At 64.0% G+C, this 230,686-nt stretch carries 196 protein-coding genes, 1 pseudogene and 1 riboswitch (2 of these 198 only partly in view); of the genes and pseudogenes, 136 read left to right on the top strand and 61 right to left on the bottom strand.

Going from position 1 to position 230,686, the window contains the following annotated elements:
- From AC1DZ8_RS21770 to AC1DZ8_RS21745, 6 genes are all read left to right on the top strand, one after another.
- Positions 1 to 161, top strand: partial view of a sugar ABC transporter ATP-binding protein gene (locus AC1DZ8_RS21770; protein ID WP_477310175.1) — the end only. Its footprint begins 1,384 nt before the window's first position; the window shows 161 of its 1,545 coding nt (coding positions 1,385-1,545); its start codon lies off the left edge, out of view; its stop codon occupies positions 159 to 161.
- The gene (locus AC1DZ8_RS21765) at positions 158 to 1,186 is read left to right on the top strand and encodes an ABC transporter permease (protein WP_477310173.1); all 1,029 of its coding nucleotides are present in this window, start codon (positions 158 to 160) and stop codon (positions 1,184 to 1,186) included. The genes AC1DZ8_RS21770 and AC1DZ8_RS21765 overlap by 4 nt, the downstream gene beginning before the upstream one ends.
- 311 nt (positions 1,187 to 1,497) lie before the next feature.
- A complete protein-coding gene (locus tag AC1DZ8_RS21760; protein WP_112565674.1) occupies positions 1,498 to 2,430 on the top strand; it encodes a substrate-binding domain-containing protein in 933 nt (310 codons plus the stop codon).
- A gap of 117 nt (positions 2,431 to 2,547) precedes the next feature.
- Complete coding sequence (locus AC1DZ8_RS21755; RefSeq protein ID WP_477302404.1) at positions 2,548 to 3,534, top strand: ABC transporter permease; 987 nt, start codon at positions 2,548 to 2,550, stop codon at positions 3,532 to 3,534.
- Between the two features lie 4 nt (positions 3,535 to 3,538).
- Positions 3,539 to 4,333 (top strand): ATP-binding cassette domain-containing protein, encoded by a 795-nt coding sequence (locus AC1DZ8_RS21750; protein WP_477302402.1) that lies wholly within the window; start codon positions 3,539 to 3,541, stop codon positions 4,331 to 4,333.
- Positions 4,334 to 4,397: 64 nt separating this feature from the next.
- A complete protein-coding gene (locus AC1DZ8_RS21745; protein ID WP_477401619.1) occupies positions 4,398 to 5,420 on the top strand; it encodes a LacI family DNA-binding transcriptional regulator in 1,023 nt (340 codons plus the stop codon).
- A 331-nt stretch (positions 5,421 to 5,751) separates the two neighbouring features.
- Here AC1DZ8_RS21745 and AC1DZ8_RS21740 read toward each other — a convergent pair whose 3' ends face one another.
- Positions 5,752 to 6,333, bottom strand: a complete 582-nt coding sequence (locus tag AC1DZ8_RS21740) for a TetR/AcrR family transcriptional regulator (protein ID WP_477302398.1) — start codon at positions 6,331 to 6,333, stop codon at positions 5,752 to 5,754.
- A gap of 242 nt (positions 6,334 to 6,575) precedes the next feature.
- Between AC1DZ8_RS21740 and AC1DZ8_RS21735 the strand changes: the two genes are divergently transcribed.
- The 3 genes from AC1DZ8_RS21735 to AC1DZ8_RS21725 are packed head-to-tail and all read left to right on the top strand — an operon-like array spanning position 6,576 to position 11,175.
- Positions 6,576 to 6,818 carry a hypothetical protein gene (locus AC1DZ8_RS21735; RefSeq protein WP_477302396.1) on the top strand — a complete coding sequence of 81 codons (243 nt, stop codon included), beginning with the start codon at positions 6,576 to 6,578 and terminating at the stop codon, positions 6,816 to 6,818.
- Complete coding sequence (locus AC1DZ8_RS21730) at positions 6,812 to 10,006, top strand: efflux RND transporter permease subunit (protein WP_477302394.1); 3,195 nt, start codon at positions 6,812 to 6,814, stop codon at positions 10,004 to 10,006. Before AC1DZ8_RS21735 ends, AC1DZ8_RS21730 begins: the two co-directional genes overlap by 7 nt.
- Positions 10,007 to 10,020: 14 nt before the next feature.
- A complete protein-coding gene (locus AC1DZ8_RS21725) occupies positions 10,021 to 11,175 on the top strand; it encodes an efflux RND transporter periplasmic adaptor subunit (protein WP_477302392.1) in 1,155 nt (384 codons plus the stop codon).
- Between the two features lie 61 nt (positions 11,176 to 11,236).
- Here the strand turns inward: AC1DZ8_RS21725 and AC1DZ8_RS21720 are convergent, their stop codons facing one another.
- Positions 11,237 to 12,145, bottom strand: a complete 909-nt coding sequence (locus AC1DZ8_RS21720) for a LysR substrate-binding domain-containing protein (protein ID WP_477302390.1) — start codon at positions 12,143 to 12,145, stop codon at positions 11,237 to 11,239.
- Between the two features lie 100 nt (positions 12,146 to 12,245).
- Here AC1DZ8_RS21720 and AC1DZ8_RS21715 point away from each other — a divergent pair, with 100 nt between their 5' ends.
- The 8 genes from AC1DZ8_RS21715 (at position 12,246) to AC1DZ8_RS21680 (ending at position 22,036) form a co-directional block, all read left to right on the top strand.
- Positions 12,246 to 13,034 carry a HalD/BesD family halogenase gene (locus tag AC1DZ8_RS21715; protein ID WP_477302388.1) on the top strand — a complete coding sequence of 263 codons (789 nt, stop codon included), beginning with the start codon at positions 12,246 to 12,248 and terminating at the stop codon, positions 13,032 to 13,034.
- Positions 13,035 to 13,141: 107 nt separating this feature from the next.
- Complete coding sequence (locus AC1DZ8_RS21710) at positions 13,142 to 13,831, top strand: GntR family transcriptional regulator (RefSeq protein ID WP_477302386.1); 690 nt, start codon at positions 13,142 to 13,144, stop codon at positions 13,829 to 13,831.
- A gap of 35 nt (positions 13,832 to 13,866) precedes the next feature.
- Positions 13,867 to 14,970, top strand: a complete 1,104-nt coding sequence (locus AC1DZ8_RS21705) for a mandelate racemase/muconate lactonizing enzyme family protein (RefSeq protein ID WP_477302384.1) — start codon at positions 13,867 to 13,869, stop codon at positions 14,968 to 14,970.
- 1 nt (position 14,971) lies between these two features.
- The gene (locus AC1DZ8_RS21700; protein WP_477302382.1) at positions 14,972 to 16,156 is read left to right on the top strand and encodes a mandelate racemase/muconate lactonizing enzyme family protein; all 1,185 of its coding nucleotides are present in this window, start codon (positions 14,972 to 14,974) and stop codon (positions 16,154 to 16,156) included.
- A gap of 307 nt (positions 16,157 to 16,463) precedes the next feature.
- On the top strand, positions 16,464 to 18,128 hold the full coding sequence (locus tag AC1DZ8_RS21695; RefSeq protein WP_477302380.1) for an ABC transporter substrate-binding protein: 1,665 nt from the start codon (positions 16,464 to 16,466) through the stop codon (positions 18,126 to 18,128).
- A gap of 71 nt (positions 18,129 to 18,199) precedes the next feature.
- Positions 18,200 to 19,153 (top strand): ABC transporter permease, encoded by a 954-nt coding sequence (locus tag AC1DZ8_RS21690; RefSeq protein ID WP_455860121.1) that lies wholly within the window; start codon positions 18,200 to 18,202, stop codon positions 19,151 to 19,153.
- Positions 19,150 to 20,025 carry an ABC transporter permease gene (locus AC1DZ8_RS21685; protein WP_477302378.1) on the top strand — a complete coding sequence of 292 codons (876 nt, stop codon included), beginning with the start codon at positions 19,150 to 19,152 and terminating at the stop codon, positions 20,023 to 20,025. Before AC1DZ8_RS21690 ends, AC1DZ8_RS21685 begins: the two co-directional genes overlap by 4 nt.
- A complete protein-coding gene (locus tag AC1DZ8_RS21680) occupies positions 20,018 to 22,036 on the top strand; it encodes a dipeptide ABC transporter ATP-binding protein (RefSeq protein WP_477401615.1) in 2,019 nt (672 codons plus the stop codon). Before AC1DZ8_RS21685 ends, AC1DZ8_RS21680 begins: the two co-directional genes overlap by 8 nt.
- A gap of 6 nt (positions 22,037 to 22,042) precedes the next feature.
- On the opposite strand, the gene AC1DZ8_RS21675 is transcribed toward AC1DZ8_RS21680, so the two are convergent.
- Positions 22,043 to 22,951: a LysR family transcriptional regulator gene (locus tag AC1DZ8_RS21675; protein ID WP_477302374.1), complete on the bottom strand. Its 909-nt coding sequence runs from the start codon at positions 22,949 to 22,951 to the stop codon at positions 22,043 to 22,045.
- Positions 22,952 to 23,065: 114 nt separating this feature from the next.
- Between AC1DZ8_RS21675 and AC1DZ8_RS21670 the strand changes: the two genes are divergently transcribed.
- The 5 genes from AC1DZ8_RS21670 to AC1DZ8_RS21650 all read left to right on the top strand — a co-directional run bounded on the left by AC1DZ8_RS21670 (position 23,066) and on the right by AC1DZ8_RS21650 (position 29,574).
- On the top strand, positions 23,066 to 24,721 hold the full coding sequence (locus tag AC1DZ8_RS21670) for an ABC transporter substrate-binding protein (protein WP_477302372.1): 1,656 nt from the start codon (positions 23,066 to 23,068) through the stop codon (positions 24,719 to 24,721).
- Between the two features lie 84 nt (positions 24,722 to 24,805).
- Positions 24,806 to 25,690, top strand: a complete 885-nt coding sequence (locus AC1DZ8_RS21665) for a DUF427 domain-containing protein (protein WP_477302370.1) — start codon at positions 24,806 to 24,808, stop codon at positions 25,688 to 25,690.
- 381 nt (positions 25,691 to 26,071) lie between these two features.
- Positions 26,072 to 27,394 carry an NAD(P)H-dependent oxidoreductase gene (locus AC1DZ8_RS21660; RefSeq protein WP_477302368.1) on the top strand — a complete coding sequence of 441 codons (1,323 nt, stop codon included), beginning with the start codon at positions 26,072 to 26,074 and terminating at the stop codon, positions 27,392 to 27,394.
- Positions 27,395 to 27,410: 16 nt separating this feature from the next.
- Complete coding sequence (locus AC1DZ8_RS21655) at positions 27,411 to 28,898, top strand: xylulokinase (RefSeq protein WP_477302366.1); 1,488 nt, start codon at positions 27,411 to 27,413, stop codon at positions 28,896 to 28,898.
- Positions 28,899 to 29,088: 190 nt separating this feature from the next.
- Positions 29,089 to 29,574 (top strand): hypothetical protein, encoded by a 486-nt coding sequence (locus AC1DZ8_RS21650; protein ID WP_477302364.1) that lies wholly within the window; start codon positions 29,089 to 29,091, stop codon positions 29,572 to 29,574.
- Positions 29,575 to 29,638: 64 nt separating this feature from the next.
- On the opposite strand, the gene AC1DZ8_RS21645 is transcribed toward AC1DZ8_RS21650, so the two are convergent.
- A complete protein-coding gene (locus AC1DZ8_RS21645; RefSeq protein ID WP_477302362.1) occupies positions 29,639 to 30,601 on the bottom strand; it encodes a sugar-binding transcriptional regulator in 963 nt (320 codons plus the stop codon).
- A 271-nt stretch (positions 30,602 to 30,872) separates the two neighbouring features.
- Here AC1DZ8_RS21645 and AC1DZ8_RS21640 point away from each other — a divergent pair, with 271 nt between their 5' ends.
- From AC1DZ8_RS21640 to AC1DZ8_RS21600, 9 genes are all read left to right on the top strand, one after another.
- Complete coding sequence (locus tag AC1DZ8_RS21640; RefSeq protein ID WP_477401633.1) at positions 30,873 to 31,856, top strand: ABC transporter permease; 984 nt, start codon at positions 30,873 to 30,875, stop codon at positions 31,854 to 31,856.
- 112 nt (positions 31,857 to 31,968) lie between these two features.
- Positions 31,969 to 32,907 (top strand): substrate-binding domain-containing protein, encoded by a 939-nt coding sequence (locus tag AC1DZ8_RS21635; protein WP_477302358.1) that lies wholly within the window; start codon positions 31,969 to 31,971, stop codon positions 32,905 to 32,907.
- A gap of 29 nt (positions 32,908 to 32,936) precedes the next feature.
- Positions 32,937 to 34,445: a sugar ABC transporter ATP-binding protein gene (locus AC1DZ8_RS21630; RefSeq protein ID WP_477302356.1), complete on the top strand. Its 1,509-nt coding sequence runs from the start codon at positions 32,937 to 32,939 to the stop codon at positions 34,443 to 34,445.
- 124 nt (positions 34,446 to 34,569) lie between these two features.
- Positions 34,570 to 35,334 carry an SDR family oxidoreductase gene (locus AC1DZ8_RS21625; RefSeq protein ID WP_477401612.1) on the top strand — a complete coding sequence of 255 codons (765 nt, stop codon included), beginning with the start codon at positions 34,570 to 34,572 and terminating at the stop codon, positions 35,332 to 35,334.
- Positions 35,335 to 35,345: 11 nt separating this feature from the next.
- Positions 35,346 to 36,131 (top strand): glucose 1-dehydrogenase, encoded by a 786-nt coding sequence (locus AC1DZ8_RS21620; RefSeq protein WP_477302352.1) that lies wholly within the window; start codon positions 35,346 to 35,348, stop codon positions 36,129 to 36,131.
- A 475-nt stretch (positions 36,132 to 36,606) separates the two neighbouring features.
- On the top strand, positions 36,607 to 37,581 hold the full coding sequence (locus tag AC1DZ8_RS21615; RefSeq protein WP_477302350.1) for an ABC transporter substrate-binding protein: 975 nt from the start codon (positions 36,607 to 36,609) through the stop codon (positions 37,579 to 37,581).
- A 72-nt stretch (positions 37,582 to 37,653) separates the two neighbouring features.
- Entirely contained in the window at positions 37,654 to 38,727 is a 1,074-nt protein-coding gene (locus AC1DZ8_RS21610) for a quaternary amine ABC transporter ATP-binding protein (protein ID WP_477302348.1), read from the top strand.
- On the top strand, positions 38,724 to 40,703 hold the full coding sequence (locus AC1DZ8_RS21605) for an ABC transporter permease (RefSeq protein ID WP_477302346.1): 1,980 nt from the start codon (positions 38,724 to 38,726) through the stop codon (positions 40,701 to 40,703). Before AC1DZ8_RS21610 ends, AC1DZ8_RS21605 begins: the two co-directional genes overlap by 4 nt.
- A 7-nt stretch (positions 40,704 to 40,710) precedes the next feature.
- Positions 40,711 to 41,511 (top strand): hypothetical protein, encoded by an 801-nt coding sequence (locus tag AC1DZ8_RS21600; protein WP_477302344.1) that lies wholly within the window; start codon positions 40,711 to 40,713, stop codon positions 41,509 to 41,511.
- A 6-nt stretch (positions 41,512 to 41,517) separates the two neighbouring features.
- Here AC1DZ8_RS21600 and AC1DZ8_RS21595 read toward each other — a convergent pair whose 3' ends face one another.
- Positions 41,518 to 42,876 carry an NAD(P)-binding domain-containing protein gene (locus AC1DZ8_RS21595; RefSeq protein ID WP_477302342.1) on the bottom strand — a complete coding sequence of 453 codons (1,359 nt, stop codon included), beginning with the start codon at positions 42,874 to 42,876 and terminating at the stop codon, positions 41,518 to 41,520.
- 312 nt (positions 42,877 to 43,188) lie between these two features.
- On the opposite strand from AC1DZ8_RS21595, the gene AC1DZ8_RS21590 reads away from it, so the two are divergent.
- Entirely contained in the window at positions 43,189 to 43,908 is a 720-nt protein-coding gene (locus AC1DZ8_RS21590) for a helix-turn-helix domain-containing protein (protein WP_477302340.1), read from the top strand.
- A gap of 335 nt (positions 43,909 to 44,243) precedes the next feature.
- Here AC1DZ8_RS21590 and AC1DZ8_RS21585 read toward each other — a convergent pair whose 3' ends face one another.
- The 4 genes from AC1DZ8_RS21585 to AC1DZ8_RS21570 are packed head-to-tail and all read right to left on the bottom strand — an operon-like array spanning position 44,244 to position 48,028.
- A complete protein-coding gene (locus tag AC1DZ8_RS21585; RefSeq protein WP_140733742.1) occupies positions 44,244 to 45,284 on the bottom strand; it encodes a heme-dependent oxidative N-demethylase family protein in 1,041 nt (346 codons plus the stop codon).
- Positions 45,285 to 45,293: 9 nt separating this feature from the next.
- Positions 45,294 to 46,259 (bottom strand): PDR/VanB family oxidoreductase, encoded by a 966-nt coding sequence (locus AC1DZ8_RS21580; RefSeq protein ID WP_477302337.1) that lies wholly within the window; start codon positions 46,257 to 46,259, stop codon positions 45,294 to 45,296.
- Complete coding sequence (locus AC1DZ8_RS21575) at positions 46,256 to 46,852, bottom strand: dimethylamine monooxygenase subunit DmmA family protein (RefSeq protein WP_477302335.1); 597 nt, start codon at positions 46,850 to 46,852, stop codon at positions 46,256 to 46,258. The genes AC1DZ8_RS21580 and AC1DZ8_RS21575 overlap by 4 nt, the downstream gene beginning before the upstream one ends.
- A 42-nt stretch (positions 46,853 to 46,894) precedes the next feature.
- On the bottom strand, positions 46,895 to 48,028 hold the full coding sequence (locus tag AC1DZ8_RS21570; RefSeq protein WP_477302333.1) for an aminomethyl transferase family protein: 1,134 nt from the start codon (positions 48,026 to 48,028) through the stop codon (positions 46,895 to 46,897).
- Between the two features lie 286 nt (positions 48,029 to 48,314).
- Between AC1DZ8_RS21570 and AC1DZ8_RS21565 the strand changes: the two genes are divergently transcribed.
- The 16 genes from AC1DZ8_RS21565 (at position 48,315) to AC1DZ8_RS21490 (ending at position 65,816) form a co-directional block, all read left to right on the top strand.
- On the top strand, positions 48,315 to 48,602 hold the full coding sequence (locus tag AC1DZ8_RS21565; protein ID WP_477286722.1) for a hypothetical protein: 288 nt from the start codon (positions 48,315 to 48,317) through the stop codon (positions 48,600 to 48,602).
- Positions 48,603 to 48,630: 28 nt separating this feature from the next.
- Positions 48,631 to 49,008, top strand: coding sequence for a hypothetical protein (locus AC1DZ8_RS21560; protein WP_023668545.1), 378 nt, complete (start codon positions 48,631 to 48,633; stop codon positions 49,006 to 49,008).
- 27 nt (positions 49,009 to 49,035) lie between these two features.
- On the top strand, positions 49,036 to 49,197 hold the full coding sequence (locus AC1DZ8_RS21555) for a hypothetical protein (protein ID WP_112565760.1): 162 nt from the start codon (positions 49,036 to 49,038) through the stop codon (positions 49,195 to 49,197).
- 9 nt (positions 49,198 to 49,206) lie between these two features.
- The gene (locus tag AC1DZ8_RS21550; RefSeq protein WP_477401607.1) at positions 49,207 to 50,610 is read left to right on the top strand and encodes an APC family permease; all 1,404 of its coding nucleotides are present in this window, start codon (positions 49,207 to 49,209) and stop codon (positions 50,608 to 50,610) included.
- Positions 50,611 to 50,652: 42 nt separating this feature from the next.
- Entirely contained in the window at positions 50,653 to 51,339 is a 687-nt protein-coding gene (locus tag AC1DZ8_RS21545; protein WP_477302419.1) for a hypothetical protein, read from the top strand.
- Entirely contained in the window at positions 51,336 to 51,659 is a 324-nt protein-coding gene (locus AC1DZ8_RS21540; protein WP_477302328.1) for a hypothetical protein, read from the top strand. Before AC1DZ8_RS21545 ends, AC1DZ8_RS21540 begins: the two co-directional genes overlap by 4 nt.
- Before the next feature lie 85 nt (positions 51,660 to 51,744).
- Positions 51,745 to 52,641, top strand: coding sequence for a class II glutamine amidotransferase (locus tag AC1DZ8_RS21535; protein ID WP_477302326.1), 897 nt, complete (start codon positions 51,745 to 51,747; stop codon positions 52,639 to 52,641).
- A 4-nt stretch (positions 52,642 to 52,645) separates the two neighbouring features.
- Entirely contained in the window at positions 52,646 to 53,374 is a 729-nt protein-coding gene (locus AC1DZ8_RS21530) for a GltB/FmdC/FwdC-like GXGXG domain-containing protein (RefSeq protein ID WP_477286710.1), read from the top strand.
- Positions 53,375 to 53,380: 6 nt separating this feature from the next.
- Positions 53,381 to 54,709, top strand: a complete 1,329-nt coding sequence (locus AC1DZ8_RS21525) for an FMN-binding glutamate synthase family protein (protein WP_477302324.1) — start codon at positions 53,381 to 53,383, stop codon at positions 54,707 to 54,709.
- Positions 54,710 to 54,745: 36 nt separating this feature from the next.
- The gene (gene glnT, locus AC1DZ8_RS21520) at positions 54,746 to 56,053 is read left to right on the top strand and encodes a type III glutamate--ammonia ligase (protein WP_477302322.1); all 1,308 of its coding nucleotides are present in this window, start codon (positions 54,746 to 54,748) and stop codon (positions 56,051 to 56,053) included.
- Between the two features lie 37 nt (positions 56,054 to 56,090).
- Positions 56,091 to 57,344, top strand: a complete 1,254-nt coding sequence (locus AC1DZ8_RS21515; RefSeq protein WP_477302320.1) for a sarcosine oxidase subunit beta family protein — start codon at positions 56,091 to 56,093, stop codon at positions 57,342 to 57,344.
- Between the two features lie 16 nt (positions 57,345 to 57,360).
- On the top strand, positions 57,361 to 57,636 hold the full coding sequence (locus AC1DZ8_RS21510; protein ID WP_477302318.1) for a sarcosine oxidase subunit delta: 276 nt from the start codon (positions 57,361 to 57,363) through the stop codon (positions 57,634 to 57,636).
- On the top strand, positions 57,636 to 60,617 hold the full coding sequence (locus AC1DZ8_RS21505) for a sarcosine oxidase subunit alpha (protein WP_477302316.1): 2,982 nt from the start codon (positions 57,636 to 57,638) through the stop codon (positions 60,615 to 60,617). Before AC1DZ8_RS21510 ends, AC1DZ8_RS21505 begins: the two co-directional genes overlap by 1 nt.
- Positions 60,610 to 61,233 (top strand): sarcosine oxidase subunit gamma, encoded by a 624-nt coding sequence (locus AC1DZ8_RS21500; RefSeq protein WP_477302314.1) that lies wholly within the window; start codon positions 60,610 to 60,612, stop codon positions 61,231 to 61,233. Before AC1DZ8_RS21505 ends, AC1DZ8_RS21500 begins: the two co-directional genes overlap by 8 nt.
- A 250-nt stretch (positions 61,234 to 61,483) precedes the next feature.
- A complete protein-coding gene (locus AC1DZ8_RS21495) occupies positions 61,484 to 63,853 on the top strand; it encodes a DUF1989 domain-containing protein (RefSeq protein WP_477302312.1) in 2,370 nt (789 codons plus the stop codon).
- Positions 63,854 to 64,106: 253 nt separating this feature from the next.
- Complete coding sequence (locus tag AC1DZ8_RS21490) at positions 64,107 to 65,816, top strand: APC family permease (protein WP_477302310.1); 1,710 nt, start codon at positions 64,107 to 64,109, stop codon at positions 65,814 to 65,816.
- Between the two features lie 74 nt (positions 65,817 to 65,890).
- Here AC1DZ8_RS21490 and AC1DZ8_RS21485 read toward each other — a convergent pair whose 3' ends face one another.
- The 6 genes from AC1DZ8_RS21485 to AC1DZ8_RS21460 form a co-directional block, all read right to left on the bottom strand.
- Positions 65,891 to 67,246 carry an LLM class flavin-dependent oxidoreductase gene (locus AC1DZ8_RS21485; protein WP_477401604.1) on the bottom strand — a complete coding sequence of 452 codons (1,356 nt, stop codon included), beginning with the start codon at positions 67,244 to 67,246 and terminating at the stop codon, positions 65,891 to 65,893.
- Positions 67,247 to 67,378: 132 nt separating this feature from the next.
- Positions 67,379 to 68,872: an aldehyde dehydrogenase family protein gene (locus tag AC1DZ8_RS21480; protein ID WP_477302306.1), complete on the bottom strand. Its 1,494-nt coding sequence runs from the start codon at positions 68,870 to 68,872 to the stop codon at positions 67,379 to 67,381.
- A gap of 117 nt (positions 68,873 to 68,989) precedes the next feature.
- Complete coding sequence (locus tag AC1DZ8_RS21475; RefSeq protein WP_477302304.1) at positions 68,990 to 72,130, bottom strand: efflux RND transporter permease subunit; 3,141 nt, start codon at positions 72,128 to 72,130, stop codon at positions 68,990 to 68,992.
- 249 nt (positions 72,131 to 72,379) lie between these two features.
- On the bottom strand, positions 72,380 to 73,519 hold the full coding sequence (locus AC1DZ8_RS21470; RefSeq protein WP_477302302.1) for an efflux RND transporter periplasmic adaptor subunit: 1,140 nt from the start codon (positions 73,517 to 73,519) through the stop codon (positions 72,380 to 72,382).
- A gap of 55 nt (positions 73,520 to 73,574) precedes the next feature.
- Positions 73,575 to 74,180 (bottom strand): TetR/AcrR family transcriptional regulator, encoded by a 606-nt coding sequence (locus AC1DZ8_RS21465; protein ID WP_477302300.1) that lies wholly within the window; start codon positions 74,178 to 74,180, stop codon positions 73,575 to 73,577.
- A 447-nt stretch (positions 74,181 to 74,627) separates the two neighbouring features.
- Positions 74,628 to 76,268, bottom strand: coding sequence for an acyl-CoA synthetase (locus tag AC1DZ8_RS21460; protein WP_477302298.1), 1,641 nt, complete (start codon positions 76,266 to 76,268; stop codon positions 74,628 to 74,630).
- A gap of 192 nt (positions 76,269 to 76,460) precedes the next feature.
- Between AC1DZ8_RS21460 and AC1DZ8_RS21455 the strand changes: the two genes are divergently transcribed.
- From AC1DZ8_RS21455 to AC1DZ8_RS21435, 5 genes are all read left to right on the top strand, one after another.
- Positions 76,461 to 77,432, top strand: coding sequence for a sugar-binding transcriptional regulator (locus tag AC1DZ8_RS21455; protein WP_477302296.1), 972 nt, complete (start codon positions 76,461 to 76,463; stop codon positions 77,430 to 77,432).
- A gap of 94 nt (positions 77,433 to 77,526) precedes the next feature.
- The gene (locus tag AC1DZ8_RS21450) at positions 77,527 to 79,581 is read left to right on the top strand and encodes a bifunctional aldolase/short-chain dehydrogenase (protein WP_477302294.1); all 2,055 of its coding nucleotides are present in this window, start codon (positions 77,527 to 77,529) and stop codon (positions 79,579 to 79,581) included.
- Positions 79,582 to 79,804: 223 nt separating this feature from the next.
- Complete coding sequence (locus tag AC1DZ8_RS21445; protein WP_477302292.1) at positions 79,805 to 80,872, top strand: D-alanine--D-alanine ligase family protein; 1,068 nt, start codon at positions 79,805 to 79,807, stop codon at positions 80,870 to 80,872.
- A 75-nt stretch (positions 80,873 to 80,947) separates the two neighbouring features.
- A complete protein-coding gene (locus AC1DZ8_RS21440) occupies positions 80,948 to 81,208 on the top strand; it encodes a type II toxin-antitoxin system ParD family antitoxin (protein WP_477302290.1) in 261 nt (86 codons plus the stop codon).
- Positions 81,209 to 81,237: 29 nt separating this feature from the next.
- A complete protein-coding gene (locus AC1DZ8_RS21435) occupies positions 81,238 to 81,486 on the top strand; it encodes a type II toxin-antitoxin system RelE/ParE family toxin (protein ID WP_477302288.1) in 249 nt (82 codons plus the stop codon).
- 66 nt (positions 81,487 to 81,552) lie between these two features.
- Here AC1DZ8_RS21435 and AC1DZ8_RS21430 read toward each other — a convergent pair whose 3' ends face one another.
- The 3 genes from AC1DZ8_RS21430 to AC1DZ8_RS21420 all read right to left on the bottom strand — a co-directional run bounded on the left by AC1DZ8_RS21430 (position 81,553) and on the right by AC1DZ8_RS21420 (position 85,226).
- The gene (locus AC1DZ8_RS21430; RefSeq protein WP_477401601.1) at positions 81,553 to 82,605 is read right to left on the bottom strand and encodes a substrate-binding domain-containing protein; all 1,053 of its coding nucleotides are present in this window, start codon (positions 82,603 to 82,605) and stop codon (positions 81,553 to 81,555) included.
- 46 nt (positions 82,606 to 82,651) lie between these two features.
- The gene (locus AC1DZ8_RS21425; RefSeq protein ID WP_477302284.1) at positions 82,652 to 83,647 is read right to left on the bottom strand and encodes an ABC transporter permease; all 996 of its coding nucleotides are present in this window, start codon (positions 83,645 to 83,647) and stop codon (positions 82,652 to 82,654) included.
- Positions 83,648 to 83,714: 67 nt separating this feature from the next.
- Complete coding sequence (locus AC1DZ8_RS21420; protein ID WP_477302282.1) at positions 83,715 to 85,226, bottom strand: sugar ABC transporter ATP-binding protein; 1,512 nt, start codon at positions 85,224 to 85,226, stop codon at positions 83,715 to 83,717.
- A gap of 137 nt (positions 85,227 to 85,363) precedes the next feature.
- Between AC1DZ8_RS21420 and mtnK the strand changes: the two genes are divergently transcribed.
- The 4 genes from mtnK to fba all read left to right on the top strand — a co-directional run bounded on the left by mtnK (position 85,364) and on the right by fba (position 89,882).
- Entirely contained in the window at positions 85,364 to 86,638 is a 1,275-nt protein-coding gene (gene mtnK / locus AC1DZ8_RS21415) for an S-methyl-5-thioribose kinase (protein ID WP_477302280.1), read from the top strand.
- Positions 86,635 to 87,729 carry an S-methyl-5-thioribose-1-phosphate isomerase gene (gene mtnA, locus AC1DZ8_RS21410; protein WP_477302278.1) on the top strand — a complete coding sequence of 365 codons (1,095 nt, stop codon included), beginning with the start codon at positions 86,635 to 86,637 and terminating at the stop codon, positions 87,727 to 87,729. Before mtnK ends, mtnA begins: the two co-directional genes overlap by 4 nt.
- A gap of 234 nt (positions 87,730 to 87,963) precedes the next feature.
- Positions 87,964 to 88,108, top strand: a riboswitch (FMN riboswitch).
- A gap of 76 nt (positions 88,109 to 88,184) precedes the next feature.
- On the top strand, positions 88,185 to 88,658 hold the full coding sequence (locus AC1DZ8_RS21405; RefSeq protein ID WP_477302276.1) for a 6,7-dimethyl-8-ribityllumazine synthase: 474 nt from the start codon (positions 88,185 to 88,187) through the stop codon (positions 88,656 to 88,658).
- 159 nt (positions 88,659 to 88,817) lie between these two features.
- Positions 88,818 to 89,882, top strand: coding sequence for a class II fructose-bisphosphate aldolase (gene fba / locus AC1DZ8_RS21400; protein ID WP_477302274.1), 1,065 nt, complete (start codon positions 88,818 to 88,820; stop codon positions 89,880 to 89,882).
- Positions 89,883 to 89,936: 54 nt separating this feature from the next.
- Here fba and AC1DZ8_RS21395 read toward each other — a convergent pair whose 3' ends face one another.
- The 11 genes from AC1DZ8_RS21395 to AC1DZ8_RS21345 all read right to left on the bottom strand — a co-directional run bounded on the left by AC1DZ8_RS21395 (position 89,937) and on the right by AC1DZ8_RS21345 (position 101,511).
- Positions 89,937 to 91,211, bottom strand: a complete 1,275-nt coding sequence (locus AC1DZ8_RS21395) for an amylo-alpha-1,6-glucosidase (protein ID WP_477302272.1) — start codon at positions 91,209 to 91,211, stop codon at positions 89,937 to 89,939.
- Between the two features lie 23 nt (positions 91,212 to 91,234).
- The gene (locus AC1DZ8_RS21390; protein WP_477302270.1) at positions 91,235 to 92,275 is read right to left on the bottom strand and encodes an ABC transporter ATP-binding protein; all 1,041 of its coding nucleotides are present in this window, start codon (positions 92,273 to 92,275) and stop codon (positions 91,235 to 91,237) included.
- Between the two features lie 21 nt (positions 92,276 to 92,296).
- Positions 92,297 to 93,142 carry a carbohydrate ABC transporter permease gene (locus AC1DZ8_RS21385; protein WP_477302268.1) on the bottom strand — a complete coding sequence of 282 codons (846 nt, stop codon included), beginning with the start codon at positions 93,140 to 93,142 and terminating at the stop codon, positions 92,297 to 92,299.
- Entirely contained in the window at positions 93,139 to 93,984 is an 846-nt protein-coding gene (locus AC1DZ8_RS21380) for a carbohydrate ABC transporter permease (RefSeq protein WP_477302266.1), read from the bottom strand. Before AC1DZ8_RS21380 ends, AC1DZ8_RS21385 begins: the two co-directional genes overlap by 4 nt.
- A 154-nt stretch (positions 93,985 to 94,138) precedes the next feature.
- On the bottom strand, positions 94,139 to 95,410 hold the full coding sequence (locus tag AC1DZ8_RS21375) for an ABC transporter substrate-binding protein (protein WP_477302264.1): 1,272 nt from the start codon (positions 95,408 to 95,410) through the stop codon (positions 94,139 to 94,141).
- A gap of 42 nt (positions 95,411 to 95,452) precedes the next feature.
- A complete protein-coding gene (locus tag AC1DZ8_RS21370) occupies positions 95,453 to 96,490 on the bottom strand; it encodes a substrate-binding domain-containing protein (protein WP_477401596.1) in 1,038 nt (345 codons plus the stop codon).
- 333 nt (positions 96,491 to 96,823) lie between these two features.
- Complete coding sequence (locus AC1DZ8_RS21365; protein ID WP_477302260.1) at positions 96,824 to 97,843, bottom strand: isopenicillin N synthase family dioxygenase; 1,020 nt, start codon at positions 97,841 to 97,843, stop codon at positions 96,824 to 96,826.
- A gap of 145 nt (positions 97,844 to 97,988) precedes the next feature.
- On the bottom strand, positions 97,989 to 98,645 hold the full coding sequence (locus AC1DZ8_RS21360; protein WP_477302258.1) for a methionine ABC transporter permease: 657 nt from the start codon (positions 98,643 to 98,645) through the stop codon (positions 97,989 to 97,991).
- A complete protein-coding gene (locus AC1DZ8_RS21355) occupies positions 98,626 to 99,717 on the bottom strand; it encodes a methionine ABC transporter ATP-binding protein (RefSeq protein ID WP_477302256.1) in 1,092 nt (363 codons plus the stop codon). Before AC1DZ8_RS21355 ends, AC1DZ8_RS21360 begins: the two co-directional genes overlap by 20 nt.
- Before the next feature lie 83 nt (positions 99,718 to 99,800).
- Positions 99,801 to 100,655 (bottom strand): MetQ/NlpA family lipoprotein, encoded by an 855-nt coding sequence (locus AC1DZ8_RS21350; RefSeq protein WP_477302254.1) that lies wholly within the window; start codon positions 100,653 to 100,655, stop codon positions 99,801 to 99,803.
- A gap of 172 nt (positions 100,656 to 100,827) precedes the next feature.
- Positions 100,828 to 101,511 (bottom strand): SDR family NAD(P)-dependent oxidoreductase, encoded by a 684-nt coding sequence (locus AC1DZ8_RS21345; protein WP_477302252.1) that lies wholly within the window; start codon positions 101,509 to 101,511, stop codon positions 100,828 to 100,830.
- Positions 101,512 to 101,746: 235 nt separating this feature from the next.
- Between AC1DZ8_RS21345 and AC1DZ8_RS21340 the strand changes: the two genes are divergently transcribed.
- Entirely contained in the window at positions 101,747 to 102,862 is a 1,116-nt protein-coding gene (locus AC1DZ8_RS21340) for an anhydro-N-acetylmuramic acid kinase (protein ID WP_477302250.1), read from the top strand.
- On the opposite strand, the gene AC1DZ8_RS21335 is transcribed toward AC1DZ8_RS21340, so the two are convergent.
- A complete protein-coding gene (locus AC1DZ8_RS21335; RefSeq protein WP_477302248.1) occupies positions 102,859 to 103,284 on the bottom strand; it encodes a GNAT family N-acetyltransferase in 426 nt (141 codons plus the stop codon). The two genes, AC1DZ8_RS21340 and AC1DZ8_RS21335, sit on opposite strands and share 4 nt — an antisense overlap.
- A 106-nt stretch (positions 103,285 to 103,390) precedes the next feature.
- On the opposite strand from AC1DZ8_RS21335, the gene AC1DZ8_RS21330 reads away from it, so the two are divergent.
- Together AC1DZ8_RS21330 and AC1DZ8_RS21325 are read left to right on the top strand one after the other, a co-directional pair.
- Entirely contained in the window at positions 103,391 to 103,810 is a 420-nt protein-coding gene (locus AC1DZ8_RS21330) for a GFA family protein (protein ID WP_477302246.1), read from the top strand.
- Between the two features lie 63 nt (positions 103,811 to 103,873).
- A complete protein-coding gene (locus AC1DZ8_RS21325) occupies positions 103,874 to 104,788 on the top strand; it encodes a sigma-70 family RNA polymerase sigma factor (RefSeq protein WP_477302244.1) in 915 nt (304 codons plus the stop codon).
- A 9-nt stretch (positions 104,789 to 104,797) separates the two neighbouring features.
- Here the strand turns inward: AC1DZ8_RS21325 and AC1DZ8_RS21320 are convergent, their stop codons facing one another.
- The gene (locus AC1DZ8_RS21320) at positions 104,798 to 105,970 is read right to left on the bottom strand and encodes an MFS transporter (protein WP_477302242.1); all 1,173 of its coding nucleotides are present in this window, start codon (positions 105,968 to 105,970) and stop codon (positions 104,798 to 104,800) included.
- A gap of 48 nt (positions 105,971 to 106,018) precedes the next feature.
- On the opposite strand from AC1DZ8_RS21320, the gene AC1DZ8_RS21315 reads away from it, so the two are divergent.
- The 6 genes from AC1DZ8_RS21315 (at position 106,019) to AC1DZ8_RS21290 (ending at position 114,081) form a co-directional block, all read left to right on the top strand.
- Complete coding sequence (locus AC1DZ8_RS21315) at positions 106,019 to 106,558, top strand: Lrp/AsnC family transcriptional regulator (protein WP_477302240.1); 540 nt, start codon at positions 106,019 to 106,021, stop codon at positions 106,556 to 106,558.
- A gap of 95 nt (positions 106,559 to 106,653) precedes the next feature.
- On the top strand, positions 106,654 to 108,063 hold the full coding sequence (locus AC1DZ8_RS21310) for an SWIM zinc finger family protein (protein WP_477302238.1): 1,410 nt from the start codon (positions 106,654 to 106,656) through the stop codon (positions 108,061 to 108,063).
- The gene (locus tag AC1DZ8_RS21305) at positions 108,060 to 109,493 is read left to right on the top strand and encodes a DUF5691 domain-containing protein (protein WP_477302236.1); all 1,434 of its coding nucleotides are present in this window, start codon (positions 108,060 to 108,062) and stop codon (positions 109,491 to 109,493) included. The genes AC1DZ8_RS21310 and AC1DZ8_RS21305 overlap by 4 nt, the downstream gene beginning before the upstream one ends.
- 19 nt (positions 109,494 to 109,512) lie before the next feature.
- Positions 109,513 to 110,592 carry an ATP-binding protein gene (locus AC1DZ8_RS21300; RefSeq protein ID WP_477302234.1) on the top strand — a complete coding sequence of 360 codons (1,080 nt, stop codon included), beginning with the start codon at positions 109,513 to 109,515 and terminating at the stop codon, positions 110,590 to 110,592.
- A 4-nt stretch (positions 110,593 to 110,596) separates the two neighbouring features.
- The gene (locus tag AC1DZ8_RS21295) at positions 110,597 to 112,849 is read left to right on the top strand and encodes a DUF5682 family protein (protein WP_477302232.1); all 2,253 of its coding nucleotides are present in this window, start codon (positions 110,597 to 110,599) and stop codon (positions 112,847 to 112,849) included.
- 2 nt (positions 112,850 to 112,851) lie between these two features.
- The gene (locus tag AC1DZ8_RS21290) at positions 112,852 to 114,081 is read left to right on the top strand and encodes a VWA domain-containing protein (protein ID WP_477302231.1); all 1,230 of its coding nucleotides are present in this window, start codon (positions 112,852 to 112,854) and stop codon (positions 114,079 to 114,081) included.
- Positions 114,082 to 114,106: 25 nt separating this feature from the next.
- On the opposite strand, the gene tssH is transcribed toward AC1DZ8_RS21290, so the two are convergent.
- Positions 114,107 to 116,920 carry a type VI secretion system ATPase TssH gene (gene tssH / locus AC1DZ8_RS21285; protein ID WP_477401631.1) on the bottom strand — a complete coding sequence of 938 codons (2,814 nt, stop codon included), beginning with the start codon at positions 116,918 to 116,920 and terminating at the stop codon, positions 114,107 to 114,109.
- Between the two features lie 325 nt (positions 116,921 to 117,245).
- On the opposite strand from tssH, the gene tssA reads away from it, so the two are divergent.
- The 18 genes from tssA to AC1DZ8_RS21195 all read left to right on the top strand — a co-directional run bounded on the left by tssA (position 117,246) and on the right by AC1DZ8_RS21195 (position 137,979).
- Complete coding sequence (tssA, locus tag AC1DZ8_RS21280; RefSeq protein WP_477302230.1) at positions 117,246 to 118,424, top strand: type VI secretion system protein TssA; 1,179 nt, start codon at positions 117,246 to 117,248, stop codon at positions 118,422 to 118,424.
- A 6-nt stretch (positions 118,425 to 118,430) separates the two neighbouring features.
- Positions 118,431 to 118,967 (top strand): type VI secretion system contractile sheath small subunit, encoded by a 537-nt coding sequence (tssB, locus tag AC1DZ8_RS21275; protein ID WP_352589029.1) that lies wholly within the window; start codon positions 118,431 to 118,433, stop codon positions 118,965 to 118,967.
- Positions 118,968 to 118,970: 3 nt separating this feature from the next.
- Positions 118,971 to 120,479: a type VI secretion system contractile sheath large subunit gene (gene tssC, locus AC1DZ8_RS21270; RefSeq protein ID WP_477302228.1), complete on the top strand. Its 1,509-nt coding sequence runs from the start codon at positions 118,971 to 118,973 to the stop codon at positions 120,477 to 120,479.
- A 54-nt stretch (positions 120,480 to 120,533) separates the two neighbouring features.
- Entirely contained in the window at positions 120,534 to 120,983 is a 450-nt protein-coding gene (locus AC1DZ8_RS21265; RefSeq protein WP_352589300.1) for an Hcp family type VI secretion system effector, read from the top strand.
- The gene (gene tssE, locus AC1DZ8_RS21260) at positions 120,970 to 121,725 is read left to right on the top strand and encodes a type VI secretion system baseplate subunit TssE (RefSeq protein ID WP_477401629.1); all 756 of its coding nucleotides are present in this window, start codon (positions 120,970 to 120,972) and stop codon (positions 121,723 to 121,725) included. Before AC1DZ8_RS21265 ends, tssE begins: the two co-directional genes overlap by 14 nt.
- A 1-nt stretch (position 121,726) precedes the next feature.
- Entirely contained in the window at positions 121,727 to 123,601 is a 1,875-nt protein-coding gene (gene tssF, locus AC1DZ8_RS21255; RefSeq protein ID WP_477401588.1) for a type VI secretion system baseplate subunit TssF, read from the top strand.
- Positions 123,565 to 124,608: a type VI secretion system baseplate subunit TssG gene (gene tssG, locus AC1DZ8_RS21250; protein WP_477302224.1), complete on the top strand. Its 1,044-nt coding sequence runs from the start codon at positions 123,565 to 123,567 to the stop codon at positions 124,606 to 124,608. Before tssF ends, tssG begins: the two co-directional genes overlap by 37 nt.
- Positions 124,605 to 126,089, top strand: coding sequence for a type VI secretion system-associated FHA domain protein TagH (tagH, locus tag AC1DZ8_RS21245; protein WP_477302222.1), 1,485 nt, complete (start codon positions 124,605 to 124,607; stop codon positions 126,087 to 126,089). The genes tssG and tagH (AC1DZ8_RS21245) overlap by 4 nt, the downstream gene beginning before the upstream one ends.
- A gap of 3 nt (positions 126,090 to 126,092) precedes the next feature.
- Positions 126,093 to 126,545 carry a type VI secretion system lipoprotein TssJ gene (gene tssJ, locus AC1DZ8_RS21240; protein WP_477401586.1) on the top strand — a complete coding sequence of 151 codons (453 nt, stop codon included), beginning with the start codon at positions 126,093 to 126,095 and terminating at the stop codon, positions 126,543 to 126,545.
- Positions 126,546 to 126,604: 59 nt separating this feature from the next.
- Positions 126,605 to 127,939 (top strand): type VI secretion system baseplate subunit TssK, encoded by a 1,335-nt coding sequence (tssK, locus tag AC1DZ8_RS21235; protein ID WP_112565931.1) that lies wholly within the window; start codon positions 126,605 to 126,607, stop codon positions 127,937 to 127,939.
- 4 nt (positions 127,940 to 127,943) lie between these two features.
- Positions 127,944 to 129,275, top strand: a complete 1,332-nt coding sequence (tssL, locus tag AC1DZ8_RS21230; RefSeq protein WP_477302218.1) for a type VI secretion system protein TssL, long form — start codon at positions 127,944 to 127,946, stop codon at positions 129,273 to 129,275.
- Position 129,276: 1 nt separating this feature from the next.
- Positions 129,277 to 132,816, top strand: coding sequence for a type VI secretion system membrane subunit TssM (gene tssM, locus AC1DZ8_RS21225; RefSeq protein WP_477302216.1), 3,540 nt, complete (start codon positions 129,277 to 129,279; stop codon positions 132,814 to 132,816).
- Positions 132,798 to 133,340, top strand: a complete 543-nt coding sequence (gene tagF, locus AC1DZ8_RS21220) for a type VI secretion system-associated protein TagF (protein WP_477302214.1) — start codon at positions 132,798 to 132,800, stop codon at positions 133,338 to 133,340. Before tssM (AC1DZ8_RS21225) ends, tagF begins: the two co-directional genes overlap by 19 nt.
- 118 nt (positions 133,341 to 133,458) lie before the next feature.
- Positions 133,459 to 134,517: a DUF2169 family type VI secretion system accessory protein gene (locus AC1DZ8_RS21215; RefSeq protein ID WP_477302212.1), complete on the top strand. Its 1,059-nt coding sequence runs from the start codon at positions 133,459 to 133,461 to the stop codon at positions 134,515 to 134,517.
- Positions 134,514 to 135,572 carry a beta-ketoacyl synthase N-terminal-like domain-containing protein gene (locus AC1DZ8_RS21210; protein ID WP_477401582.1) on the top strand — a complete coding sequence of 353 codons (1,059 nt, stop codon included), beginning with the start codon at positions 134,514 to 134,516 and terminating at the stop codon, positions 135,570 to 135,572. The genes AC1DZ8_RS21215 and AC1DZ8_RS21210 overlap by 4 nt, the downstream gene beginning before the upstream one ends.
- Positions 135,572 to 136,543 (top strand): DUF4150 domain-containing protein, encoded by a 972-nt coding sequence (locus tag AC1DZ8_RS21205; RefSeq protein WP_477302412.1) that lies wholly within the window; start codon positions 135,572 to 135,574, stop codon positions 136,541 to 136,543. The genes AC1DZ8_RS21210 and AC1DZ8_RS21205 overlap by 1 nt, the downstream gene beginning before the upstream one ends.
- A gap of 21 nt (positions 136,544 to 136,564) precedes the next feature.
- Entirely contained in the window at positions 136,565 to 137,080 is a 516-nt protein-coding gene (locus AC1DZ8_RS21200) for an SMI1/KNR4 family protein (protein ID WP_477302208.1), read from the top strand.
- The gene (locus tag AC1DZ8_RS21195; RefSeq protein ID WP_477401580.1) at positions 137,077 to 137,979 is read left to right on the top strand and encodes a type VI immunity family protein; all 903 of its coding nucleotides are present in this window, start codon (positions 137,077 to 137,079) and stop codon (positions 137,977 to 137,979) included. Before AC1DZ8_RS21200 ends, AC1DZ8_RS21195 begins: the two co-directional genes overlap by 4 nt.
- A gap of 36 nt (positions 137,980 to 138,015) precedes the next feature.
- Here the strand turns inward: AC1DZ8_RS21195 and AC1DZ8_RS21190 are convergent, their stop codons facing one another.
- The 3 genes from AC1DZ8_RS21190 to AC1DZ8_RS21180 are packed head-to-tail and all read right to left on the bottom strand — an operon-like array spanning position 138,016 to position 141,878.
- Positions 138,016 to 139,080 carry a HEAT repeat domain-containing protein gene (locus tag AC1DZ8_RS21190; protein WP_477302204.1) on the bottom strand — a complete coding sequence of 355 codons (1,065 nt, stop codon included), beginning with the start codon at positions 139,078 to 139,080 and terminating at the stop codon, positions 138,016 to 138,018.
- A 26-nt stretch (positions 139,081 to 139,106) separates the two neighbouring features.
- A complete protein-coding gene (locus AC1DZ8_RS21185; protein ID WP_477302202.1) occupies positions 139,107 to 139,535 on the bottom strand; it encodes a DUF6484 domain-containing protein in 429 nt (142 codons plus the stop codon).
- Positions 139,536 to 139,544: 9 nt separating this feature from the next.
- Positions 139,545 to 141,878, bottom strand: a complete 2,334-nt coding sequence (locus AC1DZ8_RS21180; protein ID WP_477302200.1) for a type VI secretion system Vgr family protein — start codon at positions 141,876 to 141,878, stop codon at positions 139,545 to 139,547.
- 272 nt (positions 141,879 to 142,150) lie between these two features.
- Here AC1DZ8_RS21180 and tagH (AC1DZ8_RS21175) point away from each other — a divergent pair, with 272 nt between their 5' ends.
- The 8 genes from tagH (AC1DZ8_RS21175) (at position 142,151) to AC1DZ8_RS21140 (ending at position 156,488) form a co-directional block, all read left to right on the top strand.
- Positions 142,151 to 143,176 (top strand): type VI secretion system-associated FHA domain protein TagH, encoded by a 1,026-nt coding sequence (gene tagH, locus AC1DZ8_RS21175; protein WP_477302198.1) that lies wholly within the window; start codon positions 142,151 to 142,153, stop codon positions 143,174 to 143,176.
- A gap of 238 nt (positions 143,177 to 143,414) precedes the next feature.
- Positions 143,415 to 144,947: a type VI secretion system protein TssL, long form gene (gene tssL, locus AC1DZ8_RS21170; RefSeq protein ID WP_477302196.1), complete on the top strand. Its 1,533-nt coding sequence runs from the start codon at positions 143,415 to 143,417 to the stop codon at positions 144,945 to 144,947.
- Positions 144,944 to 148,462: a type VI secretion system membrane subunit TssM gene (gene tssM / locus AC1DZ8_RS21165; RefSeq protein WP_477401577.1), complete on the top strand. Its 3,519-nt coding sequence runs from the start codon at positions 144,944 to 144,946 to the stop codon at positions 148,460 to 148,462. Before tssL (AC1DZ8_RS21170) ends, tssM (AC1DZ8_RS21165) begins: the two co-directional genes overlap by 4 nt.
- A gap of 151 nt (positions 148,463 to 148,613) precedes the next feature.
- On the top strand, positions 148,614 to 149,372 hold the full coding sequence (locus AC1DZ8_RS21160; RefSeq protein WP_477302192.1) for a PP2C family protein-serine/threonine phosphatase: 759 nt from the start codon (positions 148,614 to 148,616) through the stop codon (positions 149,370 to 149,372).
- Positions 149,369 to 151,732 carry a serine/threonine-protein kinase gene (locus AC1DZ8_RS21155; RefSeq protein ID WP_477302190.1) on the top strand — a complete coding sequence of 788 codons (2,364 nt, stop codon included), beginning with the start codon at positions 149,369 to 149,371 and terminating at the stop codon, positions 151,730 to 151,732. Before AC1DZ8_RS21160 ends, AC1DZ8_RS21155 begins: the two co-directional genes overlap by 4 nt.
- A gap of 11 nt (positions 151,733 to 151,743) precedes the next feature.
- On the top strand, positions 151,744 to 152,202 hold the full coding sequence (locus AC1DZ8_RS21150) for a DUF1036 domain-containing protein (protein ID WP_477302188.1): 459 nt from the start codon (positions 151,744 to 151,746) through the stop codon (positions 152,200 to 152,202).
- Entirely contained in the window at positions 152,199 to 154,598 is a 2,400-nt protein-coding gene (locus AC1DZ8_RS21145; protein WP_477302186.1) for a peptidoglycan DD-metalloendopeptidase family protein, read from the top strand. Before AC1DZ8_RS21150 ends, AC1DZ8_RS21145 begins: the two co-directional genes overlap by 4 nt.
- Before the next feature lie 234 nt (positions 154,599 to 154,832).
- Entirely contained in the window at positions 154,833 to 156,488 is a 1,656-nt protein-coding gene (locus AC1DZ8_RS21140; protein ID WP_477302184.1) for a caspase family protein, read from the top strand.
- Positions 156,489 to 156,578: 90 nt separating this feature from the next.
- Here AC1DZ8_RS21140 and AC1DZ8_RS21135 read toward each other — a convergent pair whose 3' ends face one another.
- Positions 156,579 to 157,115, bottom strand: coding sequence for an OmpA family protein (locus AC1DZ8_RS21135; RefSeq protein ID WP_477302182.1), 537 nt, complete (start codon positions 157,113 to 157,115; stop codon positions 156,579 to 156,581).
- A 335-nt stretch (positions 157,116 to 157,450) separates the two neighbouring features.
- On the opposite strand from AC1DZ8_RS21135, the gene AC1DZ8_RS21130 reads away from it, so the two are divergent.
- Positions 157,451 to 158,014 carry a DUF6931 family protein gene (locus tag AC1DZ8_RS21130; RefSeq protein ID WP_477302180.1) on the top strand — a complete coding sequence of 188 codons (564 nt, stop codon included), beginning with the start codon at positions 157,451 to 157,453 and terminating at the stop codon, positions 158,012 to 158,014.
- 21 nt (positions 158,015 to 158,035) lie between these two features.
- On the opposite strand, the gene AC1DZ8_RS21125 is transcribed toward AC1DZ8_RS21130, so the two are convergent.
- The 3 genes from AC1DZ8_RS21125 to AC1DZ8_RS21115 all read right to left on the bottom strand — a co-directional run bounded on the left by AC1DZ8_RS21125 (position 158,036) and on the right by AC1DZ8_RS21115 (position 161,199).
- On the bottom strand, positions 158,036 to 159,268 hold the full coding sequence (locus tag AC1DZ8_RS21125; RefSeq protein ID WP_477302410.1) for a caspase family protein: 1,233 nt from the start codon (positions 159,266 to 159,268) through the stop codon (positions 158,036 to 158,038).
- 40 nt (positions 159,269 to 159,308) lie between these two features.
- A complete protein-coding gene (locus tag AC1DZ8_RS21120; RefSeq protein ID WP_477302178.1) occupies positions 159,309 to 160,418 on the bottom strand; it encodes an OmpA family protein in 1,110 nt (369 codons plus the stop codon).
- A 139-nt stretch (positions 160,419 to 160,557) separates the two neighbouring features.
- Positions 160,558 to 161,199, bottom strand: a complete 642-nt coding sequence (locus AC1DZ8_RS21115) for a ThuA domain-containing protein (protein ID WP_477302176.1) — start codon at positions 161,197 to 161,199, stop codon at positions 160,558 to 160,560.
- 247 nt (positions 161,200 to 161,446) lie between these two features.
- On the opposite strand from AC1DZ8_RS21115, the gene AC1DZ8_RS21110 reads away from it, so the two are divergent.
- Positions 161,447 to 162,103, top strand: coding sequence for a YjbE family putative metal transport protein (locus tag AC1DZ8_RS21110; protein ID WP_477302174.1), 657 nt, complete (start codon positions 161,447 to 161,449; stop codon positions 162,101 to 162,103).
- 13 nt (positions 162,104 to 162,116) lie between these two features.
- On the opposite strand, the gene AC1DZ8_RS21105 is transcribed toward AC1DZ8_RS21110, so the two are convergent.
- Positions 162,117 to 163,502, bottom strand: coding sequence for an FAD-binding oxidoreductase (locus AC1DZ8_RS21105; RefSeq protein ID WP_477302172.1), 1,386 nt, complete (start codon positions 163,500 to 163,502; stop codon positions 162,117 to 162,119).
- A 220-nt stretch (positions 163,503 to 163,722) separates the two neighbouring features.
- On the opposite strand from AC1DZ8_RS21105, the gene AC1DZ8_RS21100 reads away from it, so the two are divergent.
- Positions 163,723 to 164,745, top strand: coding sequence for a LacI family DNA-binding transcriptional regulator (locus AC1DZ8_RS21100; protein ID WP_477401572.1), 1,023 nt, complete (start codon positions 163,723 to 163,725; stop codon positions 164,743 to 164,745).
- A gap of 3 nt (positions 164,746 to 164,748) precedes the next feature.
- On the opposite strand, the gene AC1DZ8_RS21095 is transcribed toward AC1DZ8_RS21100, so the two are convergent.
- Both AC1DZ8_RS21095 and AC1DZ8_RS21090 read right to left on the bottom strand, forming a co-directional pair.
- Entirely contained in the window at positions 164,749 to 165,897 is a 1,149-nt protein-coding gene (locus AC1DZ8_RS21095; protein WP_477302168.1) for a Gfo/Idh/MocA family protein, read from the bottom strand.
- Between the two features lie 266 nt (positions 165,898 to 166,163).
- Positions 166,164 to 166,925 (bottom strand): DeoR/GlpR family DNA-binding transcription regulator, encoded by a 762-nt coding sequence (locus AC1DZ8_RS21090; protein WP_477302166.1) that lies wholly within the window; start codon positions 166,923 to 166,925, stop codon positions 166,164 to 166,166.
- Between the two features lie 162 nt (positions 166,926 to 167,087).
- Between AC1DZ8_RS21090 and AC1DZ8_RS21085 the strand changes: the two genes are divergently transcribed.
- From AC1DZ8_RS21085 to AC1DZ8_RS21040, 10 genes and pseudogenes are all read left to right on the top strand, one after another.
- Positions 167,088 to 167,888, top strand: a complete 801-nt coding sequence (locus AC1DZ8_RS21085) for an aldolase (RefSeq protein ID WP_477302164.1) — start codon at positions 167,088 to 167,090, stop codon at positions 167,886 to 167,888.
- Between the two features lie 3 nt (positions 167,889 to 167,891).
- Positions 167,892 to 168,842, top strand: coding sequence for a PfkB family carbohydrate kinase (locus AC1DZ8_RS21080; protein WP_477302162.1), 951 nt, complete (start codon positions 167,892 to 167,894; stop codon positions 168,840 to 168,842).
- A 90-nt stretch (positions 168,843 to 168,932) separates the two neighbouring features.
- Positions 168,933 to 170,078: an ABC transporter ATP-binding protein gene (locus AC1DZ8_RS21075; RefSeq protein ID WP_477302160.1), complete on the top strand. Its 1,146-nt coding sequence runs from the start codon at positions 168,933 to 168,935 to the stop codon at positions 170,076 to 170,078.
- A 123-nt stretch (positions 170,079 to 170,201) separates the two neighbouring features.
- Positions 170,202 to 171,446 (top strand): ABC transporter substrate-binding protein, encoded by a 1,245-nt coding sequence (locus AC1DZ8_RS21070; protein WP_477302158.1) that lies wholly within the window; start codon positions 170,202 to 170,204, stop codon positions 171,444 to 171,446.
- Between the two features lie 139 nt (positions 171,447 to 171,585).
- Complete coding sequence (locus tag AC1DZ8_RS21065; RefSeq protein ID WP_477302156.1) at positions 171,586 to 172,482, top strand: carbohydrate ABC transporter permease; 897 nt, start codon at positions 171,586 to 171,588, stop codon at positions 172,480 to 172,482.
- A 5-nt stretch (positions 172,483 to 172,487) separates the two neighbouring features.
- Positions 172,488 to 173,330, top strand: a complete 843-nt coding sequence (locus tag AC1DZ8_RS21060) for a carbohydrate ABC transporter permease (RefSeq protein ID WP_077373143.1) — start codon at positions 172,488 to 172,490, stop codon at positions 173,328 to 173,330.
- 19 nt (positions 173,331 to 173,349) lie between these two features.
- Positions 173,350 to 174,171 carry a sugar phosphate isomerase/epimerase family protein gene (locus tag AC1DZ8_RS21055; protein ID WP_477302153.1) on the top strand — a complete coding sequence of 274 codons (822 nt, stop codon included), beginning with the start codon at positions 173,350 to 173,352 and terminating at the stop codon, positions 174,169 to 174,171.
- 45 nt (positions 174,172 to 174,216) lie between these two features.
- Positions 174,217 to 174,939 carry a ribulose-phosphate 3-epimerase gene (locus AC1DZ8_RS21050; RefSeq protein ID WP_477302151.1) on the top strand — a complete coding sequence of 241 codons (723 nt, stop codon included), beginning with the start codon at positions 174,217 to 174,219 and terminating at the stop codon, positions 174,937 to 174,939.
- Complete coding sequence (locus tag AC1DZ8_RS21045; protein ID WP_477302149.1) at positions 174,939 to 175,967, top strand: ROK family protein; 1,029 nt, start codon at positions 174,939 to 174,941, stop codon at positions 175,965 to 175,967. Before AC1DZ8_RS21050 ends, AC1DZ8_RS21045 begins: the two co-directional genes overlap by 1 nt.
- Positions 175,960 to 176,322: pseudogene (locus AC1DZ8_RS21040) on the top strand (ABC transporter ATP-binding protein); the annotation flags it as partial. The gene AC1DZ8_RS21045 and the pseudogene AC1DZ8_RS21040, both read left to right, overlap by 8 nt.
- A 131-nt stretch (positions 176,323 to 176,453) precedes the next feature.
- Here AC1DZ8_RS21040 and AC1DZ8_RS21035 read toward each other — a convergent pair.
- On the bottom strand, positions 176,454 to 177,590 hold the full coding sequence (locus AC1DZ8_RS21035; protein ID WP_477302148.1) for a DJ-1/PfpI family protein: 1,137 nt from the start codon (positions 177,588 to 177,590) through the stop codon (positions 176,454 to 176,456).
- Positions 177,591 to 177,678: 88 nt separating this feature from the next.
- On the opposite strand from AC1DZ8_RS21035, the gene AC1DZ8_RS21030 reads away from it, so the two are divergent.
- Positions 177,679 to 178,629 (top strand): GlxA family transcriptional regulator, encoded by a 951-nt coding sequence (locus tag AC1DZ8_RS21030; protein ID WP_477401567.1) that lies wholly within the window; start codon positions 177,679 to 177,681, stop codon positions 178,627 to 178,629.
- Between the two features lie 57 nt (positions 178,630 to 178,686).
- Here AC1DZ8_RS21030 and AC1DZ8_RS21025 read toward each other — a convergent pair whose 3' ends face one another.
- The gene (locus AC1DZ8_RS21025) at positions 178,687 to 178,962 is read right to left on the bottom strand and encodes a hypothetical protein (RefSeq protein ID WP_477302144.1); all 276 of its coding nucleotides are present in this window, start codon (positions 178,960 to 178,962) and stop codon (positions 178,687 to 178,689) included.
- Positions 178,963 to 179,056: 94 nt separating this feature from the next.
- Positions 179,057 to 179,968: a LysR family transcriptional regulator gene (locus AC1DZ8_RS21020; RefSeq protein WP_477302142.1), complete on the bottom strand. Its 912-nt coding sequence runs from the start codon at positions 179,966 to 179,968 to the stop codon at positions 179,057 to 179,059.
- A gap of 104 nt (positions 179,969 to 180,072) precedes the next feature.
- Here AC1DZ8_RS21020 and AC1DZ8_RS21015 point away from each other — a divergent pair, with 104 nt between their 5' ends.
- Together AC1DZ8_RS21015 and AC1DZ8_RS21010 are read left to right on the top strand one after the other, a co-directional pair.
- On the top strand, positions 180,073 to 180,681 hold the full coding sequence (locus AC1DZ8_RS21015; RefSeq protein WP_477302140.1) for an NAD(P)-dependent oxidoreductase: 609 nt from the start codon (positions 180,073 to 180,075) through the stop codon (positions 180,679 to 180,681).
- Between the two features lie 126 nt (positions 180,682 to 180,807).
- Entirely contained in the window at positions 180,808 to 181,545 is a 738-nt protein-coding gene (locus tag AC1DZ8_RS21010; protein ID WP_477302138.1) for an SDR family oxidoreductase, read from the top strand.
- On the opposite strand, the gene AC1DZ8_RS21005 is transcribed toward AC1DZ8_RS21010, so the two are convergent.
- Positions 181,496 to 182,425: a LysR family transcriptional regulator gene (locus AC1DZ8_RS21005; protein WP_477302136.1), complete on the bottom strand. Its 930-nt coding sequence runs from the start codon at positions 182,423 to 182,425 to the stop codon at positions 181,496 to 181,498. The two genes, AC1DZ8_RS21010 and AC1DZ8_RS21005, sit on opposite strands and share 50 nt — an antisense overlap.
- 226 nt (positions 182,426 to 182,651) lie before the next feature.
- Between AC1DZ8_RS21005 and AC1DZ8_RS21000 the strand changes: the two genes are divergently transcribed.
- Positions 182,652 to 183,719, top strand: coding sequence for a pyridoxal phosphate-dependent aminotransferase (locus AC1DZ8_RS21000; protein WP_477302134.1), 1,068 nt, complete (start codon positions 182,652 to 182,654; stop codon positions 183,717 to 183,719).
- A gap of 27 nt (positions 183,720 to 183,746) precedes the next feature.
- Positions 183,747 to 184,652, top strand: a complete 906-nt coding sequence (locus AC1DZ8_RS20995) for an allantoinase PuuE (protein ID WP_477302132.1) — start codon at positions 183,747 to 183,749, stop codon at positions 184,650 to 184,652.
- Between the two features lie 11 nt (positions 184,653 to 184,663).
- Here AC1DZ8_RS20995 and AC1DZ8_RS20990 read toward each other — a convergent pair whose 3' ends face one another.
- From AC1DZ8_RS20990 to AC1DZ8_RS20975, 4 genes are all read right to left on the bottom strand, one after another.
- Entirely contained in the window at positions 184,664 to 185,566 is a 903-nt protein-coding gene (locus tag AC1DZ8_RS20990) for an SMP-30/gluconolactonase/LRE family protein (RefSeq protein WP_477302131.1), read from the bottom strand.
- A gap of 61 nt (positions 185,567 to 185,627) precedes the next feature.
- The gene (locus AC1DZ8_RS20985) at positions 185,628 to 188,048 is read right to left on the bottom strand and encodes a GcvT family protein (RefSeq protein ID WP_477302129.1); all 2,421 of its coding nucleotides are present in this window, start codon (positions 188,046 to 188,048) and stop codon (positions 185,628 to 185,630) included.
- Between the two features lie 119 nt (positions 188,049 to 188,167).
- Positions 188,168 to 189,826, bottom strand: a complete 1,659-nt coding sequence (locus AC1DZ8_RS20980) for an ABC transporter substrate-binding protein (RefSeq protein ID WP_477302127.1) — start codon at positions 189,824 to 189,826, stop codon at positions 188,168 to 188,170.
- Between the two features lie 196 nt (positions 189,827 to 190,022).
- Positions 190,023 to 190,910, bottom strand: a complete 888-nt coding sequence (locus AC1DZ8_RS20975; protein ID WP_477302125.1) for a LysR substrate-binding domain-containing protein — start codon at positions 190,908 to 190,910, stop codon at positions 190,023 to 190,025.
- A gap of 167 nt (positions 190,911 to 191,077) precedes the next feature.
- Between AC1DZ8_RS20975 and AC1DZ8_RS20970 the strand changes: the two genes are divergently transcribed.
- The 9 genes from AC1DZ8_RS20970 to AC1DZ8_RS20930 are packed head-to-tail and all read left to right on the top strand — an operon-like array spanning position 191,078 to position 202,396.
- On the top strand, positions 191,078 to 192,496 hold the full coding sequence (locus AC1DZ8_RS20970; protein ID WP_477302123.1) for an MmgE/PrpD family protein: 1,419 nt from the start codon (positions 191,078 to 191,080) through the stop codon (positions 192,494 to 192,496).
- Between the two features lie 6 nt (positions 192,497 to 192,502).
- Positions 192,503 to 193,744: an FAD-dependent oxidoreductase gene (locus AC1DZ8_RS20965; protein ID WP_477302121.1), complete on the top strand. Its 1,242-nt coding sequence runs from the start codon at positions 192,503 to 192,505 to the stop codon at positions 193,742 to 193,744.
- Between the two features lie 2 nt (positions 193,745 to 193,746).
- On the top strand, positions 193,747 to 194,013 hold the full coding sequence (locus AC1DZ8_RS20960) for a sarcosine oxidase subunit delta (protein ID WP_477302119.1): 267 nt from the start codon (positions 193,747 to 193,749) through the stop codon (positions 194,011 to 194,013).
- Positions 194,010 to 196,862 carry a 2Fe-2S iron-sulfur cluster-binding protein gene (locus AC1DZ8_RS20955; protein WP_477302117.1) on the top strand — a complete coding sequence of 951 codons (2,853 nt, stop codon included), beginning with the start codon at positions 194,010 to 194,012 and terminating at the stop codon, positions 196,860 to 196,862. The genes AC1DZ8_RS20960 and AC1DZ8_RS20955 overlap by 4 nt, the downstream gene beginning before the upstream one ends.
- Complete coding sequence (locus tag AC1DZ8_RS20950; RefSeq protein WP_477302115.1) at positions 196,863 to 197,444, top strand: hypothetical protein; 582 nt, start codon at positions 196,863 to 196,865, stop codon at positions 197,442 to 197,444.
- Positions 197,445 to 197,453: 9 nt separating this feature from the next.
- Positions 197,454 to 198,362, top strand: coding sequence for a dihydrodipicolinate synthase family protein (locus tag AC1DZ8_RS20945; protein ID WP_477302113.1), 909 nt, complete (start codon positions 197,454 to 197,456; stop codon positions 198,360 to 198,362).
- Between the two features lie 10 nt (positions 198,363 to 198,372).
- Entirely contained in the window at positions 198,373 to 199,341 is a 969-nt protein-coding gene (locus AC1DZ8_RS20940) for a D-2-hydroxyacid dehydrogenase (RefSeq protein ID WP_477302111.1), read from the top strand.
- A 19-nt stretch (positions 199,342 to 199,360) separates the two neighbouring features.
- The gene (locus tag AC1DZ8_RS20935; protein ID WP_477302109.1) at positions 199,361 to 200,902 is read left to right on the top strand and encodes a trimethylamine methyltransferase family protein; all 1,542 of its coding nucleotides are present in this window, start codon (positions 199,361 to 199,363) and stop codon (positions 200,900 to 200,902) included.
- 3 nt (positions 200,903 to 200,905) lie between these two features.
- Complete coding sequence (locus tag AC1DZ8_RS20930) at positions 200,906 to 202,396, top strand: N-acyl-D-amino-acid deacylase family protein (RefSeq protein ID WP_477302107.1); 1,491 nt, start codon at positions 200,906 to 200,908, stop codon at positions 202,394 to 202,396.
- Here the strand turns inward: AC1DZ8_RS20930 and AC1DZ8_RS20925 are convergent.
- Genes AC1DZ8_RS20925 through AC1DZ8_RS20895 form a run of 7 tightly spaced genes read right to left on the bottom strand, consistent with a single transcriptional unit; the run spans position 202,381 to position 209,496 of the window.
- A complete protein-coding gene (locus AC1DZ8_RS20925) occupies positions 202,381 to 203,040 on the bottom strand; it encodes a cysteine hydrolase family protein (protein ID WP_477302105.1) in 660 nt (219 codons plus the stop codon). The two genes, AC1DZ8_RS20930 and AC1DZ8_RS20925, sit on opposite strands and share 16 nt — an antisense overlap.
- Positions 203,037 to 204,314, bottom strand: a complete 1,278-nt coding sequence (locus AC1DZ8_RS20920; protein ID WP_477302103.1) for a Zn-dependent hydrolase — start codon at positions 204,312 to 204,314, stop codon at positions 203,037 to 203,039. The genes AC1DZ8_RS20925 and AC1DZ8_RS20920 overlap by 4 nt, the downstream gene beginning before the upstream one ends.
- Positions 204,311 to 205,465, bottom strand: coding sequence for an NAD(P)/FAD-dependent oxidoreductase (locus AC1DZ8_RS20915; protein WP_477302101.1), 1,155 nt, complete (start codon positions 205,463 to 205,465; stop codon positions 204,311 to 204,313). The genes AC1DZ8_RS20920 and AC1DZ8_RS20915 overlap by 4 nt, the downstream gene beginning before the upstream one ends.
- Positions 205,462 to 206,787, bottom strand: coding sequence for a Coenzyme F420 hydrogenase/dehydrogenase, beta subunit C-terminal domain (locus AC1DZ8_RS20910; RefSeq protein WP_477302099.1), 1,326 nt, complete (start codon positions 206,785 to 206,787; stop codon positions 205,462 to 205,464). The genes AC1DZ8_RS20915 and AC1DZ8_RS20910 overlap by 4 nt, the downstream gene beginning before the upstream one ends.
- On the bottom strand, positions 206,780 to 207,706 hold the full coding sequence (locus AC1DZ8_RS20905) for a nitrilase-related carbon-nitrogen hydrolase (protein WP_477302097.1): 927 nt from the start codon (positions 207,704 to 207,706) through the stop codon (positions 206,780 to 206,782). The genes AC1DZ8_RS20910 and AC1DZ8_RS20905 overlap by 8 nt, the downstream gene beginning before the upstream one ends.
- Positions 207,691 to 209,121, bottom strand: coding sequence for a dihydropyrimidinase (hydA, locus tag AC1DZ8_RS20900; protein ID WP_477302095.1), 1,431 nt, complete (start codon positions 209,119 to 209,121; stop codon positions 207,691 to 207,693). The genes AC1DZ8_RS20905 and hydA overlap by 16 nt, the downstream gene beginning before the upstream one ends.
- A gap of 24 nt (positions 209,122 to 209,145) precedes the next feature.
- Positions 209,146 to 209,496, bottom strand: a complete 351-nt coding sequence (locus AC1DZ8_RS20895; RefSeq protein WP_112566108.1) for a RidA family protein — start codon at positions 209,494 to 209,496, stop codon at positions 209,146 to 209,148.
- Positions 209,497 to 209,739: 243 nt separating this feature from the next.
- On the opposite strand from AC1DZ8_RS20895, the gene AC1DZ8_RS20890 reads away from it, so the two are divergent.
- From AC1DZ8_RS20890 to AC1DZ8_RS20855, 8 genes are all read left to right on the top strand, one after another.
- Complete coding sequence (locus AC1DZ8_RS20890; protein ID WP_477302092.1) at positions 209,740 to 210,987, top strand: MFS transporter; 1,248 nt, start codon at positions 209,740 to 209,742, stop codon at positions 210,985 to 210,987.
- Positions 210,988 to 210,998: 11 nt separating this feature from the next.
- Positions 210,999 to 211,748: an SDR family NAD(P)-dependent oxidoreductase gene (locus AC1DZ8_RS20885; RefSeq protein ID WP_477302090.1), complete on the top strand. Its 750-nt coding sequence runs from the start codon at positions 210,999 to 211,001 to the stop codon at positions 211,746 to 211,748.
- Positions 211,749 to 211,778: 30 nt separating this feature from the next.
- Positions 211,779 to 212,795, top strand: a complete 1,017-nt coding sequence (locus AC1DZ8_RS20880) for an NAD-dependent epimerase/dehydratase family protein (protein WP_477302088.1) — start codon at positions 211,779 to 211,781, stop codon at positions 212,793 to 212,795.
- 12 nt (positions 212,796 to 212,807) lie between these two features.
- A complete protein-coding gene (locus AC1DZ8_RS20875; RefSeq protein ID WP_477302086.1) occupies positions 212,808 to 213,731 on the top strand; it encodes an allantoinase PuuE in 924 nt (307 codons plus the stop codon).
- Between the two features lie 2 nt (positions 213,732 to 213,733).
- The gene (locus tag AC1DZ8_RS20870; RefSeq protein WP_477302084.1) at positions 213,734 to 215,068 is read left to right on the top strand and encodes a dihydroorotase; all 1,335 of its coding nucleotides are present in this window, start codon (positions 213,734 to 213,736) and stop codon (positions 215,066 to 215,068) included.
- Positions 215,069 to 215,177: 109 nt separating this feature from the next.
- Entirely contained in the window at positions 215,178 to 215,951 is a 774-nt protein-coding gene (locus AC1DZ8_RS20865) for an SDR family NAD(P)-dependent oxidoreductase (RefSeq protein WP_477302082.1), read from the top strand.
- Between the two features lie 212 nt (positions 215,952 to 216,163).
- Positions 216,164 to 218,020 (top strand): ABC transporter ATP-binding protein, encoded by a 1,857-nt coding sequence (locus AC1DZ8_RS20860; protein ID WP_477302408.1) that lies wholly within the window; start codon positions 216,164 to 216,166, stop codon positions 218,018 to 218,020.
- Positions 218,020 to 219,906: an ABC transporter ATP-binding protein gene (locus AC1DZ8_RS20855; protein WP_477302080.1), complete on the top strand. Its 1,887-nt coding sequence runs from the start codon at positions 218,020 to 218,022 to the stop codon at positions 219,904 to 219,906. The genes AC1DZ8_RS20860 and AC1DZ8_RS20855 overlap by 1 nt, the downstream gene beginning before the upstream one ends.
- A 108-nt stretch (positions 219,907 to 220,014) precedes the next feature.
- Here AC1DZ8_RS20855 and AC1DZ8_RS20850 read toward each other — a convergent pair whose 3' ends face one another.
- Positions 220,015 to 220,413, bottom strand: coding sequence for a hypothetical protein (locus AC1DZ8_RS20850; protein WP_477302078.1), 399 nt, complete (start codon positions 220,411 to 220,413; stop codon positions 220,015 to 220,017).
- A 149-nt stretch (positions 220,414 to 220,562) separates the two neighbouring features.
- Positions 220,563 to 221,201 carry an HD domain-containing protein gene (locus tag AC1DZ8_RS20845; RefSeq protein ID WP_477302076.1) on the bottom strand — a complete coding sequence of 213 codons (639 nt, stop codon included), beginning with the start codon at positions 221,199 to 221,201 and terminating at the stop codon, positions 220,563 to 220,565.
- Positions 221,202 to 221,334: 133 nt separating this feature from the next.
- Here AC1DZ8_RS20845 and AC1DZ8_RS20840 point away from each other — a divergent pair, with 133 nt between their 5' ends.
- The 5 genes from AC1DZ8_RS20840 to AC1DZ8_RS20820 all read left to right on the top strand — a co-directional run bounded on the left by AC1DZ8_RS20840 (position 221,335) and on the right by AC1DZ8_RS20820 (position 226,100).
- Entirely contained in the window at positions 221,335 to 222,309 is a 975-nt protein-coding gene (locus AC1DZ8_RS20840; protein WP_477302074.1) for a GlxA family transcriptional regulator, read from the top strand.
- A 74-nt stretch (positions 222,310 to 222,383) separates the two neighbouring features.
- A complete protein-coding gene (locus AC1DZ8_RS20835; RefSeq protein WP_477302072.1) occupies positions 222,384 to 222,875 on the top strand; it encodes an Lrp/AsnC family transcriptional regulator in 492 nt (163 codons plus the stop codon).
- Positions 222,876 to 223,029: 154 nt separating this feature from the next.
- Positions 223,030 to 224,409: an aminotransferase gene (locus tag AC1DZ8_RS20830; protein WP_477302070.1), complete on the top strand. Its 1,380-nt coding sequence runs from the start codon at positions 223,030 to 223,032 to the stop codon at positions 224,407 to 224,409.
- Between the two features lie 219 nt (positions 224,410 to 224,628).
- Positions 224,629 to 224,793 (top strand): DUF3309 family protein, encoded by a 165-nt coding sequence (locus AC1DZ8_RS20825; protein ID WP_023667887.1) that lies wholly within the window; start codon positions 224,629 to 224,631, stop codon positions 224,791 to 224,793.
- Between the two features lie 92 nt (positions 224,794 to 224,885).
- Complete coding sequence (locus AC1DZ8_RS20820; RefSeq protein WP_477302068.1) at positions 224,886 to 226,100, top strand: NAD(P)/FAD-dependent oxidoreductase; 1,215 nt, start codon at positions 224,886 to 224,888, stop codon at positions 226,098 to 226,100.
- A gap of 97 nt (positions 226,101 to 226,197) precedes the next feature.
- Here AC1DZ8_RS20820 and AC1DZ8_RS20815 read toward each other — a convergent pair whose 3' ends face one another.
- Both AC1DZ8_RS20815 and AC1DZ8_RS20810 read right to left on the bottom strand, forming a co-directional pair.
- Entirely contained in the window at positions 226,198 to 226,620 is a 423-nt protein-coding gene (locus AC1DZ8_RS20815; RefSeq protein ID WP_477302066.1) for a hypothetical protein, read from the bottom strand.
- 80 nt (positions 226,621 to 226,700) lie between these two features.
- Positions 226,701 to 227,897 carry a TCR/Tet family MFS transporter gene (locus tag AC1DZ8_RS20810; protein WP_477302064.1) on the bottom strand — a complete coding sequence of 399 codons (1,197 nt, stop codon included), beginning with the start codon at positions 227,895 to 227,897 and terminating at the stop codon, positions 226,701 to 226,703.
- 166 nt (positions 227,898 to 228,063) lie between these two features.
- On the opposite strand from AC1DZ8_RS20810, the gene AC1DZ8_RS20805 reads away from it, so the two are divergent.
- The 4 genes from AC1DZ8_RS20805 to AC1DZ8_RS20790 all read left to right on the top strand — a co-directional run.
- Positions 228,064 to 228,702 (top strand): TetR/AcrR family transcriptional regulator, encoded by a 639-nt coding sequence (locus AC1DZ8_RS20805; RefSeq protein WP_477302062.1) that lies wholly within the window; start codon positions 228,064 to 228,066, stop codon positions 228,700 to 228,702.
- Between the two features lie 440 nt (positions 228,703 to 229,142).
- The gene (locus AC1DZ8_RS20800; protein ID WP_477302060.1) at positions 229,143 to 229,490 is read left to right on the top strand and encodes a YbaY family lipoprotein; all 348 of its coding nucleotides are present in this window, start codon (positions 229,143 to 229,145) and stop codon (positions 229,488 to 229,490) included.
- 13 nt (positions 229,491 to 229,503) lie between these two features.
- Positions 229,504 to 230,295, top strand: coding sequence for a M12 family metallopeptidase (locus tag AC1DZ8_RS20795; protein WP_477302058.1), 792 nt, complete (start codon positions 229,504 to 229,506; stop codon positions 230,293 to 230,295).
- On the top strand, positions 230,296 to 230,686 hold the 5' portion of the coding sequence (locus tag AC1DZ8_RS20790) for a caspase family protein (RefSeq protein WP_477302056.1). It continues 872 nt past the right edge of the window; only the first 391 of its 1,263 coding nucleotides appear in the window; its start codon is at positions 230,296 to 230,298; its stop codon lies off the right edge, out of view. It abuts the gene before it with no gap.

Below are 230,686 nucleotides of genomic sequence, written 5' to 3'. Positions count from 1 at the left end.
CCAACCTCAGCAACCGCGTCCTGGTCTTCCATCGCGGCCGGGTTGCCGGCGAACTGTTCGGCGCCGAGATGAAGAGACGGACGGTGCTGCAACTGATCGCCACCGGCGAGATGCCGGAGGTAGAGCGGCCAAAAAAGAAGCTTGTGGGAAGCATCGCATGACACGATTAGATCCCACGCCGCAGCTTGCCGGCTCGGTTGCCCGCCCGAAGCGCAGCCTTCGCCTGCCGGTGGAACTCGGCCCGCTCGTCGGCCTCGTTGTCCTGGTGGCGATCATCGGTTTTGCCCGGCCGGGTTTCTTCGATCAGGCCAATGTGGTGTCGCTGCTGGAAGCCGCCGCCTATCCCGGCATGCTGGCGATCGGCATGGTGTTCGTGCTCGCCTTGCGCGAGATCGATCTTTCCGTCGGCTGGATGTTTCATCTGGCGGCCCTTCTCACCGCATTCCTTCTGGCCGTCGGCATCAATCCGTGGCTTGCCGCCCTGGCCGGCGTGCTGCTCGGCGCCGGGCTCGGCCTCGTTAACGGCCTGCTGGTGGTGGCGCTGCGCCTGCCGGTCATCGTCGTCACGCTCGGCACCTTTGCGATGTTCCGGGGCCTGGCGGCGGTGGCCGTCAAGATGCAATCGACTGCTCCGGCCAATCCGAGCGGCGAACTCTTTGAGATCGTTCACAGCAAAATGTTCGGCGTTGTGCCGACGGCCGTCTTTGTCTTCGCTGCAATGGCAGTGGTGATGCAGCTCGTGCTCCAGCGCAGCCGCTTCGGCTACCGGGTCCAGGCTGTCGGCAGCAACCCGCAGGCAGCCCTTTATGCCGGTATCCCGACAGGCACGGTAAGGCTGCAGGCGCTAGTGCTGACGGGCGCCGTCGCGGGGCTGGCAGGGTCGCTGTGGCTTGGCTCTCCCGTCACCGACGTCGACCAAGGCGGCGGTTTCGTGCTGATGGCGATTGCCGCGGCGCTGATTGGCGGCACCTCGCTTTCGGGCGGCCGCGGCACGGTCATCGGCGCAGTGATCGGCATGCTGATCGTCCAGGTGATCCTAACCGGCGTGACCCTGTTCGGCATCGACGCCACATGGAGCCCCTTCGTGATCGGTGCCGTGATGGTGCTGGCCCTGGCGCTCGACCGGCTGGTCAAGCTGGTGCGCAACCGCCGCGCCGAGCGCATTCCGGAAAATATGCACGCCTGAGTTCCGGCACCGGCCGGAAATATCTATTTCTCTTGGTTTGACGCAATTTCCAAGGGAAAGCGCTACGCGCTTTTCCCGGGAAAACCGCTTCACACTTTTCCTGGAATTGCTCGAACTGATGCGATCTGATGGGATCGCTGATGGCGTGTTGCATCGCGCCACCATCCACTGGTGGATGGAGGCTTGCCAACGGCCGGAAAGAAGATGCTCTATTCCGCATCCAAGCCGGCGCTGGCAGGAGGATATGATCGGGGCATGGCCCGGATCATCGCCGGGCGTGGAGGTCGTTTTTCAACATGGGAGGAAAGCAAATGCTGACGAGGCTACGATTACTCGTGCTTGGCTTGATTGTGGCGCTGGCCATTCCGGCCGCGGCGCAAGCCAAGACGTTCTACTGGATTTCGCATGGCGGCCCGGCCGACCCGGTCTGGACCTACTTCCTGGCCGGCGCCAAGCAATGGGCGAAGGACACCGGCAACACCGTCAACACCTCGTTCCACAATGGTGATGTTGCCTCGCAGCAGGAGGCCGTGCGCGCCGCGATCTCGGCCAAGGCCGACGGCATCGTCACCACCAGCCCCGATCCGGGCAGCCTGATCGAGATCGCCAAGGAAGCCAACACCGCCAAGATCCCGATCATCAATTTCAACACGCCCGATCCCAAGGCGAGCTTCAACGCCTATGTCGGCGGCGACAACGTCACCTTCGGCAAGCACTGGGCGCAGTATCTGGTCGACAAGGGCCTGGTGAAGAAGGGCGACTTCGTCTGGATGCCGGTCGAAATCCCCGGCGCCACCTATGGCGTCCAGGAAGAGGAAGGCATCAAGAGCGTCTTCGAACCGCTCGGGATCACCTATGAGATCACCGAAGCGACGCTCGACCAGGCCGAAGCCATCAACCGCATGGTCGACTACCTCACCGCCAACAAGGCCAAGGTCAAGGCGATCATCGGCCTCGGTGACCTGGTCACCGGCTCGATCAAGCGCGTGTTCGACCAGGCCGGCATCAAGCCGGGCGAAATCCCTGTTGTCGGCTGGGGCAACTCGCTCGACACCACCCAGGAAGTGCTGACCGGATACGTCAATGCCGGCCAGTGGCAGGACCCGCAGGCGACCAGCTATGTCGCGCTGTCGCTGGCTAACATGGCAGCGTCGGGCATTCCTCCGGGCTTCAACGTCATCACCGGCGCGCTCTATGAAAAGGACACCGCGCAGGTCTACGACGACATCCTGTCCGGCAAATAATCCAGACCTGGAAACAGTCGCGACCGCATCGGCGGTCGCGACTGACCTTCCGTTCCGCCGAGCCTTCGCAGACAATGCGCTGGGTCTCAGCCTTTCCCTTCCTGTCGCGGGTTGTCAGTGGAAAACCGTTCGCTCATCCAACGCCTGATCGCGAGGCCGGAATTCGGGCCGTTCGTGCTGCTCATCATCGAAATCGCGGTGTTCTGGAGCATCAACCACGATTTCCTGTCGCCGCAGAACATCTCCAACACGCTGGCCTTTACCGTCGAGCTTGGCCTGATCGCGCTGGCCATGACGCTGCTGATGACATCGGGCGAATTCGACCTGTCGGTCGGCTCGCTGTTCGGCTTCTCGCCGGTGCTGATGTGGACGCTGTTCAACAGCGGCCTGACCTCGCTCGAAGTCGGCTTCCTCGCCGCCCTGCTGGTCGCCGCCTTCATCGGCCTGGTCAACGGCTGGTTCGTCACGCAGTTGAAAATCCCATCCTTCCTGGTCACGCTGGGCATGCTGCTGGTGGTGCGCGGCACGGCTTTGTTTGTCACCGACGGCTTTCCGCAGCGCACCTGGAGCGCGGAAGGCAGCTGGCTGGCCGACGCGCTGGTCGGCGACTTCTATGTCGGGCCGTTCCGCATCTACATGTCGCTATTCTGGTTCATCGCCGCGGCGATCGCGCTCGGCTATGTCCTGACGCAAAGCCGCACCGGCAACTGGATCCAGGCGGCGGGTGGCAACCCGAGTGCCGCCCGTGCGCGCGGCGTCAACGTCAACGGCGTCAAGATCGGCCTGTTCATCCTGTCGTCGCTTATGGCCTCGCTGGCCGGCGTCATCTCTTCGCTGCGCACATCGGCCGCCAACCCCAACAGTGGCACAGGATATGAACTCGAAGTCATCGCCATGGTGGTGATCGGCGGCACAGCGCTGACCGGCGGACGCGGCACCATCATCGGCACCGTGCTCGGCATCCTGATCCTGCGCGTGATGCGCAACGGCATCGTGCTGATCGGCGTGCCCGGCCTCGCCTACAACATCTTCATCGGCGCGATCATTCTTGGCATGATGGCGCTCCACTCGTGGCTGGAACGCCGGCATCAGGCAGGGACCTAGAACCATGGCTGAACCGCTCATCCGCATGACCAACATCAAAAAGTCCTACGGGCGCGTGCAGGCGCTCGAGGACGCAAACTTCCATGTCAACGAAAGGGAGATCGTCGGCCTGCTCGGCGACAATGGCGCGGGGAAGTCGACGCTGATCAAGGTGCTGTCGGGTGCGGTGCCGCTGACCAGCGGTGACATCTTCATCCGTGGCAAGAAGGTCAATCTGCGCTCGACCAGCGACGCCATCGCGCACGGCATCGAGACGATCTACCAGGACTCCGCACTGGTGACGCAGCTGTCGATCGCCCGCAACCTGTTCCTCGGCCGTGAGCCGATCAAGCCGCCGCGCTTCTTGAACCGCATGGACCAGGAAGCGATGAACGTGGTCGCCCGCGACCTGTTGAAACAGGTCGGCATCTCGAAAAACATCCCGCCGACGACTCCGATCGGCTCGCTCTCCGGCGGCGAGCGGCAGGCCGTCGCCATCGCACGCGCCATGCATTTCGACAGCGACCTGATCATCCTCGACGAACCGACCAACAATCTCGGTGTCGCCGAGACGCAAGGCGTGCTGAGCTTCGTGCGCAGCGCCCGCGATTCCGGGCATTCCTGCATCTTCATCGCCCACAACATCCATCACGTCTTCCAGGTGGTCGACCGCATCGTCGTCATGCGCCGGGGCAAGGTGGTGGCCGATGACATCGACCCGAAGAAGACAAATGTCGCCGAGGTCGAACGCATCATCACCGGCATGTCGGACAAGGAAACCCGCGACGCCATCGTCGAAGGCAAGCCATCGCACGGCTGAACGGCCGTCGGCCTTGCGGAGAACCGGTTCCCACTTTTCGGGATCATGCTCTATGACTACAGCCATGAAAGCCACCGTTGCTGACATAGCCAGAAGCTGCGGCCTGTCGACGGCGACCGTCGACAGGGTGCTGAACAACCGGGCCGGCGCGAGTGCCGCCAACCGGCAGCGGGTGATGGAGGCGGCCAAGCAGCTCGGCTATTTGCCGGTGGTCGACCAGGTGACGCTGCCGTCGCGGCCGGCGCATCTCGAATTCTTCCTGCCGATCGGCGCCAACGGCTTCATGGTCGATCTGGCCGGGCATATCGAGGACTATGCGGCGCGGCTGCCGCTGGTCGCCTCGTGTCGCATTCACAATCTTGCCGGCATTTCGCCGGCAGCGCTGCAGGCAGCGGTCGAGAACCTGTCGCTGAAGGCCAACGGCGTCGGTGTCATCGCCGTCGACCATCCGCGCACGCGCAACATATTGCGCGACGTGGTCGAGGCCGGCATCCGCCTCGTCACGCTGGTGTCAGACGTTCCGGCAGCCCCGCGCTCGGCCTATGTCGGCATCGACAACCGCGTTGCCGGCCGCACGGCGGCGCTGTTGATGGGGCGCTTCCTCAACGGCCATAGGGGCCATCTGGCGATGGTCGTCGGCTCACGCTCCTATCGCGGCCATGAGGAACGCGAAATGGGCTTCCGCTCGGTGCTGTCGGAAGAGTTCCCCAACCTCACAGTCTCAAGCGCCGTCGAGATCAACGACGAGCCGGAGGGCAGCTATGCCGCCACGATGCAGGCGCTGCACGACGAACCGGACCTGCTCGGCATTTATTGCGTCGGCGCCGGACGCTCAGGCGTGGCCAGAGCGCTGCTCGAAGCCAGGCCGAAGAAGAAGCCGGTGTTCATCTGCCACGACCTGACGAAGGAAACGCGCGGCTATCTCGTCGACGACCTCGCCGATGTCGTCATCGACCAGAATGCCCGGCTGATCGCCGAGCAATCGGTGATCCGCCTGCTCGGCTCGATCGCATCTTCGGCGCCCTATCTGACAAAGAAGTTCATCGAGCCGCGGCTGATCTTCAAGGAAAACGTGCCGGTGCAGTGAATTTGCACCGTGGCGGCTTTTCCTATTTGTACGACAAGTCAGGGTAGCTGCCGCAAATCTGCACAGCAGCTATGCATCTTTTATGGTTGCCGAATCATTAAGCAACTCGTACGTATTGGTGGTCGGCCATCTACTCCTCCCAGATGCGATGCCGGCGCTGAACGCGGTGCACCTCCTCCCGCATCTCGTTCGAAATCGAGCCCGCTGCCACCTCCTCCCGGCAGCGGGCTTTTTTCATTCTTAAATCAATCTAGAGCTGACGAACGGGGCTTATCAAACAGATATGGCCCCCGCCGGATGACGGGAGCTTCCATGCCCGGATCGCTGGACTTCAGCGCGCCCTGAAAGAGCTGATCAAGCCTTCCGCCATGCTCACGAACTGTGTGCTGGGACCTTGGCAGCCCATGGTCTGCACGCTGACGCGCGCACCTTCGAACAGCAACGACAGCGTATCGGCGAGAAGCTCGGCCTGACCGATGCCGGCATCGCGGCAGAGTGCTACGAGGCGGTCACGCTGGGCGCTCTTGAGCTCCTTGATGACACTCCGCGCCGGATGGTTCGGCTCGGTCAGTTCGACGGCGGCGTTGGCCATGTCGCAGCCGCGACCGTCTGCGGCGAGCATGTCGGCGACCTTGCGGACCCAGGCATGCAATTGCGCCAGCTTGTCGCCGGGGTGCTCCGCCTCGAACTCATCCCATATTGCGGCGCCCTTGGCCGCCGAAGCGCGCAGGCACTGGATGATGAGTTCGTCCTTGGACTCGAAATGACGGTAGAGCGTCATCTTGTTGGTGCCGGCGGCTTCCGTGATGGCGTCGACGCCGACGCCCTTGATGCCATGTTTGTGAAACATGTCCTGCGCCGTCTCCAGGATACGATCCCGGGGACGCACGCGATCCGTAATGCCGTCTGCCATCGCAGTCTCCTTGTCTCCCTAAATTTTCGGCCCACCTCTTGACTAGGGTGTTACCGGTCTGTAACTATCCGAATGTTACTTACTGGTAACACCTATGTAGCCTTCCGTCAATAACAAGGCCGTGAACTGGTCCTGCCAGATCACAAAGGGTGAAAGTTGAAGTTCATGCGGCCCCGGCCGGTGAAGAGATGAATACCGGTTCGCGATCATCCGATGCGGGCCGCCTGAATGGAGACGCTCCAATGTCGCAGCGCAAGGATTTGACCATCGATGAAGCTATCCGGGATCCGATGATCCGGCTGGTGATGAAGGCGGATCGCGTCAACCCGCGCGCCTTCGAAGCGATGCTGAGGACCGTGGCCGATGAGCAGGGCCTCACCGGTGCGGCGCCGTCTTCGTATTTTTTGCAGGACCCGGGTTCGGCGCGCAGCAGGCGGCTGTCCCGGTCTGCCCATTCTTTTAAAGAGGCATGCGTGTCGTGGTAAACTTTTTCATCCATCGTCCGATCTTCGCCTCGGCGATCGCCATCATCATGGTGCTCGCCGGGACGATTTGTTATTTCCTTTTGCCGGTCTCGCAGTTTCCCGACATCACCCCGCCCCAGGTGGTGGTCAGCGCCCACTATCCGGGCGCCAGCGCCCAAGTGGTCGCCGATACGGTGACGACGCCGCTGGAGCAGCAGATCAACGGCGTCGAGGGCATGACCTACATGTCGTCGTCGAGCTCGAATGACGGCTCCTCGACCATCACCATCACTTTCGATGTCGGTTATCCCCTGAGCACCGCAGCCGTCGACGTCCAGAACCGCGTCTCACAGGCCGCCTCGTCGCTGCCGGCGATCGTCAATCAGGGCGGCGTGACGATCAAGAAGCAGAACCCGAATTTCGTTCTCATCGTCAACCTGACTTCGCCCGACAGTTCGGTCGACCCGGTAGCGCTGTCGAACCTTGCCTATCTGCAGATCGTCGATCCGTTGAAGCGTCTGCAAGGCGTCGGCGACGTGCAGATCTTCGGCGAGCGGCGCTATTCGATGCGCGTCTGGCTCGATCCGGACAAGCTCGCCAATCTCGGCATCACCGCCGTCGACGTCCAGAACGCCATCTCGGAACAGAACGTCCAGGTGGCGGCCGGCAAGATCGGCCAGTCGCCGGCGCCCGCCGGCACCGCCTTCGAAATGCAGGTCAACGCCGTCGGCCGCTTGAGCGACCCGAAGGAGTTCGGCGACATCGTCGTGCGCGCCAACACCGACACCGGCTCGCTGGTGCGGTTGCGCGACGTCGCCCGTATCGAGCTCGGCGCGCTGCAATATTCGTCGTCGGCCTTCTTCGGCAAGGACCCGACCGTGGTGCTCGCCGTCTACCAGATGCCCGGTTCCAACGCGCTCGATCTGCAGCAGCGCGTCAAGGACAAGATGCAGGAGCTTTCGGCCCGTTTCCCCAAGGGCGTCTCCTATGCCATGCACTACGACACGACGCGCTTCGTGTCGGCCTCGATGCATGACGTGCTGATCACGCTCGGCGAAGCACTGGTGCTGGTCGTGGCCGTTGTCTTCATCTTCCTGCAGAGCTGGCGCACGACGATCATCCCGACCATCGCCATTCCGGTGTCGCTGGTGGCGACGATGGTGGTCATGGAGATGATGGGCTTCTCGCTCAACATGCTCTCGCTGCTCGGCATGGTGCTGGCCATCGGCCTCGTCGTCGACGACGCCATCGTGGTGGTCGAAAATGTCGAACGACAATTGGAGGCGGGCCTCAAACCGCTGGCGGCGACCAAGGCCGCCATGGCCGAGGTCACCGGCCCGATCATCGCCACCACGGCGGTGCTGATGGCCGTGTTTGTGCCCGTCGCCTTCATTCCCGGCGTCTCCGGCAAGCTCTACAACCAGTTCGCGCTGACGGTGGCGATTTCGGTCGGCATCTCGGCTTTCAACTCGCTGACGCTAAGCCCGGCGCTGAGTGCCGCGTTCCTCCGCCATCGCGGCGAGACGCAGTTCGCGCCGTTCCGCTGGTTCAACACCGGCTTCGACAAGCTGTCGCATGCCTATGCCCATGGCGTGCGCATCCTCATCCGGCTGCGCTGGATCATGCTCGGCCTGTTCGCGGCCGGACTGGTGGCGACCTACTTCGTCTGGCAGAAGCTGCCTTCGACCTTCCTTCCGGTCGAGGACCAGGGCTACTTCTTCGTGGTCATCCAGCTGCCTGACGGTGCCTCGCTGGAGCGCACCGATGCGGTGGCGCAAAAGGCGCGCGACATATTGCAGGCGACGCCCGGCGTCGACATTGTCGGCTCGATCAGCGGCCTGAACTTCCTGACCAGTGCGGCGCAGTCGAACTCGGCAGTCGAGTTCGCCATCCTGAAGCCGTGGGAAGAGCGTGCTCCCGACCAGAGCGCGTCGAAACTCGTCGCCGACGTGCGCGGCAAGCTGATGCAGATTCCGGAAGCCTTCGCGCTGTCCTTCGATCCGCCTTCGATCCCGGGTATTGGCACCACGGGCGGCTTCGAGTTCGTCGTGGAAGACCTTACCGGGCGCGGCAGCGTTGCCCTCAACGATGCGACGCAAGCCGTGATCGCTGAGGCGCGCAAGCAGCCGGAAATCAATCCGCAACAGCTGTTCTCGCCGTTCTCGACCTCGACGCCGCAGTTCAACTACGACCTCGACCGCAGCAAGGCCAAATTGCTCGGCCTCAACCTGCCCGATGTCTTCAACACGCTGCAGATCTATCTCGGCTCGCTCTACGTCAACGACTTCAACCTGTTCGGCCGCACCTTCCGGGTGACCATCCAGGCCGACAAGGATGCACGTGCGGGCGCGGCCGACATTTCGCGGCTCTATGTGCGCAACGCGTCCGGCGGCATGGTGCCGCTGTCTACGCTGGGCAAGCTGGTGCCGTTCGTCGGCCCTGAAACCGTGCCGCACTACAACAACAACGCCTCGGCCACGATCAATGGCGGCGCTGCCCCCGGCTTCTCCTCGGGCCAGGCGGTCGCCGCGATGGAACGGGCCGCTGCCACCGCTCTGCCCAGGGATTTCGGTTTCGAATGGACCGGCATCACCTTCCAGGAGCTCAAGGCGGGATCGATCGCGTCGGTCGTCTTCGGCCTCGCCATCGTCTTCGTCTTCCTGATCCTGGCGATGCAGTATGAGAGTTGGGCGATGCCGTTCATGGTGCTGCTGGCGGTGCCACTGGCTCTGTTCGGCGCCTTCGCGGCCTTGTTCCTGCGCGGCATGCAGATCGACGTCTACTCGCAGATCGGCTTCGTCATGCTGATCGGCCTCGCGGCCAAGAATGCGATCCTGATCGTCGAGTTCGCAAGGCGACGGCGCGAGGAAGGCTTGAGCATTGTCGACGCGGCGATGGAAGCCGCACGGCTCAGGCTGCGGCCGATCCTGATGACGGCCTTCGCCTTCATCCTCGGTGTGCTGCCGCTGATGTTTGCGACCGGTGCCGGTGCCGCAAGCCGGCAGTCGATCGGCACCACCGTCTTCGGCGGCATGGTCGCCGCGACCATCCTGTCGCTGGTGTTCGTGCCGGTCTTCTACGCGGTGATCGAACAACTGCGCGAAGGCCGCGAGCGCAGCGAACCCGCCGCCCATGACCATAGTGACCAGGACAACAATGAACCGACTGCCGACCCAGCGCTCGTGCGACTGGCCGAAGCAGCCGAATAGAATTGGAGACCAAAATGCGTAAATGGAAAATAGCTTTGGGAACGGCCGTCGCCCTGGGGGCGATCTCGGTGGCCAGCGTTCACTTCCTCGACATGGGCAATCTCAGCCTCAATGCCGGCACGGCGGCAGCGACGCCGGCGCCAGCGGCATTCGTGATGCCGGTGCCGGTGGCGAGCGTGGTCAAGAAGACGATCCCGATCTATCTCGACTACGCCGCCCGCATCGAGGCGATCCGCAGCGTCACCTTGCAGGCTCGCGTGCCGGGTTATCTCGAGGAGCAGACGGCTGAAGACGGCGCCGATGTGCGCCAGGGCGACCTGCTCTACAAGATCTCGCCTGACGACTTCCAGGCGGCTCTCGACCAGGCCAAGGCCGAGGTGCAGCGCGACCAGGCGAGCCTCGACTATGCGCGTTCCAATCTCGGCCGCGGTTCCGAACTCGCCAAGAGCGGCTATCTGGCCAAGGACGGCTTCGACCAGCGCACCAGCACCTTGCGCCAGGCCGAAGCGTCGCTTGCCGTTAACCAGGCGGCGGTGCGCACGGCCGAGCTCAATCTTGGCTATGCCGAAATCCACGCCCCGTTCGCCGGCCGCGTCGGCCGCAACCAGGCTTCGGTCGGCACGCTGGTCAGCGTTGCAGGCACGGTGCTGAACACGCTGGTGCAGCTCGACCCGATTTACGTCACCTTCAACCCGAGCGAGACGGACCTCGCCGAAATCGAGCAGGCCCGCGCCGCCGGCCCGATCGAGGTCGAGGTGCTGCTGCCCGGCGAGACCGAGGCCAGCCAGAAGGGCGAACTGACCTTCATCGACAACACGGTCGACCACTCGACCGGCACGATCACGGCGCGCGCCACCATCGGCAATGCGAAGTTCTCGCTGCTGCCGGGCCAGTATGTCCGCGTGCGGCTGCACATCAAGCAGCTGCCCGACGCACTGATGGTGCCGCAGGTGGCGCTGGGTTCGAGCCAGCTCGGCAAATATGTCTATGTCGTCGGCAAGGGCAACACGGTCGACCAGCGCATCGTCACGCTTGGCGCCAACAGCGGCGATCTGGTGGCCGTACTGAGCGGCGTTGCCGAAGGCGACCAGGTGATAACGGGCAATCTGCAGAAGATCGGACCAGGAATGCCGATCTCGCCATTGCCTCAGGAAAAGCCGGCCAGCTGATAACCCCCATCAGCCCCGGTTTCTGTGGCGCCCTCGGTTTCCACGCCGAGGGCGCCGTTTTTTATGGAGCGCTGCGCATCCTTTCTGGCGCAGCGAGCAGTGCGACAAGCCCGGCAATGTCGGCGCGTTCGGCTTTCGCCAGCAGCATGAAAGCGCAGTAGGGCTGGCCGAGCCGAACGGAGACCTGGGACAGCGCGATCAGGCGGCCCGCTTCGAGATCGGCACCCGCCATCGTCCTTTGGCCAAGCGCCACCCCCAATCCCAACCGTGCCGCCGATATTGCCAGGCTGGACAGGCCGACGCGGCGGCCGTGCGAAGGGTCCGGCGCACGACTGCTACCGGCCGCCGCGAACCAGTCCGCCCAGCTTGGATGCGAGGCGTAGTTCGGCCCCCAATTGGTGTGGATGAACTGGCTCTCATGCATATCCGCCAACACGTTGCCGTGGCGCTTCAAAAAATTGGGCGACGCGACCGGCAGCACCTCGTCATGCACCAGCCTCACCATGCGCAGCGCCGGATAGTGATAATCGCCATAGGAGATGCGCAGGTCGATGCTCTGGCGCACGACATCGACCGGATCGTCCTCGACGCGGATATCGATCGCCATCTGCGGGAAGCCGTCGAGCAGTTCCGCCAGCCGGGGCGCCAGCCACAATTCCGCCAGCGAGAACGGCACGCTGACGACAAGACGCGGCCGCACGCCACCCTCCAGCATGCGCCGGCCGACCGCCGCTATATCGCCGAGCGCGCGGGCCGTCTGCGGGTAGATGGCATGGCCGGCATCGGTCAGCGTGATGCGGTTGCCGTTGCGCACGAAAAGCTGCTTGCCGAACCAGCCTTCGAGATTGCGGATCTGCTGGCTGACCGCGGCCGAGGAGACGCCAAGCTCAGTGGCGGCGAGCGTGAAGGAGCCGGCGCGCGCGGCGACCTCGAAAGCCCGCACGGCGTTTAAGGGCGGGAGTTTCTCCATATCGCTTCCTCAATATTTTCTTGGGCAACCCTAATTATTTTCCGCGTTGAGAGAAAGATTTTTTTGTCGTCTTCTGCGTTCGAAACCGGAGCATTTGACCATGAAAGACATTCTCGATCTCGACCGCTATCCGCTCGACCGCGAAGGCAGCCCCGAATGGCAGCGTCTGGTGGACGCCTCCGTCGCCGCGCTCGAAGCCGACGGCATGTTCAATCTCGAAGGGTTTTTGCGCCCTGGCGTCGCCGAAAAGGCGGTCGGCGAGATACAGCCGGTGATGGCGGCGCGCTCGCATGTGCACAAGCGCATGCACAATATCTACTTCAAGCCGGACCTTCCCGAACTCGCTCCTGATCACCCAGCGCTGCGCAAGGTCGAGACCATCAGCCACACGGTCTGCGCCGACCAGATCCCGGGCAGCACCGTGCTTGCCATCTACGAATACGAGCCGCTGCTGCGCTTCCTGGCGGCAGCGATGGGCAAGACCAGGCTGCATGTCATGCAGGATCCGCTGGCGCGCACCAATGTCATGGCTTACCGCGCCGGCGAGGCGCTGAACTGGCATTTCGACCGTTCGGAGTTCACCACTACACTGTTGCTGCAGGCGCCGGAGCGCGGCGGCGATTTCGAGTACCGCACCGATCTGCGGTCCGACGACAATCCCAACTATGACGGCGTCGCAAAACTGCTCGAAGGGCGCGATCCCGAAGCCAAGATCCTGCGCCTGAAGCCCGGCACGCTGAACGTCTTCCGCGGCAAGAACACCGCGCATCGCGTCACCACCGTTCAGGGCGAGCGCGAGCGGATGATCGCGGTGTTTTCCTACTATGAGAAGCCGGGCGTGATGTTCAGCCCGGAGGAGCGCGTCGGCTTCTACGGACGAGCGGCATGAGGCCGAAAGGCCGACACGCCACCCGGCCACAAGAATCCAGAAATGACCTCTTGTAGGATTGTCGACAATCTGCTTGTCTTGTTTCCGGCTCTCACTGGAGTGGCGACATGGCCAAGCTGGATTTCAGTCCGATCGCGGATACGACACGGCGGGCCGAGATCGTCGCGCTGCTCAGGCGCGCGATCCTGACCGGCCAGCTGGAACCCGGACAAAAACTCAACGAGCTGAGGATTTCCGAGCAGATGCGGGTCAGCCGCGCGCCGTTGCGCGAGGCGATGCGCGAGCTGGTGCAGGAAGGCATACTGACCAGCATTCCCTATGCCGGCACTTTCGTCATCGATGTCACCGCCAAGGACATCGATGACGCCTATTCGCTGAACAAGGTGCTCGACGAATTCGCCATCGAGCGGACCTGGAAGTTGCGCGATCAGCGCTTCTTCGACGAGCTCGACCGCCGCCACGACACGGTCAAGCAGGCGACGCGCGCGCTCGACACCACCCGCCAGATCGAAACCGCCCTGCAATTGCACGGGCTGATTTATGAATGGGCCGACAATTCGGTGCTCTTGGAAACCTGGCAGCGGCTGACCAGCCGGTTGCAAATGTATTTTGCCCTGCACCAGCGGGCGCGCAACGAGCCGGTGCCGGCGGAAGACGTCCACGAGACCTATGTGCGGCTCCTAAAGGGCGCCGACATGCGTGCCGCCCAGCGCCATGCGCGTGAGCATATCGACCTCGATTTCGAAGAGCTGCTTGCCTATGCGCGCAGCCTCGAACAGCGGACGTCGAAGGGCTGATCCTCCTCAAACCAAGCGACAACGGACGTACACAAGTGCAGATCAAAACCATCAAGGCCTATCGTGTCGTGCAGCCCTTCGTGGACGGGCCTTACCGCATGTCGAAGGGGCGGGAGGCCGACTGCTTCGACGCGGTGATCGTGGCCATCACCTCCGACAGCGGCGTGACCGGCTGGGGCGAGATGGCGCCGCTCGGCAATTTCTACTCGGCCGCTTTTCCGGCGGGAACGCGCGCGGGCGTGCCGGAGATCGCACCGCATTTGATTGGCCAGGATCCGCGCGGCCATGCCGGGATCGGCCGGCTGATGGATACGGTGTTCAAGGGCCACCCCTATATCAAGTCGGCGCTCGACATGGCCTGCTGGGATCTTGCCGCCCGCGCCGCCGACGTGCCGCTGGTGACCATGCTCGGCGGCCGCGAAAGCGACATGGCGGAGACCTACCGCGTCGTCACCCATGGCACGCTCGACCAGATGGCGGCACTGGCCAAGAGGATCATCGCCGAGGGCTGCCGCCGCCTGCAGGTCAAGGTCGGCGGCAATGTGCATGACGACATCGAGCGCGTGACGACAGTCGCTTCGGCCGTGCCGAAAGGCACCGTCATCTTCTGCGACGCCAATGCCGGCTGGACGCCCTATCAGGCGCGGCAGTTCGCCGACGCCACGCGCGGCATCGACTACACGTTCGAGCAGCCCTGCACGACGATCGAGGAAAACATGTCGGTGCGCCGCATGCTCGACAAGCCGATGGTGCTCGACGAGAGCGTCATCTCGCTCGAGGCGATGCTGGAAATTCACCGCCTGGGCGCAGCCGACGGGCTGACGCTGAAAATCTCGCGGCTGGGCGGCGTGACCAGGACAAGGCAGATCCGCGACGTCGCCGTCGATCTCGGCTTCATGATCACCGTCGAGGATACGGGCGGCGCCGAGATCGATACGGCGGCGATGGCGCATCTGTCGCTGTCGACGCCGGCGGAACGCCGGCTGCACGCGATTGCCTTCCATGAATGGGTGACGGTGCGGACGGCAAAAAACGCCCCGCCGGTCACCGGCAGCCATATGGGCATTCCCGACGGGCCTGGCCTTGGCATCGATGTCGATCCGAGCCTGCTCGGCGAACCCTTCTTCGAGATCGGCTGAGATGAAGATCCGCCGCATCAAGGCAACGCCAATCAACTACCGGCTCGAAGCCCCTTACGTCTGGGTGTTCGGCGAACTCGACGGTTTCTCGCCGACCATCGTCGAGGTCGAAACCGAGGACGGGCTGGTCGGCATCGGCGAGGCGCCGACGCCGGCCGCCGCGGCCATCATCAACGATGTGCTAGCGCCACGGCTTGTCGGCCGCGACGCCTTCGACATTGCCGGCGCCGAGGAGGTCTGCCTGCCCTTCTGGAGCGGCGTGCAGTCGATCAACGACCGCACCCGCATCATGGCTTTCGGCGCCATCGAGGTGGCGCTGTGGGACCTGCGCGGCAAGGCGTGGAAGCAGCCGCTGTACCAGCTGCTCGGCGGCGCCGTGCGCAAGAACATTCCCTTCACCGACTATTTTTCACTGCGTGGCGATGGCGCCAAGGTGAAAGGTGAGAAGACGCCCGAAGAAGTCGCCGACTATTGCGTCGAACTCAACGAGCGCTTCGGCACCACATTCTTCGAAGGCAAGTTCTCGACGCATGATCCGAAACTCTCGCTGAAGATGGTCGAGCTGATCCGCAAAAAGCTCGGCGACGAGGTCATGATCCGCATCGATTCCAACCAGGCCTATTCGCTGGCCACGGCCCGGCAACTGGCGCGGCCGCTGGAAGAGCTTGGCGTCCGCAACTGGGAGGATCCGGTGGCGAGCATCGAAGAGATGCGCGAGTTGCGCCGTCACACCTCGATCCCGTTCTCGACCCACAATATCGACATTGCCCGCGCCATGGAGCTGAAGGTGCCGGACGCTTTCGTCGGCCATCCGACGGCGCATGGCGGCATTAACCGCATGCAGCGCTTCGTCGGTGCCTGCGAGCACGCCGGCATCGACTACTGGTGCTACAGCGGCGACACCGGCGTCGGCAGCGCAGTCTACCTGCATCTGTGCGCGGCACTTGGCTGGATCCGGGAACCCAACCAGTCGCTGTTTCGCATGCAGCCGATGGACATCATCGAGGAAGGACCGTTTTCGCCCAGGAACAATGTCGTGGCCGTGCCGGAAGGCCATGGCCTCGGCGTCACGCTGTCGCAGGAAAGGCTTGCCGCCTGCCATCGCGACTTTATCGAGAACGGGCCGTGCAACAAATACCACGATCCGGAAAAGCCCGGCACCTACCGCCGGCTGCCGTTGAACTAGGCGGTTTTCGGTCCGCAATTGCATCAAAACAACGAGGAGTGATCACACAAGCCGACAAGAGAAGGATACAAGAAGAGAAGCCTGCGGCTGTGACAATGATCGCAAGCGCGCGGGACGAACGGGTAAAAAGCAGATGCCTCGCAAAATCCGGTCCCTCCTCGTGGACCAGATGGACCGCGGAAAATCGCATGCTACAGTCCCGGTCGAAAGACTTCGTTGACGGCCGGGATAAGGAGAACTCCACGGAATTTCGTCAGCCATACACACACCAGCCAACGACAAGAACACAGGGGAAAGGGTAGAACCCATGATCAAGAATTACCGCCTTCTCGACCTCATCCGGCGCCAGCGCACGCCGCTCGAAAATCACCTGATCGACGGGCTCGTCGACGGCCGCGTCAGCCGCCGTGAGTTCATTCGCCACGGCAGCCTGCTCGGCCTGTCGCTGCCGCTTCTCGGCGGCATCACCACCGCGGCCGGCTTCGGCGGCATGCCTTCGCTCGCCCGCGCTCAAGGGGCGCCAGGCGCAACCATCCGCGTGGCCAGCAGCGTGCCTGCCGCGGCGATCGATCCGGTGACCATTGCCGACGCCGGCGGCCTGCTGGTGATGCAGCAGGTGGCCGAATTTCTCTGCATCGACGGCCCCGACCTGGTGCTGCAGCCCGCACTTGCCGAAAGCTGGAAGCCGAACGCGGACGGCACGGTGTGGACGTTCACGCTGCGCAAGGGCGTAAAATTCCACTCGGGCGGCGAGATGAAGGCCGACGACGTGGTGGCCAGCATCGACCGGCTCGCCGATCCGGCGAACTCCTCCAATGCGCTGTCGGTGTTCAATGGCATCCTGAAGAAGGGCGCCTCGAAGAAGGTCGACGACTATACGGTCGAATTCCATCTTGACGCGCCGAATGGCAACTTCCCCTACATGCTGTCGTCGGACAACTACAACGCCGTCATCGTGCCGGCGAGCTACAAGGGCGACTACGAGAAGAGCTTTGACGGCACCGGGCCGTTCAAGATCGAAAAGTACACGCCGAAGGTCGGTGCCTCCTTCGTCCGCAACGAGAACTATTGGGGACCGAAGGCGCTGCCGGAACGCACCGAGTTCACCTTCTTTGCCGACATGCAGCCGATGATCCTGGCCTTGCAAGGCGGACAGGTCGACATCATCAACCAGATGCCGGTGCTGTCGGGCGTGGCGCTGCTCAACGATCCGAGCGTCGACATCATCAGCCTGAAGTCGTCCGCGCATCAGCAATTGCATATGCACTGCGATGAAGGCCCGACGAAGGACGCTCGCGTGCGCCGCGCCATCGCGCTCTGCCTCGACCGCGAAAAGCTGGCCGCCGGTCTGATGAAGGGACGCTCGGCGCTCGGCAATGACAGCCCGTTCGCCGCCGTCTATCCCTCGACCGACACCAGCGTGCCGCAGCGCAAGCAGGACATCGCGCAGGCCAAGCAGCTGATGGAAGCTGCCGGCGTCGGCTCAGGCTTCAAGATGACGCTCACCACCGAGCGCTATCTGGAGATTCCGGAATACGCCCAGCTCGTCCAGAACTGGGTCAAGGAAATCGGCATCGAGCTGGAGCTCAACATTCTCGACCAGGGCGCCTATTATGGAGATGCGGTATTCGGCAAATCGAACTGGCTGGATTCGGCGATGGGCATCACCGATTACGGCCACCGCGGCGTGCCGAATGTCTATCTGGCGGCGCCGCTGAAGAGCGAAGGCACCTGGAACGCGGCGCACTTCAAGAACAAGGACTACGACGCGCTGGCTACCAGCTACATCGCGGCCCTCGACCTCGAAGCGCAGAAGGCCGACGCCGGCAAGATCCAGAAGCTGCTGCTTGAGGAAACGCCTGTCATCTTCGGCTATTTCTACGACTACCTGACGGCGACGGCGAAGGGCGTGACCGGCGTGCAGCCGACGGCGATGTCGCAGCTGTTCCTCGACAAGGCGTCGAAAGCCTGAACGGAAAGAGAAAGCCAATCCTCTAACAGCCAGCTCCCTGATGGGGGCTGGCTCAGCAAGGAGTCCTAGCCATTCTCTCTTTCCTCGCCCGGCGTGTGTCGTTGTCGCTCGTCACGCTGTTCCTGCTCTCGATCATGGTGTTTCTGGGCGGCCAGGTGCTGCCCGGAAATGTCGGGCGCGCCATACTGGGGCCGTTTGCCGATCAGCGCGCCGTCGACGCGCTGAACCACACGCTCGGCGTCGACCGTCCGCTGCTTACCCAATATGGCAGCTGGATCTGGAATTTCATCCAGGGCGACATGGGCACGTCCTATATCTTCCGCTCGCCGGTGGCGCCGTTCGTGCTGGATGCGCTCGTCAATTCGATGAAGCTCGCCGCCGTCGCCTTCGTGCTGGTGGTGCCGATCGGCATTCTCGGCGGCGTGATTGCCGCGCTCAACCTCAACCGGCCGCTCGACCGCATCATCAGCCTCGGCGGCCTGTCGGTGACGGTGCTGCCGGAGTTCGTCACCGGCATCATCCTGATCCTGATCTTCGGCGTGTGGCTGCGCTGGCTGCCGATCTCGGCTGCATGGCCGAAGGACGCCGGCTTCTTCACCCAGCTCTACTATTTGATCCTGCCGTCGCTGCCGCTGTTCCTGGTGCTGTTCGGTTACATCGCCCGCATGGCGCGCTCCGGCATGATCGAGGCGCTCGATTCCGACTATACGCGAACCGCGGTGCTCAAGGGCCTGCCGTGGCGAACGGTGATCTGGCGCCATGTGCTTCGCAATGCGCTGCTGCCGACCATCACGGTGATTGCGACGCAGACCGGCTATCTCATCGGCGGTCTCGTCGTCATCGAAACGCTGTTTCGCTACCAGGGCATCGGTTCGCTGATCTTTACCGCCGCGCGCGGCAAGGATTTCCCGATCCTCGAAGCCGGCATCCTGACCATCGGCATCGTCTATGCGGTGGCGACCCTTGCCGCCGACTTTCTCTATTCCGTGCTCAATCCACGCATTCGCTTGGGGACAGATCAATGAGCGCCACCGACACAATCCCGGCGCCTGACACTGCCGCCCGGCGCGGCCCCTGGGCCGAAGTGTTCTTCTCGCAGCTGCGGTCGCCGACCTTTCTGGTCGGCCTCGGCATCGTGCTGTTCTGGGTCGCCTGCGCGCTGTTCGGCGAGCATTTCGCGCCCTATGACCCGCTTGCCGACGACATCATCAACGCGCTGGCGCCGCCTTCGGGCGAGCACTGGTTCGGCACCGACCAGATCGGCCGCGACGTCTTCTCGCGCGTCATCGTCGGTTCGCGTGACATTCTGACGGTGGCGCCGCTGGCGACGTTGCTGGCGACCGTGGCGGGCACCGCGCTCGGTCTCTTCACCGGCTATTTCCGGGGCATTGTCGACGACGTCGTCAGTCGCATCCTCGAAGCCTTCATGGCGATCCCGGTGGTCATCGTCGCCTTACTCGCCATCGTCGCGCTCGGCACATCGAAGGCAACGGTCATCGTCGTCATCGGCCTGAGCTTCGCACCGATCATTGCGCGGACCGTGCGCTCGGCCGTGCTTGCCGAGCGCGAGCTCGACTATGTCGCCGCGGCCCAGCTCAGGCATGAAAGTGCTGTGCACACGATGTTCGTCGAGATCCTGCCCAATGTTATTCCGCCTATCCTGGTCGAGACCACGGTGCGCCTCGGCTATGCGATCTTCGCCGTCGCCACGCTGTCCTTCATGGGCTTCGGCATCCAGCCGCCCTCGCCCGACTGGGGCCTGTCGATCTCCTCGAACTACGGCATGATCGGCGGCGGTTTTTGGTGGACGGTGCTGTTCGACGCGCTCGCCATCGCCTCGCTGGTGATCGGCGTCAACCTGGCGGCCGACGGCGTTCAAGGGGCGCTCAATGACTGAGACCAACGCGCTCGAACTGCACGACCTCTCCGTCGCCTACCGCGTCAACGGCCGCAACCGCGCGGTGCTGCGCAATCTCAGCCTCACCATCGGCCAGGGCGAGGCCTATGGGCTGGTCGGCGAATCCGGCTGCGGCAAATCCACCGTGGCGCTGACCGTGGTGCGTTATCTCCCGCGCAACGGTTCGATCACCGGCGGCGCGATTTCGCTCGACGGCCAGGATGTGATGAAGCTCGACGCCGAGGCGCTCAGACGCGCCCGCGCCGACAGCGTGTCGATGGTCTATCAGGACCCCGGCAAAGCGCTGAACCCGTCGCTGCGCATCGGCCGCCAGTTGACCGAAATCTTCGAGCTTGGCGGCGTTGCCGGACAGGCGGCCGAAGAGCGCGCCATCGCCATGCTGAACCGCGTGCGCATTTCCGATCCGAAGAGCGTCATGCAACGCTATCCGCACCAGCTTTCGGGCGGCATGCAGCAGCGCGTGGCGATTGCCATGGCGCTCGCCAACGACCCGACCATGCTGATCCTCGACGAGCCGACGACCGGTCTCGATGCGACGGTGGAGGCCGAGGTGCTCGACCTGATCGCGCAGCTGCGGCAGGAGCTTTCGGCCTCGATCCTGTTCATCAGCCACAACCTCGCCGTCGTCTCCAACATGTGCGACCGGGTCGGCGTGCTCTATGCCGGCATGCTGGTCGAGGAAGGGCCGACGGAGAGAGTGTTCAGCGATCCACGCCATCCCTACACGGTGGCGTTGCTGCGCTGCCTGCCGCGCGGCGGCCAGCGCAAGGACCATGGCCGCCTCGACACCATTCCGGGCTTCCTGCCCGGCATCGGCGCCACCATTAGGGGGTGCGCCTTCGCCGACCGCTGCGCGCTGGCGACGGATCGCTGCCGCACCGAATTGCCGCCGCTCTACGATCTCGGCGGAAGACTGTCGCGCTGCCACTATCACGAACAGGCGCAGGCGCTGCCGCGCGCGACGCCGAGCGATGTCGCGGTGCCTGCCCGCAAGGAAGCCCCGGCGGTGCTGCGCGTCGACGGATTGAACAAGACCTATGCCAGCCATGGCCATGCGCTGCGGGCGGTGAAGGATGTCTCGGTCAGCCTGCGGCCCGGAGAGACGCTCGGCCTGGTCGGCGAATCCGGCAGCGGCAAGACGACGTTTGCACGGCTGCTGCTCGGCCTTGTGCCGCCAGATGAAGGCGGCACGATCGAACTCGAAGGCAAGGCGTTGGCGCCACGGCTGCAGAACCGTAGCGACGACCAGATCAAGGCGATGCAGATCGTCTTCCAGAACCCGGATTCGGCGCTCAATCGTTCGCATTCGATCCGCCATCTGATCAGCCGGGCGCTAAAGCGGCTGGCAGGTCTGAAGGGCGCCGCACTGCAGGCCCGGCTCGAAGAGTTGGTGCGCTCGGTGCGGCTCACCGACCGCCATCTCGCCGTCAAGCCGCGCCAGCTCTCGGGCGGGCTGAAGCAGCGCGTCGCCATTGCGCGCGCTTTCGCCGGCGAACCGCGCATCGTCGTCTGCGACGAGCCGACCTCGGCGCTCGACGTTTCGGTGCAGGCGGCGATCCTCAATCTGCTCGCCGACCTGCAGTCGAAGGAGGACGTCAGCTACATCTTCATCTCGCACGACCTTGGCGTGGTGCGTTACCTCTCCGACAAGATCGCCGTGCTCTATCTCGGGCGCATCATGGAACTCGGGCCGTCCGAGAACGTCTTTGCCGGGCCGCATCACCCCTATACGGAAGCGCTGCTGTCGGCGGTGCCAAAACTCGACCAGACCGAGACAGCGCGCATTCGCCTCGACGGCGAAATCCCCAGCGCCACCAATCCGCCTTCGGGCTGCGTCTTCCACACGCGCTGCCCGCGCAAGATCGGCGCGATCTGCGAGGAAAAGGAGCCGCCGCTGAGCGAAGCCCAGCCGGGCCATTCGATCCGTTGCCACATTCCCTATGCGGAACTGGCAAGGCTGCAGGCGCCGAAGCAGCCAGTGCCTGCCTGAGGTTGGTCAGCCCCGATAGGTATCGGCCATGCTGAAGACGCGGTCGCCTTCGGCAAAGCCCTGGCCCGGCGTCCAGTCGCTGGCCAGCGCGCGCAATCCATCGAGCGCAACATTGAGCGTATCCGACGAGGCCGGATTAGCGGGATAGGCGAGATAGATCGGCCGCTGGAACACCGGCGCGTCCTCGATGCGGCGCATCTCGCCGCGCTCGATGTGGCCGCTGACGGCGCTGAGCGGCAGATAGGCGGCGGCCTGCTGCGACAGCACATGCTGCAGGCCGATGAACACCAACCCGGCGGATATGGCCGGCTTGACCATGCCGGCAAAGGCGCGGTCGTGCTCGATGCGGAACTCCAGCCCCCAGTCCATGAAAATGTAATTCTCGGTCCATGGCCTGGTCTGTGCGGCATGCTGGACGAGCACGACCTGATCGACGGCCAGCGTCTCATAGACGACGCCGGGATGCGGCCGCGGCAGATAGAGGATGCAGATGTCGAGCAGGCCTTCCGCTAGTTGGTCGATCGCCTGGTCGGGGAAACTGCCTTCGAGCCGGAGCGCCACGTTGGGTCGCCTTTCACGCATCCAGGCAATCCAGGACGAGGTGATGCGGTCCCAGAGATAAGCGGGCGCGGTGAGCCGCAGCAGCGTCTCATAGCCATCGGGAACCGCGATGTCCTGTCGCGACTGCTCCCAGGTGCGGGTGATCGTGGAGGCGTGCGGCAGGAACTGGCGGCCGGCTGGCGTCAGCGTGACGCCGTCGCGGTCGCGGACGAAAAGCCGGCGCCCCAATTGCTCCTCCAGCCCTCTGATCCGCGCGCTGACCGTGGATTGGGCGAGGTTCAGCCGGCTGGCGGCGACGGTGAAGCTGCCATGCGTGGCAACCTCGAGAAAACTGCGCAGATTCTCAGTGTCCATGATTTGGCTCCGCCATCGAAAATTTCGATGGCCGCCATCAAAAAATATCGCTTTCCGGTCGGGGTCAACAGTGAACTATTTGGCGCAGCCCCCGCGAAAACAGGAATGCCGCCTATGCCGAAGCATTTCCAGACCATCGATGCCGCCCGCAAGACTTTAAGCGCCATCGAAAATTCCGCTGTCGACGAATTGCTGGCCGGCCGCATCGGCCGGCGCGATTTCCTCAGGCATGGCAGCCTACTCGGCCTGTCGCTGCCATTCCTGGGCAGCCTGGTTGCCGCTGCCGGTTACGGCACACAGCCGGCCCGCGCCGAAGGCAAGCCTGGCGGCACGGTGCGCGCCGGCATCGCCACGCCGGGCGGCGCCATCGACCCTGTCACCTATTATGACAGCGGCAGCTACCAGCTGGTGTTCCAGACCGCCGAATTTCTCTGCGTCACCCAACCGGACCTGACCCTGAAGCCGGTGCTGGCCGAGAGCTGGGCGCCGAACGAGGACGGCAGCGTCTGGACCTTCAAGCTGCGCAAGGGCGTGAAATTCCACAGTGGCGAGGAGTTCAAGGCGGACGACGTCGTCGCCACCTTCGACCGGCTTGCCGATCCCGCCGGCGCCTCCAACGCCCTTTCGGTGTTCAAGGGCTTGCTGTCGAAAGGCGGCACGCAGAAGGTGGACGACCACACCGTCGCCTTCCATCTCGATGCGCCGAACGGAAGCTTTCCCTATTCGGTGTCGATCGACAATTACAACGCCGTCATCCTGCCGGCGAGCTACAAGGGCGACTACGAAAAGACCTTCGAAGGCACCGGCCCGTTCCGGCTGGAGAGCTACACGCCGAAGGTCGGCGCCACCTTCATCCGCAACCCCGACTATTGGGGCGAGAAGGCGCTGCCCGACCGGCTCGAATTCAAATTCTACGGCGACGTGCAGCCGCGCATCCTGGCACTGCAGGCGGGCGAGGTCGACCTGCTCGACGCCGTGCCGCTGGATGTCAGCCAGGTGGTGCTGAACAGCCCCGATATCACCGTTCTGCGCGTCGCCTCGACCGCGCATCGCCAGTTGCACATGCGCTGCGACATGGCGCCGTTCACCGACAAGCGCGTACGCCAGGCGCTGGCGCTCTGCATCGACCGCTCGAAACTGGTCGACGGGCTTTGCCGCGGCATGGCGGCGACCGGCAATGACAGCCCGTTCGCGCCGGCCTTCCCGGCCACCGACAAATCGATCCCGCAGCGTGCGCAGGACATCGCCAAGGCCAAGCAGTTGATGGAAGCGGCGGGGCTGGCCGGCGGCTTCGACATCACGCTGACGACGCTGCGCTATTCCGATATTCCCGGCTACGCGCAATTGTTTCAGAATTTTGCCAAGGAGATCGGCGCGCGCATCGCGCTCAACATCGAGGACCAGGACAAATATTACGGCAAGGCTGTGTTCGGCCAGTCGGACTGGCTGGACAGCCCGCTCGGCATCACCGATTACGCGCATCGCAGCGTGCCGAACGTTTTCCTGAAGAGCCCGTTGGTCAGCGACGGCCCTTGGAACGCGGCGCATTTCAAGAACACCGCCTATGACGGCATGGTCACCTCCTATCTGAAGGCGCTCGACATCGGCGCGCAGCGCACGGCGGCCTCCGACATCCAGAAACTGCTGCTCGACGAGACGCCTGTCATCTTCAGCTATTTCCCCGACCTGTTGGTGCCGGTGCGCAAGAATGTCAGCGGCCTGCCGCCGATTGCCGCTGGGCTGCTGCTCGATCGCGTATCCCTGGGGTAGAGGATCCCGGACCGAAGGCTGCGTGACAAAGCGAGCGGCTCTGCCGCGTCAACCTTCGCCCTCAACAAGAAACCGGCTTCAGCCATGCACCAGCGTTCGACCACGAAAGACAAGAAACGGGAGACCACCATTCGCAAGCCCCACCTGCGCGGTCGCGGACCGCATTTCCCGGTGCTCGACCAGATCGTCCAGTATGAGTTCGAGCCCGGCTACGTCGCCTTCACCATGCCGTCGCTGAAACGGCTGCGGGTGCAGGTGGGTTCGATGACCGTCGCCGACACGACGAGAGCGCTGGTGTTTTACGAATCCGATCATCTGCCGGTCTATTATTTCCCGATCGAGGATGTGCGCGAGGAGTTCCTGYTGCCCTCGAAGACGACGACGGAGGACCCCTACAAGGGCACCGCCACCTTCTACTCGCTCAACACCGGCATCACGTTGGTCGAGGATGGCGCCTGGCGCTATCTCGATCCGGCCAAGGGCTGCCCGCCGATCGCAGGCTACATGTCGTTCGTGTGGAGCAAGATGGGCCACTGGTTCGAGGAGGACGAGGAGATTTTCGTCCACGCCCGCGATCCGTTCCGCCGGGTCGACTGCCTGCCGTCGTCGCGGCGGGTGCAGGTCATTCTCGACGGCGAGCAGGTGGCGGATTCGCGCCGCGGCGTATTTCTGTTCGAGACCGGGCACCCGGTGCGCCACTATTTGCCGATCTCGGATACACGGCTCGATATGTTCGCGCCCAGCCGCTACATCTCGCGCTGTCCCTACAAGGGCATCTCCAACTATTATCACGTGACCACGGCCACCAAGCGGCACGAGAACATGGTGTGGTATTATCCCGAACCGGTGCACGAGGCCGAGCGCATCAAGGGGCTGGTGTGCTTCCACCACGAGCTGGTTGACAAGATTCTGGTCGATGGGGTGGAAATATCAAAGGAAGCGACTGCGGCCTCGAACGGGTATTTTTGAGGCGCTGGTCAAAGGACGCGAGGGCGAAAAATGAAAGTCACCCTCGCCGCGATCGTTCACACCCCCCTCTGTCCTGCCGGACATCTCCCCCGCAAGGGGGGAGATTAGCCGTGACGTCAGCATCCGCCAATTTCTGACGCTGCAGACTGCAGCGGATCGTCGAACTGCCGATCTCCCCCCTTGCGGGGGAGATGTCCGGCAGGACAGAGGGGGGTGCTGTCCCTCCAGCATCAAGAGGTCTCTCACTGTCGCACACCTTCGTTCGCGATATTGAATCTCACCGCTTCGTCAAATTGCCGATTGAAATATTGTTCATTTAGAAATAGGAATGTTCAAAATGATGATTTGACGCTGCGGCGCGTCGTGACTGGAGGAAGCGATATGGCCCATCCGCAATTTGCAGCGGAACTTCTGCAGCGCGCTGAAGCCCAGGGCCCTATCACCATCGGCCTGGCCGGCGCCGGGCAGATGGGCACCGACATTATCGTCCAGGTGGCGTTGATGCCGGGCATGCGGATCGGTGCCATTTCCGAAGTGCGGCCGCAAGCGGCGATCGATGCGGCGCTGCTGGCCGGCCATGACCGCTCCGACATCGTCCAGGCGGCCAATGCCTCGGCCATCGACCGCGCCATCGAGGCCGGCAAGATCGCGGTCACCGAGGATCTGCATGCGCTGGCCGCCGCCGGCCGCATCGACGTCATCATCGACGCCACCGGCAATCCCAACATCGGCACGCTGTTTGCGCTCGAAGTGATGAAGAACGGCAAGCACATCGTCATGCTCAACGTCGAGGCCGACATCACCATCGGCCGCTTCCTGAAGGAAGAGGCGCGCAAGGCCGGCGTCGTCTATACCGGTGCGGCCGGCGATGAGCCCGCCTGCACGCTGGAGATCATCGGCTTTGCCCGCAGCCTCGGCTTCAACATCATCGCCGCCGGCAAGGGCAAGAACAACCCGCTGAAGTTCGACGCCATGCCCGCCGACTACGCCAAGGAAGCGGCCGAGCGCAACATGAATGCGCGCATGCTGGTCGAGTTCGTCGACGGCTCCAAGACCGCGATCGAGATGGTGGCGATCGCCAACGCCACCGGGCTGGTGCCTGATGTGCCTGGCATGCATGGCCCAACCGCAACGCTGGAAGAACTGGCCAGCGTGCTTTGCCCGCGCGAGGATGGCGGCGTGCTGCACCGCAAGGGCGTGGTCGACTATTCCATCGGCAAGGGCGTGGCGCCCGGCGTGTTCTGCGTCATCGAAACCAGGCACCCGCGCGTCATGGAGCGCATGATCGACCTCAAGGTCGGCAAGGGCCCCTATTTCACGATCTTCCGCCCCTACCACTTGACCAGCCTGGAAGTGCCGCTGTCGGCGGCGCGCGCCGTTGTCTACAAGCGCGCCGACATGGAACCGCTCGACCATCCGGTGGCCGAAGCGGTGGCGGTGGCCAAGAGCGACCTCGGCGCCGGGCAATCGCTCGGCATGATCGGCGAGACGGACTATCGCGGCTTTGCCATGACCTGGGAGGACGCACGCGCCAAGGGTGCGCTGCCGCTCGGGCTTGCCGAACGCGCCAAGGTGGTCAAGCCGATCAAGACCGGCGACTTCCTTACCTATGAAAATTGTGTACCCGACGATTCGATGGTGATAACGCAGATTCGCCGTCGTCTCGACCAATCGGACGGACGGTTCGTGACCAACGCCGCCTGAACCTTCGGGGCCTCTGATGGACGACGTCGTTATCGGGATCGACGCCTCGACGACGGCCGTGAAGGCAATTGCTTTCGCGCGCGACGGCACGGAGTTGTTCCAGGCGCGCGAGACCTATCCGCTTTCAAACCCGAAGCCTGGCCATTTCGAGCAGGACGCCGAACATTGGTGGGCAGCCCTTATAGGCGCACTGAAGCAGGTTGCCGACAAGGTCGGCGCCGTGCGCGTGGTGGCCATTTCCATTGCCCATCAGCGCGAGAGCTTCACGTTGATCGATGGCGAGGGCAAGCCGCTCATCCCCGCGATCCTCTGGCTTGACGAACGCGCCCGACCGCAAGTCGCCAGGCTGTCGTCTGAACTCGGCCGCGAAGCGATCCGCGACTGGAGCGGCAAGCCGCCGGACCCGACGCCGGCGCTCTACGCCATCGCCTGGCTGGCCGAGCACCAGCCGGAAGTGCTGGCCAAAGCGGCGGCGCTCGTCGATGTTCATGGCTTCTTCGTCCACCGGCTGACCGGACGCCTTGTCACCAGCACGGCAAGTGCTGATCCCCTCGGATTGCTCGATGTCGCAAAAGGCGAATGGCACCCTGACCTCATTGCGGCCGCCGGGCTGCAGCCACGGCAGCTGCCGGCACTGATCGGCCCAGGTGAAATCTGCGGCTGGCTTACCGAAAGCATTGCGCAGCTGACTGGGCTGAAGGCCGGCACGCCAATCGTGGCCGGCGCAGGCGATGGTCAGGCGATGGGGCTCGGCATGGGCGTATACGGTGCCGGCAGAAGCTACCTATCGCTCGGCTCCGGCGTCGTCAGCGGCTGCTATTCCGGCACGGTCACCACCTCGGACGCCTTTCGCACGCTGGTCTCGCCGACCGGTTCCGGCTTCATGCTGGAGACCGTGCTGCGCTCGGGCATGCAACTGGTCGACTGGATCGTGCGCACCACCGGCGCGTCTTCCGCAGCAGAGTTGGAGAAGCTTGCCGTCGACGTCGCGGCCGGTAGCGACGGGCTGCTGGTCATGCCCTACTGGGCCGGAGTGATGAGCCCCTACTGGGACGGCGCGGCGCGTGGCGCCGTCGTCGGCCTGTCGCTCAACCACGAACCCAGGCATCTGTTCCGCGCGACGCTGGAAGGCATCGCTTTCGAACAGGCCATCGCCAGCGACGCCATGGAAGCCGAGAGCGGCGGCAAGCCCGCGGAAATGATTGCCGCCGGCGGCGGCACCAATTCGGCGCTGCTGATGCGGATCATGGCCAGCGTGCTGGAGCGGCCGCTTTTCGTGTCGCCGGTCAACGAGGCGGCGGCGCTTGGCGCGGCCATTCTGGCCGCTTCGGCGATCGGCTGGTTCGCCTCCCCGGAAGAAGCAGCCAAGGCGATGGCGGCGACGCCGGCCCGACGTGTCGACCCTGATCAGGCGCTGGTGCCGGCCTACCGGGCGCGCAAGGCGATCTACCGCGATCTTTATCACGCGACGCGCGACATTCACGCGCGGCTGGGCGAGGCGTGAGGCCGAGCGCAGTTACCTGCGCTTTCGATGCCAAGGCTGTTTATTTTGTGTCTTGTCCGGCGGATGCTAGACTCATCGCACTATGAAGGCTGCCTTTCACCTTGCCGCCCTGCCCTGGATTGCAGCGCTTGCGGCAGTTCCAATGCCGGCTTGCGCGCAAGATGAACCGCCTTTCGAAATCACTCTCGACATGGACAATGACGGCCAGATCGATCGGGCGGTGATCACGACGAATCCCGACGATGGGTCGGCGGATCTGTCCCTCTATCTGGCTGCCGGCGAGGGAAAGCTCGATCCTGCGCGCAAGCCTGACTTCGTCAAAAAGGCGCTTACGGAAGAGCGTATTCTAGGGCTCGAAAGCAGGGGCAAGGGATCGCTTGTCATCACCTCCTGCTTCGGCTGCGGCGCCAGCAAATCAACGGAAGACACGCTGACCGTCGTTTATCGCCGCGGCAAGTTCCTGGTCGGCGGCTACAGCCGCAGCTGGGACTGGGGCGAGCAGAAAGCCGACGGGACCGTCGAGACCACGCTCGGCGGCTGCGACATCAACTATCTCACCGGCAAGGCCACCCTCTCCAAGGACCTGGAGGCCGGCCGGCCGATCAAGGGCAAGTTCAAACCGGTGCCCTTGAAGGACTGGTCCTACGAGAAGCGCCCCAAGGCTTGCGAATTCTGAAAAGACTTTTTTCTCAGGTTCCTGACGGAAAATCGCTGCCACTATTCCGGGCCTCGCTCGAGGATCAGCGATTGAGCAGGCCCTTGGCGGCGTCCTCGTCGGTGATCAGCACAGCGATCTTGGTGTTGGCCAGCGCGGCGCGCATGACGGCCACCTTTTCCTGGCCCCCCGAGACCAGGATGATGTTCGGGATGTCCGACAGTTCCTGCAGCGGATAGGCGCAGACGCGGCGGTTGACCTCATGGTCGACCGGGCGGCCCTCGGCGTCGATGAAGTGACAGAGGATGTCGCCGACAGCACCCGCCGCCTGCAATTCCTCGAGCTCGCTCGGCTTGATGAAACCGTAATTGGCGATCGGGCTGTCGGTGGAGAACGAGCCGACGCTGAGCACGGCGATGTTGGCCCGCCGCGCCCGGAAGACGACATCCTGGACGCTGCGCTGGCTCATGAAGGCGTCGCGCTGCTCGGGCCTGTCGGCATAGACCGGCACCGGCAGAAGAAAACATTCGGCGCCGATCTTCTCGGCGAACTCCCAGGCGCTTTCCGTCGGGTTGAGCGGCTGCGCATGGGTGAGGCCGCCGAGCATCGAAACGACCGTGGTTCTGGCAATCGGCCGCCTCGGCAATTCGTTGATGGCGAATTTCAGCGTCCGGCCCCAGCCCAGCGCAATGACATCGCCGGCATTGACGTTGTCGGCGAGATAGGCGGCTGCGGCGTGGCCGATCATCAGCGGTGCGTTGCTGCGGTCGGCCGCCGACGGCACCACGACGGCCTGGCTGAGCCCAAATCGCTGCTTGAGGCTTTCCTCAAGCTGCACGCATTCGACGACACTGTCGCGAATGCGGAACTGGACAATGCCCTCCTCGCGGGCGGCGGAGAGAATGCGGTGCACCTTGATGCGGCCGACGCCAAGGATCTCGGAGATGCGCTCCTGCGTCAGTCCCTCGACATAGTAATGCCAGGCGGCGCGGGCCTTCAGCTCGGCATCGGGGAAGCGCGAGGCCTTCTCGTTTTCGACGGTCGCCATGCTCGTGCCCTCCCGCAGCAGATTTCGGAAATCTTTTCCGCAAGCGCCGCCCCCTGGCCTTCCCTAGGACAAACCGCCCGGTGGCGCAAACCTTCGCCGAATGGCGCAACGGCTCTTGACAATTTTCTAATGAGCAGTTTAGCTGAACAAAATTGCATATCAAAGATAAATTGTTCACAGGGAGGTGCCTGGTGAACAAGAGCGGACGGCAGGCTATCGCCGTTTCGCCGACGGAGGAGACGACGTGGCCGTGAGCAATGATGCAAGCGAGTTGAAAGCCGCGACCGGCGCGCAGGGCGCGACGGGCACGAAGCTTTCGGCGCTGTTCGCCGGAACCATGGGACCGTTGATCGGGCTGGCGCTTTTGTGCCTGGCGCTGACGCTGACCACCGACACATTCCTCACCGTGCGCAACATCCTCAACGTGCTCGACCAGATCACCGTGCTCGGCATCATGGCGATCGGCATGACGCTGGTCATCCTGATCGGCGGCATCGATCTCTCGGTCGGCTCCGTGCTGGCGCTGGCCGCCATGGTGATGGGCTTCGTCGCCCACCCCGATTATCTCAATCTCGGCCTTGCTGCCGGCGTCGTCGCCGCACTGGTCGTCGCCGGCCTGTGCGGACTGGTGTCCGGCCTGCTGGTGACCGTCACCCGGCTGCCGCCCTTCATCGCCACGCTGGCGATGATGTCGGTGGCGCGCGGTCTTGCCAACATGATCACCGACGGCTCGCAGATCGTCGGCTTCCCCGACTGGTTCACCAACCTGTCGATCATCCGCCATTTCGGCTTCCTGTCGGTCACCGTCGGGCTGATGATGGTGCTGGCGATCATCTTCGCCATCTTCCTCAACTACCGCGCCACGGGCCGCAGCCTTTACGCCATCGGCGGCAGCGCCGAGGTGGCGCGGCTCTCCGGCATTCCGGTGAAGTCGCTGACCAACTGGGTCTACGCGATCTGCGGCGTGCTCGCCGGGCTTGCCGGCATCGTGCTCGCGGCGCGGCTGGATTCGGTGCAGCCGAGCTCCGGCCTCGGCTATGAGCTCGACACGATCGCCGCCGTGGTGATCGGCGGCGCCAGCCTGTCGGGCGGTGTCGGCTCGATCGGCGGCACCGCGGTCGGCGTGCTCATCATCGGCGTGCTGCGCAACGGGCTCAATTTGCTCGGTGTCTCGCCCTTCATCCAGCAGGTGGTGATCGGCGTGGTGATCGCGCTGGCGGTCGCCACCGACACCTGGCGTCGGCGAGCTCAATGAGGAATTCGCCCGGAGCGTCCGGGCGATAGACGGATCGGTCGATCCGAAACTGGGATGTTCCAAGGGGCGCGATGCGCTGGCGGGACAGTTTGACTATCAACGGAGGAAACACATGCTGACCAAACGTTCACTGCTGCTTGCCGCGGCCGCAATCATTCCGCTACTCGGCCTGACCGACATGGCCTCGGCCAAGGAGGCCAAGAAACTCGGCCTGGCCGTGGCCAACCTGCAGGCCGACTTCTTCAACCAGATCAAGCAGTCGGTCGAAGCCTACGGCAAGGAGAAGGGCATCGAGATCGTCACTGTCGACGCCAAGGGCGATTCGGCAACGCAGGTCAGCCAGGTGCAGGATTTGATCACGCAGAACATCGACGCGCTGATCTACATTCCAGCCGGCGCCACCGCCGCCACCGTGCCGACCAAGACCGCCAAGGCAGCCGGCATCCCGGTGATCAATGTCGACCGCAACGCCGACGGCGCGCCCGGCGACACCTTCATCGCCACCAACAGCGTCGCCTCGGCGCAGGCCGTGTGCGACTACATCGCCAAGCAGGCCGGCGGCAAAGGCGAGCTGATCATCATCCACGGCCAGAAGGGCACGACGCCCGAGGTCGACCGCTCGAAGGGCTGCGGCGAAGCGCTCAAGGCCTATCCCGATATCAAGGTGGTCGGCGAATTGTGGAGCGAAGGCTGGCATCAGGACGAAGGCTTCAAGCTGACGCAGGACCTTTTGCAGTCGCATCCCGATGTCTCGATCGTCATCGGCCAGGCCGATGCGCTGGCGCTGGGTGCAGCACAGGCGGTCAAGGTCGCCAATCCAGGCCACAAGGTCTGGGTCGCCGGCTTCGACGGCGACGTGGCGGCACTGAAGGCGCTGAAGGACGGCGTATTCGACGTCACCGCGACGCAGCAGACGCAAGGCATGGGCAGGCTCGCCGTCGATGCGGCGATCAAGCTGGTGGCCGGCGAGAAAGTCCCCGCCGAAGATCTGCAGGACGCGACGCTGACCACCAAGGACAATGTCGAGCAGTTCATCGCCAAGCACCCGTAACCTGCGGCACCGCTTAAGAGAGCGTCACGATGTCCACTGCCCCTCGCCACAGCGAAAGCCTGCATAACGGGCTCTTCGTCAACGGCCTGTGCAAGAGCTATGGACCGGTCCAGGTCCTGGCCGATGCGAGCTTCGAGGTGCGGCCGGGCGAGGTCGTGGCGCTGCTCGGCGAAAACGGCGCCGGCAAGTCGACGGTGTCCAACATCATCGCCGGCTCGACCAGACCCGACGCCGGCACCATCATCTGGCGGGGGAAACACTACTCCCCCGCCTCGCCTGCCGCGGCAATCGATGCCGGCGTCGGCATGATCCATCAGGAATTGAAGCTGCTGCCGGACCTGTCGGTGGCGGAAAACGTCTATGTCGGGCGCCTGCCGATGCGCGGCGGCCGCATCGATCGTGCGGCGATGAATGCCAAGGCCTCGGCGCAATTGAAGCGGCTCGGCCTCGACGTCTCGCCGGAGCGTAAGGTGCGCACGCTGCGCATCGCCGCCCAGCAGCAGGTCGAGATCGCCAAGGCACTGACGCTGAATGCTGAGCTTCTGATCTTCGACGAGCCGACGGCAGCACTTGGCGGCGAAGAGACGGAGCTGTTGTTCCAGCAGATCCGCAAGCTCAAGGCCGATGGCATGTCCTTCATCTATATCAGCCATCGGCTGGACGAGATCGCGCAGATCGCCGACCGCGTGGTGGTGATGCGCGACGGACGGATAGTCGCCCGCCACGAACGCGCCGACATTCCCGTGCGCACCGTGGTGGAGCAGATGGTCGGCCGCTCGGTCGAGCGGATGTTTCCGCATTTGTCGGCGCCGCGCGAAGAAACGCTGCTCGAGGTCGAGAATCTGTCCTCACCGGAAAAGAGTTTCAACAACGTCTCCTTCTCGGTCAAAGCAGGCGAGATCCTCGGTATTGCCGGGCTGATCGGCGCCGGCCGCACCGAGCTGGTGCGGGCGATCGCCGGTGCAGATCCGATCTCGTCGGGCTCGGTGCGGGTAGCCGGCAAACCGGTGCATCTCAGCGGACCGGCGGCGGCGATCAAAGCCGGCGTCGTGCTGGTGCCGGAAGACCGCAAGGCGCAAGGCGTGGTGCTGGACCAGACCATCGGCGAGAACTTGGCATTCGGCAATTTCGATCATGTGGCGCCGAACGGCTGGGTGTTTCCCACGGCCGTACAGAAATTCGCCGAGGCCGGCATCTCGCGGCTCGGGGTGAAGGGCAAGCCGAACCAGGCGGTGAGCAAACTTTCCGGCGGCAACCAGCAGAAGGTGATCATCGCCAAATGGGTGTCGCGGCCACCGAAGGTGTTCATCCTCGATGAGCCGACGCGCGGCATCGATGTGGGCGCACGCGCGGCGATCTACGACGTGATCGCCGACCTCGCCCGTTCCGGCATGGCGGTGGTGGTGGTGAGTTCGGACCTCGAGGAAGTGCTGGGGCTGTCGCATCGCGTGCTGGTGCTGAGCCGCGGCCGGCAGCGCGGCATTCTCGACCGCAGTGAAGCCAGCAATGTCGCGGTGATGGAACTCGCCACGAGCTAGAACAACGTATCGGAACAAAGCGCAGCAGGTGATATCCTCCCAAGGACCGACCGCGCGGGGCGCCAGCAAGGACTGGCGCCCCTTCATTTCAGACGGCCGGTGGTTGGAGCAGAGGGACCGACGAATGAAACTATTCGATCTTCACGGAGACGTGGCACTGGTGACCGGAGCCGGCAGCGGCATCGGCCAGGCGATCGCCATTGGTCTGGCCGAAGCTGGCGCCGATGTCGTCTGTTTCGGCCACACCTCCAAGGGCGGGCTGGACGAGACGGCACACAGGATTTCAGCACTTGGCCGCAAGGCGCTGGTGCTGACCGGCACGGTAACGTCGGAGGAAGACCTCGCGTTGGCGGTCGCGCGCACGGACAAGGAACTCGGCGCGCTGACCATCGCCGTCAACAATGCCGGCATAGCCGGCGCCGAACCGGCCGAGACGCTGCCGCTGGAAACATGGCAGAAGATCTACGACGTCAATGTCAGCGGCGTTTTCCTGTCCTGCCAGGCCGAGGCGCGCGCCATGCTGGCCCGGCGCAAGGGCTCGATCATCAACATCGCCTCGATGTCCGGCTCGATCGTCAATCGCGGCCTGACGCAGGCGCATTACAATTCCTCGAAGGCCGCCGTCATCCACATGTCGAAGAGCCTCGCCATGGAATGGGCGGATCGCGGCCTGCGCGTCAATGTCGTCAGCCCCGGCTACACGCTGACGCCGATGAACAAGCGACCTGAGGTCGCCGAACAGATCAAGATCTTCGAGCGCGATACGCCGATGGGGCGCATGGCGGCGCCGGAAGAAATGGTCGGCCCCACCGTGTTCCTAGCCAGCCGCGCCGCGAGTTTCGTCACCGGCATCGACCTGATCGTCGATGGCGGCTTTGTCTGCTGGTAGGAGAACAAGAAGTGCAGAAGCGTTTTGAAGGCAAGACGGCGGTCATCACCGGCGCCAGCGGCGGCATCGGCGCGGCGATGGCGAAGCGCTTTGCCCAGGAAGGTGCGGCGGTCGTGGTCAGCGCCATCGATGCGCGCGTCGACGAGGTCGCCGCCAGCCTGAAAGCGGCGGGCGCCAAGGTGGCGTCGCTGCGCATGGACGTGACCAAGAAGGACGAGGTCGCCGCGCTCTACGACCTCGCCGAGAAGGAATTCGGCCGCGTCGATATTTCGGTGCAGAATGCCGGCGTCATCACCATTGCCCGGATCGAGGCGATGACCGAAGCCGAATGGGACAAGGTGATGGCGGTCAACACCAAGGGCGTGTTCCTGTGCTGCCAGGAGGCGATCGCGCGCATCCGCAAGCATGGTGAAGGCGGCCGGCTGATCAACACGGCGTCCGGCCAGGCGCGGCAGGGCTTTATCTACACGCCGCATTATGCGGCGTCGAAGTTCGGCGTCGTCGGCATCACCCAGAGCCTGGCCAAGGAAGTGGCCAAGGAGAAGATCACCGTCAACGCGATCTGCCCCGGCATCATCGACACCGACATGTGGGCCTATAACGACGCGGCATGGGGCAAGCTGATGGGCGACTACAAGCCCGGCGAGCTGATGGCCGAATGGGTGAAGAACATCCCGATGGGCCGCGCCGGCAGCGGCGAGGACGTCTCCGGCCTGGTCAGCTTCCTCGCCAGCGACGACGCCACCTACATCACCGGCCAGACCATCAATGTCGATGGCGGGCTGATCATGTCGTGAGGTCAGCTCTGGCGGTTGGCAATCGACCAGTCTGAAATTCCGCAGTGCGCGGGGCATCAGCCGTTGCGCCGCATGAACGTTGGTATATATAATTTCATCCTATGAAACGGCCTTGGTGGGGATGGGGCTCGCCGGCCGAGATCATGGGACCTTGATGGCTCGCACGTCTCAGAGCGCCGCCGGAGCGGCGATCGATCCGTTGACGATTGCTCGCGCAGCAATCCATGCGATGCCATGACGCGGGCCCGTCCAGCATCATACCGCCACCAGATTGAGCACCATTTCGCGCCGCCTCTTTATGTTTTGCGCAATTCCGGACGGAAAACCGTTCACACTTTTCCTGGAATTGCTCTGGCCACAGCGATGGCTTGGTGCGAACGAGCTTGCGTAACGACCCGCCTTTCCAACACAATCAAGAAAAGACGCAAGAAGGGAACGACTAAGAATTTCCACATGGTTTGACAGGAGAACAAGCATGTCATTTCGCAGTGTGATTTCGAACCTATCAATGGGAGCCTTCGCACTTGCCGCGGCAAGCGCGCTTACATCACCGGCCTACGCAGCAGCACCTGAATCCAACGATCCGATCAAGATCGCGCTGTTCGACTGGACCAGCGTCAACCTGAACGCCAAGATCCTTGGCGGCATCCTCGAAAAGCTCGGCTACACCGTCGAATACCCGACCGCCGACTACCTCTCCAGCCTGACCACCGGCCTGACCAATGGCGACCTCGATGTCGGCCTGGAATTCTGGGACACGACCGCCGGCGAAGCCATGAAGGCTTCCGACGCCACCGGCCAGACCGAGCGGCTGGGCAAGCTCGGACCGAAGGCCAAGGAAGAATGGTGGTTTCCTGAGTACATGAAGGAAAAGTGCCCAGGCCTGCCCAATTGGGAAGCGCTGAAGGACCCGAAATGCGCCGAGGCGTTCTCAACGGCGGAGACAGCGCCGAAGGGCCGCTATCTCGGCGGGCCGGTGACCTGGGAAGGCTTTGACGACGAGCGCGTCGAGGCGCTGAAGCTGCCCTTCACCGTCATCCATGCCGGCACCGACGCGGCAATGTTCGCCGAACTCGACTCGGCCTATCAGCGCAAGGCGCCGATCATGCTGTGGATCTATTCGCCGCACTGGGCGCCGGCCAAGTACAAGGGCGAGTGGGTGCAATTCCCCGAATACACGCCCGAGTGCTACACCGATCCGAAATGGGGCATCAATCCCGACGCCAAATATGACTGCGGCAAGCCGCATGGCGAGATCTGGAAATACTCGTGGTCCGGCATGAAGGACAAATGGCCGGTCGCCTACAAGGTGGCCAAGGCTTACACGATCGACACCGATGAGCTCAACAAGATGAGCGGCGAGATCGACCTCGGCGGCAAGACGCCCGAAGACGTCGCCGCCGCCTGGATCGCCGCCCACGAGGCCGACTGGAAAGCCTGGGCGCAGTAATCACTCCGACTGGAAGCCAGACCCGGCCGTAACGGCCGGGTCTGTTTCCCCATTTTCCATAGGGAACATTGGATGACGGAAGCGACTGAACCGCAGGCAGTTGGCGCGCCGAAGGATGCGCGGCCGATAAAGCTCGCCTGCCGCAATGTCTGGAAGCTGTTCGGATCGAACGCGGCGAACTTTATTCGCGAGCGCGACGGCAAGGCCAGCACAGACGATATCGCGGCCGCCGGGCTGGTCGGCGCGGTGCGCGCCGTCGATCTCGAGATACGCCAGGGCGAGATTTTTATCATCATGGGCCTGTCCGGCTCCGGCAAGTCGACGCTGGTGCGCTGCATGTCCAGGCTGGTCGAGCCGACGCATGGCAAGGTCGAATTCGAGGGCAACGACCTGCTCAAGATTTCCGATGCGGCGCTGATCGAGCTCAGGCGCCATCGCATGGGCATGGTGTTCCAGAATTTCGCGCTGCTGCCACACCTCAACGTGCTCGACAATATTGCTTTCCCTCTCAGCATCCAGGGCCAGGATCGGCCGACGCGCGAAGCCCGGGCGCGCGAAGTGATCGACCTGGTCGGCCTGCGCGGCCGCGAGCATTTCTATCCGCGCGAGCTTTCAGGCGGCCAGCAGCAGCGTGTCGGCATTGCCCGCAGCCTGGCGACCAAGCCGGAGATCTGGTTCCTCGATGAACCGTTCTCGGCGCTCGATCCGCTGATCCGCCGCGAGATGCAGGATGAGCTGATGCGGCTGCAGACCATGCTGCACAAGACCATCGTCTTCATCACCCATGATTTCGACGAGGCGATCAGGCTCGCCGACCGCATCGCCATCATGAAGGACGGCGAGGTCATCCAGATCGGCACGCCCGAGCAATTGGTGGTCAATCCGGCGACCGACTATGTCGCCGAGTTCACCCGCGACGTCGACCGCGCCAAGGTGATCTCGGCCCGCAGCCTGATGCGCGCCTGCGATGGTACCGAGCATGGCGGCACGGTTTCGCCCGATGCCAAGATCGCCAGCTTCTCGGCCAGCATCGTCGCCTCGGGCAAGCCGTTCGCGGTGGTCAACGGCACCGGCAGGCCGATCGGCGAGGTGACGCCGCAAGCGGTGATCGGGCTGCTGGCCGGCCTGGACAGGGCCGGCGCATGACGGTGACGGCAAGCGCCAGCGAAGTGAGGCCGCCGGTTCAGCGCTGGCTGGCGGTCTGGGTGCTCGCACTTGCCGCAGTGCTGGCGGTGTTCCTGCTGCAGGAGAGGCTGCCCTGGGCGGTCAACTATCCGGCCGAGGCGGTCGTTCCGGTCGCCGACTGGGTCAGCGCGCTGATGCGCTGGATCAAGTCGAACCTTTCGTGGTTGACCCGCTCGATCACCGCCGTGCTCGGCGTTCCCCTCGATTTCGCGCTCAACCTCCTGGCCAAGAATTTCAAGATCGGCCATGGCGCTGATGCCTATATCCTGCCGCGCCTGTCCTGGGTCGGCGTCTGCGCCGCGGCCTTCATCGCGGGGCACGCCGCCGGCGGTCGCAAGCTCGGCCTGCTGGTCGGCGGCTGTTTCCTCTACATCGCGCTGTTCGGCCAGTGGACCAGCGCCATGCTGACGCTGGCGCTGATTTCCATCGCCGTGCCGTTCTGCATCGTCACCGGCCTGTTCGCCGGCATCTGGGCCTGGCGCAAGCCCTGGGCCGAACGGCTCATCATCTCCCCTGCCCTCGATTTGATGCAGACGATCCCGACCTTCGCCTATCTGATCCCGATGCTGCTTCTGTTCGGCAACAGCCCGGTCTCGGCGATGATCGCCACCGCCATCTTCGCCACACCGCCAATGGTGCGGGCGACCATGCTGGGCCTTTCGCGGGTGCCGTCCGAGATCGACGATTTCTCAGAGATGGCCGGCTGCACGGCGCGGCAGAAACTGTGGCGGGTGCTGCTGCCCTCGGCGCGGCCGACACTGATGGTCGGCGTCAACCAGGTGATCATGCTCGCGCTCAACATGGTCATCATCGCCTCGATGATCGGCGCCGGTGGACTCGGCTATGACGTGCTGCTGGCGCTGCGCGCGCTGAAGGTCGGCGAAGCCATGGAAGCCGGCCTCGCCATCGTCGCGCTCGCCATCGCGCTCGACCGGCTGAGCCAGGCCATCGCTCACAAGCAGGCGAAGGGCCACGTCCACCAGCAAGCGAACCAGAGTTTTTGGCGGCGCTATCCCAATCTGTCGCTGGCCATCGCCATCCTTGCCATCACCACCCTGCTCGGCCTGTTCGTGCCGGCCTTCGCGGCGGTACCGAAGGCGATCACCTTCACCACGGCACCTTTGTGGAAGGCAGCGGTGAGCTGGGTGACGATCAACTTCTTCGACGTGATCGAAGCGTTTCGCGTGGCGCTGATCCTCAATGTGCTCAACCCGCTGCGCGCCTTTTGCGAAGGCTTTCCGTGGCTGGGTGCTGTGGCGCTGCTCGGCCTTGCCGGCTATCAGCTCGGTGGCCTGCGTCTAGCCGCCCTCGTCGCAGCGCTGACCGCCTTCTGCGCCATCACCGGCCTGTGGGAAAAGACCATGGCGACGGTCTATCTCTGCGGCATCTCGGCCTTCATCGCTTGTCTGATCGGCATTCCGATCGGGCTCGCGGCGGCGCGCAGCGACCGCTTCGAAAAGATCGTCACGCCCATCATCGACACGCTGCAGGTGCTGCCGTCCTTCTGCTTCATCATCCCGGTGGTGATGCTGTTCCGCGTCGGCGACGTCACCGCCATGATCGCAACGATCGCTTTCGCCGTGGTGCCGGCGATCCGCTACACCAATCACGGCATCAGGCAAGTGCCGCCAGCGCTGATTGAGGCGGCCAAGGTTTCGGGCTGCACGCCACGCCAGACCTTCTTTCGCGTGCAGCTGCCTTTGGCGCTTCCCGAAATCATGCTCGGCGTCAACCAGACCATCCTGATGGCGCTGGCGATGATCATCATCTGCGCCATGGTCGGCACGCGCGATCTCGGCCAGGAAGTGTTCATCGCGCTGTCCAAGGCCGATTCCGGCCGAGGCATTGTGGCTGGCCTGGCAATAGCCTTCATCGGCATCGTCGCCGACCGGCTGTTCAACGCCTGGACGGCGAAGGCACGGGCGAGGCTGGGATAGCCGCCGAATGTCTGAGCCGGGCGCTCCACCTTTCACCGTTCTCGTCTTCGACATGGCCAGGACCGGCGAACCGGATGGCGAGCATCTGATTTCCGGTTTTGAGACGCTGGACGCGGCGACGGCCTATGCGATCGCGCGGGTTCGCGCCTCGGTGGAAGAACTGCGCAAGCCCGGCATCGCTGCCCCGGAGCTGCGCCAGCTCTGGCACATCTATGGCGAAGACTGTTCGGTGCTGAACGCCAATGTGCGCGGCAGCGATCTTCTCGACGATTTCATCGCGACGCCGGCGATACCAGCCGAGTGCAACTGGCAGGCGCTGGCGCCAAGGCTACGCCGCTTCCGCGCCTCGCTGCTCATCTCCAACGACAACAACGAATCCGTCTGGGCCGGCGGCTTCTTTCGCTCGACCTACAGATTGACGCGGGACGGCCTGCTGGAGCGTTTTGGCGACGACGCTGTCGCCGCCTTCAAAGCCAAGGGCATCGAGCCGGCGAAGCCGACGAAGCTCATGGTCGCCAACCACTTCGAGCTTCCCGACCCGCCCTACCCGCCGCCGGGCGCTGCGTTGCGATCCTGGAAGGTCGAGGTCGAATTCGTCTGCCACGATGTCAAGTTCGGCGGCGACGCTGCCGGCGTCTTCGCCTGGCCGGAAGAGCCGGCCGACTGGGCGCTCAGAACCATGCAGTTCCTGCTGATGGCCGACACGATGGCCATGCGCGGCGATGGCCCCGACTGGGCCAACGATTGCGAAGTGCTAAGCGTCAAGGTGACCGAGACGAACGCCGCTGCCGATTATCCTCTGGATTGAGGCGGTTTACTCCGCCGCCACACCTTTCACCTCGAGGTAGCTCTCCATCGAATCATCCAGCGCCTGTAGCCATGGCGTGTGGTGCAGCGGCGCCATGGTGCCGGTCATCAGCGAGCGATAGGCGTGGTCGCGGAAGCTCATAATGTCTTCCGCCTTGTGGTGCTCCCACTCCATGAACGTCTGGTTGACCGCCTCGACGTCGAAGCCGGGATAGTCGGTCTGATCCATCAACTCCTTGGTGTAGTCGCCCTGGAACCAGATCATCTGCTCGGCGTCTTCGAGCGTCTCCTCGCGGGCGCGCCATTTCGCGCCATGCTCGGCCATCGCCTGAGGTGACGGCAGCTTGATGCGACCCATGATGACGTCGCGCGCGAACCAGGCCTGCGCGTCGAACATGTTGAAGGTGTAGAACTGGTCCTGCATGCCGATATAGGACAGTTTCGGGTTGTTCTCCCAGACGACGCCTTCATAGAGATCGAGCGGCCACATGCGGTTGGCGGTCTTGAGTTTGAGGTCGTCGGTAAGGAAGGGGAAGGAGTGTAGATAGCCGGTGCACAGGATGATGGCGTCGACGTCCTTGGTGGTGCCGTCCTTGAAGTGCGCGGTCTTGCCGACGACCTTTTGCAAGAGCGGCACCTCTTTCCAGTTCTCCGGCCATTTGAAGCCCATCGGCTTGGAGCGGTAGCTGGAGGTGATCGATTTGGCGCCATATTTGTAGCATTGCGAGCCGATGTCCTCGGCCGAGTAGGAGCGGCCGATGATCAGAATGTCCTTGCCCTTGAACTCCATTGCGTCGCGGAAATCATGGCTGTGCAGGATGCGGCCGTTGAAGGTCGAAAAGCCCTCGAAATAGGGAACGTTGGGGACGGAGAAATGCCCGGAGGCGACGACGACATTGTCGAACTCTTCGGAATAGGTGACGTCGTTGCTGCGGTCATGCGCGGTGACGGTGAATTTCTTCGTCACGTCCGAGAAGGTCACCATGCGCACCGGGCTATTGAAGCGCACCCATTTGCGCAGGCCTGATTTCTCGACACGGCCCTTGATGTAATCCCACAAAACGGCGCGCGGCGGGTAGGAGCCGATCGGACGGCCGAAATGCTCTTCGAATGTGTAGTCGGCGAATTCCAGGCATTCCTTCGGCCCGTTCGACCAGAGATACCGGTACATCGAGCCGTGGACAGGATCGCCATGCTCGTCGAGGCCGGTGCGCCAGGTGTAGTTCCACAGGCCGCCCCAGTCGGACTGCTTTTCGAAGCAGACGATTTCGGGAATAGCGGCGCCCTTGTCTTCGGCGGATTTGAAGGCCCTGAGCTGGGCAAGGCCGGACGGTCCGGCTCCAATGACGGCAACGCGAGTGTTCATGGCAGGCCTCCCGGTCTCATCTCAACTTTGACGCAATTCCAGTGGGAAAACCGTTTCACGCTTTCCCAGGATTGCTCTTACGAAACAAATTTCACTCACAGTGACAGTAATTGCCCCTTCGATGCTGTCAACAGGCCTTGTGGCGAAACCGCGTTTCCTCCCGGCGGATTTTCACCAAAAACCGATGACAGCGCAAATCCGGACCCGACACCATTCGACCTAAGGGGCTTGCTGTGGCGGTTGCGTTTCTGTATCGGCAGCGAATATGTTCACCTTGAGTGAAATAAATCTGCGATTCTTGGGAGCGGCGACATGGCGAAGACGGCATCCGATCTCAAGTCCGGCACCACTCCGGCCAAGGCAAAGCCGCTGGCAAAGGTCTCGGTGGACGGAAAGACCATCCGTACGCCGCTGACGCAGAACCCGCACGCCATTCGCGACACGCGCGAAAAGGTGCTGGAAGTGGCGATCGGCCGCGAGGTGCGCGCATTCCGCAAGAAGCTCGGCATCACCGTCGCGGATCTCGCCGTTGCCACCGACATTTCGCTGGGCATGCTGTCGAAGATCGAGAATGGGATCACCTCGCCGTCGCTGACCACGCTGCAGGCGTTGTCGCGGGCACTCGGCGTTCCCGTCACCGCCTTCTTCCGCCGCTTCGAGGAAGAGCGCAGCGCGGTCTTCGTCAAGGCCGGCGAAGGCCTCGATGTCGAGCGCCGCGGCACGCGCGCGGGCCACCAGTACAATCTGTTGGGCCATATCGGTTCCAACACCAGCGGCGTCGTGGTCGAGCCTTATCTGATCACGCTGACCGAGGATTCGGATGTGTTCCCGACCTTCCAGCATGAGGGCATGGAGTTCCTCTATATGCTGGAGGGCGAAGTCGTTTACCGGCACGGCAGCAACCTCTACCCGATGAAGCCCGGCGACAGCCTGTTCTTCGATGCGGATGCGCCGCATGGGCCGGAGCAGCTGACGAAGCTGCCGATGCGGTATCTGTCGATTATTTGTTATCCGCAGAACAGCGCGGGGTGATTGGCTGATCTCCCCCCTTGTGGGGGAGATGTCCGGCAGGACAGAGGGGGGCGCCGTGGAGCGCCGGCCATCGAGTTCGTCATCCTAGGGCGAAGCAAGGAGCGAAGCGACGCGCGCAGACCCTAGGATCCATGCCGTGACGCTAAAGTATTGCAACGGTTCAGAATTCTGCTCCGCCGCGCCTTCGACGAAGGCCACGGCATGGATCCTCGGGTCAAGCCCGAGGATGACGAAGCGCGGTACGAGCCAGTCCAAGTACCGATAAGTCGGCGCTCTACGGCGCCCCCCTCTGCCCTGCCGGGCATCTCCCCCACAAGGGGGGAGATTAGCTGTTTCTAATCCGGTCCAAACCCCGGTGACGTCGCGCTGCCATCATCCAGCTTCGACAGCCATTCCACCAGCGTCGGCCGGTACCGCGTCAGGCCCTTGTAGGTCGCGAGCTCCTCCGGCAGGTCACGGATGACGCGGTGCAGGCGTCTTGCCCATTTTGGCTGCGTCACCAGCTCGTCCATCTTGATGAGATAGCAGCGGATCGGGAAGACGATGCCGTTCGAGCGCGGCAGGCGCCAGAAGCTCTGCAATTCGACGCGCAGATGCACCTTGTCGCCGACGTTCTCCGGCGTCACTGTCGCGCGGTCAGGACCCCATTTGTGATAATTTTCGGGGCTGGTGTCGAGGCGCGGGTTGATGGTCATCGTCCAGTTGAGACGCCGTGCCGGCTTGCCCTGCTGGATGTTGGTGAGGAATTTCAGCGCCCTGACGAAAATCCCCTTCTCATGCGCCAGCGGCACCGGCGCGTGCCATTCGAAGAAGTTCATGCCGATGTCGAAATCGAGCGACCAGTCGGCCTGGGTGGTGACCATGCCGGCATCCATCCACAGATTGCCGTCGCGCTGGTCGAGGATGCAGAAATCGCCCTGGCTCTGGCGCGTGATGTATTCCATCGGCCCGTAAGGCAGCGTCGAGGTGTCGCCGAAGGTGAAGGTGTCGTCGATGCCGAGCGGCCGGTTGATCCAGCGCCAGCGGTCGCCGTTACGCTCAAGCGTGAAATGCTCGGGATAGCCCAGCGCCTGCTGCTCCATCAGAAGCTCGAGCAGATCCCAGCCGGCCAGCGTCATGTGCGGCAGCGACTGGCAGCGCAGCGGATCCTCGGCCAGCACCAAAGCGCGATCCTGCATCTCGGCGACATAGTGCTCGTCGACGTCGATCAGGTTTTCAAGCACCGAACCCTTGGGCCCAACCACATGCGGCTCGATGTTGACCGCGTACATGTAGCTGTCTTCGTGGAACGGAAACGGAAACCGCCTGATATGCTCCGGGCTGTTTTTGAAGGTGAAATCGTCGCGGAACGTTTCCTTGCGAAAGGTGATGCCCAAGCTCGCCTCCTATCTTTCCAGGACCAGTGACTTGCCCTCGAAGCGCGACACGCATGGCATGATCTTGCAGCCGGAACGGTGGTCTTCCTCGCTCAGCCAGTGGTCGTTGTGGATGAACTTGCCGTCATACGAGAGGACGTTGGTTTCGCACTGGCCGCAAACGCCGCCGCGGCAGAGATAGGGCGGGTCGACGCCGGCGGCTTCGATCGCTTCGAGCAGGCTCTGCTGCTCGCCGACGCGGATGGTCTTGCCGCTGACGGCAAGCGTGACGTCGAAGGGCAGGCCGGGCTGGGGCGCCGCGAAATGCTCGTAGTGCACGGTCTCCGGCGGCCAGCCCAGTTCTGCCGCGCGGGCGCGCACCCAGTTGATCATGCCGGCCGGGCCGCAGACATAGAGATGCGTGCCGAGCGGCTGCGAGGACAGCAGCCGGTCGAGTTCGATGCGCTGATCCAAATCGTCGTGATAGAGCCGGATGCGGCGGCCATAGCGCTCCTGCAGGACATCGGCATAGGTGCCGAGCGAAGCGGTGCGGCAGGTGTAGTGCAGTTCGAAATTGCCGCCGGACCCGGCGAGCTGCGCGGTCTGCGCCATGAACGGCGTGATGCCGATGCCGCCGGCCAGCATCAGATGTTTCCTGGCCCTGAGATCGAGCGAGAACAGGTTGACGGGATAGCTGACCACCATCTCCAGGCCGGGCTTGACCGACCGGTGCATGAACAGCGAGCCGCCGCGGCCGACATCGTCGCGGCGCACCGAGATGGTGTATTCGCGCGTGTCGAGCGGCGAGCCCATCAGCGAATACGGATTCAGCCTTGTGAGGTCGCCGTCGCGCATCTCGACCACGACATGGGCGCCACCGGAAAAGGTCGGCAGCAATTCTCCGTCGCGGCGGCGGAAATGGAAGCGGGTGACGAGGTCGTTGACCGGGACGACATCGCTGACCACGACATCGAGCTTGGTGGTGCCGGTGCTCATGGGAAGGCCTCCTCGACAGGAGGAATTTCACTGCGATCCTCGGCGTTGATGCACACACCCTGGAAGGCGGCGAGACGCCTTGAGTAATGGTCGCGCACCAAAAGCAGCAGGCCGCAATGCGAACAGGTCGCCGGCTGCGTCGTCACATTTTCGGTGATGCCTTTGCAGTGCACGCATTGCATGCGCCGCGCCAGCGAACCGCGATGCTCGGTCTGCATCGAGGTATGATCGATGCCGGCTTCGAGCGCCACCTGCATGGCCTGGCCGATCAGCCCTTCGGTGCCGGCGAGATAGAGGCGCAGGCCCATATGGGCGTTGGTCAGCGTCTGCTTCAGTCGTGGCAGCAGGCTGGCGAAGGACGGCGCGACATGGAATTGCGCCGGCTCCAGTGCTTCGAGAGCGGCGACATGTTTGCCGTCGAGACCGGGAATGAAGACGATTTCCGCCCCGTCGAAGAAGCCGGGCGGGGCCGTCCTTGCCATATCAACGATCGCCAGCGCGCCTTCCGCATCCGCCAGAAAAAGATGATGCTTGCCGGCCTGCGGAGACAGGGTTCCGTAAATGGGCCGGCTGATGATCGTCTTGGCTGCCATTCTCTACTTCGCGCCTCGAAACCCCTCGCTGTTGATGATGCCTCAACCCTTGGCAGTGCGCTTGGTTTTCTTCGGATCATCGAAGGGGAGCGGCTGCGCGGTCGCGTTGATCGATCCGCTCTTGTTGCGGATCTCGAGCTTGGTGTCCTTGACCGCGCAGTCGACATCGAGCCGAGCGATGCCCATCGATTTCTTGACCAGCGGCGAATACATGGCGCAGGTCACCACGCCGACCTTTTTGCCGTCGCGATAGACCGGCGCGCCCTCGTCGGCCGGCTCCTTGCCGTCGAGCAGAACGCCATAGATCTTGAAGCGTTCCTTGCCCTTCAGCCGATAGTGCTCTTCGGCGCCGCGGAAACCGGTTTTTCCGGGACTGACGGTGAAATCGAGGCCGAGTTCCCACAGCGTGTCGCCAGGGCCTTCATTCTCGAACGGGTATTTTTGCGAATTGTCGTAAGGGTAGAACAGCAGATAGCTTTCGACGCGCAGCATATCGAGCGTGGTGAAGCGGCAGGGAATGATGCCGGCGCTCTTGCCCTCGTCGAGAATCCTGTCCCAGATCGTGCCCGCATCCTGGCCACGGCAGAAGATCTCGTAGCCGCGCTCGCCGGTGTAGCCGGTGCGCGAGATCATCACCGGGAAACCGAACAGCTGCGTCTGCATGTGATGGAAGTAGTTGAGGTCGCGAATGCCCGGCACGTGCTTGGCGAGATAGTCGACCGCCGTCGGCCCCTGCAGCGACAGATCGTGCAGATTGTCGTCGAAGCGCAGCGACACGTCGCGGCCCATCGCAGCGCGCTGCAATTCCTCATGACCGGTGCCGGAGCCATGCACCACCATCCAGGCGTTCGGCCCGGTGCGGTAGAGGATGCAGTCGTCGGTGAATTTCCCGGCCTCGTTCAGCATGCAGGCATAGGCCGACTTGCCGGGATAGATCTTTTCGACGTCGCGCGTCGTGGCGAGATCGATGAGGTGCGAGGCATGCGGCCCGGTGATGTGGACCTTCTTCAGGCCCGACACATCCATCAGCCCGGCCTTGGTGCGGATGGCGGTGTATTCCTCATCGGCATCCTTGTCGTAGGTCCAGGCGGTGCCCATTCCGCTCCAGTCTTCGAGCTTCGAGCCGAGCGCGCGATGGCGATCCGCCAGGGTCGAAAATCTCCAGGATGCCGTCATCCGCTAATCCTCCGTTCGAAAATTCAATTGTGTTCCCTGCCCCTCGCGCTGCGGCGGGTGCTTTGAGCGAATATTGATCGCAAACGTTCGGGCGCTGCAATACCCGTAAGCAAATAATTTCATTGTCAGGCAAAATTTGCCACGCCAAATGACCGGTTAACCAAACGTAAATTCGTCTTGACAATTTCGCAAATCGGCCTGAATTTGTGAAAAAAATTTCACTCTCTTGAAAGAGGGCAACAATCGGCCAGTTCGGAAGCCGGCGTTGGAATAAAGGGGAAAACCGATGTCAGACCTGCAGCAGCGCATCGAAGCGCTGTACCGCTCCGACGTGCGCGGATCCGCGCTCCTGATCATCTGCCTTTGGGCGACGATCCTCTTCGTGCTCATCATGACATGGCCCTACATCCCGGACACCGGGATCAAGATCGTCGTCGCCATCGCGGCGGCCGCCGTGCTGATCTTCAACACCGCCGCCATCCTGGCGATGGTCAATCACTACAAGGAAGACAAGGACTTCATCTACGGTCTCGACATCAAGAACGCCGACGCGGCCCGCAACCGCAAGTCCTGAACATAGAACGTCCTGAGGGGTAGAAGACATGTCGCGCTACACGCCGCCGGAACAAGGCAAGGCCGGGCAGATTTTCGATATCGTGGTTGTCGTGGTCGCCATTTTCGTGGCGCTGTGGCTGCCGCTGAAACTCGGCCTGGCGGGTGCGGCAAAATCCATCGACGCGCTCGATGCCAAGACCTGGGAAGCGCTCGGGCAGAACCCGACCATGGCCTCGATCTGGGAAAAGCTCGGCTACACGCCCGAAACCGCGCACGACATCATCCAGAACCGCTTCCACTACATCATCGACTGGCCGACGCTGATCATCATGGCGGCAGTGCTGATCGGCTATTTCGTCTTCCTGTTCCGCGCCTCCGACCGCGAATACCGCGACGTCATCAACGAAAAGTTCGACGATAAATAACGCCAGAGATCTTGGGGAAGCACGCTCATGTGGATGGCTCTGTCTTATGCATGCTGGGGTATCTCGGTCGTGCTTGCGCTGTGGATGCTCTACGACTGGTTCAAGATCGACACGACCTACTCCGAGGAGGTGCTGACCTCCTCGCGAGAAGGCGAGCTTGAAGCCGTTTCCGAAAAGCACCGGGTCTAGGGGAAAACAATGGCGGTCGCGGCTGAAACGACAAGCACGGCAATCAACGGTGACAGGGTCTCGCTGCTCAGGGTGCTCGGCCCGGCCCATGTCTGGGCGCTCGGCGTCGGCATCGTGCTGGTCGGCGAATTCACCGGCTGGAATTTCTCGGCCGACAAGGGCGGCGCGCTGGCAGCGCTGATCGTCTGCTGGGTGGTCGGGCTGCTCTACACCTCGGTCGCCATGATCGATTCCGAGGTGACATCGACGGTGGCCGCCGCCGGCGGGCAATACGCGCAGGCCAAGCACATTGTCGGGCCGCTCATGGCCTTCAATGTGGCGCTGTTCCTGGTCTTTGCCTACACGATGCTTGAGGTATCGGACGCCATCCTGCTCGGCGACACCATTGTCGCCAAGGCCGGCGTCGAGGGGCTCACCCACAATTCCTTCATCGCCGCCACCATTGTCGTGCTGGCGTGGCTCAACTATCGCGGCGTCTTGATGACGCTCAACGTCAACTTCGTCATCACTGCGATCGCCTATGTCTCGATCGTCATCCTGTTCTTCTCGGTCAGCCCGTGGACGCAAGGCGCCGTGCTGAAGCTCAATGAGTTGGTCACGCCCGGCAATGCACTGCCCTATGGCTGGATCGGCGTCATCGCCGCCTTCCAGTTCGGCATCTGGTATTATCTCGGTATCGAAGGCACGACGCAGGCCGCCGAGGAAGTGCGTTCGCCGGCCCGTTCGCTGCCTTACGGCACCATGGCCGGCATGATCACGCTTTTGATCGCCGCCGCCATGACCTGGTATGTCTGCTCCTCGCTGATGCCCTGGGAATATCTCGGCATCACCTATTATCCGCTGTGGGACGCCGGCAAGCTGACCGGCAGCGCGCTGCTCGAAAACCTGTTGTTCATCGCCACGCTGCTCGCCGCACTCGCCTCCGCCAATGGCTGCATCAACGACGCGGCACGCGCCTGGTTCTCGCTTGGACGCGACCGCTACCTGCCAACCTGGTTCTCGGCCGTGCACCCGAAATACCGCACGCCCTATCGCTCGATTCTGTTCCTGCTGCCGATCGCGCTGGCCTTCGCCTTCATCGCCGACCTCAACCAGGCGATCACCTTCTCGATCCTGTCGGGCGTGCTGCAATACACCTTCATGAGCATCAACATCATGATGTTCCGCAAGAAATGGCCGCTCGGCACCATCCGTCGCGGCTACACCCACCCCTTCCATCCGCTGCCGGCGATCGTGCTGTTTTGTCTGTGCGTGGTGACATTCTTCGCGATCTTCCTCGGCTTCGGTTCGCAGCTGATCGCGATGACCATCTTCTATTTCCTGATTTCGCTGTGGTTCCACTTCTACCGCTACCGCTATGTGCGCCGCGGCGACCAGTTCACCATGCCGTGGCCGAAGCCACAGGGCTATTGACAGGAGAGGGCCTGCCGGTTTGGGCAGGCAGTGCGTGACGAGGTGTCTGAGGTGACGACAGCATTGCTGGCCGGGGCGATCGCCTTGGCTCTCGTCTTGCACCTCGCCTGGCTTGCGCGCGCCAGCCGCAACAGGGCCAAGGCTGCTCTTGCCGCCGAGGCGACAAGCATCCGAACTGTCATCGCAGATGCCGCCGACATTTCAGATGGCACGGTTGGTGTCGTCACCTGGGTGGGTTCGTGGAATGAACGGCGCGTGCAAGTGCGCACCATCGTCGACACGCTGGCGACGCGAAAGCTGCCGGCGCGCTGGCTGAGCATCACGATCACCGAACCGGTTGCGGTGCCGGCGACGTTTGACATGATGATGCGGCCGGGATCGCCGACCACCTTCTCCAATTTCGATCACCTCCAGCATACGCTGCCGAAAGCTCCGGGTTTTCCGGCCGAAGCGGTGCTGCGAACAGACTTAAGGGGCGCGCGCTTTCCGCAGAACCTGATCGCCAGCCATCTCGACATCTTTGCCGAAGGCCGTGCCAAGGAACTTTTGATCACGCCGAACGGCGTGCGCATCGTCTGGCTGCTGGCCGAGGCCGAACGCGCCCGCTACGGCGTGTTCCGGCAGGCGGCCTTCGGCACAAGGCTCGAACCTGCGCTGGTCGAGCGGCTGCTCGCCTCGGCCTCGGGGCTGCGCGACGCCATCAACAGACAGGAAAGGCAGGTGGCATGAGCGCACCCTCCCCCACGCCTCCAAATCCGTATCTCGTGCTCGGCGCCGCGATCGTCCTGCCGGCCAGCGGCCATGTCATCCTGGGCGTGCCGGTGCGCGGCCTGCAGTTCCTGTTCTTCATGGTGATCCTTGCCTGGGTGACGGCCAAGATCGCGCCGGCCGACGCCAGTTTCGTCGGCCGCCATGCCGGCGGCTTCCTGATCTATGCGCTGTCGATCCTCGATGCCTACAAACTCGCCCGCATCCGCACCGCCAAATGGGTTCACAGCACCCGCGTGGGCGCCGATACTGCGCAAAGCGGCATTGAGCCGCATACGTAACTAGAGGAAAATTTTTTTCATATGATTGAATTCGGGCAGCGCATTCGGTACATCATCTCTTAGTGGTAAACGCCGGGAGGCTGACATGTGTGGAATCGTCGGACTTTTTTTGAAGGACAAGTCGCTTGAGCCGCAACTCGGCTCGATGCTGTCGCAGATGCTGATCTCGCTCAGCGATCGCGGCCCCGACAGCGCCGGCATCGCCATCTATGGCGCACGTTCGAAGAACGAAGCCAAGATCACCATCCAGTCGGCGAAGCCCGATCGCGATTTCCGCGGCCTCGACGCCGAACTCGCCAAGGCCATCGGCGCGCCGGTGAGCATTGCGGTGAAGTCGACGCATGCCGTGCTCAGGACCGCGCCCGACAAGGTCGACGCCGCCCGCGAGACGCTGCAGTCGATCCGGCCCGACGTGCGCATCATGGGCGCCGGCGAAGCCGTCGAGATCTACAAGGAAGTCGGCCTGCCGGAAGCTGTGGTCGACCGCTTCGACGTGCGCTCGATGACCGGCACGCATGGCATCGGCCACACCCGCATGGCGACGGAATCGGCCGTCACCACAATGGGCGCACACCCCTTCTCGACCGGCGCCGACCAGTGCCTGGTGCACAATGGCTCGCTCTCCAACCACAACAATGTGCGGCGCGAACTCAAGCGCGAAGGCATGACCTTCGAGACCGAGAACGACACCGAGGTGGCGGCCGCCTATCTCTCGTCGCAGATGGCGCATGGCAAGAATCTCGGCGAGGCGCTGGAAGGCACGCTGTCCGACCTCGACGGCTTCTTCACCTTCGTGGTCGGCACCAAGAACGGTTTCGGCGTGGTGCGCGACCCGATCGCCTGCAAGCCGGCCGTCATGGCCGAGACCGACCAATATGTCGCCTTCGGCTCGGAATATCGCGCGCTGACCAAGCTGCCCGGCATAGACAATGCGAGGGTCTGGGAACCGGAACCCGCAACCGTCTATTTCTGGGAGCATTGAGCCCATGCCGGCAACCAAACTTTCGAAGGCGGCGCAAGACCACGCGTCCCGGGTTTTCGATCTCGATGTGTCGTCGCTGCGCGAGCTCAATCAGGCGCTGCACAATCTGACGCCCGGTTCCAACGAAACGGCGTGGGAAGTGCTGCATCCCAAAGGCAGCCATTCGGTCGCCGTCGGCGTCGACCAGCCTGTCAGCATCGATGTGCGCGGCAGCGTCGGCTATTATTGCGCCGGCATGAATGACGGCGCGGCGATCACCGTGCATGGTTCGGCCGGCCCCGGCGTTGGCGAAAACATGATGTCGGGTTCAATCGTCATCAAGGGCGACGCCAGCCAGTATGCCGGCGCCACCGGCAAGGGCGGACTTCTGGTCATCGAGGGCAACGCATCCTCCCGCTGCGGTATCTCGATGAAAGGCATCGACATCGTCGTGCACGGCAATATCGGCCACATGTCGGCCTTCATGGCGCAGTCGGGCAATCTCGTGGTACTGGGCGATGCCGGCGATGCGCTGGGCGATTCCATCTACGAGGCGCGGCTGTTCGTTCGCGGCAAGGTCGAAAGCCTTGGCGCCGACTGCATCGCCAAGGAGATGCGGCCCGAACACATCGAGTTGCTGCAAGGCCTGCTCGACCGCGCCGGCGTGACCGGCGTCAAGCCGTCGGAGTTCAAGCGCTACGGCTCGGCGCGCACGCTCTACAATTTCAATATCGACAACGCCGACGCGTATTGAGGCATCATGACCTACAAGAACCCGCCGACGACGCCGCGCAAATCCGCGACCTTCGACGACTACACGCTCTCCGAAATCCGCCGCGCCGCGGCAACCGGCATCTATGACATCAGGGGCGCCGGCGCCAAGCGCAAGCTGCCGCATTTCGACGATCTTCTGTTCCTCGGCGCCTCGATCTCGCGCTATCCGCTGGAAGGCTATCGCGAACGCTGCGACACCTCAGTGGTGCTCGGTTCGCGCCATGCCAAGAAGCCGATCGAACTGAAGATCCCGATCACCGTTGCCGGCATGAGTTTTGGCTCGCTGTCCGGCCCGGCCAAGGAAGCACTCGGCCGTGGCGCTACGCTATCAGGCACTTCGACCACCACCGGCGATGGCGGCATGACCGAGGAAGAGCGCGGGCATTCGAAGACGCTGGTCTATCAGTACCTGCCATCGCGCTACGGCATGAACCCCCGAGACCTGCGCCGCGCCGACGCCATCGAAGTGGTTGTCGGCCAGGGCGCCAAGCCCGGCGGCGGCGGCATGCTGCTCGGCCAGAAGATCTCCGATCGCGTTGCCGAAATGCGCACGCTGCCGAAAGGCATTGACCAGCGCTCGGCCTCGCGCCATCCCGACTGGACCGGCCCCGACGATCTCGAAATCAAGATCCTCGAACTGCGCGAGATCACCGACTGGGAAAAGCCGATCTATGTCAAGGTCGGCGGCGCCCGCCCCTACTATGACACAGCCCTTGCGGTGAAGGCCGGCGCCGATGTCGTCGTCGTCGACGGCATGCAGGGCGGCACGGCCGCGACGCAGGAAGTGTTCATCGAAAATGTCGGCCAACCGACGCTTGCCTGCATCAGGCCGGCAGTGCAGGCGCTGCAGGACCTCGGCATGCATCGCAAGGTGCAGCTGATCGTGTCGGGCGGCATCCGCAACGGTGCCGACGTCGCCAAGGCGTTGGCGCTGGGCGTCGACGCGGTCTCCATCGGCACGGCCGCCCTTGTCGCGCTCGGCGACAACGACCCGCGCTGGGAGTCGGAATACAATGCGCTCGGCACCACCGCCGGCGCCTATGACGACTGGCATGAGGGCCGCGACCCTGCCGGGATCACCACGCAGGACCCCGAGCTGATGAAACGTGTCGATCCGATCGCCGCTGGGAGGCGGCTGGCGAATTATCTGAAGGTGATGACGCTCGAGGCTCAAACGATTGCCCGCGCCTGCGGCAAGAACAGCCTGCACAATCTCGAGCCCGAGGATCTCGTAGCCCTCACCATCGAAGCCGCCGCCATGGCCGGCGTGCCGCTGGCCGGCACCAACTGGATACCGGGGAAGAACGGTTTCTGAAAAACACTACCCAGATCACATAAGCGAGGAACTATAATGGGGAACGATCTCGCCGCATTCGCCAAAGAGAACGGCGTCAAATATTTCATGATTTCCTACACCGACCTGTTCGGTGGCCAGCGCGCCAAGCTGGTGCCGGCACAGGCGATATCGGGCATGCAGAAGGACGGCGCCGGCTTTGCCGGTTTCGCCACCTGGCTCGACCTGACGCCAGCGCATCCCGACATGCTGGCGGTGCCGGATCCGGACTCAGTCATTCAGCTGCCGTGGAAACCAGAGGTCGCCTGGGTCGCCGCCAACTGCATCATGGATGACAAGGAGGTCGAGCAGGCGCCGCGCAACACGCTGCGGCGGCTGGTCGCGGAAGCCGCCAGCGATGGCATGCATGTCAAGACCGGCGTCGAGCCCGAGTTCTTCCTGATCTCGCCTGATGGCAGCGTTATCTCCGACAAATACGATACGGCGTCGAAACCCTGCTACGACCAGCAGGCGGTGATGCGCCGCTATGATGTCATCGCCGAGATCTGCGACCACATGCTGGCGCTGGGCTGGGGCCCGTACCAGAACGACCATGAGGACGCCAACGGCCAGTTCGAGATGAACTGGGAGTTCGACGATGTGCTGGCCACCGCCGACAAGCACTCCTTCTTCAAGTTCATGGTCAAGTCCGTCGCCGAGAAGCATGGGCTGCGCGCCACCTTCATGCCAAAGCCCTTCCAGGGCCTGACCGGCAATGGCTGCCATGCCCATATCTCGGTGTGGGACAAGGCCGGCAAGACCAACGTCTTTGCCGACAATGCGATGGAACTCGGCCTGTCGGCCAAGGGCAAGAACTTCCTCGGCGGCATTATGAAACATGCCTCGGCTCTCGCCGCGATCACCAATCCGACGGTCAATTCGTACAAGCGCATCAACGCGCCGCGCACCATTTCGGGCGCCACCTGGGCGCCGAACACGGTGACCTGGACCGGCAACAACCGCACCCACATGGTGCGCGTGCCCGGACCCGGACGCTTCGAGCTGCGCCTGCCGGATGGCGCCGCCAACCCGTATCTGCTGCAGGCGGTGATCATCGCCGCCGGCCTCGACGGCATCCGCTCCAAGGCTGATCCCGGCAAGCGCTACGACATCGACATGTACCAGCATGGCCATACGGTGAAGGGCGCGCCGAAACTGCCGCTCAATTTGCTCGATGCGCTGCGCGAATACGACAAGGACAAATCGTTGAAGGCGGCGCTGGGTGAGGAATTCTCGTCGGCTTACCTAAAGCTGAAGCACCAGGAATGGAATTCCTATGCTTCGCACTTCACGCAATGGGAGCGCGACCACACGCTGGACATCTAACCCGGCACAGCGGTGCGAGCGACCTCGGAATGAACGTATGAAATATTCGATCTTCTCGCTCGCCCGCGCCGCCCTTTCCGGCCACAAGAACTGGCAGCGCACCTGGCGCGATGCCAGCCCGAAAGACCATTACGACGTGGTGATCATCGGCGGCGGCGGCCATGGGCTCGCCACCGCCTGGTTCCTCGCCAGCGAGTTCGGCATCAAAAACGTCGCCGTGCTGGAAAAGGGCTGGATCGGCTCCGGCAATGCCGGCCGCAACACCACCATCATCCGCTCCAATTACGGCCTGCCCGGTAACACCGGCTTCTACGAATTGTCGATGAAGCTGTGGGAGCGGATGGAGCAGGACCTCAACTACAATTCGATGGTCAGCCAGCGCGGCGTGCTCAACCTTTACCATTCCGACGCGCAGCGCGACGCCTATGCGCGGCGCGGCAACACCATGCGCATCAACGGCATCGATGCCGAGCTGCTCGACCAGGCGGCGCTGAAGAAGATGCTGCCGTTCCTGAATTTCGACCATGCTCGCTTTCCCGTGCAAGGCGGGCTGCTGCAGCGGCGCGGCGGCACGGCGCGGCATGACGCGGTGGTCTGGGGCTATGCGCATGCGGCGAGCGAACTCGGCGTCGACATCATCCAGAACTGCGAAGTCACCGGCTTTGTCAGAGACGGCAATGGCAAGGTCACCGGCGTCGAGACCTCGCGCGGAAAAATCGGCGCCGGCAAGGTCGGCATGGCAGTTGCCGGTTCCTCGTCGCGCGTCGCGGCGATGGCGGGCCTGCGCCTGCCGATCGAAAGCCACGTGCTGCAGGCCTTCGTCTCGGAAGCGATCAAGCCGCTCATTCCCGGCGTCATGACCTTCGGCGCCGGGCATTTCTATGTCAGCCAGTCGGACAAGGGCGGGCTGGTCTTCGGCGGCGACATCGATGGCTACAATTCCTATGCCCAGCGCGGCAATCTGCCGGTGATGGAGGATGTCTGTGAAGGCGGCATGGCGCTGATCCCGATGATCGGCCGGGTGCGGCTTCTGCGCCAGTGGGGCGGCATCATGGACATGTCGATGGACGGTTCGCCGATCATCGACAAGACGCCCATCGACGGGCTCTACCTCAACGCCGGCTGGTGCTATGGCGGCTTCAAGGCGACGCCCGGTTCCGGCTTCGTCTTTGCCCATCTTCTGGCGCGCGAAGAGTCGCACAAGGAAGCGGCGCTGTTTCGCCTCGACCGCTTCCAGCGCGGCGCCATGATCGACGAAAAGGGCCAGGGCGCCCAACCGAACCTGCACTGAGGACGGCCACAAACCGATGCGTATTACCTGTCCTTTCTGCGGCGAACGCGAACTCGGCGAGTTCAGCTATCTCGGCGACGCCAAGCCCGCGCGGCCGGCGGCGGATGCCGGCGAGGATGCCGTCTACGACTATGTCTATCTGCGCGACAATGTCGCCGGCGTGATGGCTGAGAACTGGTACCATGGCGGCGGCTGCCGGGCTTGGCTGAAGGTTACGCGAAATACGCTAACACATGAGATTTCGGCGGTGGAGCCGGCGGCAGGCGTTGGTGCCGCCAAGGTTGGTGCGTGATGGCCGGCACGCAGACAAACCGGCTGGACAATGGCGGTCTGATCGACCGCACCACGCCGCTCAACTTCCGCTTCGACGGCAAGACCTTCCAAGGTTTCCAGGGCGACACGCTGGCCTCGGCGCTGGTTGCCAATGGCGTCAAGCTGGTCGGCCGCTCGTTCAAATACCACCGTCCGCGCGGCATCCTCACCGCCGGTTCGGAAGAACCCAACGCGCTGGTCGAGCTGCGTACCGGCGCACGGCGCGAGGCCAACACCAAGGCGACGACCGCCGAGCTCTATGAAGGGCTCGAAGCCGCCAGCCAGAACCGCTGGCCGTCGCTGCGGCACGATGTGATGTCGGTCAATCAGCTGTTCGCGCCGATCTTCGTTGCCGGCTTCTACTACAAGACCTTCATGTGGCCGGCGAAGTTCTGGGAGATGATCTACGAGCCGGCGATCCGCCGCGCCGCCGGTCTCGGCCGCGCGGCCCAGCTTCCCGATCCCGATCACTACGATAAGGCCTGGGCGCATTGCGATGTGGTGATCGCCGGCTCGGGGCCGGCGGGGTTGGCGGCAGCGCTTGCCGCCGGCCGCAGCGGCGCCCGCGTCATCCTGTGCGAAGAGGATTTTGTCCCCGGCGGCCGCCTCTTGTCGGATGGCGGCACGATCGACGGACTGCCGGCGGCGGAGTGGCTGACGCGCGCGCTGGCCGAACTGACTGCGATGCCTGACGTGCGCATCATGACGCGCACGACGCTGTTCGGCGTCTATGATGGCGGCACCTATGGCGCGATCGAGCGCGTCAACGACCATCTGCCGACGCCGCCCGAGCACGAGGTGCGCCAGCGCCTGTGGCGGATCGTGGCCAAATGCTGCGTCGTCGCCGCCGGTGCGATCGAACGGCCGATCGTCTTTGCCGGCAACGACACGCCCGGTGTCATGATGGCGTCGGCGATGCGGACCTATGTCACACGCTATGCCGCCACGCCGGCAAAACGCATCGCATTGTTCGCCAACAATGAGGATGGCTGGCGCACGGTCGAGACCGCGCTCGGCGCCGGACTGCAGGTAGCGGCGGTGATCGATGCGCGGCCGGATGTATCGCCGGCCCATCGCTCGCTCGCCTCCAAGAATGGCTTCACCGTGCTGCATGGCTCGGTCAGCGGCGTCGACGGCGGCAAGGACGGTGTGCGCAAGATTTCGGTGTCGCTCACCGGTGGCGCGCGCGCGGAGGTCGAGGCCGACGGGCTCGCCGTTTCCGGCGGCTGGAACCCGGCGGTTGGGCTCACCTCCTACCATCGCGGCCGGCCGAAATGGCGCGAGGACATCGCCGCGTTCGTGCCGGATGGCGCGCCTCCCGGCATGGTGGCTGCGGGTGCGGCGAACGGGGCCTTCGGTCTCGGCGCCTGCCTGCGCGAAGGGTTTGAGGCCGGCGCGACGGCAGCACGTGATACTGGGCACACCGGCAACGTGGGATCGGTGCCTACTGCCGATAGCGAGGCGTTCTCGCTGACGCCGCTCTGGCATGTTGCCGGCAAGGGCAAGGCCTTCGTCGACCAGCAGCATGACGTCACCGCCTCCGACATCGAATTGGCGCAGCGCGAAGGTTTTGAATCGGTCGAGCATCTGAAGCGCTACACGACGCTCGGCATGGCGACCGACCAGGGCAAGACCTCGAATGTCGCCGGCCTCGCCATCATGGCAGCGGTATCAGGCAAATCCATTCCCGAGACCGGCACGACGATCTACCGGCCGCCTTACGTGCCCGTCGCCATCGGCGCCTTTGCCGGCCATCATCGCGACGAGACGTTCCATGCAACGCGGCTGACGCCGTCGCATCACTGGGCCGCCGAACAGGGCGCGATCTTTGTCGACACGGGCCTGTGGAAGCGCGCGCAATGGTATCCGCGTGCCGGTGAGAAGGACTGGCTGGAATCGGTCACCCGCGAGGTCAAGGCGGTGCGCTCCGGCGTCGGCTTCTGCGATGTCTCGACGCTGGGCAAGATCGACGTGCACGGCCCCGACGCCGGAGCCTTCCTCGACCGTGTCTACATCAACACCTTTTCCAGCCTCGCCGTCGGCAAGGCGCGCTACGGGCTGATGCTGCGCGAGGACGGTCTGGTCTACGATGACGGCACGACCTCGCGGCTGGCCGAGGATCATTACTTCCTCACCACCACCACGGCCAAGGCCGGGCTGGTGATGCAGCATCTCAAATTCTGCCGGCAGGTGTTGTTTCCAGAACTCGACGTGCAGCTGACCTCCGTCTCGGATCAGTGGGCGCAGTTCTCCATCGCCGGACCCAAGACGCGCGATCTCTTGAAGGAGATCGTCGATCCGTCAGAAGACCTGTCCAACGAAGGTTTTCCCTTCATGGGCGCGCGCGAAGTCGCCTTGCGCGGTGGCATCAAGGCAAGGCTGTTCCGCATCTCCTTCTCCGGCGAGATGGCGTTCGAGATTTCGGTGCCGGCCCGCTATGGCGAGGCGATGGCGCGCAATCTGATGATTGCCGGCAAGCAATTCGGCGTGACGCCTTACGGCACCGAGGCGCTCGGCGTCATGCGCGTCGAAAAGGGCCATGTCGCCGGTCCGGAACTGAGCGGCACAACGACCGCCGCCGATCTCGGCCTCGGCAAGATGATGTCGACCAAGAAGGATTTCATCGGCCGCGTCATGGCCGGCCGCGAGGCACTGGTGGCGCCGGACCGTCAGGTCGTCGTCGGTATCAAGCCGGTCGACAAAGCGCGGCGCCTGCGCTCCGGCGCGCACATCATTCCGAAGGGCCAGACGCCTGGACCCGACAACGATCAAGGCTATGTCACCTCGGTCTGCTTCTCGCCGACGCTTGACCAGTGGATCGGGCTCGGCCTTATCGAACGCGGCCGCGAGCGCATCGGCGAAATCGTCCACGCGCACGACCCGCTGCGCGGCGAGGACTATGATGTCGAGCTCTGCAATCCCGTCTTCTACGACCCGGATGGAGGGCGCCAGCGTGGCTGAGTTTTCCTGGGATGCCCGCAGCCCGCTCGACCGGGCGCTCGCAGCTGGCGCTTACGGTGCGCAAGGCGAAGCCGGCGTGTCGCTGACGGAGATCCGCAATTTCGACCTGATGCAAGTCATGGCGCGACGTGGCACGGCCGCCGACATGGCCAAGGCCGCGAAGGCACGTTTCGGCGTTGCGCCTCCGCAAACACCGAAAGCGGTCGGCACGACGGATGCGACGCTGATCTGGTCGGGACCGGATCAGTTTTTTGTTCTGTCCAAGGGCGGCAACCATGGGGCCGAGTCGCTCGGCCAGGCGTTCGCAAAATCAGCGTCGCTCTCCGACCAATCGCATGCCCGGGTGCTGATCAGCATCAGCGGCGCCAAGGCGCGGACGATGCTGGCGAAGCTGTCGTCGATCGATCTGCATCCGGATGCGTTCGTGGTTGGCGCGGCCGCGGCCACGTCGATGGATCATACCAGCGTCACGCTCTGGCGCGGGAAGGATCGTGACGGGCTGGCGGTGTTCAATGTTCTGGTGTTTGCGACCTTTGCTGAAAGCCTGTGGCACACGGTGCTGGATTCGGCTGCGGAGTATGGCGTGGCGATCGGGCATTCAGAGGATTTGGCGTAGCGCGCTCTGACCTTCTCCCCCTGTGGGAGAAGGTGGATCGGCGCGCAGCGCCGAGACGGATGAGGGGTGTTCCAGCGGAGTGAGACGTCGGCATTCCCTGGAACACCCCTCATCCGTCGCCTGCGGCGACACCTTCTCCCACAAGGGGAGAAGGGGGAGCCAGTGCTTGCCAAACGCGATCTCCCTGCTATTCTTGCTGCTAAAATAATTTCACACACAGGCAAACTTGTTTCTCGAAACCCAAGTTGAGATGAGCCAGTCGCCCTACCCCACAATCACATCCGGCCCGCCGCGCCCCAGCCTTATTCTGAGGCCCGGCCAGATCGCGCTGCCGCCGGGGTTGGAGCGCTATACCATCCCAGGCAATGGCGCGGTGCTGATCGAGGTCGAGGCCGGCGATACGATCAGCGTGCGCAATGTCGAAGGCGGGCAGGCTTGCGAGCTGCTGGCCTGGGACAAGTCAGGCGCCACTGACCCTTCCATCTTCGGCGAAAAATCCAACAGCAATGCCGCGGGGATCAAGGCGCTATTGGCCGAGGGCGACGACAGTCTCGCTTCCGTGCGTCGGGGGCTCGAGCGCCGGCAGGTGCAGCTCGACCAGCCCAAGGCGGTGCGCGTGTTCGGCGGTGCCACGCCGGCCGGCACCGAGCAGGCGTTCGCTGTAGCACGTGATGGCGCGATGCTGATTGCAGCGCCCGGTGGACCGATGCTGGTCGACGGCCATGACACCGCTACACCGCTTACCGTCATCGTGCGGCGCAACACGGTGCGCCTGAAATCGAAGTCGCAGCTGGCCGATCCGCTCGCCGATCCGGTGCTCGACCTGCGTGTCCATTCGGCAACCGCGGAATCCTATTTCGTCAAGGCCGGCGACTATCTGCAGATCATCGATGTCGACGGCCGTCAGTGCACCGACTTCCAGTGCTTTTCGGCGCGCAAGCTGGACAAGGGCCACGACCACCCGCTCGACGTGACGACGACGCGCACGCTGATGGGATCGAGCTACCCGATGCCCGGCCTGCATTCGAAATATTACGACCAGGACATGGAGCCGCTGGTCGAGGTGGTGCAGGACACATGCGGCCGGCACGACGCTTTCGCGCTGGCGTGTGCGGCCAAATATTACGACGACATAGGCTATCCCGGCCACACCAACTGCTCGGAGAATTTTAATCGCGCGCTGGCCGACAAGGGCGTGACGCCGCGCGCGGGCTGGATGGCGATCAACTTCTTCTTCAACACGGCGATCGACGCGCATGGCGTCATGGTGTCGGACGAGCCGTGGTCGCGGGCTGGCGACTATGTGCTGCTCAGGGCGCTGACCGACATCGTCTGTGTCTCCTCCGCTTGCCCCGACGACACCACGCCCGCCAATGGCTGGGATCTTACCGACATCCATGTGCGCACCTATTCCGGCCAGCACAAATTCTCGCGAGCGATCGCCAGACGCATGACGCCCGATTCGGAACCCAAGATGACCCGCGAGACCGCCTTCCACTCATCCTTCGCCAAGCACACCCGCAACTTCGTGGAGTACAGGGGCTATTGGCTGGCCAATTCCTTCGCCAAGGAAGGGCCAATCGCCGAATACTGGGCCTGCCGGCAGGATGCGGTGATCATGGACCTGTCGCCGCTGCGCAAATTCGAGGTCACCGGTCCGGATTCCGAAGCGCTGCTGCAATACACGCTGACCCGCGACGTCAAGAAGCTCGGCGTCGGCCAGGTCGTCTATTCCGCCATGTGCTACGAGCATGGCGGCATGATCGACGACGGCACGCTGCTGCGCCTCGGCAAGGACAATTTCCGCTGGGTCGGCGGCGACGATCTGTCCGGCGAATGGCTGCGCGACACCGCCGAAAAACTCGGCCTCAACGTGCTGGTGCGTTCGTCGACCGACCAGATGCACAATGTCGCCGTGCAAGGGCCCAAAAGCCGCGACATCCTCCGCGAGGTGATCTGGACCTCGCCCGTGCAGCCGTCGATCGACGAGCTCGAATGGTTCCGCTACGCGGTCGCTCGCATCGGCGGCGGCAACGGCATTCCGGTCGTCGTGTCGCGCACCGGCTACACCGGCGAACTCGGCTACGAGATCTGGTGCCATCCGCGCGACGCCGAAAAAGTCTTCGACGCCATCTGGGAGGCCGGCCAGCCGCATGGGCTGAAGCCGATGGGCCTGCAGGCGCTCGACATGGTGCGCATCGAGGCCGGGCTGATCTTCGCCGGCTACGAGTTCTCCGACCAGACCGATCCGTTCGAGGCCGGCATCGGATTCACCGTGCCGCTGAAAACCAAGACCGACGATTTCATCGGCCGCGAGGCGCTGATCAGGCGCAAGGAGCACCCGCAGCACAAGCTTGTCGGCCTCGACATCGACAGCAATGTCGCCGTCGGCCATGGCGATTGCGTGCATGTCGGTCGCGCCCAGATCGGCGTCGTCACTTCAGGCATGCGCTCGCCGGTGCTGAACAAGAACATCGCGCTGGCGAGGCTCGACGTCACCCATGCGGCCATCGGCACGGAGGTCGAGATCGGCAAGCTCGACGGCCATGCCAAGCGGCTGCCGGCGCGGGTGGTGGCCTTCGCCCACTACGATCCGCAAAAGACCAAGCCGCGCTCCTGATGGTTGGCCTCAAAGCCTGATCGAAGTGGTTCGCCGGCTGTTGCCGACGGCCTTTCGATCCACGTTTCGCAAGCGTGATGTGCACGACATCACAAATCGCTTGACGTGAAAGCGCGCCGGATCAATCTTCACTGTTAAGAAAAAAATACGACTGAGTGGAAACACTGAAGTCGTGCGATCAGGTGCCGGGGAGCAAGCTTCGCGCAGTCGAGGCATCGCCGGCGGGAACAGCGAAAAAGGGGAATTCACAGACATGAGCACGATAAGCACGGCCCTGGAGCAGCCTGCGGAAGGCAAGCTGCACCGGAACATCGATTGGCGGGGCGCCTTCTGGGTGGCAAGCGGCGTTCCGGCCCTTGTCCTGTTTTCGATCGGCGGCATTGCCGGCACGACGGGAACGCTGGCCTTCGGAATCTGGATCGCCTCCATGATCATGGGCTTCCTGCAATCCTTCACCTATGCCGAGATCGCCGGCCTGTTCCCGAACAAGTCGGGCGGCGCCTCGATCTACGGCGCCACCGCCTGGCTGCGCTACTCCAAGTTCATCGCGCCGCTGTCGGTGTGGTGCAACTGGTTCGCCTGGTCGCCGGTGCTGTCGCTCGGCTGCTCGATCGCCGCCGCCTATATCCTCAATGCGCTGGCGCCGGTGCCGATCTTCACCGAGACCTCCCCAGAAGTGGTCGCCTACATCGCCGCGCATGTCGGCACGGCGCCCGCCGACGCCATCGCCGCTGTGGCCGCGGCGGCCACGCCGGCGATCCGCACCTGGACGCTGTTCAGCCACACGCTGGGCCCTGTATCCTTCACCCTCAACGCAACCTTCTTCATCGGCGCGGTGCTGATGCTGATCATCTTCGCGATCCAGCATCGCGGCATTCTCGGCACCGCCAATGTGCAGAAATATATCGGCCTGCTGGTCATCATCCCGATGCTGATCGTCGGCGTCGTGCCGATCGTCACCGGCCAGATCAACTGGGCGAATTTTTCGCCGCTGGTGCCGCTGGCCGCCGCCTATGCGCCCGAGCCCGGCTCGTGGAACATTGCCGGCTGGACGCTGGTGCTGGGCGGCATGTTCATCGCCGCATGGTCGACCTACGGTTTCGAAACGGCCGTCTGCTACACGTCAGAGTTCAAGAACCCGGGCACTGACACGTTCAAGGCGATCTTCTATTCCGGCCTGCTCTGTATGCTTTTGTTCATCCTGGTGCCCTTCACCTTCCAGGGTGTGCTCGGCCTCAACGGCATGCTGGGAACACCGATCGTCGATGGTTCCGGTGTCGCGGATGCGCTGGCCGGCATGGTCGGAGGTGGCGCGCTCATCCACAGCCTGCTGGTCATGCTGATGATCCTGGCGCTGGTGCTGTGCATCATGACCGCGATGGCCGGTTCGTCGCGCACGCTCTACCAGGGCTCGGTCGATGGCTGGCTGCCGCGCTATCTCAGCCACGTCAACGAGCATGGCGCGCCGACGCGGGCGATGTGGACAGACCTCGTCTTCAACCTGATCGTGCTGGCCATCGCCTCGGCCGACGCGACGAGCTTCTTCTTCATCCTCGCCGTGTCGAACTGCGGCTACATCATCTTCAACTTCCTCAACCTCAATGCCGGCTGGATCCATCGCATCGACAACGGCCACATCAACCGGCCGTGGAAGGCACCGAGCTGGCTGCTCGGCGTCGGCGCCATCTTCGCCTATGTCAACGCCATCTTCATGGGCGCCGGCGCCAAGGTGTGGAACCCGATGGCGCTGTGGGCCGGCCTGATCACGGCGGCGCTGATCATCCCGGTGTTCTGCTTCCGCCACTACATCCAGGACAAGGGCAAGTTCCCCGACCACATGCTGGCCGACCTCGGCATGGCGGGAGCCGACCTCTCGGTCAAAAAGGCCGGCATGCTGCCCTACCTGACGCTGGTCGCCGGCGTGGTGGTGATGCTGCTGGCCAACTGGTATTTCGTCATCTGACAGCGGAAACCGATAGAAACGGGCGCGCTTCGGCGCGCCCGTTTCTTTTTTGCACAAGAGCCTCGGCGGGTGTCTCAGCCCACCTTCCGGATGGCCGCTTCCTCGCCTTCGAAGAACCGGTTCGGCGGCCGCTTCAGGCCGAGATTCTCACGCAAGGTCGTGCCCTCATATTCGCGACGGAAGAGGCCTCGCCGCTGCAGCTCCGGCACCACCTTCTCGGCGAAGTCGTCGAGCCCGGCGGGAAGGTAGGGGAACATGACGTTGAAGCCGTCGGATCCCTCGGCAAGCAGCCATTCCTCCATCGCGTCAGCGATGGTTTTCGGCGTGCCGACAAAGGCAAGGCCGGCATAGCCGCCGAGCCGCTGGGCAAGCTGGCGCACGGTGAGGTTCTCGGTCCGCGCGAGTTCGATGACGCGCTCGCGGCTGCTCTTCGAGGCATTGGTCTCCGGTATGTCCGGCAAAGCCGCGTCGGGGTCGAAGGCCGACGCGTCATGGCCAAGCGCGATCGACAGTGAGGCAATGCCGCTCTCGTAGTAGACCAGGCTGTCGAGCTTCGCCCGCTTGGCCCGCGCCTCCTCGACGCTGTCGCCGACGATGACGAAGGCGCCGGGCAGGATCTTGATATCGTCACGATCGCGGCCGAGTTTTTGCGCCCTGCCTTTGACATCGGCAAAGAAGCGCTGGCCTGCCGCGAGATCGCTGTGGGCAGCGAAGATAACCTCGGCGGTCTCGGCGGCCAGTTGCCGCCCCGCCTCCGATGCGCCGGCCTGGACGATGACCGGCCAGCCCTGAACCGGGCGGGCAATGTTGAGCGGGCCGCGCACCGAGAGGTTTTCTCCCTTGTGGTTGAGCACATGCAGTTTTGCCGGATCGAAATAGAGCCCGCTTTCGGCGTCGCGGATGAAGGCGTCGTCGGCAAAGCTGTCCCACAGACCGGTGACGACATCGTAGAATTCGCGCGCATTGTGATAGCGCTCGTCATGCTCGACATGCTCGTCGAGACCGAAGTTCAGCGCAGCATCGGGATTGGATGTCGTGACGATGTTCCAGCCAGCGCGGCCGCCGCTGATATGGTCGAGCGAGGCGAAGCGGCGGGCGATGTGGTAGGGCGCATCGAAGGTGGTCGATGCGGTTGCGACCAGGCCGATATGGTCGGTGACGGCGGCCAGCGCCGACAGCAGCGTGAATGGCTCGAACGAGGTCACCGTGTGGCTGCGCCGCAGCGCCTCGATCGGCATGTTGAGCACGGCCAGATGGTCGGCCATGAAGAAGGCGTCGAACTTGGCCGCTTCCAGTGTCTGCGCGAAGCGCTTCAGATGCGCGAAGTTGAAATTAGCGTCGGGATAGGAACCGGGATAGCGCCAGGCGCCGGTGTGAAGGCTGACCGGGCGCATGAAGGCGCCGAGCCGCAATTGCTTGTTGTCTGCCATGGGATGATCACCTGAGGTGGACGAGCTTTACTGCTCCTATATGCGAGCCAAGATCGGACGGCTTTGCCGTCCTGGAAAGGAATTCCGTTTTGCAAAACCCTTGTTGCGGAGCATTTTCTAACCGACGGCCGTTCAATCTATTTTGATGAAGACGCCCTTGGTGTTGAGATATTCGCCGAGATGTTCGGCGCCGCCCTCGCGGCCGTAGCCGCTCATCTTGTAGCCGCCGAAGGGCACCGCCGGATCGATGGCGTGGTAGGTGTTGACCCACACCGAGCCGGCGCGGATTCTTCGCGACAGCTGGTGCGCGGTGGCGACGTTCTGGGTGAACACCCCGGCGGCGAGGCCGTAGGGTGTGTTGTTGGCGCGCTCGACCGCCTCGTCCAGCGAGTCGAAGGGCAGCGCCGAGATGACCGGTCCGAAGATCTCTTCGCGGGCGATCTTCATGTCGTCGGAGACGCCGGCAAAGACGGTCGGCGCAACGAAATTGCCGGCGGCGAGAGCGCCCTCCGTGAGGCGGGTACCCCCGGTCACCAGCCGCGCACCTTCCGCCGATCCGGCTTCAAGGTAACCCGTCACCCGTTCGAGCTGTCGTAGCGAGACCAGCGGACCGATCTCGGTTGCCGGATCGATGCCGTCGCCGATCCTCAGGCCCTCGGCGTAAGCGGCGAGCCGCGCGACGAACTCGTCATGGATGGAGCGCTCGACGAACAGACGTGAGCCGGCAATGCAGATCTGGCCGGAATTGGCGAACACCGACATCGCGGCCACCGGCACGGCCTTGTCGAGATCGGCATCGGCGCAGACGATGACCGGCGACTTGCCCCCGAGCTCCAGCGAGACGCGTTTCAGATTGCCGGCCGAGGCACGCACGATCGACTGGCCGGTCGCGGTCGAGCCGGTGAAGACGATCTTGTCGACGCCCATATGTTCGGCGAGTGCTGCACCCGCCTCGGCGCCGGTGCCGGTGACGATGTTGACGACGCCCGAGGGCACGCCGGCCTCGCTCATGATGTCGGCGATCAACAGCGGCGTCAGCGGCGCCTCTTCCGACGGTTTTAAAACGATGGTGCAGCCAGTGGCAATCGCCGGGCCGATCTTCCAGATCGAGGCCGCGGTCGGCGCGTTCCACGGGATGATGGCGCCGACGACGCCGACCGGCTCCTTGCGGGTGAAGGAGACGATTTCGCCGGGCAGCGAATTGTCGATGGTCTCGCCATGCAGCGCCGTCGCCATGCCGGCGTAGTAGCGCAGCATGCCGATGACGCGGTTGCGGTTGGCGCGGGTGCGCACGATCGGCATGCCCATATCTGTGGTGTCGGAGCGGCTGATCTCTTCCCAGTGCTTTTCGAAGAGATCGGCGATCTTCAGCAGCAGCACCTGCCGCTCATAGGGTTTGAACCGGCTCCACGGCCCATCGAAGGCCTTTCGCGCCGCCGCCACCGCAGTGTCTACGTCCTGACGGTCGCCACGCGGCACCGTGGCGATGACCGCGCCGGTCGCCGGATTGCGGGTCTCCATGGTGCGGCCCGAGGCAGCATCGACCCAGGCGCCGTCGATGAACATCTGCCGATGGCGTCCGTCGATCGGCAGGCGCAGGGCGATCGACGTCTGGGCCAGGGTCATGATCATCCTCCACGCAACAAATGGGGCATCATGGCCATCAGGACGCCACAACGCCGCACGTCAAACGTACGGCGTTGTAGCATTTTTCCAAGAGCGCATCCTATGCGCCAGCGGTGGCTACTCGGCGGCCAGGGCCAGTTGCGGCCGCTCATTGTCCTGCACCGCCTCGCCTGCCGGCTCCTTGGCTTTCTTCGGCTCGCGGCCGAAGAACAGCGCGTAGCCTGCTGGCAGCACCAGGATGGTGAGTACGGTAGCAACCAGGATGCCGCCCATCATGGCGTAGGCGAGCGGGCCCCAGAACACGGCACGCGAGATCGGGATCAGCGCCAGCACCGCCGTCATTGCGGTCAGCACGATCGGCCGGAAACGGCGCACGGCCGAGCCGATAATCGCCTCCGATCGGTCCATGCCTCGGGCTATGTCCTGATCGATCTGGTCGACCAGGATGATCGAGTTGCGCATGATGATGCCGAGCAGCGCGATGACGCCCAAGATGGCGACGAAGCCGAACGGCGCGCCGCTGATCAAAAGCGCTGCCGCCGCACCGATGATGCCGAGCGGACCGGTGGCCAGCACCAGCATCGCCTTGCCGAAATGCTGCAGCTGGATCATCAACAGCACGACGATGACGGCCAGCATAATCGGCGCCTTGGCGGCGATCGACGCCTGGCTCTCGGCGGAATCCTCCGCGCCGCCCTGAATCTCGATCTTGTAGCCGGGCGCCAGACCGGCGCGCATGCCTTGCATGTCGTTGTACATCTTGGTGACGACATCGTTCGACTGCACGCCGTCCGGAAGCGTGGCGCGCACCGAGATGGTCGGCAGACGGTCGCGCCGCCATTCGACGCCCTGCTCGAGCACCGGCACCACCTTGGCCACCTGCGACAGCGGCACGAAGCCGCCAAAGTCGGTCGGGATATAGACCGAGTCGACAGAGGACAGCAGGTTGCGGCTGGCGTCCGGTTCACGGGCGACGATGGACACCGTCTCCTCGCCGTCGCGGAAGTCATCCAGTGGCGCGCCGGACATCGACGCCTGCAGCATCTGGCGGATGCGCTGCGAGGTGACGCCGAGCGCTCGCGCCCGGTCCTGGTCGATGACCAGCTTCATCGCCGGCACCGGCTCCAGCCAGTCGTCATGGACCGCAGCGAGCAGCGGATTTTCGGCGAATTTCGCCTTCACCTGGTCGGCGATGCGGCGCACCTCCTGGCGGTCCGGACCCATGATGCGCATCTGCACCGGCCAGCCGGTCGGCGGACCGAGGAACAGGCGGTCGACCTTGGAACGGATCGACGGGAAATCCTGCGCCAGGATGGAGCGCAGCTTGACGATCAGCCGCTCGCGCGCCGGCTCGTCATTGGCCATGACAAGAAGCTGCGCATAGTTCGGGTTGCGCAATTGCTGGTCGAGCGGCAGGAAGAAGCGCGGTGCGCCCTCGCCGATATAGGTGGCGATGAAGCGCTTGTCCTTGTCATCCATCATCCGGGCTTCCAGCGCCTTGGCCTGCGTCTCGACCTCCTTGATCGAGGTTCCCTCAGGCAGCCAGAGATCGACCAGGATTTCCGGACGCGACGACTGCGGGAAGAAGTTCTGCGGGATGAACTGGAACGCCCACAGGCTGGTGGCGAAGGTGACCAGCGTCATCACCAGAACGATGATGCGATGGCGCACCGCCCAGCCAACCGTGGCGCGAAGTCGGCGGTAGAAGCCGGTATCGAAGGCGTCGTGATGATTGCCGGCATGCTTGCGCTGCTTGAGGATCATGTAGCCCAGCCACGGCGTGAAATAGACCGCGACGAACCAGGATACGACCAGCGCGATGCCGACGACGTAGAACAGCGTGCGCACATATTCGCCGGCCGTGGAGGCGGCAAAGCCGACCGGGATGAAGCCGGCGGTGGTGATCAGCGTGCCGGTCAGCATCGGGAAAGCGGTCGAGGAATAGGCGAAGCTCGCCGCCTCGATCTTGACCAGCCCCTCCTCCAGCTTGCGCTCCATCATCTCGACGACGATCATGGCGTCGTCGACGAGCAGGCCGAGCGCGATGATCAGGGCGCCAAGCGAAATGCGCTGCAGGTCGATGCCGAGCTCGTACATGATGGCGAAGGTGGCGGCGAGCACCAGCGGAATGGCGATGGCGATGACCAGGCCCGAGCGCCAGCCGATCGACAGCAGCGAGACGGCAAGCACGATCAGCAGCGCCTCGCCGAGCGCCTCCATGAACTCCTTCACCGCATCGCGCACGACTTCCGGCTGGTCGGAGATCTGGTCGACCGAAACACCGTAAGGCAGCGCCTCTTCGAAGCGCTTGTAGGTTGCTTCGACATCCTTGCCGACATCGGTGACGTTGAAGCCCTTGGCCATGACAACGCCGACCTGGACGCTTTCGTGGCCGTTGAAGCGGTACTTGCGCTGATAGGGATCCTCGAGGCCGGAGGACACGGTGGCGATGTCGCCAAGACGCGTCACCTGGCCGCCGGCGCGCAGGCGCAATTCCCTGATGTCGGCTGCCTTGGTGACGTCGCCTTCGACCGAGATGCGCACCGAGCGCAGGCCGGTGTCGACCGAACCTGCCGGGTCGACATTGTTCTGGCCCTTGATGGCGTTCTGCAGGTCAGTCAGCGTCAGGCCGCGTTCGGCCAGCGCCTTGGACGAGATGTCGATATAGATCTTCTCCGGCTGGTCGCCGATGATGACGGCCTTCTCGACGCCCGGCGTCGTCAACAGCATGTCGCGCGCCTGGATGGCGAACTTCTTCAGCTCTGGATAGCTGTAGCCGTCGCCGCTGATCGAGTGCAGGGTGATGAAAGTGTCGCCGAACTCGTCGTTGAAATACGGGCCGAGCAGCCCTTGCGGCAGGTCGCCCGAGATGTCGCCGACCTTCTTGCGCACCTGGTAGAAGGCGTCCTTCACCTCCTCGGCGTTGGTGTCGCCCTTGATCTGGACGGTGATGATGGCGCTGCCGGCGCGCGTGTAGGAACGGACAAAATCGAGATGCGGCGTTTCCTGCAGCTTGCGCTCGATCTTGTTGACGACCTGGTCTTCCATCTCCTGGATCGAGGAGCCCGGCCAGATCGCCTGGACGACCATGACGCGGAAGGTGAAATCGGGGTCTTCCTTCTGGCCCATGCGCATCAGGCCGAGACCGCCGGCGATGATGATCAGGCCGAACAGGAAGCGCGCGATCGACGGATGGCCGATGGCCCAGCGCGAAAGATTGAAAGGCCGCTTTTCACTGCTGTCGTTGGTGGCGGTCATCGGCGTCAGTCCAATTCGTTGATCGTCTGCGCACACCCTCGGCATGCGGCTTCAGGGTTTCCGATGCTGGCTTCCGGGCGGCGAGGCTTTCCGAGCGGGAGAGACTCTCATCGCGGTGGGACGCGTGGATCGATGCGGGGGAACTCGACCTTGGCGTCTCGACCATCGGGCGCTCGCCGCCCGGAAACCTTGAATGCTTGCGCGGCCTTTCGCCGAAGCGATGATCAGGCCGACTTCATGCGTCTGCCTTCAGCGCACAGCCTTTGCGGCGTCGCCTTCCGCCGAGGCGGCCTGCACCGCGTCGCCGCTCAGCTTGACCTTGAGATTCTCGGTCATGAACTGGGTGCCGGCGGCAACGACGACATCACCCGGCTTCAGCCCATCGGTGACACTGACGCCGTCAGTGGTAAACTCCGCAACCTTGACCGGGCGCTCGTGCACCGTCTCGCCGGCGCGGTCGACGGTCCAGACAATCTTGCGACCATCCTTTTCCGCCAGTGCGCTGAGCGGGATCGACACCATCTCCTGCTTCTTGGCCACCGAGGCCTCGATGTTGGCGGTCATGCCGAGCAGCACCCGCGGATCGTCGGGCAGCGAGACACGGACGGCAAAGGTGCGCGACTGCTGGTCGGCGCTGCCGGCGACTTCGCGGACCTTGCCGGAGAGCTTCAGCGCATCGTCCGACCAGAAGCTCGCCGTGACGTCCTTGCCCGGCTTGAAGGCGGCGATGTCCATTTCGGGAACCGCGATCAGCACTTCCTTTTCGCCATCGACGGCAACGGTCATCACCGGCGTGCCGGCGCCGACCACCTGACCGACATCGGCGGAGACGGCAGTCACGATGCCATTCTCGCTGGCCTTGAGATCGGTATAGACGACCTGGTTCTGCGCCTGTGAAAGGGTCGAACGGGCGGCATCGCGCGTCGCCACGGCCTGGTTGTAGCTCAGCGTCGCCTGCTCGAGCTGCGACTTGGAGGTGAAATTCTTGGCAAAAAGCTGCTCGGCGCGCTTGCGGGACAGATCGACGGTCTCGACCTGGCGCTCGGCGGCATCGAGGTTGGCCTTGGCGCTCTTGACCGAAAGCTCGTAATCGGTGGGATCGATGCGGGCGAGCACATCGCCCGATGTCACGTGCTGGCCGATATCGACGAGGCGCTGGGTGACCTTGCCCGAGATGCGAAAGCCGAGGTTCATTTCGGTGCGGGCGCGCACCGAGCCGGAATAGGCGAGTTCGCGGCTGTTTTGCGCCTGGCCGATCTCGACCACTTTGACCGGACGGATGATGTCCTGGACTTCGGCCTTTTCCTGGCTGCAGGCGGCGAGCCCGAGCGTGGCGACGATCAGGCCGGCGACCGGCAGCTTGCGGAGGATGGAACTGGACAAAGACACTTTCGTACTCCCGACTGGAGATGAACGGTCGACACCGGCGCCCGGCGGGCGGCGGTTATTTCAGGGCTTTGATCGCGTAATCGATGAGGTCGTCGGGCATCGCCCGATTGGTCTTGGCAAGGCACTGCGCCACCATTTGCGGGTGGCACAGAATGACGGTGGCGGCGCCAAAGCAGCGCGATGCGATGACCGGATCCTGGTCGGCAAACTCGCCGGCCTCGATGCCCTCGCGGATCACCTCGGCAAACAGGTCGTGAATGCTGTCGATATGCTTGTCGATGACACCCCAGTCGCGCTCGAGCGCGACGATGACCATCTCGTGGACCTTCTGGTCGTCGAGCATGACCTCCAGCGTCATCTTGTACTGCGCATGGATATAGCGACGCAGCCGCTCCTCGGCGCTGATCGGCAGGTGGCAGATCGCGTAGGCCATATTGTAGCTGGCAAGCAGCATGCGGCCGCACACGGCCTGGTGGATTTCGACCTTGGAGGCGAAGAAACGGTAGATGTTGGCCGGCGACATGCCGAGTTCGCGGGCGATATCGGCAACATTGGTCTTGCCGTAACCATAGTGGCGGAAGAGGCGCTCGGCGCAGTCGAGAATGCGCGTAACATTCTCCTGGCGGGCGGCGTCGACCATGATGCTGGCGGCTTCGGACATGGCTCTCTGTCAATTAACGAGTGACGAATTTCAATTTTCGTCAGTCGTAAATTGAAAAGAGGGAGCTGTCAATGCGGATTCGACGTACGCGTATAATTGGTGACAGATGGTGACAGGGAGTGACGGGCGAGGCCGACGATCGCGGTTAGCGGCCGCCTTCGAATTCGTCATCCTAGGGCGAAGCAAGGAGCGAAGCGACGCGGCGCAGACCCTAGGATCCATGCCGGGGCGCCCGTCAAAGAGTGAGGCGGATCAAGACTTTACGGCGATCATCGACCTGTCATCCGGTGCGATTATTCTCGACCGTCGGCGCGTGGCCGCGAGGTCACGGAATGGATCCTAGGGTTTCCGCGACGTCGCTTCGCGACTGCTCCACCCTAGGACGACGAAGTCGCGGAGGCCCGCGACAAATTGTCGAGGTCGCAGCAAGAGTGCCAATGCCGCCGCCTAAGCCCCCTTCGCCATTTCCCTCAGCCGGAACTTCTGAATCTTCCCGGTCGACGTCTTCGGGATCTCGGCAAAAATAACCGCCTTCGGCACCTTGAAGCGCGCAAGCAGCGCGCGGCAGTGGTCGATGATCTCGGCCTCGCTCGCCGCCTTGCCGGGCTTGAGCTCGACATAGGCGACCGGCACCTCGCCCCATTTGTCGTCGGCTTTGGCGACGACGCCGCAGGACGCTACAGATGGGTGCTTGTAGAGCGCGTCCTCGACCTCGATCGAGGAAATATTCTCGCCGCCGGAAATGATGATGTCCTTGGAGCGGTCCTTGAGCTGGATGTAGCCGTCGGGGTGCATGACGCCGAGGTCGCCGGAATGGAACCAGCCGCCGGCAAAAGCCTCGTCGGTGGCCTTCCTGTTCTTCAGATAGCCTTTCATGACGATGTTGCCACGGAACATGACCTCGCCGATGGTCTCGCCGTCGGCCGGCGTCTCCTGCATCGTTTCGGGGTCCATCACCGTCAGCCCTTCGAGTGCGGCATAGCGCACGCCTTGCCTGGCCTTCTTCTGCGCCTTCGATCCCTTGTCGAGGGCGTCCCACGCGCCATGCCATTCGTTGACCACCGCCGGGCCATAGGTCTCGGTCAGGCCATAGAGATGGGTGACGGCAAAGCCGGCATCGGCCATGCCCGACAGTACGGCTTCCGGCGGCGGCGCGGCCGCGGTGTTGAAGGTGACCGTCTGCGGGAAGGTCCGCTTGTCCTCGTCCCTGGCGTTGATCAGCACCGACATGACGACCGGCGCACCGCACAGATGGGTGACGCCATGGTCGGCAATGGCATCGTAGATCGGCTTCGGCCGCACCCAGCGCAGGCAGACATGGGTGCCGGCCTGGACGGCCAGCGTCCACGGAAAGCACCAGCCGTTGCAGTGGAACATCGGCAGCGTCCAGAGATAGACGGCGTGCTTGGCCATGCCGGCATGGATGGTGTTGGTGTAGGCCATCAGGGCCGCACCGCGATGATGGTAGACGACGCCTTTGGGATTGCCTGTCGTGCCAGAGGTGTAGTTGAGCGAGATGGCGTCCCATTCATCGTCCGGCATCGACCAGGCATAGTCGGCGTCGCCGCCGGCGACGAACTCCTCATAGTCGACCGCGCCGATGCGCTCACCCTTGGGATAGGGCGCATCGGCGGCGTAGTCCGGGTCGTCATAGTCGATGACCAGCGGCTTCACCTTGGCCTGCCCCAGTGCCTGTTTGACGACGCCGGAAAACTCACGGTCGACGATCAGCACTTTGGTCTCGGCGTGGTCGAGCTGGAAGGCAATGACGGCGGCGTCGAGGCGGGTGTTGAGCGAATGCAGCACCGCCTTGGTCATCGGCACGCCGAAGTGCGCCTCCAGCATGGGCGGCGTGTTGGAGAGCATGACGGTCACCGTATCGCCCTTGCCAATGCCGTGCTTCGACAGCGCCGAGGCGAGCTTGAGCGAGCGCTGCCAGAAGGTGCGATAGGTGATGCGCTGGCTGCCGTGGATGATGGCGACATGGTCGGGATAGGTGCTTGCCGCCCGCTCCAGATAGGTGAGCGGCGTCAGCGGCTGATGATTGGCGGCGTTCTTGCCGAGATCCTGCTCATAGGGATTGCCCATCCCGTCCTCCCCGAAATGTTCTTATGTTGAGAACTTCTAACCACAGGTTCCGGCCACGTCACCATCAGCGATTCCCGACCGGGCACGTTTGGCGCAATGATCATCCAGATTCCGCGGGCAAGAGGGTACTGTGTACCCACGCCAATTTGACTTTTGTCGAGAGCCGTGAATAATGTCAGCCGAGGAGACGGCATGGCGATCCGACCGGCAGAACAGCTTATCCATAAGGCCGCGTGGCTCTATTATGCCCATGGCCTGCGCCAGGACCAGGTCGCCAGCCAGCTTAACATTTCCCGCGCCTCGGTCGCCATGTATTTGCGCAAGGCGCGCGAGAGCGGCATCGTCAACATCTCGACCTCGACGCAGCTGTTCACCGACGATGTGCTGGCGCGCCAGCTCGAAGATGCGCTCAAGCTTGATGCGGTCTGGATCGCGCCGGAGAACGACTATGTCCTCGATCCGTCGACCGACATTGCGGTGCTGGCGGCGAGCGTGTTCCTGGAACTGGTGAAGAAAGGCGACCGCATCGGCGTCGCCTGGGGCCGCACCGTCTACACCATCGCCGACATCATGTCCTATGCCGATTTGCAGGACGTCACCGTGGTGCAGCTGTGCGGCAATCTCGGCGCGCCCTATTCCTATCGTCCAGATCAGTGCACGATGGAAATCGCGCGCAGGCTCAACGCCAAGGGGCTGAATTTCTACGCGCCGCTGGTGCTGACGACGGAATTGCTGGCGCATGGGCTGCGCGCCGAGCCGGTGATCCGCGAGCAATTGTCGGGGATCAGCGATTGCAATCTGGCGCTCTATTCGGTCGGCACCGTCGACGCCGACAGCCATGTCGTCAAATGCGGCGCGCTGAGCGTTGGTGAGATGACCCTGTTGCGCGAGGCGGGTGCGGCCGGCGTCATCGCCGGCCAGATCATCGACGCCTCGGGCAAGGCGCTCGACTGCAGCTACAACAGGCGCGTCATCTCGGCCTCGCTGTCGTCACTGCGGCAGATCGAAAGGCGCCTGATGGTGGTGCAGGAGGACAGCAAGTTCGAACCGCTGCTCGCCGCACTCGCCGGCGGGCTCTGCACGCATCTCGTGGTCGGCGCCAGCATGGCACGGCGGCTGCTCGACCATGCCGGAGCCAGTGCGGGGGCAAAAAAGGCTTCCTGACAAACGAAATCATTGCAGCCGGCGCATTGTCATCAAGGCGTCGCGGCACTCCTGTTCACAGCAACATCAAAGACAGCAAAGCGGACATAGCGACATGAAGAACCTTTGGAATGATAGCGAGGCGGAAAGACTGGTTGCCGACTATGCGAAAAAGGGCGTTGCCCGCGACCTCGCGTTGCGCGTCTACACGACCCGGCTGCTCGGCGGCGAGCCGCGGCTGGTGCTGCATGGCGGCGGCAACACCTCCTGCAAGACCAAGGCGACTGATCTCGTCGGTGACGAATGGGACGTGTTGTGCGTCAAGGGCAGCGGCTGGGACATGGGCGTCATCGAGCCGCAAGGCCTGCCGGCGGTGAAGATGGGCGCGCTGCTCAAGGCGCGCGCGCTGGATAGTCTCGCCGACGAGGACATGGTGGCGCTGCAGCGGGCGAACCTGATCGACCCCGCCTCGCCCAATCCTTCGGTCGAGACGCTGCTGCACGCCTTCCTGCCGCACAAATTCGTCGACCACACGCATTCGACCGCGATCCTCGCCATCGTCGACCAGGCGGACAGCAAGCCGCTGATCAAGACCGTCTTCGGCGAAAAGATGGGCTATGTCCCCTACATCAAGCCGGGCTTCGACCTCGCCAAGGTAGCGGCCGACGTCTACGACGCCGACCCGAGCGTGGAAGGCCTGATCCTCGACAAGCACGGCATCTTCACCTTCGGCGACGATGCCAGGCAGGCCTACGACCGGATGATCCATTATGTGAATGTCGCCGAGGACTATGTGGCCAAGAACGGCAAGCCGCAGCCGGCCAAGGCCGCACTGCCGGCAAAGCTGGCGACGCCGGCCTCCATCGCACCGACGCTGCGCGGCGCGGTGGCGGTATCGCGCGGCGAAGGCCGCTTCGACCGCATGATTAGCGATTTTCGCACTTCGGACGCCATCGTCGATTTCATCAATTCAGCCGGCATCGCCGACTACGCCGCGCGCGGTGTGTCGACGCCCGACCTGTCGATCCGCATCAAGACCGGGCCGATGGCGGTGCCGGCGCCGGACGCCGACAAGGCCGGCGACTACAAGGCCGTTATCAAGAGCCATGTCGACGCCTTCGCCAGCGAGTACCGCGCTTATTTCGAAACCAACGATGCACTGGACGACGTCAAACGCACCATGCTCGATCCGATGCCGAGGCTGACGCTGGTGCCGGGTCTCGGCATGTTTGGCCATGGCCGCACGCTGAAGGATGCCAAGATCGCGTCGGATGTCGGCGAGATGTGGATCGAGGCGGTGCGCGGCGCCGAAGCCGTCGGCAGTTTCCATCCGCTGTCCAAGGCCGATCTCTTCCCGCTCGAATACTGGTCGCTGGAACAGGCCAAGCTCGCCTCCAACAAGCCGAAGCCGCTGACCGGCCAGGTGGTGCTGATCACCGGCGGCGCCGGCGCGATTGGTGCTGCGACGGCAAAGCTGTTCGCGGCCAATGGCGCGCACGCCGTAGTCGTCGATCTCGATGCGGCAAAGGCTGCCGAGGCTGCAAAGGCGGCCGGCAACAATTCAATCGGCGTCGGCGCCGACATCACCAATCCCGCCGAGTTGCGCGCTGCCTTCGACAAAGCGGTCGCCGTCTATGGCGGCGTCGACATCCTGGTCTCCAATGCGGGTGCCGCCTGGGAAGGCCGCATCGGCGAACTCGATGACGCCCTGCTGCGCAAGAGCTTCGAGCTCAACTTCTTCGCCCACCAGTCGGCGGCGCAGAATGCGGTGCGCATCATGCTGGAACAGGGCACCGGCGGCGTGCTTTTGTTCAACACCTCCAAGCAAGCGGTCAATCCCGGGCCGAAGTTCGGCGCCTATGGCGTGCCGAAGGCGGCGACGCTGTTCCTGTCCCGGCAGTATGCACTCGACTATGGCGCCTATGGCATTCGCTCCAACGCCGTCAACGCCGACCGCATCCGCTCCGGCCTGTTGACCGACGCCATGATCGCCAGCCGCTCCGGCGCGCGCGGCGTGTCGGAGAAGGAATATATGTCCGGCAATCTGCTCGGACAGGAAGTGACGGCCGACGACGTGGCGCAGGCCTTCCTGCACCACGCGCTGGCCGAGCGCACCACAGCCGATGTGACCACGGTCGACGGCGGCAACATCGCGGCGGCGCTGCGCTGAACATAGTACTGGAGCGGTTCATCGTTTCACCAAAACGGCGAACCGCTCCACCTCCCGGTCTTGGGCGAACTTCAGGCGGAAAACCGCTTTCGCATGCCGTGCTGAAAAACTGCTCGAACCGGTCAAAATCCCACTCCAATGCTCCGCTTATTGCTCACCCAGTTTAAGGGGCGCCTTGTGTTTCGCATGTGAGCTCCATCCCTGATGCTTGGTGGAGTTGGCTATGGCAGCGAAAAGACTTCGTATCGGCGTGCTCTTCGGCGGGCGCTCCGCCGAGCATGAGGTTTCGCTGCTGTCGGCAACCAATGTCATGGCCGAGCTGGATCCGGCAACATATGACGCCGTTCCGATCTTCGTCACCCGCGAGGGACAGTGGCTGCTGAGCCAGTTCAAGGACGGCGCGCTTGCGACACCGTCTGACGGGACTCAGCTCTGCCTGGTGCCGGGCGGGTATGGTCGGATGCTGGCGATCCCCACCACTGGCGCGTCGCACGATCTACCTGCCATCGACATATTGTTTCCGGTGCTGCACGGCCTGCATGGCGAGGACGGCGCCGTGCAGGGGCTGGCCGAGGTGGCGCGCGTGCCGCTCGCAGGCTGCGGCATACTGGGTTCCGCCACTGCACTCCACAAGGACATCGCCAAGCGGCTGCTGAGGGCGGCCGGCGTGCCCGTCGCGCGCTCGGTGACGATCGAGGAGAATGCAGCACCTTCGCTCGCCGCTTTGGAAGACCAGCTTGGCCTTCCTATTTTCATCAAGCCGGCGCGGCAAGGCTCGTCGGTCGGCGTCGCCAAGGTCAATGGCAGCCAGGAATTCGAGCGGGCGCTTGCGGAAGCCTTCCAGCACGATCGCAAACTCTTGGCAGAGGAATTCATTCGCGGCCGTGAGATCGAATACAGCGTGCTGGAAAGCCCCGCAGGCGAACTCTTCGTCTCGCGGCCAGGCGAGATCGTGCCGGCGGAAAGCCACGGCTTCTACAATTACAACGCCAAATACATCGACGAGGACGGCGCGGCGTTGATGGTGCCGGCCGAGTTGCCGCCTGAGGTGGAGGCGGCCATGCGCGCCATGGCGGCAAAGGCGTTCAGGGCCGTCGGTTGCGACGCGATGGCGCGTGTCGACTTTTTCCTGATGCCGGACATGACGTTCGTGATCAACGAGCTCAACACCATCCCCGGCTTCACTGACATCAGCATGTATGCCAAGGCGATGGTGGCAAGCGGCATCAGCTATCCGGAGGTGATCGACCGGCTGGTGGCGCATGGGTTGGCGCGTGCGGGGCGGTCGTGATGCGGGGACGGATTCCTAACAAATATTGTTAGATCTTGTTGGATGCATTATAGTGTGGGGATGAAAAACGAACCCATGCGGACCCTGACCATATCCCTTACCCCGCAGCAGGCGGCGCGCCTGCAGAGCGCCATTGAAGGTGGCGGCTATGCTTCCAACAGCGAGATCGTCCGCGACGCCCTGCGCCTGTGGGAGCAGCGCGAGGAATTGCGCACGCTCGAACTTGAGCACTTGAAGCGGGCCTATGCCGACGGCATGGCAAGCGGCAAGCCAGTGGACGTCGACCCCGCCGAGTTCATTCGCAGCCTGAAGGCAGAGCGCCGCACCCGTGGCTAGCTATCGGCTTACACCGCGCCTCGCAGGATTTGCAGGACATCTGGCATACCATCGCCGCCGACAATGAAAAGGCGGCAGACAAGCTGTTGATGCGCATTTTTGAGAGGCTGGAGCTGGCGGCGCAACACCCCAGGATGGGCGGCGCGCGGCCCGAGTTGAGCGCGACGGCCCGCGTGCTTGTCGAAGGCCGCTATATCGTCATCTACGAACCGCAACCCGATGGCGTTGTCGTCGTGGCGATTGTACACGGGATGCGCGATCCAGAGCATTGGCTGTAGGCTGGCTTACCATCAATATGAAAAGGGCGGCCCATAGCCGCCCTTCGCATTTATCAGACGCCGCGTTTACTTCGCGTTCGGGTTCGGCATCCAGGCCGGCATGGCGACATCGGCATGGGCGAATTGCGGCAGCTTGGCCGACAGGTCTTCCATGTTCTTGATGTCCTTGTCGATCAGGTCCTTCTGGGTGATCAGCGTCGGCGGCACGATGACGTTGTGGCCGGGATCTTCACCGGCGAGCAGCTGCGCCAGCGCCCGCACCGAGACCTGGCCGACGACGGCCGGGTTGGTGGCGGCGGTGGCTGCCCAGGCGCTGTCGGTCTCGCGCATCGCTGCAATATCCGAGGTCGAGATGTCGGCCGAATAGATTTTGATCTTCTTGTTCGAGCCCGCCTCGTCGACGGCGATCTTCACACCCTTGGCGAATTCGTCATAGGGCGCGAACATCACATTGATGTCGGGATGCGCCTGCAGCACCGAGCGCGCCTGGTTGGCGACCGAGTTGGCGATCGGGTTGTCGAGCGTGCCGAACATCGCGACTTCCTTGATGCCTGCATACTTCTTCCTGACGTCGACCCAGGTCTCGTTGCGGCGGTCGAGTGGCGCGATGCCGGCGACATAGACATAGCCGGCATTCCAGCTTTCGCCATTGTCCTTGACCGCCTGTTCGAGCGCCAGGCGCGCCAGGTCTTTGTCCGACTGTTCGATCTGCGGGATTTTCGGGTTTTCGACGTTGACGTCGAAGGCCACCACCTTGATGCCGGCGTCAACCGCGCGCTGCGCGGCGTCCTTCATCGATTCCGTCAGGCCGTGCTGGATGATGATGCCCTGCACGCCGAGCGCTATGGCCTGGTCGACCATGTCGGATTGAAGGGCGGCATCCTGGCGGCTGTCGAGTACGCGCAGATCGATGCCGAGCGCCTTGGACTGGGACTCGACACCCGAGAGATAGGCCTGGAAGAAATCGCCGGTCGAGAGATAGCGCACCAGCGCGATCTTGACGCCCGGCTTGTCGAACGGCGCCGGCTTGTCGGCGGCAAACGCCGGGACCTGCATCAGCATTGTTGCGCCGGCCAGTCCGAGCGCGACCTTCCCCAAAAGTCGTCTTGTGATGTTCACGTTTTTCCTCCGTTTGTTGAACTCGAAATTCCTGTTCCGGCCAAAACTATCTCCGACCCCTGCCCGACAGGGCGAAGGTGAAGACAAGGGCGACGACCAGAACCACGCCCTTGACGAAATCCTGCGTGTAGTAAGGCGCGTTCATCATCGTCAGGCCTTGCAGCAGGATGCCGACGAACAGCGCGCCGATGGCGGTGCCGAAGGCGTTCGGCTTGGCGGCGCCGAGCACCGCGTAGCCGATCAGCGCCGCGGCGACCGCATCGAGCAGCAGATTATTACCCGAGGCGATGTCGCCGCGTCCAAGCCGGGCCGCCAGCAAAATCCCGCCGATCGAGGCAAAAACTCCTGAAATGACGTAGGCCCAGATTTTGTATGCCTTGACAGGCGCACCGGCGAGTTCGGCGGCGCGTTCATTGGAGCCGACCGCATACATCATGCGGCCGAAACGGGTGTATTCGAGGAAGAACCAGATCAGCACGGCGAGCACGATAAGCACGACCACCGAGACCGGGATGAGGTTCGGGATGAAGAAGTCGAAGCGGTGGCGACCGAGCGCCAGGAAAGCATCAGAGAATTTGCCATTGGCGACCGAGCCGTCGGGCATGGTCATGCCGGTGGCGATGGAACGGCCTTCGGTCGGGATGCGCTGCAGCCCGACAAGCAGGAACATCATGCCGAGCGTCGCCAGGAGATCCGGCACGCGCATATAGACGATCAGCCAACCATTGATCAGGCCGACTAGGGCGCCGATGAGCAGGCAGACGACGACCGCAACGACGACGTTCTGCTCCAGCACCACCATGACATAGGCCGCAGCCATCATGGCTGAGGTCGCTACCGAGCCGATCGACAGGTCGAAGCCGCCGACGACCAGCGTGGCGGTGACGCCGAGCGCCAGCACGCCGGTGATGGCGACGGACTGGAAGATGAAGACAGCACTTTGCGGCGAGACGAACCCGTCGGCGGCGATGGCGAAATACGCGATCAGGCCGAACAGAAGAACGATGAACCCATAGCGGATGGCGTAGTCGCGCAGCGTCATTCAGCGCCCGCCATCTCTAAAAGAACTCAAACCCATACGCTCCATTCCAATTCTCATATTTCTTTGCTCAGGCCGCACTGTGCAGCGGCCCGCCGGCGACTTCGGCCAGCAGGCGATCGAGATCGACATCGGCGTTGCGATGCTCGCCAACGATGGTCCGCTCGGACATCACCAGGATGCGGTCGGCCGTTTCCAGCGCTTCGTCGAGTTCGGTGACGAAGAGCAGCGTGGCGCGGCCATTGGCGCTTGCCCTCAACTTGGCGGCGATGTCGCGCCTGGCCGAGATGTCGACGCCCTGGAACGGCTCGTCGAGGATGAACAGTCTCGCGTCTTGCGCCATCCAGCGGGCAACCATCACCTTCTGCTGGTTGCCGCCGGAAAGCGTGAACATTTCATCCTTCTCCGAGCGGCAGACGATGCCTAATTCCTCGATCTGGCGGCGGGCCGTGGCACGCTCGAGGCCACGTTTGAGAACGGCAAAACGCGACATGCGCTTGTGGAAGGGCAAGCTGATATTTTCCTGGATGTTGAAGCCGCCGACAATGCCGTTTTCGCCACGGTCCTTGGCAACGAGGAAGACACCGGCGGCGATGGCGTCGCCGGTCGACGCGGGCGCATAGGGTTTGCCGCTCAAACGCATCGTGCCGGATAGCGGCTTGCGCAGGCCGAACAGCGTCTCGGCCAGTGCGGTCTTGCCGACACCGACGAGACCCGTGACGGCAACAACCTCGCCATCGCCGAGCGCCAGCGAGATCGGTCGGCTGCCCGGTGCGATGCGCAGGCCTTCAATGGTCAGGACCGGCTTGACGGAGCTTCTGGCTTCGATCTGGTCGAGATGGATCTTGCGGCCGAGCATGGCGTTGACCGCGCCCTCATAGTCGAGCGGCTTGCTGTCGAACACGCCCGAGATGACGCCATCGCGCATCGAGACAATGCGGTCGGCCAGCCGCCTGATATCCGACATGCGGTGCGAGATGTAGAGGATGGCAACGCCTTGCTCGCGCAACCGGTCGAGCAGCGCGAACAGCCGGTCGGCCTCGGCACTGGAGAGCGACGAGGTCGGCTCGTCGAGGATCAGCACTTTCGGCCGGTGTGCCATGGCGCGGGCAATCGCCACCATCTGGCGGTCAGCCAGGGAGAGATCGCTGATGCGCGCCTTCAGATCGATGGCGAGCCCCATGCGGTCGGCGACCGCTTTAGCCTCGCGGCGCACCCGGCCCGGATTGAACAGCAGCGGCGCGCCTTTGCCGCTCAGCCGATCCAGCGTCAGGTTGGTGGCGACATCGAGATCGGCGACGACGCCGTCATTGATGTTTTGATGGACAGTTACGACGCCGGCGCGGATCGCTTCGGCAGGCGTGTTCGGCGCAAAGCTGGCGCCAGCGAGGTGCATGGTGCCGCCGGCATGGTCGTAGACGCCGCTGATGATTTTGACGAGGGTGGACTTGCCGGCGCCATTGGCGCCCATCAGCACGGTGATCTCACCGGCATGCAATTCGAGCGAGACGCCGCCAAGCACCTCGATATGGCCGAAGGACTTCCTCAGCCCGTCCACGCGGAACACGGCATCATTGCCCATTCGTTCCTCCCTGACGATGACGCTATGGGCTATGTCATCAATTGTCAACTCGATTGACAATTGCCAGACAGCTTCCTAGCTTGGCCCCGCCGCCATCGCTCCTCTATGATCGGAGCGACCAAGCGCGAGGGTGAGGAATGACTGGGAAATTGCCGTTCGAAGCACTGTCGGGGGAGACGCTTGCAACGCGCCTCGGCACGAACGAAGCGCTATGCGCCAGGATCGGCAAAGACACCGGCGCCTGGAAGGTGCGCGAGGTCGGTGACGGCAATCTGAACCTCGTCTTCATCGTTGAGGGGGCCTCGGGTGCGGCCGTGGTCAAGCAGGCCCTGCCCTATGTTCGCCTCGTCGGCGACAGCTGGCCGCTGCCGCTGAAACGCTCCTTCTTCGAATATCATGCACTGACGAGGCAAGAGGCGCGCGCGCCGGGCTCGGTTCCGGCGATCTACCATTTCGATGAAGGCCAGGCGCTGATCATCATGGAGTATCTGGCACCGCCGCATATCATCCTGCGCCGTGCCCTGATAGACGGCCGCCAGTTGCCGAAGATTGCGCGCGACATCGGCCTGTTCATGGCCCGCACTTTGTTCCGCGGCTCCGATCTCTCCATGCCGACCAAGGACCGCAAAGCCGATCTGGCGCTGTTCGCCGACAATGTCGAGCTCTGCGGCATCACCGAGGACCTGGTGTTTTCGGACCCCTATTTCGACGCCAAGTTGAACCGGCATACCTCGCCGCAGCTTGACGGCCTGGTCGCCGAGCTGCGCGCCGACCGCGACCTCAAGGTCGAAGCGCAGCGGCTGAAGCATATCTTCGCCGCCAATGCCGAAACGCTGCTGCATGGCGATCTGCATTCCGGCTCGATCATGGTCACCGACACCGAGACAAGGATGATCGATCCGGAGTTCGCCTTCTATGGTCCGATGGCCTTCGATGTCGGCATGCTGCTCGCCAATTTCTGGATGTCCTTCTTCTCGCAGCGCGGCCACGAACAGAACGGCAAGCGCGATGCCATGCGCGCCTATCTGCTCGGCGTGACGGCAGAGACCTGGTCGGTGTTCCGCGCCGAGTTCTCGGCCCTGTGGCGCACGGAGCGCACCGGCATGCTCTACCAGAAAAGCCTGTTCGAGGATCAGGGCGACATCCTTGCCTCGGAGCAAGCGCTCGACCATGTGCTGCACCAGATCTGGACCGACCTGCTCGGCTTTGCCGGCATCGAGGTGCACCGGCGCATCCTCGGCCTCGCCCACAATGCCGATTTCGAGACCATCGAAGACGAGGATCTGCGCGCCTCCTGCGAGGCCAAGGCGCTGAAATTCGGCCGCCACATCGCCGTCAACCGGCGCCAGATCCTAGGCATGGACGAGGTCAACAATCTGGCCGCGCTGATCGAACGGGAGAGCAGGATTTGAACGTTGGCGAGCGCCATTACCGCACCATCTGGCTGAGCGACGACAAGCGTTCGGTCGAGATCATCGACCAGCGCTGGCTGCCGCATGAGTTCCGCGTGGAGACGATCGGCACGGTCGACGGCATCGCCACCGCGATCCGCGACATGTGGGTGCGCGGCGCGCCGCTGATCGGCGTCACGGCGGCCTATGGCGTCGCCATCCAGATGGCGGACGATCCCTCGGACGCAGCGCTCGACACTGTGTGGGAGACGCTGCACAAGACGCGGCCGACCGCGATCAACCTGCGCTGGGCCCTGGACGAGATGCGGCGCTCCCTCAGGCCGATCGCACCCGAGCAACGCGCCGAAGCCGCCTACAAGCGCGCCGCCGAAATCGCCGACGAGGATGTGGGCTTAAACCGCGCCATCGGCGAGAACGGCTTGAAAATCATCAAGGAGATTGCGGCGCGCAAGAAGCCGGGTGAGCCAGTCAACATCCTCACCCATTGCAACGCTGGCTGGCTGGCGACCGTCGACTACGGCACCGCGACGTCGCCGATCTATCTTGCCGTCGAGGCCGGCATTCCGGTCCACGTCTATGTGGATGAGACCAGGCCGCGCAACCAGGGCGCCCAGCTTACCGCTTGGGAGATGGCCGGCCACGGCGTGCCGCACACGCTGATCGTCGACAATGCCGGCGGCCATCTGATGCAGCGCGGCGAAGTCGACATGGTGATCGTCGGCACCGACCGCACCACGGCCAATGGCGATGTCTGCAACAAGATCGGCACCTACCTCAAGGCGCTCGCCGCCGCCGATAATGATGTTCCCTTCTATGTCGCGCTGCCCTCGCCGACCATCGACTGGACGGTTGGCGACGGCCTGGCCGAGATCCCGATCGAGGAACGTTCTGGGGACGAGGTGTCACTGGTCTGGGGCAAGACGGCGGATGGCAAGATTGCGCAGGTGCGGGTTTCGCCGGAAGCAACGCCGGCGGCCAATCCGGCGTTTGATGTGACGCCGGCACGGCTGGTGACGGGGCTGATCACGGAGCGCGGGGTGGCGAAGGCCTCGCGTGAAGGGCTGAAGGCGATGTTTCCGGAACGTGGCTAGCTGATCTCCCCCCTCGTGGGGGAGATGTCCGGCAGGACAGAGGGGGGGCGCTGTCCCGCCGACGTATCAGCACCTGGATTGGCCCGCCAACTTTCCTGATCCGGCGGCTTCACGAACGAATAGGCCGTGATCCTTCGCGCCCCCCTCTGCCCTGCCGGGCATCTCCCCCACGAGGGGGGAGATCGGCTAATCGCCAATTGACAGCCCCTTTCCGCCCCGCCATATCTCCCCCGTTAATGTTCTCAGGGCGGGGTGAAAGTCCCCACCGGCGGTAAGGGTTTCGGCCCAAGCCCGCGAGCGCCTTCCGGCAACGGGAGGGTCAGCAGATCCGGTGTGATTCCGGAGCCGACGGTTAAAGTCCGGATGGAAGAGAACGATCGCAAAGGACGGCTCGCTCGCGGGCCGGTTTTTGCGTCGTGCGTCCTGATTCTGGTTCGAAACGGAAGGATGGACCCATGAATCAGCATACCCCGAAAGACTATGAAACGACCCGCATCGCCGTCATTCGCGCGCGCTGGCACGCCGATATTGTCGACCAGTGCGTACAGGCCTTCGAGGCGGAGCTTGCCGCGCTCGGCGGCGGGCGCTTTGCCGTCGACATCTTCGACGTGCCCGGCGCCTACGAGATACCGCTGCACGCCAAGACGCTTGCCGCGACCGGCCGCTACGCCGCGATCCTCGGCACCGCCTTCGTCGTCAATGGCGGCATTTATCGCCACGATTTCGTGGCCGGCGCCGTGCTGGACGGCATGATGAATGTGCAGCTGTCGACCGGCGTGCCGGTGCTGTCGGCGGTGCTGACGCCGCACAATTGTCACGACAGCGCCGAACACCACCGCTTCTTCTTCGAGCATTTTACGGTCAAGGGCAAGGAAGCGGCCAACGCCTGCGTGCAGATCCTGGCGGCGCGGGAGCTGATCGCGGCGTAATCCAATGAAAATGGCCGGATTTCAGCCTTGCAACAAGAATTGCGGCCTCGATGGCCGCTGACGGTTGCGGTTCTGGCGAAATCCGGCCAGAAGCATCGGGGCTCGGCAACCGGCCGGCCCGCGACGTTGCGCTTGAAACCAGATACGGGAGACTATTGGGTGGCTCGCATAACACTGAGACAATTGCTCGACCACGCCGCCGAATACGGCTACGGCGTACCCGCCTTCAACATGAACAATATGGAACAGGGCCTTGCCATCATGGAGGCGGCCGAGGAGACCAAGTCGCCGGTCATCCTGCAGGCAAGCCGCGGCGCCCGCGCCTATGCCAATGACGTCGTGCTGGCCAAGCTGATCGACGCGCTGGTCGAAATTCACCCCGACATCCCGGTCTGCATGCATCTCGACCATGGCAACAATGAAGCCACCTGCGTGACCGCGATCCAGTACGGCTTCACCTCGGTGATGATGGACGGCTCGCTCAAGGAGGACGGCAAGACGCCGGCCGACTACGCCTATAATTCCGGCATCACCAAGCGCGTCGTCGACATGGCGCATTGGGGCGGTGTTTCGGTTGAAGGCGAGATCGGCGTGCTCGGTTCGCTGGAGAGCGGCGGCGGCGAACAGGAAGACGGCCACGGTGTCGAAGGCGCGATCAGCCACGACCAGTTGCTGACCGATCCGGAACAGGCGGTCGAGTTCGTCAAGGACACCCATGTCGATGCGCTGGCGGTGGCCATGGGCACCAGCCACGGCGCCTACAAATTCTCGCGCAAGCCGGACGGTGCTGTGCTGGCGATGAACGTGATCGAGGAGATCCACCGCCGCCTGCCCAACATGCATCTGGTCATGCACGGCTCGTCCTCGGTGCCGGAGGACCTGCAGGAGATCATCAACAAATATGGCGGCCAGATGAAGCCGACCTGGGGCGTGCCGGTGGAAGAGATCCAGCGCGGCATCAAGCATGGCGTGCGCAAGATTAACATCGACACCGACAACCGCATGGCGCTGACCGGCGCCATCCGCAAGGTGCTGACCGAGAACCCGAGCGAGTTCGACCCGCGCAAATATCTGACGCCTGCGATGGCGGCGATGAGGAGGCTGTGCAAGGAGCGCTTCGAGCAGTTCGGCACCGCCGGCAATGCGCAGAAGATCAAGCCGCTGCCGGTCGCTGAGATGGCCAAGCGGTACAAGTCGGGCAGTCTCGATCCGAAGTTTGGGTGAGGTGCTAATCTCCCCCCTCGTGGGGGAGATTGAGCTTTCACGGCGGGCAGCCCCCTAATTTCGTAAAAACTCGATCACCATTGCCGCCGTCCAGGTGAAGCGGCCGCCACCTAATGGCTCGCCGGTGAGCGGGTCGTAATATTCGGCAAAGCCGCTTTCGCCGATCAGGTCGAGACTGGACTGCGTGATGCGCCGGGCGACGTCGCCACGGCCGGCGGCATTGAGGCCGTCGGCGATCATGTAGTTGACCACCAGCCAGACCGGGCCGCGCCAGTAGCGTTTGGCGTCGAGGCGCGGATCGTCGGGATCGTGTGAGGGCACGACATAGCGCGCCTTGCCGGCAAGCCGCTCGACGCGTGCAGCGAGTGCCGCCGCGCGGCGTTCCGGAATGGCTGCGAAGGCGGCCAAAATGCCGCCGACGGAGGCGCTGTCGATCAGCTTGCCGGTGATTCGGTCGAGACAGAGATACTGACCGTGCGCCTCGCTCCACAGCCGCTCCATCGCCGCCAGACCTTTTGCGGCGCGGGCGCGGTTGGCTTCGGCGATCCCACTCTCGCCGAGCGCCTCGGCGAGATCGGCAAGATCGGCGCAGGCGCGGATGAGGATGGCGTTGAAGCCGGGGTCGACCACCTGAAATGGCGAAGCGTCGTGCAGCCTCGCATTGTCCCAGCCGAGTGCGCGAAAATGCTGCAGCAGCCAGAGATAGCGGTCGTACTGCTCTTTCGTCGGCCGATGCGCCGGATCGGCGTGCAAGGTGTCGCGGCGCGTATAAGGTTCGACGCCCTCAGTCGGCACGCGCTCGAAAGCGTCGTCCCAGTCGATCGAGTTGTCGCGGCCGGACTCCCAGGGATGGATGATGGCGACCAGCCCCTCACCCTCGGGGTCGCGGTTTTCGTAGAACCAGCGGTGCCAGGCGTCGATCTTGGGGAGCAGAGCGCGCGCCCGCTCCGCTGCCAATGTCCTGTCGCTGGCGCGATCGAACAGGCGGCGCACGGCAAAGCCGGCGACGGCCGGCTGGGTGATGCCGGAGGTCGCCGTCGGGCGGTTGGTTTGCCAGACATCGGGCCCGGGAAAATAGCCGTCGTTCCAGACATGGAAGATGATGTGCGGCACCATGCCATCCGGCCATTGATGCGCGAACAAAGTGTCGATCTCGGTCCAGGCGCGCGCCTCGTCATAGTGGGCAAGACCAAGCGCTGTCAGGCAGGAATCCCAGTTCCACTGGAAGGGGTAAAGGCCCTTGGTCGGGATGGTATAGGCGCCCTGGTCGTTTTCCCTGAGCACCTCGACGGCGCGGGCGATGGTTTCGTCGACGGCTAGAGAAGTCATGGATGCGTTCATTCTTTAAGGGATCAAAGGGCGTTGGTGGTTTCGGGATCGAACCAGCGGATGCGGTCGGGCTTGGGCGCCAGTCGCAGCTGCTCGCCGACCTTGACGCTGGCATTCGATTCCAGGATGGCGCGGAACAGGCCGCCCTCGACATCGCAAGTCACCAGCGTATGCGGCCCGAGCGGCTCGATGACGCGCACGGTGGCGTGCAGGCCTTCGCTGCCGGCGTCTACATCCTCCGGGCGGATGGCGAATTCTATTTTCTGCTTGTCCGATTTCGGGCCGGGCAGCGTCAGCCCGGCAACGCTCCAGCTGCCGTTTCCAGCCTTGGTCGCCGGAATAAAATTCATCGGCGGATTGCCGATGAACGAGCCGACGAAACGCGCCGCCGGGTTGCGGTAGACCTCGACCGGCGACGCGGCTTGGACGATGCGACCCTGATGCATGACGGCGATGCGGTCGGCGAGGCTCATCGCCTCGACCTGGTCGTGGGTGACATAGATGGTGGTGGTCTTCGAGGCCGCCAGCACACCCTTGAGCTCGGCGCGCATTTCGAGCCGCAGCAGCGCGTCGAGGTTGGACAGCGGCTCGTCCATCAGGATGACGTCGGGCTCCATGACGAGCGCCCGGGCAACGGCGACGCGCTGGCGCTGGCCGCCGGACAGCTGGCCGGAATAACGTTTTAGCAGCTGTTCGATATGCATCAGCTCCGCCGTGCGGTTGACGCGGCGCTCGACCTCTTGCTGCGGCAATTTCTTCATGCGCAGGCCGAAGGCGATATTTTCGAACACGGTCAGATGCGGGAAGACGGCATAGTTCTGGAACACCATGGCGATGCCGCGCTCGCGCGGCGGCAGATGGTCGACGCGGCGGTCGCCGATCCAAACTTCGCCTTGGCTCGGTGTCTCCAGCCCGGCGACGATGCGCAGCAGCGTGGTCTTGCCGCAGCCGGAAGCGCCGAGCAGCACCATGAATTCCTGGTCGGCGATGCTGAGATCGACCTGATGCAAAGCGGTGAAGCCGCCGAAGCGTTTGGCGACGCCCTTGATCGCGATCTCAGCCATGAGCGTTCTCCGTTTTGCGCGTCATCGGTTGGCGATCCCCCACATGGCGAACAGATATTTGCGGACGGCGAAGATGAAGATCAGCGCCGGCACGACCAGCGCCGCGCCGCCGGCGAATTTGAGATAGAGCGGCGACTCGCCGAGGCTCTGCAAAAGGAAAGCGGTCAGCGTGCGGTTCTCGATGGTGAGCACGGCGGCGGCGAACACCTCGTTCCAGGAAATGGTAAAGGCGAACACGGCCGAGGCCGCGATGCCGGGCAGCGCCGGCGGCAGGATGACCTTGCGAAACGCCTGCAGCCTGGTGCAGCCGAGCGTCCAGGCGGCCTCCTCCAACTCGACCGGAATGCCGGAGAACAGCGAGAAGGTGATCAGCACGGCGAAAGGCAGCGCCAGTGTGGTGTGGACCAGCGCCAGGCCGATCGCGGTGTCGTCGAGGCCGGTGCGGATGAACATCACCGCCAGTGGCAGCGCCAGCAGCGGCAGCGGGAAGGCGCGCGTCATCAGCACCAGGAAGCGGAACGTGCCCTTGCCCGGAAAATCGAAGCGCGACAGCGCGTAGCCGGCCGGGGCGCCGAAGCCGATCGACAGGATCATCGTCAGCGTGGCGACCAGAACCGAGTTCCACAACGCCTTGGCGACACCGGCGAAATTGACGAAGAAGGACAGACTGCCGAGATCGAAGGCGGGGAAGAAACGCTTGGGGAAAGCGGTCACCGCATCGGGCGACGACAGCGCGTTGACGATCAGGAGATAGATCGGCAGCAGCACCCAGACGCCAAGCAGGATCGCGGTCGCGACGAGCAGCCAGTCGCCGGCCTTGCGCGCATCGGCGACTGCTGCGACCGGTGTCTCGGTAACGGCGCTCATATGCGTGCTTCCTTGGGCACACGCAGCACCCTGAGGAAGAACAGCGTGAAGCCGATCGAGATGGCGAGGATGAGCAGCGCCGAGGCGGCGGCGACATTGCGATCCTGCAGCGTGAATTGCCAGTTGTAGGTTTCGCCCATCAGCACCGGCAGATTGGTGCCGCCAAGGGCGGCGACGACGGCAAACACCTCGAAGGCAAGGATGACGCGCAGGATGATCGCCGTCTGCAGGCTGGGGCGCAGCAGCGGCAGCGTGATGCGCACGAAGCGCTTCCACGGGCCGGCGCCGAACACTTCCGCCGCCTCGTAATATTCCTTGGGGATCAGCCCCATGCCGGCGACGAGGATGACCATCATGATGGCGGTGGCGCGCCAGATCTCGGCCAGCGCCACGGCGATGAAGATGGTGAGCTTGCTTTGGTAGCCGAGGAACATGATCGGCCTGTCGACGACGCCAAGGTCGGAGAGCAGCGTGTTGAGGAAGCCGGACTGGTCGAAGATGGCGAGCCAGATCAGGCCGGCGGCGAGATCGGAAATGCCGAGCGGGATGGCGAAGATGTAGAGCGCTGCGCTGCGCCCGGTTTCCAGCCGCGACACCACGCTCGCCATCAGCAACGCCATGGCGAGCTGGATCGGCACGACGATGGCCGCCAGCAGCAACGTGTTGCGCACGGTGACCGGAAATTTCCAGCTGCCGGCCATGGCGCGGAAATTGTCGAGGGTGAAGGCGCCGTCACGGGTCAGCGCCTCGAAGGCGACCAGCACAAAGGGGTAGAGGAAGAAGACGCACAGGAACAAGGTCGCCGGCATCAGCAGCAGATAGGGCAGAGCCTTGCCTTGCATGGTGGTGTCCTTTGCAGCGCCGCGGTCTGGGCGCCCGGAGTGCAACAAACTCCGGACGCCCCCTCGGGAGGATGTCTTATTGTTTGACCATGATCTTTTTCCGAAAACCGGCCTCCACTTTTCGCTGACGCGGTCCTTCGGTTCGGGATCATGGTCAGTCTACTGGACAGGCGCCCGTGGATGGCTTGTCGGGCGCCCAGCACGGCGCCTTGGCCTGGTCTATCAGCGCCTTGAGTGCGGCCGCCTGCTCTTCGAGCACGCCATGGACGTCTTCGCCGCCGAGCACGATGCGCTCGAAGCTATCCGTGTAGACCTGGTTGAACTTTCCGCCGAGATCGCCGAGCCCCATCGGCAGCAGCGCCGGCAGCGCGTCGGGTGCGCCGGTCATGGTGGCGATCGCCGGGCCGAATGCTTTCACCGAGGCCGGCATGTCGTCGGGCAGCTTGACGTCGACGACCGGAAAGAAATTGGTCGCTTTCAGCGTCGCAATCTGCGTCTCCGGCTTCAGCATATAGACGACCAACGCCTTGGCCTTGTCGACATCCGGCGATGTCTTGGGGATGGCAACGCCGGCGACGACCGGCATGAAGCCGCGGCCGGCGGGACCCGCAGGCGCCGGGAAAGCGACGAACTCGTCCGGCTTCTGGTTGAAGGCATCGGCTAGCCGCGCGACATGGTCGAACGCCACCCACACTTCGCCCGACAGCAGCGGCTCCTGCATGAAGGCGTAGTTGGTCGAATTCGGGTTGGTGTACTGCCACAGCTCCTTGAATTTGTTCCATGCAGTCTCGGCCTCTGGCGAGCGGAATTTGGTCACCATTGAGCCGGTGTAGGACGGGTAGAGAAAACCCTCGAAGAAGCGATGCTTCAGCCCCTTTGGACCGGCCGGAAAACCGAATTTCGGCGAGCCGGTTTTCTCGGCGATGTTCTTCGACCATTCGATCAGCTGGTCGTAAGTGATGGTGTTGAGATCGACGCCCTGCGGCAGATATTGCAGCGCCTGCTTGTTGGCAGCCATCAGATAGGTCGCCTGCATCCACGGCATGTATTTCTGTTCGCCGGTGCCGAGCGTGCCGAGCTTCTTGTAGGCCTCGTTGACCTTGAACCCGCCGACATCGACGGCCGACAGATCAATGAGGTTCGCGCCGACGGTGGAGAAGTCGCCATGCAGGCCGCCAAGCAGGCCGATTGTGCCGGTGCCGGCCTGCAGTTCGGCCTGCAGGCGCGTGAGCCAGGGGCCGTCCTCGGCGACCTGATAATCGACGGCGCCGTCAAAGCCTTTCAGCACCGCGTCGCGCATCTTCTGGGTTTCCTCGACCGGGCGCGCCTGCGTCGACCAGAACAGCACCTGCTGCGCCTGCGCGGCGCCGGCCGCCAGCGACAGCGTCAGCGCGGCGCCCGCCAATGTCCTCAACATCTTCATCATCGTCTTCCTCCCTGAATATGCGCCGTCGTTGCGGCGTCAGTTTCATGTGCGCGGTGCAGGCCCATGGCTGGCGCGCGGCACCAGCGTCGGCCGGATCAGCCGCGTTAGCGGCGCGGCAGGTCGTTCGGCGATGACAGTGAGCAGCATGTCGGCGATCTCGCGCGCGCACTGGCGGATCGAGGCGTCGAAGGTGGTGAGGCCGGGCGGCGCATAGGCCGAGGCAACGACATTGTCGAAGCCGATGACGGAGAGATCGCGCGGGACGCTGAGGCCGGCGCGAGCCGCCTCCTCCATCACCGTCAGCGCCAGCTCATCGAACAAGGCGATGATAGCGGTTGGCCGGTTGGAGCCTTGCAGCATGCGGTTGACCGCCTGGATGCGGGCACCACGGTCGAAACGCGGCGCCGTCGCCACATCGAGGCGCACCGACGGGTCGCCACGGCGGCCGATGGCGGCGGCAAGGCCGTCTTGTCTGAGATGCCGGAAGGTCATCGGCTCGGAAATCGTCACCAGGCCGAAATGGCGATGGCCTAGATGGTAGAGCATGTCGAAAGCCTCGCCGAAGGCATGGGCGCCATCGGTGTCGAGCCAGTTGTAGGCAAAGTCGCTGTCGAGCAGCCGGCCATGTGCGACGAAGGGAAAGCCGCGCTCGCGCAGATAGGTGAGCCGCTCGTCGACCTCGGCGATGCGGGTGACGACGACGCCGTCGGCGCGGCCGGATTCGACGACATGGCGCAGCACCGACAGCTCGGAATGGCCAAGGGCCGCGGTGGCAAGGATGAGGTCGGCGCCGTGCGACACCAGCCCTTCGCCGAGCCCGGTGACGAATTCGCCGAGGAAGGAATCGACCAGGTTCGGGCCTCTGACCGGCAGCACCAGGCCGACGAAGCCGCTGCGGCCGGACACCAGCGTGCGCGCCGCCGTGTTGGGAACATAGCCGGCCTGGCGCGCCGCTTGCGCGACACGCTCGCGGGTTTTCAAAGCGATCTGCTCATGCCCGGCAAGCGCGCGCGACACCGTCGTGATCGACAGGTCAAGGCTCGCCGCTAGTTCCTTCAGCGTGGTGACGCGGGTTGGCAACCGTTCCTCCCGAAACGAAGTGTTTGAAACGTTTGTAATTGGCTTTCGCCAAAATGCAAACGTTTTAAATTTGACTGAAGAGACTGCCGCACCGTTCTCGAACGACGATGCGTGTCGAAGCCGGTTGTCGGCCGCTGAACAAAGAAAAAGGCCGGGCGCGAAAGCGGCCCGGCCAAAAGAAGGTCAAGAACCTTCAGAGGGGAACACCGTTCGGTGGAATGGGAGGAAACCGCCGAACGATAATTCCTATATGCGCGTATTCGCGGCGGTTGGCGACGAACGGCTTTCTAAAACAGCCGCAAGATGCAGAAATTTGTTCCGCCCCAAATCACTTCAAGTGGCTGAGGCGCCGGTCTCCAACAGATCGGCATAGTGCCGGCGCGCCACGTCAGGATGCGAGCGCAGGCGGCTTTTCAGCACGTTGGTGCCGACATTGCGGAACAGCGGATTGTCGCGATCGCTGGCCGGTCCGCGCGCCTCAGCCGCCAGCTCCTCCGGCAGGTCGAGCAGCGGGATGGTGGCGTCGAGCCGGGCGCTGAAGAAGAACGGCACCGAGATGCGCTCGACGCCGGCCGGCGGCGTCACCACACGATGCACGGTTGCGCGGAGATAGCCGTTCGAGGCCAGTTCGAGCAGTTCGCCGATGTTGACCACCAGCGTATGGGGCAGCGGATCGACATCGACCCAGCTGCCGTCATATTCGACCTGCAGGCCCTTGGTATCGTCCTGCAGCAGAAGCGTCAGGAAGCCGCCATCCTTGTGCGCGCCGACGCCCTGGTCGTCACCGGTTGCGTTGCGGCCGGGATAGCGCACGATCTTCATGCGGTGGTTGGGCTCATTGCGGTAGATCGGATCGAAGGCATCCTCGGCCTGGTCGAGCGACAGAGCGAAGGCCCTGAGCAGACGGATCGCCACGGCGGTCGCCTTGGTCTGCCACGCCAGCAGCGCCGGCTTCAGTTCGGGCAGTGCTGCCGGCCACTGGTTCGGCCCTTGCAGCCGCGTCCAGGCGGGCACGCCGGGGCCTTGCGGGATGGCCGGGCGTTCGACGCCGATGTCGAGCTGTTCGCGCCAGTCGGCCTTGCCTTTGGTGAGCTCACCGCCGGCTCGCGTATAGCCGCGGAACTGCGAGGACTTGACCATTTCGATGGCCAGCTTGTCGGCCTCTGGCAAGGCAAAGAACCGTCGCGAGGCGTCGAGCACCTCGGCGGTGTCGGCAGCCGATATGCCGTGGCCGGTCAAATAGAAGAAGCCGACATCGCGCGCGGCCGTGCGCAGGTCGAACAGAAACGTTCGGTGCTCCGAGGCGCCCTGTTCGAGGCGGCTGAGATCAAGCACGGGTACGATCCTGGGCATGGTCAAGCTCCTTGTTTGCCGGCCCCGCTGTCACGGTGGCACGCAGGCTGGTTCAATCAAAGCAATGCGCAATCCAATCTCGAGGCGAATGAAGAAAGCCGGCGCTGCTTTTGGCTGCAGGCGGGCAAAGAACGTTCATGGCCGCTCATACGCGGCGGTCCAGCCTGGCAACCAGACGGTCGCCAATCCACTGGATGCCGCAGACAAGGATGATCAGCACGATGACCACGGCGACCATGACGCTGGTCTCAAAACGCTGGTAGCCGTAGCGGATGGCAAGGTCGCCAAGCCCGCCGGCACCGATGGCGCCGGCCATGGCCGAGGCGCCGATCAGCGTCACCAATGTCACGGTGAAACCGGCGACGATGCCGGGCAGCGCCTCCGGCACCAGCACCTCGCGGATGATCGTCCAGCGGTTGCCGCCCATGGCGCGCGCCGCCTCGATCAGGCCGCGATCGACTTCGCGCAGCGACACTTCGGCGATGCGCGCATAGTAGGGCGTGGCGGCGATCGACAGCGGCACAATGGCCGCCCAGGTGCCGATCGAGGTGCCGACAATCAGCCGCGTCACCGGGATCAGCGCCACTAGAAGGATGATGAAGGGCACCGAGCGGAAGCCGTTGATGACGGCGCCGAGTGCGCGGTTCACCCAGATGTTTTCAGCGATGCCGCCGCGCTCTGTGGCGATCAAGGCCAGACCGAGCGGCAGGCCGAAGACCAGCGAGATAAGGCCGGACGCCGCCGTCATCAGGACCGTCTCCCAGATCGAACGCAGCAGAAGCTCAAACAGAACCGGCGACATGGCCAAGCACCTCCACCCGCGCGTCGCGGGCTCTCAGGAATTCGATGACGTCAGCGAGATGGCGGGCATCGTTGCCCGCCACCGCCAGGAACAGCGTGCCGACGGGCTGCTGCTGGACATGGTCGATGCCGCCGTGGACGAGGCGGAATGGACCAGGCACCGCAACAGCGAGGTCCGATAGCAGTGGTCCCCGCGCGGCTTCTCCCGCGACGTCGATCCTGAGGATGAGTTCGGCGCCATCACCCGGAACAAGCCGGCCGGCAATCTCGGCCGGCAGCTGCGGGCGGATGCCGCCGAGCAGGCTCCTGGTTATCTCGGAGCGCGGCTCGGCAAAGACCGACCAGACCGGGCCTTGCTCGACAATGCGCCCGGCATCGATCACCGCAACGCGGTCGGCGATCGAACGGATCACTTCCATCTCGTGGGTGATGAGAAGGATGGTCAGGCCGAGCTGGCGGTTGATATCCTTCAGCAAGGCCAGGATGGAGCGCGTCGTCTCCGGGTCGAGCGCTGAGGTCGCTTCGTCGGACAAGAGCAGCGCCGGCCGTGCGGCCAGCGCCCTGGCAATGCCGACGCGCTGCTTCTGGCCACCCGACAGCGAGGACGGGTAGGCTTTCGCTTTCTCCGACAGGCCGACGAGATCGAGCAGTTCGGCCGCACGCGCCAGACGCTCTGCCTTGGGACGGCCCTCGATCTTGAGCGGCAGCGCGACATTGTCCTCGACCGTCTTGGCCGACAAAAGGTTGAAGTGCTGGAAGATCATGCCGATGCGCCGCCGCAGCGGCTGCAACTCACGCTCGCCAAGCCGGCCGATCTCGCGACCTTCGATGAAGACGTCGCCGGAGTCCGGCCGCTCCAGCCCGTTGAGGCAGCGGATCAGCGTCGACTTGCCGGCGCCGCTGCGGCCGATGATGCCGAGGATCTCGCCCTTCTTCACCGTCAGCGAAACGCCGTCGAGCGCAGGCGTCGCGCCAAAGCGGCGCTTCAGACCGACAAGGCGGACGACATCCTCCTGCCCGGCGGCAGATATGTTGACCGGATCGGCCGTTGCGGCCGCGACGTGCTGATTCATTTCACTGTCCGTTTCAACGGTACGAAAATGCAACGGCGGCCCGCTCAAAAGCGGGCCGCCTGCTCCTGACAGCCAGGCGCCGATCAATAGGCGCTGATCCCGGTGCCTTTGTAGACCTTGTCGAACTCAGCCTTGACCTTCTCGTTCTGGTAGGAGGCGACCAGCGTCTTCACCCAGGCCTCGTTCTCATTGCCGGATTTGACGGCGATGAAGTTGCGGTAGGGGTTGTCGGCTATCGGCTCCTGGGCGATGCGGTTGTCCGGGCCGAGGCCGCTCTTCAGCGCCCAGTCGGTGTTGACGACGGCCGCGTCGAGATCCTCGACAGAGCGCCCGACAATGCCGGCATCGAGCTCCTTGATGACCACCTTTTTCGGGTTCTCGGCAATGTCGGCGGTGGTCGCCAGGATGCCGGTGCCGTCCTTCAGCTTGATCACGCCTTCGTTCTGCAGGACGCGCAGCGCGCGGCCTTCATTGGAAGGGTCGTTGGGCAGGCCGATGACGGCGCCTTCGGGCAGGTCGGCAACCTTGGTGTATTTCTTGGAGTAGAGGCCGATCGGCCAGACGCCGGTATAGCCGACGCGGACGATGTGATAGCCTTGAGTCTTGATCTGGTTGTCGAGATAGGGCTGGTGCTGGAAGGCGTTGGCGTCGATCTCGCCGCGCTCCAGCGCCTCGTTGGGCTGGGTGTAGTCGTTGAACACCACGGTCTCGATGGCCAGGCCCTTTTCGGCGGCCTGGGCGACGACGACGCGCCAGACGTCCTCATCCTCGCCGCTGATGATGCCGACCTTGATCGCCTTCTTGTCCTCGGCGAAGGACGGCGTCGGCTGGGCCAGGCCGACAAGTGTCACGGCCGAGGCGAAAAGTGCCGCAAGGGCAGCTCGCCGGCCGATGGCTGAAAAAAGAAGAGAATTGGAGCCGTTTCCGCGTTCGGACATTGTCGATCCCTCGTAATCCTGAAGTCATTGCGGCTTGGTGGAATACCAAGCCTTGACGACATCATCGGCAATGCTCTCTGCCGGATCAAAGAACCGCATTTCTTCTCAAACACGAAGCCGGGAATATTCTCTCAAAGATTTCGCACTTGCGAGAACGACCCTGCCTAAACGATCAGAATGTCTCGACAAAGGGCCGCAGCTCGACCTCGAAACTCCAGGCGCTGCGATGTTGGCGATGGGTTGCGAGATAGGTCTGCGCGATCGCATCGGGCGACAGCTGGCTGTCCGGCCGCTCGGGCTTCTTCCCAACCGGCTCGATTTGGCCGTCGATGATGAAATGGGCGACGTGGATGTTTTTCGGCCCGAGTTCGCGCGCCATGGACTGGGCCAAGCCGCGCAGGCCGAATTTCGGCATGGCAAAGCCGGCCGAGTTGGCAAAGCCCTTGATGCTGGCGGAGGCGCCGGTGAACAGGATCGAACCGGAGCCGCGCGCCAAAAGCCGCCGCGCCGCCTGCTGGCCGACCAGGAAGCCGCCATAGGCGCCGACCAGCAGCGCCTGCTTGACCGCATCGGCGTCGACCTCGGCGATCGGGCCGCGGGTGCGGCCGCTGGCGTTGAAGACGGCAAGTGCCAACGGGCCTTGCTTGTCGGCGGCCTCGAACAGGCTTGCGACGGAGGCCGGGTCGGCGACATCGGTTTCGACGGCCAGCGCGCCGGTCTCCTCGACCAGCGCCGCGAGCTTGGCCTTGTTGCGGGCGGCCAGCACCACGCGATAGCCTTCCCGGGTCAGAAGGCGGGCCAGAGAGGCGCTCAAGCCCGCGCCCGCACCGGCGATCACTGCGACTTCGGATGGCATGTGGTTTCTCCCTGGCGATTGTGTACGGACATCGGCATATGCCGATGTCGCTTGTGACATAGCTGGCGTCTTGAGCGGCAAGAGACAAGAACGGCGTTGCTCGATTTTCGCCCTTCGGTGAAAAACGCTGCCGGCAAGTTCGAGCAGGCGTCGGCCAAGGTCTTGCCTGACGGGCCAATCCGTCCGACAGGTGATTCCCGTTGGAATCGCAAACGGTGTCGCAAGGGAATCGACCATGGAACCAATCTGGGCCGTCGGCCTGATGACCGGCACCGTGCTTGACGGCAATATCGACGTCGCGCTGATCAAGACCGACGGCGAGCGCATCGCCGATTTCGGCACCTATACGCTGGCCCCCTACCCGCAATCGATTCGCACCTTGCTGGAAGCGACGCTGCGCCAGGCGAGGGTGTGGAATTTCGACGGGCCGGAGCCGGTGATTTTTCGCGAAGCCGAAGACGCGCTGACGCGGGCGCAATCGGCGGCGGTGAAAGATCTCGTCGAAAGCTACGGCCTGACCATGGCCGATATCGGCGTGGTCGGCTTCCACGGCCAGACCGTGCTGCATCGCGCCCCGCAGCCTGGGCGGCGCGGCGATACGCGTCAGCTGGGCGACGGCGAGTTGATGCATTCGATCCTCGGCGCCAAGGTCGCCTACGACTTCCGCTCGGCCGATGTGCGAGCCGGCGGCCAGGGCGCGCCGCTGGCGGCCGCCTATCACGCAGCGCTGTTGAAGGAGGCCGACGCCAGCGGCGACACGGCCGTGCTCAATCTCGGCGGCGTCGGCAACATCACCTGGTGGGACGGCAAGGACAATGTCGTCGCCTTCGACACCGGTCCGGCCAATGCGCCGCTCAACGACTTCATCAAGGCGCATGGGCTGGGCGAGATGGACCGCGACGGCAGGCTGGGTGCGGCCGGCACGGTCGACGAAGCACGCTTGGCCAAATTGCTGCAGCATCCATATCTAACCAAGCCGTACCCGAAATCGCTCGATCGCTTCGACTTTACCGCTGCAATGGCCGACGGGCTTGGCCTCGAGGATGGCGCAGCGACGCTGACGGCCTTCACCGTTTCGGCCGTCGGCAAGGCGCTCGACCTGTTGCCGCGCCGGCCGAAGCGGCTGGCGGTCAGCGGCGGCGGCCGCCATAACCCGACGATGATGGCGATGCTGGCTAGCCGTGCCGATGTGGAGGTGGTCCAAGCCGAGACGCTGGGATGGAAGGGCGATGCGGTGGAAGCCGAGTGCTTTGCTTTCCTGGCAGTGCGCGTGCTGCGCGGCCTGCCGATCAGTTTTCCCAGCACCACCGGTGTGCCGCAACCGATGCAAGGCGGACGGCTGGCGGGTTAGGCCACCAGTTTCTTCTGCAGGAAGATGCGGCTGCGGCCGATGGGAAAGTCAGGCAGTTCGCCGAAGCGCCGGTAGCCCTGCCGCTCATAGACCTTGGCCGCGATGGGATTGAAGGTGTCGATCAGAGCGCCATGGCAGCCGCGCGCCAGCGCCTCACGCTCGGCGGCGTCCAGCATCTCGCCAGCCATATGCTGGCCCCGCACACGTTCATCGACCCAAAGCCATTGCACGTAGAGCCAGCCCCAGGCGGTGTATCCCGAAATGCCGGCGACGACAGCGCCGTCCTCGTCGCGTACGAAGACGGCGAGTGCTTTGCGGCCGGAAGGGCCGACATCGCCGTCATTGAACGCCGTCAGCCGCTCGGCCAGGAAGGTGAGGTCCTGGGCCAAGGGTTCGGCGGTGATTTCAAGGGTCGTTTTCATTGCTTGGCCATCTTGATGCCTGTCCACGTATCCTTTTCCCGTCGCCATACGTCTTGGATGTTGGCGGGCGATTGTGCCGGCCGGCAAACAGCGGAGAACGCGGGCAATGCTGAAAACCTACACTGGAAGCTGCCATTGCGGCAAAGTCCGGTTCGAGGCGGATATCGATCTCAGCCAAGGCACCGTCAAATGCAACTGCTCGACGTGCACGAAGACGCGATCATGGATAAGTTTCGTTGGCCCGCAGCACATTCGCCTGATTGCGGGAGCGGGCTCGCAAACGGAATATCAGTGGACCCCGCCCGGCAAGGAGCGGCCCAGCATCCAGTATCATTTCTGCGCGACCTGCGGCACGCGCATGCCAGCGCGTGGCGACCTTCCAGAACTTGGAGGTATTGTCTACGCCATTCCCCTGGCATCTCTTGATGACGTCGACCCTGGGGAATTGGCGGCAGCTCCGCTGATGTATGTCGACGGTCGGCACGACCGCTTTGACCAGCCACCCGATGACACAAGGTTGATGTAAGCGAGCCTTGTGGCGTGGCGTACCCCCTGCAAGAAATACCTGATTGATGGATGCCCACGACCAATGCAGCCGAGGACTGATCCCACCGGGCTCTTTGACGTTCGTTACGCCGCATTTCTGGAAACAGTGGTGCATCTGCGTGAGCGGCTGCATCGCTACTGCGCACGCATGACGGGATCCGTGATCGATGCCGAAGACGTCATGCAGGAAGCGCTGTTCGAGGCCTATCGCAAGATCGAGACACTCGACGACCCCGGCGCGCTTCGGCCCTGGCTGTTTCGCATCGCGCATAACCGCTGCATCGATTTTCTGCGCAGCCGGCAGGCGCGCCGGCGTGCTGAAGCCGGTTTCGCGGAAGACGAGATCGTCCTGCCGGCCGAACCGGCAGGCCACGGCGCCGGTCGTGCGATCGAACGGCTGGTGATCCACCTGCCGCCAAAGGAGCGCGCCTGCGTCCTGCTGAAGGATGTCTTCGACCATTCTCTGGAAGAGATTGCCGATCTCGTCGGTTCGACAGTGGGCGGCGTCAAGGCGGCGCTGAGCCGTGGCCGTGCCAAGCTGGCCGTGCTGCCGACGGAACCGGCTGTCCGTTCAGAACCCCGGCAAGATCCGCAGCTTGCAAGATTGCTGAGCCGCTATGTCGAACTGTTCAACCGCCGTGACTGGGACGGCGTGCGGGCCTTGACCAGCGCCGACGCGCAGTTGCAGGTTTCGGATTGCTTCAGGGGCAGGCTGTCGCAATCGCCCTATTTCATCGAATATGAGAAGGGCCGGATGAACTGGACGATGGCGATCGGCACGGTCGATGGCGAGACCGTGCTGCTCGTGCTCCATCGAGGCGAAAGCGGCTGGAAACCGGCCTATCCGGTTCGGGTAGAAGCGACCGACGGGGTCATCCACCACATCAGCGACTACTATGCCTGTCCTTGGCTGATCCCGATGGCGGACACGGTTGTCGTGCTGCCCCAATCTGCCTGAGCAACGCCGTCAACCAGGCGAACGCCAGGTCCCCGCCGCAGCGGCGATCAGCATAAGCACTGCGGCCACCAGCGCACAGACGGCAAAGCCGAAGGACGAATAGAGCGGCCCGAAGCTGGTGGTGCCGATAAAGACGGCGAGATAGGTGACGGAGCTGTTCAGGCCCATGATGGTGCCGCGACGCGACGGATCGAGCGCGGTGAGGCGCATCACCAGCACGTTAAGGCCGAAATGATTGGCAAGGCCCCATATGGCGATCATGGCCAGGATCAGCGGGAAATTGCTGCTCGCCAGCGCAATCGCGACATAGACCGCGGCGACCAGCAGATAGGCAAAAGGCATGACGCGGTGCGCGCCGATGCGGTCGATGACGCCGTCAAGAAAAGCCGCCGCGCCGAAGCCCGCGCCATAGGCGAGTGCGGCGAGCGCGTTGGCGCTGACGGGCTCACCGAGATCCTGGTGCAGATGATCGCCGAGATAGCCGTAGACGCCGTAGAAAGCGGTCATGAAGGCGGTGCAGGCGATGAGCAGCGGCACGATGCCGGGAATGGCCAGCGCACCGAACGGCGTCGGCGCCGGGCCGCTCTTCCTGACGTCGCTGAGCGAGGTCATCGACAGAGCGGCGAGCGCAATGGCTGACAGCACCGCGACCGCTGCGAAGACGGCGCGCCAATGGACGAGGTCGGCAAGCACGGCCGACAGCGAAACGCCGGCCACCATGGAGACCGTCCAGCCGGTCAGCACAACGCCGATCGTGCCGCTTTCGCGGCCGGGCGGCGCGATGGCCGCCGCACTGGCATAGATGGCCGGCATGGCGACGCCTGCGGCAATACCGGCGACGGCCTGCGCCGCGACCAGCGCGAATACCGTCGGCGCCAGCGCGCTGGCGAGAAGCGCGACAGCCAGCAACAGCAGCGCGCCCTGCAGCATGCGGCGGGCGCCGACGCCGTCGATGTAGCGGGCGAGGAACAAAGCGCTTGCCGAGGTGCCGAGACCGAATGCGGCCGACGCGGCCATCACCGCCGGCACGCTGGTGCCGAAGGATGCAGCCACCGCCGGGGCAATCGGACCCAGAACCAGTGAGTTGGAGCCGATGACGGCGATGCAGCCCGTCAGCAGATAGGCCAGTGCCGGAATCGGCGCTGTTGTTGGGAGCGTTGCAGCTTGATGTGTGTTCGTCATATCGGCATAGTGGCCGAATTAAATTCTGCGACAACAAGGAATTTCGTTATGGATGAAGAAACAGATGGTGTTCTGCAGAACAAGGCAGCTGCCCGCGAGCTCGACGCGATCGACCGAAAAATATTAGGCGTGCTGGTCGAGGATGCAACGATCAGCTACGCCGAACTTGGCGAACGCGTCTGCCTGTCGCCACCGGCGGCGCATGAGCGGGTGAAGCGCCTGCGGCGTAGCGGCGCCATCCGCGGTACAGCGGTGATCATCGACCCCAAGGCGGTGAAGAAGCCGCTGCTCACCTTCGTGCATATCGATACCAAGGGCTGGGGCAAGACGCCGGAGTTGATGGCCGTTTCCCAATATCCTGAGGTCGAGGAGATCCATTCGGTGGCCGGCGATACCTGCATGCTGCTCAAGGTTCGCACCGAGGACACCAGGGCGCTCGAAGGCCTGCTGGCTCGTCTCTACGAAACGCCCGGCGTCACCTCGACGCGAAGCTATGTCGTGCTGTCGACCTATCTCGAACGGCCGGTGCAACCCGAGATCACGGCGCAATGGCCAACGCCCCGGCATATGGCGACGCCGCTGTACTGATCTGCGCGATCTTCGTCTTGCCGGAGCCACAACAATCCTTCACAAACAGCACCCTATAGTGGCGATTGCGATTGTCGGGGTACGAGAGGGGCGGCTTGGAATTCGACCTGAAAACCATCGAGGCGCTCGCCCCCGATCAGGCGTCGCTGAGCGCCGCCTCGAAGCTGACCAAGCGCTCGAACTGGCCGCGGCTGGAGAAGAACGAGCAGCAGGCGCTGATCTGGGGCGAATGCCAGGGCTCCGGCTCCAACCCCTACCGCACCGTGGTCGATACCGGTGACCACGGCTACAAATGCACCTGCCCGTCGCGAAAATTTCCGTGCAAGCACACGCTGGCGCTGATGTGGATCGCCGCCACCGCGCCGACCAACTTCACCGCTGCCGAATCGACGCCGGAATGGGTCAATGACTGGCTTGGCCGGCGCCGGAAGACAACGGCCCAGCCGGCCACTGCAACGCCAGGCGCCGCAGCCGGCGCGTCCGGCAAGAGCATCGGCGAGGCCGCGCAACCGGAGGAAAGCACTGTCGAAGATACCGCGGCGGCGGAGCGCCGCGAGGCGGCGCAGCGCAAGCGGGCGGAAGACACACGGGCGGCGGTGGCGGGGGCGCTGGACGAACTCGACCAATGGATCGCCGACCAGCTGCGGCTCGGCCTTTCCGCCTTTGCCGATGCCAGCAGCGAACGCTGCCGCCGCATTGCAGCGAGGCTGGTCGACATGAAGGCGACGGCGCTTGCCGGACGCATCGACGAGATCCCGGCGCGGCTGATGGCGCTGCGCAGCGAGGAACGGCCGGATGCGGCGATCCGCGAACTCGGCAAGCTGGTGCTGCTGGCCAAGGCCTGGCGCGCGACACCCGACGATCCCGAACTGAAACGGCTGGTGTCGGCGTCCGAGACCCGCGACCAGGTGCTGGCCAATCCCGAGGCCAAACAGGTCGACAGTCAGTGGGAGGTCATCGGCGAGAAAATCGAGACCCGCCGCGACGGCCTCGTCAGCCATTCGACCTGGCTGCTGGATCTGAAAAGCCCGACGCCGCAATTTGCGCTGCTGCTCGACTTTTTTCCGGCCTCGGCCGGCCGCCGCTCGGCCGCGTTCACGCCCGGCGACCGCTTTGATGCAAGGCTGGTGTTTTATCCGTCGCGCCAGCCGCTGCGCGCCCTGGTGGCGGAGCGCAAGGGTGATGTCGCGTCCGGCGCCTGGCCGGATTTCGGCCTCGGCACCATCAAGGATCCACTCGCCGCGCACGCATCGCAGCAGGACACAGCGCCATGGTCCACAGATAGTCCGCTGATGCTGCCGGCCGGCGCGATCCTGCTCGATGAGCGTGGCGCCGCCTGGTGGCAAGCGGCGCACGACCCGCAAGGGATTGCCCTGCCCGTCGCCGGAACCGTCGATCAGACCGTGCTTGGTCTCGATCTCGCGGCAACGGCGGCGCTGTGGAACGGCGCTCGGCTCGATCTGCTCGCTGCGCAAAGCGGCTTCGGGAGGCTCGACCTGTCATGAACGAGCTCGAACTGACCGGCCTGGCGACGATGCGCGACTGCTGGATCACCGGCGGAACCACATTCGATCTGGCCCCCGCCGCGTGGAAGGAAATCGCCGCCAGTGCACCCCCGGACGAGCGCGAGCGGCTGTTGCTGGCGATCGCCGCGCAAGCGCTCGACGTCGGCTTGCGGCCCGCTGCGCCGAAGACGCTGAAACGGCGCCCGCCGCTGCCAAGGCTTGGCCTGCCGCTGCTGCCGGAACGCTTGCGGCCGCTGTTGCGGGCGGCCCTGAAGAATGCCACTGACGTGCGACGCAAGGCGCGCGTGGCGACGCTTGTCGCCAGCCGTGGCTACGTGCTGCATCCGATGGACTGGATGCCGCCGGCATCGGATCAGAACAGCCCCGACATCTATGCACCGTGGATCGACTGGCAAGCCAGCGTCGAGGGGCTGAAGATTGCGCCGCAGGAGCAGCTGACGGCGCAGAACTGGGACGATTTCTATCCCGCCGCGCGGCGCATCGCGCTGGCCGAAATGCGACGCCGCGACCCGGCCACGGCCCGCAGCCTGATGGAAGCCAAGGCGCCGGGCGAACCAGCGGAAGTCCGGCTGGCGCTGATCGAACTCATGCATTTCGGTCTCTCGGCCGCGGACGCGCCGTTCCTGAAGAGCCTCGCCGCCGACCGCTCCAGCAAGGTGCAGGAACTGGCGGGGCGGCTGCTGGCAAGGCTGGGCGAGCACACCGGCGATGGCGGAACCAACGATCCCGTTGCCGAACTCGCCGCCTTCATTGCCGAAGGCAAATCCGGCTTCATTCGCCGCCGCACCATCTACACGCCGGCAAAACTCAAATCGCCAGCGCAGGAAAAGCGCCGCGCCGAACTGTTCGAGACCTGCAATCTGGTCGACCTCGCGGCACGCTTCGGCGCCAGTGAAGCCGATTTCATCGCGGCCTGGCAGTTCGGCAGCGACAGCACTGCGGACATCTACATCGCACGAATGGTCGCCGCTTCCGGCAGTGATGCAGCGGTGGCGCAGATGGCGGATACGCTCGTTGCCGAGGGCGGCAAGCCGGCGCCTTTCGTCCTTCACCTCATGCCGCGCCTGGACAGTCGCAGAAAGCGTGTCCTGGTCAGGCTGATCCTGAAAGACACGAAATATCTTGGCGCGCTCAACCTCGCCGAAGGCGTCGAAGCCAGCTGGCTGGAATGGCCCGATTTGGCGAACAGCCAGACCTTGCCGGCATTGCGCTCCGCTGTCGCCGGCAATGACGACGCCATGAAGCGGACCATCGACGACATACTGGAAACGATGGGCTTTCTCGGCACGGCGGCAACGGCCGAGAAACTGATCGGCGACGTTGTCGCGGCCGGCATGCCGCCGGCGGCGGCGTCGCTCGCTTTCCTGCGCCTCAACGCGGCCCTGACCGGGCCTGGACCCAACACATGAGCAATCGGAGAACAGCACCATGAACGCAGCCATCCGCCTCCCGGTCGAGCAGGCCTATGCGTCCGAACTGCAGGCGCTGGCGCGCAATGACGACCGCCAGAAGCCGGCGGGATGGAGCCTGTCGCCAAAGGCCGTGCTGACTTATCTGCTCGGCGGCAAGGCAGGCGACGGCACGGTGATATCGCCAAAGTATGTCGGCCGCCGCCGGCTGATGGAAACCGCGGTGGCCACGCTCGCCACCGACCGCGCGCTGCTGTTGCTCGGCGTTCCCGGCACCGCCAAATCGTGGGTGTCGGAACATCTCGCCGCCGCCATCATGGGCGACTCGACGCTGATCGTGCAATGCACGGCCGGCACCGACGAGAACCAGATCCGCTATGGCTGGAATTATGCGCAGCTTCTGGCCAAGGGCCCGAGCCAGGATGCGCTGGTGCCGACGCCGCTCTACCGCGCCATGGAGAGCGGCAAGCTCTGCCGGTTGGAAGAGCTGACGCGCATGGGCTCCGACGTGCAGGACACGCTGATCACCGTGCTGTCGGAAAAGATGATGCCGATCCCGGAACTCAACACGTCGATTTATGCCCAGCGCGGCTTCAACATCATCGCCACCGCCAATAACCGCGACAAGGGCGTCAACGAACTGTCCTCGGCGCTGAAACGCCGCTTCAATGTGGTGGTGCTGCCGCTGCCAGAAGACATGGCCGAAGAGGTGGCGATCGTTGCCAAGCGGGTCGACGAGATGGCTGGCGGGCTCGACCTGCCGGTGCCGAAGAACGTCGGCGAGGAGATCGCGCGGGTGCTGACCATTTTCCGCGAGCTGCGCTCGGGCGCCACCGCCGACGGCAAGGTGACGCTGAAGACGCCTTCGGGCTCGCTGTCGACCGCCGAGGCGATCGCCACCATGGTCGGCGGCCTCAGCCAGGCAGCGTGGTTCGACAGCGGCAAGCTCGGCGCCGAAGGCCTCGCCGCCAGTCTTGTCGGCGCCATCATCAAGGACCCGGTGCAGGACAAGGTGGTGCTGGAGGAATATCTCGAAACGGTGCTCAAGAAGCGGCCGGACTATGCCGGCTATTATGCGGCGCTGAACGCAGCGATCTGAGGTCATGAGCGACGTCGCCTATTTCGGCATCCGCCATCACGGGCCGGGCTCCGCCGCCAGCCTGGTGCAGGCGCTGCGCGACCTGCAGCCGGTCGCCGTGCTGATCGAGGGGCCGAGCGACGCGTCCGCCCTGCTGCCGCTGCTGGCGCGTCCCGAAATGCAGCCGCCGGTGGCGCTGCTTTGCTATCCCGAGGATGATCCTGCCGCGACCAGCTTCTGGCCGTTCGCCGAGTTCTCGCCCGAATACCAGGCGGCGGTGTGGGCGGTGGAGAACAAGGCGGCGCTCAAGTTCATCGACCTGCCGTCATCGGCGCGCTTCGCAGCCCCGGCGAAGGAAGGCGCTGACGAGACGGAGGCTGGTGACGAAAACGAGCCCAAGGATGAAGCCGATGAAGATGGCGAGACGGCTTCGCATCGCGATCCGATCGGCACGCTGGCTGAGGCCGCCGGCTATGAGGATGGCGAAAGCTGGTGGGCCGACATCATCGAGCAGAACCCGCAGCCCGGCCCAATCTTCGCGGCCATCGCCGATGCGATGACGACGCTGCGCGACGGCGAAGGCGCGATCACGCCGTTCGAGGCCAAACGCGAAGCGCATATGCGGCTCGAGATTGCCGCCGCACGCAAGGAACTCGACGGACCGATCGCCGTCGTCTGCGGCGCATGGCACGTGCCTGCCCTGCAGGCCACCCACACGCAGAAGAACGACCAGGCGCTGATCAAGGGAATTGCCCGGCGCAAAAGCACCATGACATGGGCGCCGTGGACGGGACCGCGCCTGGCGCTGGGCTACGGCTATGGCGCCGGCGTCGTCGCGCCCGGCTGGTGCAAGCATCTGTGGCGCACACGCGGCCGGCGCGACGCCGCGACGCTGTGGCTGGCGATGATCGCGGCGGTGCTGCGGGCCAAGGGGCATCTGGTCTCGACGGCGTCGCTGATCGAAGCCGAGCGGCTTGCCCGCACGCTGGCCGCCATTCGCGAGCGGCCGAAACCCGGCTTTGAGGAATTGCGCGACGCGGCGATCGCGGCGCTGTTCAACGGCGAGGCGGTGCTGTGGTCACTGGTCGAAGCTGAGCTGCTTTTGGGCGCGGATGTCGGCGAGATTCCGCCGGACACGCCGCTAGCGCCGCTGATCGAGGATCTGCAGCGCAACCAGAAAGCGGCGCGGCTGAAGCCGGAGGCGCTGGAGCGCGAGCTTTCCGTCGATTTGCGCAGCGACAGCGGGCTGTTTCGCTCGACCTTGCTGCACCGGCTCAACGTGCTCGGCGTGCAGTGGGGCAGGCTGGCCGATGCCGGCCGCAGCCGCGGCACGTTTCGCGAAAAATGGACGCTGGCCTGGGAGCCGGAATATGCCGTGCGCCTGGTCGAGAACCTGATCTATGGCCCGACCATCGAAAAGGCCGCCAATGGCCGCCTGACCCAGATGCTGGGCGCCGCAGCCTCCCTCGACACGCTTGCAGCCCTTGTCCAGAGCGCCATCACGGCGGATCTGTCGGAGGCTTCGAGCGCCGGCCTTGCGGCGCTGGAGGCGCGTGCTGCGCACAGCAGCGAGTGCCTGGAGATGCTGGCCTCGGTACCGCCGCTTGCCGATATCATCCGCTATGGCGAGGCGCGCAAGACCGAAACCAACCGGCTGTCCGGTTTGTTGGAACGGCTGATCGTCGAAGGCGCGATCGCGCTGCCCTATGCGGTGCGCGACCTGGACGAGCAGGCCGCAACGACATTGGTCGGTGCGGTGCGCAAGGCCGACGCGGCGATCCGGCTGGTCGAGCCCGGCGAAGACGTGCTCGACGCCTGGCGCAACGGGCTGACCGGCGTGCTGGAAGGGCCGCGCTCCACGGCGCTGCTCGCCGGCTGCGCCGCGCATCTGCTCTACGAAGCCGGCCAGCTGTCGGCCGAGGACGCCGCCGGGCTGCTCGGGCGCAGGCTGTCGCCGGGAACGCCGGTGGCGCAGGCGGCGGGGTTCTTCGAAGGTTTCTTCAGCACCGCCGGTCAGCGCCTGATCTACGACGAGGGCCTGCGCGGCGCCGTCGATGCGTGGCTCAAATCCCTCGACGAGGACGCCTTCATCGCGCATCTGCCGCTGCTGCGCCGCGTCTTCTCCAATCTGGACTCGATGGAGCGCCGGCGGCTGATCGAGGCCGTGCTCGGCCGCGCCGCCAGGCTGCCGGCCGGGCTGACGCCGGCGCCGGATGGTGGCGAGGGTTGGCGCAGGCATCTGGAGAGGCTTGGGCCCCTGCTTGCGAGCGGAGCGTGATGATGGAAGACGAGACAAACGCGGATGGCGCCACAGCATCAGCCGATGGCGGGCGCGAGCGCCGCTGGCGGTTGGCGATCGGCGCCGATGACGAGTCCTCCTCAGCCCTTTCCAGCGACGACAAAAAACTGTCGTCGGCGCTCGATGCGCTTTACGGCGACGGCGCCAATGGCGATGCCGACCCGCGCAAGCGGCGCGGCGGGCTTGGCCGCTCGGCGCCGCGCGTGGCGCAATGGATGGGCGATATCAGATCGTTCTTTCCGGCGCAGGTCGTCCAGATCGTGCAGAAGGATGCCTTCGAACGGCTGAACCTGAAGCAGATGCTGATGGAGCCGGAATTCCTCAAGGCGATCGAGGCTGACGTCAACCTCGTCGCCGACCTGATCTCGCTGCGCTCGGTGATGCCGGCCAAGACCAAGGACATTGCCCGCACCATCATCGCCGACATCGTCGCCAAGCTGATGCAGCGGCTGGAGCAGAAGACCGCCGAGGCGATCCGCGGCGCGCTCGACAAATCGCGGCGCACCAATCGGCCGCGCCAGCGCGACATCGACTGGCCGCGCACCATCTCGGCCAATCTTCGCCACTACCAGCCCGAGCACAAAACCATCGTGCCGGAGAAACTCGTCGGCTTCATGCGCAAGCAGCGCCGGCTGGTCGATCTCGATGAGGTGGTGCTGTGCGTCGACCAGTCCGGCTCGATGGCAAGCTCGGTGATCTACGCCTCGATCTTCGCCGCTGTCATGGCCTCGCTGCCGGTGGTGCGCACCAAGCTGGTCTGTTTCGACACGGCCATCGTCGACCTGACCGAGGAGCTCAGCGATCCGGTGGAGGTGCTTTTTGGCGTGCAGCTTGGCGGCGGCACCGACATCAACCAGGCGGTCGCCTATTGCGCCGACCGCATCGAGCGGCCGACCAAATCCCACTTCGTGCTTATCACCGACCTTTATGAAGGCGGCAACGGCCAGGACTTGCTGCGGCGGCTGGCAGCCCTGGTGCGGTCCGGTGTCAATGTCGTGGTTCTGCTGGCGCTGACCGATCAGGGCCGGACGGGCTACGATCCGGCGATGTCAGCCTCGGTCGCCGCACTCGGCATTCCGGTCTTTGCCTGCACGCCGGACCTGTTCCCCGACATGATGGCGGCGGCGTTGCGGCGCGAGGATATCGGCGCCTGGGCGGCAGGCGCCGACATCAAGCTGATCCGCGCCGAGACGGAAACGCCGCAGCAATAGAGCCGGCGCAGGCTCTCTGTGAGACCTATTCGAACGAATAGGCAAACCCGTCGGCCGAGGCGCTCACCGTCACCTTGGTCATCTTCTCGCCGTCGAGCGACCGGTTCAGCACGCCGCGGCTGAGTTCCGGCAGCAGCGTGTTGGTGAGGATAGCGTCGATCATGCGGCCGCCGGACTCGATTTCGGTGCAGCGCGCCTTGACCAGATCCATGACGCCGTCGCCGATCACCAGTTCGGCATCGTGGCTGGCGCGCAGCCGCTTTGCGATCTTGCCGAATTGGTGGCGGGTGATGGCCTCGATCATCGAATCCGAGAGCGGATAGTAAGGGATGGTCACCACGCGGCCGAGGAAGGCCGCCGGAAAGACCTTCAGCAACGGGCCGCGCAACGCAGCGTCGAGCCCGTCGAGCCCTGCCCTCACCGTGCCGTTGCCGGTGCGCTCCATGATGACTTCGGAGCCGACATTGGAGGTCAGCAGGATCAGCGTGTTCTTGAAATCGATGCGCCTTCCCTCGCTGTCGTCCATCATGCCCTTGTCGAAGACCTGGAAGAAGATCTCGTGGACGTCGGGATGCGCCTTCTCGACCTCGTCGAGCAGGATCACCGAATAGGGTTTTCTGCGCACGGCCTCGGTCAGGATGCCGCCCTTGCCGTAGCCGACATAGCCGGGCGGTGCGCCCTTCAGCGTCGAGACGGTGTGCGCCTCCTGGAATTCTGACATGTTGATCGAAATCAGGTTCTGCTCGCCGCCGTACAGCGTTTCGGCCAGCGCCAGAGCCGTCTCGGTCTTACCGACGCCCGAGGGACCGCAGAGCAGGAACACGCCGACCGGCTTTTCCGGCGCGCCGAGCCCGGCGCGGCTGGTCTGCACGCGCTTGGCGATCATCTCCATGGCGTGGTCCTGGCCGACAACGCGTTCTGACAAAGTTGTTGCCAGCTTGAGCGCCTTCTCGGTCTGGCTGGACAGCATTCTCCCCGTCGGGATGCCGGTCCAATCCTGAACCACGGCAGCCACCGCATTGCGGTCGACGGAGGGCAGGATCAGCGGGGTCTCGCCCTGCGCGGTGGCAAGCTCGGCCATGAGTTCACGCAGCCGCGCAAGATCGGCTGCCGGATCTGACGGCGCTGCCTCTGTATCCGCAAGCGCCTCGCCCTTGGCTTTGGCCGCCTTGGTCCTGGGCTTTTCAGGTTTGGACGTTTCGGCCTTGGCCGGTTCCGTCTTGGGCACCTTGGTCTTTTCTGCGTCCGGCGCCACCGTTTCGGCATCGGCCTCGGCGGTCGCCACTTCGTCCAGCGGCACGCCCTCGCCGCGCAGCCTGGCGCGCAATTCGAGGATCTCGGCTACCAGCGCCTTTTCGCGCTCCCAGCGCGCCTCGGCGGCGGCCAGCGTCGTCTCGGTCTCGGCGAGCCCAGCCTCGACCCGCGCCTGCCGGTCGGCCACTTCGATGCCGATCGCCGCCTCGCGGCCGATGATGCCGCTTTCGACCTCCAGCGCCTGGCGGCGGCGCAATATGTCCTCGACCTCGGCCGGCGTCGCATGCTGCGAGACCGCGACCCTGGCGCAAGCGGTGTCAAGCAGGCTGACCGCCTTGTCGGGCAATTGTCGCGCCGGGATATAGCGATGCGACAGGCCGACCGCGGCCTCGATCGCCTCATCGAGGATCTGCACCTCATGGTGCTGTTCGAGCACGCCGGCGACGCCGCGCAACATGAGCACGGCCACCGCTTCCGATGGCTCATCGATCTTGACCACCTGGAAACGGCGGGTAAGCGCCGGATCCTTTTCGATGTGCTGCTTGTACTCGGCCCAAGTGGTTGCGGCGATGGTGCGCAATTCGCCGCGCGCCAGCGCCGGTTTCAGCAGATTGGCGGCGTCGCCGGTTCCGGCGGCACCGCCGGCGCCGATCAGCGTGTGCGCCTCGTCGATGAACAGGATGATCGGCTTTTCGGAGGATTGAACCTCGTCGATGACCGCCTTGAGGCGCTTTTCGAACTCACCCTTGACGCTGGCGCCGGCCTGCATCAGGCCGACATCGAGCATGCGCACGCTGATGCCTTGCAGCGGCGGCGGTACGTCACCCTGGGCGATGCGCAAGGCGAAGCCCTCGACCACCGCCGTCTTGCCGACGCCGGCCTCGCCGGTCAGGATCGGGTTGTTCTGCCGGCGCCGCATCAGGATATCGATGATCTGCCGGATCTCCGGATCGCGGCCGACGACCGGATCGATCTTGCCGTCATGGGCGCGCTGGGTCAGGTCGGTGGCGTATTTGGCCAGCGCAGAATCCCCGCCCGGAGCCCGCCGTGGCGCCTCGGCGGCGGGAGTAGCTACGGCCGCAGCGCCGGCTTCGAGCGAGCCCTCCACCACTTCAGCAAAGCGGGCGATGACCGCGTCGGCGCCGATCTTGTCGAACTCGGTACTGATCTTCGACACCAGGCCTTCCAGCACCGGCGTCTTCAGGCAAGCGAGCACGATATGGGCGCTGCGCACCTCCTCCATGCCGAATTCCAGCGTCGCCAGGTTCCAGGCTTCCTGGATGGCGTGGAAGATATGGTCGGAAAATTCCTCGATCGAGGTGGCACCGTAAGGCAGCTTGTCGACGGCCCGGGTCATGTCGCTGGTCAGCCGGCTGGCATCGATGCCGGCATCGGCAATGATCATCTGCACATCCGAGCGTTCGGAGAGCACCAGCTGCTCGATGAAATGGACGAGTTCGACGTAAGGATTGCCGCGCAGCTTGGCGCTGTCGGCGGCAGCCTTGAAGGCGCGCAGGCAGACCGGATTGAGCTTGCCTACCAGTTCCTTGCGTTTGAAACCCTGCGACGACCGGCGCTGTTCCATCGAACGTGCTCCTGCAATCTGCCCGTCGACAGCCTGCCACATAAGCAGCCGCTTGACAAAGCGCGTCATTCAGCCGGCCGCTTCCCTTTGTGGAAAGTCCCGCGCCACCAAATGCAGACAACCACGAATTTTTCCAATTCTATGCGATGCGCTTCACATACGGGGCCGGGCAAGCAGACCATAGATTGCGCCATTCGAGATGCAGTTGCACTGGCTCGCGGTAGCGCCCGTTAACTTTTGAGCGGTTTGCCGAATTGTGGTAGGGTGCAACCGTGTGCTAACGTTGGGTCACGTACGGTTTTAGAGCCGGTCGCTGGGGGTAGCTGTGATCGATCTCGCACTCTGGCTTGCTCCGTTGGACGGTGAAAATCCGTCAGGCGAAGACTTGCGCAACGATCCGGTCTTTCACGAGCTCGAGCGCCTTACCGAGCCGCAGGTCAAGGTTGTGCATGACGGGCGCAACAAGCCTGCCGCGCAATCGACGATTCCGGTCGATTGGCCTGCCGTTCTTGGCAAGGCCGAGGAATTGCGTTCGCATGGCCGCGACCTGCGCCTGCTTGTCATCGTCGCCCGGGCGCTCGCCAATGAAGAGGGGCTCGCCGGGCTGGCGCAGGGCCTGACACTGATCGCGCGGACTTTTGAGACGCATTGGGAGACGATGCACCCGGCGCTGCGACCCGGCGGCCAGCCGCGCGACGCCGCCTTGCGCCGCCTCAACGCGCTGGCCGACCTGCAGAATGGCCAGGACGGGCTGCTGGCTGACCTCAGGCAGATGGTTTTCTTCGCCCCACGACCCATGGGGCCGATCACTGGACGCGATCTGGAACAGGGCGCGCTCGACGATCGCGTCATGCTTCAGGAAGCGGCCTCGGGATTGAATGCCGCCGAAAAGGCAGCGCTGGTCAGCGCGCATGGGCAGCTCCTGAACCGGGTGGGCAGCGGATGCGCCGCCCAACTCGATCAGGCCGGTGAACAGATGACGGCACTGATCGCCAATGCTCACGGCGCGATCGGAGCGCTCGACGCGGTCGACACGGCGCTGAACGCCCGCCTTGAAGGCAGTGGCGCTGCCGTTCCGGAATTAAAGCGGTTCCTGCAGCGTTTGCTGACGACGCTGGAACGCAACACGGCGGTGGAAACGACGGCCGCGGCAGCGACGAATGGCGCAGCCAGCCCGGCGCCTGCCACGGCAAGCCCGGCAATGCCGGCCAGAAACGGTCATGGAGCCGAGACGATGGCAAGCTACGCAGAGCCAGGTGCAGGGCTCCCCGACAGGATTTCCTCGCGCGACGATGTGGTGAAGTGCCTCGACCTTGTGGTGGCGTTCTACGACCGCACCGAGCCGTCGAGCCCGATCCCGCATCTCGCCCGCCGGGTGCGCCGGATGGTGCACATGGATTTCGTTGAACTGATGGAAGATCTCGCCCCGTCGGGGCTGAAGGAATTCCGGCTGCTCGCCGGCGTTCCCGACGCCAAGAAGACTGCCCAGAAGGATGAAAGGTAGCAACACATGCCAGCCGAAAGCAAAGCGAAGGTCATCGAGCGAAATCGCGCCCCGCGCGTGCAGATCGCCTACGATGTCGAAACCTACGGCAGCCCGACGACGATCGAACTGCCGTTCGTCATGGGCGTGATGGCCGACCTGTCGGGCGCATCGCAGACCCGGGAAGCGGCAAAGACGGTGCTCGACCGTTCTTTTGTCGAGACCGATGCCAACCGCTTCCCCAAATTCATGGAAGCAATGGGCCCCAGGGTCAAGGCGCGGGTGAAGAACACCTTGCCGCAGGCCGAAGGCCAGGAGCGCGACGAAGAGCTCGCACTCGACCTGACCTTCACCAAGATGGGTGATTTCGCCCCTGACAAGATCGCTGAACAGGTGCCGCAACTGGCCGAGATCCTCAAGATGCGGCGCCAGCTCGAGGAACTGCTCGGCTTCATGGACGGCCGCGTCGATGCCGAAAAGCGCATCGCCCAGTTGCTGAACAATCAGCCGCTGCTTGGCCAGATCGCTGCCCAGGCGCTGTCCGACGACAAGGGTGAGGAATAAATCATGGCCGAACAGCAAAAGACCGCAACATCCGTCGCCGAGGCCGAGGCCGTCGACCTGGGAGAGTTCAGCCAGCTGCTGGAAAAGGACTTCAAGGTCAAGAAGGACGACAGCGAGAAGCTGCAGCAGCTTGTGCGCAACCTGGCGCTGGCGGCGCAGTCGCGCTCGGAGACGACGACGATTTCGTCGAATTCGATCAAGTCGATCAAGTCGCTGATCGCCGGCATCGACAAGATGCTGACGACGCAGGTCAACGAAATCCTGCACGCACCGGAAGTGCGGGAGATGGAAGGCACATGGCGCGGCCTTTGGTATCTCATCAACAACACCGAGACGGATGCGAAGCATCTCAAGATCCGGGTGATGAACATCTCCAAGGAGCAACTGGCCGACACGCTTGAAGACTATGAAGGCCAGATGTGGGACCAGAGCCCGATCTTCAAGAAAGTCTACACGGACGAGTATTCGATGCTCGGCGGCGAGCCGATCGGTTGCATCGTTGGCGCTTACGAGTTTTCGAACCATCCGCGCGACGTCGGCCTGCTGCGCAACATCTCCGGGATCTGCGCCTCGGCGCACACGCCGTTCATCGCCGCCGCCTCGCCGCGGCTGTTCCGCATGGACAGCTGGCAGGAACTGCCCAACCCGCAGGACCTGCAGATGATCGTGAGCAATCCGGCCTATGCTTCGTGGCAGTCGCTGCGCGAGAGCGAGGACGCCCGCTATATTGGGCTGACCATGCCGCGCGTGCTGGCGCGTCTGCCCTACGGGTCCGAGACCGTTCCGGTCAAGGGCTTCTCCTTCGAGGAGGAGGTGCAGGGTGACCACAACAAATATGTCTGGATGAACGCCGCCTTCCCGATGGGCGTCAACATCAACCGCAGCCACAAGCTCTATGGCTGGGGCACGCAGATCCGCGGCGTCGAGAACGGCGGCACGGTGCTCAATTTGCCGGTGCACGCTTTCCCGACGGATGACGGCTCGATCGCGATGAAATGCCCGACCGAGGTCGCCATCGATGACCGGCGCGAGGCGGAACTGGCCAAGCTTGGTCTGATGCCGATCCTGCACCGCAAGAACACCGATCTGGCCGCCTTCATCGGCGCTCACTCGCTGCAGGACGACGAGACGCGTGCCGGACGCCTTGTCGATCCCGACGCCCAGTCCAACGAACGGCTCTCCGCCAACCTGCCGTATCTGTTCCCGGTTTCCCGTTTCGCGCACTACCTCAAGGCTATTGCGCGCGACAAGATCGGCTCGTTCAAGGAACGCTCCGACATGCAGATCTGGTTGACCGAATGGATCAACCGGTACGTGCTGGCCAACCCGGCCTTCGCCGACGACAAGGCGCGCGCCAAGCGTCCGCTTGCCGCCGCCGAGGTGCAGGTCGACAGCGTGGAGGGCCGGCCGGGCTACTACAATGCCCGCTTCTATCTGCGCCCGCACTACCAGCTGGAAGGCATCAACGCCTCGCTCCGGCTGGTGTCGGAATTGCCGTCCGTGAAGACCTGATTGCAGCAACCAACCTTGTTTTGTTGAAAGCGGTGGAGAACGAAAATGCCCACAATGAAGATCGACGGTTTTCTGAAAGTTCCTGACATTAAGGGCCCCAGCACGCGCGACGGCCACGACGACGAGATCGAGATCCATGGCGTCGACTACAAGATGGTCGCGCCCTATGACCCCAATTCGCTCTCGCGCCGCGGTCGCGTGTCGATGGGCATGATCAAGTTCACCAAGCACTATGACAAGGCCTCGCCCTATCTGGCCAAGGCCCTGTTCGAGAACAAGGCGCTGGACGAGGTCAAGTTCTCGGCGCGGCGGACCATCGACGGCGAGAGCAAGGACTATCTGGTCGTTACCCTGACCGATGCCTCGATCATGGAATACGACATGACGCAGGCCGACGATGAAGCCGACCTGATCCAGGAGGAGGTCTCCTTCGCCTACAAGAAGATCAAGTTCGTCTATGACGACAATGACGAAGCCGAAATGGATGTCTATGTCGGCAAGTGAGGGGCGTGCAAAGCGCCCTGCCGCGGACAAGGCACAGGCGGGCGGTTCACGGGCCAAGCGCGAGGCAGTACAGCCTTCGCTCTGGGACCGCCTCGTCAACGATTTGCCCGGCCTGAGTTCCGAGATAGACGGGCTCAGGCAGGCTCTGCACGACGAACTCGGCGAGGAGCGCCTCGACGAGTTGCTGGCGGACGGACCGCGGCGCATCGACGCCGACGATGCGCTGAACCCCGATCAGAAACGCCGGCTGCACAGGCTGGCGTTTCAGAACCGGTATCGCGGCGAGCTCGAAAGCCGCGGCATCGTGGTGTCGCCCGAGGTGCTGCGCGAGGCCGTGCGGCGCGACATCGAGGCGTTGTTCAACACCGAACGCTTCGAATCGACGCCCATGCTTTCCGATCTCGAAGCCGAGCAGATGACCGACAGTCCGACAGCGCTGGACGACTTTCCGGAGGTGCGCCGCAGCGTCGTCAATTACGGCGTGCCGGCCTTCTCCGGCCGTTCGTCGCGCGACTTCGATCGCGATGTTCTGGCGCGCGAAATCCGCGCCGTGCTCGCCACCTTCGAGCCTCGGCTGAAGGAGAGCGCGACGAAGGTCACGGTCAATCTTGGCGACAAGACCGGCCTGAAGATCGAGATCGACGCGGTGCTGATCATGACGCCGACGCCTGAACGCATGCGCCTGCGCACGACGATCAATCTCGACAACGGCGTGGCGCGCACCGAGTTCAGGGAAGCCTGAGATGGACCGGGTCTTCGTAGAATATTACGAGGAAGAACTGTCGCACATACGCGGGCTGGCGGCGGAGTTCGCCGACATGCATCCGGCCGTCGCGCGCAATCTGTCGCTGGATACGGTGCCGTGTCCCGATCCCTATGTCGAGCGGCTGCTCGACGGCGTCGCCTTTCTCGCCGCGCGCACGCGGCTGAAGGTGGATGCCGAACGCTCGCGGTTTTCGCGCGCCATCCTCGACGTGCTTTATCCCGATCTCGTCACGCCGGCGCCGGCAACCGCCATGGTGGTGCTGAAGCCTGGCCAGCAGGTGCAGACCATGCTCGCCGGCCATGTCGTCAAGCGCGGCACGCGGCTGGTCTCCAGCCTGCAAGCTGGCCTGTCGACACGCTGCACCTTCACCACCGCGCAGGACATGACGCTGTTTCCGATCGCGATCAGTTCGGTCGGCTATTTCCAGGATCGCAGCGCATTGGCCGCCGCCGGCATTGGCCCGATCGGCGGCAAGGGCGGCGAAGCTGCACTGCGCATCACGCTTGCCCCGACTGGAAAGGTCAAACTGGGCGAACTGGCGCTCGACCGGCTTGACCTCTACTTCGCCAACCGCACCAAGGCGCCGCTGACGTTCGACGCGATCTTCGGCGTCTGCTCTGGCGTCGGCGCGAGACCTGAAGGCAAGACCAATCCGCTGTCGCCTCTGCCGGCGCCGGAGATGGTGGGCATCGCCGATGCCGAGGCGATGATGCCGCGCACGCGGCCGACCTTCGAAGGCTACCGCCTGCTGCGCGAATATTTCATGATGCCCGAGCGCTTCCACTATGCGCGCGTAACCGGCTTGCAGCCGGTGGTGCGCAAATGCCAGGCGGGGCTTGAGATCATCTTCCTGTTCAGGCGCCCGGTGCCAGAGCTCGCCGATCTGTCGCCGGCGGATTTCGAACTTTTCGCGACGCCGATCATCAATCTCTTCGAGCGCGAGTGCAACGTCATCGAGCTCGATCACCGCAAGACGCGCCAAGTGCTGCACGCCGACCGCACGCGCGCGCGGGATTTTGAGATCTACCGCGTGATCCGCGTCGAAGATGCTGACGCCGAAGGTCCCGATGCGGAAATACCGGAGCTCTTCAGCCTCGGACAAAACCGTGGCAGCGGCTGGGTCTATTCGACCGAGCGGCGGCCGCGCCGGCCGACCGAGGACGAGCGCAGCCAGGGCGTGACGCGCACCTCCTATGCCGGCGACGACGTCTTCCTGGCGATCTCGCGCCCGGTCCACAGTCAAGCCAACCGGCCGCTGAAGCGCGTCGACATCGCGGCGCTGTGCACCAACCGCGACCTGGCCATCCTCGACGACACGCCTAACCTGACGCTGGAAGCCGGCGACCCGGTGGAGACGGTGCGGCTGCTCGGCGCATTGCGTTCGCCGCAGCCGGCCATCCCAGCGGCGCTGCCGGCCGGCGCCGACGGCGAGTCGCGCGCCGATGATCTCGCCTGGCGGCTGGTGTCGCAGCTGGCGCTCAACTTCCTCAGCCTGGCCAAGGAAGGCCGCGGCGTCGATCCGCTGCATGCGCTGCTCGATCTCTACGCCGAACGCGGCGATCCCGGGCTTGCCCGCAATGTGCGCTCGATCGTGCGCATCGACTCGCGCGCGGTGATTGAGCGGCTGGCGATCGACGGACCGATGTGTTTCGGCCGCGGCACGGAAGTGACCCTGCATGTCGACCAGTCGGTGCTGGCAGGACAAAGCACCTTGCTGCTGTCGGGCCTGCTGTCGCGGCTGTTCGCCCGCCATGCCGGGATAAACGGGTTCGTGCGCACGCGCACGCGGTTGCTCCAGAAACAGGAGGATGTGCCATGGCCGATGACGCCCGGCAATCGCTACCTGATCTAGAGCGAGCCGCGACCCTGTCCGAGAGTTTCGACTTCTTCGAACTGCTGCGCCGGCTGGAACGGCAAGGCGGCCTGTTCGGCCATTCCGGTCGGCCGGACCGCGAGCCGGCAAGGCTCGGTCAGAATGTGCGGCTGTCCTTCGCGGTGCAGGATGTGGTGGATTTCCGCGAGCCGACGGACACGTCGCCGGCGCGCGTTACGGTCAACAATCTCGGCCTGCTCGGGCCCGAAGGGCCGATGCCGCTGCATCTGACGCGCTGGGTGCTCGATCGCCTGTCGCAACGCTGGTATGCCGGTGCCGAGGCACGGCAGACAAGCGACACGACCTTCGTCGATTTTGTCAACATCCTGCAGCATCGGATGATCGCGCTCTACTACCGCGCCTGGGCGGATGCGCATCCGGCGGTGCAGGTCGAACGCGGGGTCGGCGGCCGCGTCCGTTCCATGCTCGAGGCGATGGCCGGCATCGGGTTGCCGGGCACGCAGGATGCCGAACTCGATGCCGTAAAACTTCGCCAGGCCGCCTCGCTCGCTTCCCAGGTCGACGGCCCGGAGCGGTTGACACTGTTCCTGGCAGAAGCGTTCAAAGTGCCGGTGGTGCTGAAGGAGTTCGTCGCTGCCTGGATGACCATCCCCAAGGCGCTGCAGAGCCGGCTTGGCGGCAGCTATGCCACGCTCGGCCGCAGCGCCACCATCGGCCCGCGCTCGTTCAGCCGCCAGAGCCGGATCGAGCTGCGCATCGGCGCGCTGAGCTACAAGGACTACAAGGCCTTCCTGCCGGGCGGCGAGCGGCTGAAGCTGTTGAAGCAGGCGGTGCGCGACCTGATCGGCGAGACCATCGATGTCGATCTGAGGATCGTGCTTGCGGCAAAGGCAGTGCCGCCGGCGAAGCTCGGAACCGTCCAGCTTGCCCGCACCACCTGGCTGAAACGGCCGGTCGAAAAGGGAGATGCCGACGACATGCGGCTGCGGACCATCGTCGGCTGGCGGGAAGAGGTGGCGGCATGAGCCTGCTGCTGACGCTCGAACAGGGACCACGCGCGCAAGTCACGCGGCAGGCGCGGCTCGACGAGGGCGAGCTGGTGATCGGCCGCAGCGCCGACGCCGACTGGCAGATCAACGATCCCGACATGTTCGTCTCGCGTGCCCATTGCACAATCACCAGCAAGCAGGGCGGCTATTTCGTCACCGACACCTCCAGCAGCGGGTTGTTCATCGACGATGCCGCCAGCCCGCTCGGCGCGGGAAATACGGCGCGCCTGCAAAGCGGCATGCGGCTGCGGCTGGGCGACTATGTGGTGTGGGTCGATCTGCAGACGGCGAAAACCGAAGCGCCGGCCCATAGACCCTCGGCGCCCGCCAGCAATCCGGCGGCGTCGCGGGCGCCGGTCAGCCTCGGCGGCGACGATTTCTTTTCGTCCACGACGCAAGAAGAGCCGGGACGGCCGCGACCCGCCGATCTGCCCGATCCGTTCGAGAAGCCGGTGCCGGGTGCGTTCGCACGTGCGCAGTCCAACGAACGCAGTTCGCAGGCGTTCGACGATCCGTTCAGCCTCGACCCCGTGGCGACGCCGGCGCCCGAGCCCAATGACAGAAACGGCGCCAGGCCATCGTTCGACGATCCCTTCGGCCTCGACGACGCGCCGCTATCGAGAGAGCCGAGCAGATCCAATCCTGAGAAGCCGCCGGCCTACGATGACGGGTTTGGTTTTGGCCCTGCCGAGTCCACCAGCCTCGACGCCGGCGTGACGGATAAAAGCGCGATCGAAGCGCCCTCGCCTGCTCCCTCTCCGGCGCCCTGGGATCTGCCGGTCCGCGCGGCAGAGCCATCGCCACCGCAGCCACCACCAGCCCCGTCTCCACCGCCACAACGCGCTCCTGTTCGGCAAGCCGCGCCGCGGCCGCCGGCCGGACAGTCGGACGCGGAATTGCGCGCCGCTTTCCTGCGCGGCATGGGGATGGACGAGGCCGATTTTCCCGGCCGCGACCCGGTGGCCGATATGGAAAAATTCGGCCGCGAATACCGGCTGATGATGGAAGGGCTGATGCAGCTTCTGCGCAAGCGCGCCGAGGAAAAGGGCAATGCCCGCGTGGCGCAGACCGTGGTCGGCGCATCAGAGGTCAACCCGCTCAAATTCCTGCCCTCGATCGACGATGCGCTGGTGACCATCCTGGCCGAGCGCAGCCCCGGTTTCCTCGGCGCCGACGCGGCGATCAAGGACGCGGTGCGCGATCTGGCGCAGCATCACGTCCGCGCCTGGCGCGGCGTGCAAGGCGCGCTCAAGCGCATGATCGATCGCTTCGATCCGGCGGCGATCGAGGAGGAACTGAAGTCGAGTTCGGCGATCGGCAATTTGCTGACCGGCGGGCGCGGCGCCAAGCTCTGGGAATTGTACCAGAAACGCCACCGTGAAATCGCTCACAGCGCCGAGACGCGTTTTCTGGGCGAGATCGGCGCTGATTTTCGAGACGCATATGAGGAGGACTAGGACATGATCGACAGACGCGAATTCATTCTTGCCTTGGGCGCGACAGGATTGCTGACGGCTTGCCAGAGCGGCCCGCCGAAACCCTCCGTCATCACCGTGAACCTCGCTGGCGGCGCCGGCATGAATCCTGGACCGGGCGGCGGCGACAGGCCGGTGACCGTCATGATCCTGCGCCTGAAGAGCACTGGCGCCTTCAATTCGGCCGACTATTTCGCCCTGCAAGGCGGCGCGGGCGCGGCACTTGGCGGCGATCTGATCGGCTCCGACACGATTTCAGTCGGGCCGGGCAAGACTGCGTCGAAGACGATCACGGTCGAACCGGAAGTGGCCGCACTCGGCTTCGTCGCGCTGATCAGGGAACCCACCGGACGCAACTGGCGCACGACCAAGTCGGTTTCGCCAGGATCGAAGTTCACCGTCAATGTGACGCTCGGCAGCGGCGGCATTTCCGCCTAGCGGCGAAAAGGTCCGCAAAGCCGCGCCAGGGTGATGAGCAGGAAGCAGAGAGTGCCGGCATGAGCGATGCAAACAGGGTGCTGTGGTCGGAGGGGTTGTTTCTCCGCACCCAGCATTTCCAGCAACAGGACCGCTTCTTCGAAGCGACGGTGCGCGGCGCCTTGCAGGCCGGGCATCTGCATACGTTCGGCTTTCGAACGCTGACGCTCGATCAGGCACAGCTCGATGCCGGCCAGATCTCGGTGCTTTCGGCGCGCGGGATCTTTCCCGACGGGACGCCGTTTTCGATCCCCGAGACGATGGATGCGCCGCGGCCGCTGGCGGTAACGCCGGAGATGGGCGCGGGACCGGTGCTGATCGCGCTGCCGCTCGAACCGCCCGGCGGCGTCGGCTTCGACCCGGCTCACGCCGAGCCGTCGGGCGCGCGCTATCGCGGCCGGATCGTCTCGGTGCGCGATGCCGTGCATGGCGGTTCCGATCCCGAGGAAATCGAGATCGCGCGGCCGCAGGCGCTGTTGCTGGCGCCGGCCACGGCTGTCGGCGGTTACACCGCGCTGCCGGTGGCCGAACTCAAGGGGGTGCGCGCCGATGGCGGCGTGGCGCTCGACGACACCTTCCTGCCGCCGACCTTGGTCATCGGTGCGGCCTCCTGGTACAGCCGCCTGCTGCAGGAAGTCGTCACCGGCCTCGACCAGATCGCCGAAGCGCACGGCAAGATGGTGCTGGGCGGCCCTGGGCGCAGTGTCGAGGATCTTCTGATCCTCAATCTGGTCAACGCCGCGCGGCCGCGGCTGGCACACATGCTGGCGCAGGACGTCTTCCATCCGGCCGAGGTCTATATGGAGTTGGCCGGTCTCGCCGGCTCGATGGCGACCTACGGTTCGAGCGCGCGCCGGCTGGGCGAACTGCCTGTCTACGACCACATGGCGCCGGGACCAGCCTATTCGGCGCTGGCCGACGCGCTGCGCTCGCTGATCCTCAGCCTGCGCTACATCGAGCCGAAATCGCGCGCGCTGCCGGTCATGCGGCATGCCACCAATGTGTGGAAGATCCGCATCGACAACCCGAAACTTCTGGTGGCGAGCCGGATCGTGGTGCGGATCGGCTCCGAACTGTCGGAGGATGCCTTGCGCAAGATTTTCGTCAATCAGGCGACGGTCGGCTCGGCGAGCGAATTCGAAGGGCTGTGGAAATCGCGCCTGCCCGGCATTCCGCTGAAGCCATTGCATTCGCAGCCGCGCGAAATTCCCTATGACGGCGACCGGCTGTGCCTCGAACTCGACCAGAAAAGCGAGCACTGGGCCTCGCTTCTCGAAGCGCCCGGCTTTGTGATCGGCGTTTCGGGCGTGCTGCCCAGCGAACCGCAGGTCGACTGCTACTCGGTCAACAGGTGAGATGATGAGCAGGGACGATCCATTCGGACTGTCCGAGGATCGGGAGCGCACGCGCATCCGTCTGAGCGGAGCGCCGACGCCGCGCGCCATGCCCCTGCCAGCGTCGGGCGTCACAGCCAAGCGTTCCTCGCGCGCGCATCCGAATGCACTCGTCAACGCCTTCTCGCCGCTGCTCGAATTTGCGCCCGAACTGGAAAACGCGCTGCCGCCGGAAAGTCCCGAAGCGCTGCGCACGAGGCTGCTCGACGAACTCGTGCGCTGCCGCGACGCCACCATGGCGCAAGGCTCGTCGCTCGAGCGCGCCGACCAGGCCGCGTGGCTGGTGGCGGCGCTGCTCGATGACCTCGCGCTGAACACGCCGTGGGGCGGTGCCAGCGCCTGGCCGCGCCAGCCGCTGGTGGTGATGCTGCGCGGCGACGTCGATGCCGGCGCGCAATTCTTTGCCCGCCTCGAAGATCTTGAGCGCCATCCCAACCGCGACCGCGAAATGCTGGAGTTGCAGTATCACTGCATGGCGCTCGGCTTCCGCGGCAAATATCGCGTGCCCGGCCGCTCCGGCGACCGCTCGCTCAATGCGGTGCGCGTGGCGGCAGCGCGTTTCCTGCGTGACAGCGACGCCGAAGGCGCACCACTGTCGCCCAATTGGAGGGGCGTGATCGCGTCCGACGAACCGCAGCGTTTCATCGTGCCGATCTGGGTGATGGCCGTGGCCGCCGCGGTGATCGCGACCGCCATCCATATTGGCCTGTCGATGGGGCTGAGCAGCCAGGCGGTCGAGCTTTCGGCGCTGGTGCGCGCGCTGCCGCCGCCGACGCGAGCCGATGTCACGCGCGCGGCACCCAAGGCCGACGCTCCGCCACCTCTGCCGGTTGCCGTCGACTACGCGCTGCTGCCGGAATTCCAGAAGGCAGCGCCGGCTGAAACGAGCAAGGCGCTGAGCGGCACGGAGAGCGTCTCGCTGGCCAAGCTGGTTATCCAGGCTTCCAGCCCCGAACTTTTCCAATCGTCGCGCCCGACACTCACCCAGGGCTATGAGCCCCTGATCGAGTCCATCGCCAAGGTGATCCTCGACAACAAGGACCTGATCGGAAAGATCACCGTCGTTGGCCATACCGACAATGTGCGCCTGCAAAAGTCCAACCCGCTTGCCAGCAACCAGCGCCTGTCGGAAGCGCGCGCCGAAACCATAGCCGAGCTTCTGGTGCAGGCGGGCGTGCCGAAGGAGATCATATCTTCCGAAGGCCGCGCCGAAAGCGATCCGGTGGCCGACAACTCCACGCGGGAAGGCCGTGCGCTCAACCGCCGCGTTGAAGTGCTGGTCGAGAAGAGGCTGTGACATGTTCATCCTGCGCTTCCTCTGGGCGGTCCTGACCTCGCGTTTCCTGTGGACGCTGATCGGGCTGGCGCTGCTGTCGCTGATCATCTGGGTGTTCGGCCCGATCGTTCGGGTCGGCGACTACGTGCCGATGGCGTCGGAGACGGTGCGCATCGTCATCATCGCGCTTCTGGTGATCTTCTGGCTGATCTGGCTGATCGTTGCCCAGCGCCGGGCGATCCGCGCCAACCGGATGTTCGTCGCAGAGATCGCCGCACCGGTCGAGGAAAAGCGGCTCAGCCCCGGCGAGGAAAACGTCGCCGCGGTCGGCGCCAAATTCCAGGACGTGATGGTCGAGCTGAAGCGCCGCAAACTCGGCAACCGCAAATTCCTGCGCGAGATGCCGTGGTATGTGATCGTCGGTCCGCCGGCGACCGGCAAGACGACGGCGCTGCGCCAGTCCGGGCTCAACTTCCCGATCGACCTGACCGACGATCTGCAAGGCATCGGCGGCACCCGCAACTGCGACTGGTTCTTCTCTGAAAACGCGGTGATGATCGACACGGCCGGACGCTATGTCCAGCAGGAAAGCCAGCCCGACGTCGACGCCGCCGAATGGCTGGGCTTCCTCGACCTGTTGAAGAAGCATCGCGGCCGGCGTGCGCTGAACGGCGTCATCGTCGCGCTTGGGATCGATGCGCTTTCCGAAGGCGACGAAGCCGTCAAGGCGCATGGTCGCAAAATCCGCAGGCGCCTGGCCGAGCTTGAGGAGCGGCTGGAGATCCGTCTGCCGGTCTATCTGATGCTGACCAAGGCCGATCTGATCAGAGGCTTCGAGGCCTTCTTCGGCGGCCTGTCGACACAGGCGCGCGAACAGGTGTGGGGCACGACCTTCCCGCTCGACGCGCGCGTCGACGCCAAGACCATCGCGGGTGAAATCTCGACGCTTTCGAGGGAGCTGGAAAAGCGACTGGTGCTGCGGCTGGAAGACGAAGACAAGCTCACTGAGCGCGCCGAGATCTTCCGCTTTCCGGCGCAGCTGCAAAGCTTGTCCGAGCCGATCCAGGTGCTGGTCGAAGCGATGTTCGGCGAAAGCCGCTACGAGGAGGCGGCCTGGCTGCGTGGCCTCTATCTGACCTCGGCGACCCAGGAGGGCGCGCCGATCGACCGGCTGACCGCCGCACTCGCCTCTTCCTTCGGCCTGCCGGCGCGGCGTTCGATGCCGGCGCAGCGTTTTGAAAAGCGCAGCTTCTTCCTGAAAAACCTTTTGACCGAAGTGATCTTTAAGGAGGCCGGGCTCGGCACGTTCGATCCGCTGGCGCAGCGTCGCCGCAGCTGGATCTGGCGCGGTGCCGCCGCCGCCTGCGCGGCCGCCGCCATCCTCGCCGGCTCGCTGTTCACCTGGTCCTACTACGACAACCGCAATGCGATTGCCGCGCAGGCTGGCCAGTTCGAGGCGCTGCAGGCGCCGCTGACCTCGACCGCCACAACGCCTGCCTCGGTGCAGCAGCCGGCGATGGACGTTGCCCTCAACGCCATGGACGAGGTCGCCAATGCCCGGACTGCGCCTCCCGACAAGGCGCAGGACCTGCTCGGGCCATCGGCTTCCGCCGAGCTGATGCGGGCGCAGACCGACACCTACGACCACGCTTTGCGCAACGTTCTCGAGCCACGCATGGTGGCGCTGCTCGAAGCGACAATGTGGCGGCAGATCCGCGATCCGGATTTCATGCTGGGCGCGCTCAAGACCTACCGCATGATGACCGGCCTGTCGCAGATGGATTCGGATTTCGTGCAGAATTGGTGGGTGAACGACCTGCCCGAATTCGCACCAGCCGCCCCCTTCCCGACCGCCGATGCTGAAGAACACCAGCTGGCTGCGATCCGCCGCATGGCGGTCGACGACAGCTACATCGCGCCCGACCAGGCGCTGGTCGCCGAAGCGTTGAAGACGGTCTGCACGATCTCGCTGCCGGCGCGCGCCTACAAGCAATTGCTGGCCGATCCGGCGGTGGCCGGATTGAAGGAATGGATCCCCGCCAATTTCGCCGGCCCGAACGGCGCCAAGGTGTTTTCGCGACGCTCCGACAAGACGCTTCGTGTCGGCATATCAGGCGCCTTCACCTATGACGGTTTCCACGACGCGATCCTCGACCGGGTCGAGGATGTCGCCGCCCAGGCGGCACTCGATCGCGCGGTGTTTGCCGGCGGCTGCTCGGAGAATTCCGAGACCTCGGTCTCGGCGCTGTCGGAAGACATCCTGAAGCTCTACTACGACGACTACATCGCGCAGTGGGACAGTTTCCTGCGTGACATGCGGCTGGCGCCGCTCAGCGACCTCAACATTGCCTCAGAGAATCTGAAGGACCTGTCGAGCGCCGATTCCGCGCTGAAGCGGCTGTTGACGGCCGTCGTCCAGGAGGTCGACCTTACCCGCTCCGACGAGGCGCCGGCGACCGACGACAAGGCGGCGGCGAAGGGCGGCTCGAAACTTTTGGGCAAGCTCGGCAAGCTGGGCAAGATCGTCAAAACCGGCGCCAAGCTTTTGCCGCGCGCCGGCTCGGCCAGCGAGGTCGACCTGACCGGCACGCTGGTGGCCGAGCACTTCAAGCCGCTCAAGAGCACGATTGCCGAGGTCGATGGCCAGCCGCCGGCGCTTGACGCCGCGGTGGTGGCGCTGACGGCGCTGTCCAATGTGCTGCAGACGGTCACCGCCAATCCCGACCCGCAGGACGCGATCAAGAAACAGGGCGGCCTTGCCGAGCTGACCGGCGCCGTCGCCAGGCAGGCGCAGATCCTGCCCGACCCGGTCAACACCTGGCTGAGCGGCATTGCCGGCGACACCAGCGGGCTGACGCAGAAGGCCGTGGCCTCCGAGCTCAACGCAATATGGCGTGCCGACATCCTGCCCTTCTGCCAGGCCGCGCTCAACGACCGCTATCCGTTCAGCCCCGACAGCGCCGTCGACGTCAACGTGCGCGACTTCGCCCGCCTGTTCGGGCCGGCAGGCATGATCGACGCCTTCATCAACGACCACCTGATCAGCTATGTCGACACCTCGGCGCAGCCGTGGAAATGGCGCGCCGATTTCGGCCTCGACCCGTCCGCGCTTGCCGCCTTCGAGCAGGCGCGGCGCATCCGCGACGATCTCTTCCCGGGTGGTCAAGGTCCGGTGATGGCGTTCACGCTGGAGCCGACGGACCTGTCGCCCAACGTCACCCGCGTCACCCTCAATCTCGACGGCCAGAGCCTCGTCTATTTCAACAATGCGACGCGGCCGCAGCCGATGACCTGGCCCGGCAAGGATGGCACCGGCGTCATCTCGCTCGCCTTCCAGCCGATCGACGGCTCGCCCGAGATCATGCTCAACGAGACCGGCAGCTGGGCGTGGCTGAGGATGCTGCGCGGCGGCCGCTTCACCGGCACCTCGCTGTCCGACGTCTACAGCCTGCGGCTTGGAACGAAAGGCATGTACGCCGACTTCAAGCTCAAGGCGGCGAGCGTCGAAAATCCCTACAACCTCCAGATGTTCAAGAAATTCTCATGTCCGCCGCAGATCTGATCCTGCCCGGTTTCTACGGCAAAATGCCCGCCACCGGCGATTTCGTGACGCGGCGGCTGACAGGTGAGTTCGTGCGCCTGTGGGACCGCTGGCTGGCCCAGCATCTGGTGCCGCTGTTCGGCCAGGACATCTGGGCCACTGGCACGGCTCTGCGCTTTCTGGCAGGCCCGAATTCCTTCGGCGCGTCGGCGGGCATCATCGTGCAAAGCGCCGACAAGGTCGGCCGGAAATTTCCGCTGAGCGTGGTCGCCCTGTTGCCTGGAGCCCCCGTTACGCTCACCCATGCCGAGGCCTGGTTTGCCAGCATTGAAGAGGCGGCAAGCGCCGCCCAACAGGGTGAACTGACGCCAGACGAACTCGACGCAACGCTGGCCGAACTGTCTGTGCCATCCGTGGAGCCGAGCGAGGAGCTGATCGCCGACATGGTGATCTGGACCCGGTACTCCGACATTTTCGACATCGATCCGCAAGCGCCGCAAGCGACGCTGGAGACAATCCTCGCCGGCAGTTGGGAGACGAGTTGATGTTGGGACGAAATTGACGATGTGTAAAACGCGGCACAGACGCAGACCCGATCGATAATTATGTCCGGGGCAGTTAAGGCCTGCTGTTTCACCATCGCGTAAGGATGCGTGGTTTCGAATGTGGATATTGTCCAACGAGACGCCATTCGCCGCCCAGGAAAGCTGGACGCGTGACGAACGCGGGCACGAGGTCTGGCTGATTGCGATCAAGGCGTCGTTCGAGATCGACGCCGACGGCAAGCAGCGGCTGTTGGAGGACCAGACGCCGGTCAACCTGACGCCCGTATACGGCGCGGATCCGAATGAGCTTCTCGACGAGACGGATCTCAATCTGGAGAAAAAGCACACAGACATTCTGGTAGATGGACACGTCTATGCTCCCGGCGGTCGTCCTGTCGTAGAGTGCGCCGCGCGGATGAAGGTCGGCGACGTGGACAAGACCGTCAACGTGGTGGGCGACCGCGTGTTCATGCCCGGCGCAGTGTCGGTGCGGATGAGCCGGGCCGAACCGTTCACCAAAATGCCGATCAGCTGGCGCCGGGCCTATGGCGGCACGGATATGGAAGCGTCGAAGCCTGACTGGGACCAGCGCAATCCGGTCGGAACCGGCTTTGCAGTCGACCCGCAGCGGCTGATAAGCAAGACGGGACCTAACTTCGAATATCCCGACGCGCCTTATCGCGACCACAGAAGCGGCAAGCCGGCCGGCTTCGGTCCGGTGGCGCGGCACTGGCTGCCGCGCATGAAACATGCCGGCACCTATGGCGCGGAATGGGAGAAAACGCGCGATCCGCTTTTGCCCGACGATTTCAGCCGCATGTATTATCAGTGCGCGCCGGAAGACCAGCAGACTAGGACGCCGCTCATCGGCTATGAACATGTGCGGCTCGGCAATTTCACCGCCGATGGCTTCCTGCAGTTCCTCTTGCCTCGCATAACCTTCAACATGACTACCGAGTTCTACAACCGCCCGGATCGCAAGAACGGCGAAGCGACAATCCACACGCTGCGCATCAAGCCCGATCTGCGGCAGTTTTCGATCACCTGGATGTCGACACTACCGGTCCCTTACGACGAGGAACGCCTGAAGATGACGACGCTCAGCATGCGCGAGCGTACCGGCATTTCGCCAACAATTGCGGCGAGCGGCGTCTGGCTGGCGGACGAAGACGAATGATAGCCAAAGCAAACACGATTGTCGTTGTCGGCGTGGGGGCGCGTACGCCGCTGGGCTTCGACGCGGCCTCGAGCGCAGCGGCGGTCCGCGCCGGCATCTCCGCGATCCAGGATCATCCCTACATGATCGACCAGTTCGGTGAGCGGATGAAGGTGACCCGCGACATCGGCATTGATGTCGATCTGCACGGGCCCGATCGAGCCGTCGAGATAGCGGTATCGCCGGCGCTCGACGCGCTGCTGCCTCTTTTGCAATCGGACGCCACCTCCGCGGTGACGCTGATCCTGTCCACCGGCGAGCCTCGGCCGGGCAAGCCGGATGGCTTTGCAGCACAGGTCGACATGCTGCTGCGCAAACGGATCGGGCAGCATGTCCTCCTGGAAGGCGGCGGCTCTACCGCCGGCGGCCACGCGGGAGGGCTGCTTGCCATCCATCACGCCTGTAAATCATTGCGTGAAGGCAGAGCCAAACTCTGCCTTGTCGGCGGCGTCGACAGCTATCTCGAACCGGAGACGCTGGAATGGCTCGACCAAAACGAGCAGCTTCATTCGGAGACCACGACTTATGGTTTCTGCCCTGGTGAAGCTGCGGGATTTGCCTTGCTGACGACACTTGGCGTGGCGCGCGCCCGCGGGCTTCGTCCGCTGCTCGAGATCGTCGGCACTTCGATTGCGAGCGAGGAAAACAGGATCAAGACAGAGACGGTCGTGCTGGGTGAAGGCCTCGGCTCGGCGTTTAAACTGCTTTTCCAGGATGCGCCGATCGACAAGGTCGACCGCATCATCTGCGACATGAACGGTGAGCGCTATCGCGGCAACGAATATGGGTTCGCGGTCATCCGTAATCCGGGCCGTTTCAAGGATGCCGCCGATTTCGAGACGCCGGCCGATTGCTGGGGCGACGTCGGCGCAGCGTCGGGGCCGCTGTTCGTGAGCCTGATCACGGAAGCGGAAGCGCGCGGCTATCAGCCCGGACCGCTATCGCTGATCTGGGCCAGCTCCGAAAACGGTGCACGCGCGGGCGTCTTGCTCGGCGGACCGAGAAGGGCTGGCTGATGCCCACTCATATCGTCGTCAACAACCTGGGCCTGACCTACAAAGGCACGATCGGCCTGTCGATCGCCACCATCCCTGACGTCTGCAAGACTCCGAGTCCTGGCGGCCCGATTCCCCTGCCCTATCCCAACATCGCCAACCAGAGCACGCTCAAGGATGGCACCACGACGGTCTTTGCCAAGGGCGGCAAGATGATCGCCATCAAGGGCTCGCAGTACGGCATGAGTTCGGGCGACGAGCCGGGCACGGTCGGCGGCGTCAAGTCGAATGTCTTCAAGAAAGCGACCGACTGGATCACCTATTCCTTCGACGTCAAAATGGACGGCGGCAACACCTGCCGCCACACCGACAAGAAGTTCCACAACGACAAGAACACCGTAAACCTCGCCGGAGATGTCGACCCGCTTAAGCAAACCGATTGCTTTATGCTTAATATCCGATGCGACAAGAAAATGAAGAAGCGCGGCAAGAAAAAATGGACGCCGTGCATGTGCAAACAGCTTTGCGCAAAGGTGGGGTCTCTCGATCGCGCACGGCTGAACCGCGGGAAAGACGTCCCCGGCAAGGGAAAATCCCTGCGCAGGGTCGATTACAGCCAATCCGACTACGATTCATACAAAAAGACGTATACCGAACGCTTCACCGCCCGCGCCGCCGACAAGAAGAACAAGATGGAGAGCCAGTTCGCGCACCCATGCGCGGCCGAGGAATGGAACGCCATGGACCCAAGGCCCGCAAACCCGACAGAGGGTGGGTCGAGCGCTCCATTCAACGCCGATCACCTGCATGATGCGGCACTCGGCGGCCCGCTCGCCAGCATGCGCAATTTCAAGATGCTGAATACGCGGGTGAACACGACGATCGGCGCCGCCATGGGCAGGTACAATCGCGACAATTCGGGCGACCACGATGGCTTGCCCATACGTGCGCATCCGAGTTGCCAGTGTCCGGACGGCCCCCCGGATCCATGATCTCTAGTGAGGAGACGCTCCATGTCCAATGACGAGACCATACTTTCGCTCGTAGAACAGATCGCTGCACTCGCAATCGAACACCGATCATTTTTCAAGATAGAGGCAAAGCCCGTGTTCAAACCGGGAGCGGGCGAGCAAGACCTCGGCAAGCTGAAAAAGCTTTGGCGCCACCCTCTCCCGGATGACTATCTGAACCTGCTAAGGACGCACGACGGCATCGACAATTTCGACGCGCCGAACGTTTTCCTGCTGTCGACCAGACACATTCTCGACAACCCTGAAATGGACGAGATTTTTGTCGATGCGGAGATGTTCCGGGAAGGCGAGATCTTTATCTTCTGCCAGGCCGACAGCGATGCTCATTCCGTCGCCTTCAGGGCCGGCAGAAAAGGCAACATCGACGTGGTCGACTTCGATTCCAGTGGCATCCGCCAGAAGCACGCGGACTTCCTGGCCTATCTCCAGTCGCGAAAGACCGAACTCGAGAAAGATATCGCGCGCCACAAGGCTGACCGCAAAGGTTTGACGCGATGAACCAAAGCCTGCAATCGTCAAAAACCTTCTTCAAGACCGAAACGCGGTTTGACGAGAAAATCCCGCGCTGGGAACTCAAGCTGGTCTCCATCCTGTATTTCGATCGTCCGATTGAAATCGTCTACGTCAGACGCATCTACGACCTCTATATGTCGCGTTTCGGGAAAAGGATGCGCAGGTACCTGTCGACCTGGTCGGATTCCTTCATCGACGAATTCGACGAAGACGTGCATCACAGGTTTCTCGAAGAGTACATCCCGGATTTGTACCGGACGCTGGAGTGGGGCTACGCCTTCGATGACGACAAATTGCTCAGCGCATTTCTGTTCGTCTTTCACAGCTACAAACCGGTGAGCGAACCCAACAGGTCGAGCTTCTGCCGCTTCGAATTCCCGCACGACTACGATCAGGACGAAATCCGTGCTTTTGTGCTGGAGGTCGCGGCGCTCGTACCTTTCACCAGCGGAACATGCGGCTATGTGCTGCAACCTTGGCCCGACGATGTCGAAGCCTTCGACCACATGTATTCCGTATGCCAGAGATATTGGGGCGTCGAGGCCTGGAACCAGGACGTGACGGTGGACTGGCTGGCCAATCGTTTCAAATGCATATCCTGGCTTACGCTGCTTGGCACCTCGATCCTGCAGGAGTTTCCCGACCTTCATGCGGCGGCGACCCAGGCCGCGCATGGCTATCGGGAACTTCCTACCGGCGCGATGTACCAGACCCGTCCTCATGCGGCACTTATCGACCTCAACCGACGCGAGGATTTTCAGCCGGAGGCACGGCTCGCCAAGGCGCTTCTGCCGGCACAGATCGTGGAACACGGCTCCTTTGGCGGGAACCGCTGGAGCGACGAGAATTCGATGCAGTGGCTACACAGATTCACGCCTGACTAGCCTCCTTGGCAGCATCGATCCTGGCGGCAATTCGCGTCAGGGAGTCGCCGCCAGCCAGCCGGCGGCGCTGCTCCATGCCTTCACCTTGTCGGCGAACGGCACTTTCGCGACTTCATCGCCGAAGTGATCCTCGAAGGTCTGGCCAAGGTGGCTCGGATCGGTGGTGAAAAGATCCGCCTCACGCGCCTCGGGGAACAGCTCGAGCAGCGCGCCGCCGGCTGCAGCCGCCAGCGCAGGATTGCGCATCTGGTGGATCAGCCAATGCAGCAGGGTGCGGTCGCCCAGCATGCCGGCGCCGCGCACCGCCAAGGGCGCGGTTTCAGGCGATTTGAGCAAGTCGCCCATCCAGGCGCGCACATCCTTGTCGGGCGCCGCCCTCGCCGCCGCGCGCAAGGCCGTCATGGCGTTAGGACCGCCACCGATCGCCACCTTGCGTAGTTCGGGACTGGCCAGATCGCCGGAGCCGAGTTCGCCCAGCGCCCAGGCAGCCCAGAACCGTGGCTGTTCCTCACCATCGTCGAGCGCCGCCCGCAATTCCATGGCAAGGTCGGCTCGACGCAGCTTTCCGGCGAGGCGCAGACTGGCGGCGCGAACGCGCGCGTCCGGGTCGCGCACAAGTCGCGCCAACATCTGCTTCGGATCGACACCATGCCCGAGGCAGGCCGATACGCCGAGAAATCGCTTGAACGCATCCTGCGCGCCGATCCAGTCGCGAACCTCGACGGCGATGGTTTGCGGCTTGTGCCAGGCCAGCGCGCCGACCAACCCGCGCGCGTCATCCTGGCTTTGACGGCCGAGTTCGATCGCCTCGGCCAGGCGGCGACCGTCGCCCTGCTCGATCGCCATCCATGCGTAGAGAAACAGCTCTCCCTTTTCGGAGAAATCTTCATACGCCGCGACGACGAACGGCCATGCGGCCGGGCCGGCGATGCGCAAACCATCGAGGTTGGCCTCCAGACGGCCGTCGACACCGGCGACCACTTGAATATCCGGCGGATCGTCCAGCATCAGGGTGTCGCGCTGCGCCCAGAAGAATGCTGCCTGCTCGGCGTGTTGCCTGACGATATCAGGAGCGATTGGCCGCTCCGGTGCGCTTTTCAATTTCTGACTGCGGGTTGGGGCAATCATCAGTTGAGGTCGATCGAACCGCCGCGAATACGATTGGCGGCGCTGGCGTGGCTGGTGACATAGGTGCCTCGAATCGTGATGCGGCCGTCTTTTTCCATGAGGATCGTCGCCTTGCCGCAGCGCAGTTCGATGCGCTCTTCGCCGATGATGCGAACGCGCTCGCCGTCGCGCACGATTTGCGGCGCGGTGGTCTTGCGGACTGGATCGACGATGCGGCCGACGATCAGCGGCTTCATCGCGTCGCCTTCCTGAAACAGCAAAGCCACCTCGGAGCCGATCATGTCGGATGTTAGTTCAGTCAGGCTTCGCGCCGGCAAGGCGGTCTCTTGCGGATTGCCGGGGAACACCACCAGCGGCGACGCGTCGTCACCGAAACCGAGAAAGATGCCGATCACCACACCGTCAATGCGTTCGCGGACGTCACTCATCGCTGCACCTCAATTCTCGCTGATCTTCGAGCCCTTCATGGTGATATCGCTGGAAGCCTTGATGCTGATCTTGCCCGATGCCTTGACCGAAATATCCTTGCCCTCGATGCCGATCGTGCCGTCTTTCTTCATCATGATCTTGGCAGAGCCGCACTGGATCAGGATCTCGTCGCCGGCGTCTATCACCAGCTTCTTGCCTACCTTGATCGAGCTATCCTGGCCAATGCTGATCCCACTATCCTTTGCGATGCTGAGCGAATGAGCACCGCCGACACTTGTGACATCGTCGTCGGCGACGCTGGCGCTGCGCCCAGCGCCGACACTGAATGTCTGGTTGCTGCCGGTGGTGACGCTCTGATCGGCGGCGATCTGGACACTCTGGCTGGCACCAATTCTCCAACTATCCGCTGCGCCGATGTTGTGGCTCTGTGCCGCGCCCACCGTCACCGAGCGCGAAGCACCGATGGTGTTGGTCTGTACCGCACCGACGGTCCTGGTCTCTGCCGCCCCAACGCTGTCGATGCGCGCCGCACCCACCGTGATCGTCTGCACAATTGCCACCGTCTGCGTGTGGTTGGCGCCGATCGTCTCGGTGGAGTTCGAGCCGATGTTGATCGTCTCATCGACACCCACGGTCAGCGACCGGTTCTTGCCAACCGTCTCGGTATCGTTCGAGCCGATATTGGTTGTCTGGTCGACGCCGACCTTGACCGTCTTGTTGTTGCCGACGTCCTCGTCGAGGTTGTGGCCGACGGAGTGCTTGGCGTCGTGGTCGATGCGGTCGGACTGGTCGTGCTGGACCGTCTTGTTGCGGTCGTGCTTGATCAGAAGGTGGTGGTCCTTCTGCGCCTGGAAGTTGACCAGTTCCGAGCCGGCCTTGTCCTCGAACATCAGCTCGTTGTAGCCGCCGCCGCCCTTCGACGAGTTGGACTTCCAGCCCGACTGCGTGGCGTTGCCGGGCAGCCCGTAGGGCGGCATCTGCGAGGCATTGTAGACCCTGCCGGTGATGATCGGCAGATCCGGATTGCCTTCGATGAAATCGACGATCACTTCCTGGCCGATGCGCGGGATCTGGATGAAGCCCCAGCCGCTGCCGGCCCAGGTCTGCGACACCCGCACGAAGCAGGAGCTCTTCTGGTCTTTCTTGCCGAGGCGATCCCAGTGGAACTGCACCTTCACCCGGGCATATTTGTCGGTGAAGATCTCCTCGCCGGACGGACCGACGACCGTCGCCGTCTGCGGCCCGCGCATGATCGGCCGCGCCGTGATCCTTGGCGGCCGATAAGGCACCGAGGTCGGCGCCACGCCGAGCACGACCTTGAAATTCTCGCCGTCGGTGTCGACGCCGGCGCGGTAGCCCGGATCGAACAGCCGGTATTCGGCGCTGACCACCAGATACTCCTTGTTCTGGTCTTTGCGCGGAAAACCGTCGAGCTTGAAGGTGCAGCCGGAAAACAGGCCGCGCACGGTGCCGACGGCGGCAATGCGCATATGCGGCGCCTGGATTTCCTCGCGCCTTATCGCCGCCAGGCTGTCGCCGCGGCCGACCTCCAGATGCGCGCCGGGGTGGCGATAATTCTCGCCTGCGGCCTGCTTGTGGCCGAAGGGCTGCGCCGACTTCGCCATCAAATCGGCGGCAGGCTTCTCAAAATCGTAGTCGGTGTGGGCATAGGCGCCCGGGCGCACGGCGCTGCCTGGGATCCATTCGGTGATGTATTCGACGTCGCGGCGCGAGCCCTGCCCTTCGAACTGATAGAGCACGGTCTCATAGCCCGGCGCAGGCTTCAGCTTGCTCATGGCGTCGGCCAGGATCAGTTTGTGCTCGCCCTCGGCGTGCTCGAAGAAGTACATGATGCCTTCGTGCTCGAGCAGCCGCTGCACGAAATCGAGGTCGCTTTCGTCGTATTGGACGCAATATTCGCGCGGCGGATACGACCCCTGCAGGCGCTTCTCGAACTTGGCGATGCCGCCATATTTGGAGAAGATCTCCTCGACGATCTCGACGGCGGTCTTGTCCTGGAAAATGCGGCAGTCGGTGGTATTGCCGAGGAACCACAGCCATGGCCTGACGATCGCCTCGTAATAGGCCATCCGGTCTTCGATGCGGGTGAGGCGAAACTCCGCGATGAGGCCGCTGAACCAGCGCTTGGGATCGGACTCGCCTTCGATCGAAACGACGCCGCCCAGCATCTTCAGCGGATCGATATCCGCATTGGTGCTGACAAATCCCACGGTGTAGGCAAGACAGCGGCTGATCTCGTCGCGGCCGACAAGATGCGTGAAGGTCAGCAGCTCGGCGCCGACCGGCGTCTGCACAAGTGCGGCGCGTTGTTCACTCGGCATGGGTCGTGCCCCTCCTGGATCCTAGTGTGGCAGGTTCGAAGCCCTTCTTGTGTTAACGACCTCACGTTCAGGGACATTTCGCAACTTGCCACCCCAGGCCGTGTTGAGCCTACCACATGTTCTGTGGCAGACCAAAGAGGACGAGCGGCAGACAGGTCCTGTTTGCGCCGCTTTCGCCAGTGTGAAACGTCGCTCTCCCGCTGTGCCCGCAAGCTGCTAGACTGTGGCGCATCGGATCAATGGGAACGCCAGCGGTCGACAGGCTATATTGCATGTTCATCAGTCTGCAGATCAGCAATGTCGATGTCCTGCCCGGAGGGCTGCCGCCCGGTTACGCGTCGCGCGACCGCGGCTTCGAGATCGGGCGCGAGAACTGCGCCTGGACCTTGCCCGATCCGGACAAATTCATCTCCGGACGGCACTGCGAAATCCGCTATGAAGGCGGCGCTTTCTTTCTCCACGACGTCTCTCGCAACGGCACCTTCGTCAACGGCTCGAACCAGCGCCTGGCCGGCCCGCACCGGCTTACGCAAGGCGACCGGCTCAGGATCGGCCGCTATATCGTGGCGGTATCGATCGATGACGGGAACGCAGCCTTCGGTGGCCATGGCTCGACACAACGGCAGATGCCCGTTGCCGGATCCTTTCCGGACCATGTCGCAGTGCCCCGCTCGCCGACCGCGCCACCGGCTTCGGTCTCCGGCCGGCCACAGCAAGCCGACGAGATCCTGCGCGCGATTGCGGCAGGCGCCGGCATTCCGCCGGAAGTGCTCCTGCTGCGCCAGCCGCATGAGGTTGCAAGCGAGATCGGCGCGGTGCTTCGGATCGTCGTCGACGAGCTGGTGCTGCTGCTGAAGGCGCGCGCCGCGGCAAAAGTCCTGGCCAAGACCAGCGATCGAACCATGATCAATGCCGCTGACAACAACCCGCTGAAGTTCGTGCCCGGGACCGACGAAATCCTCGACATCATGTTTGCGCGGCGCAGGGCCGGCTATCTCGACGCCAGGCACAGCATCGAGGACGCCTTCCACGACCTCAAGACGCATGAATTCGCCACCTTCGCCGCCATGCAGGCAGCGCTGGCGCGGCTGCTCGACGATTTGTCGCCCGAGGCGATCGCGAAAAAACTGCCGCCATCCTCCTTTGCGTCGAAGAAGACGCGCGCCTGGGACGCGCTGGTCGCAACCTGGCGGGCCAAGGAGGAAGCGCACGAAAACGGCCTGCTGGACATATTCCTCACCTATTTCAGCGAAGCCTATGCCAAGGCCGCCAAACAGAAACCGCCAGGCAAGAGCTGATTTCGCCTGCCCCGAAGCCGGCCCGGGCACCAGCCGACGACCAAAATTGCGCCGGGTTTCAATCGCAACCTTCTGAGACTACGATCACATACGACGATTGAGCACGCGGGTACGGTTGGTCGACCTCGGGGGTCTGCGGCACATGTCACGTCACGGCGAGATAGCGTCCTGCGGTCCGCATTCGCGCGGACATGGCGCCGTTCGTCGCGCGGCCGCGCGCGTCGGGGCATGATCGGCGATGAGCTCGAAGGACGATCCTTTCGATCCGGCCGGCAAGACCGTCATCCGCCCCAGCCGCCCCAACCCCGGCCGCAAGCAAAAGACGGTTCTCGCCCGCGATGCGCCGGCACCCGACAGCACCGTGATCGCCCCTGCCAGCACGCCGGATTCGACGGTTTTCGATCCCAACGCCGGCCGCCAGCCGGCCGCACAGACCGACGTCACGGGGACTGTGATCTATCAAGGCGCGCCTTTCACCGAGACGCCCGCCGACCCGTCATTTCACGGTTCGGCCGCAACGGCAGAGAAAACGCCGTGGGATGCGCTGCTCGGCGCCAGCGACGGCGTCGACTATGGAACGGCCAACCCGATCGTTGCCGCCGCGGCGCCCTTGCTGATGCTGCTTGGGCACCTGCGGCTGGTGGCCGTCGAAAGACAGGCTGAGCCGCTGGCGGAGCATGTCGCCGGCCTGATCGAGGAGTTCGACCGCAAGATCGCCAGGACCGATACCTCCGAAGAGGATGCGCGCATCGGCAGCTATGTGCTTTGCGAAACCGCCGACGATATCATCGCCAACCTGCCCGGCTCGGGCCGGGATGCGTGGGCGCACCACGCCATGCTGCAGCGCTTCTTCGAGGTCAAACCGACCGGCGCCGGTTTCTTCCAGGCGCTGAACACGGTGCTGGCGACGCCGGAGCCTCACCGCAATCTCATCGAGCTGATGCATGTCTGCCTGTCGCTTGGCTTCGAAGGCCAGTATCGCGGCCAGCCGCGCGAGGGCCTGGAGCGTGTCCGCCGCGACGTCTACGAGACGCTGGCCTATTTCCGCGCCCCTGGCGACGACGACATCTCGCCGCGCTGGCAAGGCCTGTCGCTGACGTCAGCGCAAGGCTCCAGGCGGGTTCCGCTCTGGGCCATCGCCGCCGCGACGGCGGCGGTTTTGACGGCAGCCTTTTTCACGCTGCGGGTTCGCATCACCAATGACGGCGAGGCCGTCGCCGGCGAATTGCTGGCGCTCAATCCGGCGACGCCGGTCACCATCGAGCGCACCGGCTTCGTGCCGCTGACCGAGGAGGTGAAAGTCGTTGCAGCACCGGCGACGATTGCGCAGGTCGACCGCATCCGCGCCGCACTGGGCAAGGAGATCGAAGCCGGCGGCGTCAGCGTCGGCACCAAGGGCGATTTCATCGTCGTGGAAATCAGCAATGCCTTGCTGTTCCAGTCCGGACGAGCCGACGTCAAACCGGAGTTCGAACCGGTTGCCATCAACATTGCAGCGGCTCTCAATGCCGAGCGCGGGCCGATCCGGATCGTCGGCCACACCGACAACGTCAAACCGAAGAAGACGAGCGCCTTCAAGTCGAATTTCGACCTCTCCGTCGCCCGCGCGCAATCGGTAGAAAAGATGATCGCCGCGCATTTCAGCGATCCGTCGCGGACAAAGGTCGAGGGCAAGGGCGAGGACGAGCCGATCGCCGACAACGCAACGCCGGAGGGCCGCGCCAAAAACCGCCGCGTCGATGTGATGATCCCGCGGGAGGAGACGCTGTGACCGGCTGGCTGCTGCGCATCTTCTCAACGCTCGCGCTGGCCGGCTTTGCCGCCGCGGTCTGGTTCGCCGGACCGTTGATCCGCTTCGCCGGCGCCCGGCCGCTGGACCCGGTCTGGCTGCGCGCTGTGATCATCGGCGTTGTCGTCGGCACGGTGGCGATCATTTATGCGATCCGGTTCTGGCGCAGGCGCAAGGCGCAAAAGGCGCTGCAAGCCGCCATGGCCAGCGCCGAGGATGACGGCAGCGACGCAAAGCTGCTGGAAACCCGCATGAACGAGGCGGTTGCGACACTCAGGCAGTCGAGCGGCAAGCGCAACTTCCTCTACGACGTCCCCTGGTACATCGTCATCGGCCCGCCGGGGGCCGGCAAGACCACAGCACTGGTCAATTCCGGGCTGAACTTTCCGCTTGCCGGATCGGGCCAGGCGCAGCCGGTGGCAGGCGTCGGCGGCACGCGCAATTGCGACTGGTGGTTCACCGACGAGGCGGTGCTGATCGACACGGCCGGGCGCTACACCACACAGGACTCGCATGCTGGGACCGACAGCAAAAGCTGGCTCGCCTTCCTGTCGCTGCTGAAGCGACATCGGGCGCGGCAGCCGATCAATGGCGTCATCCTGGCGATCAGCCTCGCCGACCTGATGGCGAACAGCGAACAGGCCGCCCATGTCGCCGAGATCCGCAGCCGATTGCAGGAAATCCACACGGTTCTGAAGGTCCGCTTTCCGGTCTATATGCTGTTCACCAAGGCGGACCTGGTCTCCGGCTTCATGGAGACTTTCGGCGGTTTCGACGAAGCACGCCGGCGCCAGGTCTGGGGCGCAACCTTCCAGACCGCGGAGCGCGGCCTGAACCTGGTCGGCGAGGCGCCGGCCGAGTTCGACGCGCTGGTGAAGCGCCTGAGCGAGGAGATGAGCGAGCGGCTGCAGGCGGAGACCGATCCCGTCGCCCGTATCGCTATTTTCGGCTTCGCCGCGCAGCTCGGCGCGTTGAAGGGACGGATCGTGCATTTCCTCGACGGCGTGTTCGAGCCGACGCGCAAGCAGCTGAACGCCCCCTTGCGCGGCCTGTATTTTTCCTCAGGCACGCAAGAAGGCACGCCGATCGACCAGCTGCTCGGCAGCATCGGCCGCAGTTTCGGCAAGAACGCCCAGGCGCATCTTTCCGGCACCGGCAAAAGCTTCTTCCTGCACGATCTGTTGAGCCGCGTGATTTTCGCCGAGTCCGGCTGGGTGTCCTATGACAAGGCAGCCGACAGGCGGGCGACGATCGCCCGCTATGCCGGCCTGGCGGCGATCGCGGCCACAGCGATCGCCGGGCTTGGCGTCCTCGGCCTGAGCTATTCAACCAACAAATCGCTGGTCGCCGCCACCAGCCAGGCGGCCGGCCAATATCGCCAGACAGCCGCCCCGCTGCTCAGCAACATGACGGTGTCGGACGCGGACCTCGAAACCGTCATTGGCGCGCTCGATGCGCTGCGCAGCCTGCCGGCCGGCTATGACGCAAAAGACCAGCCGACGCCGGCCGAGGCGACGTTCGGGCTCAGCCAGCGCGAGCGTATCCTGTCGGCCTCCGAGACCGCCTACCGGCAGGGGCTGGAGCGGATGTTCCGCTCACGCCTGCTGTTCCAGCTCGAACGCACAATCGAGGCCAAAATGGCCGATCCGATGGCGCTGTACGAGCCGTTGAAGATCTACCTGATGCTGGGCGGCAAGGCGCCGAAAGTCGACGACGAGCTGGTCGTCACCTGGCTGAAACGGGACTGGGAACAGAACCGCTACCCCGGCGCCCACAATCGCGACGGCCGCGCGCAGCTGGAGAAACATCTGCGCGCCATGCTGGCGCTCGACGACGACCAGGACCCCACCTTCGAACTCAACCGGTCCCTGGTCGAATCCGCCCAGCGCTCGCTCGGCCGTATGACGCTTGCCGACCGCGCCACCGCGCTCATCCAGTCGGCCACCTATGCGGCGGCGCTGAACGACTTTTCGGTGTCGCAGCAGGCCGGCGCGGAAGCGCCGGTGCTGTTCGAGCGCACTGACGCCAACGACCTCGCCTCGCTTCGCGTCCCCGGTCTCTACACCCATGCCGGTTTCGACTTTTATCTGGCGCAGCTCGCCAAGGTGGCGCAGGCGCTGGTCGACGATCAATGGGTGATCGGCAGCGGCGGCGAGCAAGGCGGCTTCGACCAGGAATTGCTCAAGCTCGGCCCCGAGCTTCTCGATCGCTACGGCAAGGGTTTTGCGGCGGCGTGGAACGAGGTGCTCGACCGGTTGAAGTTCAAGGCGATGGCCGCCGACAAGCCGGAATATCTGGCGCTGTCCGCGGCCGRCTCGCCGAACTCGCCGCTGATGCAGCTGTTCGAGGCGATCGCGCGCGAAACAGCGTTGACGCAAGAGCGCAATCCGGCGGCGTCTCAAGACAGCGACCAGGAAACCGCCGCGCGCGCCAAGGGCCTTGCCCGCATCGGCATCGAACTCGCGGCGCGCAAATCGCAAAGCCGGGCCGGGACCGCCTTTGTCAGCACGCAGAGCCAGGATCCGGGCGCCAACATCGAAGCCCAGTTCCGGTCCGTTCAGGCTTTGGTGGCCGGCGCGCCCGGCCAGCGCCCGCTCGATGCCCTGACCCAGAATTTCCGCGAAATCTACCAAAGCGTGCGGTTGGCCGCCGATGTCCCCGCGCAGACGGACCAGGCCAACGCCAATCTGCAGCTGCAGATCTCGACGCTGCGCGCCAACGCCTCGCGGCTGCCGAAGGCGCTGGCCAGGATGGTGAGTGCGGCGGCGGATGATTTCGAGGGCACCGTCGCCGAGACATCGACCACGCATCTCAATGAAATGCTGGAAGAGACCGTCGGCCGCCCGTGCGAAGAGGTGATCGCCGGGCGCTTTCCATTCGCCCCTGCCGGCACCGACGATGTCGCGATGGCCGATTTTGCCAGGCTGTTTTCTCCGGGCGGGGTGCTCGACCGGTTCTTCGCGCAGAACCTGGCGTCGCTGGTCGACATGAGCGGCCAGGACTGGGACTGGAAACAGGACACCAAGTTCGGCCGCAATCTGGCGAAATCGACGCTAAGGAATTTTCAGCTTGCGGCACAAATCCGCGCGGCCTTCTTTCCGCTCGGTGGCCCGGTGCCGTCGATCAACATCACCTTCACGCCGCTGTCGCTGCATGGCGATGCCGACATGGCGCTGCTCAACATCGATGGCCAGGTGCTGCAGGCCACCCAGGCCGGCAACACGCCGGGCCTGATTCCGTGGCCGGGCAAGACCGGCTCGGCCAGTCTCAGCCTGACGCCGGAGCTGCCGGGTCGCGAGTCCGCAATCAAATTCGACGGCCCCTGGGCGTTGAAACGATTGCTGGACAAGGGACAGGTCACCGCCAATGGCGACAGTCTCGAAGCGCATTTCGTCATTGGCGGGCGCGATGTCGCCTACACGATCAAGACCGGGGAGGACGGCAACCCCTTCACGCTGCCGGCGCTTTCCGCCTTCAGCTGTCCGAAGGCTTTCTGATGGGGAACTGCATGGCAGGATCGGCGATTGCGGGGCGGAGCGAGAGCGGCGGCATCATGCCGTCCATCGCCTGCGGCCTAGATTTCGATACGCTAATGGATGGGGCTGTGGCAGACTGGCCAGGCGACAAGGCGTTGCGGAGGGTAGGCAAGTGAGCGGTGCCGCCTTTGAGAGCTACGGCGTCAGCCACAAGGGCTGCGTGCGCGACCACAATGAAGACAGCTACCTGGTCGAGCCGCAGATCGGCCTCTGGGTCGTGGCCGACGGCATGGGCGGACACGAGGCCGGAGAGGTCGCCTCGGCGAGTATCGTCGAGCATCTGGCGACGATCGGCATCGCCAGCTCGGCGCCGGATCTGCGCGCGCGCTTCGAGGACCGGCTGAACCGGGCGCATGCCGAGATCCGCCGGATCGCACGCTCGCGCGGCGTGACCATCGGCTCCACCGTTGCAGCACTTCTGGCCATGGACGGCAGGTTCGCCTGCCTGTGGTCGGGCGACAGCCGCGTCTATCTCGTTCGCAACGCCGCGATCTCACAGATTTCGCGCGATCACACCGAGGTTCAGGAACTTCTCGACAGCGGCGTGATCAGCGCAGCCGAGGCGCAGAACTGGCCGCGCCGCAACGTCATCACGCGCGCCATCGGCGTCAACGACGACATCGACATCGACTTCCAGCAAGGCGAAACGCTCGCCGGCGATGTTTTCATCCTCAGCACGGACGGGCTCACCGCTCATGTCAGTGACGCCGAGATCGCGGCAGCGGTGCTTTCGGCCGCGCCACAGGCTGCCTGCGAAAAGCTGCTGTCCATGGTGCTTGAGCGCGGCGGCACCGACAACGTCACCATCGTGCTGGTCAAGATCAGAGACAAAGGCAATGGCCTGTCCCAAGCAGGAGGCCACAACCGATGAGCTCCGACGACAAGACGCGCCTGTTGCCCAATATGGCCGATACCAGCGTCGGCACGCAGCTCAGCGGCATCTACGAACTCGACGAACGCATCGCCTCGGGCGGCATGGGCGAGGTCTATCGCGGCCACAACATCCAGACCGGCGATCACGTCGCGATCAAGATCGTGCTGCCGGAATTCGCCCGCGACCAGACGATCCTGTCGCTGTTTCGCAAGGAAGCCTCGATCCTCAACCATTTGTCGCATGACGCCGTCGTGCGCTACCACGTCTTCACGATCGACCCCGGTATAGCGCGACCCTATCTGGCGATGGAATTCGTCGACGGCCAGTCGCTGTATGACGTCATGCGCGGCGGCGCGATGGCGACGCAGGATGTGCGCAGGCTGTGCCACCGGCTGGCGTCGGGCTTGAGCGCCGTGCACCAGGCCGGCGCCATCCACCGCGATCTCTCGCCCGACAACATCATCCTGCCGGGCGGCCGGGTCGATCGCGCCAAGATCATCGATTTCGGCATTGCGCGATCGGCGGCGGTCGGCGGCGAGACGCTGATCGGCGGCAAGTTCGCCGGTAAATACAACTATGTCTCTCCCGAGCAGCTCGGGCTCTATGGCGGCGAGGTCAGCGAACAGTCCGATATCTACAGCCTGGGGCTGGTGCTGGCAGCGGCGCTGCTTGGCAAGCCGATCGACATGGGCGGCTCGCAATACGAGATCGTCGAAAAGCGGCGGACCGTGCCTGATCTCTCCGGCATCGATGCCGATTTCAGGGATATTGTCGAAGCGATGCTGCAGCCTGACCCGCAGCAACGGCCGGCCAGCATGGCCGAAATCGCCCGGTTGACGCGCGAGGATGACGACGCCACCTTGCCGCCGGCCTCGCTTGCGCCGCGGCCGGGTCTGCCGCGAACCGGGCAGACTACCGGGCCGGGCTCGAAGGTCGAGGGTTCGCAGGCTCAAGAGTTCAGTGCGGCCCCCGCAAGCGGCGCGGCAGAGCCATCCTTCGTGCCGCACGTGCGCCCGGCACTTCTGACGCAACCGAAGCCGGCAGCTGAAATTCCCAGGCGAGCAAGCACACCGACGAAGCCTGCTACTACAGGCCGAAACCTGACGATCGCGGCGCTGGCGGCGGTTGTCGTGGCATCGCTGGGAGGCCTCTATGCATCGGGTATCGTGGGTTTCGGAGACCGGCCTCCCGTCACCGATACCGGCAAGACACCGCCGCTCCAACCCGAGCTGACCAAGCCGATCGTCGCGGACAAGCCCGCTGCGGACACTGCGCCGGTGGAAGAGTCAAAGCCGCAACCGGCAGAGACCCCGGCGGAAGATCAGGCCAAAGCGCCGGTCGCGCCGCAGCCGACGCCGCCGGTCGCGTCGAGCACTACGCAGCCAGCCGCACCAAGCGACAAGACGGTCTCGTTGCAACCGCCTTCCAACCCGACGCAGGCCGATGTCGCGAAAAACCCCGAGCCGGCCGGCCCGCCGGCAGAGACCAAAGCAACCGTACCCGAGCCGACCACGCAAACGCCTGAACCAACGACTGAGGCACCCAAACCCTTAGCACCGACGCCGGAACCCACCGCTCAAGCGCCCGAGGCGCAGGCGCCTGAACCGACCGCGCAGAAGCCGGAGCCTAGCACGCAAGGACCTGAACCGACTGCGCAGCCCAAGCCAAGCCAGCCCGACATTGCCATGAATGTGCCCAAACCAGAGGTGCCGCCGCCCGCCGATGCGGCCGCCGAGCGGCTCACCTGGGTAAGCGCCTTCAATGGTGGTGACTGTTTTTATGCGACAGTGACATCGGCCACCGACAAGGGTGTCGCGATTGAAGGCTTCGGCACGTCGGTGCCGCCCTTCGAACAATTGCTCGGGGAATTCCAGGCGAAGTTCCATGTCGAGCCGGACATCAGCGTCCGCCTCATCCAGCCGACGCAATGCGGGATCACCGACTTCCTGCGTTTCATGGGGGCAAGCACCGCCGACAGACCGCAGCTTGTGCTCGACCAGACTTCGGTGCCGGACGGTTCGCCGATCGACGGCACGCTGGTGACGCGCGGCGGGCTGGTGTCGAGCGTAATCCTGATCGACCACAGGGGCATCGCCTTCAACCTCGACGACCGTGTTGTCGTACAAGCCGGCAAGGCGACCTTCTCGATTCCGATCGGGCTCGGCGCCGCCGACAAGGCGGCAGGCAAGGCGCTGCCGCAGATCATCATGGTGATCACCGGTCCGGACGACATCAAGGCGGCGGACTTCTCGACGCCGACGCCGGCCTCGGTGCTGTTGCCCAGGATCCTCGACGAGATCGGCGCGAGGAGCTCGGAATTTTCGGCGACCGCCAAATATTTCCGCCTCGGCGGGTAGCACGGACGCCGATGGAACGCCGTCGCCGTGATCCCGTCCTGTTTGCCCGAACGCGCGTGAAGCTTGCTGCGATCGCAGGCGCGACGCTCTTGTTGGCGTTTCTGTCCACTGGGCAAGCGCGCGCCGAATTCACCGTCTGCAACCAGACGCTCGACGTCGTCAATCTTGCCGTCGGCCAGAAGGTCGACGACGCCGACCAGACCGACGGCTGGTGGACCATCGGCGCCAACCAATGCGTCAACGTCATCCGTGAGGAGCTGACAAACCGCTACATCTACATCTACGCCACCGATGTCTTCGGCCACGCGATCCTGGCAGGCTCGACCGAGATGTGCATCGAGCGGCGGCGGTTTTCGATCCGCGGCATCACCGAATGCTGGCAACGCGGCCATATCGCCGCGAAATTTCTCGAAGTTGATACGCTCGAACAGGTGCGCTGGACCTTCTTCCTGACCGGAAGCGCGCCGTGACGCACAGCATCGACACCAGCTTCAAGGCAAAGAAGCAGGCGCGGGCCGCGCTGCGCAGGCGCAGGATCTGGCTCGGGCTGGCGGCTGGTCTGGGGGCCGTCGTCCTTGCCGCGATCGCCACCGGCTTCTACCTCACTGCCGACTACTGGTCGTTTGGTGACGAGGACGAGGAGCTGCACGCCGTCGAAGGCTCGGACGACGTGCCGGCCGACGCATCGGTCTATGTGCCGGCCATCATCGATCTGGCCGGCGACCCGATGTGGATCACGCTGGCGCCCGAGGCCGGCGCTGCAACCAAGGGCCGCGCGATGCCACGCCCGGCGGAGCTCGACCAGGCCGGCATCTCTCCAGAGATCGAAGTCCTGTCCGACGTGATGCTCAGCGCCAGCGAAAAATTCATGACGACGATCCCGTCGACGCAGGAGGATTTCGCTTTCTTCCAGGCGCAGCGGAAGACCGCAGTCGCGCCGCCGACCGAACCCAGCGATCCGCAGAATGACCTGCAGAACGATCTTCAGCCCTCGCCCGGCGCGGACGAAGCCCCGGCGTCTCCCGGCCCAGCTCCTGATCCGCAGGCCGCTCCGGGCGCCTCGGCGGCAGCCGATGACCCCGAAGCCGGCTGGGGCGAGACCATCGATGAAGGGGAAGCAGCACTCCCCGCCTTCCAGAAGACAGCGGTCGAGAACAACACCAGCGTTGCCACCGTCACTTCGGAATACCAGCGCTTCGAGGCGACCGAGGACACGTTCGTGAAAATCCTCAACGACCGCAGCCTGGACAGCGTTGCGCTCGATGCGCATTTTTCCGCCGAGGACGCAAAGCTTGCCGGCGAAGCGCTGAAGGCGCTGTTCGACAAGGACGGCCTCAAGCCCGGCTATGTCGTGGCGATGCGCGGCTTCAGGCCGACGCGCGAGACCACGACCATGTCGCTGATGCAGGTCTCGATCTACGCCAAGAATGTCTTTGTCGGCACGCTGACACGCAATGCGGCCGGCGCCTTCGTGTCGGGTGTCGACCCCTGGGTGCGCGAGGATCTGTTCAATTATTCGGGTGCCGAGACCGAAGGTACGCAGAAACGGCAATACCGCCTGCTCGACGCGATCTATTCGACGGCCGCGCGCAACAACGTGCCGAGCGGCATCATCGGCGAAGCCATCATGTATCTGTCGCGCGGACAGGATCTGGACGCCTTCGCCAGCGAGGACCAGCGCCTGGTGCTGATCTATTCGCAGACGCCGCGCGGCAAGAACGAGACCGACGGACGGGTGCTCTATGTCGGCGTGCAGGGCGCGCAAAAGAGCCTCGACTGTTTCGTCTTCCAGCAGAGCGACGGCCAGTTTTCCTGCGTCTCGGGCGACGATCAGGTGCGCTCGCTGACAGTGGCCAACGGCATGGTGACGCCGGTCAGCGGCGTCATGACGTCGACCTTCGGGCCGCGCAAGCATCCGATCCTGGGCGTGGTTCGCATCCACAAGGGCGTCGACTGGGCAGCCCCTGTGGGAACGCCGATCGCCGCCGCCTTCGATGGCGAGATCATCTTCCAGGGCGACGGCGGCGGCTACGGCAATGTCGTCAAGATCGCGCATGCCGGCGGCCGCGAGACGCGCTATGCGCATATGTCGAAATTCGCCGTCGCCAGCGGCGTCGGCACCAAGGTGAAGGCCGGCGACATCATCGGCTATATCGGCACCACCGGCCTGTCGACCGGGCCGCATCTGCATTTCGAACTCTATCAGGGCGGTGTGGCGATCGATCCGCTGGGCACAGCGACCGCCGCGATCGCCGCGACGTCCAGCGATCCCGCCGTCGAAACACTGACCGACCGTATCGTTCATGTCGAATCGGGCGGCAGCGCGCGGGCGAAGAACCCGCTGTCTTCGGCAACCGGCGCCGGCCAGTTCATTTCGAAAACCTGGATCCGGATGATGAACACCTACCGTCCCGAACTGGCGCGCTCGCTGTCGACCGCCGACCTTTTGGCGCTGCGCTACGACGCCACCATCTCGCGCGAGATGGTGCGCAATCTGGCAAGGGAAGGCGAGGCCTATCTCAAGGCGCGCGGCCACCAGATCACCGCCGGCCGGCTCTATCTCTGCCACTTCCTCGGCATGGAAGGCGCCCATCAGGTGCTGGCGGCGCCGGGGTCGGCGCAATTGAGCGCGGTGCTCGGTTCGGCCGTCATCCAGGCCAATCCATTCCTCACCGGCAAGACCGCCAGCTATGTCGTCGACTGGGCAGAGCGGAAAATGGGCCGCAAATTGCCGACGCCCGCGACGACCGATGCAGGCCAGCAGACGACGACGGAGGTTCGCCAGACATCGCCGGAGTTCGAAAAATACAAGCAGGCCATCACGGCGCTGGTCGGCTCGCTCCAGAACAACCTTGAGCCTGGCTAGCCGCAGTTTCAGCGGGTGGCCGCCCCGGTTTTCGCCAGGCCGATTGGTTTTGAGGCCGGCAAATGGTATATTAGCTGGCATTTAGAGAGCTTTTTTGGGTCCGTCGTGAACCAAAACTGTGGTTGGGATCACATACGCCCAAGAGCCATTTTGGCAGAAGCGACAGTGTCGCTGGTGAAATTTAGCATGCGCAGACATCAATAACGCGCCCCATTGGGGCGGAGGGCTGATCCTATGAAAGCGTTTGCCATCCTTTTGAGCGGATTTTTTCTGTTGATGCTGACCGCGCTTGGCACCGTCCAGGCTGCAGCGCCGGATGCCGGGGAGCCTGGCGCCAAACGCGTCGCGCTGGTCATCGGCAACAGCAAATATGTCCATGCCGTCGAGCTGCCGAACCCGGCCAATGACGCGCATCTCATCGCATCGACGCTGCGCAATGCCGGCTTCGAGGTGATCGAGGGCGTCGACCAGGACAATGCCGGCATGCACAGCCTGATAAGCAAATTCACCGAACAGTCCTACGATGCCGCCCTGGCCGTGATTTTCTATGCCGGCCACGGCATGCAGGTCGACGGCAAGAACTTTTTGATCCCGGTCGACGCCGAGCTGACGTCGCCGGCCTATCTCAAGACCCGCACCATCCAGATCGACGACTTCATGGCAGCCTTGCCGCCCGATCCGGCGGTCGGCGTCATCATCCTCGATGCCTGCCGCGACAATCCGCTGGCACGCACGCTGGCTGCCTCGCTGCCGAAGACGCGCTCGCTGGGCTCCGGCCTGGCGCCGATCGAAGCAAAATCGGAAGGTGTCGGCACAGGCGGCATCCTGATTGCCTATGCCACGGATCCGGGCGCCATCGCCTTCGACGGCAACGGCGTCAACAGCCCCTACTCCACCGCACTCGCCAGACACCTGACCGAACCTGGTATTGAGATCCAGAGCGCGCTGACCCGCGTGCGCGGCGAAGTGACCGAGACCACCCAAGGCCGCCAGCGGCCCTGGCACAACGCATCGCTAGGGCGCGAGGTCTTCATTGGAAAGCCCGTCGTGGCGGCAGCGCCTGCGGCAAAGCCAGCCACCGACGCAGCCGGCGCCGCGGTAGCAGCCGCTCCCGCCCTGGTCGTTGGTGAACCTCCGTCCTGGGAGGTCGAGCAGCGGCTGTGGGACGAGGCCTCGAAGCGCAACACCGCGCCATTCTACGAAGCCTATCTCGAACAGTTCCCGAATGGCCGCTTTGCCACGGTGGCGCGGCTGAACATCGACGCGCTGAAGGATCCGAAAGCCCAGGAGCGGGAAGTCGCAGCGCTTGATGCTGCCGAAGCGAACCCCGGCTCTGCCGTGCGCACCTCGGTCGGCATTTCGGACGACATGAAGAAGGTGCTCGGCACCGAGGCGACGGAGAATGCCATCGGTCTCGACCGCCAGGGCCGTATCGACCTGCAATTGCGCGTCGAAGCACTGGGCAATGAGCTTGGCCGCGTCGACGGCAACATCGGCGCCAAGACCCGGCAAGCGATCGGCGACTGGCAAGAGGAGAACGGGCTGCCGCCGACCACTTTCCTGACGCGTGAGCAGCTGGCGTTCCTGGAGATCCAGACCGATCCGATGATGGAGGCGGTGCGCGCCAAGCATGAGGCCGACCAGGCCGGCGTCGACAAGCCGAAGAAACAGGTGGTGCAGAAGGCCCGCACGCTGAAGCCGGTGGCCGAAAAGCCGCGCAGGAAGCAGTATGCCCAGAAGCCGCGCGGACAACAGCAGTTCGTGCAGAAAAGGCGCAACCGCGAGGTCGTGCGCGAGGACGAACCGCCGCCGCAGGACAACAATGATTTCCTGACCAAGGCGCTGATCTTCGGCACCGGTGTAGCGGTCGGCGGCGTGCTCAAGAACTGACCGATCACGTCGAACAACACAAAAGCCGCGTGTCCGTTTGGACACGCGGCTTTTGTGTTTAACAACGGCCGAAAAACGCCGCGAGCAAAGCTACTGCGCCTTGATCCGCATCTCGACCCGGCGGTTGACGGGATTGTAGGGGTCGGGGTTGCGCGGATTGGCCTCGCCCAGCCCGACCGCCGTGATGCGCGTGGACTCGATGCCGTTGGATTCCAGGAAAGCCGTCACCGATTGCGCCCTGCGCTGCGACAGGCCCTCATTGTAGTTCGCCGAGCCGGACGCGTCGGTATAGCCTTCGACGACGAAGGACAGCTTGCTCAGCCGATCGTCCTTCAGCGCCTTGGCGAACTCGTCGAGTTCGCTGCGCGCCTTGGCATCGAGCTCGGACGAATCCAGGCTGAAATTGATCAGCATATCGAGGCCGGTCTTCTCCGACGACTTATCTTTCTGGTCGGTCTTGCTCTTGCACTCATCCTCGGTGCCGACGCAAATCCCGCGCGCCGCGCCGTGATCGATCGCGCCGGCAAAAAACTTCACAATGTCTTCCGATTTCTGAAGTGGGTCGGCATAGGCGTGCGTCGAAAAAAACACTGCCGCCAACGCTAAGACTGAAATGCCCCGCTGCATAACGGTTACTCCTGCTCTGCCTCATTGTTTCGACGCAATTCCGGACGGAAAGCCGCTTCTTCCTGGAATTGCTCTGAGCTTCCGATGTCACCAAAGCCCGATCCGTCGGACCAAGACGGCCAGGCTCCATGTTCCGTTTGACCCTGCATCTCTCTCTCTCTCCGAAAGCCGGCTTCGCCTTTTTTCGGATTCCTGGGTCTGACTGTGGAATATACCAAAGCGCGGCGCGTTTGTCTGTGAACAACGTCATGGACATGTGGCGGTCGACAGGCTTGACCCGCGGCTCGCAGGCGCGTTGAGTGATAGCTGCTCTTGGGGGGAGGACAACAGCAGCGATGGTCAACGGGCTTCAATTCCAGACCGCACGCGATCTCTTTGCCGCAAACAGTGCTGTCGCCCAGGATATGACGGCTGTTCCCACCGACCAGCCCTCACTCGAGTTCTGCCGCCGGCTGATGGTCGGGCGCATCCCCGAGGAAGCGATCACCTTCTGCGCCTATCTCCTGCCCGACCGGGCGGCGATCTGGTGGGGCCATGAGTGCCTGGGCCACCTGACCGAGCTGCTCGAGCAGCAGGATCTCGAAACGCTGGCGCTGGTCCAGGACTGGGTCGCCGAACCCGGCAATGCAAGCCGCCGGGCGGCTGTCGCCGAGGCGGCGATGGCGCGGCAGCAAACCCCTGCCGGCTGGATCGCGCTGGCGGTGCAACGGCATGTCAATGGCTCGGCCGATCAGGCCAACGGGTCGAGGCTGCGGCCGCTGGCCGCTGCCCATGCCGTCAACGCCGGCATTCTGGCCGGACTGGCGCGGGTTGCGGTGGCGGATCGCTTCTCGGTGCTCACCGCCTTTGTCGAAATGGGCATCCATCTTGCCGAAACCGAAGCGCTGCGTAGAGCCTGATTGCTCTGACTTGCGGCGGTTTCATTTGCAGCCGTTTTGCGCCCATTTGCCGAGCGCCACCTTGAAGCGCGTGCCGAGCGGATGTTGCAGGCGCAACACCGAGACGTCATTGGTGACGTAGGTCTTGGCCTGGTCGCACAGCCGTTCCTCGGTCCATTGATGGCAGTTGCTGCACTGATTGTCCCAGACCGACTTTTCCAGGCCTTCGACCGGACTGAAGTGCGGCTTTCCCTGGATCAGCTGGGCGATGCTCTTGCCGTCGATCGCCGGGTCGCCAAAGTTGACCGGAACGTCGAAAAGCACGGGCGCGTCCGAGCCCAGCTTCGGAATTTCCTCACGCAGCTTTTCCAGCGCCTGCTCGCCGGCGTCGGTGCCCGGCGGGTTGGTGGCAGCGCCGGTGCGCGTCTGCGAATCGCCTTCGGGCGCAGCCGCGTTGGAATCGCCGACGATCAGCGGCGCATTGAGATCGACCTTGTGAAGCACGACGTCGGTGGTCAGCGAGACGTTGATCCAGGGCCGCTGGCGGCCGGCGGTGGCCTTGAACACATCTGAGGTAACCCGGTTCATCGCTTCGGTGATCGAGACATTGGCCTCGCCGATATGAGCAAGCAGCGCCGCTGAAAACGGCGAGTGCTCGCCCGATCCGTCATAGGCCAGCTGGTTGGGACTGGCGGCAAAGGCGACCAGCGTGCCGGCGCCGCCATTCTCGATCGGAATTTCGGCAAGGCCGCTGCTTGCCGTGCTGTCGCCGCCGGTCTCCTTGGCCAGCACATCGGCGAGCGGGTTGTCGCGGCAGGCGTCGAGGAACACCAGCCTGATGCTGGTCTCGCGCGACATCTGCCGCAGGATGAAATCCACCTGTACGGCTTCGAAGTCGAGCGAGGTCTCGTCCTCCAGTGCGGCGTCGACAGGCAGCAGGTAGTTCCTGCCGGAGACCTGCAACCCGTGGCCGGCATAGAAGAACAGCGCGACATCGGCGCCGCGCACCTGTTTGGCGAATTGCGCGATCTTTTCCTGCGTCTGCGCCTTGGTGAGGTCGAGGCCGGAGACGATTTCGAAGCCAAGGCCCTTCAGGCGATCGGACATTGCCTGCGCATCGTTCACCGGATTGGGCAGCACGGGCGCATTCTGGTAGTGGGAATTGCCGAGCACCAAAGCGATGCGGCGTTCGGCACTGGCCGCACTCACGCCCAACACCAGCGCCAGCACGGCCAGGCCGATGCCGCGCATGAAATTGCCGCAACTCGCAATCATATCCAAACGCACCGGGTTCCTTCTCGGCCAACGGGCCGGATCAGTTGGCGAGCGGCGTGGCGGAGAATTCGATCCGCCGGTTCAGCGCCTTGTTCTTCGGCGTATCGTTCGGCGCCACCGGCTTTTCCTCGCCATAGCCGGAAGCCGAAATCTGCGCCGATGGAATACCAGCCGCGATGATCGCATCGGCGACCGCCCTGGCGCGCCGTTCCGACAGGGTCTTGTTGGCCGCCGGCGAGCCGTCGGAATCGGTATGGCCCGACACCTCGACCTTCAGTTTCGGACATTTGCCGACGACGCCGACCACCTCGGCCAGCAGCGGGCGGCTCTTTTCGTCGAGGCGGGCGCTGGCCGGGCGAAAATAGATGGCGCCGGTGCGCGACAGCACCTCGAACCTGTTCAGGCATTCATCGTCACTGAAGGACGTCTTGCCGGCATCGGTGGCGACTGGCCCGGCATCAGCCGGGGCTGCGGCCGCAACGGGAGGCGCCGCCGCCGGCTTGGCGCCGTCAGCGGTGAAGACGAAGTCGAAAGACACCGAGGCCGTCGGCACGATGCTGCTGACATTGGCCGCCTGCTGGAGTTTCTCGATGTTGGGCAGCAGGCCAAAATCCTCGACATGCACTGCGACCGGCGCCTCCGAGGCGATCGACACCATCGAGTCGGTGATCATGGTGACCACGACACTGGCCTCAAGGTCCTTGTCGACGCCGTGCAGGCTGAGGCGGAACGGGATCTGCGCGTTCATGCGCCGCTTGGTGGCGAGATCGGCGAAGGCGGCGGGGTCGACTTTCGCCGTCACTTCCGCTGTCGGAAATTTGAAAGTCTCGAAGAACAGGAAACGCATGCGGACATTGCGAAGATCAATGCCGGTGTCGACCGAGTTGAGGTCGAACGTGACCTTGGCGGCGCCGTCGGCCGTCAACGTGCCGGAGAGGTTCCGGATCTTGTTGGTTTCGACAATGGTGTTCTTCTTCACCGATTGATAGGTGAGTGTCGAATTCGCCGGATCGAGCGTCCAGTTCGGCTTCGCATTCGCCACTTCCGGCGCAAGCAGCAACAGCCCGAACAACACAATCACCAAGGCCGGCACGCGCCAGCGGTGCGACAACGACTTTCCATGCCGAACGAATTCGACGACCCCGAACATGCACGCCCCCGCGATAACATAATTCAGTTGCGATCACGGCGGGTCGAGCGCCGTACCTTGGCAAGCATAGAGCATCTGATTGGGGTTAGCGAGTAGCGTAGGCGTGATAGGGCCGTTACCCGGCTCACGGATATTCGACCTATCGGCTGGCCCACAACGCCCCGCGCTCGAAGATGGTGCGCATCTGCGGCACGGAAAACTCATCCGCCGTGTGACCAAGCGCGCTGAAGAAGACGCGGCCCTTGCCGTAGCGGCGCTTCCAGACAACGGGCATGACGACGCCGTCGATGAAGTCGAGATGCTCGCCGCCAAACGTCGTCGTCGCCAGCACTTCGTTGCTCGGGTCGACATGCATGTAATACTGCTCGGAATGGTAGGCGAAACCGTCGATACCCCGCACGATCGGATCATCGCTGGTGATGTCGACACGATAGTCGATGATGTCGCCCGGATGGGCGACCCATTGGCCGCCGGTCATGAACTGATAGGCCGGCTCGTTGCGAAAACTGTCGCCCATGGTGCCGTGGAAGCCGGCAAGGCCGGTTCCACCGCTGACGGCGGCGACGAGGTTTTGCAGCTCCGGTTTCTCGATCGTCGACATGGTGACCACCGGAACGATCAGATCGACTTTCGAAAGCTGCGGATCGGCAAGCACCGAGGTGCCCTGTTCGATCCGCACCTCGAAGCCATGCCCGGTCAATATCTCGCCGACGACAGCGGCGCTGCGGGCCGGCGTGTGGCCCTCCCAGCCGCCCCAGAAAATCAATGCCGTCTTGCTCATGCCCGTCTCTCCTTTGGTCGGCAATATTGATAGGCAAGCCGAACGCTTTTGTCTTCCCTTCCATGAGGGGCATTTCTGGTCGGAAACCAGCGATCCGGCGATGAATTCCGTGGATGAGGAACGATTGGCCGCGACTGGCGTCTTGTTTCAATGCCGGGCTGCACTCAAATCAGCTGTCTTCGTATTTGCGCAGACATCGGTCCGATCCGCCGTCACCAACCGGAACGCCTTTTGGGGAGACCGCCCTATGAGCTTCGCCCACACGACCGTCGCCGCCTATCTGGAAGTCATCACCATCAACCTCGTGCTCTCGGGCGACAATGTCGTGGTGATCGGCATGGCGGCCGCAGGCCTGGCCAAAGCGTTGCGCCAGAAGGCGATCGTCGCCGGCATAGCCGCGGCCGCGGTGATCCGCATCGTCTTTGCCGTGATCGCGGTGCAGCTGCTGGAAATCCCTGGGATCATGCTGGTCGGCGGCATGCTTTTGTTCTGGGTGTGCTGGAACATGTTCCAGGAATTGCGTTCCGCCGGCGGCGACGAGCACAGCGATGCCGACGCTGACCCTGCCGCGACAGCGCTTGCGGCGGTGCGGCCGGCCAAGGCGTTGCGCACGGCGATCCTGCAGATCGTGGTCGCCGACGTCTCGATGTCGCTGGACAATGTGCTGGCGGTGGCAGGTGCCGCCGCCCATGACATGAACGCGCTGGTCTTCGGTCTCATCCTGTCGGTGGTGCTGATGGCGGTCGCCTCGACGCTGGTGGTGGCGCTGCTTGCCAGATACCGCTGGATCGGCTGGCTTGGTCTCGCGATCATCGTCTATGTCGCCGGCAACATGACGCTGGACGGCGTCGAGCAAGTAAGAACGGTCGACTACCACGCGCTGCTTTCGCCAGCAGCGAGCTAGTCCTGCCTGGCAATCAAGCGATGTCGAAAATCCGCCCGGGATTGAGGATGTTGTGCGGATCGAACGCCGCCTTGAGGCGACGCATGGCTGATATTTCGGCGTCGCTGCGCACGAGGCTCAGCCATTTCTTCTTGTCGAGGCCGATGCCGTGTTCGGCCGAGACGGAGCCACCGCATGCGGCCACGCCGCGATAGATGATCTCATAGGCGGCGGCCGGTTCCCTAGTGTCGACCTGATAGTGCAGATTGCCGTCGCCGAGATGGCCGAAGACGTAGATCTCGGCGCTGCCATCCCTAGCGCGGATTGCCGCCTCGGCGTCGCGCAGGAAAGCCGCCATCGTTGTCAGCGGAATGGAGATGTCGACGCCGATCAGGCCTTCGATCGCAAACAGGAAGCGGTTGGCCTCTTCGCGTACGTCCCAAAGCGCACGGAATTCGCGCGGCGACTGCGAGACGACCACGTCGTCGACGATGCCGTCCTCGACGGCCTGCATCAGCACCGAAGCGAAACGCTCGCCGTCCAGCTCGGCCTGGTTGCCCTGGATCTCGGCCAGGACATAGACGGGCGCGCCGGCAGGCAGCGGCGCCGGCGCAGACATGCCGGCAATCATGGCGCCGTAGAGCGGCGAGAAATTCACCTCATAGGCCGAAAGCAAAGGACCGAGTCGCTGCTTGAGCAGCCCGAGCAGCGCAATGGCCGCGTCCAGGGAACCAAGCGCGCAGAAGGCGGCGACCTCGGTGGCAGGTTTAGGATGCAGCCGCAGGCAGGCGCGCGTGACCACGCCCAGCGTGCCTTCGCTGCCAATGAACAGCTGGTTGAGATCGTATCCCGAATTATCCTTGGCCAGCCCGCGCAGCGAGGTCAGGATCGAGCCGTCGGCAAGCACCGCCTCCAGCCCCAGAACCTGGGCGCGGTACATGCCGTAGCGCAGCACGCGGATGCCGCCGGCATTGGTGGCGATGTTGCCGCCGACTGTCGCCGTGCCGCGCGCGCCGATATCGACGCCGAACATCAGGCCCGCCGTATCGGCGGCTTCCTGCACCAGTTGCAGCGGCGCGCCGGCTTCTGCGATGATGGTTGCCGCCTGGCGGTCGATAGCCTCGACCGCGGTCATGCGCTCCAGCGACAGAACCGTTTCCCCCGGCTGCACGCGCGCGGCGCCGGCCAGCCCGGTGCGGCCGCCATGGACGACCAGCTTCTGGCCAAGGCCGCTGCACAGGCGCAGGATTTCGGCGACTTCGCCGGCGCTGCGCGGACGCAAGACAAGTTCGGGCCGGCCTCCGCCCTTGCCGGAGAGATCGTCGCCATAGCGCGGATCGACGGCGTCGCCGGTGACAATGACGGCGGCGTCGAGCCGCTGATAAAGCTGGGAAAGAAGCTGATCGATCTGTTGTGTCATGGTTCCTGGATGTTTCGCTTGCTCGCTGCGGTGGAGACTTTGATGCGGGACAATTTTCTCGTCAATTGATTAAATTTACGCACGGTATAATTTGTCATTACGCGTTGAAACCACTGAAGTTTCCTGTAAATTTCGTCTGAGGTTGCGTGGCGACGCACCGGCTACACGACCATGGCCAAGCGACGACCGAAGGTCTGGCGCCCGCCAGACGAGGGATTGAATGCCTATGACGCACAAGACGATGGAGGATTTCGCCCGCTCCTGCGGCGTCTCCAGGCCGACGTTGTCGAAATATTTCGACGATCCGACCAGCGTCAAACCGGCGACGCGCAAGCGCATCGAGGAGGCCCTGCGCACGTCCGACTACCAGCCCAATCTGTTTGCCCGCAATCTCAACCGCAAGCGTACCCGCAGCATCGGCATTGTCGTGCCGACGGTGGCCGATCCCTTCTATTCCGAGATGGTCAGCCGCATCGAGCTCAGGCTGCGGGACGAGGGCTACTGGCCGGTCGTCATTTCCTCGCACGGTTCGCGCGAACTCGAAGTCGAGGCGACGCGCACCATCCTGTCGCTGAAAGTCTCCGGCGCGCTGATCGCGCCGCTCGGCTTTCGCTCGGACCGCCACACGCTGGAGAAGCTGACGCAGACAATGCCGGTCGTCTATTTCGACACCTATCTCGAAGGCGGCGCACCCTTCGTCGGCAACAACAACGCCCAGAGCGTCTCGACCATCGTCGACTATCTCTGCCGCTCCGGCGACGCGCCGGTCTATTTCGATATCCCGCACGTCAACCACAATTCGCCGGAGCGGCTGAACAGCTATCTCGGCGCCATGCAGCGGCTGGGCCAGCAGCCGGTGGTGATCGGCAACACAAGCGACTACACATGGGATTTCGAGCGCATCGGCTACGAGCAGATGGAACAGATGCTTGGAGCTGGCGGCCTGCCGGGCAAGACCATACTGTGCGCCAATGACCGCCTGGCCTTCGGCGTGATGGCGGCGGCCTTCGCGCAGGGCAAGAGGGTCGGCCGCAAGGCCGATTGCGACCTGCGCGTCGCCGCCCATGACGACCATCCGCTGAGCCGCTACACCTGCCCCGCTTTGACCACCATCGCACAGGATTTTGCCGCCATGGCGGGGCGCAGCGTCGAGACGCTGCTTGCCTTGCTCAACGAGGACACAGCCAGCGTCGCGCCGAAGGTCAGCCTCGACGCCGCTTTGGTGATGCGTCAGTCGGCCTGAACCTCAGGCAAGCAGGCTTGCCGCTTCCTCCTCGCCAAGCAGCGGCGGCTGGTCGACCGTGCCGTTGACGGCGACGGAGCCGCGACTTTCGCCCGAAGCCAGGATCGCCTCCATGATCTCCAGCACATGCAGCGCCAGCTCGCCCGAAGCGCGCGGCTTTCTGCCTGTGTTCAGCGCGCGCGACAGATCGGCGACGCCGAGCATGCGGTAATTGGCACGGTCGGGCGCGGCATAGGGCCAGTTGCGGGCGCCGTAAAGTTCGCTTTCGCTAGCGAAATCGGCCCAGTCGGCGCCGCGCGCCGACAGCGAGACCGTGCCGCCGAACGTGTCGGGATCAGGCAGCCTGAGCGAACCCTCGGTGCCGTGCAGTTCGACCGGATGGTTGGAGTGTTTGAACACGTCCCAGGACGCGCCGAAGGTGACGGTGGCGCCGGAGCGAAACTCGAGCAGCGACAGGATGTTGGTCGGCGTGCCGACCTTGAAGGTCGTGTTCTTGAATGGACCCTCGGCGGTGATCAGCCGCTCTTCCTGGCCACGCGTCGCCATCGCCATGACGCGCTCGACCGGACCGAGCAGATTGACCAGCATGGTCAGGTAATAGGGGCCCATGTCGAACACCGGCCCGCCGCCGGGCTGATAATAGAATTGCGGATTGGGGTGCCAGTGCTCCATGCCGCGTCCCATCATGAAGGCGGTGCCGGTCACAGGGCGGCCGATGGCGCCGTCATCCATCAGCCGACGCGCACGCCGGCCGGCAGCACCCAGGAAAGTATCCGGCGCCGAGCCGATCAGCAGGCCGCGCCTTACCGCCTCAGTAACAAGACGCCGACCGTCTGAAGCGGAGGTCGCCAGCGGCTTCTCGGTGAAGACATGCTTGCCCGCCGAAAGCGCTGAAAGCGAAATGTCGAAATGCGCCGCCGGAATGGTCAGGTTGAGCACCAGATCGATGTCGGGGTCGGCGAGTATCGCGTCGACGCCAAGCGCGCGGATGCCATATTCCCTGGCGCGCAGATCAGCCATGTCGGCCGAAATGTCGGCGCAGGCGCGCAGCTCGACACCGCCGAACAGCGCTGCATTGCGCAGATAGGTCATCGAGATGTTGCCGCAGCCGATCACACCGATGCCGAGCTTTGTCTTTGATTTTCCGTGCATTTCCAGCTTTTCCTCCGAAGCTATTGGCATGCTTTGGGACCATCGCGGCTGCAGCAGTCCACCTTCACAGTCCGCTATACAGGATTTTAAATGTTGACGCGCGTAAAATTTTTATAGAGCATGCGATAATTCTGGCGCAGCGTTGGGAGGCCGCCAGCCTGAGGAGGAGAACATGACTGTCATGAAAAACGGCAGACCGCCGATACGATGCCCGTGGGTCATGCGCGCATTGGATCTTTTCGTCGCGGTCAGAGACCGAGACGGGTTCAGGCATAGATCACCTTGGCCGCGATCTTATCAAGCTGGCTGCGTATTGGACCGGGCAGGCCATCGTCGGTGATCACCACATCGACGGCCGACAGCGAAAATGCCTTGGAGGTCCCGCTGACGCCCCATTTGCTCGAATCGGCGAGGAGGACAACGCGCCGGGCCATGCGAACGAGGTTTCGCTTCGTTCGTGCCATGTCTTCGTTCACGTCGACCACATCCAGTGACGAGTCTATCGCATGCGCTCCCACAAAGACCTGATGCGCTACCAAGCCGCCGAGAGCCGTATCGGCATCTGTGATCAGCGTGCTCACCGTGTCGGGATAGACCCGGCCGCCGATCATATGAACGTCGAGCCCAGGACGATGCATAAGATGCTGCACGATATTCATGGCCGTGGCCGCGACCACGACATTGCTGAGCGGTGGTAACTGCATGGCAAGCTGCATCAATGTCGAGCCGCCGTCGAAGATGACCGATTGGTTGTCCTCGAACAGGTCTACCGCCGCCCGGGCGATGCGCTTCTTTGCATCGAGGTTCGTTTGCATCCGCCGGGCGAACGCGGCCGTGGTCGAATCGGTGGTCCGGGTCACCGCCCCTCCACGGGTCTTGGTCAGCAGTCCCTTGCGGTCCAGTATCTCGAGGTCGGTGCGCACCGTGACTTCCGACACGCCAAAGCCGTCCGACAGGTCCTTCGTGCGAACCTGTCCGCTGCGCTGCACTTCACTCAAGATCGATTGGCGTCTCTGCTCCGACAACATTGTCCTGCCCTTGCCTCCTGCGCCAGGCAACTGCTCCCGGCTTCGCTCCACCTTACCAAAAATACGCAACTTCGAAAGGTTTCGAAAGATTGAATTTCCTATTTCTTTCGCAAATACTGGGTTCAGGATTTCGAAATCAAACGATTGGGGAATTTTGAACTCATGAGCCTAGGAACCAAAGTGCGTCTTGCGCGCCTCTTCTCGCATCCATCTGGGCACCTTTTTGGCGGCGCGGTCGACCACTTCGTCGGCTATGGCGACGTGCGCAAAGGCGGCCTTGCCGACCTGCCGGGTGCGCTCGCACGCGTCATGGCGGGCAAACCCGACTATGTCAGCATCCAGCCTGGCACCGCGCGCCATCTGTGGCCGCAATATGCGGGCAAAGCTTCCCTGGTGATCCAGGCGGGCTGCTTCACTGCGGACGATCGCATCAGCGAGTTGATCGCAACGCCCGAGGATGCGGTGCGCGCGGGGGCCGACGCGTTGGCCGTGGCCATTCCGGTGCGCGGCGCGACCGAGGGCAAATACATACGCTGGCTGACCGATTCGGTGAATGCAGCCGCCCGCTACGGCATGCCCGTGGTGGCGCATATCTACCCTCGCGATTTCACCGACGGCGCAAAAATCGTCTTCACCCCCGACGAGATCGCCTATGCGGCGCGCATCGGCTACGAGTCCGGCGTCGACGTGATCAAGATCGGCTACACGGGCGATTTCGAGTCGTTCCGCGAGACCGTCCGGACCTGCCCGGTGCCGGTTGTGATCGCGGGTGGTCCAAAGACCGATACGCTGCTCGGCGCGCTTCAGCAGACGGCGGACGCCATCCGTGCCGGCGCGCGCGGTGCCGTGGTAGGCCGCAATCTCTGGGGGCATGGCGATCCGGAGAAGGCAGCTCTTGCCTTTCGCGGCGTCATCCATGACGGCCTTTCGGCGCAAGACGCCCTGGCGAAGGCGGGTGCCTGAACGATGCCCACCGTCCCCTCAATCCTCGGCTTCGGCGCTATTGCGATCGACGACATCGTCTATGTCGATCAGCCGTTGTCGGCGGGCAAGGGGAAGGTTCTGCAAAGTACCCGCGCCTTCGGGGGAAATGTCGCGACGGCGCTGGTCGCCGTCGCGCGGCTCGGCGGAAGCGCCGGGTTCATCGGATGGCTGGGCAGTGCCGCGGACGACGCCATGCAGCTCGATCTCGTGGCGAGCGGTATTGAAACCGCATTCGCGCCGCGCCATCCCGACGCGCGCCCGGTGCGCTCGCGGATCACCGTCGGCTCGGACGGGGAGCGCTTCATTGCGTATGACGACGATGCGATGCTGGGCACCGCGCCGGACTTTCCGGACGATATCCTAAGCCGCGCGACCGTCCTGATCGTCGATGGCTATGCGATCCGGTCGTTGGATGTCGTGGCTCGGGCTCGCGACCTCGGCCTTGCGATCCTCGGCGATATCGAGTGGAGCAGCGGCGCAGGCACGGAGCGGCTGATCGCGCTCTGCGACCATCTCATTCTTCCATTTGGCTTTGCGCGGACTGCCACGGGGTGCCGATCGCCCGCCGAGATGCTCGATGCATTCTGGTTGCCGTCGCGGTCCGCAGTGGTTCTGACCGATGGTGGGAGGGGCGTTTACTATCGCGGGCGTGAAGAGACAGCTCTCTGGCACCTGCCCCCGCACCAGGTTGCGGTCGTCGACTCGACCGGCGCGGGTGACTGCTTTCATGGCGCCTATGCCCATGCGTTGACGCGCGGAGCCGATACGGCCGGGCGGGTGGCATTCGCTGCAGCGGCGGCGGCCCTTTCGATAACGGGGCGTGGCGGGCGCGAGGCGCTTCCGACCGCCGACCAGGTCACGGAACTCCTGGCGTCGACGAACGCGCCGTCGGCAGTCGAACTGAAATATGCGCAACTCGATACCGGAACATAGCCCGAACCATCCGAGGATATATTTCACAGGTGAACATAAGCCGAGGACAACCATAAAAATCAGTGGCTTAGACTTGTGGAGGAGAGGAATATGGCAGAAGTCGTTCTTGAGAATATCTGCAAGACATACGGGAACAATTTTCACGCAATCGACCAATTGAACCTGTCGGTCAGGGACGGCGAATTCTTGATTCTCGTCGGGCCTTCCGGCTGCGGCAAATCCACAGCGTTGCGGATGATCGCGGGATTGGAGGACATCACCAGCGGCAGCCTTCGGATCGGCGGTACCGACGTCGTCGACATGCCGCCCAAGGACCGCGACATCGCGATGGTCTTCCAGAGCTACGCCCTCTACCCGCATATGACGGTGTTCGAAAACATCGCCTTTTCGATGCGGCTGGCAGGCAAGCCCAAGGCCGAGCGCAAGAAGCGCGTGGACGAGATCGCCAAAACCCTTCAGCTGACGTCTTTGCTGGACAGCAAACCCGCGAACCTTTCAGGCGGACAGCGTCAACGGGTTGCCATGGGCCGCGCCATGGTGCGCGAGCCGGCCGCCTTTCTCATGGACGAACCCCTTTCCAATCTGGATGCGAAACTGCGTGTGCAAATGCGCGCCGAAATCACCAGCCTGCAAAAGCAGCTCGGTGTAACGACCATTTACGTGACCCACGACCAAATCGAAGCGATGACGATGGGGGACAGGGTCGCGGTGTTGAAAGGCGGCGTGCTGCAGCAGGTCGACACACCCAAGAGGCTCTATGAATCGCCGGTGAACGCCTTCGTTGCCGGCTTCATCGGCTCTCCTTCGATGAACCTTTTCGAGGCGACCCTGACGGGCGACGAACTGATGTCAGGCACCTTCGCCATTCGGCTGCAGGATGCAGCCTTCGTGCGCAGGCCGGGTTTGAAGTCGTATGCGGGGCGCAAGGTCGTGTTCGGGATACGACCGGAGGATCTCTATGACAGCAGCCTCGAATCGGGCCGCAAGTATCAGACGATACCCGCAAAGGTGACTTCGATCGAAGAACTCGGCTCCGAACAGATCGTCCACCTGAACATCGACGCGGTCCGGGTGGACTCCGGCGATCCGGACGCGGTGGACGATTTCGGCCTGGCATCGAACGCGGTGGCGAGATTCGAGCCGATCAGCGCCGTCCGCTCCGGCTCGGAAATCCGGTTGGCCGTGGATGATGCCAAGTTCCATTTCTTCGATCCCGAAACGCACCTGGCGATCTGAAGATCTGTGGAAGACCGCGGGCGGGAGCGAGGTGCCTGCGGAAGAGACTTGAAAAAAGGCTTCTGAACAAAACAGGCGATCGTCCGCATTGTGCGGTCGATCTTGAAGAAGGAGGAGAAAGTGATGTTTCGGATACAACCCGCGATGCTGAAAATGGCCGCGGCCGCATGGTTGCTTGGCGCAACCAGCGCCATGGCGGACACGACGCTGGAATTTACCCAATGGTGGGAGCCTGAATTGCCGGCCGGATCGCTCAGGGCAATCATGAATGACTTCGAGGCTGCAAACCCCGGAATCAAAGTGACGCTGGTCAGCGGCCCCTATGCGACCACGCGAGACCAGATCTCGGTTGGTGCCGCAACTGGAACGCTTAGCGACGTCGTCGGTCTCGACGGCGCATGGGTGAACAATCTGAACGCGCAGGGTGCGCTGGCCGACCTGAACCCGATGATGGATGCGAGCAAGTTTGACAAAGCCCAAGTCGCGGACATCATCAAGGTGGACGGCAAGGCGGTGATGTTTCCCGTGGCTTCGTTCGTCTATCCGGTCTTCGTGAATTTGGACCTCGCCGCCAAGGCGGGCGTCACCAAGCTGCCGTCGACCCGCGCCGAGTTTCTCGAAGCCGCCAAGAAGATGACCCAAGCCGACAAGAACCAGTATGGCTGGGTGCTGCCGCTATCGCTGCAGACGCCGTCCGGTGTGCAGAACGACATGATGTCGTGGGTCTGGGCATCGGGTCAGTCGATGATGGCGGACGGCAAGCCGGCTCTCGAGGGCAAGCCGGTTGTCGACATGCTCACCTTCGTCAAATCGCTCAACGACGCCGGCACCATCTCGCCCGGAATCGCCACCAAGACCGAACAGGAAAAGGTCGAGGAATTCGTCAACGACCGGGTCGGGATGATGGTCGACTCGCTCGCGCATGTGAACCTCATCCGCAAACGCAATCCCAGTCTGAACTTCGACATCATCCCGGTCCCGGTCGTGGAGGGCTATACGGGCAAGCGCGGCCTTCCCTATGCCTCCTGGGGCATCGGCATCTCTGCGAGCTCGAAGCATCAGGAGGAGGCCTGGAAGCTCGTCCAATATCTGATGAGTGAAAAGGTCAACGCCAAGCTGGTGTCGCTGGCCAACGCCTTCCCCGGCAACGTCAACGCCAAGCCCGATTTCGTGACCTCGGACAAGGCTTTCGCCAAGGCTTTCGAAATCTTCAAGACCGGTTATCTCGCCAACGAGTTCACGGGCCTGCCGGTGGCTGAAGACCTGATGACCCAGTTCGACGTGCAAGCCCAGAAGATGCTCGCCGGCGAGCAGTCTCCGGAACAGGCGGCCGCCGCCGCCCAGAAGGGCTGGATGGCGAAATTCTGATCGGCCTGTTCCGCGTTTGCTATCTTCGACCGGGTGGCCTGACTTCGGGCGGGCCACCCGGCACCAACGGATGGGCAATTTGAGATGGACCTGTTTTTGAAGCTTACCTTCTCTTGAAGGTGTATCCCAAGGTTGGCACATGACCCGGCAAAAGCGCTCCCACCACAAGCTGAAACGAGCGGTCGCACCCTACCTCTATCTGTCGCCCTCGCTGCTCATAATCGGGCTTCTGATGCTGCTGCCGATGGTGACGGTGATTGGCTATTCGTTTCAGAACAGCGCGGTGCTGCGTCGTGACCCATCCTTTGCCGGACTGAAACACTACCAGGCGATCTTCAACGATCCGGTGTTCTGGGCATCGCTGTGGCACACGCTCTACTTCACATGCATGAGTGTCATTTTCCACATGACCATCGGCATGATCTTCGCGCTCATGCTGAACAGCGACCGCATCAATCCGATGTTGCGTAATATTCTGCGCGTGCTCTACATACTGCCCTGGCTGTTCACCGCGGTGATCATCGCGGTGATCTGGCGCCTTCTGCTCGAGCCGAACGGCGTCGTGAACAGCATTCTCCTGCAATTGGGCATCATCGGTTCCAAGGTCGAATGGTTTTCCTCGCCCGAGACCGCGCTGCACGCCGTCACCTTCGCCAATATCTGGGCGGGCTACCCGCTTTTCATGGTCAGCCTGCTCGCGGGCCTGCAGGGCATTCCCAAGGATTTCTACGAGGCCGCCGATATCGATGGAGCGAAGGCCTACCAGAAGCTGATCTTCATCACCATCCCGCAGCTGATGCCGATCATCATCAGCATCTCGCTGCTCGATTTCATCTGGACCATGCAGGTCTTCCCGTTGATCTGGATCACGACGGGCGGCGGTCCGATCTACTCGACCGAGGTGCTGAGCACCTACACCTACAAGCTGGCGTTTTCGAGCTACAACCTTTCGCAGGCGTCGGCGAGCGCCGTGGTCATCCTGCTGATCTCGCTCGGCCTGACGCTCTTCTACATCCGCTATCAAAAGGCTCGGTAGTCACCATGAGGAAAAGGCACACGCCGAAAGACAGGCTGATCACCGTCGCGCTCCATGTCGCGCTTGCCGCAGGGCTGTTTTTCGCGGCCTTCCCGATTTACTGGATGCTGAGCAGCTCGTTCAAGTCGAATACCGAAATCTTTGCCCTGCCACCAACCGTCCTGCCGAAGGCCTTCACGCTGGAAGCGTATGCGGCCATCCTTGGCGACCCGGTAAAGCTGCGCTTCTTCTTCAACAGCTACTTCGTGGCCGGAGCGGTGACCGTGCTGACGGTTCTGATCGCCTTGCTGGCGGCCTACGGGTTCAGCCGTTTCAATTTCCGCGGCAAGGGCAGCCTCAACACGCTTATCATCAGCACGCAGACGATCCCGCCGATCACGCTTTTGATCCCCTTCTTCGGGCTTGTCGTCTCGTATGGCATCTTCGACACCTATGTCGCGCTGATCCTGACTTACCTGGTGTTTACGCTGCCCTACGCGATCCTGCTGATGACGGGATATCTGAACACGTTGCCCCGCGATCTCGATGAAGCGGTGGCTGTCGACGGCGGCACCAGCTGGACCGCACTCTGGCGGGTGATCGTCCCGATTTCACTGCCTGGTATCGTGGCGACGTCGGTCTACACCTTCCTGTTGTGCTGGAACGAATTTCTCTTTGCGCTGACGCTGACGAAGTCAACGTCCATGCGCACCGTCCCGATCGGCATCCAGCTGTTGATGGGGCAACACGCCTTCGAATGGAACCAGATGATGGCGATGAGCGTGCTCGGCTCGCTCCCGCTCTTGATCATCTACCTCGTTGCCCAGAGGTTCTTCCTCGCCGGCATGACCGCAGGCTCGGTCAAGTAGGATATCAAGGAATGAAAGGATGAACGTGAAAGACCTGAACGTCGGTTGCCAGACCTTCACCTGGGAAATGCTCGGAGACCGGTTCACCGGCGGCCCCGACGATCTGTTGAAAGCGATCGCCGATGGCGGCTACGCCGGCATCGAGATCACCGACACGATGATCGGCCGCTATGGCAACCATCCCGCGGAATTTGCCGCCGCGCTGAAGGCGACCGGCCTGACGCTGGTGTCCTTCGCCTTCGGCTCGAAGAGCGGCTTTACGCTGAAGGACAAGATCGACGCCGACCTGGAAACCGCACAACGCTGGATCGATTTCGCCGCCGCCTTCCCTGGCGCGCTGGTGTCGATGGGCTCGGCCACCGTCGTCTCCGACGGGCCGCGCGATGACAAGTTTGCGATTGCCGCCGAGGTTTACAACAAAGCCGGTGAGCTCGGCCGCAATGCAGGCGTCCAGGTCGCGGTGCATCCAAGTTCGCATCACAACACGCTGCTGTTCGACCGCGCCGACTATGATCGAATCTTCGGGCTGATCGACGCCTCGCTGGTCGGCTGGGTGCCCGACACCGGCCACATCTTGCGCGGCGGTCAGGACATGGCGGATACGCTGACCACCTATCGCGACCGCATCCGCTATGTGCATCTGAAGGACGTCGATGCCGGCGGCACCTGGGCGATGCTCGGCAAGGGCGTCTGCGATACGGCGAAGGTGATCGAGATCGCTGGTGCTGCCCCCAACTTCAACGGCTGGCTGGTGCTGGAGGAGGAGTCCGAAACTGCGGCCGCCGATCCGGCCAAGGCGGTCAAGACCAACCGCCAGACCATGCGCGGCTACGGAGCCTGAAACGATGATTTTTTCGAACTGCAACTTCCGGAGCCTCATTCGATCATGACGAGCAAGTCCCTGTCCGGCCACGCCGCAATCGCCGCCTTGCCGCGCAACCGTCTGATCGGCGAGTTCTCGCTGTGGTCGGCCGATCTCGCCAATATGGAGCGCGACCTCAAGCGCATCGAAGCCCATGCCGACATTCACCATATCGACGTCGCCGACGCCCGCTTCACCCCGGGCTTCCTGTTCTTCCCGGATCTGGTGGCGCGCATCGCCAGGCTGACGGCGAAGCCGATCCATGTGCATCTGATGGTCGAAGCCGAGATCGTCGAGGACCAGACGCGCCAGTTCATCGAAGCCGGCGCCGACCTGATCAGCGTGCATGCCGAAAACGGCGAGGCCGGTCTGCGCGCCGTGAAACTGGCGCATGAGTTCGGCGCCGAGGCCGGTGTGGTGCTGCGGCTGGAGACGCCGGTCGCGGCCGTCACGCCTTTCCTTTCCGAAGTGGCGTTCGTGACGCTGCTCGGCACCTCCATCGGCGTCAAGGGCCAGAGCCTGTCGGAGAAGGCCTGCCCGCGCCTGGTCGAGGCGCGCGCGCTGATGCGCAAGGCCGGCCGCGAGGCTGACATCGTGCTCGCTGCGGATGGCGGCATACGCCACGAGACCGTGCCGCTGCTGCGCGCCGCGGGTGCGGAGACCGTGGTGCTGGGCTCGCTCGCTTTCGGCGATCCCGACCTTGCCCGGCGCATGGCCTGGCTGCACGGGCTGGAGGTCGCGGCCTGATGAGCAAGCTTGCGCTGGCCTTCGATCTCGGCGGCACGGCGCTGCGCGGCGCGCTGGTCGAAAGCGACGGCCGTATCGTCGCTCATGCCTCGGCGCCGACGCTTGCCGGTGCGGGATCGGAGGCTGTGATCGGCCAGATCATTGTGCTCGCCGGCGATCTCATAGCGCAACAGCCGCAGTCTGAAATTGCCGGCATCGGCGTCGGTGCGCCGGGGCCGCTGGACCCCAAGGCGGGGATCGTGATTGCGCCGCCAACGCTGGCGGGCTGGCACGACGTGCCGCTGATCGACATTCTGGGGCAGCATTTCGGCTTGCCGGTGCGGTTGGAGAACGACGCCAATGCGGCGGCGCTCGGCGAATGGCGTTTCGGCGCCGGACGCGGCAGTGGATCGCTGGTGTTCGTCACCGTGTCGACCGGCATTGGCGGCGGCGTCGTCGCCGACGGCCACATCTATCACGGCAGGCGTGGGCTGGCGGCCGAGATCGGCCATATGACCATCACCGGCGAAGGCGACCGCTGCTTTTGCGGCGCCATCGGCTGCTTCGAGGCCGTTGCTTCGGGAACCGCGCTCGGACGTCGCGCCACGCGACAGACCGCCCCGGGCGACGGCTCGCTGCTGCGGCGGCTTTCCGGCGACCGCGACGTCTCGGCCAGGCATGTCGTCGAGGCGGCCCAGGCCGGCGACGCCAACGCTCTCGACCTGATCGAAGCAGAAGCGAGGTGGCTGGGCATCGGTTTCACCAATCTCTTGCATCTCTATTCGCCCGATCTGATCGTCATGGGCGGCGGCTTGTCCAACGGTTTCGACCTGCTGGCGCCGTCGATCAGAACGGTCGTCCAGCAGCGGGCGATGCCGGCCTATCGCGACGTGCCGATCGTGCGCGCCGAACTCGGTGACCGCGCCGGGCTGATCGGCGCCGCCAGCCTGATCCTGTGGGAAGGCGAACCGGGTTTGCCACGGGCGATGGCGCAGGACGAAAAGGACAGGGGCGCGACCGCTGATGCCAGGGAGGCAAGCCATGGCTGAGCTCAAACTGCGCGGCGCGCGCAAATCCTATGGCAGTGTCGAAATCATCAAGGGCATCGACCTCGACGTCGAGGACCGCGAGTTCGTCGTCTTCGTCGGCCCGTCCGGCTGCGGCAAGTCCACGCTGCTGCGCATGATCGCCGGGCTGGAGAAGATCAGCGCCGGCGATCTCCTGATCGACGGCGTGCGCGCCAACGACATCGATCCGTCGGAACGTGGCCTTGCCATGGTGTTCCAGTCCTACGCGCTCTACCCGCATATGAGCGTGGCCGAGAATATGGGATTTGCGCTCAAGATCGCCGGCGTTCCCGCCGCTGAGAAGGACCGCGGGTGCGCGAAGCCGCGGAGGTCCTCCAGTTCTCGCATCACCGAAGGCGGCGACACGACGCCGCTGCACAGTCCGATCGCGATCGACATCGCGCCGGCCGCTTGCCACCTGTTTCGCACCGACGGCCCGGCGCTGGCGCCCCTGCCTGCCTAGATCCTTCACTGCGTTCGTGGATATTCGAGCTGCATGGCCACGAAGTCGGCCGTGCGGGCGCCATAGCGGGCCGAGATGTCTCGAAGCGTCTGGTCCAGCGACTGGACCGGCCGCGCGTCGGCAACGTTCGGCGCCAGACGCTCCGTCGGCCAAGTGGCCGCGATCTGGTCGGGCAGGATGCGGATGCCGTCGCGGCTGACGATCGCGTCGTCGGCAAATGTCACGGCGCCGGAGCGATAGGTTCGTGACCAGGCATCCGCCACCAGTGCCAGCGATACCTCGTCCATGCCTGATGTCAGCTTGATGCCGAGCTGTTCGTGATTGAAAAAGGCCAGCGTGTTACCGATCGCGGTCAACGCGAAAGGCCGGGTGAACTTGAAGGCGCCGCTGTCGTGGCGGGCATCCCAATGCGCCAGGCCAAGATCGCGGGCAACGGCTTCTGCCTTGGCGCGCCCGCCGATTGCCTCGATCAGCGTCAGCATCATCGGCATCGACGCGGTGATCCCGGTTGTCGTCGCGACGCCTTGATCGACGACGAAGCGCCGGTTGGCGACATAGTGGATCGTCGGGTGTTTTTCGCGCAATTCGTTCAGCGAATACCAATGCGTCGTCGCCCGCTTGCCATCGAGCAATCCGCTGGCGCCGACGACCTTTGCGCCGGCGCAGACACCAATAACGATGGCGCCCCTGGCTGCCTGGCTCCTGATCCATTTCAGCACGTCGGGATCGTCATCGCGCATCATGGCGGGAACGATGACGTAGTCGGCGCCTTCGGGATGCTCGGCGTCGAACGCCGCTGTCGTTGCGTCGAGCTCGACCTGCAAAGCCGGATGGAGTTTCATCGGGCCCGGCTGCGTTGCCAGCGCGACGACATCGGCGACGTCGGCGCGCCGCAATATGCCGAAGGGCATCAGATAGTCGGTGGTCTCGGTGCCGTCATTGATGCCGATGATGGCGATGAGCGGGCGCTGGCGCTTGGGCGGCTTCAGCGCGGCGAGCGTGTCTTCGATCTCCTTGGCATCGATGGCTGGCTGAACGGCGGCAAGCGATGCCGACGGCAGGGACAGCAGCCACAGGGTGCCAGCCCCCGCGACAACCAGGACGATGCCCAGACAAATCCACAGCATCAAGCGCAGCCTCATCGCTCAGTCCTTCCGATCTAAACGCTTGACCATCAGCCTAGCTCCATTAGGCTTTGTCTGAAATGACATAGATCGGGCAAAAACTGCCATGCGCAGGACCATAGGCATCATCATCCATCCAGGATTCCAGTTGCTGGACGCAGCCGGTCCGGCGGCGGYGTTCGAACTGGCGGAGCATTTCTGCCCCGGCAGCTACGCGCTCGAGATGCTGGCGCCCGGCGGTGGCGAGATCGAAAGCTCGTCCGGAATACGACTTGCAGCCCGACCGCTGTCCGCTGCGGTACCACTCGACACCGCGGTGATTTCCGGCGGCGAGATCATACGTTCGAGGTCTGCGGCCGAGGAGATCGTCGCCTGGCTGCGGCACGCGAGCCCCCGCCGCACGGCTAGCGTTTGTACAGGCGCCTATCTGCTGGCTGAAGCCGGGCTTCTAGACGGCCGGCGCGCCACCACCCATTGGTGGAGCACCAATGATTTCGCCCGCCGCTATCCGAAAGTGAAGCTCGATGCTGAGCGCATCTTCATCCGTGATGACGGCGTCTGGACTTCGGCCGGGATTTCAGCCGGCATCGATCTGGCGCTGGCGCTGATCGAGGATGATCTCGGTCCGGCGATCGCGCGGCGTACCGCCCAGCAGCTTGTCGTCCATCAACGCCGGCCGGGCGGCCAGTCGCAGTTCTCGGCGCTGGTCGATCTCGGCGGGCGATCAGGGCGTTTTGTCGAGTTGATCGAATGGATGCGAACAAAGCTCGCCGAGCCTCTGACCGTGGAGCGCCTTGCCGACCGTGCCGCCATGAGCCCGAGACATTTTGCCCGCGCCTTCACTGCGGAGACCGGCACCACGCCGGCCAAGGCTGTCGAGCGGCTGCGCCTGGAAACCGCGCGAATGGCGGTGGAGACTGGCCACACGCCACTCGATCGCATCGCCGAGGAAAGCGGTTTCGGTGATGCCGGGCGGATGCGCCGCGCGTTCCTGAGAAGCTTCGGCCAGCCGCCGCAGGCGCTCCGGCGTGCCGCGGCCAGAACCCTGACGCGATAGCGCTCAAACGAGGGTTTCGGCCGGCTGCTGCTCCCGCTCCGCTACTTCCCGCTCCGCCTATTTCCCGCAATGGTGATCGTTGATCTTGTTCAACGCATTCGCGTCCGGTCCGACCCGGTTGTAGGAGCAGGCGCCGGCGGCCGTGGTGGTCAGCATGGTGTCATAGTAACGCGGCCCGCCGAACAGGTCGTAGAGAAGGTCGCGATGGGCCGGAACGTAGCGTTCGGGTTCCGGCTGCCGATGGCGGTGCTTTTCCTTGGCGATGGCAGCGCTGGACAGGCTGCAGCCGACAGCGAGAACGAGCGCACAGGTCGCAAAGATCTTGGTGGTCATCGGCAACACCCTTCTGACTGTTCGGAATCGCAGCATATCCAAAAGCGCCGGCCGAACAAAGGTTCCCTTTCGGCGTTGCCGGCTCGTGCCGAAATCAGCCCGCACTGCGCGCCCGCCGCCTTTCGGCTGCAACCAGCAGGTCGACGAAGGCACGCACCTTGGCCGGCCTGAAGCGCGCCGGCGGGAAGACAGCATGCATGCCACCGGACGGCAAGCTCCAGTCCGCGAACAGCCGCACCAGCCGCCCCCGCGCGATGTCGTCGGTGACGCTGTAATCCGGGAAGATACCGAGCCCGATGCCGGCCAGCACGCAGGACAGCACGCCCGGTGTCTTGTCGCAGGTAACGACGGGATTGAGTTCGGTCAGCACCGTCTCGCCGCCCCTCGAAAACACCCACTGGCCGATGCCGCGCAATTGGGCATTGGCGACCCATGGCAGCGATTTCGCTTGCCTGGGGCTGACGTCACGCGGCAGCCGCCCGGCGAGCTCCGGGCTGGCGACGACGAATTGTTCATGGCTTCCCAGCCGGCGCGCCAGATTGCTGGAATCGGCCAACCAACCGACGCGGATGCCAAGGTCGATCTGCTCGTCGACCAGATTGCTGACGGCATCGTCGAAGATCGTTTCGACCCGCATTTTTGGAAATTTTCTGAGATAGGCAGCGATGGTTGGCGCCACCACCTTCTCGCCATAGTCGAGCGGCGCCGTCAGCCGCAGCATCCCTGTCGGCTGCGCAGCCCGTTGCGAGATGTCGCCATAGGCCGCCTCGGCTTCGCGCAGGATGATTGCGGTCCGGTCATAGAACAGGCGCCCTTCCTCAGTCAGGGTCACGCGCCGCGTCGTGCGCCGCAGCAGCGTTGCGCCAAGTTCCTGCTCCAGCCTGCCGACCTGATGGCTGACCACCGCCTTGGCGACGTCGAGCCGGTCCGCAGCGGCGGTGAAGGATCCGGTCTCCACGACGGTGGCGAAGTAGACGAGCCGGTTGAGGTTGAGAAGTTCGGTCATGTCGATTGTCTGATTTTATCAGACAGTTTGTATGATTGATCGCTGTTTTTCGCAAGCGGTCGGACTGCCATCTATTGCACGACCCAAGACGAAAGGAACCTCCCATGAAAATCGCACTCATCGGCGCGTCCGGCCAGGTCGGCTCGCGTCTCCTGAAAGAGCTTTCCGACCGTGGCCATTCCATCACCGCCATCGCCCGCAATCCGGACAAGATCGCTGCGCTGCCGGGCGTAACCGCGAAGAAGGGCGACGTCTTCGACCGGGACGGCCTCGCCGCGCTGATCAAGGGGCATGACGCGGTGATCAGCTCCGTGCATTTCCTCGACAGCGATCCCGACACGCTGATCGCCGCCGTGCGTGCTTCCGGCGTCAAGCGCTACCTCGTCGTCGGCGGCGCCGGCAGCCTCGAAGTCGCGCCGGGCAAGCGCCTGGTCGATACACCGACCTTCCCTGACATCTACAAGGCCGAGGCGCAGAAGGGCGCCGACTTCCTCGACACGCTGCGGACGGTCAATGACCTCGACTGGACCTTGCTGTCGCCGTCGGCGCTGTTCGTTGCCGGCGAGCGGACCGGCAAATACCGCATCGGCAAAGACACGCTGCTGACGTCCGACAAGGGCAGCAGCATTTCCTTCGAGGACTATGCCATCGTCATGACCGACGAGATCGAAAAGCCGGCGCATGTTCGCCAGCGCTTCACCGTCGGCTACTGACCGGACTGCCGACATTGACGACAAGTGCCATCGGAGCTTCCGATGGCACTATCGTTTTCTTTCGTTTTCTCTCCTGCCGCCGGTCTGCGAAATCTCGCCCGAAACGGTTCAGGATCGGAACGGAACATGGCAGACACGGACATCGCGAAATCAAAGATCGTCATCGTTGGCGGCAGCTCCGGAATGGGGTTGGCGCTGACAAAGCGCTGCCTGGACTCAGGCGCCGAAGTCGTCATTGTCGGACGCAGCGAAAAAAAGCTGAATCGGGCGAGCGAGGCGTTGCGGAACCCGGCCGGCTTGAGCGCCATCGTGGCTGACATCGCTCATGAAGATCAGGTCGCCGACCTGTTTGGGCAGATCGGCCGCATCGATCACATCGTCAGCACCGCGGCCGATATCGAAGGCGCCTATGAATTGCTGCCCGCGATCGACCTGAAGGCCGCGCAGCGGGTGGTGGAAAGCAAATTCTATGGACCGCTGCTGCTGGCCAAGCATGGCGCGCCGCAGCTTTCGGCAAACGGCTCCATCACCTTCACCTCCGGCATTGCCGCCTACCGGCCGGTGGCGCGCGGCGCGGTTGTCGCCGCCGTCAACGCGGCGCTGGAAGGGCTGGTGCGGGCGCTGGCGGTCGAACTGGCGCCGATCCGCATCAACGCTGTTTCACCCGGCTGGGTCGACACGCCGATCTGGAGTTTTGTGGCCGGTGACAGGAAGGATGAGACGCTTGATGCCATGGCCAAGCGCCTGCCGGTCGGGCGCATCGGTCAACCCGACGATATCGCCGACGCCATCGCCTTCCTGATGAGCAACGGCTTTACGACAGGGACGGTTCTGCATGTCGAGGGTGGTCACCGGCTGATCTGACCGGCACGAACGTCTCACTCGCTACTGCCAGCAGCAGTTTCAGCGCCGGCGGCTGCACGCGCCTGCGGCGCCAGACCATGACCAGCGACGCCGTGCGGGCCGAGCCCGGCCACGGAACTTCGACGATCTCGCCGCGATCGAGCGCCTCGGCGACCGCCAGGCGCGGCACCAGACCCATGCCGACACCCTTCGCCACAAGGCCAGCAATGGCGCCAATGCTGCCGACTTCGGCGGCAAGTTTTGGTGCGGCCATGCCTGTCTCGGCGAAGGCCGTGTCGGACAGATGCCGGTAGACGCATCCGGCTTCCGTCGCCACGAAACGCATCGCGGCGAGATCGCCCTGCCTCGCTGCAGCGGCATTTTCGGCGGACGCGACAAGGACCAGCGGCTCCGCCGATATCGTGCGCCTGGCCAGACGTTCGTCGAGCCCGCCCTTGTCGAAACAGAAGGCGACGTCGATCTCGCCCTCTTCAAGCTGGCGCAGCAGAGCGTCGCTGCCGGCGATTTTCAGCCGCAAACCGATCTCCGGGTGGTCGCCTCGAAAGGACGCCAGCCATTGCGGAAGTTTAACAGTGGCAATCGTCTCCAGCGCGCCGATTGTCACAGTTCCGACAGCCGCTTCCATCGTTGCCTCGACGGCAAGTCGCGCCTCGTCCGCCAGTTGCAGGATCTCTTCCGCATAGGGTTTCAGCGCCTCACCGGCCTTCGTCAGGTCGAGGCCGTGACGCGAGCGGGTGAAGAGCGTCACGCCGAGTTCGCTTTCCAGCGACTGGATCTGGTCGCTGACGCTCGACTGCGCCAGATGAACCTCCCGCGATGCGCGGGTGATGTTGCGGTGCCGCGCCACGGCGAGGAATGTCTTGAGCAATCTTGGATGCATTGCCGTTTCCGAACTCGTTTGTCTCGGACATTTCGGGTCTTGCTGGCGCTTTTGCAACCACTGACGCCAGCGTCGCCGGATTGCAGCCGAGCGAAGGGCCAGAATTTCGCGGCCATTGCGCGGCCAGTTTTTGCTTGTGAACGCCCGGGCGGCTTGTAGCTTGTTCGGAAAGCCGCTCCGACAGAGGCAATTCGGGGGAAATGAGCGTCATCAGGATTGTTCGGGCATGCCGCTAAAGGCTGCCGCTCATGTCGAGGCCATGTCGGCCTTCGCGCTGGCGAATTTCGGCGGCTATGACCGGCCGACGCTTGCCCAGAACGAAAGCGCTTTCCCGCCAAGCCCCACAGCGACTGCCGCCGGCCAGGACGCGATCGCGCGCAGCCATCTCTACCCCGATCCGGACTGGACGGTGTTGCGCGAAGCGATCGCACAGGCCTATCGCGTCGAGCGCGAGCTGATCCTGTGCGGCGCCGGCTCGATGGACCTGATCAGCTGCACCATCGCGGCATTTGCCGGTCCCGGCGACGAAGTGCTCGCCACCGCCTATGCCTATAATTTCGCGGCCTCCGCCACGGCGCGCGCCGATGCCGTCTACGTCACTGCGGCGGAGTGCGACTTCGTCGTTGCCGTCGACAGCATCCTCTCCGCGGTCACGCCGGCAACGCGGATCGTCTTCGTCTGCAATCCCGGCAATCCGACCGGCACCTGCATCCGCAATTCCGAACTGCTGCGCCTGCGCGCCGCCTTGCGCGGCGATGTGCTGCTGGTGATCGACCAGGCCTATGGCGAGTTCGACGATCAGGACCCGCAACCAATCTTTGCGCTCGTCGCACGCGGCGACACCGTCGTGCTGCGCAGCCTTTCCAAGGCCTATGGACTGGCCGGCGCGCGCGTCGGCTGGGGATTGTTCCCGCCTGCGGTCGCGGCCGAAATCCGCAAGCTGCAGAACTCGAACCAGGTCACGACTGCAAGTCTGGCGATGGCCGTCTCGGCAATAGAGGACCAGGCCTATATGCGCGAGACTGTGGCTCGCACCGCCGCGATCCGCGACGGCTTCGCCCAGGGTCTGAGAGCGGCAGGCTATGACGTCCCCGAAAGCCGGACGAATTTCGTGCTGATCCGCTTCCCCGATGCAGCGGCTGCTGCGGCTGCAGACACCGCGTTGCGCGACGCCGGCATCATCGTGCGCAGCCTTGGCGGCTATGGCCTGACCGATTGCCTGCGCGCCACGGTCGGGCCGCAGGAGATGATGGACCTGGCGCTGCGCATCCTGACCGACCAGCGCGGCGGTTGATTTAGCGATCACGAGGAGACTTCAGCGATGTCCTATGTGCCGGCCCGTGACTTCATCGGCTATGGCGACAAGCCTCCTGCCGCAGCCTGGCCCGGCGGCGCCAAGCTGGCGCTCAACATCGTCGTCAATTACGAGGAAGGCGCCGAATACAGCATCGATGAGGGCGACGGTGTTTCCGAGACGATCCTGTCGGATCTGGCCGTGTCTCCCGCCGTGCCCGGCCTGCGCAACCGCAACATGGAATCGCTCTACGAATACGGCTCGCGCGTCGGCGTCTGGCGGCTCGCCTCGCTGTTTCGGGACAAAGGCATCGTGCCGACCTTCTACGTCGTCGGGCGGGCGCTGGAACTCAACCCGGCCGCCGGCAAGGCGATCGCCGAGCTCGGCAGCGATATCGTCTGCCATGGCTGGCGCTGGATCGACTACGCGCCGCTGAGCGAGGCGGAGGAGCGCAATCACATCGCCATGACCGTCGATACAGTGCAGCGGCTTACCGGCATCCGCCCGCTCGGCTGGTACACCGGCCGGCCCAGCCTCAGCACCAGGCGGCTGGTGGTCGAGCATGGCGGCTTCCTGTTCGACTGCGACGACTACAATGACGACCTGCCCTATTTCGTCGACGTCGATGGCAAGCGACATCTGGTTGTGCCGCATAGCTTCGACAACAATGACAGCCGTTTTTCGCGCGGCTCCGGCCTGGAAACCGGCAGCCAGTTCTTCGACTATGTCAGCGACGGGGTGGACTGGCTGCTGGCGGAAGGCCAGACGACACCGCGCATGATGACGGTGTCGTTGCACTGCCGACTGGCCGCACGGCCCGGCCGCATGATCGGCCTCGCCCGCTTCCTCGACAAGATCAGGAACAATCCCGACATTTGGATTTGCCGCCGCTCCGACCTCGCCCGGCATTGGCTGGACCGGTTCGGCGGCTGAGCCGCGAACGCCTACTTGTTCGGAACCTCGTAGACCTTGCCGTGCCAGGGTGCCGCATCGATCTGGTCGAGCGCCATCACATAGAGCGCCTTCTCGTCCGGACCGAAGGCGAAGTTGGGCATGGATGGCGACGGCACCGAAAGCGTGCGCAGCAGCTTGGCGTCCTTGTCGACGACAATGATCTTGCCTGGTGCATCCAGCGAGCGCGGGCTCTGGCCGATATACATCTCGCCGGCCTTGTCCATCTTGATACCGTCCGGCCAGATGTGCGGCTGGTTGGGGAAGAGATCGTCGAGCCGCAGGAAGACGCGGCGGTTGCCCAGGCTGTGATCGGCCTGGACATCGAACTCGATGATCCTGTTGTCCTCGGTCTCGACCAGATAGAGGATCTTGCCGTCATTCGACATGACGAGGCCGTTGGCATTGTGCAGGTCGCCGGCGACCTTCTTCACGCTGCCGTCCTTGCCGATGTAATAGGCCGACGCGTCGATCAGCGGACCGCCCTTGCCCGACCCGCTGAAATAGATGCCGCCATCCTTATCGGGCGCGAAGTCGTTCGGCCCGCTGAACGGCTGGCCGTCGGTGTCCTCGTCATAGGCCGGCAGCGTCTTGCCGTCGGCGGAGATGCGGCCGATCGAGTTGCTGTCATAGCAGGTGACCAGCAACTCGCCGGTCGTCGTCGGCACCACCGCCGAAGGACCGCAGCCATCCATCTTCCAGAAGATCTCGTTCTTCTTGCCGTCCCATACGTCCACGGTGCCGCGGCCATACTCAACGTAGAAGAGTTTGTCCTGGTACCAGATCGGACCTTCGGCGAACCAGGCATCGTCATTGATGACCTTGATATCCGCCGCGTGCGTGGAGGACGTGAGGGCCAGGGCAAACATGGTGCTGAGCAGATGCCGTTTGATCATGCGATTCCCCTTTGTTTCCGGTCGTTGAAATCTGCTTTGCGTCGATAGAAGGAAGCGAGACCTACGCCCGCAGCCTTTTGCCTTCGGGATCGAAGGGCGGCTCGCTCAACAGCACCGCCTCATGCGGCCGGCCGAGGATGGCCACCGACACCTTGTCGCCTGCTTTGGCGGAGCCGGCCTTGACATAACCCAGCGCCAGCGACTGCTCGACGAAGTAGCCGTAGGCGCCTGACGACACCTGTCCGATCGGTGTGCCGTCGGGCAGGAAGATCGGCTCGCCGCCGGTGGCGTCGGCGTCTTTTGCGGCGATCGACAGCATGATCAGTTGATCGCGCGCCGGCTTTTCGGCGATGGCCGCGTAGGCGTCGCGGTTGAGGAAGTCGCCCTTGTCCATCTTGACCAGGCGATCGAACTTGACCTCCTGCGGCCAATATTCGGGCGAGTACTCGCGGCTCCAGCTGCCGTAACCTTTCTCGACACGCAGCGACATCAGTGCGCGCGAACCGACCGGCCCGGCGCCGACCTCGCTGCCGGCGTTGAGCAGCGCGCCGTAGAGTGCGACCTGGTCGGCGGCCGGGCAATAAAGCTCCCAGCCGAGATCGCCGGTGAAGGAGACGCGCAACGCCACCACGTCGACGCCGCCAACCGTGATGCGCTTGGAGCGCATGAACGGAAAGGTCTCGCTGGACAGGTCCGCATTGGTCAGCCGCTGCAGCAATTCGCGCGACTTCGGGCCGGCGACGTTGAAGCCGCCCATCTCCTCGGTGCGCGAGCGGAAGGTCGTGCCTTCCGGCAACGGAACGGCCTTGAAGAAGCGCTGATGAAAACGCTCGGCCATGCCCGAGCCGAACACCATGTACTCGTCTTGGCCAAGCTTGGTCACCGTGAAGTCGCCGGCAATGCCGCCGCGCTTGCCGATCAGCGGCGTCAGGCAGGAGCGGCCGATTTCGGCCGGCATGCGGTTGGCAAATAGCGAATTCAGCCAGGCTTCGGCGCCCGATCCTTTGACTTCGTATTTGGCGAAGTTCGAGACGTCGATGATTCCGGCATGCTCGCGCAGCATGCGCGCTTCGCGGCCGACCGGCCCCCACCAGTTCTGCCTGGTGAAGCCATTCGTCTCCTCGCGTGGTTCGCCTTCGGCGGCGAACCACAGCGGATGTTCCCAGCCGAAATTGAGGCCGAAGACGGCGCCCATCTGCTTTTGCATCTCATAGGCGGGGCGGGTGCGGACGGGACGCCCGGCGGCGCGCTCCTCGTTGGGGAAATGGATCTTGAAGCGATGGCTGTACTGGTCCTGCACGCGCGCCTTGGTGAAGGCCTTGCCGGCCCAATGGCCGAAGCGCGCCATGTCCCAGGCGAACATGTCGAGCGACGGCTCGCCCTCGATCATCCACTCGGCCGCCAGCTTGCCCATGCCGCCGGACTGCGAGAAGCCGGGAATGATGCCGTTGCAGCAGAAATAGTTCTGCAGTTCCGGCACCGGGCCGAACAGCACGGCGCTGTCGGGCGACCAGATCATCGGGCCGTTGATGACGCGCTTGACGCCCGCCTTGCCGACCGCCGGCACGCGCGCGATGGCACGCATCATGTTGTCCTCGATGCGGTCGAGATCGTCGGGAAACAGTTCGTGGCCGAAGTCCATCGGCGTCCCATCCTCGGCCCAGAACTTCATATTGCGCTCATAGGCGCCGATGAGCAGGCCAAGGCCTTCCTGGCGCAGGTAGTATTCGCCATCGCGGTCGGCGACCGAAGGCAGCCGGCGGCCCATGGCGGCGATTTCGGGGATGGTCTCGGTGACGAAATACTGATGCTCGGTCGGGATCAGCGGCAATTGCAGGCCGGCCATCGCGGCGACCTCGCGGCCCCACAGGCCGGCGGCATTGACCACCCATTGCGTGCGGATCTCGCCCTTGGGCGTGCGCACGATCCAGCTGCCGTCGGCTTGAGCTTCCGTGGCGATGACCGGTGTGAAGCGATGGATCTCGGCGCCGCGCTGGCGTGCGCCCGCGGCATAGGCCGCGGTGACGCCGGACGGGTCGACATTGCCGCCTTCGGGTTCGTACATGATGCAGCGTATGCCGTCGAAATCGACTAGCGGGTGCAGCCGCTCCGCCTCGTCGCGCGCGACTTCGTAAAAATTCATCTTGTAGCGCCGTGCCTTGGCTTCCTGCAGCCGCAGCTGGTGCTCGCGTGCCTCGGTCTGGGCGAGATAGAGCGAGCCCGGCTGGAAGATGCCGCAGCCCTGGCCGGTCTCGGTCTCCAGCTCCTTGTAGAGCGCCATGGTGTAATGCTGCAGGCGGCTGATGTTGGTCGAGTCATGCAGGCCATGAATGTTGGCGGCGGCGTGCCAGGTCGAGCCAGAGGTCAGCTCGTCGCGCTCGAGCAGGACCACATCGGACCAGCCATGCTTGGCCAAATGATAAAGGATCGAGCAGCCGATCAGGCCGCCGCCGATGACAACGGCTTGTGCATGGGTACGCATATCGAGATTTCTTCCCTTTGTGTTCGGCGACTTGTCTTGTTCCAGATCAATGAATTCGCTCTCGTCGCCTTTGGCGAAACTCCAGGGGGCGATCAAGCCGCCCCCTGGATGCTGACAGGTCAGGCCTTGTCGAGCCAGACCTTGTCCAGTTGCAGTTCGAATGTCTGATGCATTTTGAGGTTTTTCACATAGGTGGCGTGATGGCGGTAGAGCGAGCGCCAGAATGACTGCACCAGAACGCCGGAATCCTGCAGGATGAACTCGACATCCTTCATCAGCTCCTTGCGCTTGGCCGTATCGGGAATGGCGAGTGCTGCATTGAGCTTCTTGTCGAATTCGGGATTGGCATAGGCCGACTCGTTCCAGGCTTCGCCGCTGCGATAGGCAAGCGCCAGCACCTGTACGCCCAGCGGACGCATGCCCCATTCGGTGGTCGACCATGGATATTTCGTCCAGTCGTTCCAGAACGAAGTGCCCGGGATGATCGTCCGCTTCACCTTGAAACCGGCCTCGCGCATCTGCGCGGCAACGACGTCGGCAGGGTCCTTCACATAGTCCGAATCGTAGGAGATCAACTCGAACTCATGATCCATCTGGCCGGCCTCGGTCATCAGCGCCTTGGCCTTGGCAAGGTCGCGCGGCACTTTCGGCAGTTCGTAATATTCCGGATGGATCGGGCAGACATGGTGGTTTTCGGCGACCTGGCCAAGACCGCTATAACCGAGCTTCAGCACCGTCTCGTTGTCGACCGCGAGCTGGATGGCGTTGCGCACCCGTTTGTCGTCATAGGGTTTGTTGCTGACGTTGGTGCGCAGCACGATCGTTCCGGCGGTGACGACGGATTCCTTGACCAGGCCCATGCCGTCATAGAGATCCACCGTGCCGCCGACGGTCTGGTAGTTGCAGTCGATCTCGCCGGCCTCGAAGGCGCTGGCGATGGCGGGGTTGGAAGCGTCAGTGCCGTAGTCGGTCCAGTCGACACCATCGAGATAGGTTTCGCCGCCAAACCAGGTGAAGTCCTTGCGGCGCCGCACCGAGGCCGAGTCGCCGACCTTGTAGGAGATGAGTTCATACGGGCCGGTGCCGGGCGTCTTGGTCATGTCGGCGCCGTTCTTGTCGAAGTCGCGGTGGACGATGATGGCCGGATAGTCGGCGAAACCGGGGATGATGGTGACATCGGACTGGCCGCATTTGAGCTTCACCGTGTGGTCGTCGATCTTGGTGATGGCGCCGGCGATCGCCTTCTTGGTCGCAGGGTCGATCAGCGTGGCCATGCGACCAGCCATCGAATTGCCCTCGGCCGCCTTGTCGCACCAGCGCTCGATGTTGAAGACGATGTCGTCGGCGTTGAGCTCGTCGCCGTTCGACCATTTCACGCCCTTGCGCACATGCAGCGTGTATTCGGTGGCGTCGTCGCTGACCTCCCAGCTTTCGATGAGATGGCCCTCGAAGGTGAAGTCCTGGGTGTAGCGGATCATGTAGTCGTTGCACTGGCGCAGCACATTGGCCATCTCCGACCAGTCCCATGTGCGCGGATCCTTCATGTCCTTGATGATCATCTGCATCTTCAGGATGCCGCCCTTCTTGCCGGGCTCCATCGTTGCCGCTTCGGCCGGCGTGGGAAGGCCGGCCATTGCATAGGCGAACGCCGTCGAGGCGCCCATCGCGCTCGCCATGGCGAGGAATTCGCGGCGGTCCATCCTGCCGCTTCGGACTTCATCTGCGTAGCTTTCGATGACCGCCGGGACGCGGTCACCGTTGCTCCTGAAAAGTGCCATTGTTTGCTTCTCCGGTTTGGGCTTTCCGCCCGTTCATTCCCCATTACGCAGGGAATGTTAGAGGCGATGCAAAAATCCCGGAAGGGCTTGAGCCCTCACAAACCGCTGAAAACCGGCCTGTAAGGCCTAATAAAACGATGCCATTGGCGTCTCAAATTTTTTCGCGCTCGGTCGTGCCGATGTCGGCGACCACTCCTCAGGCACTGTCTTCCTGCGCCCTCGCGACGATCCATTCGCGCACAGTGCGGGCGATGTTGCCCTTGGAGACATGGGTCTCGGTCAGGTAGTAATTCCAGGGGCTGGGCGGCCGGACCGGAAACGGTTCGACGAGCAGTCCGCGCCTAAGATACGCGTGGGCAAGCGAGCGCTGGGTGGCGACGAGACCGGCGCCCATGGCGGCAAGTTCGAGCGCGATGTTGGAGGCGTTGGTCGACAGGCCCTTGTCGAAATCCTGCATGTCGACGCCAAGCGCGGTGGCAACGACCTGCCAGTATTCCTGGCGGCCGTGCACGAAGATCCGGTCCACCTTGAGGATATCCTCCGGCGCTTTGACGGCGTGCTCGCCTTCGAGCAGGGCAGGCGCGCACAGCAGAACCAGCTCGTCATTCCAGAGCGGAATGGCGGCGGGTGGGCGATCGTCGAAGCGGCGCGTCGAAATGGTGATGTCGGCGACCTGTTCGCTGAGATCTTCCCAGATCGTGCCGTGCAGCACGATCTCGATTTCGGGATGCTTCTTGCGGAAGGCGGCCATGCAGCCGGCCAGCCAATTTTCCGCCAGGCTCATCGGACAGGAGACGACCACGGTGCGGTTGCGCGACGAGGTCACGATCGCCTCCGTCGCCTGGTCGATCTGGTCCAGCGCCTGACGCAGGGTCGGCAGGAACGCCTCGCCCATCTCGGTCAGCTTGAGGCTGCGCGGATAGCGGATGAACAATTGCCGGCCGATGTAATGTTCGAGCGAGCGGACATGCGTGCTGACCGCGGCCTGCGTATAGCCAAGCTCCTTGGCAGCCATGGTGAAACTGAGATGCCGGGCCGAGCTCTCGAACGACCTGATATAGTTCAAAGGCGGGGGTGGCTTCATCTCCGGCTCCTGCGCTGTGCCAGAATAGGTAGACCATGGAGCCGCCGGCGTTCAATTGCACGCAGGCGACATGGCATAGATATTTTTGGTCAAAGCCGCTGAACTAATTGCGTGAATGCACGATGAACCCAAATTAATGATGGCGTGACGACAGAGGGAGTGAAGAAGTGGCTGTGTCGCCCCATCGCCGTGAAGGGCCGGACGCAAGCGCTGAGACTGCCGTGCGCCTGGCCGACTTCGTGTTACGCCGGCCGGCATCGGTTTTCCCTCAGGCGGTGCTGGAACAAGCCCGCTACCTCCTACTCGACACGATTGGAATTGCGATTGCCGCAGGGCCGATGGAGGCCGGCAGGATCGCCAAGGATACCGCGACCCTCCTCTACAATTCAAGCGACCCCAGGCATTCCGCCCGCATGCTTTTCGACGGCCGCCGCGCTTCCCTGGCGGGTGCCGCCTATGCCTGCGCGACGCAGATCGACAATCTCGACGGCCATGACGGCTACAGCCCGACCAAGGGCCATATCGGCGTGGTGGTGGTGCCGGCGCTGGCGGCGCTGGCCGAACAGCTTCCGGAGCTTAGTGGTCCGGAGGCGCTGGCAGCCCTCACCGTCGGCTACGAAGTCGCCGGCCGCGCCGGCATTGCACTGCATGCGACGGTGTCGGACTACCACACGTCAGGGGCATGGAATGCGCTCGGCGTTGCCGCCGTAGCGGCGCGCCTGCGCCGGCTGAGCGACGGACAGCTGCGCGAGGCACTCGGCATTGCCGAATATCACGGCCCGCGCAGCCAGATGATGCGCGAGATCGCCACGCCGACGATGCTGCATGACGGTTCGGGCATCGGCGCGCTGACCGGCCTGTCGGCGGCGGTGCTGGCCGAACGCGGCTTCACCGGCGCGCCGGCGATCACTGTCGAGGCGCCGGAAGTGGCTGCGCATTGGCAGGACCTCGGCAGCTTCTGGCAGGCGCTGCATCAATATGTGAAGCCTTACCCGATCTGCCGCTGGGCGCATGCGGCCATCGACGCCACGCGCGGACTGGTGCTTTCACATCATCTGACGCCGGCCGATATCGGCCATGTCCAGGTCAACAGTTTCCACTATGCCGCGACGCTGTTCGACGGCATGCCGGACACGACGTCGAAGGCGCAGTATAGCCTGCGCTTCGCGGTTGCGACTTTCATCCTGCATGGCCGCATCGGGCTGGAGCATATTTCCGGTGCCGGGCTCGAGGATGCCGTCGTTGCTGAGATGCTCGCCCGCATCAGCGTGTCGGAGCAGGAGCGTCACAGCGTCCGCTTCCCGGCAGGCCGCTGGGCCGACGTCGCCATCACCACCACCGACGGGCGGGTGCTGGCTTCGGGCGACGTCCATGCCCGCGGCGGACCGGAAGCGCCGCTGACATCAAGGGAGATCGAGGCCAAGTATCTGGAGTTCGCGACACCCGTGCTCGGACGGGGCCGCGCCATGGCGATCCGCGACGCCATCCTGTCGCTCACCGATCCGGACAGCCGCTTTTCCGATCTCTCTGCGCTGCTCTACGATCCTCCCGTGATCAGCAAGATCCTCCAGCGGCCGGCGTGGTAGACTGACATGCCGCTCAGGCTGCTGAAATACGGTCTCAGCCGGGATTATCCGGTCAGCGAGGACATTCCCGCCACGCCGGCGCTCAAGCCGTCCTACGATGTCGTCATCATCGGCGGCGGCGGCCACGGCCTGTCCTGCGCGCATCATCTGGCGAAGTACCACGGCATCACCAGCGTCGCCGTGCTCGAGAAGGGCTATCTCGCCGGCGGCAATACGGCGCGCAACACCACGACGATCCGCTCCAACTACATCACGCCGCAAGGCATCGCCTTCTACAAGGAGGGTGTGGCGCTGTTCGAGACGCTGTCGCAGGAGCTCGACTTCAACGTCATGTTTTCGCAGCGCGGCCAGCTGACGCTTGCGCACACGGAAGCGACGCTGCGCAGCTTCCATTCACGTGCCGAGATGGGCAAGCATCTGGGCACACGCACCGAAGTGGTCGACCAGAAGACAGTCGAAGACTTGGTGCCGTCCCTCAACATGGACTATGGCGGCGCGCTCGAAATCCTTGGCGGTCTCTGGCATGCCGATGGTGGCACCGCACGGCATGATGCCGTGGCCTGGGGCTATGCCGCGCAGGCGTCGCGGCGCGGCGTCGAGATCCATCAACGCACCGAAGTGCAAGGGTTCGAGGTCACCGGCGACCGGGTCCAGGCGGTGAAGACCAACCGCGGCCGCATCGCCTGCGGCCAGGTGCTGATCGCCACCGGCGGCATGAATTACGATGTGGCGCTGATGGCCGGCGTCGAACTGCCGATCCGCTGCTATCCGCTCCAGGCGATGGTGACGCAGCCGCTGAAGCCGTGGCTGAACACGCTGGTCTCTTCCGTCTCGCTGCACACCTATCTCGTGCAGTCGTCGCGCGGCGAGGTGGTGATCGGCGGCGGCTCCGATCCCTACCAGCTCTATTCGACGCGCTCGACGCTCGACATGAAGGAACACCTCGCCGAAGGCGCGGTGCATCTCTTTCCGTTCCTGCAAGGTGTCAGGCTGCTGCGGCAATGGGCCGGGATTACCGATATGACGCCGGATTACAGCCCGATCATGGGCGCCAGCCCGCTCGACAATCTGTGGCTCGATTGCGGCTGGGGCACATGGGGCTTCAAGGCGACCCCGGTTGCCGGCAAGCGCATGGCCGAGACCATCGCCACCGGCCGCGTGCCCGACATATTGAAGCCGTTCGCGCTGGAGCGGTTCGAAACCTTCCAACTGCTCAACGAAATGGGCGCGACGGCGGCGAGCCACTGACGATGAAGATCCTGACCTGCCCGATGAACGGTCCGCGCAACATAGACGAGTTCCAGTCTTTCGGGCCGGTGCGCGAGATGCTCGACCCGGCGACGACCGCCGACGCCGACTGGTCGCGGCATCTGTTCCGCGCCGAGAACCGCAGGGGCGTCGTGGTCGAGTGGTGGCGGCACGTGCCGAGCAATTATTTCTTCCTCGCCGAGCGCGATCTGGTCAGCAACGAGATCATCCGCACCTTCGATGCCTCGCAACGCAGCGGCCAGTCATGAACCGCCTGCCCGCCCCTTTCGGTAGCCGCATCGACCGGACGCGCCTGCTGCACTTCAGCTTCGAGGGCAAGAGCTTCGAGGCCTATGCCGGCGACTGCATCGCCAGCGCGCTCGCCGCGTCGGGGCAATGGATGTTGTCGCGCTCGTTCAAATACCACCGCCCGCGCGGCGTCTTCAGCATGAACGGCGCCGAAGCCAACACGCTGGTTCAGCTGCCTTCCGAGCCGAACGTCGCCGCAGACCGGACGCCGGTCAGCGAAGGCCTGGAGGTCAGTGCGCAGAACGTCAACGGCTCGCTGGCGCGTGACCGCGACGCCATCATCGACAGGTTTGGGCGCTTCCTGCCGGTCGGCTTCTACTATCGCACCTTCATGGGGCCGCGCCGCGACAGCTGGCTGAAATTCTGGGAACCGATCATCCGCCGCAAGGCGGGGCTCGGCATCGTCGACACCAAGGCCGCGCACCGGCATTTCGACAAGTCGCATCTGCACTGCGACGTGCTGGTCGTCGGCGCCGGCCCGGCCGGGTTGAATGCGGCGGTCACAGCTGCCGAAGCGGGTGCAGATGTCGTACTCTGCGATGAGAACCCCGAGATCGGCGGATCGCTGACCTATGGTCGCCATGACCCGGCGGTGCTTGCGGGTCTGACGGCGCGGATCGAGGCGCTTCCCAATCTGCGGATCATGACCGGTACGCTCTGCAATGGCTGGTACGAGGACAATTGGCTGCCGCTGATAAAGGGCGACCGGCTCCATCGCACACGGGCGCGCGAGGTGATCCTTGCCACCGGCGCTATCGGACAGCCGGCCATCTTCCGCAACAACGATCTGCCGGGGATCATGCTGGGTAGCGCCGCGCAGCGGCTGATCCGCCACTATGGCGTACGCCCCGGACAAAAGGCCGTGGTGCTGACCGGCAGCGACGAAGGCTATGCCGTTGCGCTCGATCTGGTCGAGGCCGGCGTCTCGGTCATGCTGGTCGTCGATCCGCGTTCCGGCGGCCTGCCAGGCCCGCTCGAAGCCGAACTGCACGGCAAAGGCGTGGCGATCCAGAAGGCCGTGACGGTTGAAGCCGCCGAAGGCAAAAGTGGACACCTTGCTCGCGTTCGCGTCGGCGGCCGCTGGGTCGAATGCGACTTGCTGACGATCTCCGCTGGCGAGGCGCCGGCGTGGCAACTGCCTTGCCAGGCAGGCGCCAAGGTCGGCTACGATGACGTCACCGGATCGATGACGCTCACACTGGCGAAAGGGCCCGTGCGGCTTGCCGGCTCGGTCGGTGGAGACAATGGTCTGGAAGGCGCTGTTGCCGGCGGCCGTCGCGCGGCTGCGCTAGCATTGCAGCGGCTCGGCCATGCGGTTGTACAAGACAAAGTCCTCGGCAAGATCAAACCATCCTGCCCGGTCCATGTGCCGCCGATCGTTGCCGATGCCAACGGCCGCGATTTCGTCGATTTCGATGAGGATCTGCAGGTCAAGGATCTGCACAACGCCATCAAGGATGGCTATCGCGAGATCGAGCTGGTCAAGCGCTTCACGACGGTGGGCATGGGGCCGAGCCAGGGTCGCCATTCGGCGCTGGCGACGGCAAGGATTGTCGCCGAGGCGACCGACCGGACGGTGGCCGAAGTCGGCATCACGACGGCGCGTCCTCCCGTCGGCCCGGAGACGCTCGGCGTGCTTGCCGGCCATCACGAACCGCTGGAGCGGCGCACCGCGCTGCACGCCAGGCACCTCGCGCTCAACGCCGTGATGAAACCGGTCGGCGCCTGGTGGCGGCCCTATTTCTACGGCGATGCGAGGGATGCGCAAAAGGCGATCCGCGGCGAGATCATGGCCGTGCGCGAAGGCGTCGGCCTGCTCGATGTCTCGACGTTGGGCAAGCTGGAGCTGCGCGGGCCGGATGCCGGCGAATTCCTCGACCGGCTCTACACCATGGCGCATGCCAACCAGCCGGTCGGGCGCGTGCGCTATTGCCTGATGCTCAACGAGATGGGCTCGGTGGTCGATGACGGCGTCGCCTATCGCATGGCCGACGACCGCTTCTATGTCACGGCCACCACAGGCGCCGTCGCGCGGGTCTACGCCGACATGCTGTTCTGGAACGCGCAGTGGCGGCTCAAGGTCGATGTCCTCAATCTCACCGGCGCCTTCTCCGGCTTGAACGTCACCGGCCCCAAGGCGCGGTCGGTGCTCGAGGCGCTGGAAAGCAACATCGACTTCAGCCGCGAAGCCTTCCCCTATCTCAGCGGTCGCGAAGGCATCGTCGCCGGCGTGCCAGTGCGGTTGATGCGGATCGGCTTCACCGGCGAACTCAGCTTCGAATTGCATTGTCCGTCCAGCCTCGCGCCGGCGCTGTGGGACGCGGTGATGGAAGCCGGCAAGCCGCATGGCCTCACGCCCTACGGGCTGGAGGCTTCGCGCATCCTGCGGCTGGAGAAAGGTCATATATTGATCGGCCAGGATACAGATGCGATCACCACGCCGGACGAACTCGGCTTCGGCTGGGCGGTGTCGAAGAAGAAGCCGTTCTTCGTCGGCAAGCGCTCCATCGAAATGCGCGCGAGGCTCGGCCAGTCGCGCAAGCTGGTCGGCCTGCAGTTTCCCGCTGACGCAAGGGACATACCCGGCGAGAGTTGCCTGGTGCTGCGCGGCAATGATCCCGTCGGCCAGATCACCTCTGTCGGCTTTTCGCCAACGCTCGGCCGCGCCATCGCGCTGGCCTATGTCCATGTCGACGATTCCACGCAGGGAAGCCGGGTGACGGTGAAGTGCCGCAATGGCGAGTTGGTCGAAGTTCCAGTGGTTGGGCACGCTTTGTTCGACCCGACCAATGCGCGGCAGGAGATGTAGATGGTGGGTCTCGACACAGTCCCCACCTTTCCCTTCGAGCCTGGCGGCGCCGCGCACGGCACTGCGCTGCCTTCCGGCGCTGTCGCGATGACCGATCTCACCGCCAGCCCGCGCTTCGGCCTGAAGGGCGGCGGCAGCGCCGCCTGGCTCGCCGCGCACGGTGTTGGCTTGCCGGCGATCAATCGCATCGGCAGCCATCGCGGCATGCGCGTGCTGCGCCTTGGCAATGAGGATATCCTGCTGCTGGCCGAAGATACTGGCGAGGCGCTGGTCGAACTCCGGAGTGCCTGGGAAGGCGACAGCGGGCCGAAAGGCTATTCATCCTGGCGTGAGGAAGGCTGGGCGTGGATGCGCCTTTCCGGTCCCGCAATTGCCGAAGCGATGAGCCAGCTCTGCGCCCTCGATCTGCGCGCCGACAGATTTGGCGCCGAAGACATCGCGCAGACGCGTGTCGGCCATATCGAAGCGGTTGCCTTCCGCGCGCCGGGCGGTTTCGATGTACTGTTCGACATCACCGCGTCGGCGTATTTCGCCCGGACCGTCTCGGCGGTGGCCAGGCACTGCACGCAACATCAGGCATAGAGGATATCCATGACCCGCCCGCAAGGAACCATCGCCCCGATCCTGACGCCGTTCGAGAACGATGGCCGCATCGCTCGCGACCTCTGGATCTCGCACGCCAAATGGGTGCTGGACCAGGGCGCGCACTACCTGTCGCCGTTCGGCACCACGGGCGAGGCGCTGTCGCTCTCGCTGAGCGAACGCATGCAGGCGCTGGAATGGCTGGTCGAGGTCGGCATTTCGCCCACCCGGATGATGCCCGGCACCGGCGTCACCGCATTGCCCGAAACCGTTGAACTGTCGAAGCATGCGGTCGGTCTCGGCTGCGCCGGCGTGATGGTCCTGCCATCGTTCTTCTACACCGCCGCCGGCGACAACGGCCAGGCGCGCTATTACAGCGAACTGATCGAGCGGGTGGGCAACCCGGCGCTGAAGATGATCCTCTACCACATCCCGCAGAACTCCGGCGTGCCGGTGAGCCCGGCGTTGACCGCCCGGCTGAGCGCTGCATTTCCCGACACGGTCGTCGCCTACAAGGACAGCGCCGGCGACTGGAACAACACGGCGGCGGTGATCGCTGCAGCACCTGCGGTTGCGGTGTTCCCAAGCTCAGAGGCGCAGCTGACCAAGGGCCTCGCCAGTGGTGCTGCGGGCTGCATCTCGGCGACGGTCAATCTCAACGCCGCCGCCATCCGGGCGCTTTACGACGCAACCATTGCAGGCAAGGACGTCAGCGAAGCGGATGCGGCGATCAAGGCATTCCGCAAAATCATTCAGGATGCCGGCCTGATCCCGGCGATGAAGGCGGTGCTGGCGGTTCGTTCCGGCGACCAGCGCTGGCTAAACCTGCGCGCGCCACATGAGAATGCGACGCTGGAACAGGGCAAGACGCTGATTGCCGCGCTCGGCGCTTCAGCTGATCACATTGGCCGCGGCTGAGGCGCAGGATATGTCGGCTCACCCTACCGTCATCCTGCACACCGACCGGCCGGCGGCAGCGATGGCGGTGCTCGGCGAGACGCATCCCGACCTCACCGTCCACGCCTGTGATACCTACGCTGCCCTGCCCGGCCTGATCGAGCAGATTGCCGCGGAGGTCGTCTACACCGTTCGCTTCGACGGCACGCCGCGCTTTCCGCGCCAGGCTCTTGTCGAGAGCCCCACGGTGAAGTGGGTATCGGTCGGTGGGTCCGGCACGGATCATCTTGGACGTTGGGATCCGGCGCGCGTCACGGTGACCAATTCGGCCGCCGTCGCCTCCGGCATGCTGGCGGAATATGCGCTGGGCGCCATACTGTCCTTCTCGCTCGATTTGCGCGGTTTCAGCCGCCGCCAGCAGGCACGCCAGTGGGGCGGTGGCCGTGTCGAGCCGATCGAAGGCAAGACGGTCCTTGTCATCGGCCTCGGCAAGACCGGTACGGCCGTTGCTATGCGCGCCAAGGCGATGGGCATGGAAACACTCGGAATCCGCGCGCGGCCAAGGCCGATGCCCAGCCTCGACGAGGTGCACGACCCGGATGCCCTGCTTGCCCTGCTCGGTCGCGCCGACTTCATCGTCTGCTGCGTGCCGCTGGTGGCGAGCACCCGTGGCTTGCTCGGCAAGGCAGCCTTCGCCGCAATGAAACCGTCTGCGGTGCTCATCGACATTTCGCGCGGTGGCGTGACCGAGGAAGCGGCACTGCTCGAAGCCCTCGACGGCAAGCGGATCAAGGGCGCGGCGCTGGATGTCTTCACCACCGAACCGCTGCCGGCGGACCATCCTTTGTGGGGCTACGACAATGTCGCCATCACGCCGCATTGCGCGGCCGTCTACGAAGGTTGGGACATCAAATCTGTGCGGATGTTTGCCGGCAATCTGACGCGTTACCGCAGCGGCCAGACGCTGGAAAACACAGTCAATCCGGAGCGCGGCTACTAAGGCCGGGAGAACGAAACAAATGACGCAGGACAGGCGCGGCGGGGGCCGCAGATCGAAGATCGGGCGCAGCGGCGGCGGCATCGCACAGCTGCCCTGGCAGCATGTCGAGAACCCCTATCCGCCGATGCAGCTGCTGGACGAGGATCGGATGCAGCGGCTGCACGATACCTCGATGCGCATCCTGTCGGAACTCGGCATTCGCGTCATGAGCGACAAGGTGATGGATCTGTTCGCTGCTGCCGGCGCCATTGTCGACCGCGAGGAAAAGACGATCAGGATCGACGAAAGCCTGGTTACCGAAGCGCTGCGGGCGGTTCCGTCCTCCTTCACGCTGACCAGCCGAAATCCGCAAAAGCAGGTGCACCTCGGCGACAAGTCGCTGGTGTTCGGCCTAGTCGCCGGCCCACCCAATGTGCATGACCGGATCAATGGCCGCCGGCAGGGCAATCTGCCCGACTATCAGAACTTCATCCGGCTGGCGCACCATTTCAACGCCATCCACATCATCGGCAACCAGGTGGTGGCGCCGATGGAATTGCCGGCCAATGCGCGCCATCTCGACACCTATTACGCCAATCTGACGTTGAGTGATCTCTCCTTCCACTGCACGGCGATCGGCCGCGCCCGGGCGATGGACGGCATCAACATGATGGCGATCGCGCGCGGCATCAGCGTCGAGGAAATGCGGGCTTCGCCCGGCGTGACGACGATCATCTCGATCAACTCGCCGCGCCTGTTCGACGACGCCATGGCCGAGGGCCTGATCGCCATGGCCGAGCACGGCCAGCCGGTGACGGTCACCCCATTCACGCTGATGGGCGCAATGACGCCGGTGACGCTGGCTGCCGCGCTTTGCCAACAGAACGCCGAAGCACTGTTCGGCGTGGTGCTGACGCAGCTGGTCAATCCAGGCACGCCGGTGATGTATGGCGCCTTCACCTCCAATGTCGACATGAAGTCGGGTGCGCCGGCCTTCGGCACGCCGGAGAACGCCAAGGCCAACATCATCGCCGGGCAATTGGCGCGGCGCTACAATCTGCCCTACCGCACCTCTAATGCGAATGCCTCGAACGTCGTCGATCTGCAGGCCGCCTACGAAACCGAAATGGCGACCTGGGGGGCGGTGCTCGGCGGCGCCAATCTGATTTATCACGCGGCCGGCTGGCTCGAAGGCGGGCTGACGGCTTCCTACGAAAAGCTCGTGCTCGATGTCGAAATCCTGCAGAACATGATGGAGTTCCTGCGGCCGCTGCCGTTCCAGGAGGACGATCTCGGTTTCGAGGCGATCAAGTCGGTGCCGGCCGGCGGCCATTTCTTCGGCGCCGAACACACGATGTCGCGCTACACCACCGCCTTCTACCAGCCGATGCTGTCCAATTGGCAAAACCATGGCGCCTGGGAGGAAGCCGGCGGCAAGGACGCACTCGAACGCGCGACCGAACTCTGGCAGCAGGCGCTGCACGATTACGAGGAACCGGTGATGGATCCCGCGATCCGCGAGGAGCTCGACGCCTATGTCGCGCGCCGCCGCGAGGAGATATCAGCCAATCCGGACGGCTGACCAATGCCATACGATCTCGTCATCCGCCACGCGAAGTTGATTTCAGGCGACGGTTCGGATCGTTTCGAAGCTGACCTCGCCGTGGACGGCGACAGGATCGCCGCCATCGGCGATCTGTCCGACGCGCATGGCAAGCAGGAGATCGATGCCGCGGGCAAGATCGTTGCGCCGGGCTTCATCGACGTGCACACCCATGATGACGGCGCGCTGCTGGCGCCCGACGGCATGGTGCCGAAGATCAGCCAGGGCGTGACGACGGTGATCGCAGGCAATTGCGGCATCAGCCTTGCGCCGCTGGTGCTGGACCGCGCCCCGCCGCCGCCTTTCACGCTGGTCGGTGGTCAAGAGAACTTTCGCTTCGATCGTTTTGCGGACTATGTCGCTGAGCTGAAGAAGCTGGGTATCGCCACCAACGCGGCCCTGCTCGTCGGCCACACCACCTTGCGCCAGCGCTGCATGCCGGTGACCGACCGCCCGGCCAATGCAGCGGAAACGGCGGCGATGCAGGAGGCGGTGGCGCAGGCGATGGCCGAGGGTGCGTTCGGGCTCAGCACCGGGCTCGACTATCCGCCGGCTGTGAAATCCTCGACCGGGGAAGTGAAGGCGCTGGCCGCAACTGCGGCAGGTCTCGGCGGTCCCTATGTCACCCACACGCGCAACTATTTCGAGACGATGGACGAGGCGATCGAGGAAGCCATCGACATTGCCGACCATGCCGGCGGCAAGCTGTTCATCTCGCACCACCAGTGCACCGGCCGCGCCAATTTCGGCAAGAGCGGACCTTCGTTGAAACGCATAGACCGGGCACGCGAAACGATGGACATCGGCATGGATGTCTATCCATATGCCGCGAGCTCCACTGTGCTCAGGCTCGAGCGTTGCGACACCGGGCTGAAGATCCTCATCACCTGGTCCGACCCGCATCCCGAAATGGCGCGGCGCGAGATTGCCGACATTGCGCGCGAATGGAATTGCAGCGAGCGCGAGGCGGGGGAGCGCCTGCTGCCGGCTGGCGCGGTCTATTTTCAGCTCGACGAGACGGATGTCCGAAATATCATCGCGCATCCGCGCACGATGATCGGCTCGGACGGCCTGCCGCACGACATCCACCCACATCCGCGGCTGTGGGGCACGTTTCCACGCGTGCTCGGCCACTATACCAGGGATGTTGGCCTGTTCAGCCTGGAAGAGGCAGTGTTCCGGATGACGGGGCTGCCCGCGCGCGAATTCGGTATCGAGCAACGCGGCACGCTGGCGGTCGGCAATTTCGCCGACCTGACGATTTTCGACCCGCAAACCATCATCGATACCGCGACCTTCGAAGAGCCGCGCCAGCCTGCTGCCGGCATCGAACATGTCTTCGTCAACGGCATTTCCGTGTGGAGTGGCGGCAGAGCGACCGGGGCGCTGCCGGGTGCGGTGCTCAAACCCACTGCCTCAAAGACAATCGTCAGAAGCGCTTGCGCCTGCGGCGCCGGTCACAGCGCTTCGTAGAGGCTGTCGACCGTCTCCAGCGTGTAGACAAACTCGACCGGCCGCGTGCAGCGCCAGCCGTCAAAACTCTGGCCGGCGAGCGCCTTCAGGGCCTCAGGCATGCGCACGATGCCGCCGCCATAGAGGCGGTTGGCCATGTCGAGCATGCCGGTGCGGTGCATGGCCTCGCTCATGCTGCCGCAAGCCTCCTTGACCAGCCAGACGCGAAAGCCCTGATAGACCGCGTCGAACACGCTCTCGGTGACGCAGCTGTCGGTGAGCACGCCGGTGACAACAAGGTTTTCGATCTTGAGATCGGCAAGCCGCTGCGAAAGATCGGTGCGGCGAAAGGCGCTCGGCCAGTGCTTGTGGATGACGATGTCGCCGGGCAACGCCGCCACTTCGGCGCAGATGTCGGCGCCCTCGCTGCCCGCCACGGCAGAGCGGAATTCCTCGGTCAGGATCTCTTCCTGCCTGGCATAGCCGGCGCGCTCCTCCGGCTTCACCCAGGCCTGCGCGTGGATGACGGGAATTCCGGCAACACGGGCGGCTTCAATCAGGCGGGCGGCGTTGGCGAGCACCGCGTCATAGCCGACGACCGGCCAGGCGGCACCGGGGCGGTATTCGTTCTGCAGGTCGATGACGAGCAAGGCGGCGTGGTTCATGACTGGTCCTTGTCGAAATCGGTGACGAAGCGCAGGAGCAGACGGATCGCCTGATCGAGGTCGGCGATCTCCATGGCTTCATGCGGATTGTGGCTGCCGTTCTCGTTGCGCACGAAAAGCATGGCGGTCGGAATATTCGCGCCAGCAAAGGTGGCGGCGTCATGCCCCGCCCCACTCGGCACATGCGGTACAGGCATCTGCAAATCGGTGGCAGCGCGATCCAGCCTTGCGATCAGTGCCGGCGACATCGTCGCCGGATCCCAGGTGAAGCGCGGGCCGGCTACGAACGTAACGCCGCGCTTTGCACCGACCTCGGCGAAGATCGCATGAAGCCTTGCCTCGATCCGCTCCAGCACAGCGACCTCGGCGCTGCGCACATCGAGGGTGAAGCCGAGTTCGCCGAGCACGCGGCTGCCGCCATGCTGCGTGGGGTCGGACTGCACGCGGCCAAAGGTGATGGTGGCCTGGTGGCCGTCGCGCTCAAGCGCGTCCCATTCGCCTTCGAGGCCGGCGACAAGATCGGCGAAGCCGAGCACACTGTCGTGCCGCGCAAAGCGTGGCTCGGCGCCAGAATGGGCGTAGGCGCCGACGCATTTTGCGTCGACATAGCGAAAGCCGCCGGCAATGCCGGTGACAATGCCGACCGGCACGCCGGCGGCGACCAGGCGCGGCCCCTGTTCGATATGGACTTCGACGAAAGCCGCGATGCGGTCGGCGGCGATCCCCGGCACGCCACGCCGCACGGCATCAGGATCAAAACCTTCCTCGCGCATGTGGTCGGCAAGGCTGCGTCCGCTGTCCGACCGTTTCGCCTCCAGTGCTGCGGGGTCAAGCAAGCCGAGCGCGGCCTGGCTGCCGGGATAGGACAGCGGAAACCACACCGCTTCCTCGGCGCGTGTCACCAGCACGATCAGATCGCGCGGCAATTGGGCGCCCTGCCCGACCAGTTGGGCCATCGCCGCCAGCCCTGCCACGACACCAGCGGCGCCGTCGAAATTGCCGCCATGCGGCACGCTGTCGAGATGGGAGCCTGTAACGATCGCCGGCAGGGCCGGGTCGCGACCTCTCAGCGTCAGATAGAGATTGCCGGCAGCATCGACGCGCGCGACGGCGCCGAGCTTTTCCGCTTCCGCGCGCATGAGAGCGTGGGCAAAACGCTCGCCGGGTCCGTAGGCGACGCGCGTGATGCCCGGCGCATCGGTGGTGGCTTGCGCCAGCGTCTCCAGCAGGCGCCCGGCCAGAACGCCGCCGGCCGTCAGTCCGGCATCGCTCATGAAGCAACCCGCGCGGATTGAGACACGCGCAGCCGGTGTGGCGTGAGATCGTCGAGCGACACCCCTTGCCGCGCGACATCATCCGGCATGCCGGTACCGGCGATCAGGCTGGCGCAGACGCGCGACAGTGCCGGCGAGGTCTTGATGCCGTAGCCGCCCTGTCCGACCAGCCAGACGAAATCCGGCACCTCGTCGTCCGGGCCGACAACGGGCGAACCGTCGGTGACGAAGGTGCGGAGGCCGGCCCAGGAGCGCGACACGCGCTGCACCTCGATGGTGGTGGCCCTTTCGAGACGCTCGGCGCCGATGGCAACGTCGATGTCCTCGGCATAGGCATCCATCGGCGGCGACAGCGTCGCATCGGCCGGCGAGACGAAGAGTTGCCCGGCATCCGGCTTGAAGTAGAACTCGGCGCCGACATCGTGGACCAGCGGCCAGTCCGATATGTCGATGCCCGCAGGTGCGGGGATGTTGAAGGCGGTGCGGCGCTTCGGCTGCAGGCCGACGGGGCGGACGCCGGCCATGACGGCAATCTCATCGCCCCAGGCGCCGGCGGCGTTGACGATGCGCGGCGCAAGAAAGGTTCCGGCCGGGGTGTCGACCCGCCACTGGCCGCCTTGCCGATCGATCCCCTTGACGCCGGCATTGGTGACGATCCGCGCACCGCACGCACGGGCGCCGCGCAGAAAACCCTGGTGCAGGCCGTTGACGTCGATGTCCATCGAATGCGGTTCGATATAGGCGCCGGCGAGATAGTCGGTGCGCAGCACCGGCACGCGCTGGATCGCCTCGGCGGGCGTCATGGCGACGATGGACGGAACCAGCGCTTGAGCCGCCTCCAGATCTTGCCCCAGGAGCTCAAGCTGGTCGGAGCGCGCGACCGTGATCATGCCGCGCTTGCTCAGCAGCGGATAATCGGAAAAGCCGGCCGGCGGTTCGGTCAGGAACGAACGGCTGGCCAGCACGATGCGGCGGATGACGCCGTTGCCGTAGTTTTCGGTAAAGCTTGCCGCCGAGCGGCCGGTGGTGTGGTAGCCGCAATGGGTCTCGCGCTCGAGCAGCACCACTTTTGCGGAGCGGGAAATCTCGAATGCGGCGCCGGCGCCGGCCATGCCGCCGCCAATGACGATCACATCGGTCTGCTCGCTCATGGATATCCATCCTCCGCCATCACGGCTTCGCCGCGCGGCACCGGGCGCGGTTCACCCAGCCGTCCGCGTTTGGCGCGGTCGCGGGCACCGCGGCCTTCGGAGAGATTGTCGGCCAGCGTGTTTTGCCGGGCGCAATCCTCCAGCGCAAGATCGGTCACGACAGGCACCGGCTTGCCGGCAATCTCGATGCCTTTCAGCCGCGCCCACACCGCGCGGCGCTTGCGCGTCTGATGCGATTGCAGTTCGCCGAGTTCGGCGAAACTGGTCTGGCGCTTGATCACCAATGCGCCGGCTGCCACCGCCGCGTCGAACAATTCCAGGCCACGCCTCGTGCGCACGATGATGCCGTTGAGGGCTTCATCGTCGACCGCCGGCCCGCCATTCAGCCAGGCATCGCTAGCGACGATGTCGGCGACCTGGCCGATGGCGTCGGGACAGATCTTGCAACGCGGCTGGATCATCCACTTGTCCTCGTCCTCCCACAGCTGCCGGTATGTGAGCTGGAAGGCGCGGCCGTCTTTCGTCTCGACCCGGTTGGGGCCGGGATTGCCGTAACCCCGGTAGCGGAACAGCGCGAGTTCGTCCTCGGCGAGGCCGAAACGCTGCAGTACCTGTTCCGATTTCGACAGGTCGGATGCGCCGCCGCAAGCAAAGGTGAGCGCATAGCGCATCAATTCATCGACGCGCGGATCATGCCGCGCCAGATTGCGCACGGCGGTGATGTCGCAAGGCTTGGCGATCAGCGCGAAAGGTTCGCCACGAGCAAGTATCTCGGTGAAATTTTCAAGCGGCGCCACCGGACCGTAGCGCGACCCCGCGCCTTCGAGAACCGAGGCGGCGTCGAAGCTCAGCCGCGACTCGCTGCGCATCGGCGCGGAGCGAGACGCCGAGACGTGCAGGAGGAAACTGACGCGGCCAGAGGTGAGCAGGAACTGGCCGAGTGCCGTCAGCACACCGCCGCTCGATGCCTGGAAGCGCACCGCCGGGTCTCCGGCATAGCCGAGGGCCAACCGATGGGCCGGTCCCCACACGGTGTCGTTCAGCGCGGCGGTATCCGCCTGCCACGGCGGTGGCCCGGCAATGCGCGTTCCCGGGCAGACGGCATTGATGCGCATCAGGGTCGCATGGTTGAGCGCCGTGTGGGCCACGGGCCTGAGGCGCCCCTCCGGCGTCATGATCATCTCGACCTCTTGCGGGCCGGCGAGCGACCGGCAGAGCCCGCAACCGATGCAAAGTCCGTTCTCGACGATCTCGGCCAGCGATAGCAGACTGGCCGGCGGCTCGATGCACTCGGCGGATGGATTGCGGCCCAGATCAGACATGCGAACCGGCGGGCTCGCTGATCAGACGATACTGATCCGGGCGGCGATAGAGCGCGAAGTTGAAATTCACCTTCCGGCACGTCTCGATTAAGTCGAGATCGGCGCGATGGATTATGACCTCGTCGCCGAGCGAAATCGCCTGCGCCGCGATCTCGCCGGTCGGTGCGATGATGCAGGAACCGCCGATCAGTGCCTGGCCGTCTTCAAGGCCGGCCTTGGCGGCGGCGGCAACCCACAGCGTGTTCTGGTAGGCGCCGGCTTGCATCGGCAGATGGTTGTGGAACATTCTGAGATGCGCCAGCGCCGGCGCTTCGTCGAGCAGCAGCGGCGTGTTGTAGCCGAGCAGCACCACCTCGGCGCCGTTGAGGCACAGCATACGATAGGTTTCCGGCCAGCGGCGGTCGTTGCAGATCGCCATGCCGACGCGGACGCCGCGATAGTCGAAGACCGGGAAGCCGAGATTGCCCGGCTCGAAATAGCGCCGCTCCAGATGGGTCGTCGTGCCTTCTTCCGGTTCGGCCGAGCCCGGCACATGCATCTTGCGATAGCGGCCGATCAAGCGTCCGTCAGGGTCGACCAGGTCCACGGTGTTGAAATGACGTGTGCGGCCGTCTTCCTGCGCAAGTTCGCAATAGCCGAGCGCAAAGCCGACCTTGAGACGCGCGGCGGCGTCGTAGAGACGCTGCGTTTCCGGCCCTGGCATCGCGCTTTCGAAGAAGGCGTCGATCTCCGCCTGATCGTCGATGCGCCAGCGCGGAAAGAAGGTGGTCAATGCCATCTCGGGGAAGACGGCAATCTCGGCGCCGGCGGCAGCAGACTGCTCCAGCAGATGGACGAGGCGACCGACGGTCTCGGCGCGCGTCGCGCTGCGCTGGATCGGCCCGGTCTGGCAGACCGCAATGGTCAGGCATCGAGCCATGGCGTCGTCTCCTCGACTGGTTTTCCCGAGCGGGCCGGGTCGGCGGCTGTGCGCTCGACGAATTGTCCGAAGCCGGGCTGCGCCTTCAGCACACCATCGGCGATCACCGGCACGCCGCGCACCAGAACGGTGGTCGGCTTGCCAGTCACACTCTTGCCCTCGTAAGGCGTGAAATCAACGCGCGAATGCAAAGCGGCGTGGCCGAGCGTCCAGGTCGCTTCGGGATCCCACAGCGCCAGATCGGCATCGAGGCCGACCGCTATCCGGCCCTTCCGATCGGCGAAGCCGTAGATCGCAGCGGCATTGCGCGAGGTGAGATCGAGATAGCGGTCGAGCGTCAGCCGGCCGGTCAACAGCCCTTCCGAAAACAGCAGCGGCAGACGGGTCTCGATGCCGGGAATGCCGCTTAGCGTGGTGGTGAAACCCGGTGTCTGCGACCTGCCGATCTTGTCGGCGAAGTAATAGGGTGAATGGTCGGAGGACCAGAGGTCGATGCCGCCATCGATCAATGCCTGCCACAGATGCTCGTGACTGCGCGGCGAACGCGGCGGCGGCGAAAAGATGAAGCGCGCCGCATCGAGCGCCGGGCGGTCGAGGTCGGCGCCACTGATGAAGAGGTATTGCGGGCAGGTTTCGGCGATCGCATCGACACCGCGCAAACGCGCCCGCGCCACCTCCTCCGCCGACTGCCAGGAAGAGACATGGACAATGGTCATGCGCGCGCCGGTCATCTCGGCGAAGGCCAGTGCGCGATGCGTCGCCTCGCGCTCCATAGTCTCGCTGTGCGCGACGACATGGTAGCGGATGTCGGTGCGGCCGAGGTCGATCAGCCGCTGGCGTGTGCGCCGGATCGCGGCGTCGTTTTCGGCATGGACCATGACGATCCAGCCGAGATTGTGGGCGGTATCAAGCACCCTGAAGAAGAGATCGTCGTCAACTGCAAAGCCCTGATAGGTCATGAACAGCTTGACCGAGGCGATGCCGCGGCCGGCAAGCGCGGCGAGCTGCTGCTCGACATCGGCGCCGGTGCCCATTGTCACCACGGCATGCAGCCCGTAGTCGATCACCGCGCGGCCGGCCGCGCGATCGAGCGCTCGATCAATGGCGCCGATCGTATTCATATCCGGACCCGGCATGCCGAACGGGACAATGCAGGTGGTGCCGCCGAAGGCCGCCGAGATGGTGCCGGACTCGAAGTCGTCAGCATTGCCCGCGCCGCCCCAGACCGGCTGGTCGAGATGGCAATGGGCGTCGATGCCGCCGGGCATGACCCAGCGATTGCTGGCGTCGATCAGCGTCTCGCCGGAGAGGCCGTTGCCAATGGCCGCGATGCGACCGTCATCGATGCCGACATCGCACTCAGCCCACCCGTCGTCGAGCGCAACGCGTCCGCCTGTGATGACGAGCTCATGCATCCGATTTGCCCACCCCAACCGGCCTCAGCCGACAGCCGCCGTCACCATGATCTCGACACGGTATTGGTCACCAGCGAGGCGCGCCTCCACCGTGGCGCGCACCGGCATGGCGCTGCGGTCGATCCAGGCGTCCCAGGCCGTGTTCATCATCTCGAAATCGGCGATGTCCCTGAGCCAGATCTGGGCGCTTAGGATTTTGGTCTTGTCGCTGCCTGCCTTGGCCAGAAGGGCATCGATCTTGGCGAGGATCTGTTTGGTTTGCGAGGTCGTATCGCCGGAAAGATCGTCAGCCGTCAGGCCGGCGACATAGACGGTGCCGTTGTAGCGCAGCACCCGGCAGAAGCGTTGGCCGTTTTCAAGACGCTCTATCGTCACGGAATTCCTCCCTGCTGCTTTCGATCAGGCAGCTCGCGATGTCGGCAACTTGCCTATGGTATGGGCGGCACAAAACCGCTGTAAAGCCCTGCCGGCGGCCCAGATGCTGCTTTCCATCATCGGCATGGCCAAAAAAATCAAAGCCATAGCCGTATCTATCTTCGTTTGCAGCAATTGCTGCCCCGTGTAGCCTCTCGCTCAGGGTGGCGTCGGTGTCGGCGCGGCCAGGGGAGCAGCGCAGCCATGAGGTCGATCGCCCAATCCGCGATGCGGCTGTGGCAAAACGCGGAGCGCTCGCGCGCCTTGCTGCCGATCATGACCGGTATCTGCCTCGCCTGCATCGGCAGCGCCATGCTGACCACCGCCGTGTCGCTGCATCTCGGCAAGCCCGGCATTTCCCCCGACGTCGTCCAGATCGTGCTTACCGCCTATCCCGTCGGCTTTTTCGTCGGCTGCCTGGTCACTCGTCCGGCGGTCGCCCATTACGGCCATGAGCGCACCTTCATGGGTGTCCTTGTGCTGGCGCTGTTGGCTGCGGCGGGCTTCGTCCTCACCGATTTCCTGCCGAGCTGGATCTGCTTTCGCCTGCTCGGCGGGCTGTCGATGGCGTCGCTGTTCGTCGTCTGCGAGAGCTGGATCAACCTCTATGCCGAGCAGCACAATCGCGGCGCGATGTTCTCGGTCTACATGCTGACGACGGCGATCGCGGTGCTGCTCGGACAACTCCTCGTCGGGCTGGTCGGGCCGCAATCGCCGCATCTGTTTCCGGTCGCGGCGGCGATGGTGCTGCTGGCGCTGATGTCCAAATTTGGCGGCGGACGCTGGCCGGCGCTGCCTGCCTCTCCCGCCGAGCCGGAGCATGCGAATGCGCCCGTCAAACGCCTCGGCCCGCTGGCGCTGTTCCGGCTGGCGCCGGTGACGGTCGTTGCGATCTTCCAGGGCGGCATCACAAACATGAACATCTTCGTGCTGACGCCGATCTACGGCACCCAGATCGGACTGTCGGCGGGGACGACGGTCGGGCTCGTGACGACCATCAGCATCGCCGGCATGCTGGCGCAGACGCCCGTCGGCTGGCTGTCGGACCGGTTTGAACGGCGGCTGATCCTGCTGGCGCAAGGCCTGCTGTCGGTCGTGCTGTGTGCCACAATCGCCTCGCTCGGCAATTTTTCCGAGCCGCTGCTGTTCGTGCTGTTCTTCCTCTATGGCGCCACGGCGCTGACGATCTATCCCGTAGCGATGGCGTTCGGCGCTTCGCAGCTGCACAGCCGGCATATGGTCGGCGCCTCCGGCACGCTGCTTTTGCTCTACTCGATCGGCAATGTGGCGACGCCCGGCGTTTCCGCCGGCCTGATGGCGCATATGGGCGCACCGGCGATGTTCCTGCTGCTGGGCGGCGGCGCAGTGCTGGTGACGCTTGCCGCCTGCTATAATCTGCTGCGCCGACCGGTCTCGGCGAATATCGTGCAGACCGCCGAGGAGCGCGTTTGATGACGACCGCCATGAGCCGCCTCCAAGACAACGTCATCCTGATCGCAGGCGCCGCAAGCGGCATCGGTGCGGCGATCGCCAGGCGGTGCATCGCCGAGGGCGCAAGGGTGGTCTGCGCCGACTACGATCTCGAACCTGCAACCCAACTTGCCGACACGCTTGGCTCTTCGGCAGCCGCCTGCCAGTGCGACGTGACCGAGATCGGTTCCGCCCGAGCCGCCGTCGAGTTCGCGCGACAAAAATTCGGCCGGCTGGACGGGCTGGTGCACAATGCCGCCGCACCGTCGACCAGCGCCACTGTTGTCGATCTCGACGAGAGCGCATGGCGGCGCGAGCTCGATGTCGGGCTGACCGGCGCCTTCCTCATGAGCAAATTCGCGGTACCGCTGATCGCGGCCAGCGGCGGCGGCTCGGTGGTGTTCATCGGCTCGCAGTTCGGTCGCGTCGCGACCACAAGAGCTGTCGCCTATTGCGCCGCCAAGGCCGGGCTCATCCATCTCGCCAAGGCCATGGCTGTCGACCACGCGGCCGACAGGGTGCGCGTCAACAGTCTGTCGCCGGGCGCGGTGGCAACGACGCGGCTGCTGCGCCGCTTCAGGGATTTCGAGGCGGCCAATGCCACACTCGGACCGGCGCATCTCCTTGGCCGGATCGCCGAGCCGGAGGAGGTCGCGGCGGCAACTGCCTTCCTGCTTTCGCGGGATGCATCCTTCGTCACCGGCTCGGACATGCTCGTGGATGGCGGCTATGCGACGCGCTGAATTCTTCAAGTCGATGTCAAAGGAGATCCCATGACGCTTCTCGTCACCGGCGGCACCGGTTTTGTCATGAGCGTGGTTGCGCGTGGATGGCTGGATCGCGATCCGCACGCCCGCGCCGTGATCCTCGACCGGTCGGGGCTTGATGCGATCGCGGAAAAATTCTTCGCGCCGGTGCGCGACCGCCTTACCGTGCTCACCGCCGACATACTGGATGCCACGCAGTGGGCAGCGGCGCTTGACGCGCATGGCATCACGGCAATCATCCACGGCGCGACGGTGACGCCGAATTCGCGCCCGAGCGACCCGACGCAGCCTCCGGAAGCCAACGATCCAGCTGCCATCGTCGACGTCAATCTGATGGGCACGGTGCGCATGCTGGAATGGGCCCGCGGCCGCCCCGGCATCAAGCGCTTCGTCTATGTCAGCTCCGGCTCGGTCTATCGCCACAACGGGCCGGACTGGAGCGGCGAGCCGCTGCCCGAGGAAGGCTATGTCGCGCCGCTGACGCTTTACGGCATTTCGAAATTCGCCGCCGAAATGGTCACCAACCGCTATGCCGATCTGTTCGGCCTGTCGGCCATCTCGGTCAGGCTGTCCTCGGTCTACGGGCCGATGGACCGCGTCACCGGCAGCCGCAACGTGCGCCATCTGCCGAACCGCATCGCGCATATGGCGCTCGGCAACGAGACGATCCGGCCGAACAGCCTCGAGCCGCTCGGCGACTATGTGCTGTCGAGCGACGTTGCCAAGGCAATCATGGCGCTGCTCGATGCCGAGACCTTGCGCTACCGCCACTACAACATCGGCAGCGGCGGCACGCAGACGGTCGGCGACTTCATCGGCTGGGCTGCCGAGCGCTTCCCCGACCTGAAGAGCGAAGTTAGCCTGCAAGAGACGGCGAACATTACCATGAACGCGGCGCTGAAGACGGGCATGTGGGGCGAGTACGACCTTGCCCGCATCGAGCGCGACACCAACTGGCGGCCAACGCCGGCGAGGCAGGCCTTCCACGACTACATCGACTGGATCGCCGCCAACGAAAGCTGAGGAGCAGAGCCGATGCCGACCGATTTTCAGCAACCGCGCGACTTCGTCGGCTACGGCCCGAACCCACCCTTCATGAGCTGGCCCGGCGGCGTCAAGCTCGCCATCAATCTGGTGCTCAATTACGAAGAGGGCTCGGAGTATTCCTGGCTCGAGGATGGACGCAACGACAATTGGGGCGAGTACAATCTCACCTCCAGCCCCACGGTGCGCGACCTCGGCACCGAGACGCATTTCGAATATGGCAGCCGGGCCGGTGTCTGGCGGCTGGCGCGGCTGTTCGACCGCTACGACATCCCGATCACGGTTTCCGCCTGCGCCGTCGCGCTGGAGCGCAACCCTGCGGTCGCCGAATGGATGAATGCGCGCGGACACGACCTGCTCGGCCACGGGCTGCGCTGGATCGACTACACGGTGATGGAGCGCGGCGAGGAGGAGCGCCATCTGCATGAAGCGATCGCGCTCTACCAGAGGCTGATGGGGCGGCGCCCGCTGGGCTGGAACTGCCGCTCGCTGCCTAGCGTCAACACGCGAGACCTTTTGGTGCGCGAGGGCGGGTTTCTCTATCACTCCGATCCCTGCAATGACGACTTGCCCTATTTCCTCGACCATCAGGGCACCGAGATCCTGGTCGTGCCCTATTCCAAGACGCTCAACGACAGCCGCTACCTCGTCGCACCCGGCTATAGCAATCCGCGCGACTTCGCGCAGGATTGCCGCTCGGCCATCGACTACATGCTCGACGAAGCTGCCGAGACCGGCGGCCGCATGCTGACGATCGGCATTCATGCGCGCTGGATGGGCCAGCCCAATAGGGCGTCCGGGCTGCGCGAAGTGATCGAGCACGTGAAGACGAAACCGGCCGCTGCCTTCATGCGGCGCGAGGACATCGCCCGCTTCTGGCTGGAGAACCATGCCGGCTTCGAGCGGCACGCCTGAATATGTTCGAGACGCTGATCAGGGGCGCGACCGTCGTCAATGCCGACAGGCAGGAACGGCGCGATGTCGGCATTGCCGGCGGCCGCATCGCAGCGCTGATGGCCCCCGGCGGAACGGCTGAAGCCGCGAGGGTGCTGGATGCTTCGGGCAGCCTGCTTCTGCCCGGCCTTGTCGACGCGCATGCGCATCTGCGCGAGCCCGGCCTGACGCACAAGGAAGACTTTTCCTCGGGCACACATGCGGCAGCCCTTGGCGGCGTGACGACGGTGCTCGACATGCCGACCGACGAGCCATGGACGGCCAGCGCCGAAGATCTCGCCGACAAGATGGCGATGGCGGCAGGCCAGCTCCACGTCGATGTCGGTTTCCAGGCCGTGGTCAGCCGCGATTTGTCGCGCATCGCCGGCCTGCTCGCGCTCGCGCCGGTGTCGTTCGAATTGTTCACCGCCGATGTGCCGGAGGACTTCCTGTTTCGCAATTTCGACGCGGTCGCCGAGGCGCTCAGACATTTCGGCCATGCCGATACGCTGATCGGCATTTCGCCGGGCGACCAGTCGATGCTGACCGGCGCCAATGAGCGCAACAAGACGGGGACCATCGCAGCCTTTCTCGACAGCAGGCCACCGCTGGCCGAAGCCGGCGGCGTTGCGCGCGCCGTGCTTGCCGCCGCCGCGACAGGGGCGCGCATCCACGTCCGGCAGATCAACTCGGAACCCGGCGTCGAGGCGTGGAGCCGGCTGCGCGACAGGGCGGATGCCAGCGTCGAGACGACGCCGCAGAACCTGTTCTTCACCACCGACGATTACGAGACGCAAGGCCCCAGGCTGAAGGGCTCGCCGCCGTTACGGTCGCGGCAGGATGTCGAAGCCTTGCGCGCTGCGCTGAAGGGTGGCCTGATCGACATCGTCGCCACCGACCACGCACCGCATGCGCCGGCCGAGAAGGCCGCCGCTTACGCCGCTTTCGCCGATATCCCCGGCGGCATGCCGGGACTGCAGACGCTGCTGCAGGCGATGCTGAAGCTCGTCGACGAGGGGCTGATCACGCACCCCGATGTGGTGCGGATGTGCGCGCGCAATCCGGCCGAGCGTTTCGGGCTTGGCAAGCGCAAGGGACGCATCGCCACCGGCTACGATGCCGACCTGCTGATCGTTGACCCGCGCCTGTCCAGTTCCATCTCCGACGCCGATCAGGTTTCCCGCGCGGCCTACACGCCGTTCGACGGCTGGAGCGTGAACGCGCGGCTGACCAATGTGTTTCTGTGCGGGCGAGAGATCGTGCGCGATCAGGTGCTGACCGGTTCGGGGCAAGGCAAGGTCGTGCGCCGGGAACATTAGAGCGGCTCACCGTTTCAGGAAACGGCGAACCGCTCTATCTCTTTGTTTTTACGCAATTCCGGACAGAAAACCGCTCACACTTTTCCTGGAATTGCTGAAAGGAGAAAAAATGCCCCTGCTCGAAAACAAGGTCGCGATCGTCACCGGTGGAAGCTCCGGCATCGGCCGCGCCATCGCGCTGAAGTTCGCGGCGGAGGGTGCCGCCGTGGTCATTGCCGACACGGTCGAATTGCCGATCGAAGGCGGCCAGAGCACCGTCGCCCTGATCCAGTCGAGCGGCGGGGCGGCGATGCATGTCGCGACCGACATTGCGGATTGGAGCGCGGTCGATACGCTGGTCGGCGCGACGGTCGCGCGGTTCGGTCGGCTCGACGTGATGGTCAACAATGCGGCCATCTACACCAGCACCAATCTGGTCGAGACCACACAGGAGCAATGGGATCGCGTGATCGGCGTCAATTTGACTGGGTTCTTCTATTGCTCCAAGCGCGCCGTCATGCAGATGCTGACCCAAGCGCCGGTGAGCGAGGTTCGCGGCCGCATCATCAACATTTCCTCCCAGCACGGCATGGTCGCCTGCCCCGGCGATTTTCCCTATTCGGTGAGCAAGGGCGCGATCGTGCAGATGACGCGGCAGATCGCCGTCGACCACGCCAAAGACCTGATCGTCTGCAACGCGATTGCGCCCGGCAAGATCATCACCGGCAAGCCGGGTGTCGCCAATGACCCCGACGCCCTCGCCTACTCACACAGCCGCACGCCCTGGCCGCGGCTCGGCACGCCGACCGACGTCGCGGGCGCCGCGCTGTTCCTCGCCAGCGACATGGCAAGCTATGTCACCGGCATCAATCTGATGGTGGATGGCGGCTGGATGGCGGGCTGATCGTGCGGAACAATGCCTCGTAATGCGCCACAAGCCAAACCTGCAATCTTGGCCTCAGCTCATATGTCATGCGCCGCCCTCAGGCACAGTGCGATGCCGTCATTGGCCCTTGAACGGCCAAAATGGAGGCGTACCATCGCAGCATCTGAAACTGAGTCTGTTTTCATTCGTCTGGGCTAATGTCCGGACCGGATTGGATATTTTCCTTGGCAATGGATGCAGCCAGCGGCGCGGCAAAGCGCGGCAAATCGTTTGCCCATGTGGCGGAGGCGTCCTGGGGCAAGGGCCTCAGCACGCTGCTGCGCATCGTGCGCATGACGCTGCGCCATCCCTGGCAGGTGGCGATCACCATCGTCTCGACCTTCATCGCCGCGACGCTGCAGCTGTTCATCCCGCGTCTGCTCGGCCACGCCATCGACCAGGCGCAAGGCGTGATGGAAGCGGGCGGCGGTGCGGCGGCGGAACAGGCGCTGTGGACGACGGCGCTGACGCTGCTCGTCGTCAGTATCCTGCGCGGCCTCTTCACCATGGCGCAGAATTATTACGGCGAGGCCGTCGGCCACCGCACCGGCTATGAGTTGCGGCTCGCTTTCTACGAGAAGATCCAGCGGCTGAGCTTCTCCTTCCACGACAGGGTGCATACCGGCGACCTGATCACGCTCGGCCTGCTCGACCTCGACGGCGTCCGCATGTTCTTTTCCACCGGCATCCTGCGCGTCGTGCTGCTCGGCGTGCTGATCGGCGTCGGCTCGTACCTGCTGATCAGCACCGATCTCGAACTTGGGCTGCTCAGCCTGAGCTTCGTGCCGTTCGTCGCCTGGCGGTCCTCGGTCACCCAGCTCAGGCTGCGCAGCACCTGGCTGACGCTGCAGGAGCGGCTGTCGGTGCTGAGCCGGGTGATGGACGAGAATCTCGGCGGCATCCGGGTCGTGCGTGCCTTCGCCGCGCAACGGCATGAGCTGGAAAAATTCGACCGTGCCAAAAAGTCGGCGCTGGAGCTCGCCGATCAGCGCGTCGACATCCGCGTCTCCAACACCAGCGCGATGAATTTCTCCTTCCTGGCGGCGATGGGCCTGGTGCTGTGGTTCGGTGGCCAGAAGGTGATCGCGGGCGAGATCAGCGTCGGCACGCTGGCCCAGTTCCTCACCTTCATGACCATCCTGCAGATGCCGGTGCGCCAGCTCGGGCTGATGGTCAACTCGTTTGCCCGCGCCTCGACCTGCGGCACCAGGCTTTTCGAACTGCTCGACGCCGAACTCGACATCCAGGATGCGCCTGGCGCCAAGGACCTCGTCGTCACTGACGGCGTGCTGCGCTTCGACAATGTCGGCTTCCGTTACGCGGGCGCGGGCGGCCGGCCGGCACTGTCAGGCATCTCGTTCGAGGCCAGGTCCGGCGAGACCGTCGGCATTGTCGGCCCGCCGGGCAGCGGCAAGTCGACCATCGCGCATCTGATCCCGCGCTTCTATGACGTCACGTCGGGCGCGATCACCATCGACGGGCAGGACATACGCGAGGTCACGCTGCAATCGCTGCGCAAGGCGGTCGGCGTCGTGCAGCAGGACGCATTCCTATTCACCACCTCGATCGAGAACAACATCGCCTATGGCAATCCGTGGGCACGCGAGATCCGCATCGGGCAGGCCGCCGAATATGCGCAGCTGCACAACTACATCATCGGCCTTCCAGCCGGCTACACCACGGTGGTCGGCGAGCGCGGCGCCTCGCTGTCCGGCGGCCAGCGGCAGCGCCTGACCATCGCCCGCACCTTGATGTTGCGGCCATCGGTTCTGGTCTTCGACGATTCCACCGCCGCTGTCGACGCCGGCACCGAGCAGCGGATCCGTACCGCCATGAAACGCTTCGCCAAGGACCGCGTGACGCTGATCATCTCGCACCGGCTGAGCTCGCTGATGCATGCCGACCAGATCCTGTTCGTCGAAAACGGCCGCATCGCCGAGCGCGGCACGCACCAGGAATTGCTGGCGCTCAAGGGACGCTACCGCGCGCTTTACGACCTGCAACTGCGGCCGGACGACGATCTGCCTGTCGCCGTGGGAGTCGCATGATGTCGACACAGAACGACAACGAGAAGGAAGACACCAGCGGCCGGCCGACAAAGGCCGTCGTCGGCTCGCATCGCGACGAGGAAGAGGTCTTCGGCAAGGCCTACGATCCGCGCATCGTGCGCCGCATCTGGAGTTTTGTGAAACCGTATCAGGGCCGGATCTTCATCTCGGTCACCGCTGTGCTAGTGTTCACGCTGACGCAGCTGGCAATACCGCTGGTCATCCGCTACGCCATCGACCATGGCATGGCGGCTGGCAAGGCCGACCGCTCGGTGATGAACTGGGCGATCGGCGCCTTTGCGCTGATCATCCTGATCAACTATGCCGCCAGCTATGTCCAGGAAAGCGTCGTCGGCAAGGTGGCCGAGAATGTGCTGTCGGATTTGCGCCGCGCCATGTTCAGCCATTTGCAGCGTGTCTCGCTGAGCTTCATGGACAAGACCGAAGTCGGGCGGCTGATGTCGCGCCTGCAGGGCGACGTCAATTCGATGCAGGAGTTCCTCGAGACCTCGGTGATGTCGGTGGGCGACATCGTGCTTCTGTTCGGCATCGTCAGCGTTCTGCTTTGGCTCGATTTCCGGCTCGGGCTTTTGACGCTGTCGACCATGCCGGCGCTGTTCATCGTGCGGCTGTTCTGGCTGCCGCGGGCCAAGGTCGCCTTCATGGCCGCGCACGAGACCAATTCGATCGCCAATGGCGCGCTCGCCGAAGGCATCCATGGCGTGCGCACGGTGCAGAGCCTGGAGCGCCAGCATGTCAATTTCGACCTCTATGACGAGAAGGTGCTGGCCAATCTGAAGACGCATCTGACGTCGGCGAAATATGCGCAGGTGATGGTGCCGATCGTCGACACGCTGACCGGCATCGCCATGGCAACCGTCATCGTCGTCGGTGGCTCGATGGTGCTGTCGCACAGCCTCGACATCGGCGTCATGGTGGCGTTCCTGTTTTACATCCAACGGTTCTTCGACCCGATCCGCTCGCTCACCATGCAGTACTCGGTCATGCAGCGCGCCATGGCTTCGGGCCAGCGCATCTCGGAAGTGCTCGACGTGCCGGTCGACGTCAGCGACAGGCAAGGCGCGGTGGTGCTGACGCGCGACATGGACGGCTCGGTCGAATTCAGGAATGTCACCTTCGGCTACCGGCAGAACCAACCAGTGCTGAAAAATGTCTCGTTCCGCGTCAATCCGGGCGAGACCGTCGCGCTGGTCGGCCCGACCGGTTCGGGCAAATCGAGCTGCATGGCGCTGGTGCACCGCTTCTACGATGTGTGGTCGGGCGAAGTGCTGGTCGGCGGGCATGATGTCCGCGACGTGACGCAGGATTCGCTCGGCGACCAGGTCGCCATGGTGCTGCAGGAGCCGTTCCTGTTTTCAGGCACGGTGCTGGAAAACATCCGCTACCACAAGACATCAGCGACCCGCGAGGAAGTGGTGCGCGCGGCACAAGCCGTCGGTGCGCACGACTTCATCGAGCATCTGCCCGACGGCTACGACACCGAGCTCGAGCAGCGCGGCGGCAACCTTTCACTCGGCCAGCGCCAGCTGATCAGCTTTGCGCGCGCGCTGGTGGCGGATGCAAAGATCCTGGTGCTCGATGAGGCCACGGCCAGCATCGATTCCTACACCGAGATGCTGATCCAGAAGGCGCTGGTCACGTTGCTGGAGGGCCGCACCGGGCTGGTCATCGCCCATCGGCTGGCGACCATCCGTGGCGCCGACCGCATCATCGTGCTGCAAAATGGCGAGATCGTCGAAAGCGGCAACCACGAGCAGCTGATGGCGGCCAAGGGCCTCTATGCGCGGCTCTACAACATGAACTACGCCTCGTTCGACGACATTGCCGAGGAAGACATAGGCGCTCCGGCCGGCAAGGCGACGTGAGGGAGACGGACGCCGGACCCGCACGCAGCGGATGGTCGCGCGGAAAGCCGCCACCAGCAGCGTCTCATTGATCTCGCGACCTAGCGCGTCGACAAGCCGCCTGTGCTACTAGTCATGCCAGCCAATGGACAACCCAGTGCCCCAGGCGCATGTTTCGACACCGCCCTTGGGGAAGCCGGTGATCAGAGAGCGCTTGCCGGCGGCCAGACCGGCAAGATCGGACTCCGTCACGCGCGCATCCTTGCGTGTCAGCTGTGTGGCTTCGCTCGACGTCAGCGGAAGCTGAACCCACCATTGCGGGTCCTCGCCGCCAACCCAGTCGATAGACTCGGCGAAAACTGAAACGAAGCGCTGGGAACAGACGGGGCAGCCGAGCAACGAGGCAATGAAATGTGCTTCGTCGATGACCGTGGCCTGGTGAGACAGGCTGGCGCGGGCCTTCCAGGCGTCATCAGGCGATGCCGGCCAGCAACGCTCACACCCGAAGCTTTCCTCGCCACCAATCATCGATCCTCCCGCGCTTTGCCGATCCGCGGCTCAACGAACACCGCCACCGCAAGATACCGTCATCGCATCGACGACGCCAATCCCGGGAAAAATGCTGCTCAACCGACTGCCCGCCAATCCCGATCTTGCGCGTCAACGATGCGCTGCCGCTACCGCCAAGCGGAATTGCGGATCACCGAGCAGAAATTGCCGCGATGGAAATGCGGTTCCTTGTCGGCGATCACATCGGCCTTGACGTTGCCGAAGGTGGTGTCGGGCTTGTGCTTGATGCCGTCATAGAAGGCCTGGATGATATCCTCCTGGAAACCGGGCGTTCTCGGAAAGGCCCGCACGACGCTCTCGCGCTCCACGTCGGAATACTCTTTGTGGGTGAGGCCGAGCACGTCCATCTCGACGCCGGCGGTCACCAGCGCCACCACCGGATGCATGTGTACCGGCACGCCCGGCGTGGTGTGCAGCGCGATCGCGGTCCAGACCGTGTAGGCATCTTCTTCGGGAATGCCGTGGTTGCGCAGGAAATCGCGCGCGGCGTGCGCACCGTCGACCTCGAAACGCTCATGCGCGCTGGTGTGGCCCGGCATCAGGCCGAGGTCATGGAACATTGCGCCGGCATAGAGCAATTCGCGATCGAAAGTGAGCCCACGATGGACGCCGGCCAGCGCGCCGAAGTGATAGACGCGGCTCGAATGGTTGAAGAGCAGTTCGGTTTCGGTGTCGCGGATGAAAGTGGTGATGGCGCGTGCCAGCTTGCTGTCGGGTATGGCGGCGCCGTCGGGAATGGTGGTCATGGATGTCGTCTCTTGTTGATGGGAGATGACAAACTAGGCTTTGTCGGCTATGGCAGGAATTGTTTAGTCACGACGATTTCTGCCAAATCACGGACAATGCGGACGTGGCGGCAAGATTGATGGGAATGGACTGATGACCTTGCGGATCGGCATCCTCGCCATGGACGGTGCGCAGCTGCTCGATGTCTCCGGCCCGCTCGACGTCTTTGCCGAAGCCAATCTGCAGGCAGGCCGGCAAGCCTACGCCACATCGATCGTCGCAGCGGTGGACGGCCCGGTGAGCTGCTCCTCGGGGGCAAGGCTGCTGCCTGATTTCGTTATCGGACAGGCTGACATGCCACGCTTCCACACGCTGCTGGTGGCGGGCGCGCCGCATCTGGCGCAGACGACGAGCAGCGCGCCCGTGCTCGATTGGCTGCGCACCGCCAGTACCTCTGCCCGGCGCTATGGATCGGTGTGCACCGGCGCCTTCCTGCTGGCCGAGGCCGGCCTGCTCGATGGCCGCCGCGCCACCACCCATTGGGCGGACGCCGACCGATTTGCCGAGCGCTTTCCCGAGGTGGTGCTCGATGTCGACGCCATCCACGTCCGCGACGGCAAGATCAGGACCGCAGCCGGGGTGACCGCGGGGCTTGACCTGGCGCTCGCACTGGTCGAGGAGGATCTCGGCGCCGATGTCGCGCGCCGCGTCGCGGCTCAACTGGTCATGTATTTCCGCCGCAGCGGCGGCCAGCTCCAGTATAGCCGCAAAGGCGCCGGCAGCCCGGCCGGGCGCTCGGCGTTGCAGCAGGTGCAGCGCTGGGTCATCGCCAACCCAGCTAAAGAGCATGGCGTCGACCAGCTTGCCGGGCGCGCCGGCATGAGCCCGCGCCACTTCGCCCGGCTGTTTCGCCAGGAGGTCGGCGTCACACCTTCGGCCTGGGTCGAGGCGATCCGCGTGGAGGCGGGACAGCGCCTGCTGGAGACGGGTGCGGCGCCAAAACTCGTCGCCGACCAGTGCGGCTTTTCAGACGTCGACACCTTCCGGCGCGCCTTCCAGCGCAAGCTCGGCGTCACGCCCGCCGCATACCGGCGCGTTCAGGTCGATGTGCCGCAGGCCGTGCCCTGAAAGTCGGATAAGTCGGCGCAATTGACAATGGAAATCGCGCGCCGTCATGGTGATGCGGACAAAAGTGGACCCTTATGCCATCCGCAAAACTCGACCCGATCGACCTCAAGATCCTCGACGCCATCCAGCGCGACGGACGCATCACCAAGCTGGCGCTGGCCGACAAGGTCGGCCTGTCGCCGACGCCATGCTGGATGCGACTGCGCAAGCTCGAGAAAGCCGGCATCGTCTCGGGCTACCACGCCCGGGTCGCGATGCGGATCGTGGCACCGGTTGCCACGGTGCTGATGGAGGTGACGCTGGCCAGCCATAGACAGGCCGATTTCGATCGCTTCGAACGTGCCATCCGCGACATTCCCGAGATTGTCGCCTGCTGGGCGGTGGGAGGCGGTGTCGACTATGTCATGAAGGTGATGGCGCGCGACATCGACGCCTATCAGCGACTGGTGGACGGCCTGCTCGCGCGAGAGATCGGCATAGACCGCTACTTCACCTACGTCGTCACCAAGACGGTGAAGGAAGAAATCGTGCTTCCGGTAGCCGAGCTGCTCCCGGCGTCGCCATAGCCCGGAGAATCTGTCTGCCAACGGGGCACAATGGAGAGACACTCTCTACCGCCAGGCATCCAAACAGCCTCTCTGTCCGTCCGAGACGGATAGTATTCCCGCATCAGTTCGAACCGGCCGCACCGAAATCGTCCCTTCGCCAGGAGTCACAGAAATGCTCGACCAGTCCAATGAACTCAACGCCTGGGATCGCGACCACTTCTTCCATCCCTCGACCCATATGGGCACGCACGCGCGGGGTGAATCGCCGACGCGCATCATGGCCGGCGGCGAAGGCGTCACCGTGTGGGACAACAATGGCAGGAAGAGCATCGATGCCTTTGCCGGGCTCTATTGCGTCAATGTCGGCTATGGCCGCCAGAAGATCGCCGATGCCATCGCCACCCAGGCGAAGAACCTCGCCTACTACCATGCCTATGTCGGCCACGGCACCGAGGCCTCGATCACGCTCGCCAAGATGATCATCGACCGCGCGCCGAAGGGCATGTCGAGGGTATATTTCGGCCTCTCCGGTTCGGATGCCAACGAGACCAACATCAAGCTGATCTGGTACTACAACAATGTGCTGGGACGGCCGGAGAAGAAGAAGATCATCTCGCGCTGGCGCGGCTATCACGGCTCGGGTGTGATGACGGGATCGCTGACGGGGCTCGACCTGTTCCACAACGCCTTCGACCTGCCGCGCGCACCGGTGCTGCACACCGAAGCGCCCTACTATTTCCGCCGCGCCGACCGTTCGATGAGCGAAGAGCAGTTTTCACAACACTGCGCCGACAAGCTCGAAGAGATGATCCTGGCGGAAGGGCCGGAAACGGTTGCCGCCTTCATCGGCGAGCCGATCCTCGGCACGGGCGGCATCGTGCCGCCGCCTGCCGGCTACTGGGAGAAGATGCAAGGCGTGCTGAAGAGGTACGACGTGCTGCTGGTCGCTGACGAGGTGGTCACCGGCTTTGGCCGTCTCGGCACCATGTTCGGCTCCGACCATTACGGCATCAAGCCGGATCTTATCACCATCGCCAAGGGCCTTACCTCCGCCTATGCGCCGCTGTCAGGTGTGATCGTCGCCGACAAGGTCTGGCAGGTGCTGGTGCAGGGTTCCGACAAGCTGGGCTCGCTCGGCCATGGCTGGACCTATGCGGCGCATCCGATCTGCGTTGCCGCCGGTGTCGCCAATCTCGAACTGATCGACGAGATGGACCTCGTGACAAATGCCGGCGAGACCGGCGCCTATTTCCGCGCCGAGTTGGCAAAGGCCGTCGGCGGCCACAAAAATGTCGGCGACGTGCGCGGCGACGGCATGCTGGCGGCAGTCGAGTTCGTTGCCGACAAGGACGACCGCACCTTCTTCGATGCCTCGCTCAAGATCGGGCCGCAGGTGGCGACGGCGCTTGCAGCAAGCGGCGTCATCGGCCGCGCCATGCCGCAGGGCGACATACTCGGCTTCGCGCCGCCACTCTGCCTGACGCGCGAGGAAGCCGACATCGTCGTGGCCAAGACAGCGGATGCGGTGAAGAGCGTGTTCGCCAATCTCTGAGACTGACAGCAAATACGCGCGCCTTCCCGCAGCGTGCGTTGCCGCGCGCAGAGCCTGATTTCGTCCTCGCGGGAACGCCATTGCGCCGCTTTCGTTCCTTAGTCGACGCAAAAATTAGGCCGACTGCAAGCACGCAGGCCCGGGAACAGGAAGGCCTGCCGCGAGTTCTGTCTCCGAACCGCGCGGCGTGAATGGCGCGGCAGCGCAAGGAGACGGCATATGGGCCTGGGTACCATTCTTATTATCATCCTGATCATCGCGTTGCTCGGCGGCTTCAGCGGCCTCGGCGGCGGACCGTTTTACGGCACCGGTTACTATGGCGGCGGCGGCCTCGGGCTGGTGCTGATCATCGTGATCATTCTGGTTGTTCTCGGGCGCATATAGCGTCGCCATTGGCCGCCGGAAGCGCAGAGCTAAGGCGGCTGCTCTTCGCTTGAAGACCTTGGTTGGCAGCTTGCCGGCGTCTGGAGACATTGGTGGCACGCAAACTCGACCTGCGCAGCGGCCGGCCGGTCTGGTTTGCCTATCGCGCGCCATCGGTGCCGACAGAGAAACTGACCCGCGACGTCAAGACTGACGTGCTGATCGTCGGTATGGGCATCAGCGGGGCCATGGCCGCCGAGACGCTGACCGCCGCCGGCCATTCGGTGATCTGCATCGACCGACGCGGACCGTTGCTGGGATCGACCTCGGCGACCACCGCCCTGGTGCAGTTCGAACTTGACCAGCCGCTGACGAAACTGTCGGCGATGGTCGGCAAGGCCGATGCCGGACAGGCATGGCGGCGCTCGCGGCTCGCGGTGTCCAACCTCAGCGGACGAATCGCCGAACTCGGCATCGACTGCCGCCTGACCCCATCGTCCTCGCTCTATCTGGCCGGCGATGTGCTCGACCCCTCTGCACTGCGCGACGAGGCGGAGGCGCGCCGGCAGGTCGGCATCGGCGCAAGCTATCTGACTCGCAAGGCCCTAGACGACGAGTTTGGCATCGACCGCGCCGGCGCTATCCTCAGCCACGGCAACCTCGCGCTCGACCCGCGCAAGCTCACCGCTGGGCTGCTGCTGAAGGCGCTCAAACGCAAGGCGCGCTTCTATGCTCCGGTGCAGGCGACGGCGATCGAGGACAGAAGCGATCAGGTCGTGGTCGCCACCAGCGGTGGCCCGACGATCACCGCGCGGCATCTGGTGCTGGCCACCGGCTACGAGCTGACCGACATCATCCCGAAGACCGCGCACAGTGTCGTGTCGACCTGGGCGATTGCAACAGCACCGCAACCGAAAAACATCTGGCCTGGCGCCGCGCTGATCTGGGAGGCCTCGGAGCCATACCTTTACCTGCGCGCGACAGAAGACGGTCGCGTCATCTGCGGCGGCGAGGACGAGGAATTCACCGACGAGGCGCGTCGCGATGCGCTGATCGCCGACAAGGCGAAACGTCTGGCGAAGAAGCTGCATCGTTTGCTGCCGCGGCTCGACGTCACCCCTGAATTCACCTGGACCGGCTCATTCGGCACCACCAGCACAGGCATGCCCTATATCGGCGCCCTGCCCCGGCATCCGCGCATCCATGCGGTGATGGGCTACGGCGGCAACGGCATCACCTTCTCGCAGATCGCTTCGGAGATCGTCGCCTCGGCGATCGGCGGTGTCGAAGATGCCGATGCGAAGCTGTTTTCATTCAGCCGATCCTGACCGGCGGCCCTCGCTCGCCGCCCTGCCGCCCAGCCAGTGGTTCCTACAGCACGGCGGATGAAGCTTCAGTCTTTCAACTGGGCGCCGCTGGCGCATTTCAGGGTTTGCAACTGCCGACGCTTTTGAACGTCATTTCATTTTTGCAATCATATTCCGGAGGCCAGTCGTTGCTAATTCTGGTGCAGTATTGGGCGACAATGGCTTCCGGGCTGTACCGACCGATGAAAATATCAGGCTTGACGGAATTGTCGGTTTGCAGGCCGGTGAAAAAGCTGATCTCCGATCCGCTTTTGCAGGCATACCCGATCATCAGATCGTCTTTTATCCGGCCGGCAATCTGAGCGCAGCCTGCCGGTCCGGGAAGTGGATCCGAAACTTGAGTGATCTCCAGGCAGGTCCCGTGTTGCTGTTCGCGCCACTTCGAGTTCAAGGCAGGAAAGTCATCTGCCAGTGACGCAGTCGTCACCGCGCCTAGAAATGCCATCTCGACGATGACAGCAGTCAGGAAAGCTTTCTTCATCGATACCTCTCCCTGTTACATCCCGGTGAGGATAGCATATTTGCGAGGTCTGGTGTGTGAGCGGCTTTACTTAGGGAAATCTACGCGATCGCAGGCTCTACGGAGCGAGCGGTCCGGGTGCCGAGAAGAACCAGCGGGATAGCGATGGCGTAAACGACCAGCACCGTGAGCCAGATGGCCCCGGGCCAGGCTTTCTGGACCACAAAGTAGAAGGCCGAGAAACCAAGCGGAGCGATGACGGAGGCCAGGCTGACGGCCGATGCCAGCACGCCCTGGAGCTGACCCTGGCGGGCCGGGTCGACCTGCCTTGTGGCAAAGGCCTGAAACGCCGGTGCGCCGATGCCGGCAAGCGCGAAGACCGGCATGATGGCGAAAACCATCCAGCCGTGATTGGCGAAAGCCATGGCGAGAAGCGCGATGCAGGCAAAGCCGATGCCGGCGACAACGGCCCAGCGTTCGCCGAGCAGTTTTGCCGCCGGGCCGGGCAAGAATGTCTGCACCAGCGTCTGGCAGACGCCGAAGGCGCCCAGCGAAAAGCCGATCCAGACGCCGTTCCACTGGAAGGTGTCGAAGCCCCACAGCGCCCAGCAGGTGCCGTAGGCTTCGCCGGTGGCGCTCATGATGAAGAACACGAGCACGATCGGCAGAAGCCCCTTCAAAGAGAACACCCAGCGCAGCGGCGAAAGCGGGTTGAGCGCGGCCAGATCGATCTTCTGACGGGCCGGTGCGCGCGACTCCGGCAGGACGAAAAAGGCCAGCAGAAGATTGCAGGCATTGAGCACGGCGGCGGCGATGAAAGGCAGCCGCAGCCAGTGTTCGCCGAGCAGACCGCCGAGGACCGGTCCGATGATGAAGCCGGCACCGAACACGGCGTTGAACAGGCCGAAGCGACGGGCGCGCTTGTCCTCAGGCGACACGTCGGTGATGTAGGCCATGGCGACCGAGACATTGGCGCTGGTCAGGCCGGCAATGGCGCGGCCGAGGAACAGCATCCAGAGCTGCGACGCGAGGGCCATGACGATGTAGTTGATGGCCGCACCGGCGAGCGAAATGAGCAGCACGGGACGCCTGCCGATGTTGTCGCTCAAGGCGCCGAGCATGGGCGCGAAGACGAATTGCATCAGCGCATAAAGCGCGGTCATGATGCCGATATAGGGTGCGATGTCAGGGCTGTGCGTCACCTCTTGGAGAAGACGCGGCAGGATCGGGAAGATGAGGCCTATGCCAACGGCGTCGAGGCCGATCGCGGCAAAGATAACGGTAAGGGATTTGTTCATGGCGGAATCCAGACGATGAAAATGATGAGCTGGCCCATGACGCGCGCCTTGCGCTGACGTGCTGGGGCCTCTGCGGTCAGATCGAGTGGAGCAGCTTGCCTTTCGGTTAGGTTCTACCTATACTCGATACTAACTTGTACTCAGTACATATTCAGTCAGGAACGCCATGTCAACCCCATCCGACCTCCGGTCCCGCAAGCGCCTCGCCACGCGGCAAGCCATCTCCAATGCCGCCACGCTCCTGTTCTTCGAACGGGGCTTCGATCATGTGACAGTGGATGAGATCGCGGCGGCCGCCGATGTCGGGCGGATGACGGTGTTCAATCACTTCCCCCGCAAGGAGGACATGCTCTTCGACCGCGACGAGGAGGGCCGCGAGATGCTGCGCGAAGCCTTGCGGCAGCGCGATCCCCGCATTTCACCAATCGAGACTTTACGGTTGCTCGCGCATCGCCTGGTCGCGGAACGCAGCCCGGCCGTCGAGTTTTCCGCCAGGAGCCAAGGCTTCATCAAAGCAGTCGAAGGCAGCGAAACTCTCAAGGCTCGGGCGAGAGCGATACGCGATGAGCTCGCAGAGGTGCTGACGGTAGCGCTGTCCGAAGGCGCCGGGCGGGACCCCGCCGATCCCGACGCCCGTCTGGCGGCGGCCCTGCTGCTCGCGACGTGGAGCGTGGCCTATATCCAGGCCCACCAGACGTTTCGTCAGACGCGCGATATGGAGCAAGCGAGCGCGGTCTTTCTCGCGCTTGTCGACAAGGGCAGCATCGGCCTGAAAGCCGCAATGGCAGGCACGCCTTACGCCTGAGCAATTGGCTCCGGCCCGCTGGTGCTTGCCGCAACGTTGCAGCGCATAGGCCTTTGGACGATGCCACAACCAGCGGCAGATCACGCCATATCGGGCCGATCAACACCGTGCATTCGGGGGGTTGATCAACGAGTTTAATTTCGTCGCCTGTTTCTCGACTTCGAAGGGGAATCTTCTTTCTTGACAACATTAGAAATTCGTCACTTAATAATTCTGTTCTTGTCGCCAGACTAACGGCAAGAGCGCACGGCTCTCGATGATATGGTGGAGAGCTCTTTCATTGTCATAAATACTACGCTGCTTTGGATTTCGAAGTTTTGGAATTTTAAGCCGTCGGACGATCGTATCGAGCGATCGGTCTGCGACGGTGCAGAGATCGATTTGTCATAAAGTTCTGTTTCCGCACGGATTTCGTGGCACGGATATAATGGAGCAGCCCGGTGAGCCCCGATATTAGCGGGACAATTGATTTCGCCGACGGTCCACCCAACCGCCTCGTGGATATCTGCATCCGGCTTGAGGACACGACCATGCTCGATGCGCCCTCGGTCGTGATGGCCGAGACGCATTGCAGGCTGGAGCCCGGTTCGGCGCAGCCGGTCGCGTTTGTGCTCGCGGTTCCCGACGCCGCGGTCGAAAGGCGGCGGCAATACACCCTGTCGGCGCGCGCCGGATACCTTCCGGCCGGAGCGGATGACCCATCGTTCGGCACGGTGCTGAGTTACCCTTGGCGGCTTGGGTCAAAAACGCCGCAACGGCTGCAACTTCATTCTTTCGATCGAGGCTGAGAGGGAGAGGAAAATGGCGGAAGACGGCGAACTCAAAGCGGGACCAACCGTGCAGACCACATTTGCGCGGATCGGCAAGACAGTGCGCCCGGTTCAATACACAGTCGTCGAAGGTCAGGCGGTGGTCGAGGGTTGCATCGTCTTGGGCAGCGCCGAGGAGGCGGCAGCCAATCTTGCGGCTATTCAGCAATCGCCAGGGCTGCTGCGTGCGAAGGCCGGGGCGCTTGGATCGGCCATCAAAGGCAAGCAGTTTCGCTGGCCGGGAGGCGTCCTGATCTTCGAGATCGCAGCGACGCTGCCCAAGCCCGAGCGTGTCCATGACGCGATGGCCCACTGGAAGGCCAAGACTTCGATCAAGTTCGAACAGCGCGATCCCAACAACCCCAAGCACAAGAACTTCGTCGCCTTCGTCCCTGGCTCCGGCTGCCGCTCGGCGGTGGGCATGCGCGGCGGGCGCCAGGAACTGGTGCTCGGGCCGGAATGCAGCGCAGGCAACGCCATCCACGAGATCGGACATGCGCTGGGCCTCTGGCATGAGCAGAGCAGGATCGATCGCGACGCGCATATCCGCATCCGGTTCGACCGCATACAGGCCGGCATGGAGCACAATTTCACGCAGCACATTCACGATGGCGTCGATATCGAGGACTACGATCTCGATTCCATCATGCACTATCCGCTCACCGCTTTTTCCAAGGACGGCAAGCCGACCATCGAACTCATCAAGGGCCACGCCGGCATCGTCGGCCAGCGCCAGGGTTTGAGCGACGGAGACCGCGCAACCATCAAGAAGATGTATGGCTAGATGACCCTGGTATTCGATCGCCGGGCCCAATTTGCCGGCAAGCCGCAGACGCACGCCTTTCTGGTGGGAGTGAGCGAATATACGCACCTACCGAAGCAGACCGAGCCGCCCGACCCGGAAAAATTCAACCTGCAGCGGCTGGCTTCGCCGGCGCTCAGCGCCTGGGAGATATGCCGCTGGCTGGTTGCCAATGCGGACACGCTCGCCTGTCCGCTGGCGACCATTCGCCTTTTGATGTCGCCTTCGGCGAAGGAAAGAAAAAAGCTCACGCCGATCGACCTCGGCGCGGGCCAGCAGTTGACGCGCACGACAGTTGACAAGGCCGACTGGCAGCATTTCGTTCCGGAAGCCATCGAGTGGCGTAAGGACGCCTCCACAGACCGCAACTCGA

It is taken from the genome of Mesorhizobium sp. P2_F7, from assembly GCF_056403695.1.
The sequence above is the reverse complement of the archived record's forward strand: the minus strand, read 5'-3'. Positions and strand labels throughout refer to the sequence as shown.

Bases quoted from the DNA above. Each gene is read 5' to 3' on its own strand.
- AC1DZ8_RS21015 (WP_477302140.1), top strand. From the start codon at position 180,073: ATGAAAATCGCACTCATCGGCGCGTCCGGCCAGGTCGGCTCGCGTCTC.
- AC1DZ8_RS21590 (WP_477302340.1), top strand. From the start codon at position 43,189: ATGGCGAAGACGGCATCCGATCTCAAGTCCGGCACCACTCCGGCCAAG.
- AC1DZ8_RS21265 (WP_352589300.1), top strand. From the start codon at position 120,534: ATGAAGATCGACGGTTTTCTGAAAGTTCCTGACATTAAGGGCCCCAGC.
- AC1DZ8_RS21325 (WP_477302244.1), top strand. From the start codon at position 103,874: ATGCAGCCGAGGACTGATCCCACCGGGCTCTTTGACGTTCGTTACGCC.
- AC1DZ8_RS20855 (WP_477302080.1), top strand. From the start codon at position 218,020: ATGTCGACACAGAACGACAACGAGAAGGAAGACACCAGCGGCCGGCCG.
- AC1DZ8_RS21765 (WP_477310173.1), top strand. From the start codon at position 158: ATGACACGATTAGATCCCACGCCGCAGCTTGCCGGCTCGGTTGCCCGC.
- AC1DZ8_RS20925 (WP_477302105.1), bottom strand. From the start codon at position 203,040: ATGAACCACGCCGCCTTGCTCGTCATCGACCTGCAGAACGAATACCGC.
- AC1DZ8_RS21045 (WP_477302149.1), top strand. From the start codon at position 174,939: ATGAGCAAGCTTGCGCTGGCCTTCGATCTCGGCGGCACGGCGCTGCGC.
- AC1DZ8_RS21290 (WP_477302231.1), top strand. From the start codon at position 112,852: ATGGAAGACGAGACAAACGCGGATGGCGCCACAGCATCAGCCGATGGC.
- AC1DZ8_RS21000 (WP_477302134.1), top strand. From the start codon at position 182,652: ATGCCGCTAAAGGCTGCCGCTCATGTCGAGGCCATGTCGGCCTTCGCG.
- AC1DZ8_RS21345 (WP_477302252.1), bottom strand. From the start codon at position 101,511: ATGCCATCCGAAGTCGCAGTGATCGCCGGTGCGGGCGCGGGCTTGAGC.
- AC1DZ8_RS21735 (WP_477302396.1), top strand. From the start codon at position 6,576: ATGTCGCAGCGCAAGGATTTGACCATCGATGAAGCTATCCGGGATCCG.
- AC1DZ8_RS21395 (WP_477302272.1), bottom strand. From the start codon at position 91,211: ATGACTTCTCTAGCCGTCGACGAAACCATCGCCCGCGCCGTCGAGGTG.
- AC1DZ8_RS21490 (WP_477302310.1), top strand. From the start codon at position 64,107: ATGAGCACGATAAGCACGGCCCTGGAGCAGCCTGCGGAAGGCAAGCTG.
- AC1DZ8_RS20940 (WP_477302111.1), top strand. From the start codon at position 198,373: ATGTCGGCTCACCCTACCGTCATCCTGCACACCGACCGGCCGGCGGCA.
- AC1DZ8_RS21630 (WP_477302356.1), top strand. From the start codon at position 32,937: ATGTCCACTGCCCCTCGCCACAGCGAAAGCCTGCATAACGGGCTCTTC.
- AC1DZ8_RS20990 (WP_477302131.1), bottom strand. From the start codon at position 185,566: ATGATCAAACGGCATCTGCTCAGCACCATGTTTGCCCTGGCCCTCACG.
- AC1DZ8_RS21100 (WP_477401572.1), top strand. From the start codon at position 163,723: ATGCCTATGACGCACAAGACGATGGAGGATTTCGCCCGCTCCTGCGGC.
- AC1DZ8_RS20830 (WP_477302070.1), top strand. From the start codon at position 223,030: ATGCTCGACCAGTCCAATGAACTCAACGCCTGGGATCGCGACCACTTC.
- AC1DZ8_RS21185 (WP_477302202.1), bottom strand. From the start codon at position 139,535: ATGAGTGACGTCCGCGAACGCATTGACGGTGTGGTGATCGGCATCTTT.
- AC1DZ8_RS20920 (WP_477302103.1), bottom strand. From the start codon at position 204,314: ATGAGCGATGCCGGACTGACGGCCGGCGGCGTTCTGGCCGGGCGCCTG.
- AC1DZ8_RS21075 (WP_477302160.1), top strand. From the start codon at position 168,933: ATGGCAGAAGTCGTTCTTGAGAATATCTGCAAGACATACGGGAACAAT.
- AC1DZ8_RS21715 (WP_477302388.1), top strand. From the start codon at position 12,246: ATGAAAGACATTCTCGATCTCGACCGCTATCCGCTCGACCGCGAAGGC.
- AC1DZ8_RS20905 (WP_477302097.1), bottom strand. From the start codon at position 207,706: ATGGCTCGATGCCTGACCATTGCGGTCTGCCAGACCGGGCCGATCCAG.
- AC1DZ8_RS21085 (WP_477302164.1), top strand. From the start codon at position 167,088: ATGAGCCTAGGAACCAAAGTGCGTCTTGCGCGCCTCTTCTCGCATCCA.
- AC1DZ8_RS21760 (WP_112565674.1), top strand. From the start codon at position 1,498: ATGCTGACGAGGCTACGATTACTCGTGCTTGGCTTGATTGTGGCGCTG.
- AC1DZ8_RS21740 (WP_477302398.1), bottom strand. From the start codon at position 6,333: ATGGCAGACGGCATTACGGATCGCGTGCGTCCCCGGGATCGTATCCTG.
- AC1DZ8_RS20850 (WP_477302078.1), bottom strand. From the start codon at position 220,413: ATGATTGGTGGCGAGGAAAGCTTCGGGTGTGAGCGTTGCTGGCCGGCA.
- AC1DZ8_RS20835 (WP_477302072.1), top strand. From the start codon at position 222,384: ATGCCATCCGCAAAACTCGACCCGATCGACCTCAAGATCCTCGACGCC.
- AC1DZ8_RS21090 (WP_477302166.1), bottom strand. From the start codon at position 166,925: ATGTTGTCGGAGCAGAGACGCCAATCGATCTTGAGTGAAGTGCAGCGC.
- tssE (WP_477401629.1), top strand. From the start codon at position 120,970: ATGTCGGCAAGTGAGGGGCGTGCAAAGCGCCCTGCCGCGGACAAGGCA.
- AC1DZ8_RS21475 (WP_477302304.1), bottom strand. From the start codon at position 72,130: ATGACCGCCACCAACGACAGCAGTGAAAAGCGGCCTTTCAATCTTTCG.
- tssL (WP_477302218.1), top strand. From the start codon at position 127,944: ATGAGCAGGGACGATCCATTCGGACTGTCCGAGGATCGGGAGCGCACG.
- AC1DZ8_RS21130 (WP_477302180.1), top strand. From the start codon at position 157,451: ATGGTCAACGGGCTTCAATTCCAGACCGCACGCGATCTCTTTGCCGCA.
- AC1DZ8_RS21390 (WP_477302270.1), bottom strand. From the start codon at position 92,275: ATGGCTGAGATCGCGATCAAGGGCGTCGCCAAACGCTTCGGCGGCTTC.
- AC1DZ8_RS21645 (WP_477302362.1), bottom strand. From the start codon at position 30,601: ATGGCGACCGTCGAAAACGAGAAGGCCTCGCGCTTCCCCGATGCCGAG.
- AC1DZ8_RS21660 (WP_477302368.1), top strand. From the start codon at position 26,072: ATGGCCCATCCGCAATTTGCAGCGGAACTTCTGCAGCGCGCTGAAGCC.
- AC1DZ8_RS20975 (WP_477302125.1), bottom strand. From the start codon at position 190,910: ATGAAGCCACCCCCGCCTTTGAACTATATCAGGTCGTTCGAGAGCTCG.
- AC1DZ8_RS21405 (WP_477302276.1), top strand. From the start codon at position 88,185: ATGAATCAGCATACCCCGAAAGACTATGAAACGACCCGCATCGCCGTC.
- AC1DZ8_RS21485 (WP_477401604.1), bottom strand. From the start codon at position 67,246: ATGGCAGACAACAAGCAATTGCGGCTCGGCGCCTTCATGCGCCCGGTC.
- tssL (WP_477302196.1), top strand. From the start codon at position 143,415: ATGAGCTCGAAGGACGATCCTTTCGATCCGGCCGGCAAGACCGTCATC.
- AC1DZ8_RS21550 (WP_477401607.1), top strand. From the start codon at position 49,207: ATGGCGGTCGCGGCTGAAACGACAAGCACGGCAATCAACGGTGACAGG.
- AC1DZ8_RS21675 (WP_477302374.1), bottom strand. From the start codon at position 22,951: ATGGACACTGAGAATCTGCGCAGTTTTCTCGAGGTTGCCACGCATGGC.
- tssF (WP_477401588.1), top strand. From the start codon at position 121,727: ATGGACCGGGTCTTCGTAGAATATTACGAGGAAGAACTGTCGCACATA.
- AC1DZ8_RS21340 (WP_477302250.1), top strand. From the start codon at position 101,747: ATGGAACCAATCTGGGCCGTCGGCCTGATGACCGGCACCGTGCTTGAC.
- AC1DZ8_RS21215 (WP_477302212.1), top strand. From the start codon at position 133,459: ATGTGGATATTGTCCAACGAGACGCCATTCGCCGCCCAGGAAAGCTGG.
- AC1DZ8_RS21510 (WP_477302318.1), top strand. From the start codon at position 57,361: ATGCGTATTACCTGTCCTTTCTGCGGCGAACGCGAACTCGGCGAGTTC.
- AC1DZ8_RS21525 (WP_477302324.1), top strand. From the start codon at position 53,381: ATGACCTACAAGAACCCGCCGACGACGCCGCGCAAATCCGCGACCTTC.
- AC1DZ8_RS21685 (WP_477302378.1), top strand. From the start codon at position 19,150: ATGAGCGCCACCGACACAATCCCGGCGCCTGACACTGCCGCCCGGCGC.
- AC1DZ8_RS20795 (WP_477302058.1), top strand. From the start codon at position 229,504: ATGGCGGAAGACGGCGAACTCAAAGCGGGACCAACCGTGCAGACCACA.
- AC1DZ8_RS20950 (WP_477302115.1), top strand. From the start codon at position 196,863: ATGGTGGGTCTCGACACAGTCCCCACCTTTCCCTTCGAGCCTGGCGGC.
- AC1DZ8_RS20860 (WP_477302408.1), top strand. From the start codon at position 216,164: ATGGATGCAGCCAGCGGCGCGGCAAAGCGCGGCAAATCGTTTGCCCAT.
- AC1DZ8_RS20910 (WP_477302099.1), bottom strand. From the start codon at position 206,787: ATGTCTGATCTGGGCCGCAATCCATCCGCCGAGTGCATCGAGCCGCCG.
- AC1DZ8_RS21505 (WP_477302316.1), top strand. From the start codon at position 57,636: ATGGCCGGCACGCAGACAAACCGGCTGGACAATGGCGGTCTGATCGAC.
- AC1DZ8_RS21205 (WP_477302412.1), top strand. From the start codon at position 135,572: ATGCCCACTCATATCGTCGTCAACAACCTGGGCCTGACCTACAAAGGC.
- AC1DZ8_RS21555 (WP_112565760.1), top strand. From the start codon at position 49,036: ATGTGGATGGCTCTGTCTTATGCATGCTGGGGTATCTCGGTCGTGCTT.
- tagF (WP_477302214.1), top strand. From the start codon at position 132,798: ATGTCCGCCGCAGATCTGATCCTGCCCGGTTTCTACGGCAAAATGCCC.
- AC1DZ8_RS21695 (WP_477302380.1), top strand. From the start codon at position 16,464: ATGATCAAGAATTACCGCCTTCTCGACCTCATCCGGCGCCAGCGCACG.
- AC1DZ8_RS21380 (WP_477302266.1), bottom strand. From the start codon at position 93,984: ATGCAAGGCAAGGCTCTGCCCTATCTGCTGCTGATGCCGGCGACCTTG.
- AC1DZ8_RS20865 (WP_477302082.1), top strand. From the start codon at position 215,178: ATGCCCCTGCTCGAAAACAAGGTCGCGATCGTCACCGGTGGAAGCTCC.
- AC1DZ8_RS20915 (WP_477302101.1), bottom strand. From the start codon at position 205,465: ATGAGCGAGCAGACCGATGTGATCGTCATTGGCGGCGGCATGGCCGGC.
- AC1DZ8_RS21180 (WP_477302200.1), bottom strand. From the start codon at position 141,878: ATGCCGAGTGAACAACGCGCCGCACTTGTGCAGACGCCGGTCGGCGCC.
- AC1DZ8_RS21020 (WP_477302142.1), bottom strand. From the start codon at position 179,968: ATGACCGAACTTCTCAACCTCAACCGGCTCGTCTACTTCGCCACCGTC.
- AC1DZ8_RS21110 (WP_477302174.1), top strand. From the start codon at position 161,447: ATGAGCTTCGCCCACACGACCGTCGCCGCCTATCTGGAAGTCATCACC.
- AC1DZ8_RS20840 (WP_477302074.1), top strand. From the start codon at position 221,335: ATGACCTTGCGGATCGGCATCCTCGCCATGGACGGTGCGCAGCTGCTC.
- AC1DZ8_RS21360 (WP_477302258.1), bottom strand. From the start codon at position 98,645: ATGTCGCCGGTTCTGTTTGAGCTTCTGCTGCGTTCGATCTGGGAGACG.
- AC1DZ8_RS21600 (WP_477302344.1), top strand. From the start codon at position 40,711: ATGTCTGAGCCGGGCGCTCCACCTTTCACCGTTCTCGTCTTCGACATG.
- AC1DZ8_RS21335 (WP_477302248.1), bottom strand. From the start codon at position 103,284: ATGAAAACGACCCTTGAAATCACCGCCGAACCCTTGGCCCAGGACCTC.
- AC1DZ8_RS21445 (WP_477302292.1), top strand. From the start codon at position 79,805: ATGGCAGCGAAAAGACTTCGTATCGGCGTGCTCTTCGGCGGGCGCTCC.
- AC1DZ8_RS21460 (WP_477302298.1), bottom strand. From the start codon at position 76,268: ATGGGCAATCCCTATGAGCAGGATCTCGGCAAGAACGCCGCCAATCAT.
- AC1DZ8_RS21680 (WP_477401615.1), top strand. From the start codon at position 20,018: ATGACTGAGACCAACGCGCTCGAACTGCACGACCTCTCCGTCGCCTAC.
- AC1DZ8_RS21355 (WP_477302256.1), bottom strand. From the start codon at position 99,717: ATGAATCAGCACGTCGCGGCCGCAACGGCCGATCCGGTCAACATATCT.
- AC1DZ8_RS20870 (WP_477302084.1), top strand. From the start codon at position 213,734: ATGTTCGAGACGCTGATCAGGGGCGCGACCGTCGTCAATGCCGACAGG.
- AC1DZ8_RS21135 (WP_477302182.1), bottom strand. From the start codon at position 157,115: ATGCAGCGGGGCATTTCAGTCTTAGCGTTGGCGGCAGTGTTTTTTTCG.
- AC1DZ8_RS20945 (WP_477302113.1), top strand. From the start codon at position 197,454: ATGACCCGCCCGCAAGGAACCATCGCCCCGATCCTGACGCCGTTCGAG.
- AC1DZ8_RS21495 (WP_477302312.1), top strand. From the start codon at position 61,484: ATGAGCCAGTCGCCCTACCCCACAATCACATCCGGCCCGCCGCGCCCC.
- glnT (WP_477302322.1), top strand. From the start codon at position 54,746: ATGGGGAACGATCTCGCCGCATTCGCCAAAGAGAACGGCGTCAAATAT.
- AC1DZ8_RS21120 (WP_477302178.1), bottom strand. From the start codon at position 160,418: ATGTTCGGGGTCGTCGAATTCGTTCGGCATGGAAAGTCGTTGTCGCAC.
- AC1DZ8_RS21535 (WP_477302326.1), top strand. From the start codon at position 51,745: ATGTGTGGAATCGTCGGACTTTTTTTGAAGGACAAGTCGCTTGAGCCG.
- hydA (WP_477302095.1), bottom strand. From the start codon at position 209,121: ATGCATGAGCTCGTCATCACAGGCGGACGCGTTGCGCTCGACGACGGG.
- AC1DZ8_RS20875 (WP_477302086.1), top strand. From the start codon at position 212,808: ATGCCGACCGATTTTCAGCAACCGCGCGACTTCGTCGGCTACGGCCCG.
- AC1DZ8_RS21035 (WP_477302148.1), bottom strand. From the start codon at position 177,590: ATGAGGCTGCGCTTGATGCTGTGGATTTGTCTGGGCATCGTCCTGGTT.
- AC1DZ8_RS21570 (WP_477302333.1), bottom strand. From the start codon at position 48,028: ATGACGGCATCCTGGAGATTTTCGACCCTGGCGGATCGCCATCGCGCG.
- AC1DZ8_RS21440 (WP_477302290.1), top strand. From the start codon at position 80,948: ATGCGGACCCTGACCATATCCCTTACCCCGCAGCAGGCGGCGCGCCTG.
- AC1DZ8_RS21480 (WP_477302306.1), bottom strand. From the start codon at position 68,872: ATGACCCTGGCCCAGACGTCGATCGCCCTGCGCCTGCCGATCGACGGA.
- tssB (WP_352589029.1), top strand. From the start codon at position 118,431: ATGCCAGCCGAAAGCAAAGCGAAGGTCATCGAGCGAAATCGCGCCCCG.
- tssC (WP_477302228.1), top strand. From the start codon at position 118,971: ATGGCCGAACAGCAAAAGACCGCAACATCCGTCGCCGAGGCCGAGGCC.
- AC1DZ8_RS20965 (WP_477302121.1), top strand. From the start codon at position 192,503: ATGCCGCTCAGGCTGCTGAAATACGGTCTCAGCCGGGATTATCCGGTC.
- AC1DZ8_RS21195 (WP_477401580.1), top strand. From the start codon at position 137,077: ATGAACCAAAGCCTGCAATCGTCAAAAACCTTCTTCAAGACCGAAACG.
- AC1DZ8_RS21050 (WP_477302151.1), top strand. From the start codon at position 174,217: ATGACGAGCAAGTCCCTGTCCGGCCACGCCGCAATCGCCGCCTTGCCG.
- AC1DZ8_RS21575 (WP_477302335.1), bottom strand. From the start codon at position 46,852: ATGGCAGCCAAGACGATCATCAGCCGGCCCATTTACGGAACCCTGTCT.
- AC1DZ8_RS21385 (WP_477302268.1), bottom strand. From the start codon at position 93,142: ATGAGCGCCGTTACCGAGACACCGGTCGCAGCAGTCGCCGATGCGCGC.
- AC1DZ8_RS20935 (WP_477302109.1), top strand. From the start codon at position 199,361: ATGACGCAGGACAGGCGCGGCGGGGGCCGCAGATCGAAGATCGGGCGC.
- AC1DZ8_RS21295 (WP_477302232.1), top strand. From the start codon at position 110,597: ATGAGCGACGTCGCCTATTTCGGCATCCGCCATCACGGGCCGGGCTCC.
- tssK (WP_112565931.1), top strand. From the start codon at position 126,605: ATGAGCGATGCAAACAGGGTGCTGTGGTCGGAGGGGTTGTTTCTCCGC.
- AC1DZ8_RS21745 (WP_477401619.1), top strand. From the start codon at position 4,398: ATGAAAGCCACCGTTGCTGACATAGCCAGAAGCTGCGGCCTGTCGACG.
- AC1DZ8_RS21080 (WP_477302162.1), top strand. From the start codon at position 167,892: ATGCCCACCGTCCCCTCAATCCTCGGCTTCGGCGCTATTGCGATCGAC.
- AC1DZ8_RS21625 (WP_477401612.1), top strand. From the start codon at position 34,570: ATGAAACTATTCGATCTTCACGGAGACGTGGCACTGGTGACCGGAGCC.
- AC1DZ8_RS21650 (WP_477302364.1), top strand. From the start codon at position 29,089: ATGGACAATGACGGCCAGATCGATCGGGCGGTGATCACGACGAATCCC.
- AC1DZ8_RS21420 (WP_477302282.1), bottom strand. From the start codon at position 85,226: ATGGGCAATGATGCCGTGTTCCGCGTGGACGGGCTGAGGAAGTCCTTC.
- AC1DZ8_RS21720 (WP_477302390.1), bottom strand. From the start codon at position 12,145: ATGGAGAAACTCCCGCCCTTAAACGCCGTGCGGGCTTTCGAGGTCGCC.
- tssH (WP_477401631.1), bottom strand. From the start codon at position 116,920: ATGGAACAGCGCCGGTCGTCGCAGGGTTTCAAACGCAAGGAACTGGTA.
- AC1DZ8_RS21455 (WP_477302296.1), top strand. From the start codon at position 76,461: ATGGCGATCCGACCGGCAGAACAGCTTATCCATAAGGCCGCGTGGCTC.
- AC1DZ8_RS21300 (WP_477302234.1), top strand. From the start codon at position 109,513: ATGAACGCAGCCATCCGCCTCCCGGTCGAGCAGGCCTATGCGTCCGAA.
- AC1DZ8_RS21530 (WP_477286710.1), top strand. From the start codon at position 52,646: ATGCCGGCAACCAAACTTTCGAAGGCGGCGCAAGACCACGCGTCCCGG.
- AC1DZ8_RS20985 (WP_477302129.1), bottom strand. From the start codon at position 188,048: ATGCGTACCCATGCACAAGCCGTTGTCATCGGCGGCGGCCTGATCGGC.
- AC1DZ8_RS21595 (WP_477302342.1), bottom strand. From the start codon at position 42,876: ATGAACACTCGCGTTGCCGTCATTGGAGCCGGACCGTCCGGCCTTGCC.
- AC1DZ8_RS21010 (WP_477302138.1), top strand. From the start codon at position 180,808: ATGGCAGACACGGACATCGCGAAATCAAAGATCGTCATCGTTGGCGGC.
- AC1DZ8_RS21635 (WP_477302358.1), top strand. From the start codon at position 31,969: ATGCTGACCAAACGTTCACTGCTGCTTGCCGCGGCCGCAATCATTCCG.
- AC1DZ8_RS21055 (WP_477302153.1), top strand. From the start codon at position 173,350: ATGAACGTGAAAGACCTGAACGTCGGTTGCCAGACCTTCACCTGGGAA.
- AC1DZ8_RS20930 (WP_477302107.1), top strand. From the start codon at position 200,906: ATGCCATACGATCTCGTCATCCGCCACGCGAAGTTGATTTCAGGCGAC.
- AC1DZ8_RS20885 (WP_477302090.1), top strand. From the start codon at position 210,999: ATGAGCCGCCTCCAAGACAACGTCATCCTGATCGCAGGCGCCGCAAGC.
- tagH (WP_477302198.1), top strand. From the start codon at position 142,151: ATGTTCATCAGTCTGCAGATCAGCAATGTCGATGTCCTGCCCGGAGGG.
- AC1DZ8_RS21655 (WP_477302366.1), top strand. From the start codon at position 27,411: ATGGACGACGTCGTTATCGGGATCGACGCCTCGACGACGGCCGTGAAG.
- AC1DZ8_RS21540 (WP_477302328.1), top strand. From the start codon at position 51,336: ATGAGCGCACCCTCCCCCACGCCTCCAAATCCGTATCTCGTGCTCGGC.
- AC1DZ8_RS20980 (WP_477302127.1), bottom strand. From the start codon at position 189,826: ATGGCACTTTTCAGGAGCAACGGTGACCGCGTCCCGGCGGTCATCGAA.
- AC1DZ8_RS21330 (WP_477302246.1), top strand. From the start codon at position 103,391: ATGCTGAAAACCTACACTGGAAGCTGCCATTGCGGCAAAGTCCGGTTC.
- tssM (WP_477302216.1), top strand. From the start codon at position 129,277: ATGTTCATCCTGCGCTTCCTCTGGGCGGTCCTGACCTCGCGTTTCCTG.
- AC1DZ8_RS20890 (WP_477302092.1), top strand. From the start codon at position 209,740: ATGAGGTCGATCGCCCAATCCGCGATGCGGCTGTGGCAAAACGCGGAG.
- AC1DZ8_RS21115 (WP_477302176.1), bottom strand. From the start codon at position 161,199: ATGAGCAAGACGGCATTGATTTTCTGGGGCGGCTGGGAGGGCCACACG.
- AC1DZ8_RS21060 (WP_077373143.1), top strand. From the start codon at position 172,488: ATGAGGAAAAGGCACACGCCGAAAGACAGGCTGATCACCGTCGCGCTC.
- AC1DZ8_RS21315 (WP_477302240.1), top strand. From the start codon at position 106,019: ATGGATGAAGAAACAGATGGTGTTCTGCAGAACAAGGCAGCTGCCCGC.
- AC1DZ8_RS21375 (WP_477302264.1), bottom strand. From the start codon at position 95,410: ATGATGAAGATGTTGAGGACATTGGCGGGCGCCGCGCTGACGCTGTCG.
- AC1DZ8_RS21465 (WP_477302300.1), bottom strand. From the start codon at position 74,180: ATGTCCGAAGCCGCCAGCATCATGGTCGACGCCGCCCGCCAGGAGAAT.
- AC1DZ8_RS21070 (WP_477302158.1), top strand. From the start codon at position 170,202: ATGTTTCGGATACAACCCGCGATGCTGAAAATGGCCGCGGCCGCATGG.
- AC1DZ8_RS21710 (WP_477302386.1), top strand. From the start codon at position 13,142: ATGGCCAAGCTGGATTTCAGTCCGATCGCGGATACGACACGGCGGGCC.
- AC1DZ8_RS20805 (WP_477302062.1), top strand. From the start codon at position 228,064: ATGTCAACCCCATCCGACCTCCGGTCCCGCAAGCGCCTCGCCACGCGG.
- AC1DZ8_RS21150 (WP_477302188.1), top strand. From the start codon at position 151,744: ATGGAACGCCGTCGCCGTGATCCCGTCCTGTTTGCCCGAACGCGCGTG.
- AC1DZ8_RS21140 (WP_477302184.1), top strand. From the start codon at position 154,833: ATGAAAGCGTTTGCCATCCTTTTGAGCGGATTTTTTCTGTTGATGCTG.
- tagH (WP_477302222.1), top strand. From the start codon at position 124,605: ATGAGCCTGCTGCTGACGCTCGAACAGGGACCACGCGCGCAAGTCACG.
- AC1DZ8_RS21065 (WP_477302156.1), top strand. From the start codon at position 171,586: ATGACCCGGCAAAAGCGCTCCCACCACAAGCTGAAACGAGCGGTCGCA.
- AC1DZ8_RS20880 (WP_477302088.1), top strand. From the start codon at position 211,779: ATGACGCTTCTCGTCACCGGCGGCACCGGTTTTGTCATGAGCGTGGTT.
- AC1DZ8_RS21320 (WP_477302242.1), bottom strand. From the start codon at position 105,970: ATGACGAACACACATCAAGCTGCAACGCTCCCAACAACAGCGCCGATT.
- AC1DZ8_RS21560 (WP_023668545.1), top strand. From the start codon at position 48,631: ATGTCGCGCTACACGCCGCCGGAACAAGGCAAGGCCGGGCAGATTTTC.
- mtnK (WP_477302280.1), top strand. From the start codon at position 85,364: ATGACTGGGAAATTGCCGTTCGAAGCACTGTCGGGGGAGACGCTTGCA.
- AC1DZ8_RS20810 (WP_477302064.1), bottom strand. From the start codon at position 227,897: ATGAACAAATCCCTTACCGTTATCTTTGCCGCGATCGGCCTCGACGCC.
- AC1DZ8_RS21155 (WP_477302190.1), top strand. From the start codon at position 149,369: ATGAGCTCCGACGACAAGACGCGCCTGTTGCCCAATATGGCCGATACC.
- AC1DZ8_RS20955 (WP_477302117.1), top strand. From the start codon at position 194,010: ATGAACCGCCTGCCCGCCCCTTTCGGTAGCCGCATCGACCGGACGCGC.
- AC1DZ8_RS21725 (WP_477302392.1), top strand. From the start codon at position 10,021: ATGCGTAAATGGAAAATAGCTTTGGGAACGGCCGTCGCCCTGGGGGCG.
- AC1DZ8_RS21515 (WP_477302320.1), top strand. From the start codon at position 56,091: ATGAAATATTCGATCTTCTCGCTCGCCCGCGCCGCCCTTTCCGGCCAC.
- AC1DZ8_RS21105 (WP_477302172.1), bottom strand. From the start codon at position 163,502: ATGACACAACAGATCGATCAGCTTCTTTCCCAGCTTTATCAGCGGCTC.
- AC1DZ8_RS20815 (WP_477302066.1), bottom strand. From the start codon at position 226,620: ATGAAGAAAGCTTTCCTGACTGCTGTCATCGTCGAGATGGCATTTCTA.
- AC1DZ8_RS21610 (WP_477302348.1), top strand. From the start codon at position 37,654: ATGACGGAAGCGACTGAACCGCAGGCAGTTGGCGCGCCGAAGGATGCG.
- tssG (WP_477302224.1), top strand. From the start codon at position 123,565: ATGGCCGATGACGCCCGGCAATCGCTACCTGATCTAGAGCGAGCCGCG.
- AC1DZ8_RS21365 (WP_477302260.1), bottom strand. From the start codon at position 97,843: ATGCCCAGGATCGTACCCGTGCTTGATCTCAGCCGCCTCGAACAGGGC.
- AC1DZ8_RS20960 (WP_477302119.1), top strand. From the start codon at position 193,747: ATGAAGATCCTGACCTGCCCGATGAACGGTCCGCGCAACATAGACGAG.
- AC1DZ8_RS21095 (WP_477302168.1), bottom strand. From the start codon at position 165,897: ATGCACGGAAAATCAAAGACAAAGCTCGGCATCGGTGTGATCGGCTGC.
- AC1DZ8_RS21700 (WP_477302382.1), top strand. From the start codon at position 14,972: ATGAAGATCCGCCGCATCAAGGCAACGCCAATCAACTACCGGCTCGAA.
- AC1DZ8_RS21005 (WP_477302136.1), bottom strand. From the start codon at position 182,425: ATGCATCCAAGATTGCTCAAGACATTCCTCGCCGTGGCGCGGCACCGC.
- tssJ (WP_477401586.1), top strand. From the start codon at position 126,093: ATGATCGACAGACGCGAATTCATTCTTGCCTTGGGCGCGACAGGATTG.
- AC1DZ8_RS21305 (WP_477302236.1), top strand. From the start codon at position 108,060: ATGAACGAGCTCGAACTGACCGGCCTGGCGACGATGCGCGACTGCTGG.
- AC1DZ8_RS20825 (WP_023667887.1), top strand. From the start codon at position 224,629: ATGGGCCTGGGTACCATTCTTATTATCATCCTGATCATCGCGTTGCTC.
- AC1DZ8_RS21425 (WP_477302284.1), bottom strand. From the start codon at position 83,647: ATGACGCTGCGCGACTACGCCATCCGCTATGGGTTCATCGTTCTTCTG.
- AC1DZ8_RS21670 (WP_477302372.1), top strand. From the start codon at position 23,066: ATGCCGAAGCATTTCCAGACCATCGATGCCGCCCGCAAGACTTTAAGC.
- AC1DZ8_RS21350 (WP_477302254.1), bottom strand. From the start codon at position 100,655: ATGTCCGAACGCGGAAACGGCTCCAATTCTCTTCTTTTTTCAGCCATC.
- AC1DZ8_RS21210 (WP_477401582.1), top strand. From the start codon at position 134,514: ATGATAGCCAAAGCAAACACGATTGTCGTTGTCGGCGTGGGGGCGCGT.
- AC1DZ8_RS21200 (WP_477302208.1), top strand. From the start codon at position 136,565: ATGTCCAATGACGAGACCATACTTTCGCTCGTAGAACAGATCGCTGCA.
- AC1DZ8_RS20995 (WP_477302132.1), top strand. From the start codon at position 183,747: ATGTCCTATGTGCCGGCCCGTGACTTCATCGGCTATGGCGACAAGCCT.
- AC1DZ8_RS20845 (WP_477302076.1), bottom strand. From the start codon at position 221,201: ATGACCACCATTCCCGACGGCGCCGCCATACCCGACAGCAAGCTGGCA.
- AC1DZ8_RS21125 (WP_477302410.1), bottom strand. From the start codon at position 159,268: ATGATTGCGAGTTGCGGCAATTTCATGCGCGGCATCGGCCTGGCCGTG.
- AC1DZ8_RS21615 (WP_477302350.1), top strand. From the start codon at position 36,607: ATGTCATTTCGCAGTGTGATTTCGAACCTATCAATGGGAGCCTTCGCA.
- AC1DZ8_RS21025 (WP_477302144.1), bottom strand. From the start codon at position 178,962: ATGACCACCAAGATCTTTGCGACCTGTGCGCTCGTTCTCGCTGTCGGC.
- AC1DZ8_RS21565 (WP_477286722.1), top strand. From the start codon at position 48,315: ATGTCAGACCTGCAGCAGCGCATCGAAGCGCTGTACCGCTCCGACGTG.
- AC1DZ8_RS21605 (WP_477302346.1), top strand. From the start codon at position 38,724: ATGACGGTGACGGCAAGCGCCAGCGAAGTGAGGCCGCCGGTTCAGCGC.
- AC1DZ8_RS21750 (WP_477302402.1), top strand. From the start codon at position 3,539: ATGGCTGAACCGCTCATCCGCATGACCAACATCAAAAAGTCCTACGGG.
- AC1DZ8_RS21580 (WP_477302337.1), bottom strand. From the start codon at position 46,259: ATGAGCACCGGCACCACCAAGCTCGATGTCGTGGTCAGCGATGTCGTC.
- AC1DZ8_RS21450 (WP_477302294.1), top strand. From the start codon at position 77,527: ATGAAGAACCTTTGGAATGATAGCGAGGCGGAAAGACTGGTTGCCGAC.